The organism is Aquamicrobium sp. NLF2-7, assembly GCF_022359935.1.
GTDB lineage: Bacteria > Pseudomonadota > Alphaproteobacteria > Rhizobiales > Rhizobiaceae > Mesorhizobium > Mesorhizobium lusatiense.
In genome coordinates this window covers 229,569-391,483 of sequence record NZ_JAKSED010000002.1, presented here as the reverse complement: position 1 = coordinate 391,483, position 161,915 = coordinate 229,569, and the positions used below count along the sequence as shown (strand labels likewise).

Annotated in this window: 131 protein-coding genes, 3 pseudogenes and 1 riboswitch (1 of these 135 only partly in view); of the genes and pseudogenes, 73 read left to right on the top strand and 61 right to left on the bottom strand. The window is 63.1% G+C overall.

Translation table 11 applies throughout. From position 1 onward, the window contains the following. Positions 1-707: 707 nt before the first annotated feature. Positions 708-1,526 (top strand): response regulator transcription factor, encoded by an 819-nt coding sequence (locus MIC97_RS18605; protein WP_239801194.1) that lies wholly within the window; start codon positions 708-710, stop codon positions 1,524-1,526. A 341-nt stretch (positions 1,527-1,867) separates the two neighbouring features. Here MIC97_RS18605 and MIC97_RS18600 read toward each other — a convergent pair whose 3' ends face one another. The 6 genes and pseudogenes from MIC97_RS18600 to MIC97_RS18575 form a co-directional block, all read right to left on the bottom strand. Continuing rightward, on the bottom strand, positions 1,868-2,362 hold the full coding sequence (locus MIC97_RS18600; protein ID WP_239801193.1) for a hypothetical protein: 495 nt from the start codon (positions 2,360-2,362) through the stop codon (positions 1,868-1,870). A 70-nt stretch (positions 2,363-2,432) separates the two neighbouring features. Next, a pseudogene (locus MIC97_RS18595) lies at positions 2,433-3,772 on the bottom strand (HlyD family type I secretion periplasmic adaptor subunit). Further along, positions 3,769-5,706, bottom strand: a complete 1,938-nt coding sequence (locus MIC97_RS18590) for a type I secretion system permease/ATPase (RefSeq protein ID WP_345773564.1) — start codon at positions 5,704-5,706, stop codon at positions 3,769-3,771. Before MIC97_RS18590 ends, MIC97_RS18595 begins: the two are co-directional and overlap by 4 nt. A 323-nt stretch (positions 5,707-6,029) precedes the next feature. Beyond that, on the bottom strand, positions 6,030-8,021 hold the full coding sequence (locus tag MIC97_RS18585; protein WP_239801462.1) for a type I secretion protein: 1,992 nt from the start codon (positions 8,019-8,021) through the stop codon (positions 6,030-6,032). A 244-nt stretch (positions 8,022-8,265) separates the two neighbouring features. After that, positions 8,266-10,023 carry a hypothetical protein gene (locus MIC97_RS18580; RefSeq protein WP_239801487.1) on the bottom strand — a complete coding sequence of 586 codons (1,758 nt, stop codon included), beginning with the start codon at positions 10,021-10,023 and terminating at the stop codon, positions 8,266-8,268. 489 nt (positions 10,024-10,512) lie between these two features. Next, positions 10,513-10,650, bottom strand: a complete 138-nt coding sequence (locus MIC97_RS18575; protein ID WP_239801461.1) for a hypothetical protein — start codon at positions 10,648-10,650, stop codon at positions 10,513-10,515. Positions 10,651-11,002: 352 nt separating this feature from the next. Here MIC97_RS18575 and MIC97_RS18570 point away from each other — a divergent pair, with 352 nt between their 5' ends. The 5 genes from MIC97_RS18570 to recQ all read left to right on the top strand — a co-directional run bounded on the left by MIC97_RS18570 (position 11,003) and on the right by recQ (position 16,509). Further along, positions 11,003-11,230, top strand: coding sequence for a hypothetical protein (locus tag MIC97_RS18570; protein WP_239801187.1), 228 nt, complete (start codon positions 11,003-11,005; stop codon positions 11,228-11,230). Positions 11,231-11,297: 67 nt separating this feature from the next. Beyond that, the gene (locus MIC97_RS18565; RefSeq protein WP_239801460.1) at positions 11,298-12,374 is read left to right on the top strand and encodes an iron ABC transporter permease; all 1,077 of its coding nucleotides are present in this window, start codon (positions 11,298-11,300) and stop codon (positions 12,372-12,374) included. After that, entirely contained in the window at positions 12,371-13,189 is an 819-nt protein-coding gene (locus tag MIC97_RS18560) for an ABC transporter ATP-binding protein (RefSeq protein ID WP_239801459.1), read from the top strand. The genes MIC97_RS18565 and MIC97_RS18560 overlap by 4 nt, the downstream gene beginning before the upstream one ends. After that, on the top strand, positions 13,186-14,337 hold the full coding sequence (locus tag MIC97_RS18555; protein ID WP_239801458.1) for a siderophore-interacting protein: 1,152 nt from the start codon (positions 13,186-13,188) through the stop codon (positions 14,335-14,337). Before MIC97_RS18560 ends, MIC97_RS18555 begins: the two co-directional genes overlap by 4 nt. Before the next feature lie 372 nt (positions 14,338-14,709). Beyond that, positions 14,710-16,509 carry a DNA helicase RecQ gene (recQ, locus tag MIC97_RS18550; RefSeq protein ID WP_239801457.1) on the top strand — a complete coding sequence of 600 codons (1,800 nt, stop codon included), beginning with the start codon at positions 14,710-14,712 and terminating at the stop codon, positions 16,507-16,509. A 41-nt stretch (positions 16,510-16,550) separates the two neighbouring features. Here the strand turns inward: recQ and ftsZ are convergent, their stop codons facing one another. Further along, on the bottom strand, positions 16,551-17,540 hold the full coding sequence (gene ftsZ, locus MIC97_RS18545; RefSeq protein WP_239801456.1) for a cell division protein FtsZ: 990 nt from the start codon (positions 17,538-17,540) through the stop codon (positions 16,551-16,553). A gap of 119 nt (positions 17,541-17,659) precedes the next feature. On the opposite strand from ftsZ, the gene MIC97_RS18540 reads away from it, so the two are divergent. The 3 genes from MIC97_RS18540 (at position 17,660) to MIC97_RS18530 (ending at position 21,384) form a co-directional block, all read left to right on the top strand. Further along, entirely contained in the window at positions 17,660-18,106 is a 447-nt protein-coding gene (locus MIC97_RS18540) for a hypothetical protein (RefSeq protein ID WP_239801455.1), read from the top strand. 261 nt (positions 18,107-18,367) lie between these two features. Then, positions 18,368-19,939, top strand: coding sequence for a Re/Si-specific NAD(P)(+) transhydrogenase subunit alpha (locus MIC97_RS18535; RefSeq protein WP_239801454.1), 1,572 nt, complete (start codon positions 18,368-18,370; stop codon positions 19,937-19,939). 11 nt (positions 19,940-19,950) lie between these two features. Beyond that, on the top strand, positions 19,951-21,384 hold the full coding sequence (locus MIC97_RS18530) for an NAD(P)(+) transhydrogenase (Re/Si-specific) subunit beta (RefSeq protein ID WP_239801453.1): 1,434 nt from the start codon (positions 19,951-19,953) through the stop codon (positions 21,382-21,384). A gap of 365 nt (positions 21,385-21,749) precedes the next feature. On the opposite strand, the gene MIC97_RS18525 is transcribed toward MIC97_RS18530, so the two are convergent. Genes MIC97_RS18525 through MIC97_RS18515 form a run of 3 tightly spaced genes read right to left on the bottom strand, consistent with a single transcriptional unit; the run spans position 21,750 to position 25,399 of the window. Further along, positions 21,750-22,532, bottom strand: coding sequence for a gamma-glutamyl-gamma-aminobutyrate hydrolase family protein (locus tag MIC97_RS18525; RefSeq protein ID WP_239801452.1), 783 nt, complete (start codon positions 22,530-22,532; stop codon positions 21,750-21,752). Then, positions 22,532-23,893 carry a glutamine synthetase family protein gene (locus MIC97_RS18520; protein WP_239801451.1) on the bottom strand — a complete coding sequence of 454 codons (1,362 nt, stop codon included), beginning with the start codon at positions 23,891-23,893 and terminating at the stop codon, positions 22,532-22,534. Before MIC97_RS18520 ends, MIC97_RS18525 begins: the two co-directional genes overlap by 1 nt. 15 nt (positions 23,894-23,908) lie before the next feature. Continuing rightward, entirely contained in the window at positions 23,909-25,399 is a 1,491-nt protein-coding gene (locus MIC97_RS18515; RefSeq protein WP_239801450.1) for an aldehyde dehydrogenase, read from the bottom strand. A 291-nt stretch (positions 25,400-25,690) separates the two neighbouring features. Here MIC97_RS18515 and MIC97_RS18510 point away from each other — a divergent pair, with 291 nt between their 5' ends. The 12 genes from MIC97_RS18510 to ade all read left to right on the top strand — a co-directional run bounded on the left by MIC97_RS18510 (position 25,691) and on the right by ade (position 41,779). Continuing rightward, positions 25,691-27,625 (top strand): MOSC N-terminal beta barrel domain-containing protein, encoded by a 1,935-nt coding sequence (locus MIC97_RS18510; protein WP_239801449.1) that lies wholly within the window; start codon positions 25,691-25,693, stop codon positions 27,623-27,625. A 317-nt stretch (positions 27,626-27,942) separates the two neighbouring features. Then, a complete protein-coding gene (locus MIC97_RS18505) occupies positions 27,943-28,932 on the top strand; it encodes a 3-hydroxyacyl-CoA dehydrogenase NAD-binding domain-containing protein (protein WP_239801448.1) in 990 nt (329 codons plus the stop codon). Next, positions 28,929-29,711, top strand: a complete 783-nt coding sequence (locus tag MIC97_RS18500) for a 3-keto-5-aminohexanoate cleavage protein (protein WP_239801447.1) — start codon at positions 28,929-28,931, stop codon at positions 29,709-29,711. The genes MIC97_RS18505 and MIC97_RS18500 overlap by 4 nt, the downstream gene beginning before the upstream one ends. A 6-nt stretch (positions 29,712-29,717) precedes the next feature. Next, entirely contained in the window at positions 29,718-30,617 is a 900-nt protein-coding gene (locus tag MIC97_RS18495) for a siderophore-interacting protein (protein ID WP_239801446.1), read from the top strand. A gap of 154 nt (positions 30,618-30,771) precedes the next feature. Beyond that, positions 30,772-32,172, top strand: coding sequence for an aspartate aminotransferase family protein (locus MIC97_RS18490; RefSeq protein WP_239801445.1), 1,401 nt, complete (start codon positions 30,772-30,774; stop codon positions 32,170-32,172). Positions 32,173-32,348: 176 nt separating this feature from the next. Beyond that, positions 32,349-33,497: a serine hydrolase gene (locus MIC97_RS18485; RefSeq protein WP_239801444.1), complete on the top strand. Its 1,149-nt coding sequence runs from the start codon at positions 32,349-32,351 to the stop codon at positions 33,495-33,497. Between the two features lie 60 nt (positions 33,498-33,557). Beyond that, entirely contained in the window at positions 33,558-35,186 is a 1,629-nt protein-coding gene (locus tag MIC97_RS18480; protein WP_239801443.1) for an ABC transporter ATP-binding protein, read from the top strand. A 158-nt stretch (positions 35,187-35,344) separates the two neighbouring features. Then, on the top strand, positions 35,345-36,079 hold the full coding sequence (locus tag MIC97_RS18475) for a metallophosphoesterase (protein WP_239801442.1): 735 nt from the start codon (positions 35,345-35,347) through the stop codon (positions 36,077-36,079). Positions 36,080-36,159: 80 nt separating this feature from the next. Continuing rightward, positions 36,160-37,278 (top strand): ABC transporter ATP-binding protein, encoded by a 1,119-nt coding sequence (locus MIC97_RS18470; RefSeq protein WP_239801441.1) that lies wholly within the window; start codon positions 36,160-36,162, stop codon positions 37,276-37,278. Further along, complete coding sequence (locus MIC97_RS18465; protein WP_239801440.1) at positions 37,272-38,231, top strand: ABC transporter substrate-binding protein; 960 nt, start codon at positions 37,272-37,274, stop codon at positions 38,229-38,231. Before MIC97_RS18470 ends, MIC97_RS18465 begins: the two co-directional genes overlap by 7 nt. Positions 38,232-38,241: 10 nt before the next feature. Next, positions 38,242-39,921, top strand: coding sequence for an iron ABC transporter permease (locus MIC97_RS18460; protein WP_239801439.1), 1,680 nt, complete (start codon positions 38,242-38,244; stop codon positions 39,919-39,921). A gap of 148 nt (positions 39,922-40,069) precedes the next feature. Continuing rightward, positions 40,070-41,779 carry an adenine deaminase gene (gene ade, locus MIC97_RS18455; RefSeq protein WP_239801438.1) on the top strand — a complete coding sequence of 570 codons (1,710 nt, stop codon included), beginning with the start codon at positions 40,070-40,072 and terminating at the stop codon, positions 41,777-41,779. Between the two features lie 78 nt (positions 41,780-41,857). Here ade and MIC97_RS18450 read toward each other — a convergent pair whose 3' ends face one another. From MIC97_RS18450 to MIC97_RS18425, 6 genes are all read right to left on the bottom strand, one after another. Continuing rightward, the gene (locus MIC97_RS18450; protein WP_239801437.1) at positions 41,858-42,634 is read right to left on the bottom strand and encodes an amino acid ABC transporter ATP-binding protein; all 777 of its coding nucleotides are present in this window, start codon (positions 42,632-42,634) and stop codon (positions 41,858-41,860) included. A gap of 1 nt (position 42,635) precedes the next feature. Next, positions 42,636-43,298 carry an amino acid ABC transporter permease gene (locus MIC97_RS18445; protein ID WP_239801436.1) on the bottom strand — a complete coding sequence of 221 codons (663 nt, stop codon included), beginning with the start codon at positions 43,296-43,298 and terminating at the stop codon, positions 42,636-42,638. Next, entirely contained in the window at positions 43,298-43,945 is a 648-nt protein-coding gene (locus tag MIC97_RS18440; RefSeq protein WP_183832396.1) for an amino acid ABC transporter permease, read from the bottom strand. The genes MIC97_RS18445 and MIC97_RS18440 overlap by 1 nt, the downstream gene beginning before the upstream one ends. A 159-nt stretch (positions 43,946-44,104) precedes the next feature. Beyond that, positions 44,105-44,923, bottom strand: a complete 819-nt coding sequence (locus tag MIC97_RS18435; protein WP_239801435.1) for a transporter substrate-binding domain-containing protein — start codon at positions 44,921-44,923, stop codon at positions 44,105-44,107. 216 nt (positions 44,924-45,139) lie between these two features. Then, complete coding sequence (locus MIC97_RS18430) at positions 45,140-46,303, bottom strand: acyl-CoA dehydrogenase family protein (protein WP_239801434.1); 1,164 nt, start codon at positions 46,301-46,303, stop codon at positions 45,140-45,142. Continuing rightward, positions 46,290-47,489, bottom strand: coding sequence for a CoA transferase (locus MIC97_RS18425; protein WP_239801433.1), 1,200 nt, complete (start codon positions 47,487-47,489; stop codon positions 46,290-46,292). Before MIC97_RS18425 ends, MIC97_RS18430 begins: the two co-directional genes overlap by 14 nt. A 400-nt stretch (positions 47,490-47,889) precedes the next feature. On the opposite strand from MIC97_RS18425, the gene MIC97_RS18420 reads away from it, so the two are divergent. Then, complete coding sequence (locus MIC97_RS18420; protein WP_239801432.1) at positions 47,890-48,654, top strand: UTRA domain-containing protein; 765 nt, start codon at positions 47,890-47,892, stop codon at positions 48,652-48,654. 32 nt (positions 48,655-48,686) lie between these two features. Here the strand turns inward: MIC97_RS18420 and MIC97_RS18415 are convergent, their stop codons facing one another. From MIC97_RS18415 to MIC97_RS18400, 4 genes are all read right to left on the bottom strand, one after another. After that, positions 48,687-49,523 (bottom strand): universal stress protein, encoded by an 837-nt coding sequence (locus MIC97_RS18415; protein ID WP_239801431.1) that lies wholly within the window; start codon positions 49,521-49,523, stop codon positions 48,687-48,689. A gap of 136 nt (positions 49,524-49,659) precedes the next feature. Then, positions 49,660-50,268 (bottom strand): PAS and helix-turn-helix domain-containing protein, encoded by a 609-nt coding sequence (locus MIC97_RS18410; protein WP_239801430.1) that lies wholly within the window; start codon positions 50,266-50,268, stop codon positions 49,660-49,662. Positions 50,269-50,412: 144 nt separating this feature from the next. Further along, positions 50,413-51,045, bottom strand: coding sequence for a 3-oxoacid CoA-transferase subunit B (locus tag MIC97_RS18405; protein WP_183832402.1), 633 nt, complete (start codon positions 51,043-51,045; stop codon positions 50,413-50,415). Then, entirely contained in the window at positions 51,045-51,755 is a 711-nt protein-coding gene (locus MIC97_RS18400) for a CoA transferase subunit A (RefSeq protein ID WP_183832403.1), read from the bottom strand. Before MIC97_RS18400 ends, MIC97_RS18405 begins: the two co-directional genes overlap by 1 nt. A 289-nt stretch (positions 51,756-52,044) precedes the next feature. Here MIC97_RS18400 and MIC97_RS18395 point away from each other — a divergent pair, with 289 nt between their 5' ends. From MIC97_RS18395 to MIC97_RS18320, 16 genes and pseudogenes are all read left to right on the top strand, one after another. Then, positions 52,045-52,623 (top strand): winged helix DNA-binding protein, encoded by a 579-nt coding sequence (locus MIC97_RS18395; RefSeq protein ID WP_239801429.1) that lies wholly within the window; start codon positions 52,045-52,047, stop codon positions 52,621-52,623. A gap of 8 nt (positions 52,624-52,631) precedes the next feature. Continuing rightward, positions 52,632-54,056, top strand: a pseudogene (locus MIC97_RS18390) (ABC transporter ATP-binding protein); the annotation flags it as partial. Continuing rightward, positions 54,055-54,693, top strand: a pseudogene (locus MIC97_RS18385) (ABC transporter permease); the annotation flags it as partial. The pseudogenes MIC97_RS18390 and MIC97_RS18385, both read left to right, overlap by 2 nt. Continuing rightward, positions 54,690-56,417 (top strand): M14 family zinc carboxypeptidase, encoded by a 1,728-nt coding sequence (locus MIC97_RS18380; RefSeq protein ID WP_239801428.1) that lies wholly within the window; start codon positions 54,690-54,692, stop codon positions 56,415-56,417. The pseudogene MIC97_RS18385 and the gene MIC97_RS18380, both read left to right, overlap by 4 nt. Positions 56,418-56,445: 28 nt before the next feature. Continuing rightward, the gene (locus tag MIC97_RS18375; protein ID WP_239801427.1) at positions 56,446-57,207 is read left to right on the top strand and encodes a 5-oxoprolinase subunit PxpA; all 762 of its coding nucleotides are present in this window, start codon (positions 56,446-56,448) and stop codon (positions 57,205-57,207) included. A gap of 14 nt (positions 57,208-57,221) precedes the next feature. Beyond that, positions 57,222-58,784 carry an urea amidolyase family protein gene (locus MIC97_RS18370; RefSeq protein ID WP_239801426.1) on the top strand — a complete coding sequence of 521 codons (1,563 nt, stop codon included), beginning with the start codon at positions 57,222-57,224 and terminating at the stop codon, positions 58,782-58,784. Positions 58,785-58,787: 3 nt separating this feature from the next. After that, positions 58,788-60,524, top strand: coding sequence for a biotin carboxylase N-terminal domain-containing protein (locus tag MIC97_RS18365; RefSeq protein ID WP_239801425.1), 1,737 nt, complete (start codon positions 58,788-58,790; stop codon positions 60,522-60,524). Between the two features lie 320 nt (positions 60,525-60,844). After that, complete coding sequence (locus MIC97_RS18360; protein WP_239801424.1) at positions 60,845-61,483, top strand: TetR/AcrR family transcriptional regulator; 639 nt, start codon at positions 60,845-60,847, stop codon at positions 61,481-61,483. Between the two features lie 129 nt (positions 61,484-61,612). Next, positions 61,613-62,488: a sugar phosphate isomerase/epimerase family protein gene (locus MIC97_RS18355; protein WP_239801423.1), complete on the top strand. Its 876-nt coding sequence runs from the start codon at positions 61,613-61,615 to the stop codon at positions 62,486-62,488. Positions 62,489-62,593: 105 nt separating this feature from the next. Further along, on the top strand, positions 62,594-63,658 hold the full coding sequence (locus MIC97_RS18350) for an NAD(P)-dependent oxidoreductase (RefSeq protein WP_239801422.1): 1,065 nt from the start codon (positions 62,594-62,596) through the stop codon (positions 63,656-63,658). Positions 63,659-63,660: 2 nt separating this feature from the next. After that, positions 63,661-64,725, top strand: coding sequence for a dihydrodipicolinate synthase family protein (locus MIC97_RS18345; RefSeq protein ID WP_239801421.1), 1,065 nt, complete (start codon positions 63,661-63,663; stop codon positions 64,723-64,725). A 4-nt stretch (positions 64,726-64,729) separates the two neighbouring features. Next, positions 64,730-65,500, top strand: coding sequence for an ABC transporter permease (locus MIC97_RS18340; RefSeq protein WP_183832415.1), 771 nt, complete (start codon positions 64,730-64,732; stop codon positions 65,498-65,500). A 50-nt stretch (positions 65,501-65,550) separates the two neighbouring features. Continuing rightward, positions 65,551-66,549, top strand: a complete 999-nt coding sequence (locus MIC97_RS18335) for an ABC transporter substrate-binding protein (protein ID WP_239801420.1) — start codon at positions 65,551-65,553, stop codon at positions 66,547-66,549. A 23-nt stretch (positions 66,550-66,572) separates the two neighbouring features. After that, on the top strand, positions 66,573-67,376 hold the full coding sequence (locus tag MIC97_RS18330) for an ABC transporter ATP-binding protein (RefSeq protein ID WP_239801419.1): 804 nt from the start codon (positions 66,573-66,575) through the stop codon (positions 67,374-67,376). Continuing rightward, positions 67,373-68,794 carry an enolase C-terminal domain-like protein gene (locus MIC97_RS18325; protein ID WP_239801418.1) on the top strand — a complete coding sequence of 474 codons (1,422 nt, stop codon included), beginning with the start codon at positions 67,373-67,375 and terminating at the stop codon, positions 68,792-68,794. The genes MIC97_RS18330 and MIC97_RS18325 overlap by 4 nt, the downstream gene beginning before the upstream one ends. Before the next feature lie 285 nt (positions 68,795-69,079). Beyond that, positions 69,080-70,630 (top strand): acetolactate synthase large subunit, encoded by a 1,551-nt coding sequence (locus tag MIC97_RS18320; RefSeq protein ID WP_239801417.1) that lies wholly within the window; start codon positions 69,080-69,082, stop codon positions 70,628-70,630. 55 nt (positions 70,631-70,685) lie between these two features. On the opposite strand, the gene MIC97_RS18315 is transcribed toward MIC97_RS18320, so the two are convergent. From MIC97_RS18315 to MIC97_RS18295, 5 genes are all read right to left on the bottom strand, one after another. Next, a complete protein-coding gene (locus MIC97_RS18315; RefSeq protein ID WP_239801416.1) occupies positions 70,686-72,335 on the bottom strand; it encodes an FGGY-family carbohydrate kinase in 1,650 nt (549 codons plus the stop codon). A gap of 49 nt (positions 72,336-72,384) precedes the next feature. Continuing rightward, entirely contained in the window at positions 72,385-73,113 is a 729-nt protein-coding gene (locus tag MIC97_RS18310; protein ID WP_239801415.1) for an SDR family oxidoreductase, read from the bottom strand. A 19-nt stretch (positions 73,114-73,132) separates the two neighbouring features. Then, a complete protein-coding gene (locus tag MIC97_RS18305; protein ID WP_239801414.1) occupies positions 73,133-74,410 on the bottom strand; it encodes a sugar ABC transporter permease in 1,278 nt (425 codons plus the stop codon). Then, positions 74,407-75,234, bottom strand: a complete 828-nt coding sequence (locus tag MIC97_RS18300) for an ATP-binding cassette domain-containing protein (protein ID WP_239801413.1) — start codon at positions 75,232-75,234, stop codon at positions 74,407-74,409. Before MIC97_RS18300 ends, MIC97_RS18305 begins: the two co-directional genes overlap by 4 nt. Before the next feature lie 64 nt (positions 75,235-75,298). Beyond that, entirely contained in the window at positions 75,299-76,324 is a 1,026-nt protein-coding gene (locus MIC97_RS18295) for a sugar ABC transporter substrate-binding protein (RefSeq protein ID WP_239801486.1), read from the bottom strand. Positions 76,325-76,737: 413 nt separating this feature from the next. Between MIC97_RS18295 and MIC97_RS18290 the strand changes: the two genes are divergently transcribed. Then, positions 76,738-77,757, top strand: coding sequence for a LacI family DNA-binding transcriptional regulator (locus MIC97_RS18290; RefSeq protein WP_239801412.1), 1,020 nt, complete (start codon positions 76,738-76,740; stop codon positions 77,755-77,757). 110 nt (positions 77,758-77,867) lie between these two features. Here the strand turns inward: MIC97_RS18290 and MIC97_RS18285 are convergent, their stop codons facing one another. The 6 genes from MIC97_RS18285 to MIC97_RS18260 all read right to left on the bottom strand — a co-directional run bounded on the left by MIC97_RS18285 (position 77,868) and on the right by MIC97_RS18260 (position 86,149). After that, entirely contained in the window at positions 77,868-78,734 is an 867-nt protein-coding gene (locus MIC97_RS18285) for a glycine betaine ABC transporter substrate-binding protein (protein WP_183832424.1), read from the bottom strand. A 25-nt stretch (positions 78,735-78,759) separates the two neighbouring features. Further along, positions 78,760-79,692 carry a proline/glycine betaine ABC transporter permease gene (locus MIC97_RS18280; protein WP_239801411.1) on the bottom strand — a complete coding sequence of 311 codons (933 nt, stop codon included), beginning with the start codon at positions 79,690-79,692 and terminating at the stop codon, positions 78,760-78,762. Between the two features lie 21 nt (positions 79,693-79,713). After that, positions 79,714-80,946: a glycine betaine/L-proline ABC transporter ATP-binding protein ProV gene (proV, locus tag MIC97_RS18275; protein ID WP_239801410.1), complete on the bottom strand. Its 1,233-nt coding sequence runs from the start codon at positions 80,944-80,946 to the stop codon at positions 79,714-79,716. Positions 80,947-81,624: 678 nt separating this feature from the next. Next, positions 81,625-83,079 (bottom strand): GGDEF domain-containing protein, encoded by a 1,455-nt coding sequence (locus MIC97_RS18270; RefSeq protein ID WP_239801409.1) that lies wholly within the window; start codon positions 83,077-83,079, stop codon positions 81,625-81,627. 422 nt (positions 83,080-83,501) lie between these two features. Then, positions 83,502-84,470, bottom strand: coding sequence for a methionyl-tRNA formyltransferase (locus tag MIC97_RS18265; protein WP_239801408.1), 969 nt, complete (start codon positions 84,468-84,470; stop codon positions 83,502-83,504). Positions 84,471-84,679: 209 nt separating this feature from the next. Next, entirely contained in the window at positions 84,680-86,149 is a 1,470-nt protein-coding gene (locus tag MIC97_RS18260) for an aldehyde dehydrogenase family protein (RefSeq protein WP_239801407.1), read from the bottom strand. 176 nt (positions 86,150-86,325) lie between these two features. Between MIC97_RS18260 and MIC97_RS18255 the strand changes: the two genes are divergently transcribed. Continuing rightward, a complete protein-coding gene (locus MIC97_RS18255; RefSeq protein ID WP_239801406.1) occupies positions 86,326-87,402 on the top strand; it encodes a substrate-binding domain-containing protein in 1,077 nt (358 codons plus the stop codon). 48 nt (positions 87,403-87,450) lie between these two features. Here the strand turns inward: MIC97_RS18255 and MIC97_RS18250 are convergent, their stop codons facing one another. From MIC97_RS18250 to MIC97_RS18210, 9 genes are all read right to left on the bottom strand, one after another. Then, positions 87,451-87,987: a hypothetical protein gene (locus MIC97_RS18250; protein ID WP_239801405.1), complete on the bottom strand. Its 537-nt coding sequence runs from the start codon at positions 87,985-87,987 to the stop codon at positions 87,451-87,453. Between the two features lie 49 nt (positions 87,988-88,036). Next, the gene (gene glyA, locus MIC97_RS18245; RefSeq protein ID WP_275592503.1) at positions 88,037-89,347 is read right to left on the bottom strand and encodes a serine hydroxymethyltransferase; all 1,311 of its coding nucleotides are present in this window, start codon (positions 89,345-89,347) and stop codon (positions 88,037-88,039) included. 40 nt (positions 89,348-89,387) lie between these two features. After that, positions 89,388-92,069: a phosphoenolpyruvate carboxylase gene (locus MIC97_RS18240; RefSeq protein ID WP_239801404.1), complete on the bottom strand. Its 2,682-nt coding sequence runs from the start codon at positions 92,067-92,069 to the stop codon at positions 89,388-89,390. Between the two features lie 357 nt (positions 92,070-92,426). Continuing rightward, on the bottom strand, positions 92,427-93,722 hold the full coding sequence (locus MIC97_RS18235) for a DUF4147 domain-containing protein (RefSeq protein ID WP_239801403.1): 1,296 nt from the start codon (positions 93,720-93,722) through the stop codon (positions 92,427-92,429). Next, on the bottom strand, positions 93,722-94,690 hold the full coding sequence (locus tag MIC97_RS18230) for a D-glycerate dehydrogenase (protein ID WP_239801402.1): 969 nt from the start codon (positions 94,688-94,690) through the stop codon (positions 93,722-93,724). The genes MIC97_RS18235 and MIC97_RS18230 overlap by 1 nt, the downstream gene beginning before the upstream one ends. A gap of 38 nt (positions 94,691-94,728) precedes the next feature. Then, positions 94,729-95,628, bottom strand: coding sequence for a succinate--CoA ligase subunit alpha (gene sucD, locus MIC97_RS18225; protein WP_239801401.1), 900 nt, complete (start codon positions 95,626-95,628; stop codon positions 94,729-94,731). Positions 95,629-95,639: 11 nt separating this feature from the next. Beyond that, positions 95,640-96,830 carry a malate--CoA ligase subunit beta gene (locus MIC97_RS18220; protein ID WP_239801400.1) on the bottom strand — a complete coding sequence of 397 codons (1,191 nt, stop codon included), beginning with the start codon at positions 96,828-96,830 and terminating at the stop codon, positions 95,640-95,642. Between the two features lie 12 nt (positions 96,831-96,842). Continuing rightward, positions 96,843-97,793, bottom strand: a complete 951-nt coding sequence (locus tag MIC97_RS18215; protein WP_239801399.1) for a CoA ester lyase — start codon at positions 97,791-97,793, stop codon at positions 96,843-96,845. A gap of 14 nt (positions 97,794-97,807) precedes the next feature. Beyond that, positions 97,808-98,998 (bottom strand): aminotransferase class V-fold PLP-dependent enzyme, encoded by a 1,191-nt coding sequence (locus MIC97_RS18210; protein WP_239801398.1) that lies wholly within the window; start codon positions 98,996-98,998, stop codon positions 97,808-97,810. Between the two features lie 323 nt (positions 98,999-99,321). Here MIC97_RS18210 and MIC97_RS18205 point away from each other — a divergent pair, with 323 nt between their 5' ends. The 9 genes from MIC97_RS18205 to MIC97_RS18165 all read left to right on the top strand — a co-directional run bounded on the left by MIC97_RS18205 (position 99,322) and on the right by MIC97_RS18165 (position 110,125). Continuing rightward, positions 99,322-100,047 (top strand): XRE family transcriptional regulator, encoded by a 726-nt coding sequence (locus tag MIC97_RS18205; RefSeq protein WP_239801397.1) that lies wholly within the window; start codon positions 99,322-99,324, stop codon positions 100,045-100,047. 445 nt (positions 100,048-100,492) lie between these two features. Continuing rightward, on the top strand, positions 100,493-101,389 hold the full coding sequence (locus MIC97_RS18200) for a glutamine amidotransferase family protein (protein WP_239801396.1): 897 nt from the start codon (positions 100,493-100,495) through the stop codon (positions 101,387-101,389). Positions 101,390-101,393: 4 nt separating this feature from the next. Beyond that, a complete protein-coding gene (locus MIC97_RS18195) occupies positions 101,394-102,131 on the top strand; it encodes a GXGXG domain-containing protein (RefSeq protein WP_239801395.1) in 738 nt (245 codons plus the stop codon). Between the two features lie 10 nt (positions 102,132-102,141). Beyond that, a complete protein-coding gene (locus MIC97_RS18190) occupies positions 102,142-103,470 on the top strand; it encodes an FMN-binding glutamate synthase family protein (protein ID WP_183832442.1) in 1,329 nt (442 codons plus the stop codon). A gap of 31 nt (positions 103,471-103,501) precedes the next feature. After that, positions 103,502-104,845, top strand: coding sequence for a type III glutamate--ammonia ligase (gene glnT / locus MIC97_RS18185; protein WP_183832443.1), 1,344 nt, complete (start codon positions 103,502-103,504; stop codon positions 104,843-104,845). Positions 104,846-104,887: 42 nt separating this feature from the next. Then, positions 104,888-106,138, top strand: coding sequence for a sarcosine oxidase subunit beta family protein (locus tag MIC97_RS18180; protein WP_239801394.1), 1,251 nt, complete (start codon positions 104,888-104,890; stop codon positions 106,136-106,138). Positions 106,139-106,153: 15 nt separating this feature from the next. Then, positions 106,154-106,462: a sarcosine oxidase subunit delta gene (locus tag MIC97_RS18175; RefSeq protein ID WP_239801393.1), complete on the top strand. Its 309-nt coding sequence runs from the start codon at positions 106,154-106,156 to the stop codon at positions 106,460-106,462. Next, the gene (locus tag MIC97_RS18170; protein WP_239801392.1) at positions 106,459-109,521 is read left to right on the top strand and encodes a sarcosine oxidase subunit alpha family protein; all 3,063 of its coding nucleotides are present in this window, start codon (positions 106,459-106,461) and stop codon (positions 109,519-109,521) included. Before MIC97_RS18175 ends, MIC97_RS18170 begins: the two co-directional genes overlap by 4 nt. Continuing rightward, positions 109,514-110,125, top strand: a complete 612-nt coding sequence (locus MIC97_RS18165) for a sarcosine oxidase subunit gamma family protein (RefSeq protein ID WP_239801391.1) — start codon at positions 109,514-109,516, stop codon at positions 110,123-110,125. The genes MIC97_RS18170 and MIC97_RS18165 overlap by 8 nt, the downstream gene beginning before the upstream one ends. Before the next feature lie 91 nt (positions 110,126-110,216). On the opposite strand, the gene MIC97_RS18160 is transcribed toward MIC97_RS18165, so the two are convergent. After that, on the bottom strand, positions 110,217-110,903 hold the full coding sequence (locus tag MIC97_RS18160) for a response regulator transcription factor (protein WP_239801390.1): 687 nt from the start codon (positions 110,901-110,903) through the stop codon (positions 110,217-110,219). A 319-nt stretch (positions 110,904-111,222) separates the two neighbouring features. Here MIC97_RS18160 and MIC97_RS18155 point away from each other — a divergent pair, with 319 nt between their 5' ends. The 8 genes from MIC97_RS18155 (at position 111,223) to MIC97_RS18120 (ending at position 120,336) form a co-directional block, all read left to right on the top strand. Next, a complete protein-coding gene (locus tag MIC97_RS18155) occupies positions 111,223-112,935 on the top strand; it encodes an APC family permease (protein WP_239801389.1) in 1,713 nt (570 codons plus the stop codon). 299 nt (positions 112,936-113,234) lie between these two features. Next, on the top strand, positions 113,235-114,134 hold the full coding sequence (gene folD / locus MIC97_RS18150) for a bifunctional methylenetetrahydrofolate dehydrogenase/methenyltetrahydrofolate cyclohydrolase FolD (RefSeq protein ID WP_183832450.1): 900 nt from the start codon (positions 113,235-113,237) through the stop codon (positions 114,132-114,134). A 56-nt stretch (positions 114,135-114,190) separates the two neighbouring features. Then, a complete protein-coding gene (locus tag MIC97_RS18145; protein ID WP_239799323.1) occupies positions 114,191-115,870 on the top strand; it encodes a formate--tetrahydrofolate ligase in 1,680 nt (559 codons plus the stop codon). A gap of 176 nt (positions 115,871-116,046) precedes the next feature. After that, on the top strand, positions 116,047-117,180 hold the full coding sequence (locus tag MIC97_RS18140) for an aminomethyltransferase family protein (RefSeq protein ID WP_239801388.1): 1,134 nt from the start codon (positions 116,047-116,049) through the stop codon (positions 117,178-117,180). Between the two features lie 22 nt (positions 117,181-117,202). Beyond that, complete coding sequence (locus MIC97_RS18135; protein WP_239801387.1) at positions 117,203-117,793, top strand: dimethylamine monooxygenase subunit DmmA family protein; 591 nt, start codon at positions 117,203-117,205, stop codon at positions 117,791-117,793. Further along, positions 117,790-118,755, top strand: coding sequence for a PDR/VanB family oxidoreductase (locus MIC97_RS18130; protein WP_239801386.1), 966 nt, complete (start codon positions 117,790-117,792; stop codon positions 118,753-118,755). Before MIC97_RS18135 ends, MIC97_RS18130 begins: the two co-directional genes overlap by 4 nt. A gap of 24 nt (positions 118,756-118,779) precedes the next feature. Then, the gene (locus MIC97_RS18125; protein ID WP_239801385.1) at positions 118,780-119,820 is read left to right on the top strand and encodes a DUF3445 domain-containing protein; all 1,041 of its coding nucleotides are present in this window, start codon (positions 118,780-118,782) and stop codon (positions 119,818-119,820) included. 111 nt (positions 119,821-119,931) lie between these two features. Next, positions 119,932-120,336: a group II truncated hemoglobin gene (locus tag MIC97_RS18120; RefSeq protein WP_239801384.1), complete on the top strand. Its 405-nt coding sequence runs from the start codon at positions 119,932-119,934 to the stop codon at positions 120,334-120,336. 64 nt (positions 120,337-120,400) lie between these two features. On the opposite strand, the gene MIC97_RS18115 is transcribed toward MIC97_RS18120, so the two are convergent. Then, positions 120,401-121,315, bottom strand: coding sequence for a LysR family transcriptional regulator (locus tag MIC97_RS18115; RefSeq protein ID WP_239801383.1), 915 nt, complete (start codon positions 121,313-121,315; stop codon positions 120,401-120,403). Positions 121,316-121,430: 115 nt separating this feature from the next. Here MIC97_RS18115 and MIC97_RS18110 point away from each other — a divergent pair, with 115 nt between their 5' ends. Genes MIC97_RS18110 through MIC97_RS18095 form a run of 4 tightly spaced genes read left to right on the top strand, consistent with a single transcriptional unit; the run spans position 121,431 to position 125,271 of the window. Beyond that, complete coding sequence (locus tag MIC97_RS18110; RefSeq protein WP_239801484.1) at positions 121,431-122,669, top strand: acyl-CoA dehydrogenase family protein; 1,239 nt, start codon at positions 121,431-121,433, stop codon at positions 122,667-122,669. Positions 122,670-122,671: 2 nt separating this feature from the next. Further along, positions 122,672-123,778 (top strand): phosphotransferase family protein, encoded by a 1,107-nt coding sequence (locus MIC97_RS18105; RefSeq protein ID WP_239801382.1) that lies wholly within the window; start codon positions 122,672-122,674, stop codon positions 123,776-123,778. Then, a complete protein-coding gene (locus tag MIC97_RS18100) occupies positions 123,775-124,479 on the top strand; it encodes a histidine phosphatase family protein (RefSeq protein ID WP_239801381.1) in 705 nt (234 codons plus the stop codon). Before MIC97_RS18105 ends, MIC97_RS18100 begins: the two co-directional genes overlap by 4 nt. A 21-nt stretch (positions 124,480-124,500) precedes the next feature. Continuing rightward, on the top strand, positions 124,501-125,271 hold the full coding sequence (locus tag MIC97_RS18095) for an SDR family oxidoreductase (protein WP_239801380.1): 771 nt from the start codon (positions 124,501-124,503) through the stop codon (positions 125,269-125,271). Positions 125,272-125,410: 139 nt separating this feature from the next. Here MIC97_RS18095 and MIC97_RS18090 read toward each other — a convergent pair whose 3' ends face one another. Further along, a complete protein-coding gene (locus MIC97_RS18090) occupies positions 125,411-126,601 on the bottom strand; it encodes an acyl-CoA dehydrogenase (RefSeq protein ID WP_239801379.1) in 1,191 nt (396 codons plus the stop codon). A gap of 110 nt (positions 126,602-126,711) precedes the next feature. Between MIC97_RS18090 and MIC97_RS18085 the strand changes: the two genes are divergently transcribed. The 6 genes from MIC97_RS18085 to MIC97_RS18060 all read left to right on the top strand — a co-directional run bounded on the left by MIC97_RS18085 (position 126,712) and on the right by MIC97_RS18060 (position 133,079). Continuing rightward, complete coding sequence (locus MIC97_RS18085) at positions 126,712-127,623, top strand: LysR family transcriptional regulator (protein ID WP_239801378.1); 912 nt, start codon at positions 126,712-126,714, stop codon at positions 127,621-127,623. A gap of 221 nt (positions 127,624-127,844) precedes the next feature. Beyond that, complete coding sequence (locus MIC97_RS18080; protein ID WP_239801377.1) at positions 127,845-129,494, top strand: ABC transporter substrate-binding protein; 1,650 nt, start codon at positions 127,845-127,847, stop codon at positions 129,492-129,494. Between the two features lie 39 nt (positions 129,495-129,533). Next, positions 129,534-130,577: an ABC transporter permease gene (locus tag MIC97_RS18075; protein WP_239801483.1), complete on the top strand. Its 1,044-nt coding sequence runs from the start codon at positions 129,534-129,536 to the stop codon at positions 130,575-130,577. Beyond that, entirely contained in the window at positions 130,574-131,500 is a 927-nt protein-coding gene (gene nikC / locus MIC97_RS18070; RefSeq protein WP_239801482.1) for a nickel transporter permease, read from the top strand. The genes MIC97_RS18075 and nikC overlap by 4 nt, the downstream gene beginning before the upstream one ends. Next, the gene (locus MIC97_RS18065) at positions 131,497-132,330 is read left to right on the top strand and encodes an ABC transporter ATP-binding protein (RefSeq protein ID WP_239801376.1); all 834 of its coding nucleotides are present in this window, start codon (positions 131,497-131,499) and stop codon (positions 132,328-132,330) included. Before nikC ends, MIC97_RS18065 begins: the two co-directional genes overlap by 4 nt. Next, positions 132,327-133,079, top strand: a complete 753-nt coding sequence (locus tag MIC97_RS18060; RefSeq protein WP_239801375.1) for an ABC transporter ATP-binding protein — start codon at positions 132,327-132,329, stop codon at positions 133,077-133,079. Before MIC97_RS18065 ends, MIC97_RS18060 begins: the two co-directional genes overlap by 4 nt. Positions 133,080-133,184: 105 nt before the next feature. Here the strand turns inward: MIC97_RS18060 and MIC97_RS18055 are convergent, their stop codons facing one another. Further along, positions 133,185-135,587: a membrane-bound PQQ-dependent dehydrogenase, glucose/quinate/shikimate family gene (locus MIC97_RS18055; protein WP_239801374.1), complete on the bottom strand. Its 2,403-nt coding sequence runs from the start codon at positions 135,585-135,587 to the stop codon at positions 133,185-133,187. Positions 135,588-135,934: 347 nt separating this feature from the next. On the opposite strand from MIC97_RS18055, the gene MIC97_RS18050 reads away from it, so the two are divergent. Beyond that, positions 135,935-136,765, top strand: coding sequence for an ABC transporter permease subunit (locus MIC97_RS18050; protein WP_239801481.1), 831 nt, complete (start codon positions 135,935-135,937; stop codon positions 136,763-136,765). Position 136,766: 1 nt separating this feature from the next. Further along, the gene (locus tag MIC97_RS18045; protein ID WP_239801373.1) at positions 136,767-137,771 is read left to right on the top strand and encodes an ABC transporter substrate-binding protein; all 1,005 of its coding nucleotides are present in this window, start codon (positions 136,767-136,769) and stop codon (positions 137,769-137,771) included. A gap of 210 nt (positions 137,772-137,981) precedes the next feature. Here MIC97_RS18045 and tdh read toward each other — a convergent pair whose 3' ends face one another. Both tdh and MIC97_RS18035 read right to left on the bottom strand, forming a co-directional pair. After that, positions 137,982-139,004: an L-threonine 3-dehydrogenase gene (gene tdh, locus MIC97_RS18040; protein WP_239801372.1), complete on the bottom strand. Its 1,023-nt coding sequence runs from the start codon at positions 139,002-139,004 to the stop codon at positions 137,982-137,984. 16 nt (positions 139,005-139,020) lie between these two features. After that, the gene (locus MIC97_RS18035) at positions 139,021-140,223 is read right to left on the bottom strand and encodes a glycine C-acetyltransferase (protein ID WP_239801371.1); all 1,203 of its coding nucleotides are present in this window, start codon (positions 140,221-140,223) and stop codon (positions 139,021-139,023) included. Positions 140,224-140,485: 262 nt separating this feature from the next. Between MIC97_RS18035 and MIC97_RS18030 the strand changes: the two genes are divergently transcribed. Continuing rightward, entirely contained in the window at positions 140,486-141,070 is a 585-nt protein-coding gene (locus MIC97_RS18030) for an XRE family transcriptional regulator (RefSeq protein WP_239801370.1), read from the top strand. A gap of 120 nt (positions 141,071-141,190) precedes the next feature. Here MIC97_RS18030 and MIC97_RS18025 read toward each other — a convergent pair whose 3' ends face one another. The 9 genes from MIC97_RS18025 to cyoA form a co-directional block, all read right to left on the bottom strand. Next, positions 141,191-142,381: a YeeE/YedE family protein gene (locus MIC97_RS18025; protein ID WP_239801369.1), complete on the bottom strand. Its 1,191-nt coding sequence runs from the start codon at positions 142,379-142,381 to the stop codon at positions 141,191-141,193. A 100-nt stretch (positions 142,382-142,481) separates the two neighbouring features. Next, positions 142,482-143,348, bottom strand: a complete 867-nt coding sequence (locus MIC97_RS18020) for a sulfurtransferase (RefSeq protein ID WP_239801480.1) — start codon at positions 143,346-143,348, stop codon at positions 142,482-142,484. Between the two features lie 284 nt (positions 143,349-143,632). Beyond that, entirely contained in the window at positions 143,633-144,166 is a 534-nt protein-coding gene (locus MIC97_RS18015; protein ID WP_239801368.1) for a response regulator transcription factor, read from the bottom strand. After that, positions 144,159-145,427, bottom strand: coding sequence for an ATP-binding protein (locus MIC97_RS18010; protein WP_239801367.1), 1,269 nt, complete (start codon positions 145,425-145,427; stop codon positions 144,159-144,161). The genes MIC97_RS18015 and MIC97_RS18010 overlap by 8 nt, the downstream gene beginning before the upstream one ends. Positions 145,428-145,483: 56 nt before the next feature. Further along, on the bottom strand, positions 145,484-146,218 hold the full coding sequence (locus MIC97_RS18005; RefSeq protein WP_239801479.1) for an SURF1 family protein: 735 nt from the start codon (positions 146,216-146,218) through the stop codon (positions 145,484-145,486). 41 nt (positions 146,219-146,259) lie between these two features. Next, the gene (cyoD, locus tag MIC97_RS18000) at positions 146,260-146,655 is read right to left on the bottom strand and encodes a cytochrome o ubiquinol oxidase subunit IV (protein ID WP_239801366.1); all 396 of its coding nucleotides are present in this window, start codon (positions 146,653-146,655) and stop codon (positions 146,260-146,262) included. Beyond that, positions 146,652-147,284 carry a cytochrome o ubiquinol oxidase subunit III gene (cyoC, locus tag MIC97_RS17995; RefSeq protein ID WP_239801365.1) on the bottom strand — a complete coding sequence of 211 codons (633 nt, stop codon included), beginning with the start codon at positions 147,282-147,284 and terminating at the stop codon, positions 146,652-146,654. Before cyoC ends, cyoD begins: the two co-directional genes overlap by 4 nt. 4 nt (positions 147,285-147,288) lie before the next feature. Next, on the bottom strand, positions 147,289-149,292 hold the full coding sequence (cyoB, locus tag MIC97_RS17990; RefSeq protein ID WP_239801364.1) for a cytochrome o ubiquinol oxidase subunit I: 2,004 nt from the start codon (positions 149,290-149,292) through the stop codon (positions 147,289-147,291). A 14-nt stretch (positions 149,293-149,306) separates the two neighbouring features. Further along, the gene (gene cyoA / locus MIC97_RS17985; protein WP_239801478.1) at positions 149,307-150,467 is read right to left on the bottom strand and encodes a ubiquinol oxidase subunit II; all 1,161 of its coding nucleotides are present in this window, start codon (positions 150,465-150,467) and stop codon (positions 149,307-149,309) included. Positions 150,468-150,680: 213 nt separating this feature from the next. On the opposite strand from cyoA, the gene MIC97_RS17980 reads away from it, so the two are divergent. The 3 genes from MIC97_RS17980 to MIC97_RS17970 all read left to right on the top strand — a co-directional run bounded on the left by MIC97_RS17980 (position 150,681) and on the right by MIC97_RS17970 (position 154,362). Next, positions 150,681-151,979 carry an MFS transporter gene (locus tag MIC97_RS17980; protein ID WP_239801477.1) on the top strand — a complete coding sequence of 433 codons (1,299 nt, stop codon included), beginning with the start codon at positions 150,681-150,683 and terminating at the stop codon, positions 151,977-151,979. Positions 151,980-152,117: 138 nt separating this feature from the next. Further along, positions 152,118-153,356 (top strand): FAD-dependent oxidoreductase, encoded by a 1,239-nt coding sequence (locus MIC97_RS17975; protein ID WP_239801476.1) that lies wholly within the window; start codon positions 152,118-152,120, stop codon positions 153,354-153,356. A gap of 4 nt (positions 153,357-153,360) precedes the next feature. Further along, positions 153,361-154,362: a 4-hydroxyproline epimerase gene (locus tag MIC97_RS17970; protein ID WP_239801363.1), complete on the top strand. Its 1,002-nt coding sequence runs from the start codon at positions 153,361-153,363 to the stop codon at positions 154,360-154,362. 9 nt (positions 154,363-154,371) lie between these two features. Here MIC97_RS17970 and MIC97_RS17965 read toward each other — a convergent pair whose 3' ends face one another. From MIC97_RS17965 to MIC97_RS17940, 6 genes are all read right to left on the bottom strand, one after another. Then, on the bottom strand, positions 154,372-155,163 hold the full coding sequence (locus tag MIC97_RS17965) for a methyltransferase domain-containing protein (protein ID WP_239801362.1): 792 nt from the start codon (positions 155,161-155,163) through the stop codon (positions 154,372-154,374). Further along, complete coding sequence (locus MIC97_RS17960; protein ID WP_239801361.1) at positions 155,160-155,597, bottom strand: pseudoazurin; 438 nt, start codon at positions 155,595-155,597, stop codon at positions 155,160-155,162. The genes MIC97_RS17965 and MIC97_RS17960 overlap by 4 nt, the downstream gene beginning before the upstream one ends. Before the next feature lie 12 nt (positions 155,598-155,609). Beyond that, positions 155,610-156,374 (bottom strand): ABC transporter ATP-binding protein, encoded by a 765-nt coding sequence (locus tag MIC97_RS17955; RefSeq protein ID WP_239801360.1) that lies wholly within the window; start codon positions 156,372-156,374, stop codon positions 155,610-155,612. Then, positions 156,371-157,354 carry an iron ABC transporter permease gene (locus MIC97_RS17950; protein WP_239801475.1) on the bottom strand — a complete coding sequence of 328 codons (984 nt, stop codon included), beginning with the start codon at positions 157,352-157,354 and terminating at the stop codon, positions 156,371-156,373. Before MIC97_RS17950 ends, MIC97_RS17955 begins: the two co-directional genes overlap by 4 nt. Before the next feature lie 68 nt (positions 157,355-157,422). Next, the gene (locus MIC97_RS17945) at positions 157,423-158,439 is read right to left on the bottom strand and encodes an ABC transporter substrate-binding protein (RefSeq protein WP_239801359.1); all 1,017 of its coding nucleotides are present in this window, start codon (positions 158,437-158,439) and stop codon (positions 157,423-157,425) included. Between the two features lie 152 nt (positions 158,440-158,591). After that, positions 158,592-158,796: riboswitch (cobalamin riboswitch) on the bottom strand. Positions 158,797-159,083: 287 nt separating this feature from the next. Next, positions 159,084-161,915, bottom strand: partial view of a TonB-dependent receptor gene (locus MIC97_RS17940; protein ID WP_239801358.1) — the 3' portion only. 843 nt of this gene lie beyond the right edge of the window; 2,832 of the gene's 3,675 nt are visible here — the last part of the coding sequence; its start codon lies beyond the right edge, outside the window; its stop codon occupies positions 159,084-159,086.

Here is a 161,915-nt window from a genome sequence, read left to right as displayed (position 1 = left end):
CCTGCCAGCCTCTATCAGCGAGCGCTGCCTCTGCAAACTCCCGCAGCATGATCAGGTCGCTTCGGGCCCCAGCCCTTTTGAATGCTGCAATTTTCGGGTAAGAGCATCGCGCGTTTCATCCATCCGATCCCCTTCTTTTGTCTTTCCTCCTAAATTTCGAACTGCAAGAGGTTGCTTCTGAAACGGCGGTTTTCATCCCGATGGTACTCTGAAAGGCTACCAAAGGTTGTCTCAGGTTAACTTAAATCAATAAATAAAAAAGTCCCTCGTTTGTGGGAGCTGCGTCCTACTTCTTTATCGGAGCAGTTTTGTTCGATCCAATGCCGTAAAACTGGCCAGTAGTACTGCAGCGCAACATACATGTTCCGCAGGAGGAAACCTCTTCGTGCCAGGGGAACGCCATTGGAGTGGGAAATGGCGTGCATGCAGATCGTGCAGGAATTTCATATCCCGGCGCCCGGTTGGTTCGGCTGCTCCTTCTGTTCCTGAGACGGATAATCTCGCTCCCCCATAAGATGTACTCCCGGATTTAGCTTGATTAACGTTCAGTTAATCTGGTTAATTTTATGGTCCCAAGAAAAACGCTAAGGTTGCATTCGGCTTCGGGGGGGATTGCCCGGCCATGATGTCACCACGGCTGGGTTTCAACGTCGCGACTACCACTCAGAGCCGATGTCAGAACCTAAAGTTCAAAGGGGATTAAACCTATGAGTACGGGTATCGCTTTCAATTTCACAAAAGCATCGATCTCTGAAACGCCAGTCAATTCTCCCATTTCTCTCTATCGCATACATGACCCCGGCACCGAGCCCCCCGGAGGAGTAGAGGACACGGGCCAGCCTGATCGAACGCTCGTCATCATCGACAATCGTGCCCTTGAGCGGGAATGCTTTGCCCAGAGCCTCATTGCGCGGGGCGTGGGACTGGAGGTGCTGGCTGTCGGCAGGATCGAGGAGTACACGGCCCGGCGCGACGAGGTTCCCCCTGTTTGCGCAATTCTGCTCAATCTTGGGGGAAGACGTGTCGGCGATGCGCAGGTGGAGGATGAAATCCGGCGCCTTTCTGCCGAATTTGGAAAGATTCCTCTGATTGTTCTGGCCGATACGGATGAGTTGCCGCAAATTCTGCAGGCTCTCGAATATGGCGTCAGGGGCTTTATTCCAACCTCGGTTGGCATAGGTGTCTGCATAGAGGCAATCGGGCTGGCCATGGCAGGCGGCGTCTTCGTTCCCGCCAGCAGTGTGATTGCCATGCGGCGGCTGGTGGAATCCCGGCCGGAAACGCAGCCGCTGTCGGGTATGTTCACGCTGCGCCAGGCCGAGGTGGTGGAGGCGCTGCGCCGGGGCAAGGCCAACAAGATCATTGCCTACGAACTCAACCTGCGGGAAAGCACCGTCAAGGTCCACATCCGCAACATCATGCGCAAGCTCAAGGCGACCAATCGCACCGAAGTTGCCTTCAAGATCAATCACATGTTTCCCGGTTATGCGCAGGCAGGCGGATCGCACGCGACGCATCCGCGCTAGAAACCGCATCAGTCGCCTCCGGGTAATTCCACGACAGGCGATTTTGAGTGGCTGTGCGGGCGGTTGAAAAAGCAGCCTGCTCGCAATTGAGGCAGCGACCAGATTTTGGGGTATATGATAGTGCCCCTGAGCTGTTTCGCCGGACGTTTCAGCAGCGGATTGCGACGCGCAGTCGCGAATGCAGTCAGGAACTGCCCATCCGCTTTGTCCGTGGCGCCTCCGCCCGGAACATCACCAATGCCGGGATGGCTTTGCCGTTGGAAGTGAACATTCCAACGGCATCCGCAGCAGCCGGGACGGCGTTCCCGACCGGAACGTTCCGGCCGGCTCCGTCAGCCTTTTCAGAGCGGAAAACGGTGGCGGCGGGCCAGGGCCCAGATGTCGCGGTTGGTTTGCGCAAGCCTGCCGATCGAGCGGGTGATGTTGGCGATCTCGTCGGCGTCGATGGCGTCCATCTTGCCGTATCTGAGCTGGTCTGCGGTTTCGGAAACCCGCATCAGCAGGGTGGAGACGTTGTCGCCCGTGTCGTCGAACGAATAGATGCAGTGATTGTATTTGTTGCGCAGCTTGGCTTCGGCCATCATCTTGCGGGTGACGTCGAGCACGTCCTTGCGAACGGGCGGCGGCGTGCGCGCCATCTTGGCCAGCCGCTCGACCAGATCGACGCGCGCGCGCGTGGTGTTGAGCGTCAGGAAGATGATGGTGGCCGTTTCCTTATCCACTCCGGCGAGCCCGGCGATCAGGTGGATGAGAAGGCTTTCGGTGTTGGTCCAGGTGTAGTTGAGCTGACCCAGAAGGGTCAGCACATCCCTGAAAGGCGGCGCCGGTCGGTTCATCGCGAGGCTGCCTGCTTGCCCAAGACCGCAGCGATCCTATCATCCGGACCGCCCGGCGTCTATTTATCGTCTAATCTTCCCGGAAGGCACGGTTCATGCTGTCGCGGATCGGTTTCGACAGATAGTCGAAGAAGGTGCGTTCCGCCGTCTGGATCAGCACTTCGGCCGGCATTCCGGCGTCGGCAGGAAGCCATGCACCCGCGCCAGCTCGCTGGACGACAGGCGCACGCGGGCCAGATAGATCTCGCGCACTTCCTGCACCGATTGCTCGCGCAGCGCATCGGCCGAGACGTAATAGACCGTTCCGGTCAGCACCGGCGTCGTGCGCTGGTTCAGCGCCGTCAGCCGCACCGTCGCCTCCTGTCCGGTGCGGATGGCATCGATCTTGGTGCGCGGTATCTGCGCCTCGATGATCAGCGGAACATCGGACGGCAGGATTTCCGCAATGCTCTTGCCGCTTTCGATGACGCCGCCCGCCGTATGGTAGTAGAGCCGGACCACGGTTCCGCTGACCGGCGCGTTGATGGTCGCCCGTCGCAGCACGTTCGTGGCCGCGCGTGACTGCTCGCGCACCGAGTCGAGCTCGGCCTCGACGCTCTGCATTTCGTCGAGCGCCGCCTGCCGGTATGCGGCGAGCGTCTGGTTCTTCTGCTGGCGGTAGCGCGCCATCTGGGATCGCGTCTCGTCGATTTCCGCCGCCAGCCGTCCGCTCTGGCCGTCCGCTTCGGCCATGACGCGCTGGATCGCCGAAATCTCGGGCTTGCGCAGCAGTCCCTGCTCATAGAGCTTGCGCTTGCCGGCATATTCCTCCCTGAGGAAGCCGATCTGCTGCGACAGCGCCGCATGTTGCGCCTCATAGCCGCCGACACGGAATTCGAGGGCGGCGATGTTGTTGTTCAGAAGCTCGATCTCGCCGGTGAACTTGCGCTGCGAGGCCTCGAAATTGAGCCGCTGGCTGGCCAGGATTTCCGCAATCTCGGGATCGATGGCGTTGCTGGTCAGCTCAGCCGGAAAGGCGATGCTTTTCTGCCCCTCGGATTGCGCGGTAAGCCGCGCGACGATGGCATCGAGCCGCGCACGGCGCAGGAAAAGCTGGCGCTCGTTGGCCAGCGCCGAGGTCTCGTCCAGTTGCACCAGCGGTTGCCCCTCCTTCACATGGTCGCCCTCGGAAACGAGGATTTCCCTGATAACGCCCCCTTCCAGATGCTGCACGATCTTGTTCTGGCCGGTGGCCACGAAGCTGCCCTGCGCGATGACGGCAGCGGCAAGCGGCGCGAAGGTGGCCCACAGGCCGAAGCCGCCAAAGCACGCCACGAGCAGCACGACGCCGGCGATGCTTTGCTTCCTGATGGAACGGGGAACCCCGGCATACCAGGTGAGATCCTGGAGTTTGGCGATATCCGTACTCATGCTGCACCTGCTCTGGTCATATTGGCCGGCGCTGCATTGGGCTGCATCGCGCCCGGCCGGGGAAGATGCTCGCCGAACGGACTGTCGGGCAAATGGCCGGCGGTATGGGCCGCAAGCGCGCGCAACACCTCGTCGCGCCGGCCGAACATGGAGATGGTGCCGTTGGTCATCAGCAGGATCTTGTCGACATGGCGCAGCAGCGCCGGTCGCTGGGTGATGACGATCACCGTGATGCGGTTTTCCTTGGCGTGGCGCAGCGCGCGTGCAAGTGCGGCATCGCCGGCCGCATCGAGATTGGAATTCGGCTCGTCGAGCACGATCATGCGCGGATCGCCGAAGAAGGCACGGGCAAGGGCAATGCGCTGCTTCTGCCCGCCCGACAGGGGCGAGCCGTCGGCCGCCACCTGCGTTTCATAACCCTGCGGGAAGGTGGCGATCATCTCGTGCACGTCGGCAAGCACGGCGGCCCGGTAGATTTCGGCGTCGTCCACATCGTCGCGCATGCGCGCTATGTTGGCCTTGATCGAGCCTGGGAAGAGCTGCACGTCCTGCGGCAGATAGCCGATATTGTCGCCGAACTGGCGCTGGTCCCAGTTGCGCAGATCCATGAGGTCGAGGCGAACGGCGCCCGATGTCGGCAGGATGGAGCCGACCAGCATCTTGCCGAGCGTTGTCTTGCCCGCGCCCGAATTGCCGATCACGGCAAGCGAGTCGCCCGGCTGAAGCGAAAAATTGATGCCGTTCAGCACCACGCGCTTGGTGCCCATCGGCACATAGAGCACGCGCTCCACGTCGAGCCGGCCTTCCGGATTGGGCAGCACCAGCCGTTCGAGGTTGAGCGGCGAGGAACGCAGCAGCGCGCTGATGCGGCTGTAGGCGCCGCGCGACAGGATGAACTGGTTCCAGCCTTCGATCGAGCCTTCGATCGGAGCGAGAGCGCGGCCGGCGATGATGGAGGCGGCAATCACCATGCCGCCGGTGATCTCGCCCTCGATGGCCAGGAATGCGCCCCAGCCCAGCAGCGCCACCTGCGTCAGCAGGCGGATGGCGCGCGAGGTGGCGGCCGAGACGATGTTGCGGTCCTGCGCCTTCACCTGCGCCTTCAGCGATCCGGCCGTATCCTGCCCCCAGATCTTCACCGCCTCGGGGATCATCGCCAGCGCGTTGATGATCTGCGAATTGCGGGCCATGGAATCGAGATGCAGGTTGGCGCGGCTCTGGTAGACATTGGCCTCGCCGAACGGAGCGGCGGTCATGCGCTGGTTGACGAAGGCGACGATCAGCAAAAGCACGCCGGACAGGATGATGATGCTGCCCAGATGCGGATGCACCAGATAGACGGCCAGTATGAACAGCGGTGCGAAAGGAATGTCGAGGAAGGACAGCAAGGTTCCGGATACGAGGAAGGAGCGCAATTGCTGGAGATCGCCAAGCGTCTGGTATTCGCGCCCCGACCCATGCAGCGAGGCGCGGGCGGCAGCGCTCAGGATCGGCGCGCCGAGCTGTGCGGCAACCTCGACGGCGGTGCGCATGAGGATGAAGCGGCGGATGGCGTCGAAGGTGGCCTGCAACAGCACGGCCCCGACGATGACGATGGTGAGCATGACCAGCGTGTCGGTCGAGCGGCTGGTCAGCACCCGGTCCGAGATCTGGAAGAGATAGACGGGAATGGCCAGCACCAGAATGTTGCTGACATTGGTGAACAGGAACACCATCAGGAGGTTCCTGCGCACCGCGCCCAACCCGGCGCTGAGGCTTTTCGACAGGTCCACTGGCCCGAGGCGGCGGTGGAAGGTTCCGCTTTTGCTCTCCCTGCCACCTGTGCCCCGGTCATCGGCAACGGCATAGCGACCGGGTGCGGGCGGCGGCTGTCCGGCGCTCTGAACCTTCGGCTGCGGCCGCGCCTCTATCGGGCCGCTGGCGCCTTCCAGCATGACCGTGGCGCCCGGTCTGGCCGGTTCGGGTCCGCAATCCTGCGATTGTCGCATCGTGGTCTCCGGGGCGGGATCGTCGCGCATCCTTTCGGACGCGGCCTCACGATCCGCCTGCTCGTTCGTGCGCCGGTGCTCTGACACGGCATCCTCGAGGGAGAGTTCGATCTCCCTTTCGAGCGCCGCCAGCACCCGTATCAGCGACTCGGGGTCGGGCTCGCGAAATGTCGTGTTGCCTGGTGCGGCCACAGGTGCCGCATTTGCCTGAAACCTCTCCATGAAGACGCTCCCGCCCCCTCCCGTCCGCACTGGTCGTATGGCTCGTATCAACTCAGCATGGTCTGCATCAGATCGGCGGACCCGATGTCCGGTACCCCGCCGTCATGGGCCGTTGCGCCATCACCGGTGTCGGGCGCCAGCAGGTCGTCGCTCAGGAACACCACGGCCTCGCTGACCAGCGCATTGGTGTCCTGCGTGTAAAGTCCGCTGTCGTGCGAGATCAGCTCGGCCTGGATGAGCAATTCGTCCGAATACACACTGCCGCCGGCATAGACCGTGGAATCGACGCCGCCGTCGACGATGTGGGCATGGTTGACGAGTGCGTTGGTGCCGGTCGAGATGGTCCAGTCGGCATCGGCATATGCGCCTGCCTGATCCATGGCCAGCGCCACCTGATCGGCATCGCCGAGGATGTTGGTCTGGCTGATGTAGTTAAGGTCGACCACATTGCCGGAAACATAGAGCACCTTCAGCCCGCCCACGCCGCTGAAGGCTTCGTGCCGGAGCAGATCGGCCGGCGCGTCGGCGGGGCCGGAGGCGAGCTTGTCCGCGGCCTCCCGGAAGGACGGCGGAAGCCCCCCGAAGCTCATCGTCCCGAACTGGGTGATCGACGCCTGGTTCCACAACAGATTGCCGCCCGTCGACAGCGACGCTTCACCCGCAGTCTGGAAGTCGCCGACCGTGCCGACGAGATCGTCGTCGAGCAGGATGTTTGTCTGGCTGATGATGTTGCCGTGATAGACGCTGCCGCCGACGATGATGAAATCATAATAATTGCCGAGCTCAGCCACGGACGCGATGTTGACGGCCGTGTTGTCGCCGAGCGTGATGGTGGTGCCGCCGCCGCAGGCCGCCATGACCGTGACGTCGTTGTCCTGCACGAAGCTGATCTGCCTGATCCAGTTGGCGATCACCAGATCGCCGTCGATCCGCGCAACCTGCCAGTAGGCGGGAAAGCCGGACCCTTCGTCGGCCTGCCCGCCATAGGCCGGGTTGGCGATGGTCTCGATCGTCGCGACATTGAAGGCCTGCGTCGGCGTATCCGTCAGCCGCTGCCAGCCACCCAGCGCATCTGAAACCGCATCGCAATCGCTCCAGACATTCGTCTGGCTGATGGCGTTGACATGCATATAGTCGCCGACCGCGGCAACCACCGGGGCGCCATGCCAGTTGTTGACCAGCACCGCCTCGTTCACCAGAAGATTGCCTCCCGCCTCCAGCCCGATCATCGGAGTGAGCGAATGGTCGACGCCGGTGGGCACCGGCGCATCGTCCTGCGTCTGCGCGGATGGGTCTTCTGCGGGGGGCCGGAATTTCACCGGCAGAAAATCTTCCAGAACCGGTGCTTCGTTGAGGCTTTCTCCGTTGACATGGATGCCGGCGGTGGCCGCACCCTGCGCCACGAACAGGCTGCCGCCTTCAGGCGCGGCGTCGGGCAATGCATCGGCGGCAGCCGCCACATGCTGGATGAAGTCGCCAGCACCAGCTTGCGAGTGCAGGCCGTCCATGTCGGCGACTGGCTGGAGCTGCGCAGCGTCTTCCATCAGCTTCGCCAATGCTGCGACGGGGTCGCCTGCCGATTGCATCGCAAGCCCGTGATTGCCGATCGACAGATAGTCGTTGTCGACAAGCTGTGCTTCCTGCCGCAGATAGACCGCCAGAGAGCCGATCGGCTCATATTCGGGGATCACCCTCTCACCCGCTGCTGGCACGTCATGCTGGCGGGCGGGACCGGCCACGCCGGCCATGTTGCCCGGCGGGATATGCACGGGGATTTGATGGGTGGGCACCGAAGTGGTCACGCTCGCCGGCACGATGTCGAAGGACGGCGGCGAATAGGTCACCTTCGGCGCGAACTGCCCCAGCGTGTAGGGACTGGTCATGGCGAGCTTTATGTCGGGCAGTTCCCCCGCTTCAGGCGGCGCTTCGCGCTGGGCGGTGAACTTCGCATAGTCCAGCCGCAGCCGCACGTCCTCGACTGTCTGGGAAAACACTCCGATGAAATGGGCGATGATCTCGGTGGTCGAGTCCATATGCATGGTGCACTACCTCGCTGGCTTGCCAGCAGAACCGTTCGTCAGGGCCGCCCGCCCCTTGCAATGCCCCGGCCTGCCGCTCTGGCGAGCGGCGCAGGGCTTCATTCCAGATCTGCTTCCCCCGTCTCCCGTAATTGCCCGCTGCGAGCATGAAGGGAAAAGTGCGGAGCTGTGCACGGGGACCATGCACAGCTCCAGAACCCGGCGCTCTTGGGGGGCGAGAGCGCCGGACCCGTGGACGGCATTTTTATCCGTCATCTTCCCCGACCAGCGTGCTGATCAGGTCGCCGCCGACCACAGTCATGTCAACCGTATTGCCAAGGACGTTGGCGCCCATGACGATCTGCTGGTTGAAGGCACTCGTATCGACGAGCGCGCTGGCAGAGGCCTGCGAGGAGCCGGTGACGTAGCCGTCATCGCCGTTGTTGGAGCCCCACACGCCGCCTGCGCCGCCTGCACCGCCGGCACCCGTGGTGGCTATGCCACCCATGCCGCCGAAGCCGCCGTTGCCGCCGGATACTTCTCCTGCCCAGGCCGCGCCACCGTCACCGCCGGCTGCCAGAGCCCATCCGCCGAGGCCCGCACCGCCGTCGCCGCCTGCGCCGCCGAGACCACCGCCAAGGCCGAGGCCGATGCCCTGACCCGCGCCGAAGCCGAGGCCGCCGCCGCCATCGGCGTCGCCGCCGGTGCCGCCTGCGCCACCCATGCCGCCCATGCCGCCGGTGCCGGAGCCGCCGAAGCCGCCGAAGCCGTCACCGCCGAGGCCGCCATTGCCGACGCCGCCAGCGCCGCCGGTGCCACCGGTGCCGCCAGTGCCACCCGCTGCTGCCGCCGCTGCCGCATCAGCCGCCGCCGCACCCATCAATCCGGGCGCCGCCGCCGCTGCTGCATCGGCTGCCGCCGCACCCGCGCCGCCATCGCCGGCCATGCCGCCGCTGCCGCCAGTCCCGCCGGCACCCGATCCGCCGGGGCCGCCGCTGCCCGATCCTCCGGCACCGCCATAGGCAGAACCTCCGGCGCCGCCGCCACCACCTGCGCCGCCGTCACCGCCAGTACCGCCGCTGCCACCGGCACCAATGCCGGCGCCAAGGCCGCCGAGGCCGAGCCCGAGGCCGGTGCCTGCCGCACCGTCGCCTCCGGCCGCGCCATTGCCGTCGCCGGCGCTGGCGCTGGTGTGGCCGCCGAAGCCGCCGAAGGCGTCGGAACCATATGCCGAGCCGCGTCCGCCGGAGCCGCCATCGGCATTGGCATCGCCTCCACCGGTGCCGCCGCCACCACCGGCATCAATGCCGTCACCGGTCTTGGCGAAGCCGCCCGTGGCGCTGCCCTGCTGCTGGAAGTTGCTATTGTTGTGAACCTGCGGGTCGCTCAGCGTGTCGTTGTCGACCAGATCGTTGACCTGATTGAAGACGAAGGCATTGTTGCCGGACCCGTTCAGCGAGCCGTTGAGGATGTCCTCGAAGGACACGTCGTCGCCGGGATCATAGGAGATCACGCCGTCGCGATTGATGAAGAGCTGATCCACACTGGCGCCGCCATAGAGATCGACGTCGGCGAAATCGTTGTCGCTGGGAATGATGCCGTCAAGGCCGACATTCACGGATGTCGACACCGAGGTCGCAACGTTCGTGGCGACATTGGTGGCGTTGGTGGCGACATTCTCCGCCACATTGCTGGCCGCATTCTCGGCCGCATTGGCCGCTGCATTGCTGGCTGCGTTGTTGGCCGCATTGCCGGCCTGGTTCGATGCGCCGTTTTGAGCGGCGTTCCCGGCAGCATTGGCGGCGTTGTTGGCCGCATTGTTACCGGCATTGTTGCTGGCCTCGTTGTTGGCCGTATTCTGCGCGGACTGTTCCTGGTCCTGGTTCTGCCAGGATTCCTGGTCCTGATGCTGGTCCTGCCCCTGATCCTGATGCTGGTCCTGATCCTGGCTCTGGTCCTGATTGCCGAGCGGCCAGCCAGGAAGATAAAGGCCAAACCCGCCAAGCCCGTTATTGTTACCCATGATCGTGTCCTCGATTAAAGAACCGTGCGACACGATCACCCGTCATCTGTCAGGCGATATGGTGCCGGCACGGTTCCACTGGTTCGACGACCGAAACGGCCGTCGTCTGCTGTGTGCATCCCCCCACGAAGATGGACAATGCACTGCTGTTTTGGGCACTGCTTGTTGGCCGGGAGCTTTCTTTCCGGAGACGCGGGACCCCCCCTTGATCAAGAACCCTCGTTCCCATTCCGGAAATTCTGGCTTGTCCGGCGTCTGGACTGTCGCGCCGGGAACTTCCATTGAACAGTTGCACCTGCGTCGTAATCCCATGCGCAATAAGGCAATGGGCGCGCATTCCCTCATCCGGGAGGATGGGATTAGAGACGGGGGCTACGTCCCTTTGGCTACGCGTATCGGATAGTATCCGGGCTGTTTCAGCTCTGGTTGTATGGGTGGCCATGACTCTGCCGAACAAACTGAAAACAGTTTTTTCGATGCATTCCGAGCCTAAACGAGATTCTCCGCCGTGGCCGCGGAGAGCACGCGGGCGAGCGCCGCCGCTTCGAGGCACGGCCGCATCTTCACGAAGGCGGCCATCAATCGCTTGAGGTCGAGCTTTTCCACGCCAGCCTTGCCGGAAAACACACAATGATCCGGCAGACCTAACGGAGCCGGCAAACTGGCGCAACGGCGAGTGACCGCGTGGTTTCAGGGCCTTGCATAAATCCTGTTCCTGAAACTCAGGTTTAATGCTTGATTTGTTGGGTTCATGGCACACACCGCTGCCCTTCAGTGTTTTTGCGTGCCGCGCGCAGTCTGTTCCATTTTTCACCCCCAGTTGCCGAACAGCAACAAAATGACGGTTCAAAGTGCTGAAAGTCGACATCACGCTGTCCGCCGGAGAACGCCCGAATGAGCGATGGCCATGGCACATGACCTTGCGGGAAACAGGATGTGATGTTGCTGAAGCTGGAGCATAGATCGCGGGATGGGCTTCATGATTCATTCAAGACGTCAAATCCGCCACGAAGCCATTTTCGCCGGTTTCAGCAGGCGGGCCGCAAACGAAACGAGCGCTGCCCGGGCAAAATTGGCCATTGCAGAAGGCGATGGCTCTATGGTTAGGGTTGCAGCCGTCCACATCCGGGTTGCGTCCGAAGGTTCGCTCATGTTCCTGCCCGGAGTAAAACAGGCAGCAGGCAGCGCCCGGAAGGTTGTTCCATGATCCGCATTCCCGTGTCTCTTTCCTGCGTGCCGGCCACATCCTGCGCGCCGGTGGCCGGGGGTATCCGATGACCGCATCAGGCGCGCTGGACCCCGTCAGCACCGACGGCGGCAGGCAGGTGCTGGAAGTTCATGCCCGCCTCATGCGGCGACGCGGGTTTCTGGTGGCACTCATGGCGGTCATGACCCTTCTGGCGATCATGCTCGACATGACCACCGGCCCTTCGGGCATGGGACTGAGCGAGCTCTGGAAAGTCGTCACCGGGCATCCCGACACCACCCGTGCCATGGAGGTGATCTTCTGGAACGTGCGGCTGCCCATCGCCATGATGGCGGTGCTGGTGGGGGCGGCGTTGTCTCTGGCCGGCGCTGAGATGCAGACTGTTCTCGACAATCCGCTGGCCAGTCCTTTCACATTGGGTGTTTCCTCCGCCGCATCGCTGGGCGCGTCGCTTGCCATCATTCTCGGCCTCGGGCTTCCCTTCGTTCCGCCGCACATGATCATCGCCGGCAATGCCTTCGTCTTCGCGCTCGGCTCGGTGTTGCTGCTCCAGTATCTGGCGCGCGGTGGCGGGGGCATCGAGACGCTCGTGCTGTTCGGCATCGCGCTGGTCTTCACCTTCAATGCGCTGGTGGCACTGGTGCAGTTCATGGCTTCGGCCGACGCACTCCAGCAGCTTGTGTTCTGGAGCATGGGCAATCTCGGCGCGGCCAGCTGGGAAACGGTGGCGGTGCTGGGCATCGTCACGGTGCTGCTGTTCCCGTTTTCGCTCGCATCGTCGTGGAAAATGACGGCGCTTCGGCTTGGCGAAGAGCGCGCGGCAAGCTTCGGAATCGACGTTGGCCGCCTGCGGTTCTTCTCTCTGCTGCGCGTCAGCCTGCTTGCCGCCACCGCTGTCGCCTTTGTCGGAACCGTCGGTTTCATCGGCCTTGTCGGTCCCCATATCGCCCGCCTGATGGTGGGCGAGGACCACCGCTTCCTTTTGCCGGCAAGCCTGTGCAGCGGGGCGCTGGTGATGTCGCTCGCCTCCGTCGCATCAAAGACGCTGGTGCCGGGCATGCTGCTGCCGGTCGGCATCGTCACATCGCTGGTCGGTCTGCCGATCTTCTTCGTCCTGATCCATCGGAGGCGCAGGCGCCCATGAGCGATAAGTCCCTGCACATCAGCGGGCTGACGGTGAGCTACGGCCGCCGAGCGATCATCCGCGACCTGCACGTCTCGCCCATACAGGCAGGCGGGATCACCGCGCTGGTCGGACCCAACGGCGCCGGCAAGTCAACGCTGCTGCGAGCTATCGCCGGCCTTTTGCCGGCCTCCGGCAAGGTGTGGCTGAACGGGCATAACCTGCTTGCCATGTCGCGCCAGCAGCGTGCCGCTTATGTCGGCTTCATGCCGCAGTCGCTGCCGGCCGGAGTGGGGCTGAGTGTTCTGGAAACCATCGTCACGGCCCTCAAGGTGGCCTCGCCGACGGGAAATGAAAAGCTGCTGCGTCGCAGGGCGGTTGCGGTTCTGGAACGGCTGAACGCTGTTCATCTCGCGCTTGAGCCGCTTGATCGCCTTTCCGGCGGACAAAGACAGATGGCGGGGCTCGCACAGGCGCTGGCACCTGATCCTGAACTGCTGCTGCTCGACGAACCGACCAGTGCGCTGGATTTGCGGCACCAGTTCCACATCATGCGCACGGTGCGGGAACTGACCCGCTCGGGGCGCTCCGCCGTCATCGTGCTGCACGATCTGGCGCTGGCGGCCGAGTGGGCCGATACGGTGGTGGTGATGAGCGGCGGCGGCCTTTACGTGGAGGGCAGACCCACGGATGCCGTTACACCCGTTATGCTGCGGGATGTCTATGGGGTTGTCGCCGATGTCGTGGCGCTTCCCAGCGGCTCGCTGCGCATCGACATCAGGGATCTGACGGATAATGGCGCTGCGGCGCGACAGGCAGCCGGAGACGCAGCATGAACAGGCATTTTCCACTGGTGGCCGAGGCAACGGTCGCGATCGCCGATGCCGCCCGCCACATTCCCGACATCGCCGGGCATCTGGAAAGCCATGGTGCGCGCGCATCATCGCAGGGAGAAGCGACGGTTCTGGATTTCGATTTCTGCCGTGGCGTGCTGTCGCCGCAGGAAGGATCGCTGCATCTGCGCGCCGAAGCGGCAGACAGAAGCCTGCTTCAGGAAATCAAGATGGAACTGGCCGAGCATGTCGTGGAATTCACCGGCGTTTCGGCGAGCGACATCGTCTGGACCGGGGACGAAAGCGAAAGCGGTGCGCCACCCAATTTCCGGCTGATGCGGGTGGTCAGCACCAGGCGCATCACGCCGCACATGCAGCGCATTCGCCTGGCAGGTGAAAATCTGCTCCGGTTTTCGGGGCTCGGCAACATCCACTGCAAGCTGCTGGTGCCTCCGGCAGGTGTGGAGCCTGAGTGGCCGGCTCTCGATGCGCAGGGCAGCTTCCGCTGGCCCGGTGGCCCGGGCAAGCCGTCGGTGCGAAAATACACGATCCGTTCCGTGGATGCGCAAGCGGGAACGCTGGACATAGATCTGGTCGTGCACGGCGACGAAGGGCCGGGCTCGGCGTGGGCGATCGCCGCCAAGCCGGGCGATCTGATCGGAATGGTCGGTCCGGGTGGCCGGGGAATCCGGCAGGCCGACTGGCATTTGCTGGCAGGCGATGAAACCGCATTGCCTGCCATCGCGCGTGCCCTTGAAAACCTGTCGCCCGACAGCCGCGGCGTGGCCCTGATCGAAGTGGCGGACCGCGCCGAGGAACAGGATATCGTTCTGCCGCAACGCTTCGAACTGAAATGGCTGCACCGGAACGGCGCGGCCGCGGGAACGACCACGCTGCTTGCGGATGCGGTGCGGTCAGTCGAAGTGCCTGCTGGTGAAGAGCGGGTGTTCGTCTGGGCCGGTTGCGAATTTTCCGCCTTCAGGGACATACGCTCCCATGTGCGCAATGTGCTCAAGCTTGGAAAGGAACAGCACCTCGTCACCTCCTATTGGCGGCGCGGTATCAGCGAGGATGGTGCCAGCCGTCTGGACGCCGTCTCGACTGTGGTCACGAAGATCGGAAAACGTCTCGGCCTGGCGGTGGGAGACTGAGGTTCCTGCCTGAAAGTCTGCATCGATTGCACAGGCTCTCCTACATGCCGTAGCGGGCATGGCTTCCAGAACATCATGCGGGAGCATATGGCAGCCATGGTCGGTCGTTGGAAACAGCGTTTTGATTTCCCCGGTTGTTCCGGCAGCATGGTTATCCATGCTGCCACCCAGCCACGCGGCTGAACACATGATTGCCGGACGGCTGCCTTTCCCGAGTTCCACAGCCATAGGCTCCCCCTGTCCCGACCACGGGGCGGGGCAGGGTGCCGCACCTGTGCCTGGCAGACGTCCGTCCGGCCACGCATTGTGCTACTGCAGGCTGAACCGATATGCATGAACGATCCCATCCGTTAATTTCCGGCACAGAAGAACATGGCTGCCTCCTCCCTCGAAATTCTCAAATCCGTCTACGGCTATGACGCGTTCCGGGGTCCGCAAGCACGGATCGTGGAGCATGTTATTGCGGGCAACAACGCCTTCGTGCTGATGCCGACAGGCGGCGGCAAGTCGCTGTGCTATCAGATTCCGGCGATCGCCCGTCCGGGTCTGGGGCTTGTCGTTTCGCCGCTGCTGGCGCTGATGGCCGATCAGGTGGCCGCACTCCGACAGGCCGGTGTCCGGGCAGCCGCGCTCAATTCCGATCTCGGACCGGATGAGAGGCGCGAGCTGTGGCAGTCCGTCAGCACCGGCGGGCTCGACCTTCTGTATGTCGCGCCCGAAACGCTGCTGCGGCCGGACGTTCTTGACCGGCTCGACGGGGTGAAGCTGTCGCTGATTGCCATTGATGAGGCCCATTGCCTCTCGCAATGGGGGCATGATTTCCGCCCCTCCTATCGCCAGCTCGATGCGGTCGTGCAGCGCTTTGCCGACACGCCGCGCATGGCGCTGACAGCGACGGCCGATGAGCCGACGCGTGCCGAAATCCTGACGCACCTGAACATTGCCGGGACAGACGCCTTCATTGCCGGTTTCGACCGGCCCAACATCCGCTACGCCATCGAGGAAAAGGACAATCCGCGCGCCCAGCTTAAGGATTTTCTTCGTCGCCACGAGGGCGAGAGCGGCATCGTCTACTGTCTGTCGAAGCGCAGGACCGAGGAAACCGCCGCATGGCTGCGGGACCAGGGCTATGATGCGCTGGCCTATCATGCCGGCATGGACAAGGCCGCGCGCGAGGCCAACCAGACGCGTTTCCAGCATGGCGAAGCGGTGGTTATGGTGGCCACCATCGCCTTCGGCATGGGCATCGACAAGCCGGACGTGCGCTTCGTGGCCCATATCGATCTGCCATCCAGCATAGAAGCCTATTATCAGGAAACCGGTCGCGCCGGGCGCGACGGTCTGCCGTCGGACACGCTCATGCTCTACGGCCATGACGATATCGCCCTGCGCAGCCGTTTCATCGAGGAATCCGATGCGCCCGAGCAGCGCAAGCGCATGGAACGCCAGAAGCTCGATGCGCTGCTGGGCCTGGCCGAAACGGCAGGCTGCCGGCGGCAGGTGCTGCTATCCTATTTCGGCGATGAGTGCGAGCCTTGCGGAAATTGCGACACCTGCGCGGAGCCGCCAGTCCTTTTCGACGGCACGATAGCCGCGCAGAAGGCGCTTTCCTGCATCTATCGCACTGGCGAGCGCTTCGGGCAGGCTTACATCGCCGATGTTCTGCTCGGCGTGGAAAATGAGCGCATCGCCGGGTTCGGGCATGATCGCATATCGACATTCGGCATCGGCACCGAGCACGACAACCGCACATGGCGGGCAATCCTGCGCAAGCTGATCGCGCTGCGCTTCATCAATGTCGATCTCGCCGGTCATGGCGGCCTGTCGATCGCATCCGCGGGCCGCGAATTTCTGCGCGACAAGCCCGCACTGATGCTGCGCGCGCCACGGCCGCCACGCGCGCGTCGTGGCAGGGTAGCCCGCGGCGGCGCCGAGTCTGCCATAGCCGAGGCGGATCGTGCCCTGTTCGCGGCATTGCGGCAAAAAAGGCTGGAGATCGCGCGCGCGCAGAACGTGCCGCCCTATGTCATTTTCCACGACAAGACGCTGATCGAGCTTGCGGCGGCAAGGCCGGCCTCCCGCCGCGAAATGGCGGAAGTGCCGGGTGTCGGCGAGGCCAAGCTCGATCGCTACGGCCCGGCTTTCCTGTCGGTCATCGCGGAGCACGCCTGAGGATTTTCGGGGTGCCGCTTGCCGCTGGCAGGCGGACGCGATTATCCGGCAATTTCGATGGCCGGTGACTGCTGTCGCAACCCCGTGGCAACCACCGAAACCCTGAACCTGCCCTGCAGGGCCTGGTCGAAGATGGCGCCAACGATAATGTCGGCATCGGCATCGACTTCCTCGCGGATACGGGTTGCTGCCTCATCCACCTCGAACAGCGTCATGTCCTGGCCGCCGGAGATCGAGACCAGCACACCCTTCGCGCCGCCCATCGACGCTTCGTCGAGAAGCGGATTGGCGATTGCCGCCTCTGCCGCCTTCTTTGCCCGGCCTTCGCCTGTCGCCTCGCCGGTGCCCATCATCGCGCGTCCCATGTCGCGCATCACCGATCGCACATCGGCGAAGTCGAGATTGATGAGCCCCTCCTTCACGATCAGGTCGGTGATGCAGCTGACGCCCGAATAGAGCACGCGATCCGCCATGATGAAGGCATCGCCGAAGGTCGTTTTCGCATCGGCGATGCGAAACAGGTTCTGGTTTGGAATGACGATGACCGTGTCGGCGCATTCGCGCAGGCGTTCGATGCCGCGCTCCGCAGCCTGCATCCGGCGCGTACCTTCGAAGACAAAGGGCTTGGTGACAACGGCAACGGTGAGAATGCCTGCCTTGCGGGCGGCATCGGCGATGAGGGGAGCCGCCCCGGTGCCGGTGCCGCCGCCCATTCCGGCAGTGACGAAGCACATATGCGTGCCGGCAAGAAGCTCCATGACTTCGCCCAGCGTTTCCTCGGCGGCTGCGTAGCCGATTTCAGGCAGGGAGCCGGCGCCAAGGCCTTCGGTGGTCATGGCTCCAAGCTGGATGCGCTGCGATGCCTTCGACATGGCGAGGGCCTGCGCATCTGTGTTGGCGGCGATGAAGTTTACGCCTTCCAGCTGTTCGGTGATCATGTTGTTGACGGCGTTACCGCCGCCGCCGCCGACCCCGATCACAGCGATTTTGGGCTTGAGTTCAACGATGTTCGGTCTGGTACTCATGTCCATACTCCAGAATACGGAAGGTCAGGTCGTCCGGCGACGCGGCGACATGTGAATCACGACTCTATCCGTATCGTTCCCAATAAGGGACTTATTTAAGTCATTGGCGGGAAAGGGCAGAGAGAATGGCGTGGCGGCATGGCGACGACAGCGCGCCGGACCGGTCGTTTTCCTTCCTGAATTCAGCAGGGCTGCCCGTTGTTTTCCACCTCCTGCTGCGAAAATCCGGCTTCGCTGCCGAAATGCACATGAGGCGTGAAGGCCGTATTCCTGCCGGCCCGGCGTTCACCGTTCCAAAGAAAAACTCAAAGCGATCTGGTGCAGAACTCAGTTTGAAGCTGGCACAGGGATTGGCGCTGAAAATAAATGGACTGATGAGCTTGCGGCAACATCTCAGATGGCCGGAAAAAGATCCTGCCCGGTTGTCCTGCAAGCGGCGTTCTTTCGGCGTCCGTAATCTGAAAATTCGGAAATCATCCGATATCTACATGAAATCACTATGGAAATCAGATGGCTGTGGCGTGCATGAGTGCGGCCTTGGCTTTGCCGGAATGACGAAACCGGAACGCTGACCTGTCTCGCATCCCGTTGGCCGTGATGGCACAAATTCCATCAGACTCGATATGCGTATTGCACTGCACGCCGTTGAGAAATTCGGTTCCGGCAATGATTCATTGTCAGGATGATGTTGTCATTGTCAGAAAAATCGCGCAACTGAGTGGCCGCCTGGTAGCTGGCATGGTTCAGAAACTGCCCGATCAGTTTCTCGGAACCTTGCAGTACGGCTCCAGACGAGCGCCAATGGGATAAAGCGTGTTGCAGGGGAGATAAACTTGAAGATCGGAGCATTAAGGGAAACTGCTGACGGTGAAAGCCGGGTGGCGTTGACGCCGGACTCGGCGCGGCATCTGCAGAAACTCGGTCATGAGTGTCTGGTTGAAGCCGGAGCCGGCGAGAAAGCCGGCATTACCGATGAAGCCTACGCCGAAGCGGGCGTCACGGTACTTGCCGATGCCAAAGCCGTAACCAAAGCGTCCGATCTGCTTGTCAAGGTCCGGGGTCCGGAAGCTGACGAGCTTGAGCGGATGCGTGAAGGGCAGACGCTCATCTCGTTCTTCTGGCCCGGCCAGAATCCCGAGCTTCTGGAACAGGCGAAGCGCAAGGGCGTCACGGTCGTCGCCATGGATATGGTGCCGCGCATCAGCCGTGCCCAGAAGATGGATGCCCTGTCTTCCATGGCCAATCTGGCCGGCTACCGTGCCGTCATCGAAGCCGCCAACAATTTCGGCCGCTTCTTCACCGGACAGGTGACGGCGGCTGGCAAGATTCCCCCCGCCCGGGTTCTGGTGGTAGGTGCCGGCGTGGCCGGTCTGGCCGCCATCGGCGCCAGCATCAGCCTTGGCGCCATCACCTATGCCTTCGACGTTCGTCCCGAAGTGGCCGAGCAGATCGAAAGCATGGGCGCGGAATTCGTGTTCCTCGATTTCGAGCCGGCGCAGGATGGCTCGGCCACCGGCGGTTACGCCGCCCCGTCTTCTCCCGAGTTCCACGCCAAGCAGCTTGCCAAGTTCCGTGAACTGGCGCCTCAGGTCGACATCGTCATCACCACGGCCCTCATTCCCGGGCGCCCGGCACCCAAGCTGTGGACCGAGGACATGGTCAGGGCGATGAAGCGCGGCTCGGTGGTCGTGGATCTGGCGGCCGAGCGTGGCGGCAATTGCGATCTGACGGTGCCGGATGAGCGCATCGTGACCGACAATGGCGTGACCATCATCGGCTACACCGATTTTCCGAGCCGCATGGCCGCACAGGCGTCCAGCCTCTACTCCAACAACATTCGCCACATGCTGAGCGATCTGACGCCCCAGAAAGATGGCGTCATCGTTCACGACATGGAAGACGATGTGATCCGCGGCTCGACGGTTGCGCATAAGGGCGAGATCACCTGGCCGCCCCCGCCGCCCAAGGTCAGGGCCATCGCGGCCGCCAAACCAAGGGAGAAGCCGAAAGAGCTGACCGCCGAGGAGAGGCGGGCTCAGGAAGCGGCTGCCTTCAAGGCCCAGACCCGCAATCAGGTGGCCTTGCTCACCACAGGCGGCGTTCTTTTGCTGCTGGCCGGCTATTTCGCCCCCGCCAGCTTCATGTCGCACTTCATCGTCTTCGTGCTGGCCTGTTTCGTCGGCTTCCAGGTCATCTGGAATGTCAGCCACAGCCTGCACACGCCCCTGATGGCGATCACCAACGCCATTTCCTCAATCATCATTCTGGGCGCGCTGCTTCAGATTGGTTCCGGCAGCTGGCTGGTGATCGTGCTGGCCGCACTCTCCGTGCTGATGGCAGGCGTGAATATTTTCGGCGGCTTCCTCGTCACCCGGCGCATGCTCGCCATGTTCCAGAAGTCGTAAGGGAGAGGGTTATGGAAATCGGTTTCACAACCGCCGCCTATATCGTCGCGGCAGTCCTGTTCATCCTCTCTCTCGGTGGCCTGTCGGGTCAGGAAAGCGCCAAACGCGCCGTCTGGTACGGCATCGTCGGCATGGCGCTGGCGGTCATAGCCACGCTCGTGGGTGCCGGTTCGGGCCTCTGGCAGCTTTCGCTGGCTGTGCTCATCGTCGGGGGCGCCGCCGGCTGGATCGTCGCCCAGCGGGTGCAGATGACCGAAATGCCGCAGCTTGTGGCCGCCATGCATTCGCTGGTGGGTCTGGCTGCCGTGTTCATCGGCTTCAACACCCATATCGAGATGACGGGCGTGGCAGCGATGGCGGCGGACGCACGCCTTGCCCTGACCGGCTTCGCCGCCGGCATCGCGCATAAAACCCCCGCCGAAATCTCCATCCTGCGGGTGGAAACCTTCCTCGGCGTATTCATCGGCGCGGTGACCTTCACCGGGTCGGTGATCGCCTTCGGCAAGCTGGCGGGCAAGGTGGACGGCAAGGCAAAGAAGCTGCCCGGCGGTCACATCCTCAATGCGAGCGCCGCGCTCATCTCGCTGGTGCTGCTCGTCGTCTACCTGAACACAGCCAGCACCGCTGCGCTGGCTGTGATGACGGTGGCGGCGCTGTTCATCGGCTATCACCTGATCATGGGCATCGGCGGCGCCGATATGCCGGTCGTCGTGTCGATGCTGAACAGCTATTCGGGCTGGGCAGCGGCAGCGATCGGTTTCTCGCTGTCGAACGATCTGCTGATCGTGACCGGTGCGCTGGTCGGCTCGTCTGGCGCGATCCTGTCCTACATCATGTGCAAGGCGATGAACCGTTCCTTCGTTTCCGTCATCCTTGGCGGGTTCGGCACGACGACAGGCCCTGCCATGGAAATCGAAGGCGAGCAGATCGCCATCGACGTCGATGGTGTGGCGGCGACGCTGAACGAGGCCGACAGTGTCATCATCGTGCCCGGCTATGGCATGGCGGTGGCGCAGGCCCAGCAGTCCGTCTCCGAGCTGACCCGCAAGCTGCGGGCTGCCGGCAAGAATGTGCGCTTCGCCATTCATCCGGTCGCCGGGCGGTTGCCGGGCCACATGAACGTGCTGCTGGCCGAGGCGAAGGTGCCTTATGACATCGTTCTGGAAATGGACGAGATCAACGAGGACTTCCCGGAAACGGACGTTGCGATCGTCATCGGCTCCAACGACATCGTCAATCCGGCCGCGCAGGAAGACCCCAACAGTCCGATTGCCGGAATGCCGGTGCTTGAAGTGTGGAAGGCCAAGCAGGTTTTCGTGTCGAAGCGCGGTCAGGGAACCGGCTATTCCGGCATCGAAAATCCGCTCTTCTACAAAGAGAACACCCGCATGTTCTATGGCGACGCCAAGAAGAGCCTCGACCAGCTCCTGCCGCTGATCGGCTGAGAACCGGCTCCGTAAGATTGCTCCCGGCAAGGATATGCTTGCCGGGAGCATGAAGTTCAAAGCCTGACCGGGCAGGTGGGGCTTTTGCAAGCCTTCGGAAATATCCCGTCCACTTCTTCTGACGCGAGCCGGCAACGCATTTGCGTGTGATCCTGACGATGGGATGCTGTGACCGCGCGAAATCATGACCGGCTTACTGGTCGTGAATGACGAGTTCCCGAACACCAGTCTCTAAGACCACCAGTTCATCAGGGCCAATCGACAAAGACGCTGTCAATGTCGATGGAGGAACGGCGCGATCGCCCGGCGCCGATCATGAAGCAGCTACGAAAAACGACCTCGCTCACGGATGCCGTGATTTCAGATCACGCCTTTGCCTGAATGGCTTCCTGTTCCGGGAAGCGTCGCGCGGCATGGGCGCGCACGTCGTCGCCGAACGCGCGAAACAGCTTTTGCGACACCGGGTCGTTTTCGGCTGCGAATTCGGGATGCCATTGCACGCCCATGGCGAAGCTGCGTGCATCCTGTACCGATACGGCCTCGGCAATGCCGTCCCCGGCGGCCGCTTCCACAACGATGCCGCTGCCGGGCCGCGCGATCGCCTGCCGGTGAAGCGAGTTGACCATCACGGGCTCATCGCCGATCAGCCCCGCCAGATGCGAGCCGGGGGCTGCCCGGATGCTGTGTTTCACCGCAAAGCGCTCCGCGCGATCCGGCGACTGCGGCGCGCGGTGGTCGAGATTGCCGTCGATGGACTGGATTTCCGTCTGCAGCGTGCCACCGCGCGCGACGTTCAGCTCCTGCAGGCCGCGGCAGATCGCCAGCAGCGGCAAGCCGCGCTTCAGGGCAAGCTCCAGCAAGGCGAAGCTGGTGGCGTCGCGGGCCGGATCGTAGGGCTCGTTGGCGGGGCTGACCTCGCCTCCGTAGAGCGTGGGATAGACATTGGAAACCGAGCCGGTGAGAAGCAGTCCGTCCACCGCGTCGACCACGGCCTCGCAGTCCAGGTCTTTTCCGAGGTTCGGCACCAGAAGCGGCGTGACGCCGGCCGCGCGCGCGGCGGCCATGACATACTGGCGCTGCGTGGCGAACCATTCGGTGCCCGCGAACTCGATGGTGTCGGTGGCGACGGCGACGCAGGGCCTTGCCATCACACCATCTCCATATAGGTTTCGAGCTCGAAGCTGCCGACCTTGCGGGCAAAGGTATCGGCTTCCTGCTGCTTGCAGGCGACGAAGGCATCGCGCAGTTCCGGAGCGAAAAGCGCCTGCATCAGTTTGCCCTGCTCGAATGCGGCGATCGCCGCCAGCCAGTCTGACGGCAGGCGCGGCAGATCGTGGGAATCGACATCCATGGCGATGGGCTGGCCGGGATCGCAGGCCTCTTCCATGCCGATCAGGGCCGAACCCAGCACGCTGGCCAGAACCAGATAGGGATTGGCATCGGCCCCGGCGACGCGGTGCTCGATGCGGCGCGCCTTGTGCGATCCGCCGGGAATGCGGATCGCCACCATCCGGTTCTCATAGCCCCATGCCACGGCGGTGGGCGCATAGGATTTGGGCCGCAGCCGGCGGTAGGAGTTGAAGTGCGGCGCGAAGATGAGCGTGCTCTGCGCCATGCCGCGCAGCAGACCGCCGACGGCGTGGCGCATGATGTCCGTTCCCTTTTCGGTGCCGTCGTCGAAGACATTGTTGCCGTCGCCGTCGAGCAGGCTGAAATGCACATGCAGGCCGCTGCCCGCCCGGTCGCCATAGGGCTTGGCCATGAAGCTGGCGATGAAGCCGTGCTTGCGGGCGATGCCGCGCACCACCCGCTTGAACAGGATGGCGTCGTCCGCCGCCTTCAGCGCGTTGGCGACGTGGTTGAGGTTGATCTCGAACTGGCCGACCCCGTTCTCGGCAATGGTGGTGTCGACGGGAATGTTCTGCGCACGGCAGGCGGCATAGACTTCCGAGATGAAGGTCTCGAACGCGTCCAGTTCGTCGATGGACAGGGCTCCATCCGCATTGAGCCTCCTGCCGTTGACCGGCGAGACCGGCCCGACGGGTTCATTGGAGGCGGCATCGAACAGATAGAATTCAAGCTCGGTGGCGACAACCGGCGTGAGGCCGCGCGCTGCATACCGCCTCTGGATTTCCGCCAGCGCCTGTCTGGGGTCTCCCGGAAAGGGCCGCCCGTCATCATAGGCGAGCGTGAGCGGGATGAGGGCCGTCGGCAGCGGTGTCCAGTCCACCGGAACGATCGGCCGGCCGGTCCAGTGGCACACCGCATCGGAATCACCGGTGCTGTAGACCAGCGGATTGCCTTCGATGTCCTCTCCCCAGATGTCCATGCCGATCAGCGAATAGGCCATCCGCATGCCGCCATCGAGCGCCTTGCGCGCCTGATCGGCGGCGATGCGCTTGCCGCGCATCACCCCGTTGAGGTCGCATATGGCGACGCGCACGCTTTCCACCTGCGGATTGTTTTCAAGCCACGCGAGCGCGGCATTCCGGCTTTCCTCAGACTGCAATCATTTCTCCCGTTGTCAGTGACGATGGCGAATCCAGGTGGTCCGCAGTGCAGTGTATTTGTCGACGGCGTGGCGCGAGAGGTCGCGCCCGTTGCCGGATTGGCGAAAGCCGCCGAAAGGGACGGCGGGATTGACGGGGTCAACGACGTTCACCGCCACCACGCCGGCCACGATGCGTTCCGAAACCCGGTGGGCGCGCGACAGGTCGTCGGTGAAGATCGAGGCGGCGAGCCCGTAGATGCTGGCATTGGCGAGGCGGACGGCCTCGTCCTCATGCTCGAACGTCGAGACAGAGAGCACTGGCCCGAAAATCTCCTCCCGCATGATCGACGCTTCCTGCCGCACGCCGGTGAAGATGGTCGGCTCTATGAAGCTGCCCGCTCCGTTCACCGTGGCCGCGCAGCCTCCGGTGGCGAGGTCGGCCTCCCGCTTTCCAGCCTCCACATAGCGCATGACGGTGGCGGCGTGCCTGGCATCGACCATGGCGCCGAGGCCGGAAGCCGGATCGAGCGGATCGCCGGGGCGGTAACGCCCGGCGCGCTGCACCAGAAGATCGGTGAGCTGGCGGGCAATCGGGGCATGAACATAGAGGCGGGAAGAGGCCGAGCACACCTGCCCCTGATTGTAGAAGATGCCGGCGGCGATCTGGTCTGCGGCATGATCGAGATCGGCGCAGTCGGAAAAGACGATTGCGGGAGATTTTCCGCCGCACTCGAGCCAGACCTGCTTCATGTTGGATTCGCCTGCATAGCGCAGGAACAGCTTGCCGACGGCGGTAGAGCCGGTGAAGGCCAGGCAATCGACATCCATGTGGCGGCCAAGCGCCTGCCCGGCGGTTTCGCCAAGCCCCGGCACAACATTGAACACGCCTGCCGGAATGCCGGCCTCAAGTGCCAGCTCGCCAAGGCGCAGGGCTGTGAAGGGGGACTGCTCGGCCGGCTTCAGCACAACGCTGTTGCCGGCAACCAGTGCAGGAATGCATTTCCACACCGCCATGTTGAAGGGGAAGTTCCATGGCACCACCGCGCCGATGACCCCCAGCGGCACACGCCGCACGATGCCGAGATTGCCGGGTGGCAGCGGCGCCACCTCGTCATAGATCTTGTCGGCTTCCTCGGCATGCCACTGAAGGATGCTGATGGCGTTGGCGATGTCGTTGTCGTGGGCATCGCGCACCAGCTTGCCCATGTCGAGCGATTCCAGAACCGCCAGCCGGGGCAGTTCCGCCCGCAGCAGTTCCGCCAGTTTCAGAAGCACGGCCTTGCGCTCGGCCGGCGCGCGGTCGCGCCATATGCCCTGCTCGAAGCTGCGGCGCGCGGCGGCGACGGCAAGATCGATGTCGCGGCCGTCGCAGGCGGCCACCTCGGCCAGCACCTTGCCGGTGGCGGGGTTCACCGATGAGAAGGTTTCGCCCGACACTGCCGGCACCTTGCGGCCATCGATGATGGCGAGCGTGGGAAGGCTCACGGTCTCTGCCAACTGGTGCCAGTCGGTGCGATCGGCCATGTGAACTCCTCTCAGGCGGCAGGGATGAAACTGGATTTCAGGATATTGCGGGAAGGGCTCGTCGTTGAAAAAGCGAATTTCTTCGACCCGTCATTCCATTTTCATCCTGATACATTGTGCGATCTGCGATCGCAATATATATGTGCAGAAATTCTTGAATGACGGCGCAGGAACGGCGTGCGCGAAGCCATGGCTTCCGAAGCGGGCCGACCCCGGAGGCGGGTGCCGGACCATGCCTGAGCCGCGCAAGAGTTCTGTACGACGGCGAAATCCGCCTATACTGGATGACGAATGACAATTGCGCCCATGACCATCGCCGGCCTGACAATCTTCCCGCTGAAGTCGGCGCGGGGGATGCCGGTGCTGTCGGCGCGTGTCGGCTCCAAGGGGCTTCTCGATGACCGCTCGATGATGGTCGTCGACGAGACGGGCTGCGCCATCACTGCGCGCGCTGCTCCGCTGCTGATGCAGATCAGGGTGGTGCTGGATGGCGACGAGGTGATCCTGTTCGCGACGGGCAGGCCGCCGATCGGATTTCGCCGGGAAGAGCTGAAGCCTGCCTGCGGGCCGGTTTCCGTCTGGGGCAGCGAGGTTTCAGCCCGCGATGCCGGCGATGCGGTGGCGGACTGGCTTTGCGGGCATCTGGAGCGGCCATGCCGGCTGGTCTTGCAGGATGACCGTCATCCCCGCGCACTCGACATCGGCAGCGGCGGGGTCGTCAGCCTTGCCGATACCGCGCCGCTTCTGCTGGCCAGCACCGCGTCGCTGGAAGAGCTGAACCTCTATCTTGAGCAGCCGGTGGAAATGGACAGGTTCCGGCCGAATGTCGTGGTGGCGGGCGAGCTTCCCTTTGACGAGGACGCATGGGCCGAAATTCGCATCGGCGACATGCGCTTCGAGGTCGCCGGGGCCTGCGACCGGTGCATGATGACCACGCTCGACCCCGCCAGCGGCCAGGCGCGTAGGGATCACGAGCCGCTGAGCATGCTGGGAAAGCAGAGGCGGGGTGAAGACGGCAAGGTCTATTTCGGCCAGTTCCTGATTCCGCATTCGGCCGGCCGTATCCATCTCGGCGATGCGGTCGAGGTCCTGTCGCGCAGGAAGCCGGTAGCGCTGCTGCCGGGTTCGGCGCGGAAGGTCACGCGCCTGCCCACGGCGGCCGCGCAGGGGCTTCAGTCCGGCAGCCGGCAGGTGGAGCTTACATGCGTGGCGGTGATTGACGAGACGAACGACATGAAGACCTTCCGCTTCGTGGCGGAGCCGTCCTTCACCTATTCGCCCGGCCAGTTCATAACGCTGATGCCCGTCATCGGCGGTGAGATTGTGCGCCGCAACTATACGATCTCGTCCTCTCCCTCGCGGCCCCTGCACATGTCGGTGACCGTCAAGCGGGCGCAGGACGGTTTCGTGTCGTGCTGGCTGCATGAGAGCCTGCATGTCGGCGACCGGCTTCAGGCCTCCGGTCCGAATGGAAAATTTCATCTGGGCGCGGCCGGGGACACGAAGAAGCTGTTTCTGGTCTCGGCGGGAAGCGGCGTGACGCCGATGATCTCGATCCTGCGCACCATTGCCGATGCCAATCTCGATCGGGATGTCGTCTACCACCACAGTGCCCGAACCGCGGCCGACATGCCGTTCCGCGACGAACTGAAACTGCTCCAGCATCAGCTTGGCGAGCGGCTGCGCATTTCCTGGAATCTTTCCGCGAAAGGCGCGGACGATGCCGTTGATGCGCCGGGCATTGTGCATGCCGGCAGGTTCGACGAGACCATGGCGCAGATCGTCTGCCCTGACCTGTCCGAACGCATCGCCTTTTGCTGCGGCCCCACGGGCTTCCGCAACAAGGTGCGCGATGTGTGCACCAGCTTGCTGCCGCAACCGGCGCTGGCCTATCTGGAAGAGAGTTTCGGGGCGGACGAAAGCGCTGTCGATCTTCCCCCGATCGGGCGCTTCAGCGTTTCCTTCCAGCGGTCTGGCAAGACCGTGGAGGGCGAAGGCACCACCACGCTTCTCGCGCTGGCGCGCGGTGCCGGCGTCAAAATCCAGTCCGACTGCGAGGCCGGTATATGCGGCTCATGCCGTTGCACCGTGGTAACGGGAGACTGGCGCATCGCGGCCAATGCTGCCGACCGCGACCGGTCCGTGCTTTCGGATGAGGAAAAAGCGGCGAATGTGGTTCTTGCCTGCTCGACCTCCCCCATAGGCGATGTCGTCATTGAGCTCTGAAGACGTTGGTTCTCTGTCTGCGCAGATGTTCTGAATCAGGTGCTGTTTTGGCGAGTTCGCAAAAGAAGAGTCGTTTTGTCAGCGTTCCTATAATTCCATGATAAAAAGGTTTATTGCCGCTTTGTGTGGGCAGAATAAAAATTCATGCCTCACGCAATTGCGCGATCTGCGATCGCAATATATAGAGATATAGACGGCTTGCGGATCATGATCCGGTCATGACATTCTGCGCAGGCTGGCCAGCAGCTTCAGGGCGAGCTTCGGCCGGCGCCTTGACAGGCCGAAATGATCCGGGAGCGGGGAGGCGATCCAGACGAATGGCGAGTGTGAGTGCATATCGGGCAGGGCATGAAGTTCGCACCGTCGCGGTGGTCGGCTGCGGCCTCATTGGCGGCATGTGGGCGGCTTGCTTCCTGCATCGCGGGCTGGATGTGCGTGCATGGGACCCTGCGCCGGATGGAGAAGAGCGACTGGCGGCTTTCGTCGAAGCGGGGCTGGGTGATCTTGATGCGGTCGGCCCGTCTGGCCGTGAGCGCGGCCGGCTGATCTGGTGTGCCACGATCGCGGAGGCGGTCGAGGGCGCGGATTACGTTCAGGAAAACGCGCCGGAAAAACTGCCGCTCAAGCAGTCGCTGCTGGCCGAAATCGATGCCGCAGTTCCCGCCGATGTCGTCATCGGATCGAGCACTTCTTCTTTTCCCGCAAGCCAGTTGCAGGCCGAATGCGCCAATCCGGAGCGCGTCATCGTCGCTCATCCCTTCAATCCACCGCATCTGGTGCCGCTGGTGGAGCTGGTGGCGGGCGAGAAAGGGTCGCCGGCTGCGGTCGATGCCGCCTATGCCTTCTTCGAGGCGATCGGCAAGGTTCCGGTGCGCGTGGCGCGCGAGGCCGTCGGCCATCTCGCCAACCGCATGAGCTCGGCGCTGTGGCGCGAGGCCGTCAACATCGTGGCCGAGGGCATCGCCTCGGTTGAGGATGTGGACCGGGCGATCCGCTTCGGGCCGGGGTTGCGCTGGGCGGTCGAAGGCCCGCACATGCTCTATCATCTGGGCGGCGGCGAGGGCGGGCTTGAGGCCTATCTCGACCATCTCGGCCCTGCGCAGGAGGCAAGATGGGCGACGCTCGGCACGCCGCGCCTCGATGCGGAGACCAGGCGCAAGCTGGTCGAAGGCATGCAGGCCGAGGTTGCCGGGCGCGCAATGGGCGAGCTTACCCAGCGCCGCGACCGGCTTTTGATCGCTCTTTTGCGCCTCATGGCTGAGGACGAAGCCGGGGCCGATAAGAAAGCAGGGAAGGGCGCGCAATGACCGGCCTTCCGCTCATCATGGTGGCGCCGAACGGCGCGCGCCGCACCAAAGCCGATCATCCGGCGCTGCCGATGACTGTTTCCGAGATCGTCGAGACGGCTGAAGCCTGCTGGAAGGCGGGGGCTGACGCCATCCACGCCCATGTGCGCGACGAGACCGGCCGGCATGCGCTCGATGCTGATCTCTATCGCCAGCTCATCGGGGCGCTGGCGCAGCGCGTTCCGCAGATGGTCGTGCAGGTCTCCACCGAGGCGGTTGGCATCTATAGCGCGCCCGAGCAGATGCAGCTTGTGCGCACCTTGCAGCCGCGCGCCATTTCCGCGGCCATTCGTGAACTGGTTCCCGATGCCGCGAGCGAGGCGGAAGCCGCGCGCTTCTATGGCTGGTGCCGGCAGCAGCAGATCCACGTTCAGCACATTCTCTATGACGATGCCGATGTGGCGCGGCTGGGCGACCTGATGGCCCGGCAGGTAATCCCGGCCGGTCAGCCTTCGGTCATCTATGTGCTGGGCCGCTATTCGGCGAACCAGCAGAGCGAGCCCGGCGATCTCGATGCGTTCCTGCGCGCGGCCACGGACCTGCCGCAATCGCCCGACTGGATGGTGTGTGCCTTCGGCCGCAGCGAGACGGATTGCCTTGAGGCTGCGATGCGAGCCGGCGGCAAGGTGCGCGTGGGCTTTGAGAACAGCCTGTGGAATGCGGACGGCAACCTCGCCGCCTCCAATGAGGAGCGCGTCGCCGAAATCGCCGCCCGCGCCCATCTCCTTGGCCTTGGGTGACGGACAATGTCGGAAACGCCCTACCGCATCTTCAATGTCCGGCTGGCCGAGCGCCGGCTGCTGACGCCGAACATGGCGCGGCTGGTGTTTGCGGGTGCCGATCTGGTCGCCATGACGACGCTTGCGCCGGACCAGCGCATCAAGCTGTTCTTTCCGCGCGAGGATGGAACGCCGTCAGCCCTTCCCGTCAGCCCCGACTACCTGAAGATCTACAAGGCGCTGCCGCCGCACCAGCGCGCGCCGATGCGCACCTACACCATCCGCGCCATCGACCCGGCCCGGCAGCTTCTCACCGTCGATTTCGTCGTCCACGGCGACAACGGACCGGCCTCGTGCTGGGCGATGAGCGCAGAGCCGGGCGACCCGATCCAGACTACAGGCCCCAACAGTGCGTATGTCGGCGAGATCGGCGGTTTCGACTGGGAGCCGCCACCGGGGCTGACCGATCTGCTCATCATCGGCGACGAGACGGCGCTGCCGGCCATTGCCGGCATTCTGGAACAGATCGCCTTGTGGGAGGTCAGGCCGCGGGCGACGGTATGTGTCGAACTGCCCTGCATGGAGGATGCGCAGAAGGTGCCGTCATGGGATGGCCTCGACCTGCGCTGGCTGCCGCGCGACGCAGGCAACCACGGCTATGGCGAGCTGATGGTCGGCGCAGCACTTGCCGCGGACATTCCCGGCAGCGCCATGCGCACGGCTCCGGCGCAGCCGGAAGCGGTCGATGTCGACAAAGACACATTATGGGACCGTGCGGCGCCTGCCGCCAACAGCTTTTACGGCTGGATCGCCGGTGAAACGGCGGCCGTCAGCCGCATTCGCACGCATTTTCTGGGTGAGCTTGGCATAGACCGCAATCAGCTCACCATGATGGGCTACTGGCGTTATGGCAAAGCCCATGCATAGCCATCGCCGCTGTCCCCTCCTGTCCGGCTGTACGCTCACCCAGTCGCCCCGCACGCGGAGGGCCGAGCTTTTGCTGCTGTGCGCCCGCATCGGCTATTCGCCGCCGTCTTCCTTCGCCTCCGCATAACTGAAAACCGAGGAAGGAAGACATTACATGACTGACCAGACCATTTCGCGCGCCAATCTGCAGGCCATCGATTCCGCGCATCATCTCCACCCCTTCACCGACCACAAGGAACTGCGTGGCGCCGGCGCCCGCATGATCGTGCGTTCTGAAGGACCCTATATCTATGACAGCGAAGGCGCCGAGATCCTGGACGGCATGGCCGGCCTGTGGTGCATCAATGTCGGCTATGGCCGCGAGGAACTGGCCCGCGTCGCCTATGACCAGATGAAGGAACTGCCGTTCTACAACTCCTTCTTCCGCTGCACGACGCCGACACCGGTGCTGCTGGCGGGCAAGCTGGCGGAACTGGCGCCCGACAACGTCAATCAGGTGTTCTATGGCTCGTCCGGTTCGGAAGCCAACGACACGGCTCTCAAGCTGGTGCGCCATTACTGGGCGCTGGAAGGCAAGCCCTCGAAGCGCATCGTGATTTCGCGCAAGACCGGCTATCACGGCTCCTCCATCGCCGGCGCTTCGCTGTCCGGCATGGACGGCATGCACAGCCAGCTTTACGGCGCGGTGCCGGGCATCGTCCATGTCATGCCGCCCTATTCGTTCGAGCTTGCCTTGCCGGGCGAGAGCGAGCACGATTTCGGCCTGCGGGCGGCACGTGCCGTCGAAGACGCGATCCTTGAGGCGGGCGCTGAAAACGTCGCCGCTTTCATTGGCGAGCCGGTGCTGGGCGCCGGCGGCGTGAAGATCCCGCCGGCCAGCTACTGGCCGGAAATCCAGCGCATCTGCGACAAGTACGACGTGCTTTTGATGATCGACGAGGTCATCACCGGCTATGGCCGCACCGGTGAATGGTTTGCCTGCAAGACCTTCAACATCAAGCCCGACACCATCACCACGGCCAAGGCGCTGACCTCCGGTTACCAGCCGCTGTCGGCGCTGCTGGTCGGCGACCGGATCGCGTCCACCCTGATCGAGAAGGGCGGCGAGTTCTATCACGGCTATACCTATTCGGGGCATCCGGTGGCCTGCGCCGTGGCGCTGAAGAATCTGGAGATCATCGAGAAGGAAGGCCTGATCGAGCGCGTGCGCGAGGACACCGGGCCATACCTCGCCAGGGCGCTGGCCGAGCGCATCGGCACCCATCCGATCGTCGGCGAAACTCGTGCCATCGGCCTGATGGCGGCCATCGAGATCGTCAAGGACAAGGGCGACCGCAGCCGCTTCAAGGGCAAGCATGCGGGCGACAAGGTGCGTGACCTGTCCATCGACAACGGCTTCATGGTGCGCGCGGTCGGCGATACGATCATCATGTCGCCGCCGCTGATCTGGACCCGCGAGAACATCGACGTGGCCTGCGACAGGCTGCTGAAAGCGCTCGATGCGGCGGAAATCGAACTGCGCCGTCTCGAAGCGGAAAGCCCGGCCAGCGAATGATGGGAAGACGGGCCGCAGCCAAGCCGCGGCCCCGCATGCCCGGCCGCACCATGCTTGGCATCGTACAGCCGCCGGCAGACATGGTGCGGCTGCTTCCGCACAGCTTATTATCTGCTTGATACGCGATCGCAGATCGCACACACTCATTGCCATATCCTCGAAACCAGAGGCTTTATATGACTGCCGAACTCCCCTTCACCCGTGCCGACATCAATCTCGGCAACTGGCGCGAGCGTCCCTATTCCATGTCGACGTTCCAGAACGTCGCGGAATATGTTCCCTCCGCCCAGATCATCAGCGCCCGCATTGCCGAGACGCCGGTCCGGCCATTCGGTCATTTCGCGGACATTCCCGTTTCCAACGTGGCGGGAAATACGCTGCGGCTGGAGGATTTTCTGGAGGAAAGCCACAGCGATGCGCTGGTGGTGATGCGCAGGGGCGAGGTCATCGCGGAATGGTACGCGCCTTATGTCGACCCGGCGCGCGCCCATATCGTGTTCTCGATCTCCAAATCGTTCACGGGCATGCTTGCCGGCGTTCTGGAAGCAGAGGGCAAACTCTCCTTCGACCAGATGGTGACGGACTTCATCCCCGATGCCGTCGGTTCAGCCTACGAGGGGCTGACGGTTCGTGACCTCTTCAACATGACGGTGGCGCTCGATTTCGACGAGCTTTATCTGGACGAGGACGGCAGTTTCGACCGCTATCGCCGGGCCATGCTGTGGAAGCCGCAGCGCGCCGGTGATCCGACCACGAATTTGCGTGATTTCCTGTGCTCGCTGCCGCGTGCCACTCACCCACACGGCACCCTTCATCGCTATCGCTCGCCGAATTCCGACATGGCCGGTCTGGTGGTCGAGGCTGCCTCCGGCATGCGCTTCGCGGACCTTCTGAGCACGCGCGTATGGCAGCCGATGGGTGCGCATACGGATGGCTTCATTACCGTCGACAGCGCCGGCAATCCGCGCACTTCGGGCGGCATTTCCGTTACCGCGCGCGATCTTGCCCGTCTTGGCGAGTTGCTGCGCGTCGGCGGGCGCGGCGTGCTGCCTGCGGAGTTCGTGGAACGGCTGTGGACCGGCGGCGACCGCGCCATCTGGGCGGCAGGCGACCAGTGCTTCCTCTATCCGGGCGGCAGCTATCTGGCCTACTGGTACGAGACGGGCACCGGCGCGCTGGCCGCCATGGGCATTTTCGGCCAGTTCCTGTGGATCGACCGCGCCTCGGAAACCGTCGTCGTGCGCCAGGCTTCGGAGCCGCTGCCGATCAGCGACGATCTCGACCAGAAAACCATTGCCGCGCTGAAGGCAATCTGCGCAGCCTGAGAACGCGCACCAGCCAGAAAGGGAGGCCGGAAAATTCGCACGCAAACGGGAGTGGAAGCGGTGACAGCGGGGACGGTGCCGGCCATTGCGGCCAGCAAACTTTCAATCAGCGTCGGAACAGAGGGCGCGCTGGTGGTCGATGATGTCGACTTTTCCATCGAGCCCGGCGGCATGCTGGCGCTGGTGGGCGAGTCCGGATCGGGCAAGACCATGGCCGCGCGCGCCATACTGGGGCTTCTGCCCCATCCGCTCACCGTGGTGCCGGGCAGCAGCATCCGCTTTCAGGGAACCGAACTGATCGGCCTTGGCGCGCGGGAACTGCGGGCCGTGCGCGGCGCGCAGATCGGCATGGTCTTTCAGGAGCCGATGGTCTCGCTGAATCCCTCCATGACCATCGGCGAGCAGATGGCCGAGGGTCTGCGGCTGCATCGCAATCTCGGCAAGGCCGAGATCCGGGACATGTCGCTGGCCATGCTGGAACGTATCCGCATCCAGAACCCCGATCGCTGCCTGAACGCCTATCCGAACGAGTTTTCCGGCGGCATGCGCCAGCGCATCATGCTGGCTTCGGTCATGCTTCTGAAGCCGAAGCTGCTGATCGCCGACGAGCCCACCACGGCGCTCGACACGCTGGTGCAGCGCGACGTGCTCGACCTGATGGTGGAGCTCACGCAGGAGAACGGCACCGCCGTCCTGCTCATCAGCCATGACCTTGGCATGGTGTCGCATTATGTGCGTGATGTCGTGGTGATGCATCGCGGCAGGATGGTCGAGGTGGGGCGCAGCGCCGATGTTCTGAAGGCGCCCGCGCATGATTATACGCGCCGTCTCGTCGATGCCCTGCCGCGCCGGCCGGCCATTGCCAGACCCGCCGTGGACAAGCCCGAGACCATCCTTGAGGTGGACAACATCGTCGTCGAGTATCCCGGCCGCCAGACGCTGCTTCAGAAACGCGAGGCCAAGCGCGCCGTGGACGGCATCACGCTGACCGTGGCGCGGGGCGAGACGCTGGCGCTGGTCGGCGCTTCGGGGTCGGGCAAGACCACGCTCGGCCGCACCATCGTCGGCCTGCAGGCCCCGACCGACGGTCGGATGCGCTTTCGCGGCGTGGAGATCGACTATGCCCGCAGCGACAAGGCAAAAGCCCAGCGCAGGGACATCCAGATCATCTTCCAGGATCCCTATTCGTCGCTCGATCCGCGCCAGACGATCGCCGGGATCATCGGCGAGCCGCTGCTGCTCGAACCGGGCATGACCAAAGCGAAGATCGAGGAACGGGTGCGCGAGGTGATGACGGAGGTTGGCCTTCCGCACGAGTTCACGACGCGGCTGCCGCATCAGCTGTCGGGCGGGCAGCGCCAGCGCGTGGCGATTGCCCGCGCCATCGTGCGCGATCCTGCCTTCGTGGTGGCTGACGAGCCGGTGTCGGCGCTGGATATGACGGTGCAGAAGCAGATACTGGAGCTGATCCGCAAGCTCCAGGAAAAGCGCGGTTTCGCCTGCCTGTTCGTGTCCCATGATCTCGGTGCCGTCGAGCAAGTGGCCGATCGCGTGGCGGTGATGGAAAATGGCCGCATTGTCGAGATCGGCGACCGCGACGAGGTGTTCGACCGTCCGAAGCACCCCTACACGAAGCGGCTTCTGGAGGCAGCCATGCTGCTTGACCGCAAATTCGAGGGCGCCGCATAAGGCTTTTTCTCCGGAGCCGGCACGCCACAGATCACCGTGCGCTTCTTCGCATGCACAAAGGAATCTAATTGTTGAGAATGCATCGGACCGAAAACCGGATTTCCCTTTTCGGCCCGATGCTCTAACAGCCATTCCGTCTGGCAGGCGGAGTGGTGCTTATGGTTGCGGAACGCATCTACGCGATTGGCGATGTGCATGGTCGCGCAGACCTTTTGCGCGCGCTGCTCGCCCATATCGGCGGGGAAGCTCCCGACGGGACGGTGATATTCCTTGGCGATCTGATCGACCGGGGGCCGGACAGCTGCGACGTCCTTGATCTTGTCGCGTCGCATTTGCGTGGGAACCCGGCCTCGCGCCTGCTGCTTGGCAATCATGACTGGTTCCTGAGGGAATTCCTGCAAGGGTCGCTCGATGCATCGGGCCTTGAATTGTGGGCGGATCGCTATGGTGCGGCGGGTGCCCTGCGTTCCTATGGCATTGCCGATCCGGTGAGCGACTGGCAGGCGGCGCGCCGGGCTGTTCTGGAAAGGCATCCCGGCCATCTGCAACTTCTGGCGGGCGCGGAATATTGCGTCGTCAAAGGCGATCTGTGTTTCGTGCATGCCGGTCTTCGCCCCGGCGTGCCGCTGTCACAGCAGTCGCCAGCCGACATGATGTGGATCAAGGATGCCTTCCTCGACCATCGCGAACCGTTCCGGCATCTGGTCGTGCATGGTCATTCGCCGACGCCGTCGGGCCTGCCGGAAGTCCATTCCAATCGCATCGCGCTCGACACGCATGCCTTCAGATCCGGGCATCTGAGCGCGGCTGCCTTCGATGATGGGGCGCTGTCGCATTTCCTGCGCACGACCGTTACCCCCGATGGCGCTGTCGGCATCGAGCGCCTTGGCTGAAACCGGCCTCCGGCGCTGTCATCGAACTGTTATGAAGGCGGCATATTGCACGCGCAGTTCCTGCAGCGAAGCCTTTGCGTATGACAAACCCAATCGATCTGCCCGTAAGCGCCGTTTCCGCGCGTGGCCTTGCGCTGCACTACGGGGAGAGCATCATCCTCAGGAGCATCGATCTTTCGCTGGCCAGGGGCCGCACGCTGGCGCTGCTCGGGCCTTCGGGTTGCGGCAAGACCACGCTTCTGCGGCTCGTCGCCGGGCTTTTGCAGCCGACGAAAGGCGCGGTCAGCATAGCGGGGCAGGTTGTGGCGGATGCCGGCACCGGGGTCTTCGCACCGCCCGAACGGCGCAATCTCGGCATGGTGTTTCAGGACTATGCGCTGTGGCCGCATCTGACGGTGGGCGGCAATGTTTCCTTTCCGCTGGAAATGCGCGGCATCGGCAGGGCCGAGCGCAATGAGCGGACCCTGCGCGCTTTGCGCCGCGTCGGGCTGGAAGCCTATGCGGACCGCCGGCCGAGCGACCTTTCCGGCGGCCAGCAGCAGCGTGTCGCCATCGCGCGCGCGATCGTCGCCGAGCCGCAGCTCATCCTCTTCGACGAGCCGCTCTCCAATCTTGATCGGGAGTTGCGCGAGAACATGGTCGGCGAACTGGCCGGCCTGATCGCCGAGCTTGATCTGACGGCGATCTATGTCACCCACGACCATGCCGAAGCGCTGACGCTGGCCGACGAGGTTGCGGTCATGCGCGCCGGCGAGATTGCCCAGCTCGCGTCGCCCGACGACCTGATTGCCCGCCCAGCGACCCCCGAAGTGGCCGATTTCCTGCGCCTTGGCGGAACGGTGAATGTCGTGTGGCGTGACGGACATTGGTTCGTTGGTGACAGCGGCCATGCGCTGGTCAGCGATGCCACGCAGCCGCTGCAAGGTGAAGCGCAGGTGCTGGTGCCTCTCGACGCCGTATCGGTATGCGGTACTTCGGCGGACGCCTTGCCGGCAAAGGTGCTGCGTTCGCAATTCCGCGGTGACGGCCATCTGGCCACGGTCATGCTGGCCTGCGCGCCGGGCGTGGAACTGCAGCTTCCCAGCGCCGCGCGGTTGCGGCCGGGCGAACAGATTGGACTGTCCATCGATCCCGACCGGATTCGCTGGTTCGGGCAGGGCAGCCATGGAACTCCAGAAAAGAAGGTTGCGACATGTTGAAATCGATCAAGGGGCTTGTCTTCGGCGCTGCATCGACCCTGCTTCTGGCAGGCGTCGCCCATGCCGACATCACCGTTTACACCGCCGGCCCGCAGAGCCTCATCGACAAGCTGGCCGAAGGCTTCACCGCGCAGAGCGGCATCAAGGTCAATGTCTTCCAGGCCACCACCGGCAAGATCATGGCCCGCATCGAGGCCGAGGCCGCCAATCCGGCGGTCGACGTGCTGGTCTCCGCGTCGTGGGAAACGGCCACCGACTTCGCCAAGCGCGGCTGGCTCGTTTCCTACACCAGCCCCAACGCCGAAAAGGTTCCTGATTTCCTGAAGAACGAGACCGCCGTGGCGCAGGGCGTTTCCGCGCTCGGCATCGCCTGGAACACCAAGAGCGGCACGCCGAAGCCGGCCGAGTGGAGCGATCTGGCAAAGCCCGAGTTCAGGGATCTGGTGAACATTCCCGATCCCGCGCAGTCCGGCTCATCCTTCGAGCTCACAGCGGCGCTGGCCGGACAGGATGATTTCGCGTTGTTCAAAAGCCTGAAGGACAATGGCGCCATCATCGCCGGCGCCAATGCCGAAGCGCTGAACCCGGTGCTGCAGGGCGCCAAGGCCGCCGTCTTCGGCGCGGTCGACTACATCACCTTCGGCAACAAGGCCAAAGGCGAAAGCATCGACGTGATCTTCCCCGAAACCGGCACGGTCATCGCGCCGCGCCCGGTCATGATCCTGAACTGGTCGAAGAACCAGGACGAGGCGAAGAAGTTCGTGGACTACATGCTCTCCGACGAAGGCCAGAAGCTGGTCGCCGGCACCTATCTGATGCCTGCCCGCAGCGATATCCCGGCCGACCGCCCGCTGATCTCCGACCTCAAGCTGATCGACTATGACGCGGCGGCGATACAGGGCAAGCGCAAGGAAATCCTTCAGCAGATTTCCGATATTTTCGGCGCCAACTGAGCCTGATCGAATGAGTGCGAAGGATATCGGCGGCGTCGCGCCTGCCGCGTGGCTTGCCCTGAGCGGTCTGGTCGTCGTCGTTGCCGTACCCTTCGCCGCAATCGTCCTGCAGGCGATCTTTCCGGAACTGGGGGCGGGCTCCTTCGCCCGGCCCTTCTCCCTGCTTTCGCAGACGCTGGGCGACGTGCGCCTGCTGAGGATGACCGGCAACACGGTTCTTCTCGGTCTGTGCGTCGTCATGGCCTCCGCATTGCTGGCCATTCCGCTGGGAGTGGCACGCGCGCTCTACCGTATCCCCCTCGCTCCGGTGTGGGACGTGCTGCTGCTCGTTCCCTTCATGATCCCGCCTTACATCGCGACGCTCGGCTGGATCATGACGCTGCAACCGCGCGGTTATATGGAGCAGCTTTTCGGCTTCAACCTGACGCCGGTTCTGTTCTCACTTTTCGGCATGACGCTGGTCATGACCTTCAACACCTTTCCGGTCGTCTATTTCGCGGTGTCGCGCACCGTCGAGGCCATCGGCCTGCGCTATTCCGATGTCGGACGGGTGTTTGGCGCCACGCCGGCACGCGCCTTCTGGCGCATCACGCTGCCGCTTTCCGCTCCCGGTCTGGCCGCCAGCCTGCTGCTCGTTTTCGCCGCGGCAATCGAGGAATACGGCACGCCCGCAGCGCTTGGCCGCCGCGCCGGATTCGAGGTGCTCGTCACCGGCATCGACACGCGCGTCGGCGATTGGCCGATCGACCTGCCGGGGGCTGCCACGCTGTCGCTGGTGCTCGTCATTATGTCTCTCGCCGCCTTCCTGCTGCAACGCTGGATCCTGACGCGGCGCTCGTACCAGACAGTTGGCGGCAAGCCGCAGAATGCGGAAAAGCGCGAGCTTGGCCGTCTCACTGGTCCGGTGATGCTGATGTTCGGCATCGTCGCTTTCCTGTCCACCGGCGTGCCCATGCTGGCCATTCTGGGCACGGCGCTTTCGGGCACGATCTCCGGTGGGCTTGCTCTCGACAACCTGACGCTGCGCCACTTCGCCGATGTGTTCGGCAATTCGGCCGGAGCGCTCGGCGCCTTGACCAACAGCTTCACGCTCGGGCTGGCGACGGCGGTGCTGACCGGCCTGATTGGGGTGGTCGCCGCCTATGTCGTGGTCAAGACTCGCATCCGGGGCCGCGCCCTCATCGACATCATGACCGTCCTGCCCAATGCCTTGCCGGGCATCGTGGTGGCGGTCGGTCTCATTCTGGCGTGGAACATGCCGGGGCTGCCGTTCACGCCCTACAATACCGGCTTCATCCTGCTGCTGGCCTATTGCTGCATCCTGCTGCCGCAGACGGCGCGCTATGCGACGGCCGCCTTCCTCCAGATCGGCGACAATCTGGAAGCGGCGGCGCGCGTTGCGGGTGCCTCCGGCGCGGTCGCTTTCCGGCGCATCCTGCTGCCGCTCGTGTTTCCCAGCCTCGCTTCGGCCATGCTGCTTGTCTTCGCGCTCGCCTCGCGCGAACTGGTGGCTTCGATTGTCGTGGCGCCTGTCGGCATGCAGACCATCTCAACCTTCATCTGGCGTCAGTTCGAGCAGGGGTCGGTTGGGCTTGGCATGGCGATGGCCTTTGTCACCATCATCCTGACGACCCTGCTGCCGCTCCTGTTTCTCATGCTGCTGCGGCGCGGCGGGCTGGTGCGGGAATAACCGCGCCGCGCAACTCCGTAAGGGCTGCTCCTTCTGCCCACAGCACGATCCATCGCCTGCATGTCCTTGTATCACGGGGTCGATACGGGATAGGTGTCATGAAGCGCCCGCAAGGCGCTTGATGATGCACAAGCGGACGGAAACGGGCATGGCTGACAAGAGCTTTTCAATCGAGCGCGCGATCGATCAGGGCATCGGCCGCGAGCCGGCCGATCTGGTGCTGAAGGGAGGCCGTTTCTTCGATCTCGTCACCGGCGAGCTGGTGGAAGGCGACATCGCCATCTGCGGCGACCGTATCGTGGGCACCTGCGCCGAATACAGGGGTGCGCATGAGATCGATATTTCCGGCCGCATCGTCGTGCCCGGCTTCATCGACACCCATCTGCACATCGAATCCTCGCTGGTGACGCCGCATGAATTCGACCGCTGCGTGCTGCCCTGCGGCGTAACGACAGCGATCTGCGATCCGCACGAGATCGCCAATGTGCTGGGGCTGGAGGGCATCACCTATTTTCTCGACAGCGTCGCCGAAACGGTCATGGACATCCGCGTGCAGCTGTCGAGCTGCGTGCCGGCAACGCATCTGGAAACCTCCGGCGCGGAGCTGACTGTCGACGACCTTCTCCCCTTCGCCGACCATCCAAGCGTGATCGGTCTTGCCGAGTTCATGAATTTTCCGGGCGTTCTGGCCAAGGACCCCGGCTGCATGGCCAAGCTGGAGGCATTTCAGGGCCGCCACATCGATGGCCATGCGCCGCTGGTGCGCGGCTACGACCTCAATGGTTATCTGGCCGCCGAAATCCGCACCGACCACGAGACGACCTCGGCTGAAGAGGCGCTGGAAAAGCTGCGCAAGGGCATGCATGTGCTGGTGCGCGAGGGCTCTGTGTCGAAGGACCTTGCCGCGCTGATGCCGATCATCACCGAGCGCAATTCGCCTTTCATCGCTTTGTGCACCGATGACCGCAATCCGCTCGACATCGCCGATCAGGGTCACCTCGACTACATGATCCGCACCGCGATCGCGGCCGGCGTCGAGCCGCTGGCCATCTACCGCGCCGCCTCGATCTCGGCTGCCCGTGCCTTCGGGCTGAAGGATCGCGGGCTGGTGGCGCCCGGCTGGCGTGCCGATCTCGTGGTGGTCGATTCACTGGAAAGCTGCCGCGCCGAAATCGTGCTGTCGGCGGGGCGTGTCGTGAGCGACGATCTCTTCGCCGCGCGCAATCCGGTCGCCCCCGTCGGCCGTAACAGCGTCAGGGCCCGGCGTGTGGCAGCCGCGGATTTCCGCGCCCGCTCCAACAGCGGCCGCACCCGCACCATCGGCATCGTTCCGGGCCAGATCATCACCCGTGACCTCGAATTCGATCTTCCGGTCGGTGAAAACGGGGTTGGCATCGATCTCGCCAATGACGTGGTCAAGGTCGCGGTGGTCGAACGCCATGGCCGCAGCGGCAACATCGCCACCGGCTTCGTCAACGGCTTTGGGCTGAAGTCAGGCGCGATTGCGTCGACCGTCAGCCATGACAGCCACAATATCTGCATCGTCGGCTGCTCGGACGAGGACATGGCGCTGGCCGCCAACCGGCTTGGCGAAATCGAAGGCGGCTTCGTGGTGGTGCAGGATGGGAATGTTCTGGCGGAGCTTGCCCTGCCGGTTGCCGGGCTGATGAGCACAGCCAGCTATGAAACGGTGCGCGATGAGCTGAAGACGCTGCGCGCCGCTGCATTCGCGCTCGGCTCGACGCTGGAGGAGCCGTTCCTCCAGCTCGCCTTCATCGCCCTGCCGGTGATCCCGCATCTGAAGATCACCGACATGGGGCTTGTCGATGTGAACCGTTTCGAGCTGATCGGCACCTGAGCGGTCGCCTCACGCCTGCGCAATTCGCAGCGATTTTGGAGAGGCAAACCGGAATCGTCGTGTCCCGGTCTTGTTGGGTCAGAAGCTGTTTCGCTCGTGATATGTCCTGAGGAACGCCTGAATGCGGGGATCTTCAGGGTGATGGAGGATTTGTGCAGGGGCATCGACGCCCACGAGCTCGCCCTTCTCCATGAAGGCCACCTGATCGGCGACATGGGCGGCAAAGCCCATCTCGTGGGTGACGACAACCATGGTGATGCCTTCCGAGGCCAGCGCCTTCATGACGTTGAGCACTTCGCCCACCAGTTCGGGGTCGAGCGCCGAGGTCGGCTCGTCGAACAGCATCAGGCGCGGCTCCATGGCGATGGCGCGGGCGATGGCCACGCGCTGCTGCTGGCCGCCCGACAGGCGCGAGGGATGGTTGGCCATCCGGTCGGCCAGCCCCACCTTGGTCAGCGCCTCGGCGGCGCGCGCCTCGGCCTCGGCCTTTTTCATGCCGCGCACGCGGATCAGGCCCTCGGCCACGTTCTGCAGGGCCGTCATGTGCGGCCACAGGTTGAACTGCTGGAACACCATGCCGATGGAGCGGCGCATGTCGCGCAGCTTGCGCCCGCTCATCTTCGCGCCGCCGGCAGTCTCGTAGCCGATCAGCTTGCCGTCGATGAGAACCTCGCCGGAATCATATTCTTCCAGAAAGTTGATGCAGCGCAGCAGGGTGGACTTGCCCGAGCCGGAGGGGCCGATCAGGCAGGTCACCTTGCCGGGCGGGATCGACAGGTCGATGTCCTTCAGCGCCTGGAATTTGGAGTAGTATTTGTTGACCTTGCGGATCTCGACGGATGATGCGGCAATCATCTTACGTCCTTTCGATGAGGTAACCGGTGATGCGCTTCTCCAGCCGGCGGCCAAAGCGCGAGATGGTTTCGACCAGCGCCCAGAAGAACAGCGCCAGCGCGAGATTGGCTTCCAGATAGCGGAAGGTCTCGGTGGACATGCGCTGTGCCTGGTACATCAGCTCGGGAACCGTGATGATCGACAGGATCACCGTTTCCTTGGTCAGGATGATGGAGAAGTTGACGAGGGCCGGCAGCGCCGAGACCAGGCCGATAGGCAGCAGAATGCGGCGCACGATGGTGGCCTCCGCCATCCCGATGGCGCGCGCCGCCTCGATCTGGCCATGGGGGACGGCCTGAAAGGCGGAGCGGAAGATCTCCGCGAAATAGGGGCTGCCGTAGATGGTAAGGCCAAGAATGCCGGCGGGCAGCGCATCGAGGCGCAGGCCGACCAGCGGGCCGCCATAATAGAGCACGAACAGCTGCACCAGAAAGGGCGTGCCGCGTATGACCTCGATATAGGCCTGCATGATCCAGCCGACGGGACGCGGCGCATAGCGCTGGATCAGAGCAATGACGAGGCCCAGCGCCATGCCGAAAAACGTGCCCAGAAGCCAGCAGAGGATGGTGAGGCCAAAGCCGCGCAGCAGCATTGGCCCATATTGCTGAAAGATGCTCCAGTCCATCAGACGGCCATCCTGTGTTCGAGATAGCGGCCGAGCGCGGCCAGGAACAGGTTGATGAGAAGGTAGATGCAGGCTGCGGCCAGATACACCTCCAGCGGCCTGAAGGTGGTAGCGGCCTGCGCCTGGCTCGCGCGGGTCAGCTCCAGAATGCCGACGACGGAGACCAGCGACGACACCTTGACCAGCAGGATCAGCTCATTGATGAGGGCCGGCAGCGACAGTCTCACGGCTTGCGGAAGAATGATGCGGGTCCAGATGTCGCGCGGTCCCATGCCGATGGCAGTGGCGGCTTCGGTCTGACCCTTCGGCAGCGCGTTGATGGCGCCCCGCCAGATCTCGGAAATATAGGCGCTGGCGCAGACGCCGATCGTGACCACGGCGGCGACCATTGCCGGCACGTCGATGCCTATGACGGGCAGCAGGTAGTAGAACAGAAGCAGCTGGACAAGCAGCGGCACGCCCCGCAGGAAGCTGACCCACAGACCGGCAAAGCGGCGCAGCCATATCTGCTTTGAGAGGGCAGCGGCGCAGATCAGGGTTCCAATGACGAGCCCGAGGGCGATGCCGAGCACGGAGATCAGCAACGTGTAGCGGGCTGCCCAGAAGAGGGGCCCGAAACTGTCGAGGAAAGTCTGGAAGGAGAACATCGCGGCTCGCCAGTGGTGAGGGCAGACAAGATCATTTCATCAATTCACAGAAACGATCTGTTTGTTGGTTATCGCATTTTTCGGCGCCTGAGTTTTCGTTCGGCGCGCAAAATGCGCAAGGCAATGCGGGCGAGGCAAGCCCCGCCCGCATGTCAGAACTTACTTGGTGGGGACTTCGAGCGGCAGCTCGGTATAGGTACCCAGCCACTTCTCCTGAATGGCCTTCACGCGGCCGTCCTTGGTCATCTTGATGACGGCGTCGGCAATGGCCTTGGAGAAGCTTTCGCTGTCATCGCCCTTGCGCAGCACCCAGGCGAAATAGGTCGGCTCGCCGAAGGAGGCCGGCTCGAACAGGGCGAAGGTCTCGCCGCGATTCTTGACCAGATAGGTGAGGTTCGGCAGCGAGCCGGCGACGGCGTCGAGGCGGCCGGCCGCGAGATCCGCATAGGCTTCGTCGGTGGTGCCATATTCCTTGACGGTCACGCCGCCGAGCTTCTCACCGAAGGCCTGCAGCTGGCGGAACTGAGCCGTGCCCTGCTGGACGCCAACGGTCTTGCCCTTGATGTCTTCGGGTTTCTTCAGCTCGGTGTTGTTTGCGGCGCGCACCAGCGAGACGGTAGCGTCGGCGATCGGCAGGGTGAAGGTGTAGCGCTCGATACGCTCAGGCGTGATGGTCACGGGAGCGATCACGATGTCGAACTTCTTGACCTCGAGGCCCGGCAGTTCGGCGGTCCACGGAATGTCCTGATAGACCGGCTCGACGCCGAGTTCCTTGGACACTTCGTCGAACAGGTCCTTGGTCATGCCCTGATAGACGCCGTCGATCAGCATGTCGAAGGGGGCGTAGTGCATGTCGGTCGCGGTGACGATCTTGCCGGCGGCCTTGATGTCGGCGAGCTGGTCAGCGCTGGCGGGAGCCGCCAGAGCCATCAGCGCGATGCCGGCGAGCGCCGACTTCAGAATTCTGGAAAGTGTCATTTCGTTCTCCTTGCTGGACGGTTATGTCGGGAGTTCATGAGAATGAGCGCAGCGGCTGCTTCCGGTGGATGCAGTGTCCGGTGTCTGCATTTTCATGCGGGTGCCGGGCATTTGCCTCTGCTCTCATGCGCGTGAGTCCGTGACCTCGTTATTGTTCATTTTTCAACGTGTTACCAGTCACCCGGACACGAAGCCTGCCAAAGTCTAACTGGCCTGTCAGGCCAGCATATTGCCCGAGATGATGATACGCTGAATCTCGCTCGATCCCTCGTAAATTCGCATGATGCGAAGATCCCGGTTGATACGCTCGACGGGGAAGTCGCGCGTATAGCCGTAGCCGCCATGCAGTTGCAGTGCGATGTCGGCAATTTTTCCCGCCGCTTCCGATGCGCCGAGCTTGGCCATCGAGGAGGCGAGCGAAAAACGTCCGCCATGCTCGTGGGCCAGACCGCGCTGGCGTGCGGCCTCCTGCGACAGAAGCAGGGCCGAGGAGTAGGCGAGGCCCATGTCGGCGATCATCCAGCGTATGCCCTGGCGATCGGACAACGCCATGCCGCCGATGACGCGGTCCTTCGCGTAGACGATGGCGGCGTCCATGGCTGCCTTTGCCATGCCGAGGCACTGGGCGGCGACTTCGATGCGGCCATTGTCCAGCACCTGCATGGCGGTGCGGAAGCCCTTGCCCTCTTCGCCGAGCAGGGCATCGTGCGGGAGCTGGCAATCGAGATTGAGGGTGAAGACATGGCCACCCCTGAGGCCCATGGTCTTTTCGGGCAGGCCGGCTTCCAGCCCCGGCGTGCCCTTCGGCACGATGAATGCCGAAATGCCGCGATGCGCCTTCTCCGGATCGGTCACGGCGTAGACGATGATGAAATCCGCCACGCCGCCATTGGAGATGAAGCACTTGGTGCCCTTGAGGTGCCAGCCGCTTTCGGTGCGCCGCGCCCGCGTCTTCATGTCGGCGGGATCGGAACCGGCGGTCGGCTCGGTCAGCGCGAAGGCGGCCAGCGCCTCGCCCGTGGCGGCCTTGGGCAGCCATTCCTGCTTCTGCTCCTCGGTGCCGCCGATGAGCACGGAATCGGTCGCCAGATAGTGCGCCGTCAGGGCCGAGGCGGTCGAGCCGCAGGCGCCGGCCACGATCGATACGGCCCGCAGCAGGGCAGGAGCGGAAATTCCGCCGCCGCCATAGGCTTCCGGCAGATTGGCGCCCATCATGCCCGCTTCGCCGAGCGTGGCGAGCTGCTCATGCACGAAGCGCGACATCTCGTCGGTCTCGGCCGCAAGCGGCGCGATCTTGTCGGCGCACATCCGTTCCAGAACCTCGCAGAACATGCGCTCCTCTTCGGACAGCATGTACCAGGGGTCGTCAATCTGCGTCATGCGCGTACTCCAGTCCAAATTCCTTGAGAACCGCCTCGATATCGCCGCCGAGACGCGGCGCGGAGGTCGGGCTGACGGGTTTGTCGCCGTCGAAACGTACGGGCTGGCCGACAACCGGCGCGCGCCCGAGAACAGGATGCGGCAGCTCGCTGACCAGACCGCGCGTCGCGGCATGCTCGTTGTTCGCGGCCTGCGCGATGTCCCAGATCGGCGCGGTGGGCAGGCCATGTGCGGAGAGCGCGGCGACGGCTTCCTCCGTCGTCAGCGCGCCGGACCATTCCTCGATCAGCGCGCGCAGGGCGGGCTCGTTTTCCGTGCGGCTGCTGTCGCTGGCAAAGCGGGGATCGGCTGCGATTTCCGGCTTGCCGATCAGCGCCGCCAGACGCTGGAACTGGCCGCCATTGAGCACGGCGATGACGACCTGCCCGTCGCTGGTGCGGAAGCAGCCGAACGGCGTGGAAAGCGGATGGCGGTTGCCGACCCGGCCGGGCATGACGCCATCGTAGAGATACTGGGCGTGGCTGGTCGTCAGCATGGAGAACAGGGCGTCATACATGGCGACGTCGAGCGTGGCGCCCTGTCCGGTCGCATTGCGCTGCACCAGGGCCGCCATGATCGACCAGCTAGCGAACAGGCCGGCGATGAGGTCGGCCACGCTTTCGCCGGTTTTGAGCGGCGCGCCGCCTTCCTCGCCGGTCGAGGCCATCAGGCCGGACATGGCCTGCACAACCAGATCGTAGGCGGGCAGGTCGGTGAACGGCCCCTGCTGGCCGAAACCGGAAATCGAGCAGTAGATGATGCGCGGATTGGCGACGCGCAGCGCTTCTGCGCCAAGACCCAGCCGCGCGGCGACGCCAGGGCGGAAGTTTTCCACAACAACGTCGACGCGGGCGGCCAGCTCCTGCGCGAGCTTCAGATCGGCCGGCTTCTTCAGGTCGAGCGCAAGGCTCTGCTTGCCGCGATTGTTGAGGGTGAAGAGTGCGCTTTCTCCGTCCCTGAAGGGGCCGATGTGACGATAGTCGTCGCCGGCCGGCGGTTCGAGCTTGATGATCTGCGCACCGAGATCGGCCATCAGCGCAGTGCAGTAGGGGCCTGCCAGAACGCGCGAAAGGTCAAGGACCCTGATCCCGGAAAGCGGCCCGCTCACAGACAGGAGCCCGGCATGAAGGCAGCGCTTTGCGCCCATACGGCCATGGCAGTCCGGCTTGTCGCCAAAACGAATTCGGGCATGTCAGCCTCCAGGTACGGGCTGCGCATAGGATGGCCGATGCGGCAGCGAAACTCTGTCGGGTCTGGATAGCCGGGACGCCTCGCGGGCGTCCTCACCATTCTCCTCACCCTGACCGACCCTAACAACAACTCCGCCTCTATGTCTATACTTATATTCGGTCTATGTATAAACTTATTTCGGGGGAAGGCTTCACACCCAGTGGCGCTGAACAGGCCGCCGGGCGTGTGGGACAAAGTGTTGCGCGTAAAGACATGTGGAGGAAGCGCGCCACATCGGGCATGAGATCGAGCCGCAACCGATTCCGGTTTCCGGACCTGTAAAGAAGGCAGCAAGGTGACAGGAGCATAAGGCTGGAATGATCGACAAGCCGCTGGGACCGACGTCGCCAAAAGCGCAGAATATTGCCAACGAGGTGCGCCGTCGTATCGTCGAGCGCGAGTGGAAGCAGGGAGAGCGCATTCCCGATGAGGCTGACCTGGCCATCGAATTCGATGCAGCGCGTGCAACCGTCAACAAGGCATTGCAACTTCTGGCCGACGAGGGGCTGCTTGAGCGCCGCCGCAGAGCGGGCACGCGGGTCACCATAAATCCCGTCCGCAAAGCGACAGTGACGATTCCCATCGTGCGCGAGCAGGTTGAGCAGGCAGGCAAGACGTATGGCCACAGAGTGGTGGCCCTGCGTCACAGCCCGGCGCCCCCTGCGATCGCGGCAAGGCTGGGACTTTCCGCAGGCAAGGTTCTGGCGCATATGCGCGCCGTGCATTACGGCGACGGACAGCCGTTTCAGCTTGAGGACCGCTGGATCAATACGGATTCTGTTCCCGAACTTAGGGCCTTCGATTTCTGGCAGCTCAATGCGAATGAATGGCTGGTGCAGAACGCGCCCTATCTGGGCGCCGAACTGACCTTCAGCGCCGCCAATGCGGATGCGCGCGAGGCAAGGCTGCTGCAAACGCAGCCGGGACAGGCGTTGCTGATCATGCACCGTACGACATGGAACGATCTCGGGCCGATCACCACTGTTCGGGTGGCGTGCCAGCCGGGACATCTCATCAGCACCGAAGGAATTTACCATCGCGGCAGCTGGACGCCGGAGGAAGGCAGCGCGCCGGCCGTCTGAATTCCGGCGCGGCTGCTCTTTTCCGTTTCAGTTCAGTGTGACAGGAGGACGGGCATCAGGAGGTTGTTGAGGACGCCTTCCGTTGCGCCGCCAAGCACGAAGTCGCGCAGACGCGAATGTCCGTAGCCACCCATGACAAGCAGTTGGCATCCGCGCTGAAGGGCTTCCTGCTGAAGCGCCTCCGCGATGGGACGGCCCTGGGCTTTCACGGTGGAGGCCGTGGCATTCACGCCTCGCTGGCGCAAAGCCGCCGCAAGGCGCTCTTCATCGCCTGCGTTTTTCAGCGGCTTTTCGTCCACCACGGTGATGACGGAGACGGCGGAAGCCCGCTCCAGGAATGGCCGCGCATCTGCCAGAGCCCGCGCGGCGACACGGCTGCCATCCCAGGCTATGGCGATGTTGTCGAAAGCGGAGGGCTCCGTCGTTTCCGGCACAAGTAGGGCGGGTCTTCCCGAGCCGAAAACCACCGCTTCGGCGGTGGCGCGCGCGGTCTGGTTTCCTGCATCCAGCCCGACGAGGCTGAAATCATAATAACGAGCCTGCTGGGCGGCGGTTTCCGTCAGCAAAGGAAGGGCCACGGCAATCGTCTGAGCGTCGAATTCAGCCGCCGCTCTATGAGCGTTTTCCCGAAGCAGGTCGAGCAGATGCTCTCCCCGCCGCCGGCTTTCCGCTTCGGCCTGCCTGATCAGGTCCGGCGTGTTCAGCAACAGCTTCGACAGCGCCGTCGAGACGTTGGGAATGCTGACATTGATGGCGAGCGCATGGATGCCTGCGTCCATGCCTGCCGCGATCGCGGCAACCTGTCCGGCCAGCCTGTCTGCATTGGCATCGGGATGCGTGACGAGAGGAACGAAGAGCTGCGTTTTCAAGCTGGTTCTCCTTTGTCGTCGCGCCGTTTTTCCCGAACGGAAAATGGCATTATTCCGCTTTTTACGCTGCAATGGCAAAAGCCGGGTTGATCCAGCGCAAACGTAGCCGCTTGTGCCTCTCCGGTGCAGCAGAATTTCAGGTTTCCCGCGGCCCTTCCTGCGAGAGGAACCAGGCAACGAGTTCAAAGGAGTTGCGCACTGCCGCTATCCTGCAGAGCCGCAACCTGTGCGTTTCTATGGTGCGGCGGGAAAGGCCAAGCTCCCGTGCAATTTCCTCGCTCGTCTTGCCCTGCGCGATCAGTGTGAGGATCTGGCGCTGGCGATCGGTAATGGCGGCCATGGTCTGCGACACCGGCCGGTTCATCGGCTCGAAGCAATAAAGCGCGTCGGCGAAAGGATCACTGGCATGGCGGGATTTCCCGTTGACGCTGCACCAGAAGGTGCGGCCGTCCCGGCTCATCATGATGCGCTCGTCGTAATAGGTCTTGCCGCCGGAAAGATGGGTGCCCCACATATAGCCGGTACGGATGAAGTCCGCGATCTTCGGGTAGAGGCGCGAGAAACTCTGGTCCACCAGTTCGGCGCGCTCATAGCCGAAAAGGGACGAAAACTCGCTGTTGCAGTCGCGGATGATGCGATGCGTGGCATGAACCATCGGCAGCGGAATGTCATCCAGCCTGAAGGTGGTGGTGCCGGGAACCAGCTTGGGCGGCGGTCTGGGGCTCATTGCGTATAAATACGACATGGTACGGGTCCCGCAAGATGGTGCGGGCAGCAGGCACACATCGCGATGCACCGGCGGCTTAAGGCGTATCGCGATACGCCTTAAGGTTTTGCCCCGCGCATGGCCTCCGAAAACGTTTTTCGCCTTCGGACGGATCAGGCGGGTCTAGCCGACGATGGTGGCTTCCGTCGCGGCGCGCAGTTCCGCTTCGCTGACACCGGCTGCGCATTCAACGATCTTCAGGCCGCCGGGCACGACATCGAGAACGCCCAGATTAGTGATGATGCGGTCGACGACGCCCTTGCCGGTCAGCGGCAGGGTGCAGGCTTTCAGAACCTTGGTTTCGCCGGCCTTGTTGGTGTGGTCCATGACGACGACGACGCGGCCGACACCGGCCACCAGATCCATGGCGCCACCCATGCCCTTGACGAGCTTGCCGGGGATCATCCAGTTGGCGAGGTCACCGTTCTCGGCCACTTCCATGGCGCCGAGGATGGCCATGTTGATCTTGCCGCCGCGGATCATAGCGAAGGAGGTGGCGCTGTCGAAGAAGGCGGTCTGCGGCAGTTCGGTGATCGTCTGCTTGCCGGCATTGATCAGGTCGGGATCTTCCTCGCCCTCATAGGGGAAGGGACCCATGCCCAGCATGCCGTTCTCCGATTGCAGCGTGACCTCGACGCCTTCGGGGATGTAGTTGGCCACCAGAGTCGGAATGCCGATGCCGAGGTTCACATACCAGCCGTCCTGAAGCTCACGGGCGGCGCGTGCCGCCATCTCGTTGCGATCCCAGCCAGCCATCAGACCGTCTCCCTCTTGCGGGTGGTGCGCTGTTCGATGCGCTTCTCATGCGGGCCCTGCACGATGCGGTGCACATAGATGCCGGGCAGGTGGATGTGGTCGGGCTCGAGCGAACCGAGCGGCACGATCTCCTCAACTTCCGCCACGCAGACCTTGCCGCAGGTGGCGGCGGGCAGGTTGAAGTTGCGGGCGGTCTTGCGGAAGATGACGTTGCCGGAGGGGTCGGCCTTCCATGCCTTCACGATCGCCAGATCGGCAACCAGTCCGCGCTCCAGAATGTAGGTTTCACCATCGAAGTCGTGGTGTTCCTTGCCTTCGGCGATCACGGTTCCCACGCCAGTCTTCGTGTAGAAGCCGGGAATTCCGGCGCCGCCGGCGCGCATGCGTTCAGCCAGCGTGCCCTGCGGGTTGAATTCGAGTTCAAGCTCTCCCGCCAGATATTGCCGCATGAATTCGGCATTCTCGCCGACATAGGACGAGATCATCTTTTTGACCTGCCGGGTTTCCAGCAGAACGCCGAGGCCAAAGCCATCGACGCCGGCATTGTTGGACGCGACGGTGAGCCCCGTGACGCCGCTGTCCCGGATCGCCGCGATCAGCAATTCGGGAATGCCGCAGAGGCCAAAGCCACCCGCCGCAATCAGCATGTCGTTTCGCAAAAGCCCGTCGAGCGCCGCACGGGCATCGGGATAGATCTTTGTGTGTTTCATGAAACCTCCCAGTCCTTCAGGCCAGTCTTCCGAGCATAGCGGAGCCTCACCTGCATTCCAGGCTCACAATCCTTTATCAGGCCGCTCTCGGGAATACGTAAAAATACGTCAGAGCGCTTTGGTCCGGCGCCTGTTTGCCCAGGCAAAACTGAAGCGTCCGGCCCGGCCATGCAATCATATATTCATGCTGTCCCGAGCAGGCCTCGGGGCAGGCGATTCCTTTGGTTCAGGAATTTCAATTGACTAGATATCTATAAATTATCGATGATATGCAAAAGAAAGGGCGAGAATGGGTCGGGTAAAAAGCAGAGCATTACCTATTGCGGTCATCGACACGCAGGCGAACGAAGAGGCCGGGAACATCGGAATCGGGCCGGTCGTTTCGTCGGCGCATCTGGCGGCCGGACGCTCCCCCGCCCTGTCTGAAGTCGAATATGGGCTGATGATTGCAACCAGCGCCTTCAACCGCTGGATGGTGCGCTGCATGGCGGCCTCCGGCCAGCCGGGCCTTTCCTCCACGGAAGTGGCCATTCTCCATTCGGTTGCCCATCGCGGCCGGGAAAAGCGGATGGCCGACATCGCCCTGGTGCTTGATATCGAAGATATTCATGTCGTCTCCTATGCCGTGAAGAAGCTTGAGGCGGCCGGGCTCATCAAGACACGCCGTGCCGGCAAGGAAAAGATGGTGGAGATCAGCGACGCCGGCTTCGAGGTCTGCCGGCGCTACGGACAGCTGCGTGAAAAGCTGCTGCTGGACATCGCCAGCCAGGCACGCATTCCCGAATCCGAGCTGTCCCATCTCGGCTCACTTCTGCGGATGCTTTCGGGAACGTACAATCAGGCTGCGCGGGCCGCCGCCACCTTCTGAGGATTTTGATGTCGCTCCCTGCGGTCAATGATCTGCTTCGGGTCGAGGGTCTTCCGGTGAATTTCGCGGAAACCCGCGTTATCGATGATCTCAGCTTTTCCGTCCGCGCAGGCCGCACCACCGCTATCGTCGGAGAGAGCGGTTCCGGCAAATCGGTCACGTCGATGTCGATCATGCGTCTGGCTGACATGGCCGGGGCCAGCTACCCGCAGGGCAGAATTCTCTTTTGCCGCGAACAGTCGCAGGTCGACTTGCTCGCCGCCGATCAGAAGGCGATGCGCCGCATCAGGGGCAATGAGATCGCAATGATCTTTCAGGAGCCCATGACCTCGCTCAATCCGGTTTTCACCATCGGTGACCAGCTGGCGGAAGTCCTGATGCTGCATGAGGGAATGACCAAGGCGGCTGCGATGACCGAGGCGGAGCGGCGGCTGACGCTTGTGCGTCTTCCCGATGCCGGCAATCTGCTGACCCGTCATCCGCATCAGCTCTCAGGCGGCATGCGCCAGCGCGTGATGATCGCCATGGCGCTCGCCTGCCGCCCCAGGTTCCTGATCGCGGACGAGCCGACGACCGCTCTGGACGTTACCGTTCAGGCCCAGATCCTCACCATAATCCGGGAATTGCAGGCCGAACTCGGCATGGCGGTGATCTTCATCACGCACGACATGGGCGTGGTGGCTGAGATGGCCGATGATGTCGTCGTGATGTGGAAGGGAAAGAAGGTCGAGGAAGGGGCGGTCGGGAAAATCTTCGCCGCGCCACAACATCCCTATACAAAGGTGCTGCTTTCAGCTGTGCCGCGCCTCGGTTCGATGGCTGGCCGGCCGTTGCCGTTGCGCGAAGCCCTCACGGTCCTGGATAGCGACAAGCCAAGGCTTGTCGGCGAAACACGTGATCAGGATACGGCGGGTTATTCCGGCGTGCCATTGCTTCAGGTGCGCGATCTGCGGGTACGTTTCGACATCAGGAAAAACTTCTTTGGCCGGGCGACGCACAGATGCAGTGCGGTCAACCATGTCAGCTTTGACATATACCCCGGGGAAACACTGGCGCTTGTCGGTGAATCGGGCTCGGGAAAATCCACCATCGGCCGGACTATCCGGCAGCTTCAGAACCCTGTTTCGGGTGAGGTGAGGTTCAGCGGAAAGCTGATGTCGGCAATGAGCCGCGGCGAGCGGCAGCGCCTGCGCCGCGATGTGCAGTACATCTTTCAGGATCCCTTTGCGTCGCTGGATCCGCGCAAGACCGTTGGTTATTCTATAGCCGAGCCGATTCGCACCCATGGCATTCTGGACAACAATCGCGACATCACGCTGCGGTTCGGCGAACTGCTTGAGCGTGTTGGCCTCCAGCCTTCGATGGCGTCGCGCTATCCGCACGAATTCTCAGGCGGCCAGCGTCAGCGCATCTGCATAGCCCGCGCGCTTTCTCGCACGCGTTGCCAGCGGCGGCTGGATTTCGCTGCAGGTGGGGTTCATTTCGGTTGCCGGCTCTGTGGTGCCGGGCGTCGCCATGGGGCTGGTGGCGGGCTACTATCGCGGCATCTGGGATATGATCCTGATGCGCTTTGCCGATGTGCAGCTGGCGCTGCCCTTCATCCTGCTTGCCATCACCTTCGTCGCGATCGTCGGCGGCTCGATCACCAACACCATCATCCTGCTGATTGTCAGCCAGTGGGTGCAATATGCGCGTCTGGTGCGCGCTTCTGTCATGTCGCTGCGTGAGCGTGAGTTCGTGCTGTCGGCCCGCGCCATCGGAGTGGCGGACCGTAACATCATCATGCGCCATCTGCTGCCCAATCTGCTTGGCCCCGTCGTGGTGCTGATGACGCTCAATGTCGCCAACAGCATCCTGCTCGAAAGCTCGCTGACGTTCCTTGGAATTGGGGTCGGTCCCTCGATTCCCTCATGGGGAGGGATGCTGGCGGAAGGTCGCACCTATCTGCAGACCGCATGGTGGATTTCCGTGGTGCCGGGGCTCGCTATTCTGCTGACCGTGCTCGGCCTCAACCTGCTTGGCGACTGGCTGCGCGACCTGCTGGACCCCACCGGGAGAACGAGCCGTTGATCCTCTTCGAGAAGACCTTTTCCTCCACGCTTCGCGAGCTTGCCGAAACGCTTTCTGCCGCAACGGTGGAAACGTGGACCTTCGACGATCTGCCAACCCGTCGCGCCGCCGAAGCCGCTTTTTCAGCGCGCGGCATCAGCGCGAAATGCCGGTCCGCCTACAAGCCTCTGGTGGTCGCCTTTCGCGACGAAATCGACACAGAAGCGCTCGTGCGGGCCGACATCGTGTTTCCCCGGCATCCTCAGGCCGGTCCCCGCCGGTTTCTTCTCGAAACCTATCCGCTCGTCGCCATGTTCCCCGAAGTCCTTTTCTCCTTCATGGAAGGGCCGGAAAGCGATGCCTTGCCGGTATACGGCGTCAGGCTGACCTACGCCGACGGCCGCGTGGAAGATCTGTCAGTCACCGCTCCCAATCGCTTGCATGAGGATTATGCGGGCAACGCGGCGCTGTCGCCCTGCGGCTGGCTGCGCATCGATGGAAGAAAGCAATCGCTCGACACGGACTATGAGCAGATTTTCCATCAGACGATGGAGGCACTTGCCGGGGGCCACTGGAAGAAAGAGCCGTTCTTTCAGGAACTGTTCATCGGCGTTTCCCTGCCGGCCAGCGACGAGGACCTCGGGGTTGGCGGTGAGGTTCTGTCGTTGCGTGAAGCACTGCATGAGGACTTCTGTTTCTCGGCTCTCGAACTGCTCGCGAAATTTTCCGGCCGTCCTGCCGGATACCGAGATTTTCAGCCGGGCCAGATCATGCCGGATATTCGTCAGGGCGAGAAATTATCCGTCACCGTGGAACTGCGCCCTTATGATGCGGCTTCCCGCTCCGATCACATGCAGGATCTGGAAAGTGCAGGATGCGCGCTGTCGCAGGTGCAGATCGCGGCGCAACTGGAGAAAATACCGGGCCGGCGGTATTTCGCACGCTCGGTAGCCGGACGTGAAATCGCGGCGGTATATCATCCCGGCACGGATCGCGGCGTGATCATTTCCGCGGGCCAGCACGCCAACGAGACCTCGTCGCCGGTGGGTACGCTGCGCGCGGCTCACCGTCTCATGGGGCGTTCCGGCGCGCATTTCGCGTTCTGTCCTCTGGAAAATCCCGATGGCTATACGCTTCACCAGCGCCTGATCAGAAACAATCCCCGACATATGCACCATGCCGCCCGCTACACCGCGATGGGCGACGATCTTGAATACCGCACAGGCGAGGTGCTGTTCGAGAAAGCGATCCGTCTCGAAGCGGAGAAGCTGCTGCCGGCTCTCCTCCATCTCAATTTTCATGGATATCCCGCGCATGAATGGACGCGTCCTCTGTCGGGCTATGTGCCGCGCGGGTTCGAAGTCTGGACCATTCCGAAAGGCTTCTTCCTCATCATGCGCCATGGCGAAGGCTGGGAGAAGGCGGCGCGCAAACTGATGACGGATGTCACGGCGCGCCTCAATGACGTGACGGGCCTGCGGGCTTTCAATGCGGCCCAGATCGCCTTGTTCGAGCGACATGCCGGGGAAACCGGCTTTGAGGTCCTCAATGGTTTTCCCGTAATGATCTCGCAGGACGACCGCCACCGGCTTCCCATGACCCTCATCACCGAATATCCGGACGAAACCGTCGAGGGCGATGCGTTCCGGGCAGGGCATGAGGCACAGATGGCGACGGCGCTGGCCGCCTATGACGCCCGGCAGGATCTTTCCCTGGACCTGCTTCCCTCGCCACTGGTGGCCTGAGCGGAAGCGACAACGGAGTGCCTTTGCGATGACGATGATCGATCTCAACAGCGATCTGGGTGAAAGCTTCGGCCTCTGGCCGATGGGCGACGATGATGCAATGCTCGGTCTTGTGACCAGCGCCAACATTGCCTGTGGTTTCCATGCAGGCGATCCCGCCGGCATTCTGCGCAGCCTCCGCTCCGCGGCGGAACGGGGCGTTATCGTCGGCGCCCATATCGGCTATCGCGATCTCGTCGGCTTCGGGCGCCGCAACATGGAACCTTCCGATGCCGAGCTGTTTGCCGACAGCATCTATCAGATCGGCGCTTTGCAGGGCCTTGCCAAAGCTGCGGGAACTCGCGTTGCCTATGTGAAGCCGCATGGGGCTCTCTACAATACGATGGCGCATGATGCCCGGCAGGCCGACGCCGTCATCGCCGCCATCAAGGCCCTGGACCCAACCCTGCCGCTGATGGCGCTTTCCAATGCGCCGGTGGTTGCGCAGGCGCGGGCGCAAGGCCTCACTGTGATCTGCGAGACATTCGCCGACCGTGCCTACATGCCGGACGGCTCGCTGGTTTCGCGTTCGCGTGCAGATGCTGTGATCCACGAACCGAAGGAGATTGCGGGTCGTATGTTGCGCCTCTTGACGGAGGGGCTCATCACGGCAGTCGATGGCACAGATATCCGGCTGGAGGCGCAGTCCATCTGCGTCCACGGGGACACGCCCGCGGCTGTGGCGATCGCCCGCAGATTGCGGGCCGACCTCACGGAGGCGGGCATCAGGCTCGCCTCGTTCACACGCTGAGGCCGGAGTGGCAAATGCGCTTTCTTGCTGCCGGGCTGGACGGTATTCTTGTCGAAACCGAAGACCTTGAACAGGCGCTTGCCCTGTTCGACAGCTTGCGCGTTGCAAAGCTCAAAGGCGTGACAGAACTGGTGCCGGCGGCGCGTGCGGTTCTGGTACGGTTCAATCCCTTGTTCGCAAGCAGAGAGGGATTGCGTGAAGCCATCGCCGCGATGGAACTGACGCGAACGGAAACCTCGCCCGGCCAGATGGTCGAGATACCTGTCGTCTATGATGGCGAGGATATGGCGGAGGTGGCCGCGATCCTCGGCTGTTCCGAGGCGGAAGTGATCCGGCGTCATACCGGGGCGGTGCACACGGTGTCATTCACGGGTTTCGCGCCCGGTTTCGCCTATATGAGCAGCGACGATCCGGGGTTGGATGTACCGCGCCGCAAATCACCACGCGTGCGTATTCCGCGTGGCTCTGTCGCGCTCGCCGGCAGGTTCAGCGGCGTCTATCCCACAGAAAGCCCCGGCGGATGGCAACTGATCGGACGCACCAACACCCGCATGTGGGACCTCGCGCGGGCACGTCCTGCCCTGCTGGTGCCCGGAGACCGGGTGCGCTTCCGTCAGGTTGAGGCTAGCGATGCAATCATTGTCCCTGCCTTGTCCCGGGCCGCGCCGACAACGGTGAAGACGGACGCCTGTGTGACGATCCTGCGCACGGAACGCCCTTTGATGCTGGAGGACGAAGGCCGGCCCGGACAAGCGTCGCAGGGCGTGTCCGGCTCGGGCGCGCTGGATCGGGCCAGCTTTCGCGCGGTGAACGAAGTTCTTGGCAATGCGGCCAATACACCGGCGCTTGAGATTGTCTTCGGAGGCGTTGAACTTCGCGCCGAAAAGCCTGTCACGCTGGCCATGACCGGCGCGCCCTGCAAGCTCGTGCTGACCGGCAATGACGGGCGCAGGACTGCTCTGCCGACAGGCCGGGCTTTTGCCCTCGATGCGGGGAATATTCTCGATATCGGGGGTGCCGGTCAGGGCATGGTCAGCTATCTCGGTATCCGTGGGGGCTTTGCCTGCGATCTGGTGATGGGATCGGCTTCCCGCGATGTGCTGGCCGGCATTGGCCCCGAACCCGTTGTGGCAGGTGCAACGCTTTGCGCAGCGCCCGGACCGGCCCGCGCCGTCAGTGCATATACGGTTCCGGCCGCAGCGCTGCCGAAGAAAGACGAGGCAACCACCGTGGATATCGTCATGGGGCCACGCGATGACTGGTTCACCGAAGCGGCATTGCAAACCCTGATAACGCAGGAATGGCGCGTAACGCCTGAGGCAAGCCGGGTCGGCAAACGGCTTTCCGGTCCGTCGCCTCTGGAGCGTATCGATGCGGCAGAATTGCCGTCCGAGCCGACCGTGCCCGGTGCGATACAGGTGCCGCATAGCGGCCAGCCTGTGGTGTTTCTTGCCGATCATCCGGTGACAGGAGGCTATCCTGTGATTGCTGTGGTCGCGCGCTACCATCTCGACCTTGTGGCGCAAATCCCGCCCGGCGCGTCGATCCGTTTTCATCCCGTCAGCGAGGATCATTGAGCAATGAAGAAGCTGCTCGTCGCCAATCGAGGCGAAATCGCCCTGCGCATCATTCGTGCAGCGCGCGACTACGGGATTGAATCGGTTGCCGTTTATGCGGACGCGGACTCCGCATCGCTTCATGTCGAATATGCGGATGAAGCGTGGTCGCTCGGTGCGGGGCGCGCTTCGGATACCTATCTTGCCATCGATAAGATCATCGACGTTGCGGCGCGCTCGGGAGCGGATGCCGTCCATCCGGGTTACGGTTTTCTCTCCGAACGGCCGGAGTTCGCGCAGGCGGTGCTCGACGCCGGACTGGTCTGGGTGGGGCCGTCACCGGATGTGATCCGCATGCTGGGTGACAAGATCGAGGCGCGCCGCATTGCAGCCGGTGTCGGCGCTCCGCTGGTCAGCGGCTCCGATGGCCCCCTCTCTTCGGCAAAGGAAGCTGTCGCTTTCGCCGAACGTGCCGGGCTGCCGATTGCGATCAAGGCTGCGTTCGGCGGCGGTGGGCGGGGCATGAAGGTTGCCCGCTCGCTTGAAGACGTCGGTGACATGTTTGAGTCCGCAGTTCGCGAGGCAACCGAGGCCTTTGGGCGCGGTGACTGCTACGCCGAACAATTTCTCGACAAGCCCCGCCATGTCGAGGCGCAAATTCTGACAGACAGCCATGGCAATATTCTGGTTCTTGGAACGCGTGACTGTTCCCTGCAGCGCCGCAATCAGAAACTGGTCGAGGAAGCGCCGGCCCCGTTCCTGAGCGCAGAACAGAGGCAGCGGATCCACGACGCTGCCCGAAAAATCTGTTCCGCTGCCGGATATGTGGGAGCTGGCACGGTGGAATTTCTGCTGTCGCGCGACGGACTGATTTCCTTTCTGGAAGTGAACACGCGCCTTCAGGTCGAGCACCCTGTCACGGAAGTGACGACCGGCATTGACATCGTCGTTGAACAGTTGCGTATCGCCGACGGGCTGCCGCTGCGTGTGAAAGAAACGCCGGAGCCTCTGGGGCATGCCTTTGAATTCCGCATCAATGCGGAAGATCCGGGTCGGGGCTTCCTGCCGACGCCCGGACGCATCACCCGCTTTCGCGCGCCCTCCGGACCCGGCGTGCGGCTCGACAGCGGCGTCGAAGCCGGATCCATTGTCCCGCCGCTCTATGATTCACTGTTTGCAAAACTGATCGTTTTCGCTTCCACCCGTGAGGAAGCGATTCATCGGGCCAGACGCGCCCTGCGGGAATTTCAGGTCGAAGGAATAGCAACCGTTCTGCCGTTCCATCGCGCAGTGCTTGAGGAAGAGGCTTTTACGTCGGCCGAACATTTTGGCGTCCACACCAACTGGATCGAAACCGAACTCGACCTGCCGCCTCCCGCCCCCCGGGTCGAGGCGCAGGAAGACGATCTGGTGCGCACCTACATTGAAATTGATGGCAAGCGCCATCAGCTTGCTCTGCCGGCTGCGTTCTGGGGGAAGTTTGCTGCTGCGCCGGCTTCACCGGATGTTGTACGCGAGGCTCCTTCCTCACAGGAAGCCGGGGGTGAAATAGTCGCCGTACCGATGCCGTCCATTCTGCAGGGGTGGCTCGTTGACGACGGAGCCCGCGTTCGCAGGGGTGATGCGATTGCCATCATAGAAGCGATGAAAGCGGAAATGCGGATTACCGCGCCTGCAGATGGTATCCTGCAACACAAAGCAAAACCCGGTTCTGAGCTCATGGCAGGCGATACGCTCGCCACCATCCTGCCCGGGGGATGATTTCCTCTGAAGGGTTCTATTCCCTTAAGATGTCATTTCGATCGTGCAAAAGAGCACACCAAGCAACTCCCTGCTGGCCGGAAGATTGGCAGCTGACGCGGCTTGCGAGATCTTCCGGAACCATCCTGCGCTCTGTCGGAATGATTTCGGCCCCAGCGTGGAATTATATCCGGCCTGTCTTTAAACAGGCGCGGCGCTCTTACGAAATGCTGAAAGAATGGCTATCATGAGGTCCAGCTTGCCCGACGGCTTCATTGACTGGAGGCGGGAGGGCTGCAGGAAATCCGGTACTTCAACAGAATTTGCAATGCGGACTGTGAATGGCGAAATCTCAAACCCGCGCCGCTCATAAGACGGGTAAAAATGCGCGCGAGATAATTCTGAACGCAGCGCGAGCGGAATTCGCCGAGAAAGGTTTCAACGGAGCGCGTGTCGACAGCATCGCCTCCCGCTCCGGCCTGAACAAGCAGCTCGTCTATTATTATTTCGGCAGCAAGGACGACCTTTACCGCGTCACGCTCGAGGAAGCCTATACCGAGATACGCCTGCGCGAAAAAGACCTCGACCTGCGATCGCTGCCCCCGCAGGACGCCATCGTGCGCCTCATCGATTTCTCGCTCAGCTATCTGGCGCGGCATCGGGAATTCATTCGCATGCTGGCCGACGAGAATGCGCTGGGTGGCCCCCACGTCAAGGACTCCGATGCTTTTCAGCGCACGAACTCGCCATTGATCGAGATGATCGGGATGACCCTGCGCGAAGGAGAGGCGCAAGGCGTGTTTCGCAAGGGCATCGACCCGCTGGACCTCTATATCTCGATCGCGGGCATGACGTTTTTCTACTTCGCCAACGGCGTCACCATGTCGGCGATTTTCGGGCGGGATCTTTCCACGCCGGAAGCTCTTTCCGTTTACCGGGACCATATCGTTGCGCTGACGCTGGCGGGTCTGCGGCCCTGATGCCGTCGTGCGTGCACCCCGGCGCGGGCCGACCAGCGGCGTTGCAGAGCGCGGGCTGGCCGTTGCCGATTCTCGATTCAACCAAATAGTTGAAAATGCCCCCGGTGACGGTCTACCCTCTGGATGCAAATGCCGGAGGACGCCCTGATCATGATTCCCGCCATCGTTACCGACGAGTTGTCGGATTCGCCTGAAACCGCCTTCGAGCTCGGTCTGGAATGGGGCGTGCGGCATTTCGAGCTGCGCGGCATGCACGATGCCCGCGTGCCGCGCCTGAGCCCGACGCAACGGCGGCGGCTGTTGCGGGCGATCCGCGACTTCGATGTGCGTATCAGCGCTATCTCTCCGGGCCTCTTCAAGATTCCCCTGCCGCCGGACTCTGCGCAAAGCTCCAATCTGGCGTGGATGGACCGCGAGTTCCACGATGCATGGGCGGACGCAGAGACGCTGCTGCGCGATCATGTCGAACGGCTTCTGCCGGAATCGCTGGAATTCGCCGTGGCCAGCGGCGCGCAGTACCTGATCGCCTTCAGTTTTCACCGCGGCGGCCGGCCTTCGGGACGCGCGCCGGGGCGGGTCGCGGATGTGCTCGCCCATGCCGCCGAACTGGCGCGGAGTGCGAATGTATCCCTGATCATCGAGAACGAGGAAAGCCACTGGGCCAATACGGGCGCGCTTTCGGCGGCCCTGATCGCGGCCACCGGCGCACCGATCGGGATCAACTGGGATCCCGCCAACGCGCTGATCGACGGCGACACGCCCTGGCCGGACGGCTATGCCGCCTGCCGTCATCTGGTCCGCAACGTTCACTTCAAGGATGCCCGCGTTCACGCCGACAATTCATGGGAGCTGCTGGCCGACGGGGATGTCGACTGGGCCGGTCAGGTGAGGGCGCTGGAGGAGGATGGCTATGCAGGCTGTGTCGCCATGGAACCGCATCTGTGGCCATCCGTGGCGTCGGTGAGGAATGCTCTCTCGAGATTTAACTCATTGAAAAATAATTGAAATATTGCGGTGTAAAATTTCCGGCAAAAATTCAACCAAATAGTTGAAATCTTCTTTCTCTGCGGGTAGTGTCATCGGCAAGAAAAGAACATGAGGGAGCCGATCTTGCATCAGACAGTCGCCAATGATTCCGGTCTGGCCGCCACCGCGCTGCCCGAAAGCTTCGGTTCCGTTGAGGAACTCGAAGAATACATGACCCGGCCAACGCCCGCTCTGGTGCGCGATCTGGCCTCGGTCGACGGTGACATCATCATCCTCGGTGTTGCCGGCAAGATGGGCCCGACGCTGGCGCGCATGGCCAAGCGTGCGGCACCCGAAAAGCGGGTGATCGGCGTTGCCCGCTTCAGCGAGCCCGAGTTGCAGGCGCAGCTTGAATCCTGGGGCGTCGAGACCATCAGGGCCGATCTGCTGGACGAGGCGCAGGTGAACGCGCTTCCCAAGGCCCGCAACGTGATCTTCATGGCCGGCATGAAGTTCGGTGCTTCAGGCAATCAGGCGCTGACCTGGGCGATGAACACCCATTCGCCGGCGCTGGTCGCCAATGCCTATCGAGACTCGCGCATCGTCGCCTTCTCAACCGGCAACATCTATCCGCTGATGGATGTACTCCAGCAGGGCGCGCTGGAAACGACGCCGCCGGAGCCGCGCGGCGAATATGCCATGTCCTGCCTTGGCCGCGAGCGCATGTTCGAGCATTTCTCGCGCGTTTACGGCACGCCCGGCCGGCTGTTCCGCCTGAACTACGCCATCGATCTGCGCTATGGCGTGCTTTACGATCTCGCCAGCCGCATCAAGGCCGGGACCCAGATCGATCTGTCGCTGATGGGGCACGTCAACGTGATCTGGCAGGGCGACGCCAATGCGCAGGCGCTGCGCTGTCTGGCTCATTCCACCGAAATCACCAGCCCGATCAATGTGTCGGGTCCGGAAACCCTTTCGGTGCGCTGGCTGGTCCATGAGCTGGCGAAGCGCCTTGACGTCGAGCCGCGCCTGTTCGGTTCCGAGGCGACCACCGCCTGGCTCACCAACACCGCGCAGGCCAACCGGCTGTTCGGCTATCCGTCGGTTCCGCTGACGGCGATGCTCGACTGGACCGCCGACTGGGTTGCGCGCGGCGAAGTTGCCTATAACAAGCCCACCAAGTTCGAAGCCCGGAGCGGAGCGTTCTGAACATGACCGGACAAGCCACTCCTCAGGCCCAGCAGGCTGCGATGGACCTTCTGCGCGAAGGGACTGTCATTCCTGCCCACCCTCTGGCGCTGAATGCCGATCGCCAGCTCGATGAGCGCCGGCAGCGGGCGCTGACGCGCTACTATCTCGATGCGGGCTCCGGCGGTCTGGCGGTGGGTGTGCACACCACCCAGTTCGCCATTCGCGAAGTCGGGCTCTATGAGCGTGTGCTGTCGCTTGCCGCAGATGAGGCTGCAAGCTGGACCGACCGCACGCTGGTCATGGTTGCCGGACTTGCCGGTCCGACCGCGCAGGCGGTCAATGAGGCCAAGACGGCCGTATCGCTTGGCTACCATGCCGGCCTGCTCAGCCTCGCCGCCCTCAAGGGCCAGAGCGAGGATGCGCTGATTGCGCATTGCGAGCAGGTTGCCGCCGAAATTCCACTGATCGGCTTCTATCTGCAGCCGGCGGTCGGCGGGCTGCATCTGTCGGCGCATTTCTGGGCGCGCTTTGCCGCCATCCCCAATGTGGTGGCGATCAAGGTTGCTCCCTTCAACCGCTATCGCACCGTCGATGTGGTGCGCGGCATCGTCGATGCCGGGGCCGAGGACAAGGTCACGCTCTACACCGGCAATGACGATCACATCGTGCTCGATCTGGTGACGCCGTTCACCGTGATGCGCGACGGCAAGCCCGTCACGCTGCGTTTCAAAGGCGGCTTGCTCGGCCACTGGTCGGTATGGACGAAAGGCGCGGTCGACATCTTCAAACGTTGCCGCGCGGAAGCGGCGAAGGATGCGGTTTCGGCCGACATGCTCGCGCTCGATTCCCGCGTGACCGACTGCAACAGCGCCTTCTTCGATGTCGTCAACGACTTCCACGGCTGCATTGCCGGCTGTCACGAGATCCTGCGCCGGCAGGGCCTGCTGGAGGGCATCTGGTGCCTTGATCCGGAAGAGGGGCTTTCGCCGGGACAGGCGGAAGAGCTGACCCGCGTCAGCCGCCTGCATGCCGACCTTGCGGATGACGACTTCGTCCGCGCCAATCTCTCGCGCTGGCTGGACTGATCCGATGGCGAAGCTGCGCGAGAAACTTCTCGAACTGGTGCCCGCCATCGTTCTCTTTCTGGCGATCATGGCCATCTGGCAGGCGGCCGTGAGCTGGGGCGAGATCAAGCCCTATCTGCTTCCAAGCCCGCGCTCGGTGCTGGATGCCATGCTCGACACCTCGATCGACTGGTGGGGGCACATCTGGGCCACCGGCCTTGCCATCGTGGGCGCGTTCCTGCTGGCGGCGGCCAGCGGCGTTCTGCTGGGCACGATGATTGCCTGGTCGCCGGTGCTTTCGCGGGCGCTGATGCCGTTTCTGGTGTTTCTCAACACGCTTCCCAAGGTGGCTATCGCGCCGCTGTTCCTGATCTGGGTCGGCTACGGCATCCTTCCCAACATATTGATGGGCGCGCTCATCGGCTTCTTCCCCGTCGTCATCAACACGGCGGTGGGCCTCTCGCAGATCGATCATGACATGATCGATCTCGGCCGCGTCTTCAGTGCGCCGAAATGGAAGGTGTTCGCCAAGATTCGCATTCCGAACGCCTATCCATACATCCTGTCGGCGCTGAAGGTCACGGCGACCTCCGCCGTCGTCGGCGCGATCGTCGGCGAATTCGTCGCCTCGCAGACCGGGCTCGGCTATGTCATCGTGACCAGCCAGAGCAGCATGAACACCGCGCTGGCTTTCGCCGCGCTCATCTATATCTCGATCATCGGTCTGCTGCTGTTCGCGGCTGTCGGGCTGATGTCGCGCTATCTGGCGCCATGGGCCGAGGGGACCGACGCCTGAGCCGGAATTATTGTCACCATCCGATAACCGCAAAAATGGGAGCGAACGGGATGAAGACTGCACTGATGATCACAACGGCCATGGTTGCAGCACTTGCTGCGGCACCGGCCATGGCCAACGAGAAATTCACCTTCGCGCTGAACTGGTTCCCGGTTGGCGACCATGCCGCCTACTGGGTGGCCAAGGAGAAGGGCTACTTCGCCGAGAAGGGCCTCGACGTGGTGATCGAGAACTCCAAGGGTTCCGGCGATTCCATCGCCAAGGTCGACACAGGTCGCGCTGATGCCGGTCTTGCCGATGCCGCAGTCGTCATCGGCTCGCGGGCGAGGGGAACCACGGTGAAGGTTGTCGGCATCATATTCGACCGCACGCCGATGAACTTCTTCTCCAAGGCCTCCGCTCCCATCACCAAGCCCTCCGACCTGCCCGGCAAGACCGTGGGCGCACCTCCCGGCGACAGCCAGCGTCTGGTGTGGCCGGCTTTCGCCAATGCCAACGGCATCGATCCCAACTCCATCAAATGGGTGAACATCGAACCTTCGGCCAAATATGTGGCGCTTGCGGAAGGGCGCGCCGATGCGGTGTCGGACTACACGACCGGCCTGCCGCTGGCGGAAAAGGCGGTCGGCAAGGGCAAGGCCGTGACGCTGAACTGGGCCGACTACAATTTCCAGCTCTACGCCATGTCGATCATGACCAGCGAGGCCACCATCAAGGATCGGCCCGAAGCGCTTCGCGGTTTCCTGGAAGCGTCCTACAAGGGCTGGCAGGATGTCATGAACGATCCTGAAGGCGCGATGGAGATCTATAAGAAGGCCGTGCCTGAGATCGATGTGGTGGCGCTGCGCGAAAACATGGATCTCGGCTTCGAACTGATGAAGACGCAGACCTTCAAGGAAAACGGCATCGGCGCCATCGACAAGGACAAGATGTGCGGATCGGTCGACCTTGTGAACACCTATATGGGCCTGCCCACCAAGGTGGATTGCGCGGACGCCTATGACGACACGTTCCTGACCAAGATTGAGCTTCCGTTCGACGTTCAATAACCTTTGAAGACAGGCTAGACAGAGTGGACACTATTTCCATCCAGCTCGACGGGGTCTCGATGACCTACGGCACCGCATCGGGGCCGGTCGAGGCGTTGCGTGACATCAATCTGGCGGTTCGGCAGGGCGAGTTCATCTCGCTCGTCGGCCCGTCCGGTTGCGGAAAATCCACCCTGCTGCGCGTGGTGGCCGGACTGCGAGAGCGCAGCGCCGGCACCATCATGGTGGATGGCCAGAAGGTGACGAAGCCGATCCCCAATGTGGGGATGGTGTTTCAGGCCGCCGTGCTGCTGAAATGGCGCACCATCCTCGACAACGTTCTGTTGCCGGCGGAACTGGCAGGCCTCAACCCGCGCAACTACCGCGAGCGGGCCATGCAGCTTCTCGAACTCACCGGGCTGAAGGAATTCGCCAACAAGCTGCCGCGCGAGCTTTCCGGCGGCATGCAGCAGCGCGCCGCGATCTGCCGCGGGCTGCTTCTGGACCCTCAGCTCCTGCTCATGGATGAGCCCTTCGGCGCTCTCGACGCGATGACGCGTGACGAGATGAATCTGGAACTGCTGCGCATCTGGGGCGAGGCTTCCGATACCCGCAAGACCGTTCTGTTCGTCACCCACTCCATTCCCGAGGCCGTGTTCCTTTCGGATCGGGTGGTGATCATGTCGCCGCGTCCGGGACGCATCGACACCGTGCTCGATATCGATCTGCCGCGACCGCGCACCGTCGAAAGCCGCATCACGCCGGAATTCGGCGCGCTGTCGCTGAAGATCTACGACATGCTCACCGGCCGTCAGAGCGGCGACGACCCGCGCTTCGTGCCGGCATGACGGTACGGCTCCGGGTCGTCGACGTCTGCTGCTACGAGCGGCCTTACCGGCTGCGCATTCCATTTCGCTTCGGCATAAAGACCGCAACGGGCGGACGGCAGGCGGTTGTCTCGGTCCGCATCCGTCTGGAGAACGGGCAGGAAGCCACCGGCTGGGCAGCAGAGGCGCTGAGCGCTAAATGGTTCGACAAGAACCCCTCGCTCACCGATGACCAGAACCATCACCAACTGCGCCGCTCCATCGAGCTGGCCGCCGAGGCCCGCCTCGGCTCCGGCCTGCAAACGGCGTACGGGCTTTTCGAGACCAGCTATTTCGACCTGAATGACGCATGTGCCGCGCAGGCGCTCAATCCGCTGATCGCGAGCTTCGGCATGGCGATGCTCGACCGCGCCATTCTCGATGCCGTGTGCCGGGCGAAGGGCGTGAGTTTTGCGCAGGCCATGTCTGCCAATCTGGTGGGCATGCATACGGGGCCGCTGGTGCCGGAGCTGGATGGCTTCGATCTCGATGCTTTCCTTGGCTCGCATCATCCCGCATCCGGCATCGACATCCGCCACACCGTGGGGCTGGTCGATCCGCTGGTGCCAGGCGATCAGGAAAGCCGCGTCAATGACGGTTTGCCGGAGACGCTGTCGGAAGTGATCGCGACCTATGGCTGCCGTTATTACAAGATCAAGATCGGCGGTGATGCGGAAGCGGATCTGGACCGGCTCGGCCGGATCGCCGCGCTGCTGGACCAAAGCGGCATCGATTACCGCGTAACCCTCGACGGCAACGAACAGTTCGCTGATGGCGAGGCCATTGCCGCATTCTTTGCGCGGGTGGAAGCCGATCCGGCGCTGCGCCGGTTCAGCAAGGCTCTCCTGTGCCTCGAACAGCCGGTGCGGCGTGACCGCGCGCTGGCAGAGCCGGTGGACCGTCTTGCCGACCGCATTCCGGTGATCATCGATGAATCGGACGGCGGGCTGGATGCGTTCCCGACAGCCCGCGCGCTCGGCTATACGGGCGTGTCGTCGAAGACCTGCAAGGGCTTCTACAAGTCGATACTGAACGCCGCCCGGGCGCAGGCCTGGAACGGCGACGGCGCGTCGCGCTATTTACTCTCCGCTGAAGACCTGACCTGCGAGCCCGGCATTTCCCTGCAGCAGGATCTCGCGCTCGTCAGCTGGCTGGGGCTCACCCATGTCGAGAAGAATGCCCATCACTTCATAGATGGCTTCGGCAATCGTCCTCACGGTGAAGCGCAGGCCTTTCTGGCCGCGCATGGCGATCTTTATCATCTCCAGAACGGTGTTGTCCGGCTGAAGCTCGAAGGTGGCAGGGTCGGGATCGGCTCGCTCGCAGCTTCCGGATTCGGAACAGCATTATTGCCCGATATCGCCGGTCTGGAGCCCATGCCTCCCGCCGACTGGAATTAGCCCGCTCCCCGCGCAGAAGCGTCCTGATGCTGTCGGGGCCTGATGTCCTGCCGGATGTGGGCATGAACGTCGGGGCTGCAAGCTGGCCGTGCCTTTGCGGCTACGATCGGGGCGACCGCTGCACCAAGAAGGGCTGGTACATCTGCCTCAGAGGCAGTGATCCTTGCCAACATCAGACTATTTCTGAACAACGGCACCTGTCGGGGCCGTCAGCCACGGCTGAGAGGCGGTAGGGGCCAGCCCGGCCGGATCCCGCCTGATGAAATGAATGATGAAAGGGAAGATATGAACGGCGCCGACATGCTTTGCGATGTGCTTCTGGTGAACGACATTGACGTTTGCTTCGCCAATCCGGGAACCTCCGAAATGCATTTCGTTGCCGCGCTTGATCGCAAGCCGCAGATGCGCTGCGTGCTGGGTCTGGCCGAGGGCGTTGTGACAGGCGCCGCCGACGGTTACGCGCGCATGGCCGACAAGCCTGCCGCCACCCTTCTGCATACGGGGCCGGGGCTCGCCAACGGTCTTGCCAATCTGCACAATGCCCGCCGCGCCCGCACGCCCATGGTCAATGTGGTGGGCGACCATGCCACCTATCATCTGAAGCACGATGCGCCGCTGACAAGTGATATCGAAGGCCTTGCCCGGCCCATGTCGCACTGGGTTGGCCGTATCGAAAGCGCCGCCGGAGTGCGCACGCGCACGGAAGAGGCTTATCGCGAGGCGCAGATGCGCCGCGGTGTCTCGACGCTCATCCTGCCGGCGGATGCGGCATGGGGCGAAGTGCAGCCCGAAACGCTCGTTCCCGTAAGCCTGCCGCAACCGCCCGCCGTTTCGGCTGACGTGCTTTCCGCTGCCGGCGCGGCGCTGCGCAGCGGCAGGCGTGCGGTCATCATTCTGGCCGGCCGGGCGCTGCGTGCCGGTGCCCTCGAAACCGCGGGCCGCATCGCGGCTGCCACCGGTGCGGCGCTGTTTTCGCAGACCTCCGACCGCACCGCGCGGGGTGCCGGCAGGGTTGCGGCCCGTCCCGTGCCTTACAACGTGGATCAGGCGGTGCAGGCACTGCGCGAGTTCGAAGTGGCGATCTGTCTCGGCGGGCATGCGCCTGTCGGGTTCTTCGCCTATCCCGGCAAGCCTGGCGCGATGCTGCCCCCCGACTGCGAGGTCATTCAGCTTGCAGAGCATGAGCACGATCTGGCTGGCGCGCTTGAGGCGCTTGCCGCCGAAATCGGCGTGCGTGGCGATGCTCCGTTCGTGGCCGGTCGTTTCAACCAGCCCGAGATCGCTGCTCCGAATGGCGTGCTCGATGCGGACAGCATTTCGGTGGCGGTGGCGCGCGCTCTGCCTGAAGACGCAATCCTGATCGATGAGGCGATCACCTCGGGCGGGCGTCTGACGGCGTTGTCGCCGGGGCTCGTTCCGCATGACCATGTGCCGCTGACCGGCGGCGCGATCGGCGAAGGCATTCCGCTGGCGGTTGGTGCCGCCATTGCCTGTCCGCAGCGCAAGGTGGTCGCCATGCAGGCAGACGGCAGCGGCATGTACACCGTGCAGGGCCTGTGGACGCAGGCGCGCGAAAATCTCGACGTGGTGACCGTTATCCTGTCAAACCGTGCCTATGCCATTTTGCAGGGCGAAATGCGCAATGTCGGCGTCAACAATTTTGGGCGCAACGCACGGCGCATGCTCGATCTGGATTCGCCCGACCTCGACTGGTGCCTGATCGCGCGCGGCATGGGTGTGGAAGCTGCCCGTGCAGATACGATCGAACAGTTCATCGATCTGTTCGGGACGGCGCTGACGAGAAAAGGGCCGTTCCTGATCGAGGCGCGGTTCTGAAGCCTTGCCTGAAGGCTGATCGTAAACCGCAAAGGGGATGCCGAGGCATCCCCTTTCAGCAGGTGCGCATGTCCCGGTAGACCAGCTGCAAGGCCTTGAAGGCAGCGTAGCGCTCGTCGTGCAGATCGGCGAGGGTGCCTGTCGCGGGCTGATGGACGCTGCCGGCAGCCGAAAGCTGCGCCATCGCTTCGTCCATTGTGGCGAAGGCGCCGCCGGCGACTGCACCCAGAATGGCGGAGCCCAGCAATACCGGCTCTTCGGTGCGCGGCGCCACCACCGGCTTGCCGCCGGCTGCCGCCAGCAGGGTGCGCACGAAATCGCTCTGCCCGGCGCCGCCGCTGATCACCACCTGTTCGACATGGGCTCCAGCTTCGGCCTGAACCTCGATGATCTGGCGCAGCCCGTAACCGATGCTGCAGATGCCGGCGACATAGAGCGCGACGAGACTGTCGAGATCGTCTTCCATGCCAAGACCGGCGATCACGGCCCGCGCGTCGGGATCGGCAAAGGGGGCGCGGTTGCCGAGGAATTCGGGCACGACATGCAGCCCCTTCACCAGCCGCGCGGCCTCCGTGGCGGTGCCGGCACACTCAAGGGCGAGGTCGGCGAGCAGCACGGGAAGGGCGACACCTTTCGCATCGGCGCGGGCTTTCGCTGCGCCGTGGGCGGGATGCATGGCGATGAGCCGGTCGATGGCCGCGCCGGCCGCGCTCTGGCCGCCTTCGTTCAGCCACATGCCCGGCACCATGGCGGAATAATAGGGGCCCCAGACACCGGGAACGAACACCGGCTCGCTGGTCGAGGTCATGGTGCAGGAGGAGGTGCCGAAGACATAGGCGAGGTTGCGCTGCGGCTCGCCGCCGATGCCGACCGTGCCGATGCCTCCCGCATGGGCGTCGATCATCCCGGCGGCCACGGCCGTGCCTGCGACCAGACCCATGGCCGCGGCAGCCTCTTCAGTCAGGCCGCTGCCGAGCGCGGTGCCCGGCTCGACGATGCGCGTGCCGATGCGCGAAAAACCTTCATCGGCAAGCGCATCGAGACCGATCTTGCGGAAGTAGCTTTCATCCCAGCGCTGTTCATGGGCGAGATAGGTCCATTTGCAGGTGACGGTGCAGATGGAACGGGCGAGATCGCCGCTGGCGCGCCATGTCAGATAGTCGGCAAGGTCGAAGAATTGCCACGCGGCGTCGAAGATCTGCGGCCGGTTTTCCTTCAGCCACAAGAGCTTGGGTGTTTCCATTTCCGGCGAAATGCGCTCACCGACATAGCGCAGCACCGGATGTCCGAGCCTGTTGATGCGTTCTGCCTGTTCCGTGGCGCGGTGGTCCATCCACACGATGATGTCGCGGCTGGCATCTTCGGAGGGGCCAACCGCAAGCGGTGTTCCGCCTTCGCCCAGCACCACCAGCGAGCAGGTGGCGTCGAAGCCGATGCCGGCCACGGCGGCCGGAACGATACGGGCTTCTGTGACAGCCTCCTTCACGCTGGCGCAGACGGCATCCCAGATTTCAGCGCTCGACTGCTCGACCATCGATCCCGCTTCGCGATAAAGGGTGATGTCGCGTTTTGCAGTGGCCAGCATCCGGCCTTCGAGGTTGAACAGGCCGGCGCGGGCACTGCCTGTGCCGACATCGACACCGATCACATAGCGGTTGGCTCGGGCCGTATCGCGCGGCGCGGAGGCGCCGGTCGTCGTGCTCATGGGGACACTCTCAATACGCAAAAGAGGACGAAGGGGCGGGGTTCCCTTCCTACAGATCGACGCTGTTTGGCAGGATGACCAGATCGCGAATGGTGACGTTGCGCGGGCGAGACAGCATGAACAGCACGGCTTCGGCCACTTCCTTCGGCTGCATCAAACTGCCATTGGCAAGCGCCTCCTCCATCTTGGCTTTCGGCCAGTCGTCGAGCAGGGCCGTCACCACCGGGCCGGGCAGAACCGCGCCGACGCGCACGCCATGCTGCGCCACCTGACGGCGGGTGGAGTGAACGAAAGCCTGCACGGCGAATTTCGAGGCAGTGTAGATCGGCTCCCACACCACCGGCACCACGCCGGCGATGGAGCTGGTGAACAGGATGTCGCCGCTCTTCTGCGCAATCATGTGTGGCAGCACCGCATGGACCGAGCGGAACGCGGCGTTGATGTTGAGGTTGAGCATCCGGTCCCAGGCATCGGGATCGCCTTCGGCCACCGGCCCGCCGATATAGGCGCCGGCATTGGCATGGAAAATGTCGAGACGCCCGGCAGCGTCGAGAATGCGCGGCAGCATGCCCGACACGTCTGATGGCGAAAGCAGGTCGACCACCAGCGGTCTGGCGCGTTCGCCAAGCTCGGCGCACAGGGTTTCGAGACGGTCCGCGGCCCGGTCGATCAGCACCACCGTGGCTCCTTCGGCCAGCAGCGTCCGCGCGCACTCAAGGCCGATGCCCGATGCGGCGCCGGTGATGGCCGCGACCTTACCCTTCATGATTTCCGCCATGATGTTTCCTTCCTGTGGATCAGGCTCTGCCGTGGCTGACGCGGGAGCGGCGGGCGAGCGAATCGACGATGACGGCGATGGCCAGAACCGCGCCGGTGATCATGTAGCGCAGCGAGGAGCTGAGATTGAGCAGTGTCAGACCGTTCGAAATGGCCTGAATGACGATGATGCCGAGCAGGGCGGAATAGGCGCTGCCGCGTCCGCCGAACAGGCTGGTTCCGCCGATGACGGCAGCCGCGATGGCATTGAGATTGACGTCGCCGGTGCCGGCCTGCTGGCTGGAGGAGGCAAGGCGGGAGGCGGCCAGAATGCCGCCAAGCGCTGCCAGCGTCGAGCACAGCATGAAGGCCGACATATAGATGCGGCGCACATTGATGCCGGAGCGGCGTGCGGCTTCGCGATTGCCGCCGACGGCGAACATGGAGCGGCCCCAGCGGGTGCGGGTCAGCGCATAGTCCAGCACCACCACCAGCGCCACGAACAGGCCGAACATCCACGGCACGCCGCGCCCCAGATTGAGATAGTAGACGGCGAACTGGATCACCACGGTGAACAGACCGGCCTTGAAGGCAAGCGCGCCGAGCGGCTGCGAGGAAAGGCCGACGGCATGGCGGCGGGCGCGGTTGCGCAGGCCCAGCACCACCATCACCACACCGGGAAGCAGCGCCAGCAGATGAGAGGTCCAGGCCGGCATCACCATGACCTGCCCGAAACGCACCAGCGGCGAGGCATAGGGCAGGTTGATGGAGCCGGTCGGACCCAGAATGTAAAGCTGCAGGCCAAGCAGGGCCAGAAGTCCGGCCAGCGTGGCGACGAAGCTAGGCATGCCAAGCCTGTTGTAGAGCATGGCGTAGAGCGCGCCCATCGCGGCTCCGGCAGCGAGTGCGACGGCAATCCCGCCGGCAATCGGCCAGCCGGCATTGACCCACAGGACGCCGATGATGGCCGAGGCCAGTCCGCTCATCGAGCCGACCGACAGGTCGATCTCGCCCAGCAGCAGTACGCACACGATGCCAAGCGAAATGACGCCGATGGTGGCGCTGTCGAACAGCAGGTTCACCAGATTGTTGGGCGCCAGGAAAACCGGATTGAGGATGCTGAACACGGTGGAGATGACGATCAGCCCAACGGCAACCGGCAGCATGCCGAGATCGCCGGTGCGGACGCGCGCGAAGAAGCTGCGCACCATGCCGCCGATGCTCTCGTCGTGGCGCACACGCTCGTCGGAACGGTCGAGCGCCGCTTCTGCGGTGGCGTTCTCATCGGATGAGGGTTTGGTGGAAACTGGCGTGGTCATGCGCTTGCCCCGCTGATGCCGTCGGTTTTATTGCCGGCGTCCAGACGGGCGCGGCGGCGCGACACTGCGTTTTCGGTGGCGCCGGTAATGGCGGTGACGAGTTCGTTGTTGGTGGCGTCCGGGCTGAAAACGCCATTGTTGCGCCCAAGACGCAGCACCACGACGCGGTCAGCCACGGCACGGACGTCTTCCATGTTGTGGCTGATGATGATGACGCCGAGGCCGCGATCGCGCACCCGCTCGATGAGGTTCAGCACTTCCGCCGTCTGGGCAACGCCAAGGGCTGCGGTGGGCTCGTCCAGCATGATGATCTTGGGGTCGAGCAGCAGCGAGCGGGCGATGGCGACCGTCTGGCGCTGACCGCCCGACAGGGACGCGACCGGCTCGCGAACGGAGGGGATGCGCGCGGCAAGCTCGCGCAGCAGCGTCCATGCCTTCACCTCCATGGCCACCTCGTCGAGATTCCATGGCGACAGTTCATGGCCGAGAAACAGATTGGCGACGACGTCGAGGTTCTCGCACAGCGCCAGATCCTGAAACACCGTGGCGATGCCCAGTTCCAGCGCCCGGCCGGGGCTGTCGAGCGATACGGTTTCGCCGCAGAATTCGATGGTGCCTGAGGACGGCTGATGCACGCCGGCCAGAATCTTGATGAGCGTCGATTTGCCAGCACCATTGTCGCCGACCAGCGCCACCACCTCGCCGGCATGAACATCGAGATCGATGTCGGTCAGCGCCGAAACGGCCCCGAAGTTCTTGGAGATCTGGCGAAGTTTAAGGATGGGGCTGCCCGGTTGCGGGCCTGCGCCGGCTTGCTGGTTCATCTTTGAATGGCCTCTGCTTGGCAAGACAAGCCCGGCCGGCTGGAGCCGGCCGGGCACAGGCATATTACTCGGTAATGCCGAGCTTCTTGCACGCCTCGGCATATTCGCCGGTGCAGACCTGCTCAGCGGTCTGGATGCCCTTGTCGAAGATTTCAGCCTTGATGTTCTCAGACGTCACCACTGCCGGAACGAACAGTTCCGAAGGCGTGTCGTAGAGCGTGGTCTTTGCCTCGGGCGTTTCGCCCTTCACGAACTGAACGGCGACCTTTGCAGCGGCAGCGGCAACGATCTCCGAAGGCTTGGAGATGGTGTTGTACTGGTCGCCGGCGATGATCAGCTGCAGGGCGGCGATGGTGGCATCATTGCCGGTCACCGGAGGAACGGGCTGCACGCCGGCGGCTTTGAAGGCTGCAATGACGCCACCGCCGGTTCCGTCATTGGCGGCCACCACGCCCCTGATCTTGTCGCCGAAGCGGGTGATCTGGCCGGCTGCCCACTCCTGCGCCTTCGGCGGCGCCCATTCCGGCGTGTCGAACTCGGCCAGCGTCTCGAAGCCGGATTCCTTCAGGCCGCGATGGATGCCGTCGCGGATCAGGCCGGCGGCAGCGTCGGTCGGCGAGCCGTTGACCTGCAGCACGCCCGCGCCATCCTCGGCGCCATTCGCCTTCATGTGGTCGACCAGCGATTTGGAGATGGCATAGCCGATGCCTTCATTGTCGAAGGAGACATAGTAGTCGGCCGGCTTGTCCGGGATCGGTCGGTCATAGGCGACGACCTTGACGCCCTGCGAATGGGCGATCTCGACGAGACCGGCAGCGGCAGCGGAGTCGACCGGATCGAGCACGATGACCTTGGCGCCCTGCGCGATCACCGAGTTGAACTGCTGCTGCTGGAGCGAGGCGTCGGCATTGGCGTTCTGGTAAATGACGGTGCAGCTGGCGCACAGCTTTTCCATCTCTGCCTTGAAGCCCGGATAGTCATGCTCCTCGTAACGCGTCGATGCCTGATCCGGCATCAGGAACGCGACGGTGGCGGCTTCATCTGCCTGCGCCTGCGCCATGCACAGAACGCCGGCGGCAGCCGTCGCCATCAGGAAAGTGCGGAAATTCATGGTGTCCTCCTTGTAAACGACAAACCCGTGCCGGGAAGTTGATGCCCTGAAACCGGCACGGACCGGGTCAAAGGCCGGGAGCCTCATGCGCGACGTGTCGGGACTGCTCCACGACGTGGCACATGCACCGGTTCAAGCTTCAGAATACTCCCGAACGCCTCCCGATCGGTCTTCGATATGCAACCGCCTTCATCGATTGTGCATGATAGCTCAATCGATGAAGCAAAAATTGCCACCTTCAGATATTGATGTCAAGCTGGCGCAAATCAGACGGGGTGGATAAGAGCGATACGCTGCGTCTTGTGCAGGACGGGCACAGCCTCGCAGGTGAAAAGCGCGGGAGATGGCGGCAGCGCGGGGGAAGCGGAGCGGCCTCAGAGGAGAGAATTCTGATGGATGGCGGCAAGCCGACCAGAAAGACGACAATCTACGATCTGGCGACACTGGCCGGCACCTCGGCCAGTGCTGTAAGTGCGGTGCTCAACGGCACATGGAAGAAGCGCCGGATCAGCAGCCAGCTGGCCGAGAAGATTACTCGGCTGGCGCAGGAGCAGGGCTATGCGGTCAACATGCAGGCAAGCCTGCTGCGCCGGGAGAAATCCCGGATCATCGGCATGATCGTGCCGAAATACGACAACCGCTATTTCGGCTCCATCGTCGAAACCTTCGAGGCGATGGCCCGCCAGCGCGATCTGTTTCCGATCATCACCTGCACGCGCCGCGATCCCGAGCTGGAGATGGAGGCCGCGCGCACCATGCTCTCCTATCAGGTCGAGTGGCTGATCTCGACCGGCGCCACCAATCCCGACCGCATCACCGATCTGTGTGGGCCGGCCGGCGTGCGCAGTCTCAATCTCGACCTTCCTGGCTCACATGCCCCGTCGGTTATCTCCGACAATTTCGCAGGCGCGCGGGAACTGACACGCCGTGTTCTCGTCAATTGCCGTCAAAGGCTTGGACAGGCACTGCCGCTGCTGTTCATTGGCGGGCGCGGGAACGACCACAACACCAGCGAGCGCATCCGCGGCTTTCGCGCCGCGCATGAGGAGGTTGGGATCGAGGTGGACGAAAACCACATTCTGGCCTGCGGCTATGCGCCGGAAAAGGCCGAAGGCGCGCTCGGCGCGCTGGCGCAGCGGGAAGGGGTTCTGCCACAGGGCATGTTCGTCAATTCCACGATTTCCCTTGAGGGGGTGATGCGCTGGATCCGCCGTTCAGGCCATTACGAGGGCCGTGCGCCGGTGATGGGCTGCTTCGACTGGGATCCCTTCGCGGCTCTGCTTGCCGACGATATCGAGATGGTGCGTCAGGATGTGCCGCAGATGCTGGCGGCCGTGTTCGACATCATAGAAAACGGCGCGCCGCGGGATACCCGTATCGAGATACCCCCGGTCTTCGTCACGCACGGCTGACAAACCGAGCCTCGACCGCAACTCAATGAAAAGGCCGCCGCGATAAAATCGCGGCGGCCTTTTTCCGGGGCTGGCAGCACAGCAAACTGCTGCCGTTTGCGTGGCCAGGCTTACTTGGCGCCGACCCACTCCTTCACCTTGTCCGGGTTCTCGGAGATGTATTTCTCGACCGCCTTTTCATAGGAGGTTTCCTGCGCGTCGAACATGGCGGCTTCCAGTTCCGGAATCTCCACCTTCATGCGCGACAGCAGTTCGGCCACCTTCGGGTTGTCATCCTTGAAACCCTTGCGGGCGAGGATGTCGATGTGCTCCGCCTTGCCAAGCGACTCCTTGGGGTCGTCGATGTAGCGCAGCTTGTACTTGCCGAACATCCAGTGCGGGCTCCAGGCTGTGGCCACGAACCATTTCTCTGTGCGCATGGAGCGGTCGACCGTGGTGAGCATGCCCGCTTCACTGGAAATCTGAAGCTTGTAGTCGAGCCCGTAATCGGTGATCGCCTTTTCGGAAAGACGGGTCAGGCCGGCGCCCGGATCGATGCCCTGCACCTCGCCGCCGAGCTTTTCCTTCACCTCGGCCTTGCCCAGATCCTCGATCGAGGAAATCTCGCTTTCGGGGATGTAGTCGGGAACCACCCAGCCAAGCTTGGCGCCGTCATAGATGGTGCCGAGCGTATCGACCTTGTCTTCGATCCGCTTGAAGTAGTCGGCATGGGTTTCCGGCAGCCACGCCATCATCATGGCGTCGATGTCGCCGCGGCTCACGCCCTGATAAAGCGGCGCCACGTCGGTCTGAACCAGCTCGACCTTCTGGCCGAGTTCGTCTTCGATGAGCTTCGCGGCAAGCTTGGTCACGAATTCCGCGTCGGACCATGCGGCCCAGCCGATTTTCACCGGCTTGCCGTCCTGCGCCAGGGCGGCCGTTGCCATGCTGCCCGCCATCAGGGCAGCAAGGCCGATGCGCGTAAGTTTCCTGATCATATCTTCTCCTTCTTGTTTTCGGAGCTCAAGCGGCGGCTGACCGCTGCTTGTCATCGGCAGCCGGAACCTTGGCCGGCGCTGACGCCTGCAAACGGTCCCCCGCCTTTCGGAAGGCAAGGAGGCTCAGGAAGCCCGAACCGCCCTTGCCGAAGCTCTGGGTGATCCTGTCGAGGACCACGGCCAGAATGACGACGGCCAGGCCGCCCTCGAAACCGGCGCCCACGTCAAGGCGCTGGATGCCGGTCAAAACATGATTGCCGAGCCCGCCGGCGCCGATCATCGAGGCGATGACCACCATCGACAGCGACAGCATGATCGTCTGGTTGATGCCGGCCATGATGGAGGGCAGGGCATTGGGCAGTTGCACCTTGAACAGAAGCTGAGAGGGGGTGCAGCCGAAAGCCTGCCCGGCCTCGACCAGCTCTTCCTGAACCTGCCGGATGCCCAGATTGGTCAGGCGCACCACCGGCGGCATGGCGAAGATCACCGTGGCAATGGTGCCTGGCACGGCGCCGAGGCCGAAGAACATGGCGGCCGGGATCAGATAGACGAAGGCCGGCATGGTCTGCATAAGGTCGAGCACGGGCCTGAACAGGCCGGCCACCCGGTCCGAGCGGGCCATGGCGATGCCGGCGGGAATGCCGACGACGACCGCGATCACGGTTGCGGAAAGCACGAGCGACAGCGTCTGCATGGTGCTGTGCCACAGGCCCATATGATTGACCAGCGCCAGCGACACTATCGTAAAGAGCGCGAACTTCCAGCTCACCCGCCACAGCGAAAGCAGGGTCAGGATGGCGATGCCGACCAGCGGCGAGGTGCCGGTGAGCAGCGATTGCAGGCCGCCGGTGACGAAGCCGATCGCCGCCGCGATGCCGTCGAGCGCCGGGGTGAAGTTGTCGAGTATGTAGTTGACGGTGACGTCGGCACCGTGGCCGACGTTGAAATCGAAGTCCATGTAGTTTCCCTTCGGTTCGGCTCAGCCAGCGCGGTCGAGCGTTTCCAGAAGCGACGACTTGCTGAGGGAGCCGACATAGCGCCCCCGCTCATCGACCACGGGTACCGGCCAGCGGCTCGCCGCAACGAGCCCCAGCACATTCGAAAGAGGCTCGCCCGCGGGAATGGGCGTCACATCCTGAAGAAAGGCGTTGCGATACGGATCCGCATCCTTCGCCCTGATCTTCTGGACCAGCACGTCCTGACTGATCATGCCGTGATATTTCTTGTCGCGGCCGACGACGATGGCGACGTCACGGTCGCTTTGCGACATCTGCTCAAGTGCCGCCGCAGCGGTGGCCCCGCGCCGGTCCACCAGCGTCAACTGGGTGCGGCGCGCCACGTCTCCGGCCTTGAACACCTGCGAGACGTCCACATTGCGGAAGAAGGAGCGCACATAGTCGTTGGCCGGTTGCGAAACGATCTCGTCCGGCGTTCCCACCTGAACCACCTTGCCGTGCTGCATGATGCAGATGCGGTCGCCGATGCGCATGGCCTCGTCGAGGTCGTGGCTGACGAAGATGACGGTGCGGCTGTGCTCGGCCTGCAGGCGCATCAGCTCATCCTGCATTTCGGTGCGGATCAGCGGGTCAAGTGCCGAAAAGGCTTCGTCCATCAGAAGGATGGTCGGCTCGCTGGCGAGCGCCCGGGCAAGCCCCACGCGCTGCTTCATGCCGCCGGAAAGCTGGTCCGGCCGGCTCGTGGCGTAATCCCTGAGGCCGACGGCCTCAAGTGCTGCCATCGCCTTTTGCGTGCGCTCAGCTTCGCCCACGCCGGACACTTCGAGCCCGAACGCGGCGTTGTTCAGCACATTGCGGTTTGGCAGCAGGGCGAAGGACTGGAACACCATGCTCATGTCGCGGCGGCGAAGCTCGATGAGGTCGCGTGTCGACAGCCGGGTTATGTCTTCGCCATTGACCTCGATGACGCCCGAGGTGGGCTCGATGAGGCGGTTGAGAAGGCGAAGCAGCGTCGACTTGCCGGAACCTGAAAGGCCCATGATGACGAAGATCTCGCCATCCATGATGTCGAAGCTGACATCGTCGACACCGATCGTACAGCCGGTGGTTGCGTGGATTTCGGCTTTGCTTTTGCCAGCCCTCGTCATATCGAGAGCGTTTTTGATGTTGCTTCCGAAGATTTTATAAACATTCTTCAGTCGAAGTTTTACTTCGGAATGTCCATTCGATCCGTTTTTTTCGGTCGTTGAAGTCATAATCAATAGAGCACCCGCTTGGCTTGGCGAGTAAAATCTCCTCTGTTATAAGAAAAGCCAAGAATAATATCCGGCCGCGAAAAAATAAGCGATTGCGCTCGGGCAATGCTTTCCCGGCGCGATCGCTTGTTGCAAATTTTATATCGTACTGAAAAACCGATGTCCACCCGCAAAGGCACAAACGCGGGCGACCGTCTTTTCCGGCAGGTTGCGCCGGGCGCTTTCCGAGAGCCTTGCCACAGGGGCCATCGCCAGCGTTCGCCTGCCTTTGCGAGGTCTGCGGCGTGCGTTATGCCGGCATGTGGAAAAGAAACCGCAGCGCGGCTGTTCGCTGTAAATCCCGGACGAGATTCCGGCTCCTCCCGATCACGGAAAACCGTTCCGGCCGAAGCAGGCGCTCCCCTGCATGGCATCGTGTCCATCCGCGTCCTCCCCGCAGATCATCACCATCCGGCAACTGCCAGCGACTTGCGCGCCGTACAGGAAACCGGTGCGCCTCAGGGCGCCAACAGGCAGGATCATGCGCCGGGGTCGGGGCGTTCGCCGGTGCAACCGCGACAACGGCGTGTCGAAGACCGACATCGAACCGGCGCGGACATGGTTCCGCGATGATTGGCAGGCCGTGGAGCAGGTCTCCTGTCAGGCCCCGCGTGCCGAAGCCGGCGCGCGGGGCAAAACTCAGATGTGGTCGGGGCTGACGGCCGAGTAATGGGCGCGCTTGTCTTCGTACATGAGAAGATCCGCCCGTCTGGCGACAGCTTCCAGCTTCTCGCCCGGCAGGCTCGTGGCTGCTCCGAGGGAAAGCTTCAGTTCCATCTGCGAATAATACTGGTTGTTGATGCCGATAAGCCGCCTGATGTTATCGACCACGGCCTCGGCGCCGCGTTCGTCCATGTAGGGCAGAACGACAGCGAATTCGTCGCCGCCGATCCGGGCGGCGTGGCCGGGCTGTGTCACCGCTTCGTTGAGCACTTCGCCAACGCGGCGCAGCAATCCGTCGCCTGCGGCATGGCCCCATTGATCGTTTGCGGTCTTGAGGCCGTTGAGATCGAGAATGATGATCGAAACCGGCGCCTCGCCCTTGCGCTCCAGCCGGTTGAGCTCATCGACGTAATAGGCGCGATTGTGCAACTTGGTGAGCACGTCGTGCTTGCCGAGATATTCCAGATAGGCTTCGGCCTTCTTGCGGGCGGTGATGTCGGTCAGCGCCACCTGCACAAGCGACCAGTCGTCTTCGCGTCCCGGCAGAACCGAGAATTGCATGAGAACATGGCGCTCGGACCCGTCGAGCGCATAGTTCACCACTTCGCGCCTCTGGAAGAGGATGCCGTTCCACAGGTCGATAAGCTGCTCGCGGAAGTGCGATGCCATTTCATATCGGAAGATTTGCGGCAGGCTCTGCAACAGGGTCTTCTTGTCGTCTGCGAGAAAAAGGGTGAGCGTATCGTTGTTGATGTCCAAAACCCGGATCTCGCTGAGGCACTGGTGCACGAATTCGGGGTGCACGTCGGTGAACACGCGAAAATCGACGATGCCGCGCTGGCGCACATCATCCATCAACTGCTTGATGCGGCTGAAATCCTCGACCCACAGAGAAATGGGTGAGTGCTCGAAAAGCCCCTGTGCGTATTGCTTGTGGCGATCCTGTTCGCGCAGCGCATCCTCGCGTGCGGTGACATCCTCGATGGCCAGCAGAACCCGGTCCCAGCTTTCCTCGTGGCCGGGAAGTATGCGGCCCTTGAGCTGGATATCGATGCGCCGGCCGCCCAGCGAATAGTTCACCGTGTTGCTGCTGAAATGGTCCGACCCGTTCCAGAGCTGGACCATTTCCCCGATATGCGGCTCCAGCATGTCGGCATTGAAAATGCGATGCAGGTTCGTCACCAGATGATCGACGTCATCGGCCTCGAACAGCGAGAGCGTCTTGCGATTGACTTTGAGCACGCGGATCTGGCTGGTGCACAGATCGAGGCGGCTGGTGTCTTCCCTCAGAAAGGCGCCCAGATCCGAAATACCCTCGGCGCGCCACATGTCGAACTGCCTGCGCAGACCGCTGTAGTCTTCCAGCCACAGGGAGATTGGCGCCAGCTCGAATATGTTGGCGCTGTCGATCAGTGCGGCGTCGATGCTCATTGTCTTCCCGTTCTCTTCCGCTGCGCGGGCCACGCATGCCACTGCGTATCCGTACAGCCTGTGACCTGTACGACATTTTTCTAAACATTGGTTATCGTATGAAGCCTTTTGTTGCGTCCGACAGGTCAGAAGTGGACGCGGGGGACAAGGCAACCAGACGACGAAATGGCATGTATCGCAAGCAGAATAAAGGGCAAGGGCCGGATCGCCAGCTTTGCCCGCCCGGAAACCGGAATGCCCCACCGGGGAAGAAGGGGAGGGCAGCCGATTGCAATATTCGGGCCGATGCCCGCAGCACAGGTCAGGGCCTGTTCAGGCAAGGCAAAATGAAAAGTGGGCAGGGACCCGGAATTCCGCGTCCCTGCCGCCTGCAAAGTCATGACACCCCGGAATATGCGGGCGCCGGCAGAAAATCCCTGCGGCTACTGGCCTGACGCCGCCGCGAGATCGGGAGCTGCATGCGACTCCAGCTTGTCGCCGGTCGAAAGACCCAGCGATTTCGCGAATGCCGCTGCCGACATCTTTTTTCCCGCTTCCGTGCGCACCTTGGCGATCTCCACCGTGCCGCCTTGCACGGATATGGTGATCGTCTCTTCCGCAATGCCCACGATCTCGCCCGGCTTGCCCCGAACGTCGCCGAAGCGGCGCACCGAATGCTTTCTGGCCTCGAACAGCCGCACCTTCTCACCAAGCACGGTCGTCCATGCGCCGGGTGCCGGGTCACAACCACGGATTAGGTTGTGAATCATGTCGATATGCGCGCTCCAGTTGATCCTGGCCTCGGCATCGCGGCACCAGCCTTCATAGGAAGCCGCGTCCTCGTCCTGCACGGTTTCGGTGTGACGTCCTTCGACCACGAGGTCGGCGGCCTCCAGCATCGCTTCGACGCCGAGCGGAAACAGGCCGTCGAAATAGACGGTGCCGAGCGTGTCTTCCGGTCCGATGGCAACGCGCTTCTGGAGGATCACCGGGCCTTCATCCAGCCCATCAGTCGGACGGAAGATGGTCAGGCCGGTTTCTGTGTCACCCTTGATGATGGGCCAGTTGATGGAGCTTGGGCCTCGATATTTCGGTAGCAGCGAGGGATGGTACTGGATGGTGCCATGCCTTGGAATGTTGACGAAAGATTGCGGTGCGAACTGCAGCACATAGGCCATGACGGCAAGGTCGACATCGAGCGCGCGCAACGCGCCTTCGGCCGTCGGGCTTTTCAGGTTGGGAAGCTGGAATACGCGCAGCCCCAGTTCCTCGGCGGCCAGCCGCAACGGGTCGGGACGCGCGCCCGGCTTTTCGGGGGCACAGAAAACGCCGGCGACTTCGTCGCCCCGGGCGAGAAAGGCTTCCAGTACACTCTTACCGAAGGCCTGCTGGCCAATAATTGCAATGCGCATGCTTTTTCCTCCTCGGTTCTCAGGCAAAGACCGGCCGTGCTTCGCCGAAGGCTGCGCGCAGGCGGCGGCAGACCCGGCCGGCAATGACGGCGGATGGATCGGTTAAGGTCAGAGCATTTCCGCTGTTCCCGAAGCGCGGGAATGCTCTGACCGTCTGGTTTCATGCGGCTCCGAATGCAAAGCCGCATGGAGTGCTTGCGGCGACTTCTTCAGCGGCCCGTGTTGATCCAGACGACTTTGGGTTCGGTGAAGTTGTCGATCGCTGCCTCGCCATGCTCGCGGCCGAAGCCGGAGTCACGCGCGCCGCCCCATGGCAGACGAATATCGGTGGGGCCGTAGGTGTTGACCCAGACCGTGCCTGCTTTCAGGCGGCGGGTGAAACGATGTGCCCGGCCGATATCCCCGGTCCACACGCCGGCGGCGAGGCTGTAGACCGTGCCGTTGGCGATGCGCAGCGCATCCTCTTCATCCTGGAAGGGAATGACAGCCGCCACGGGACCGAAGATCTCTTCCTGCGAGATGCGCATTTCGTGGCGCACGCCGGCGAAAACCGTCGGCTCCACGAAATAGCCGGCATCGCCGTGGCGCGAACCGCCGGTGACCAGCGCGGCGCCTTCGTTGCGGCCGATCTCGATATAGTCGAGCACGCGCTTCATCTGCACTTCAGACACCAGCGGGCCCATGCCCGTCGACGTGTCCTGCGGATTGCCGATACGGGTGGTCTGCGCCCGCGCGGCCAGCCGTTCCACGACCTCGTCATGGATGCTGTGGTGCACGAGGATGCGCGAGCCGGCCGAGCAGACCTGGCCCGTGTTGAAGAAGATGCCGGCGCTGGCGGCCTTCACCGCTGCGTCGATATCGGCATCCGGGAAGATGATGTTGGCCGACTTGCCGCCAAGCTCCAGCGTCACGCGCTTGAGGTTGCCGGCCGAGCTTTGCAGAATCTGGCGTCCGACCACCGGCGAGCCTGTGAAGGTCACCTTGTCCACATCCGGATGATCGACAAGCGCCTGCCCGGCCACTTTGCCGAAGCCCGGAACGACGTTGAGCACACCGGCCGGGAAACCGGCCTCGAAAGCCAGTTCGCCGATGCGCAGCGCGGTCAGCGGCGTGATTTCCGCCGGCTTCAGCACCACCGTGCAGCCGCAGGCCAGCGCCGGCGCGATCTTCCACATGCCGATCATCAGCGGGAAGTTCCACGGGATGATGGCGCCGACCACCCCCAGCGGTTCGCGCACGGTGTAGGTGAGCGCATCGGGACGGGCGGGGATGACCTGTCCGTTGATCTTGTCGGCCATGCCGGCATAGTAGGTGAGGGTGTCGATGACCGCCGGCAGATCCTGGCGGCGGATGGCCGAAACGGGCTTGCCCGAATCCAGGCTTTCGAGCTGCACCAACTCGTCCTCGTTGCGGCGGATCAGGTCCGCCAGCTTCAGCAGCAGGGCGCCGCGCTCGCTGGCCTTCATGTGGCCCCATGAGCCTTCGAAGGCGGCGCGCGCCGAACGCACGGCGGCGTCGACATCGGCCGCGTCAGCCTCGGCCACCCTGGCCAGAACCTCGCCGGTGGCGGGGTTCAGCGTCTCGAAGCTGCGTCCGGAAGATGCAGGAACGCGGACCCCGTCTATCAGCAGCTTTTGTACGTCGTCGGAAACTCGGTTCAGCAAGATCGGACCTCCCATAATATGTACTTTGATTCATATTCTGAATCTTGTCGTGGCCCATGGAGTGCATGGGAATTCAACAGTAACTGCTGCAATGAATTTCGTGAATATGAAATTTATTGCCTAATAGGAAAGCACAAGATATGATCTGAATTGCCAATATGAGTTTCGTCACGGAATGCTTGGGAGGAAGCATGATCGAGATTGAAATCGAACCTGTCTGGCGATTCCGCCGCCGCAAGGATGCGCAATCCCTTCAGATCATGCTGGATTTTCTGGCCGAGATCCGTGCGTCGGGAAAGATCGCCGCCGCTGCCGGCCGGGCCGGCGTTTCCTATCGCCATGCCTGGAACCTGATCGAGAAATGGTCGGAGTTCTTCAACACGCCGCTGGTCGTACGCCGGCAGGGCAGCGGCACAAGACTGACGCCGTTCGGCGAGAAGCTGGTGTGGGCCGGGCAGAGGCTTGAAGCGCGGCTGCGGCCTTTGTTGCAGAACCTGTCGCAGGAGCTGGAAACAGAGGTCAACCAGATGCTCACGCAGGGACCGCTGGTGCTGCGTGTTCACGCCAGCCACGGCTTTGCCGTGCCGAAGCTGCGGGAACTGCTGAGCCTCGAAGCCGATATCGACGTCGATTTCCGCTATGTCAGCAACCAGAGTTCGCTGGTCTCTCTGGTGCATGACGGTTGCGATCTGGCCGGCATGCACCTGCCGCAGGGCGAGTTGCGAAAGCAGGCGATCGTTGCGGCAAAGGGCTTGCTCGACACCAGGACGCACCGGGTCATATCGTTCGTCACGCGCGAAATGGGGTTGATGGTGCGCCCCGGCAATCCGCTTGGCATCTCGGAGCTGAGGCAGCTCGTTGATCCGCAGATCCGCTTCGTCAACCGCGACCCCGATTCCGGCACGAGGCTTCTGTTCGACCAGCTTCTTGCCCGCCATCGCATCGACGGCAGCCGCATCAATGGTTACGAGCACTCCGAGTTCACGCATGCGGCGGTCGCCGCCTATGTCGCCAGCGGCTACGCGGACGTCGCCTTCGGCGTCGAAGCGGCCGCCCGCCAGTTCGATCTCGATTTCGTGCGGCTGCTGACCGAGGATTATGTATTCGTCTGCCACAAACAGATTCTCGATCTGGAGGCCGTTCAGTGCGTGCTTTCGGTCATGCGCGGGCCGGAGTTTCACGCTGCCATCACCACGCTGCCCGGCTACCGGGTGAAGGAAGCCGGGGAGATCAAGACCATCAGCGAGGTGTTCCGGGAAACGCAGTAGCGTTTCAGGGGGCAGCGGCATGGTGCGATGCCCCCCTTTTGCACAGGATCAGCCGCTCACCCTGAGCCGGTCAGGCCGGGTCGTTGGGCGAGGAATGGCCACCCGCACCGACGCCGAGCGGCCTTCGACCGCATCCGCGGCATGATTGTCGGCGGTCTCCTCTTCGATCCGAAATCCGGCACCGGCCGGACAGCCACGCAGATAGTGTTGCGCTTCGGCGCGATCGCCGGCGATGCCCAGCAGTTCGACGGCGCTGCCGCTGCCGCGCAGGACGCGAAACGTGCCGGCCGACGGCCTTGCCAGAATTTCGAAGCGAAGATTGCTGTCCACTGAAAACGTCAGCGAGAGATCGCCGTTGTCAGCCGCGTTGCCGTCCACGACGGACAGGCGCAGCGTGATCGAGGTCGGTGGCACCCAGCTGCGCAGCTCCGGCGCCGGATCCTTCATCGCCAGCAGGCCGGTGCCGTTGCGCTTTTCCCACGCCTCGACTTCGGCGACCTGTTCCTCGGCCGGCCTTGGCGTTCCGTCGCAAAAGCGGATCAGGCTGCCAAGCGGTGCATTTTCGTAGACATGATATGCGCACATACAGACCTCCTTCATTGAAGAGCCGTTGCCCGGCCAGAACGGTGTTGCCTCACTCATAGATCGGGAATCTGCGGACCAGCGCCTGCGCCTGCTCGCGCACTTCGGCTTCGACTGCCGCATTGCCCTGCTCGCCATTGGCTGCCAGCCCGTCGATGACGCGCATGGTCATGGCGCCGACCTCGCGGAATTCCGCCACGCCGAAGCCGCGTGTGGTGCAGGCGGGCGTGCCGAGCCGGACGCCCGAGGTAACAGTCGGCCCCTGCGGATCGAAGGGAATGCCGTTCTTGTTGCAGGTGATGTGGGCGCGTCCAAGCGCAGCCTCCACATCCTTGCCCGTCAGGTTCTTGCGGCGCAGATCGACCAGCATGAGATGGGTGTCGGTGCCGCCGGAGACGATGTCGACGCCGCCATCCGCCAGCGTCTCGGAGAGCGCCTTCGCATTGGCTACCACCGTTGCCGCGTACCCCTTGAACGCCGGTGTCAGCGCTTCGCCGAAGGCCACTGCCTTGGCAGCGATGACATGCATCAGCGGCCCGCCCTGCAGGCCGGGGAAGACGGCGGAATCGATCTTGCGGCCGATTTCCTCGTCGTTCGACAGCACCATGCCGCCGCGCGGCCCGCGCAGCGTCTTGTGGGTGGTGGTGGTGACGACGTGGGCGTGCGCCAGCGGATTGGGGTGAACGCCGCCCGCCACCAGTCCCGCGAAATGCGCCATGTCGACGAACAGCTTCGCACCGATCTCGTCGCTGATCTCACGAAACGCCTTTAAGTCGATGACACGGGGATAGGCCGAACCGCCCGCCAGAATGACTTTGGGCCGATGCTTGAGGGCAAGATCGCGCACCTCGTCGAGGTCGATGCGATGATCGTCTTCCCGCACGCTGTAGGAAACGGCGTTGAACCATTTGCCGGACACATTTGCCTTCGCGCCATGGGTAAGATGGCCGCCGGCGGCAAGGTTGAGGCCGAGGAAGGTGTCGCCGGGACGCATCAGGGCCAGAAACACCGACTGGTTGGCCTGACTGCCGGAATTGGGCTGCACGTTCACATAGCTGCAATCGAACAGGGCGCGGGCGCGCTCCCGGGCGAGTTCCTCCACCTCGTCCACATAGGCGCAGCCGCCATAGTAGCGCCGGCCCGGATAGCCTTCGGCATATTTGTTGGTGAGCACCGAGCCCTGCGCATCCAGCACCGCCTGAGAGACGATGTTCTCGGATGCGATCAGCTCGATCTCGTCGCGCTGACGGCCAAGCTCGCGCATGATCGCGCCGTTCACGGCCGGATCGGTATCGGCAATGCCGCTGCGGAAGAAGCGGCTGGGGCTGCCGGTGCCCGGCCTGTTGGGAATATTGACGTCCATGATAACCCTCCCTTGCATCACCTGTCGGTGGGCGAAATCGTCAGCCGGTCCACCCCAGACCGGCCGATATGCAGTTGATCGACAAAAGCAGCGAATTGACCGCCCGTTTCGGCGCGTTGCCCGCGCGCACTTCGCGCAGGAGCTGCACCTGAAGGCGGTGAATGCTGTCCATCTGCGGCCGGACGCGGTCGAAATCCCGCTTGAAGGCGGGGAAGCGCTCCGGCAGCGCCCTGCCGCCATTGACCCGGGCGATCATCTGGCAGGTCAGCGCGAATTCGGTGGCGATCTTGGCATGAATGCGGTCCGCGACCTCGCGGTCCTGCACCAGCTCGGCATAGAGCCGGGCGATCTCCATGTCGGTCTGGTAGAGCACCTTGTCGACCTCATCGACGACCAGCCGGAAGAACCGGAACCGCTCGAACATGGTTTGCAGGAGTTCCAGCCCGGCATCGCCGCGCACCGACACGAAGGAATTGAGGGCGCTGCCTATCCCGTACCAGCCGGTAAGCAGATGGCGGTTCTGGCTCCAGGCGAACACCCATGGAATGGCACGCAGATCGGACAGGCCGCGTGCGCCGAAGCGCCGGGCGGGCCGCGAGCCGATCTTCAGGAGCGCCAGTTCCTCCACCGGGCTTGCCTGATTGAAATAGTCGATGAAGCCGGGCTCCCCGACGAGGCCGACATAGGAGGCCTGCGACATGCCGGTCAGCGCTTCCAGCGCTTCGGTGTATTCGGGGACGGCCTTCAGCTCGTCCTCGTCGCGGGATTTCACGCTGTGGGCGAAGACGCTGGCGGCAAGGATTTCGAGCTGATACAGGCCAGTGCCTCTATTGGCGAATTTGGAGGAGACAACCTCTCCCTGTTCGGTGACGCGCATGATGCCGCCCACCGTGCCGGCCGGCTGCGCGGCGATGGCGCGTCCTGTCGGAGCGCCGCCCCGGCTGACCGATCCGCCCCGGCCATGAAAGAAGCCGATCCTGATCTTGCGCTTGGTGGCGAGGTCCGCGATCTGCCTCTGCGCCTTGCTGAGTTCCCAGTTGGATGCCAGAAAACCGCCATCCTTGTTGGAATCCGAATAGCCGAGCATCACCTCCTGGCAATTGCCGTGATCGCGCACCGAACGGCTGACGATCGAGACATTCAGGAGCTGGTCGAGAATTTCCGGGGCCGCCCGCAAATCCGCGATGGTCTCGAACAGCGGCACGACCTTGAGCGCGATGGTGCCGCTGCCGTCCGGTGCGGTCGCCAGCCCGCAATATTGCGCCAGCAGGTAAATGGCCAGCAGGTCGTCGCGCGATTGCGTCATGCTGAGGATGAAGGCGCCGACCGCACCGTCATTGTAGCCGGCACGGGCCTCGCGGATGACGTCGAGCAGGTCCAGCATCTCGGCTGCTTCCGGCGACACGGCGGCGCGGTCGATCTCCGGACGCTCGCCGCTGTTAAGTGCTGCGCGGATGCGTTCGCTCCACTGCGCGCTGCCGGGTTGCGGCGCGCCGGCCGGATCGATCAGGCCGAACAGCTCGGCCAGAACCCGATTGGCGACCGTCGAATTCTGCCGGATGTCGAGCGAAACGGTGCGGAAACCGAAGGTCTCGACCTGCCGTATCAGGGGGCGCACGAAACGACGCGCCGCCTGTCTGCCGCCCACTTTGGCGAGCGCGCTTTCCAGCACCCGGAGATCGCAGGCGAAGAATTCCGCGCGCGGGTAGGGCGTGCCGGCACCCTCGCCACGGGTGGCCAGAAGCCGTTCCAGCATGGCTGCGCAGAACTGGCGGAAAGGCTCGTCGGAGTTTCGCGCCGCGATAGCTGCGGCGTCGCCGCTGCGCTCCAGAGCCTCATCGAGGCTGGCGCGAAAATCATCGGGAATGTCAACCACTCTGGCGCTGACGCTCAGCATCGCCACCAGACGGCCGAGCCGCGAAATGTACCAGTCGAGGGCGGCGCGGCGACATTCGCCGAGTGCATAAGCCGTGACCTCTGCCGTTACATCTGGATGCCCGTCACGATCGCCGCCGATCCATGATGCGTAACGCATGAAGGAGGGTACGGGCAGGGCATGCCCCGGATAATGGGTCGCCAGCGCTTCCTCGACCGTTTCATAGAGCTTGTGGGTAGCCTCGAAGATCACTTCCCGGAAGAAATGCAGGCCCCAAGCGATCTCATGCGCCACCGAAGGCCGCTCAAGGCGCAGCTCGCCAGACATCCACAGAAGTTCGATCTCGCCCCGCAGATCATCGATATACTGGGCGCGCTCGCGCGGCGCCCATCTTTGCTGTTCCAGTTCGGTGAGCTTGCGATAGATGCGCCGGTGGATCTCCAGAATGGTGACGCGCTTGGCCTCGGTAGGATGGGCGGTCATCGTCGGGCCGACGAGCAGGCCATCGAGCGCGGCCTGCACCTTTTCCGCAGGATAGCCGGCAGCGGCGATCTCGCCGATCACATTGGCGAAGGACCCCACCACTTCATCAGCACCGCCCTGCTTTTCCGCTTCCCGGCGCGCGCGCATGGCCAGAAGCTCGTTGGCGATTGCGGTGAGCTGGAACCAGATCCCGGTTGCCTGAAGCGCGGGGATGCGTTCATGGGGCTGCAACTCGTCGATGGCGGTGCGTCCGACGAGCACCTGAGCCACCGCGGGCTCGCGCTCGCGGACCACCGACACGAGCAACCTGAACAGCAGGCTCCTGGCATCTTCAGACTGGTTTAGGCTGTTGATCTGGTCCAAGCGGCACCATTCCTCCCACCGCGGCCCCTGCTTCATTGCCCCGTTTCGGGGTCTGCTGATGAAGGGGGCCTGATGCGGCACTTTCGTTCCTCAAGCATCGAGGAAAGCGCTTTTTCTCCCGATCCGAAACGCCCGGACGGGTAAGAATCCCGATCCTTCGGGTGGCAATCCGGGTAGCTGGCGGGTAGGCGAAATTACGCGTTCGCGCCTGCATGCGGCTTTGCCCTCTGCGCGAACATGCGGGAAAAGAAAAAGCCTCCGGCCGGGGCCGGAGGCAAGTATCGGAACCTGCCCGATAAGGGGAGGCAGGCTGCCGAAGCGGGCAGTGAGCGGCCCGAACCGGTATGCGGCAGATGTCTACCGCATGAGCAGGATCTGCAGGTCGGCGACATTGGTGCCGGTGCCGCCTGTCAGCAGAAGATCGCCAGACGCTGCGAGCGCCGGATAGGAATCATTGTTGGCCAGATGCGCGTCCGGGTCGCAGCCGAACTGCCGCATCCATTCCGTGGATCCGGCATCGACAATGCCGCCCGCCGCATCGGTGGGACCGTCGCGCCCGTCCGTGGCGCCGGACAGGAACACCCAGGGGCGCCCAATGCGCGCACCTTCCTCCAGCACGGCGAACCGCAGTGCCAGCTCCTGATTGCGGCCACCCGAACCATTGCCGTTCACCCGCACGGTGGGCTCGCCACCGGCAATGATGGCGATGGGACCGCTTTCGCGGGCTGCATAAAGCGCCATCCTGTGCAGTACGGAAGCGGCATCGGCTACGTCGCCGCATAGCCAGTCGTTGGCCTTGACCACGGCCGGGAACAGCGAACCGGCACATTCCATCACCTTCTTCAGGCTGATGCCGTTGCCGCCGATCACGACATTCTCGACGTGATTGAAATGCGCTGCTTTCGCTGTCGTCCGGCGGGCCGTGCTCTGAAGATGCTTTCGCATCGTTGCCGACAGCGCGTCGGTCAGTCCGTGTTTTTCGAGGACAGCGCGGGCGTCCCCCGCACGCGGTCTCGCTGTCGGGCCGCTGGCGATGGTGGAAACGTCATCGCCCGGCACGTCGGACAGGATCAGGGAAAGCACCTTCGCCTGACGCGCCAGTCCGGCGAGGCGACCGCCCTTGAGGCGGGAAAAGGCCTGCCGCACCGTGTTGATCTCGCAGATGCCAGCTCCCGAGCGGATCAGCGCGTCGTTGAGGGCGATCTTGTCGGCTAGTGCTATTCCCGGCGCTGGTGCGCACACAAGCGCGGAGCCGCCGCCGCTGACGAGCACCAGCAGCAGATCGCCCGGGTGGACCGATTGTGCAAGCTGCTCGATCACATGCGCTGCCTGAAGGCTGTTTTCGTCCGGCAGCGGGTGGCCGCCGGCCATCACCATCACGCGGTCGTCGAGCGGCACCATGTTTTCCGGATTGGTCACGGCGCAGGCTGCGTGCAGTTTGCCGGCGAGAAAGGGCAGGGCGCCCTGCACCATCGGGCAGGCCGCCTTGCCAAAGGCGATCAGGACGACGCGGCGAGCCGCGTCGATCATGTACCTGCGTTGTTCAAGCGCTTCAGACACGGCCTTTTCGGGGTCAGAGGCGCTGACGCCGCCGCGAAACAGGTCCAGCGCCTGCCTGCGCAGCGCGATCAGGTCGGATGCGGTGGCTTTCATCACGCCACCCGGTCCGGTATGTCGTGACCTTCGAAGAAGGCGATGGTATTTTCCACCACCTTCATGCCCATTGCCACGCGCGTTTCCTCTGTCGCGCTGCCCAGATGCGGCAACAGCATCACGTTTTCCATGCGCCTCAGGGCTTCCGGAACAGCCGGCTCGCCATCGAACACATCGAGACCCGCACCGGCGATGGTGCCTGACTGAAGCGCAGCGATCAGCGCCTGCTGATCGACGACATCGCCGCGAGCGGTGTTGATGAGGAAGGCACCGCGTTTCATGGCAGCAAGGCGGCGGCCGTCCATGAGATGCCTGTTTTCCGCGCCGCCCGGACAATGCAGCGAGACGAAATCGGCTTCGGCCAGAACGTCCTCAATTGTTGGCAATTGCCGCGCGGCCATGATGCGGGTTTCGTCGTCATCGACCTTCGAGCGGTTGTAGAACACCACATCCATGCCGAAGCCGAAATGGGCGCGCCGTGCGGTCGCTTTGCCGATCCGCCCCATGCCGATGATGCCGATGGTCTTGCCAGACACCCGGCTGCCGATCATGTGGGTCGGCCGCCAGCCGGTCCAGTTGCCGGAACGCAATTCGCGCTCGCCCTCGCCTGCCCGGCGGGCCACGCCGAGCAGCAGCGTCATGGCGATGTCGGCGGTGCAGTCGGTCAGCACGCCCGGTGTGTTGGTGACGGTGATGCCCAGCCGGCGGGCCGCCTCGGTGTCGATGTGGCTGAAGCCGACACCGAAATTGCCGAGAAGGCGCGTGCGGGCCGTTCCCTCCGGGAAAGCGGCAGCCGGCAGGCTGTCGCTCACTGTGGGCAGGATGGCGTCATATTCGGCGAAGGCGCTGCGCAGTTGGTCCTGCGTCAGCGGCACGTCGGAGCTGTTGAAGGTGGTCTCGAATCGCTCCGAAAGCACCTTCTCGACAGCCGCCGGCCAGCGTCTGGTGACGATAATGCGTGGTTTCATCGTAATGTCTGCCTCGATCGGAAAGGAAGAACCCGGACTCAGGCGGCTTTCTGCTGGGCCTGAAGCACTTCCGAGACGACCGGGCCGAACGCTGCTGGCGTCGGCACGATGGTGACGCCTGCCTCGCGCAGGATCTCCACCTTTTCCTGCGCGGACTCGCCGAATGCGGAAATGATGGCGCCTGCATGGCCCATGCGCTTGCCCTTCGGGGCGGACAGGCCGGCAATGTAGGCGATCAGGGGCTTGCGCATATTGTGCTTGGCCCATTCCGCCGCTTCCGCCTCCTGCGGTCCGCCGATCTCGCCGATCATCACCACCGCGTCGGTGTCCGGGTCCTCCTCGAACAGCTTGAGAATATCGCGGAAGGACGAGCCATTGATCGGGTCGCCGCCGATGCCGACGCTGGTGGAGACGCCGATGCCGAGCGCCTTCATCTGCGACGCCGCCTCATAGCCCAGCGTTCCCGAGCGGCCGACGATGCCGACCCGGCCGGGAAGGTAGATGTTGCCGGGCATGATGCCCATCATCGCCTGTCCGGGCGTGATCATGCCGGCGCAATTGGGGCCGACGAGGCGCATGCGGTCCTCGAAGCGGAAGCGCAGCATGAAGCGCTTCACCCGCATCATGTCCTGCGAGGGAATGCCGTCGGTGATGCATACGCACAGCCTGATGCCGGCTTCCGCGGCCTCCATGATGGAGTCGGCGGCGAAGGGCGGCGGCACGAACACGATGCTCGCATCGGCGCCCGTTTCGCGCACCGCGCCCCGCACGGTGTTGAAAACCGGCATGCCCTGATGGACCTGTCCACCCTTGCCGGGCGTGACGCCACCCACGACATTGGTGCCGTAGCGCCTCATTTCGTCGGCGTGGAAGCTGCCGATCTTGCCGGTCAGGCCCTGCACGATCACCCGCGACCTGCGGTTCAACAGAATTGCCATCTCGTCCTCCCTCAGTTCGCTTTCTTGTTCTTCTTTGAAAAGGCGCGCATGGCCTCGACCGATCTTTCAGCGGCCTCGGCCAGCGTATCGGCGACGATCACGTCCTCGCCGGATTCCGCCAGTATCCTGCGGCCTTCCTCCACATTGGTTCCCGCCAGCCGCACCACCAGCGGCACCCCGACGCCGACTTCGCGGATGGCCTTGATGACGCCTTCGGCGACCCAGTCGCAGCGGTTGATGCCGGCAAAGATGTTGACGAGGATGGTCTCGACATTGTTGTCGGCAAGCACTGCGCGGAACGCCTTGGCGACCCGCTCCGGCGAAGCGCCGCCGCCGATGTCGAGGAAGTTCGCCGGTTCCCCGCCGGCGATCTTGATCATGTCCATGGTGGCCATGGCCAGACCCGCACCGTTGATGATGCAGCCGATATTGCCGTCGAGCCCGACATAGGAAAGGCCACGATCGCCGGCGAAGGTTTCGCGCGGATCCTCCTGCGACTTGTCGCGCAGCTCCGATATTTCAGGCCGGCGGAACAGGGCGTTCTCGTCGAAGGACATCTTGGCGTCGAGGGCGATCAGGTTGCCGTCGCCGGTCACCACCAGCGGATTGATCTCCAGCATGGAGGCATCGAAGTCGCGGAACACGCGGTAGCAGCCCATCAGCGTATCCACCGCCTTGCCGATCAGCCGGTTGTCGAGCCCGAGCCCGAAGGCGATCTCGCGCGCCTGAAACTGCTGCATGCCGACGCCGGGATCGACGATGGCGCGAATGATGGAATCCGGCTCCTTCTCGGCTATCTCCTCGATCTCCATGCCGCCCGAGGCGGAGCCCACGATCATGACGCGCTCGGATTTGCGGTCAAGAACGATGCCGAGATAAAGCTCTTGGCGGATATCGACCGTTTCCTCGATGTAGAGGCGGGAGACGAGCTTGCCTTTCGGACCGGTCTGGGTGGTGGCGAGCTTGCGCCCCAGCAGCGATTCAGCGGCTTTCGCCACTTCGCCATCGGAGCTACAGATCTGTATGCCGCCTGCCTTGCCGCGTGCGCCGGAATGGATCTGCGCCTTGACCACCCATTTGCCGCCACCGATCTCGCTGGCGCGATAGGCGGCCTGCTCGGGGCTGTAGGCAAGGCCCCCGCGCGGGATCTGCACCGAATAGCGCGACAGCAATTCCTTGGCCTGGTATTCGTGGATATCCATCTTGAACCTCCCTCAGGCTGCCTGCGCAGCACGCTCTATGGCTTCGTGGACGACGAGCACGTTGCGGGCCATGCGCTCAGACGCGGCGTCGATCATCTTGCCGTCCAGCGCTGCCGCACCCTTGCCCTGTTCCTCCGCCTCCTTCAGCGCCTCGATGATGCGGCGCGCGCGGGCCACCTCCTTGGCCGGTGGCGAGAACACCTCGTTGGCAAGCTCGATCTGAGAGGGATGGATGGCCCACTTGCCCTCGATGCCAAGGGCCGCGGCGCGCCTGGCGGCGTCCAGATAGGCTTCCGGATCGGAGAAATCGCCGAACGGCCCGTCGACAGCCCGCAGCCCGTAGGCCCGGCAGGCCACAGTCATGCGCGACAGCGCGAAATGCCACTGGTCGCCCGGATAGTCGGGATTGAGACCGCCGATGCTGACCGTGCGGGCCTTGCAGCTTGCCGCATAGTCGGCGACGCCGAAATGCATCGCCTCAAGCCGTCCGCCATAGGCGGCGATCGCCTCGACATTGGCCATGCCGAGTGCCGTCTCGATCAGCGCTTCCAGACCGACGCGGGTTTCAAAACCCTTTGCCATCTCGATCTGGTTGACCATCGCCTCGACCATGTAGAGGTCGGCCGGCACGCCGACCTTGGGCACCAGAATGGTGTCCAGCCGGTCACCCGCCTGTTCCATCACATCGACGACGTCGCGATACATGTAGTGGGTATCGAGGCCGTTGATGCGGATCGAGATGGTCTTGCCGCGGGCGCGCCAGTCGATTTCGTTCAGCGCCCGGATGATGTTCTCGCGGGCCTTTTCCTTGTCCGGCGGGGCCACCGCGTCTTCCATGTCGAGGAAGACGTAGTCGGCGGCGCCCTCGGCGGCCTTGCGGATCATTTCCATGTTGGAACCCGGCACCGCAAGCTCGCTGCGCTGGAGGCGGGGTTTGCGAAGATGATGGAGGGTATGGCTCATGGCTGCTGCCTCCCTCAGGCTGCTTTGGCGACGGCGGGTTTGGCCGCCTGGCTGTAATATTCCACCGCAGCTCCAACGCCCGAGCCGGCTTTGATCTTCACGCCGCAGTCGAGCAGCGACATTTCCGTGGCCGCCAGCGCCGAGCACATCATCACCTCGTTGATCCAGCCGATATGGCCGATGCGGAACACCTTGCCGGCAACCTTGTTGAGGCCGACGCCCAGCGACGTCTGATAGCCCTGATAGGCCCGGCGCACGATGTCGGCGCTGTCGATGCCTTCCGGCACGTAGATCGCGCTCACCGTATCGGAGTTCCATTTTTCTTCCTTGGCGCAGATCTGCAGGCCCCATGCGCTGACTGCCGCGCGCACGCCTTCGGCCAGCCGGTGGTGGCGCGCATAGACGTTGTCGAGGCCTTCATCGAGCAGCAGGTCGAGGGCGGCGCGCATGCCGCGCAGGAGCTGAACCGCAGGCGTATAGGGGAAATAGCCGGTGTCGTTGGCCCGGATCATGTCTTCGAAGGAGAAATAGGTGCGGGGTTGCTTCGCCTGCTTGTTGGCGGCCAGCGCCTTCTGGCTGACGGACAGGAACGCGAGGCCCGGCGGCAGCATGAAGCCCTTCTGCGAGCCGCTCACCGCGCAGTCGACGCCCCATTCCTCCTGCCGGAAATCGATCGAGGCGATCGACGACACGCCGTCGACGAAGAGCAGGGCAGGGTGCTTTGCCGCATCGAGCGCAGTGCGCACGGCCGCCACGTCGCTGGTGACGCCGGTCGTGGTTTCGTTGTGGGTGACGAACACCGCCTTGATGCGGTGTTCCTTGTCGGCTGCCAGCCGTTCCGCGTAAATCTCGACGGGAACGCCGGTGCCCCATTCGGCATCGACGACATCGACATCGAGACCGAAGCGCTGGGCCATGTCGACCCACAGCAGCGAGAACTGGCCGAAACGCGACATCAGCACCCGGTCGCCGGGATTGAGCGTGTTGGCGATGGCCGCTTCCCATGCGCCGGTGCCGGAGGATGGGAAGATGAAGGCGCGGCCCGTTTCATTGCGGTAGACCTTCATCAGGTCTGTGAAAAGGCCGTTGACGAGCAGTGGATAATCCAGCGCGCGCATGTCTTCCATCGGCATGTTCATCGCCTGACGGACGGTTTCCGGCACGTTTGTCGGACCCGGAACAAAGAGATGAGTATAGCCAGCCATCAGAATTCCTCCCAGAAAATGCGGCGCAAGCGCCTGTTCGGCTTTCTGGAAGGATCAGGCGGGTGACGGAAGGTAACAACACCTGTCCAGATAGATTTGAGGGCCTTGAGGCGTTGGTAAGAACCTACTCCTTCAGATGCTGAGATCGCCGATAGTATAGGCTGGACCTACCCGTTCATTATGCTTCGCGGCGGGCAGGGCGATTGCGGAAACAAAGACGAATGCGGGGCTGCGGCAAGCGCTGCACTAGGAATTATCGGCGTTTGCATGGTACTGGGATTAAACGTGACAGCATGATCGATGGCAACGGAGCATCCCACACGATGGCGGAGACAATGAAGCCGGCAAGGAAGACCCGGGCCAGCAAGGCTGCAAGCAAGGCCGAGCCAGCGAAAACTGTTCCCGAACTGCACCGGGTGGTGCCCCTGTCGCAGGACCCCCATTCCGTGCGCGATACGCGCGAAAATGTCCTTGAAGTCGCAATCGGGCATGAAGTGCGCACATTCCGCAAACAGCTCGGCATCACCGTGGCCGATCTCGCGGCTGCGACCAACATTTCGCTGGGCATGCTCTCCAAGATCGAAAATGGCATTACCTCGCCGTCGCTCACCACGCTGCAGGCGCTGTCGCGGGCGCTGGGTGTGCCGCTGACGGCATTGTTCCGCCGTTTCGAGGAAGAGCGCAGCGCCGTCTTCATCAAGGCAGGCGAGGGCGTCGACGTCGAGCGTCGCGGCACGCGCGCCGGCCACCAGTACACGCTGCTCGGCCATATCGGCGCCAATACCAGTGGCGTTGTCGTCGAGCCCTATCTCATCACGCTTGCGGAAGATTCCGACGTGTTCCCGACCTTCCAGCATGAGGGCATGGAGTTCCTCTATATGCTGGAGGGCGAGGTCGTTTACCGGCATGGCAGCAAGCTGTTCCGCATGCTGCCCGGTGACAGCCTGTTCTTCGACGCCGATGCGCCGCATGGACCGGAAGAGCTGACAGAGCGTCCCATCCGCTATCTGTCGATCATCTCCTATCCGCAGGGCAGCCGTCGCAACTGACGCCTCTGTCCGGCACCGTCTGAAGATATAGCGGAAATTTCCAGCCTTTGGTGATCCCGCTGATTGTCGGAGGCAATGCCATCTGCCGTGGGTGAAACCGCACGGCGGGCAACCTTTTCGTGTCGGTCACGCTACGGCGTCCTGCTATCGCACCGTTTTGCGCTCGTTCGAGATGCCGCAAGGTCTCCGCCGAACGACAGCCGGACGCACCCGCTACGGCGACCCCTTCCGGCCTCGCTATCCTCTTCCCGCGCAACGAAATACCCGAAAGCTCTCTGTTGGAAACGCACCATGCGTTTGCCCGTCCCCGAAATTGAGGGATCTGAAGGAGTGCTTTGCGGCGCCACTTTTCTTATATGAAAAAAACATTCATCCCAGTTGAATTGCAGAAAATTGACTGCTATCGTCCTTCATCAGGAAAAGAACTTGCAAGAGGTGAACATCAATGTGTGGCATCGTGGGGCTGTTTCTGAAGGACAAGTCATTGGAGCCGCAACTCGGCGCCATGCTGTCGGAAATGCTGGTTCTGCTGACCGATCGCGGTCCGGACAGCGCCGGCATAGCAATCTACGGATCGTCGGCTGCTGGGCATGGCAAGATCACCGTGCAGTCGCCTTCTCCGGAAGCTGATTTCGCCGGGCTCGACTCGGAAGTCGCCAAAGAAATCGGCGCTCCGGTGGCCATGACCGTGAAGTCCACCCACGCGGTTCTGGAGCTTCCGGCCGACAAGCTTGAAGCTGCCCGTGAAGCCATCACCACGCTTCGCCCGGACGCCCGCGTCATGGGTGTCGGCGAGTCCATCGAAATCTACAAGGAAGTCGGCCTTCCCGAGGAAGTCGCCAGGCGCTTCGACGTGTCGGGCATGTCGGGATCGCATGGCATCGGGCACACGCGCATGGCTACTGAATCGGCGGTGACCACGATGGGCGCGCACCCGTTCTCGACGGGTCCCGACCAGTGCCTGGTTCATAACGGTTCACTGTCCAACCACAACAACATGCGCCGCAAGCTTCGCCGCGAAGGCATGAAGTTCGAGACCGAGAACGACACCGAGGTTGCGGCCGCCTACCTGTCGCACCAGATCGCGACCGGCAAGGGTCTTGGCGAGGCGCTGGAATCGAGCCTGAACGATCTCGATGGGTTCTTCACCTTCGTGGTTGGAACAAAGAACGGCTTTGGCGTCGTGCGCGACCCGATCGCCTGCAAGCCGGCCGTCATGGCGGAAACTGATCAGTATGTCGCGTTCGGAAGCGAATACCGGGCCCTGGCGAACCTGCCGGGGGTTGAGCAGGCGAGGGTCTGGGAGCCTGAGCCATCCACCGTTTATTTCTGGGAGCATTGAGGCGATGGCTACATCCAACCTTGCCAAGGCGGTTACGCACGAAGACCAGCATGCGGCGAAAGTCTTTGATCTGTCCAAGACGACGCTGCGGGAGCTGAATCAGGCCCTTCACGACGCCGCCGAAGGTTCCAACCACACAAACTGGGAGATCATCAATCCCAAGGGCAGTCATGCCGTTGCGGTGGGTGTGGAATTGCCGCTCCAGATCGATGTGCGCGGCAGCGTCGGCTATTATTGCGCCGGCATGAACCAGAACAGCACGATCACCGTGCATGGCTCCGCCGGTCCTGGCGTCGCCGAAAACATGATGTCCGGCACCGTCGTGGTGAAGGGCGATGCCTCGCAATATGCCGGTGCCACCGGCCGGGGCGGACTGCTGGTGATCGAGGGGAATGCCTCGTCGCGCTGCGGTATTTCGATGAAGGGCATCGACATCGTCGTACGCGGCAATGTCGGCCACATGTCGGCCTTCATGGCGCAGTCCGGTAACCTCGTCATCATGGGCGATGCCGGCGATGCGCTCGGCGACTCCATCTATGAGGCCCGCCTGTTCGTGCGCGGCAGCGTGAAGAGCCTCGGTGCCGACTGCATCGAGAAGGAGATGCGCCCCGAGCACATCGAAATTCTGCAGGGGTTGCTCGATCGTGCCGGTGTCACCGACGCGAAGCCGCAGGACTTCAAGCGCTACGGTTCGGCCCGCACCCTGTACAACTTCAACATCGACAACGCCGACGCGTATTGAGAGGCCGGAAATGACCTATCACAATCCACCGACCACGCCACGCAAATCGGCGACGTTCGACGACTACGCCATGTCGGAAATCCGGCGCGCAGCCGCGACCGGTATCTACGATATCCGCGGCTCCGGCGCCAAGCGCAGGGTTCCCCATTTCGACGATCTGCTGTTTCTGGGCGCTTCGATCTCGCGTTATGCGCTGGAAGGCTATCGCGAGCGCTGCGACACCACGGTTGTGCTCGGCACCCGTTTCGCCAAGAAGCCGATCGAACTGAAAATTCCGATCACGGTTGCCGGCATGAGCTTCGGCTCCCTCTCGGGCCCGGCCAAGGAAGCGCTCGGCCGCGGGGCCACGCTTTCGGGAACCTCGACGACGACCGGCGATGGCGGCATGACCGAGGAAGAGCGCGGCCATTCCGAGAAGCTGGTCTATCAGGTCCTGCCGTCGCGTTACGGCATGAACCCGCGCGATCTTCGCCGCGCCGATGCCATCGAGGTGGTTGTCGGCCAGGGCGCCAAGCCCGGTGGCGGCGGCATGCTGCTCGGGCAGAAGATTTCCGACCGAGTCGCCGAAATGCGCACCCTGCCCAAGGGCATCGACCAGCGCTCGGCCTGCCGCCATCCGGACTGGACCGGCCCGGACGATCTGGAGATCAAGATCCTTGAAATCCGCGAAATCACCGACTGGGAAAAGCCGATTTATGTGAAGGTTGGTGGAGCAAGGCCCTATTACGACACCGCTCTCGCGGTGAAGGCGGGTGCTGACGTCGTCGTTCTCGACGGCATGCAGGGTGGTACTGCCGCCACACAGGAAGTGTTCATCGAACATGTCGGCCAGCCTACCCTTGCCTGTATTCGTCCGGCAGTGCAGGCTCTGCAGGATCTTGGCATGCATCGCAAGGTGCAGCTGATCGTCTCCGGCGGCATCCGCAACGGTGCGGATGTGGCGAAGGCACTGGCGCTCGGCGCCGATGCCGTCTCGGTCGGTACGGCGGCGCTCATTGCTCTTGGTGACAATGATCCAAGATGGGAGGAGGAGTACCAGAAGCTTGGCTCGACCGCCGGAGCGTATGACGACTGGCATGAAGGCAAGGATCCGGCAGGCATCACAACACAAGACTCCGAGCTTATGAAGAGAGTCGATCCGGTTGCTGCAGGTCGCCGCCTGGCCAATTACCTGAAGGTCATGACGCTTGAGGCGCAGACCATCGCCCGCGCCTGTGGCAAGAACCATGTCCACAACCTTGAACCTGAAGATCTGTGCGCCTTGACCATTGAGGCAGCAGCAATGTCGGGAGTGCCGCTGGCCGGAACGAACTGGGTGCCCGGGAAGAGCGCCTTTTAAAAAATAACCTGAATTGGGGAGGAGCAATTCAATGGGTACAATTTTTACAGCAAGGCAAGACGCATCGACACAAACCAACCTTGAAGCATACGCCAAAGCGAAGAACATCAAGTACTTCATGGTGACCTATACGGATGTGATCGGCTACCAGCGGGCCAAGCTGGTGCCAACCCGCGCCATCGCGGACGTCCAGAAAGGAGGAGCCGGCTTTGCCGGCTTCGCCGGCGGCATGGACATGACGCCGGCGAACTCCGACATGCTGGCGATCCCGGATCCGGATTCGGTCACGCCGCTCAGCTGGAAACCGGAGGTGGCATGGCTTGCTTCCGATTGCGTGATGGATGGAAAGAGTGTCGAGCAGGCACCGCGAAACACGCTCAAGCGTCTGGTCGAAGAGGCTGCGTCTCTGGGAATACGCGTCAAGACCGGCGTCGAGCCTGAATTCTTCCTGACCACCGCCGACGGCAAAATGGTCGCCGACGAGCATGACCGTCTCGCCAAGCCCTGCTACGACCAGCAGGCGCTTATGCGCCGCTTCGACATCATCGCCGAAGCCAGCGAGGCGATGATCGATCTGGGCTGGGAGCCCTATCAGAACGATCATGAGGATGCGAACGGCCAGTTCGAGATGAACTGGATCTACGATGACGTGCTGGTGACCGCCGACCGTTATTCGTTCTTCAAGTTCATGATCAAGACCATTGCGGAACGGCATGGGCTGCGCGCCACCTTCATGCCGAAGCCGTTCCCCGGCCTGACCGGAAATGGTTGCCACGCTCACATTTCGGCGTGGGACCTGACCGGCACGAAGAACGTGTTCGCTGATGACAATTCGTCGAACGGGCTGTCCGAACAGGGCATGCACTTCCTTGGCGGCATCATGAAATATGCGCCGGCGATGACGGCGATCATCTGCCCCACCGTCAACTCCTACAAGCGCATCAATGCGCCGCGTACCTCGTCGGGGGCCACATGGGCACCGAACGCGGTGACATGGACCGGCAACAACCGCAGCCACATGGTGCGTGTGCCGGGTCCGGGCCGCTTTGAACTGCGCCTGCCCGATGGTGCTGCCAACCCGTATCTGATGCAGGCGGTCATCCTCGCAGCGGGTCTTGCCGGTCTTCGCGACAAGCTCGATCCTGGCCCGCGCAGCGACATCAACATGTATGAGGACGGCCACACCATCAAGGACGCGCCGCGGCTGCCGCTCAATCTGCTGGATGCGCTGCGCCTGCTCGATGGCAGCGAGGAGTTCAAGCAGATGCTCGGGCCGGAGCTCGTCGATGCCTTCGTCAAGATGAAGATGAAGGAGTGGAATTCCTACGTTTCCCATTTCACCGAATGGGAACGCGAAAACGCTCTCGACATCTGAAACGCCTCTGCCGGATCGCCCTCAATTCCCGGAATACATGCGATGAAATATTCGATCTTCTCCCTCGCCCGGGCGGCTCTGACCGGCCACAGGGGCTGGACACGAGCCTGGCGCGATCCGGCGCCCAAAAGCCGCTATGATGTGATCATCATCGGCGGTGGCGGCCATGGCCTCGCCACCGCTTACTTCCTTGCCAAGGAGTACGGTATCCGCAATGTCGCGGTGCTGGAGAAAGGCTGGATCGGCTCCGGCAATGCCGGCCGCAACACCACCATCATCCGCTCCAACTACATGCTTCCGGGCAATGTCGGCTTCTACGAGCTGTCCATGAAGCTGTGGGAGCGCATGGAGCAGGACCTCAACTACAACACCATGGTGAGCCAGCGCGGCATCATCAATCTTTACCATTCGGATGCGCAGCGCGATGCCTTCGCCCGGCGCGGCAACTCCATGCGCATCAACGGCATCGATGCCGAACTGCTCGACGCCGAGCAGATCCGCAAGGAACTGCCGTTCCTCAATTACGCCAATCCGCGCTTTCCCATCATGGGTGGCCTGGCGCAGCGGCGCGGCGGTACGGCGCGCCATGATGCCGTGGTGTGGGGCTATGCGCGCGCCGCCAATGATCTGGGCGTCGACATCATCCAGAATTGCGAGGTGACCGGCTTCCAGCGCACGGATGGTCGCATCACCGGCGTGGAAACGACGCGTGGTTCGATCGGTGCCGGCAAGGTCGGCATGGCCGTCGCCGGAAACACCTCGCGTGTTGCCTCCATGGCAGGACTGAGGCTCCCCATCGAGAGCCATGTGCTTCAGGCCTTCGTCACCGAAGCGATCAAGCCGCTCATCCCCGGCGTGGTCACCTTTGGCGCAGGCCATTTTTACATCAGCCAGTCGGACAAGGGAGGCCTTGTCTTCGGCGGCGATCTCGACGGCTACAATTCCTACGCCCAGCGCGGCAACATGCCGACCATGGAGGACGTCTGCGAGGGCGGCATGGCGGTGATGCCGATGATCGGCCGCGTGCGCCTGCTGCGCCAGTGGGGCGGCATCATGGACATGTCGATGGACGGCACGCCGATCATCGACAGGACACCCGTGGACGGGCTCTATCTGAATGCCGGCTGGTGCTATGGCGGTTTCAAGGCAACGCCGGCCTCGGGCCTGACCTTCGCTCATCTGATCGCGCGCGACGAGCCGCACAAGGAGGCCAGCCGTTTCCGGCTGGATCGCTTCCGGCGTGGCGCGACGATCGACGAAAAGGGCCAGGGCGCCCAACCGAACCTTCATTGAAAGTGGTGTCGTCCGATGCGAATTGCATGTCCCTTCTGCGGCGAACGAGAAGTCGGCGAGTTCAGCTATCTCGGTGATGCCAGCCCCCGGCGCCCGCACTACACGATCGATGACGGAAGCGATCCGGTGAAACTTCGGGAGGCTTTCTACGACTACGTCTATCTGCGGGACAACGTGGCCGGAACGATGCGGGAATACTGGTATCACGGTGGCGGTTGCCGCTCCTGGCTGATTGCCGAGCGTGACACGCGAACCCACGAATTCAGGTCGGTGCAGGCGGCTGCGGGTGCCGGCGCCTCCGTCACGTCACCGGCGGGAGAATGAACATGTCGGGCTATATCGAATCCCAGCCTCTGGGCAGGACCGCAGCCACGCAAGACGCAGGTGCGAACACGCATGCTGCCGATGGCACGCAATCGCATCGTCTGCGCGCAGGCGGTCTGATCGACCGCCAGAAGCCGCTCAGCTTCACTTTCGACGGCAAGGCGATGACCGGCTATGCCGGCGACACGCTGGCCTCGGCCCTCGTGGCCAACGGCGTCAAGCTGGTTGCCCGCTCGTTCAAGTACCACCGCCCGCGCGGCATCATGACGGCTGGCTCGGAGGAGCCGAGCGCGCTGGTGGAAATGCGCAGCGGCGCTCGGCGCGAGCCCAATACGCGCGCCACGACGCAGGAACTCTATGACGGCCTTTCCGCCCATAGCCAGAACCGCTGGCCCTCGCTGCGGCGCGATTTCATGGCGGTCAACTCGCTGCTGTCGCCGATCTTCGTGGCCGGCTTCTACTACAAGACCTTCATGTGGCCGGCGAAGTTCTGGGAGAAGATCTACGAGCCGATGATCCGGCGTGCCGCCGGTCTCGGCAGGAGCGCCGGCGAAGCCGATCCCGATCACTACGACAAGGTGTGGGCGCATTGTGATGTGCTCGTCGTCGGTGCAGGCCCCGCAGGTCTTTCCGCCGCGCTCGCTGCCGGCCGGGCCGGCGCGCGGGTCATTCTGGTGGAGGAGGATACGCAACTCGGCGGCCGCCTGCTCAGCGACGGCGGCGAGATCGACGGCATGCAGGCCGGCGAATGGGTTCAGCGGGCCGAAACCGAACTCGATGCGCTGCCCAATGTCCGCATCATGAAGCGCACCGCGCTGTTCGGCGTCTATGATGGCGGCGTCTATGGCGCGCTGGAGCGCGTTGCCGACCATGTTCCGGTGCCCGGACCGCATCAGGTGCGCCAGCGTCTGTGGCGTATCGTTGCCCGCCGCAGCGTGGTGGGAGCCGGCTCGATCGAACGCCCGATCGTCTTCCCCGGCAACGACCGGCCGGGGGTGATGATGGCTTCGGCCGTGCGCACCTATGTAAACCGCTTTGCGGCGCTGCCGGGCCGCAATGTTACGCTGTTCACCAACAATGACGATGGCTGGCGTACCGTCGAGGCGATCCATCGTGCCGGCGGGCAGCTGGCGGCGGTGGTTGATCCGCGCGGGCAGGCTCCGGTGGAATACCAGTCTCTCGTCAAGGCATCCGGACTGCGGGTGCTGTCCGGCTTCGTGTCGGACGTGAAAGGCGGTGTCGATGGCGTCAGCAGCGTCACGGTAACCGGCAAGGACGGTCGCCGGCAGGATGTCGCGGCAGATTGCCTAGCCGTTTCCGGCGGCTGGAATCCCAATGTCGGCCTGTCCTGCTTCCATCGCGGCCGGCCCACATGGCGCGAGGACATTGCCGCCTTCGTGCCGGGTGACTGTCCGCCCGGAATGCGGATGGTGGGCGCGGCGGAAGGAGATTTTTCGCTGGGCGAGTGCTTGCGCGCAGGTCATGCCGCAGGTCTGGCGGCTGCTTCGAATTGTGGCTTCACGGAAGATGGCGGAAGTGCTGCCGAGGCCGGCGACGAAACCTATGCAATCTCCCCGCTGTGGCAGGTTCCGGCGAAGGGCAAGGCCTTCGTGGACTTCCAGCATGACGTGACCGCGTCCGACGTGACGCTGGCGCAGCGCGAAGGCTATGAGAGCGTCGAGCATCTGAAGCGCTATACCACGCTTGGCATGGCCACCGATCAGGGTAAGACCTCCAACATCAACGGCCTCGCCATCATGGCGGCTGTCACCGGCCGTTCGATCGGGCAGACCGGCACCACCATCTACCGCTCGCCCTATTCGCCGGTCGCCATCGGGGCCTTCGCCGGTCACAATCGCGACGAAACGTTTCATGCATGGCGGCTGGCTCCATCGCACCACTGGGCCGCGGCGCGGGGTGCGGTGTTCGTCGATGTCGGCCTGTGGAAGCGTGCGCAGTGGTTCCCGCAGCCGGGCGAGACCGACTGGCTCCAGTCGGTCAACCGGGAGGTCAACGCCGTACGCAACGGTGTCGGCTTCTGCGACGTCTCCACGCTCGGCAAGGTCGATGTGCGCGGCGCGGATGCCGGTACCTTCCTCGACCGCGTCTACATCAACGCCTTCTCCTCGCTGGCCGTGGGCCGGGCGCGCTACGGCCTGATGTTGCGCGAGGACGGGATCGTCATGGACGACGGCACCACCTCACGGCTGGCCGAAGACCACTATTTCATGACCACGACCACCGCCAAGGCGGGGCCGGTCATGCAGCATCTGGAATTCTGCCGGCAGGTGCTGTGGCCCGAACTCGACGTGCAGCTTTCCTCGGCAACCGATCAGTGGGCCCAGTTCTCCATCGCCGGTCCGAACACGCGCGCACTGTTGCAGGCGCTGTGCGACCCGGATGAAGACCTCAGCAATGAGGGCTTCCCCTTCATGGGCGTGCGCGAGGTGAAGCTGCGCGGCGGCATGAAGGCGCGCCTGTTCCGCATCTCCTTCTCAGGCGAGATGGCGTTCGAGATTTCCGTGCCGGCGCGCTTCGGCAACGCCATGGCGGAAAATCTGATGATCGCCGGCAAGCCGTTTGGCGTGACGCCCTACGGCACTGAAGCGCTCGGCGTCATGCGTATCGAAAAAGGCCATGTCGCGGGTCCGGAGCTCAATGGCATCAGCACGGCCGATGATCTCGGGCTCGGCAAGATGATGTCGAAGAAGAAGGACTTCATCGGTCGCATCATGGCGGGGCGCGAGGCACTGACCGCCCCTGACCGGCAGGTCGTCGTCGGCATCAGGCCCGTGGATCAGGGCCGGCGGCTCCGTTCCGGCGCCCGCATCGTGCCGAAAGGCGAGCGCCCGGGGCCGGAAACCGATCACGGCTATACGGCTTCGGTGTGTTTTTCGCCGACCCTGAACCACTGGCTCGGTCTTGCTTTCGTGCAGCGCGGTCGTGAGCGTTTCGGCGAAATCGTCCGTATCCATGACCCCCTGCGGGGCGAGGATTATGACGCGGAGATCTGCAATCCCGTCTTCTACGATCCGGAAGGAGTGCGCCAGCGTGGCTGATTTTTCCTGGAATACGCAATCGCCGCTGCAAAAGGCGCTCGTCATCGGCACGCATGGGGTGGGCGGCACGCCCGGTGTCGAACTGTCCGAAATTCGCAACATCGTTCTCGTGCAGGTGATGGCGCGGCGTGGCAAGGTGGCCGAGACGGCCAAGATCGCCAAAAAGCTGTTTGGGGTTGAGCCGCCTTCGGCTCCCGGTGCGGTTTTCGGCAAGGAGGTGACGCTCATCTGGTCCGGTCCGGACCAGTTTCTGGCTTTCGCGCCGCTGGGCGACGAGAAGCTGATGAAACGGATTGCCGATGGCTTTGCCGGCATTGCCTCGCTGTCCGATCAGTCCGACGGGCGCTGTGTGCTTCGTATTTCCGGTGCCCGCGCCGCGCAGGCGATGGCCAAGTTCCTGTCGATCGATTTTCACGACAGGGCTTTTCCGGTGGGGGCTGCGGCCACCACGTCGCTCGATCATACGGCGGCCAATATCTGGCGCACGGCCGACGGGCCGGATGGGGCGCCGGTCTATCACATCGCGATCTTCACCAGCTTTGCGGACAGCCTCTATGGCGTGATCGCGGATTCCTCGCTGGAATACGGTCTGCGGGTCGCCTGAAGCGCCTGCCGCAAGCTGTCCGGATAAAAAAGCCCGCTTCGGTTTGGAGCGGGCTTTTTTTAGGGGCTACCTTAGAGTGAATCTGCACGGCTCAGGCTGAGGGGCCGTTGCTCCTCTCGCTTGCGTAAAGCGCGACAGCCATGGCCCGATTGCGCACCTCCAGCTTGCTGTAGAGATTCTTGAGGTGGTATTTGACCGTGTTCTCCGAAATACCTGTCCGCGCGGCGATCTGGATGTTGCTCCATCCATCCGCCAGCACGGACAGAAGCTCATGCTCGCGTGTCGTCAGGCGTGACAGCGGCGTGTCGTTGATCCTGGTGACATCGATATAGGGGATGCAGATCCGGCCATGCGCTACGGCAATCAGCGTGTCGAACAGGATTGCGGGATCGTCGAACTGATAGCAGAAACCCTGAGCGCCCAGCCTTACGCATTTCTTGAGAATGGACAGGTCATGGTCGTTTGAAAAGATGACCACGCGGGCATCGATGCCACGCTGGCGGATCTGGGTGAGCAGCGTTCCGCCATCCATATCCGCCAGCTTCCAGCCGAGCACTGCCAGATCGAAACCGGGGCCGGGCTGCGCGCAGGCTTCGAGAAAGGCCTTGCCGGTGGTGACGTTCTCGCCCAGATCGAAACGCCCGTCCCGCGCGATCATGTCGGCCAGCGCCGATACGACTAGAGGGTTGCGTTCGGCAACCAGAACCCGGAATTTGCGTGGTGCGGTTGCACTGGCCCCGGTGTCGCCGGGCTCACGACTTATGATGTCGAGGCTCATATGCGCTTCCTCCCCAGGCTTCGCGATATGCCTTGGCGGGGTCGCTCCGAAAATTGCGCGACCTCGCATTCGTAATTCATAACATGAATTCTTTTTTCATTTTAGTACATTTTCAAATGTTGGCCGGGCTTGTCAATTCCACAAAATCACCCATGACCTGCCCCTGCGTCATAAAGTCCTTGACGACGGCGGGATTCCCGGCAATCTTTCACTACAAAGAAAATAATAAAACTGAGCGGAAACTCGACCTGCCGTTTTTCACGATGGCGGAAATGCCGCCGGCTGTGTCGCCCGTTCAATAACGAAGGGGATCTTCTCAATGACAGTATTAGCTCAATCCGGGCCCGTGGAGGCGGGTCAGCTTCACCGGACAATCGACTGGCGCGGAGCGTTCTGGGTCGCCAGCGGCGTGCCTGCCCTCGTGCTTTTCTCCATCGGTGGCATTTCCGGCACGGTCGGCACGCCGGCCTTCGTCATCTGGATGGTGTCGGTGTCCTTTGGTCTCATTCAGGCCTGCACCTATGCCGAGATCGCGGGTCTTTTCCCCAGCAAGTCGGGCGGCGCTTCGGTCTATGGCGCGACGGCATGGCTGCGCTACTCCAAATTCATCGCGCCTCTGTCGGTGTGGTGCAACTGGCTGGCGTGGACGCCGGTGCTGTCACTGGGCTGCTCGATCGCGGCTGCCTACATCCTCAACGTTCTGGCACCGATCCCATCTTTCACGGAAACCTCGCCACAGGTTCTGGCATGGCTTGCAGAGCCGGCCAATGCGGGCGCGACGGCCGCCGAGGCCATTGCGGCGCTGACGTCTGCAGCCACGCCGGCAATCCGCGACTGGACGATCTACAGCGGCTCTCTGGGGCCGGTGCAGTTTTCCATGAATGCCGTGTTCGTCATCGGCGTCATCCTCATGCTGGTGACTTTCGCGATCCAGCATCGCGGCATTCTCAGCACGGCCAATGTCCAGAAGTTCATCGGCCTCGCCGTCATCGTTCCCATGCTGATCGTCGGCATCGTGCCGATCCTCACCGGGCAGATCAACTGGGACAACTACACGCCCTTCGTGCCGCTGGCCGAGGCCTATTCGCCTGAACCCGGCGCGTGGAACATCGCCGGCTGGACGCTTGTGTTCGGCGGCATGTTCATTGCTGCCTGGTCGGCCTATGCGTTCGAAACATCGATCTGCTTCACCAGCGAGTTCAAGAACCCCGGCCGGGACACGGTGCGGGCCATCCTCTATTCGGGCCTGCTGTGCCTGCTGCTCTACACGCTGGTGCCCTTTACCTTTCAGGGCGTGCTCGGGCTGGAGGGTATGCTGTCGCCGTCGATAGCTGATGGTTCGGGCGTCGGGCAGGCGATGGCGCAGATGGTGGGCGGTTCAGGCTTCGTCACCACGATCATGATCATGCTGATGATCCTGGCGCTGATGCTGGCCATCAACACGGCGATGGCCGGTTCTTCGCGCACCCTCTATCAGGGGGCGGTGGATGGCTGGCTGCCGCGCTACCTCTCCCACGTCAACGAGCATGGCGCGCCGACGCGGGCGATGTGGACAGACCTGATCTTCAATCTCGGCATTCTGGCCATCGCCTGCGCGGATGCCGAAAGCTTCTTCTTCATCCTCGCCGTGTCGAACTGCGGCTACATCATCTTCAACTTCCTCAACCTGAATGCCGGCTGGATTCACCGCATCGACAATGGCCATATCAGGCGCCCATGGCGCGCGCCGACCATCCTCATCGCCGTCGGGTGCCTGCTTTCCTACGTCAACGCCATGTTCATGGGCGCGGGCGCGAAAGTCTGGAATCCGTGGGCGCTATGGGCAGGGCTGATCGCCGCGGCGCTCATCATCCCTGTGTTCTGCTACCGGCACTACATTCAGGACGGCGGGCGATTCCCGACCCATATGCTGGATGATCTCGGTATCACCCAGGAAGACCTGAAGGTGCGCAAGGCGGGCATTCTTCCCTATCTCACGCTCGCTGCCGGCCTCGCCGTGGTTCTCGTCGCCAACTGGATCTTCGTCATCTGATCCGATGCTTCCGCATGCGCACAGAAGCCGGCCTCGTGCCGGCTTCTTCTTGTGCTGAAGGGGTTGGGCGGCTTGTCTGTCCTCGCCTTCCCGTCCGCGATGGCTTGTGGGGATGCGAAAAAGACATCAGGGCTTAATATTCTTTATATGAAATTTTCTTGCTTTGTAGTTGACGGCCGCTTGAAGCCGCTGTTATGGTTCCGGAACATAATCAATTAGTTCCGGAGCCGACAAGGGCGCTGCCCCATGTCGGTAAACAGGACAAGAGCCAACAGAGCTCAAAGGGGAAAGTGCAGAATATGACCACCGTCATAGATGGTAAGCTTGTGGCCGAAGACGTTGTCGCGACGGTCCAGAAAGCGGCGGAACTTCTCAGGGCTGAAGCGGGCGTGACACCGGGGCTGGCGGTGGTGATTGTCGGCGAGGACCCCGCCAGTCAGGTCTATGTCGCCTCCAAATCCCGCAAGGCGAAGGATTGCGGATTTCACTCCGTGCAGCACACGCTGCCTGCCGAAACCTCGCAGGCCGATCTTCTGGCGCTGATCGCCGGCCTGAATGCGGATCCGGAGATTCACGGCATTCTGGTTCAGCTTCCCCTGCCCGAACAGATCGATTCCGGCGCCGTCATTCAGGCGATCGCGCCGGAAAAGGACGTTGACGGCTTTACCTATGTGAATGTCGGCAAGCTGGGCGCCGGTGCTGCGGAAACCGCTTTCGTGCCCTGTACGCCGGCCGGTTCCATGGTGCTTATCGAGCGGGTTCGCGGCCGGGATCTTTCCGGTCTGAATGCCGTGGTCGTCGGCCGCTCCAACATTGTCGGCAAGCCGATGGCAAACCTTTTGCTTGCCGCGAACTGCACCGTCACGGTCGCCCATTCCCGCACCCATGATCTTCCGGCCCTGTGCCGCACTGCCGACATTCTCGTCGCCGCCGTCGGCCGGCCCGAGATGATCAGGGGCGACTGGGTCAAGGAAGGCGCCACTGTGATCGATGTCGGCATCAACCGCATTCCTGCACCTGAAAAAGGCGAAGGTAAGCAGCGGCTTGTGGGCGATGTTGCCTACGCGGAAGCGGAACGCCGTGCCGGGGCGATCACGCCTGTGCCCGGCGGCGTCGGTCCGATGACGATCGCCATGCTCATGGCCAACACGCTGGTTTCCGCCTGCCGCGCGGCCGGGCGCACGCCGCCCCGTTTCTAGACTTTCTGTTACCTGCATCGACCTGCTCAGACCCAGATATGACAATCGAGGAAAAAATGGCCGAAGTTAAAAGCGACATTGAGATTGCGCGTGGAGCGTCGAAGAAGCCGATCCAGGAGGTTGGTGCGAAGATCGGGATACCGTCTGACGATCTTCTTCCCTATGGGCACGACAAGGCGAAGGTCTCGGCTTCGTTCATCAAGTCGGTGCAGGATAAGGAGAACGGCAGGCTGATCCTGGTGACGGCGATCAACCCGACGCCGGCCGGCGAAGGCAAGACCACGACCACGGTGGGTCTGGGCGACGGGCTCAATCGCATCGGCAAGAAGGCGGTGGTGTGCATCCGCGAGGCATCGCTGGGTCCGAACTTCGGCATGAAGGGCGGGGCCGCCGGCGGCGGCTATGCGCAGGTCGTGCCGATGGACGACATGAACCTGCACTTCACCGGCGACTTCCACGCCATCACCTCGGCCCACAACCTTCTGTCGGCGCTGATCGACAACCACATCTACTGGGGCAACGAGCTTGCCATCGACACCCGCCGCGTCGCCTGGCGGCGCGTCATGGACATGAACGACCGGGCGCTGCGCCAGATCGTGGTGTCGCTGGGGGGCGTGGCCAACGGCTATCCGCGCGAGGCCGGCTTCGACATCACCGTGGCCTCGGAAGTCATGGCCATCCTGTGCCTGGCGCGCGACCTGAAGGATCTGGAACAGCGGCTGGGCGACATCATCATCGCCTACCGCCGCGACAAGACCCCGGTCTTCGCCCGTGACCTCAAGGCGCACCGGCCGATGGCGGTGCTGCTCAAGGATGCCATCCAGCCCAATCTGGTGCAGACGCTGGAGAACAACCCCGCCTTCGTGCATGGCGGCCCCTTCGCCAACATCGCCCATGGCTGCAACTCGGTGATGGCGACCTCCACCGCACTGAAGCTCGCCGACTATGTGGTGACGGAAGCCGGCTTCGGCGCCGATCTCGGCGCAGAGAAGTTCTTCGACATCAAGTGCCGCAAGGCCGGCCTGAAGCCGGCGGCCGCCGTGATCGTGGCCACGGTGCGGGCGCTGAAGATGAATGGCGGGGTGAAGAAGGAAGACCTCGGCGCGGAGAATGTCGAGGCGGTAAAGAAGGGCTGCGCCAATCTCGGCCGCCACATCGAGAACGTGAAGCAGTTCGGGGTGCCGGCGGTGGTGGGCATCAACCATTTCCATTCCGACACCGAGGCCGAGATCCAGGCAGTGAAGGATTATGTCGCCTCGATGGGCGAGGAGGCGATCCTGTGCCGGCACTGGGCACAGGGCTCGGCCGGCATCGAGGAGCTGGCGCACAAGGTGGTTCAGCTTGCTGAATCGGGCGCGGCGCAGTTCGCGCCGCTCTATCCCGACGAGCTTGGGCTGTTCGACAAGATCGACACCATCGTCAAGCGCATCTATCGCGGCTCGGAGGCGACCGCCGACAAGAGCGTGCGCGACCAGCTGAAGCAGTGGGAGGCGCAGGGCTACGGCCATCTGCCGGTGTGCATGGCCAAGACGCAGTATTCGTTCTCGACCGATCCGAACCTGCGCGGGGCGCCGACGGGCCACAGCGTTCCGGTGCGCGAGGTTCGCCTCTCGGCCGGCGCCGGCTTCGTCGTGGCCATCTGCGGCGAGATCATGACCATGCCCGGCCTCCCCTCAAAGCCATCATCCGAAAACATCTATCTCAACGATAATGGCGATATCGAAGGGCTCAGCTGAGAGCAGGCAAGCAGGAAGTGGCACGGAGGATTCGCCTGCCAGTAAAATAAATTGAATAAGAGTATTGCATCGTCAGAGCAATGTGGTTCAATGCTCGGAAGCGGCGGAGACCGCTGCCGAGGGACTGCCGGACAGTCGGGAAAACCCGCAACGGCATCAGAATGTGGAGGAATCGAATGACGGCATCTTGGCGCTTTTCTACTGTGGCCGACCGGCACCGGGCTCTCGGCTCGCAGCTTGAGGACTGGAGCGGCATGGGCACCGCCTGGAGCTATGACGGCGACCCTGATGCGGAATATACGGCAATCCGCACCAGGGCCGGCATCATGGACGTATCCGGCCTCAAGAAGGTGCATATCACCGGTGCCCACGCTGCTCATGTGATTGACCTCGCCACCACGAGAAACGTCGAGAAGATCCAGCCGGGCCGGTCCGTCTATGCCTGTATGCTCAACGATGCCGGCAAGTTCACCGACGACTGCGTGATCTACCGTCTGGCGCCGAATTCCTGGATGGTGGTGCATGGCGCGGGAACGGGCCATGAGGAGCTGACGCGCGCCTCCATCGGTCGTGACGTGTCCGTGCGCTTCGACGACAATCTCCACAATCTTTCATTGCAGGGGCCCATCGCGGTCGACTATCTGGCCAAGCACGTTCCGGGCATCCGCGACCTCAATTACTTCCATCATACGCAGACGCAGCTGTTCGGTTTCCCGGTCATGATCTCGCGTACCGGCTATACCGGCGAACGCGGTTATGAAATCTTCTGCCGCGGGCAGGATGCACCCGCGATCTGGGATCGCATCGTGGAGGAAGGCAAGGAAATGGGGATCATCCCCTGTCGCTTCACCACGCTCGACATGCTGCGCGTGGAAAGCTACCTGCTCTTCTATCCCTACGACAATTCGCAGAAATATCCTTTCGAGAACGAAGGCCCCGGCGATACGCTGTGGGAACTGGGCCTCGACTTCACCGTCAGCCCCGGCAAGACCGGCTTCCGCGGTGCGGAGGAGCATTATCGGCTGAAGGGCAAGGAGCGCTTCAAGATCTTCGGGCTTGAGGTCGCCAGCGACAAGGCGGCGGACGAAGGGGCGGAAATCTACCGCAACGGCAAGAAGGTCGGTGTCGTCACCTGCGCCATGTATTCGCCGCTGGTGAAGAAATCCATGGCGATCGCGCGCCTCGATGTGGACTGCGCCGTTGCCGGGACCGATCTTGAGGTTCACAATGCTTCCGGCACAGTGAAGGCGCAGGCTCAGCCCCTGCCGTTCGATGATCCGAAGAAGCTGAAGCGGACCGCGAAGGGATAGGACGTTGGACAGCGTACCGGTCATGACTCTTCTCAGTCGCCCGGTCTACGGAAAACTTTCAGCGCAGGCCGGAACACATCATCTCTTCATTGCGGACGCCGAAGGTGCGTCCGCGATCCTCGACATGGCGAAGCAGGCGAGCCCGGATTTTTTCGCCTCCGCCGAAATCATGTACATACCCGGCGCCGCCGGAGACAAATATGTGGCCGGCCTGGAGGTACTGGTTCCGGGCCGTCTCTATCGCGGGCCGTCTGTCGCGGCGGCCACGCAGCGCCTTCGGCACATCTTAGAAAATGCCCATATGGGCCTGCGGCTCTACCTGACTGGGACTGAAAGCCTGATCGGGCAGGTCAGCCGGATTGCAGCCGAGGCCGGGATCGAGCACAGCTCGATCCAGACGGAGTTGCGCGGCTCCATGGCGCGCCGCGTGCAATGCGTTCATTGCAAGGGCATCACCGAGAACGTGACCACCCAGCCGGTCAGATGCTCTCACTGTGACCTGCTCCTGCTCGTGCGCGATCACTATTCACGACGCCTCGCCGCCTTTCAGGGCGTGTGCATCAATGCGGAGGACCCGAGCGAGATCCCACCGGCAGAGGAGGTGTTCCGTTGAAAGCAGGTGCCAACAGAATAGAAGCCGTGGTGACGGATATCGTCACCGTCAACGAACTGGTGAAGCGCTTCCATTTCCGGCGGACCGATGGCGGCCTTCTGCCGACATTTTCCGGCGGAGCCCATATCGTCGTCGAAATGCGGGACGAGGAGCGTACCCGGCTGAACCCCTACTCGCTGATGAGTTCGCCGCTCGACACACGCGACTACACGATCAGCGTGCGGCGTGATGATGCCGGGCGCGGAGGTTCGCTGTTCATGCACAGCCGGGTCGAACCCGGCCAGCGCATGGTCATCAGCAGTCCTGTTAACCTGTTCTCGCTTGATCTGCGGGCGCGCAAGCATCTCATGATCGCCGGCGGCATCGGCATCACGCCGTTTCTGGCCCAGACGGCGCAGCTTGCGGCCGAAGGCGGGAATTTCGAGCTGCACTATTGTTTCCGCAACGACGGGGTCGGCAGCTATGCCGATTTCCTGCGCCAACGCTATGACCGGAAGGTGAACCTCTACCGCAGCGATCTGCAGGAAACCTTCGAGCTGGAGCGGGTTCTGGCCACCCAGCCGCTGGGCACGCATCTTTATGTGTGCGGACCGGAAGGGATGATCGACTGGGTGCGAGCCACGGCAGCGGGGCTGGGATGGCCCGGGGAGACGGTGCATTACGAGCATTTCGCTGCACCCCAGCCCGGCAAGCCGTTCGATGTCACGCTGGCGCTCAGCGGCATCGACATTCGCGTCGGTGAGCACGAAAGCCTGCTGGAAGCGATCGAGGCTGCCGGCATCGATCCACCTTATCTGTGCCGGGGCGGTGTCTGCGGCCAGTGCGAGACCAATGTGATTTCGCATGACGGCAAGTTCCTGCACAACGATCACTGGCTGAGCGAGGAAGACCGCCGCTCGGGCTGCAAGATCATGCCGTGCGTGTCACGTTTCGAAGGCAGGTCGCTCGTTCTCGAACGGTAGGCGACATACCCGCAGGAGGAGACCATGGGTATTAACTTCAGACAGGAAACCTTTCGCAACGATTTTTCTTTCAAGAACAGCCCTGAACAAATCAGGCGTTTTCCGTTCCCCTTCCACGAGGACGGTTACATGTATTCGGTCAATATCGAGCCACATGTGCCGGGCCCGAAAAACACGGTGTTCGAGCATCTCTTCGATGTCGACGAACACTACATTTCCGAGATGCGGGACCGTGCCATGGTGCTGGCGGAAGATCCGCTGCGCTGTCAGTCCCTGCCCCACATGACCCTCGCCGGATGGGACACGCTCGAACTACTCATGACCGAGAAGGCAAAGAGCTATCCCGATCTCTTCTCGCTGACCCGGGATGGCGACAAGTGGCACTGGATCAACCGGCCCCTCGGCATCGATGACCGCTTTACCTTCGGCGATACCTCCACCCTGCCCTACGGTCCGCTGGAATACATAACGCGGCAGAGCCAGGGTGACTTTGCCGTGCTCGACCAGCGTGACGGCAATCTGTGGATGGATGCCGGCATGGTGACGACGCAGGCCGACTGGTCGCTCGATTTCGACATTGGCATGAATTTCTTCGAATGGCATGCGCCGGTTCCGCTTGCGCATGAAATGGGCGTCTTCAACCGGGCGCTGAAATTCCTGATGGCCATCCAGCAGGGCCAGCCCGCGCGCCGCTTCAACTGGACGATGACCATCAATCCGCGGCTCGATACCAGCCCGGAGAACTATCACAAATGGGGCACCGACCGCACCACCGTCACGCCGGAGAATGTCGGGCACAAGGTCCATCTGCGCGTCGAGGTGCAGATGTTCTTCCGCCTGCCGCGCTCCAATGCGCTCCTGTTCCCGATCCGCTGCTATCTCATTAAGATGGAGGAGCTGGTCAGCTCGCCAAAATGGGCGCGCCGTTTCCACCGCGTGCTGCGCGACCTGCCGGACGAGCTGGCTGAATACAAGGGCCTCGTGCGCTATCGCCCGACGACCGTGGAATGGCTGTCGAAATATGACGACGGGCAGCCGACCTCTCCGGGTTTCGGTCCCGACTGACAGCTACGGCGAGCGGAACACCGCTGGCGGGATCGCAACGCATCCCGGCACATGATCTGTGCCGGGATGATGCCTGATGTCCCGCCTGCAGCGCCGAAAGGAGTTGCATCGATGCACGACGCGACAGCGAAACTGCACACGCTCTACAGGGAGCTTGGCGAGGAAGAGGGTGTGCGGGCCCTCGTGGAAACCTTCTACGACATCATCGAGCAGGACGAGGACGCCCGGGAACTGCACCTTCTGCATCTGAGGGGACACGGGGTGTCCCACTCCCGCGAAGAGCAGTTCAACTATCTTTCCGGTTTCTTCGGCGGGCCGAGCCGCTATGTGCAGAAGCACGGTCATTCGCGCCTGAAGGAAATTCACGAGCATGTGCCGATCGACCCTGACATGCGCGACCTGTGGCTGCGCTGCATGGAGCGGGCAATCGACAAGGTGGGGATCGGCAGCGCGCTGAAAGCCCGGCTCATGATCCATTTCGAACGCGCCGCAGAGACGTCGCGAAACATGGACTGATTGTTTTGCAGGCAGGCAGGCGGTTCGGGGCTCACATAGCCGAACGATGCTTGTCGGCGCGGTTTCAGTCGAAGCCCGCTTCAGGGCCCGCTGCGATTTCGGAAATCAGGTTTCGCAGCCAGCGGTTCGCGGGGTCGGGATCGGCATTTTCATGCCAGTACAGATAGACCGCGACCGGCGGCACCGCGACCGGAAACGGCACGATGCGGGTTGGCAGGCCGCGATTGACGATCCGCGCATAGCGCTCTGGCATGGTCAGCAACAGGTCCGTTTCGGCGACCAGCATCGAAGCCGCGAAATATTGCTGGCAGCGCAGGGCTATCCGGCGCTGGTGACCGATGCGGGCGAGCTCGACATCCTCAAGGCTCATGCCCCGCCGCCGTGACGACACCACGATGTGCTCCTGCCCGAGATAGGCGCGCAGATCGGGTTCCGCCGCCAGAACGGGATGATCCCTGCGGCCCACCACGACCAGACTGTCATGGATGATGGCGGTGCGATGGACCCTGTCGGAAACGCGCGCCAGCATCTCGACCGCCAGATCCAGCTCGCCCTTGGCAAGGCTCGTCTCCAGATCGCTGCGATCCACCCGCACCGAGGAAATGCTGACACCCGGCGCTTCGCTGGCGATCCTGCGCATCAGCGGTTGCAACAGGTGCGCCTCCAGAACGTCGCGGCAGCCGATGGTGAAGGTGCGCTGCGTTGCAGCCGGATCGAAGGACCGAGCCGCCTGCACGCTTCCGCTCAGTGTCCGTACGGACTGGCGGATGGGCGCGATGACGGATTGGGTCAGCGCCGTCGGCACCATTGTGTTGCCCTGCCTGATGAAAAGCGGGTCATCGAAGGTCAGCCGGAGCCGGCGCAGGGCATGGCTGATCGCCGGCTGGGTGAGGTTCAGACGCGCGGCGGCCCTGGTGATGCTGCCCTCCGAATAGATGGCTTCGAGGATGACGAACAGGTTGAGATCGAGGCGATTCATATGCACCAAATTCATGAAAGCGGATGAAGAACTATCATTTGATTTATTGACTCACGTTGACGCACAGTTTGCAAGGCTGGTTCTGGCCCAGCGTATCGTGGAGGGTGAGCGCGTCATGGATTTTGGTTTTTCCGACAAGGCGAAAGGCTATATCGAGCGCCTGACAGCGTTCATGGACAGGCATGTGCTGCCTTCCGAGGGCGAATATTATCGCACTCTCACGACCGGCGCGCAGCCATGGAATGTTCCGCCGGTCATGCAGGATCTGAAGGATCGGGCGAAGGCGGAGGGTCTGTGGAACCTGTTCATGCCGGAACCCGAATATGGGCCGGGTCTTTCCAATGCCGAATATGCGCCGCTGGCTGAAATCACCGGCCGTGTCCCGTTCGCGCCGGAGATTTTCAACTGCAATGCGCCCGACACCGGCAATATGGAGGTGCTGGCCAAATACGGGTCGCCGATGCAGAAGGAGCGCTGGCTGAAGCCGCTTCTCGACGGTTCGATCCGTTCCGCCTTCTGCATGACGGAGCCGGATGTCGCCTCTTCCGACGCCACCAACATGGAGGCGACGGCGATCGTGAAGGGCGACCGCATCGTGCTCAACGGCCGCAAATGGTGGAGCACCGGCATTGGCCATCCGGACTGCCGCATTCTGATCTTCATGGGCCTGACCGATCCGGAAGCGCCGCGCCATGCGCGGCACTCGATGGTTCTGGTGCCGGTTGACACGCAAGGCGTCGAGATTGGCCGCATGCTGCCGGTTTTCGGTACGCTCGACGAGCCATATGGCCACGGCGAAGTCAGCTTCACCGATGTCGAGGTGCCGCTGGAAAACGTCATCGCCGGCCCCGGCAAGGGGTTCGAGATCGCGCAGGGCCGGCTTGGGCCGGGGCGCATCCACCATTGCATGCGCGCCATCGGGGCTGCCGAACATGCGCTTGAGCTGCTGTGCAGGCGGGCGCTGACACGCACCGCCTTCGGCAAGCCATTGTCGTCTCTGGGCGGCAATGTCGATGTCATCGCCAACGCCCGCATCGCCATCGAGCAGGCGCGCCTGCTTACCCTCAAGGCCGCCTGGCTCATGGATACAGTCGGCGTAAAAGGCGCGATGAGCGAGATCTCGCAGATCAAGGTCGTGGCCCCTGCCGTGGCGCAATCCGTGGTCGATGCCGCGATCCAGATCCATGGCGCGGCCGGCGTGTGCGACGACTACGGCCTGACCGGCCTGTTCGCCTATGCCCGTGCGCTGCGCATTGCCGACGGACCCGACGAGGTGCACCGCGCGTTGATCGCCAGGCTCGAACTCAGGGCGCAGGCTGCTGCCGCCGGCATCGAAATCGGCAAAGGGCGCTAACGATGAGCGATGCTTCACAAAAAGCCAGCGATGCGCTGCTCGACAAGGCGGGGCGCGTGCGTGAAGGCGAGGAACTGGACGTCGCCCGCATCGACGCCTTTCTCAAAGGCACTGCGGCTGGTGCAGCGCTGAGTGGCGAACCGCTGGTCAAACAGTTTGCCGGTGGTGCGTCCAACCTGACCTATCTGCTGAGCTATCCGGAGCGCGACCTGATCCTGCGCCGCCCCCCTTTCGGGCACAAGGCCAAGAGCGCGCATGACATGATGCGCGAGGCGCGCGTCATGCAGGCGCTGCGTCCGGTCTACCCTTATGTGCCGGAAGTGCTGGCGATCTGTGACGATCATGATGTGATGGGCTGCGATTTCTTCGTGATGGAGCGCATCCGCGGCATCATTCCCCGGCAGGACCTGCCGGCCGGCCTGTCGCTTTCCCCGGATGAGACGCGCCGCCTTTGCCTTTCGGTGGTGGATCGCCTGATCGAGTTGCACAGCATCGATCCGTCAGCTTCCGGGCTGGAAAGCCTCGGACGCGGCGAAGGTTATGTCCGGCGCCAGATCGAGGGCTGGAGCGATCGCTATCGCAAGGTGCGCACGCCGGATTCTGCGGATTTTGAAACGGTGATGCAATGGCTGGCCGCCAATATGCCGGCGGGCGAGACGGCTATCCGTGTCGTGCACAATGATTTCCGTTTCGACAATGTCGTGCTCGATCAGAAAGAACCCTCGAAAGTCATCGGCGTGCTGGACTGGGAGATGGCGACGCTCGGTGATCCGCTGATGGACCTCGGCAACAGCCTTGCCTACTGGGTGCAGGCGGATGACGATCCCACCTTTCTGGCGCTGCGCCGCCAGCCAACGCATCTGCCGGGCATGCTGACGCGCGCCGAGGTGATCGTTTATTATAGCGAGCGCACGGGACTTCGTGCGCAGGACATGCGTTTCTACCTCGTCTATGGCCTGTTCCGGCTCGCCGTGATCGTCCAGCAGATCTATTATCGCTATGCGCAGGGACAGACGAAGAACGAGCAGTTCGCCGGATTCGGCAAGGTTGCCCGCTATCTGGAAAAGCGCTGTCTCGCCGCTTTGGCGGCTGACGGGCATGCCGGATGAACGCTGGCCGCGTCATTCTCGTGCGGCACGGACAGGCGAGCTTCGGGTCGAAGAATTACGACCGGCTCTCCCCGGTCGGGGTTCGCCAGTCGCAGCTTCTGGGCCAATGGTGGGCACGGTATGGGCAGCCACCGGGCACGGTGGTCTGCGGTACCCTCGAGCGTCACCGTGAAACGGCGCGTGCCTGTCTGGAGGCATGGGGGCTCGCCAGCCTGCCGTTGCAGGAGGATGCGGCGCTCAATGAGTTCGATCATCATGACGTGCTCACCCGTTATGCGCCCAATCTCGCAGATCCGGAGGAACTGGCAAATCTGCTGGCCGGCAGGGTGGACGCGCACAGGGTTTTCCAGAGACTGTTCGCGGATGCCGTAACGGCATGGATCAATGACGAACAGGCAGGCCTCTACAAGGAAAGCTGGCAGGCTTTCAATGCGCGGTGCGCCGATGTTCTGACCCGGATCGCAAACCGTTGCGATGCGGATGGTTCGGTGATCGTGTTCACCTCCGGCGGGCCGATCGGTTCGGCCCTCCAGTCTGCGCTCTCCATACCAGACAGCAAGGTTCTCGATGTCTACTGGGCCATTCGCAATGCGAGCATTACCACACTGGAGAGCCGCCGCGGGCGTCTGACGGCGTCCGCCTTCAATGTCGTTTCACATCTGGAAGCGGTCAACGACGCTTCCCTCATCACCTATCGCTGAGCGCAAGCAGGGAGGACTGGCATGGCACAGAACAACACATTCGATCTCGACGGAAAAATTGCGCTGGTAACGGGCGCCAGCCGCGGCATCGGTGCTGCCGCTGCCGGCATCCTTGCGGCGCATGGCGCGCATGTCATCCTTTCAAGCCGCAAGGAAGGGGCCTGCGAGGAAGTGGCCGAAGCGATCCGGGCCAAGGGTGGCAAGGCAAGCGCCCTCGCCTGCCACATCGGCGAGATGGACGACATCACGGCAGCCTTCGAGGCGATCGAAAAAGCGCATGGCCGCCTCGACATCCTCATCAACAACGCCGCGACCAATCCCTATTTCGGGCCGATCGTCGACACCGATTTGCGGGCCTTCCAGAAGACGGTGGACGTCAATATTCGCGGCTATTTCTTCATGTGTGCGCTGGGCGCAAAGCTGATGGCGAAGAATGGCGGCGGCTCCATCATCAACGTCGCCTCGGTCAACGGGGCGATTCCGGCCGCCATGCAGGGGATCTACTCAATCACCAAGGCCGCGGTTTTGTCGATGACCAGGGCTTTCGCCAAGGAGTGCGCGCCGCAGGGCGTGCGCGTCAACGCCATATTGCCGGGAGCGACCGATACGAAGTTCGCCGCCGCTCTCGTCCAGAACCCGGCCATACTCAAGATGGCCCTTCAGCATATTCCGATGAACCGGGTTGCCCAGCCGGAAGAGATCGTCGGCGCGATCCTCTATCTGGCCTCTCCCGCTGCCAGCTACACCACTGGCGCGGAAATCAATGTCGACGGAGGCTATCTGACGGTTTGACGGCACTTTGGAATATAGCGGGTGACGGCCGGGGAGTTTGCGTCCGTCGTCACCTGCACAGCATGAGCTGATCTAAAAAACACCGGCGGCGGATTCGGGAGTGAAACTCCGAATGCGCCGCCGGTTTTTGCTGTTCGGCTCAGAAGAAAGCCTGAAGGCCGGTCTGCGCGCGCCCGAGGATGAGCGCGTGAACGTCATGCGCGCCCTCATAGGTGTTGACCGTCTCAAGGTTCTGCGCGTGGCGCATCACGTGGTAGCCGATCTGGATGCCGTTGCCGCCATGCATGTCGCGTGCGAGACGGGCGATGTCGAGCGCCTTGCCGCAGTTGTTGCGTTTGACGATGGAGATCATCTCCGGCGCGAAGCGGTGCTCGTCCATCAGCCTGCCCACCCGCAGCGAAGCCTGAAGGCCGAGCGCGATCTCGGTCTGCATGTCGGCGAGCTTCTTCTGATAGAGCTGCATGCCGGCCAGCGGCTTGCCGAACTGCTTGCGGTCGAGCCCGTACTGGCGCGCCCGGTGCCAGCAATCTTCCGCCGCACCCATCGCGCCCCAGGAGATGCCGTAACGCGCCCGGTTGAGGCAGCCGAACGGACCCTTCAGGCCGGACACATTGGGCAGCAATGCGTCGTCGCCGACTTCCACGCCTTCCATGACGATCTCGCCGGTGATCGAGGCGCGCAGCGAAAGCTTGCCGCCGATCTTCGGTGCTGAAAGGCCCTTCAGCCCCTTGTCCAGAACGAAGCCGCGGATGACGTCCTTGCCGTCGTCGCCCTTCACCTTGGCCCACACCACGAACACATCGGCGATCGGCGCGTTCGAGATCCACATCTTGGAACCGGAAATGCGCCAGCCGCCGTCGATCTTCTCGGCGCGTGTCTTCATGCCGCCGGGATCGGAACCGGCATCCGGCTCAGTCAGGCCGAAGCAGCCGATCCATTCGCCCGAAGCCAGCTTCGGCAGGTATTTTTTGCGCTGCTCTTCGGAGCCATAGGCGTCGATCGGGAACATGACCAGCGATGACTGCACGCTCATCATCGAGCGGTAGCCGGAATCGATACGCTCGACCTCGCGTGCGATCAGGCCGTAGGTGACGTAGTTGGCGCCGAGCCCGCCATATTCCTCCGGCACGGTGACGCCGAGCAGGCCCGCCTCGCCCATCTCGCGGAAGATCGCGGGATCGGTGGTTTCGTCCATATAGGCTGCCTCGATGCGCGGGGCGAGCTTGTCGGCGGCGAAGGCCGCCGCCCCGTCGCGCACCAGACGCTCCTCTTCCGTCAGCTGATCTTCAAGAAGAAACGGATCGTCCCAGACGAAGGCCGACTTGCTCATATGCACTCCCGATTTTTGCATGGATTCGATTGTGCCGGAGACATTCGCTTTGGGGGCGCAAGGATGCAAGCCATATTTACTCAAGCTCCTTTGAGTTCTATGCAAAGCAGATGAGCAATCTGCAGCGCCGCCTCATCCCCTCGACCGCTTCGCTGACAGCGTTCGATGCGGTGGCGCGGCTGGGCAGTTTTTCGGCCGCCGCCGAGGCGCTGAACCTGACGCCCGGCGCCATCAGCCGCCAGATCAGTGCGCTGGAAAGCCAGCTTGGCGCGGTGCTTTTCGTCCGCAACAACAAGGGCGTGTCGCTGACCTCTGGTGGTGAGCGCTACGCAAAGGGCGTTGCCGAAATCATCGAGCGCCTGCGTGTGCTCTCGCTGGAGGTGATGGCACACACGCCGTCCAGCGCGCTCAGGCTGGCGATCCCGCCTACATTCGGCACAAGGTGGCTGCTGCCGCGGATTCCGGACTACGTGAAAAGCCATCCGGAAATGACGCTCAGCTTCTCCACCCGCATCGGCCGCTTCGATTTCGACAAGGAACAACTCGACGCCGCCATTCATGTGGGCACGGGCGACTGGCCGGGATGCGATTGCCAGCTTCTGCTGAAGGAAGAAGTCGTTCCGGTCTGCAGTCCCGACTTCCTGAAGCGCAACCAGATCAGGGATCCGGCCAGCCTGTTGCAGGTGCCGCTTCTGGAAATGGCGTCGCGGCCGCATGCGTGGAAATTGTGGTTTTTACATTTTGGCATAGCCGACGATTACCGCGAAGGCATGCGGTTCGAGCAGTTCATGAATGTCTCGCAGGCTTGCCGGGCGGGGCTCGGCGTGGCGCTGATGCCGGCCTTTCTCATCGCCAGCGAGCTTTCGGGCGGTCAGCTCGTCAAGGCGCTGGATCTTCCGGTGGAAAGCGCCAGCGCCTATTACTTCGTCTCGCCTTACGATAAGGCTGCTGAGCCCGGTGTGCAGGCGTTTCGTGCATGGCTTACAGGGCAGATTTCCCTCTTTCTGAAACAGGCAAGATAGACCTTCGTCGAAGTTCAGCGCTCGTCCTGATGCTGGAAGAACAGATATTGGCTGCCTGTTTTGTTCTTCTCCCCCTTGGTCAACAGAAACGGCTGTCATGGGGTATTGTCTTTGCCAGTGATTACATGATTGAATTTGGAAAATCGCGTCCGATACATTCTGGCTGATGTCATTCTGTAGCGGCTTTCGAAGCAAAAGCGTGTCATGAAGGGGAAAATCATATGGCCATGGCAAGATTGAATATGCGCTTCCGCCCGCTGCTTGCAGGCGCGGCTCTCTCGCTGCTGCTCGTTTCCGGCGGTGCCGCTCCTGCGTTCGCGGCTACACCTGCCGACACGCTGGTCCAGGCATGGGCGTTCGATGACACCATCACGCTCGATCCGGCCGAATCTTTCGAGCTGAGCCCGGCCGAATTCATCGGCAACACCTATGACATGCTGGTGCGTCTCGATATCGACGACACCACCAAGGTGAAGCCCGGCATCGCCGAGAGCTGGGAAATTTCCGATGACGGCCTCACCTACACCTTCAAGCTGAAGCCGGGCATCAAGTTTGCCTCCGGCAATCCGATCACCGCCGAGGATGTGGCATGGTCATTCGAGCGTGTGGTGAAGCTCGACAAGAGCCCGGCCTTCATCTTGACCCAGTTCGGTCTGACGGCTGACAATGTCGGTGAAACGGCCAAGGCCGTCGACGACACCACGTTCGTCTTCACCGTCGACAAGCCCTACGCACCGAGCTTCGTGCTCAACTGCCTGACCGCGACGGTGGGTGCAGTGCTCGACAAGAAGCTGGTGATGGAGCACGCCGAGGCAAAGACGCCGAGCGACGATTACAAATACGACACCGATTTCGGCTATGGCTGGCTGAAGACCAATTATGCCGGCTCCGGTCCCTTCAAGATCCGCGACTGGCGCGCCAACGAGATCGTCGTTCTGGAGCGCAATGACAATTACTATGGCGAGAAGCCGGCGCTGAACCGCGTCATCTACCGCCATGTCAAGGAAAGCGCCACGCAGCGGCTCATGCTTGAAGCCGGCGACGTGGATGTCGCCCGCAACCTTGAGCCCGGCGATTACGATGCCGTTCAGAAAAACGCCGACCTGACCACGACGGACGCGCCGAAGGGCACGGTCTACTACATCAGCCTCAATCAGAAGAACGAGGCGCTGGCCAAGCCGGAAGTGCGCGAGGCGTTCAAGTACCTCGTCGATTACGACGCCATCGGCGCCACGCTGATCAAGGGCATCGGCGAGATCCACCAGACCTATCAGGTCAAGGGCGTGCTCGGCGCACTCGATTCCAACCCCTACAAGCTCGACGTCGCCAAGGCGAAGGAGCTGCTGGAGAAAGCGGGTCTGAAGGACGGGCTCTCCGTCACCTTCGACGTGCGCAACACCCAGCCGGTGACGGGTATCGCCGAATCCTTCCAGCAGACGGCAGCGCAGGCGGGCGTGAAGATCGAGATCATTCCCGGCGACGGCAAGCAGACGCTGACCAAGTACCGTGCCCGCAACCATGATCTCTATATCGGTCAGTGGGGCATGGATTACTGGGATCCGAACACCAATGCCGATGCCTTCACCTCGAACCCCGACAACAGCGACGATGCAGCGGTGAAGTCGCTTGCGTGGCGCAATGCGTGGGACATTCCGGAACTGACCGAACAGGTCAAGGCGGCCCTTCTGGAGCGCGACAACGACAAGCGTGCCGAACTCTATCAAAAGCTGCAGCAGGAGGCGCTGGATTCGAGCCCGTTCGTCATGATCTACCAGCAGATCGAGGTCGCGGGCGTGCGCGGCAACGTGAAGGGCTACAGGCTCGGGCCGAGCTTCGATTCCAATCCGCTCGCCCCGGTCAGCAAGGACTGATCCGGCAGGACCGATCGGGTGAGCACAGCTGACGCACCAGTGCGGGCAAGGCGCGCCAACCGGCGCGCCTGGGCCATATTCAGGGCGGTTTCCAGTTTTCTGGTGATCGTTCTGACCACCTATCTCGGCCTGCTGGCGGTGACCTTCTTCATCGGCCGCGTGGTGCCGATCGATCCGGTTCTGGCCATCGTGGGCGACCGCGCGCCGGCGCATGTGATCGAGCGCGTGCGGCAGGAAATGGGCCTCAACCTGCCCTATTATCAGCAGTTCATCCTCTACGTGAAAGGCGTGCTGCATGGCGATTTCGGCACCTCGGTGCTGACCACCAATCCGGTGATGACCGACATACGCCGCGTCTTTCCGGCAACGATGGAGCTGGCCACGGTCGGCACCATCATCGGGGCCGCCTTCGGCATTCCGCTGGGCGTGCTGGCGGCCGTCAGGCGCGGCAGCCTTGCCGACCAGCTCGTGCGCATCGTCGGCCTGATCGGCTATTCCGTGCCGATCTTCTGGCTCGGGCTGCTGGCATTGCTGGTGTTCTATGCAAAGCTCGGCTGGACGTCCGGCCCCGGCCGCATGGACGTGGTGTTTGAATATACGTTCACGCCGATCACAGGCTTCTTCCTGATTGACGCAATCATCAATCGCGACTGGGCCGCTTTCCGCGACATCGTTTCCCACCTGATCCTGCCGGCTTCGCTGCTCGGCTATTTCTCCATGGCCTATATCAGCCGCATGACGCGCTCCTTCATGCTGAACGAGCTGCAACAGGAATATATCGTCGCCGCGCGCGCCAAGGGCCTGTCGGAAACGCGCATCATCTGGGGTCATGCGCTGCGCAATGCGGCGGTGCCGCTGGTGACGGTGATCGCGCTTTCCTATGCCGGCCTGCTTGAGGGATCGGTGCTGACCGAGACGGTCTTTGCGTGGCCGGGACTTGGCCTCTACATCACCAATTCGCTTCAGAACGCCGACATGAACGCCGTGCTTGGCGGCACCATCGTCATCGGCTCGGTGTTCATCGCCATCAACCTTCTGTCCGACGTGCTCTACCGCATGCTCGATCCCCGCACGAGGAGCTGACGAGGATGAGCGAAACGACGATGACCCGCCGCCAGTGGCTGCTCACCGACAGGCCGCAGTCACGCCTGCAGGCAAGGCTCGGCCGCGCCTATGTGACATGGCGGCGTTTTACGGCCAACAAGCTTGCCGTGCTTGGCATGCTGATCATTCTGGCGCTGATTCTGGTGGCGATCTTTGCCCCCGCACTGGCACCCCATTCGCCCTATGTCGGCGATCTTGCCGGCAAGCGCCTGTTGCCGCCGGGGCCGGAACACTGGCTCGGAACCGACGATCAGGGGCGCGACATCCTTTCTCGGCTGATCTACGGTTCGCGCCTGACGCTGCAGGTCGTGCTGCTGGTGGCGATCATCGCCGCCCCCATCGGCCTTTTGGTCGGCACGGTCGCCGGCTATGCCGGCGGCTGGGTGGATGCGGTTCTGATGCGCATCACCGACATCTTCCTCGCCTTCCCGAAGCTGGTTCTGGCGCTGGCCTTCGTCGCCGCGCTCGGCCCCGGCATCGGCAATGCCATCATAGCCATCGCCATCACCTCATGGCCTCCCTATGCACGCATCGCACGGGCGGAAACGCTGACGGTGCGCAATTCGGACTACATCTCGGCGGTGCGGCTGATGGGCGCCTCGCCATGGCGAATCGTGCTGCGCCACATCATGCCGCTTTGCATCTCCTCGCTGATCGTGCGGGTGACGCTCGACATGGCGGGCATCATCCTGACCGCCGCCGGGCTCGGTTTCCTCGGCCTCGGCGCGCAGCCGCCGCTGCCCGAATGGGGCGCGATGATTGCGTCCGGCCGCCGTTTCATCCTCGATCAGTGGTGGGTGGCCGCCATGCCGGGCTTCGCCATCCTGATCGTCAGCCTCGGCTTCAACCTGCTGGGCGACGGATTGCGCGATGCGCTCGATCCGAAAGGAAGCGGCCAATGAGCGCGCTTCTTGAAGTCGAGGATCTGCGCGTTTCCTTCCCCACCCGCACGGGGGTGATCGAGGCGGTGCGAGGGGTATCGTTTACGCTAGGACGTGAGCGGCTGGGCATCGTGGGCGAATCCGGTTCCGGCAAATCGCAGACCGGACGCGCCATCATGGGCCTGACAGCCGAACACGGTCAGATCAATGCGAAGAAGCTGCAATTCAGCGGCATCGATCTCATCAATATCCCGAAAGCTGAACGGCGGGCGCTGCGCGGCAACCGCATCGCCATGATCCTGCAAGACCCGAAATATTCGCTGAACCCGGTGATGACCATCGGCCGCCAGATCGTCGAGACGCTCAAGACGCATGAACGGATCGGCAGGAGCGAAGCGCGCAAGCGGGCGCTCGACATGCTGGCCGCCGTGCAGATCCGCGATCCTGAACGCGTCTTCGATCTCTATCCGCATGAAGTGTCGGGCGGCATGGGCCAGCGCGCCATGATCGCCATGATGCTGGTGGCCGGCCCCGAACTGCTGATCGCCGACGAGCCGACCTCGGCGCTCGATGTCACGGTGCAGCTCGAAGTGCTGGGCATTCTCAACCGGCTGGTGGCCGATCGCGGCATGGGGCTGATCTTCATCTCGCACGATCTGAGGCTGGTGTCCTCCTTCTGCGACCGCGTGCTCGTCATGTATGCGGGGCGCATCGTGGAAGAGCTTGCCGCCGGCCAACTGGCGCAGGCGAAGCATCCTTACACGCAGGGCCTTCTGAACTGCATGCCGCGCATCGACAATGACCGCCATCCCCTGCCCGTTCTCGACCGCAGGCCGGAGTGGGCGCTATGACGGTACCGGCTCTCGAAATCGAACGACTGAGCGTCACCTTCGAGGATTTCGTGGCGCTGAAGGAGGTGAGCCTGACGGTGGCGCCCGGCGAATCCTTTGGACTGGTCGGGGAATCCGGCTCCGGCAAGTCGACGCTGTTGCGGGCTGTGGCGGGCCTTTCTCCCATCAGCGGCGGCACTATTCAGGTCAACGGCAAGACGCTCGACGGCAGGCGTAGCAAGGAATTCTACCGTCAGGTGCAGATGGTGTTTCAGGACCCTTACGGTTCCCTGCATCCGCGCCAGACGGTGGACCGGCTGTTGCTGGAGCCGCTGGCGATCCATGGCTTCGCCGACACCGAACGCCGCATCGTGCGGGCGCTGGAAGAGGTGGGGCTGGGCTCCGGCTTCCGCTTCCGCTATTCGCACCAGCTTTCGGGCGGCCAGCGCCAGCGCGTGGCGATCGCGCGCGCCCTGATCCTCGAACCGTCGATCCTGCTGCTCGATGAGCCGACCTCGGCGCTCGATGCCTCGGTGCAGGCCGAGGTGCTGAACCTTCTGGAAGAGGTGCGCGCGGCGCGCAACCTCACCTTTATCATGGTCAGCCATGATCTCGCCGTCGTCACCCATATGTGCGACCGGCTGATGGTGATGCAGCATGGACGCGAGGTGGAGCTTCTGGCCTCCGCCGATCTCGTCAGCCGCAATGTGAGCCAGGACTATACCCGCAACCTGCTTGTCGCCAGCGAGGGCTTCCAGCGCAGCGCCTGAGTGCCTGTTGGCGAGGATTGCCCTGTGCATGAAGCCGATGCCGGACAATAAAAAAACCCGCCGGATTGCCGGCGGGTTTTCTGTTTGGACGAGGGTCTTGCAGCCTTACTTCCTGAGCTTGTAGGCGATGACGTAGTCGCCGCGGTCGTCGGAGTTGCGGGCTCCGCCGGCGCTGATCAGGACAAACTGCTCACCGGTCGTCGGTGACTTGTAGCTGATCGGGGTTGCCTGCGAGCCGACCGGAAGCCGGCCTTTCCACAGTTCCTTGCCGGTCGAGCTGTCATAGGCGCGAAGATAGTAATCGAGCGTCGAGGCAAAGAACAGAACGCCGCCCTGCGTGACCATCGAACCGCCAATGGTGGGAAGCCCGACGGGAATGCCCAGGCCCAGCTTGAAGCCGAGAACCGAGGCATCCTTCACCGTGCCTGCGGGTACGCTCCAGGCGATCTTCTGTGTCTTGAGATCGATTGCCGTCATCGTGCCGAAGGGCGGTTTCTGGCAGGGAATGCCGAGCGGTGAATAGAAACGGGTCTTTTCTTTCACATAGTAAGGTGTTCCCGCCATTGGCAGGCTGGTGCCGGCCGGCAGCACCTCGTCCTCCGATGTGCGCTCCCCGAGCTGGAGGCGCAGGCCCAGACGCAGGTCGTTGACGAAGATGGTGTGACCCGTCGGATCGACCGAGATACCGCCCCAGTTGAACCCGCCCAGCGAGCCGGGAAGCAACAGCTGCTTTTCAAGCCCGGGCGGAACGAACAGGCCGTAATTGGTCATGCCCTTGAAGTCGATCCGGCACAGAAGCTGATCGAAGGGTGTAGCGCCCCACATATCCGCTTCAGTGAACAGTTCATTGCCGATTTGTGGCATGCCGACCGAGAAGGGCTGGGTGGGAGAATACTTCTCACCCTTGAGGTTGCCTGCGGGAACAGGGCGTTCCTCCACCTCGGTCAGTGGCTGGCCTGTCTTGCGGTCAAGGACAAAGAACATGCCCTGCTTGGTGCCGAAGATGACGGCAGGCACGTCCTGACCGTCCTTGGGGAAGGTGGTCAGGGTGGGCTGCATGGGGATGTCGAAATCCCACAGGTCGTTATGCACGGTCTGGTAGTGCCAGACAGGGCGGCCGTTGGAAGCATTGAGCGCCACGATCGATGCGGAATAGCGCTCGCGGTTCTCGTCGCGATTGCCGCCCCACAGGTCAGGCGAATTGTTGCCCATCGGCAGGAAGACGGTGTCCGTCTGCGGGTCGTAGGACATTGGCGCCCACACATTGGGAGAACCGCGTGTGTAGGGCATGTCGGGTGTTGGCGCGCCGGTAATTGCCGGGTTGCCGGAATCCCATGCCCAGCGCAGTTCACCCGTTTTGACATCGAAGGCGCGGATGACGCCCGAGGGCACTTCCGTTGAAACGTTGTCGGAGACGAAGCCGCCGACGACAATGACATCACCGGCGAGTGTAGGCGCCGATGTCTGTTTGTAGTCGCCGGGACCCTCGCCCATGCCGTCATACAGGTTGACGCGACCGTTGGTGCCGAAGTCGGAGCAGAACTCGCCCGTGTCAGCATTGATGGCGATCAGTTCCGTGTCGACCGTGTTGGTGAGGATGCGACGCGGGCAGACACCCGGATCGGTGTTTGCGACATAGCCGAAACGCTTCTCCACACCCGCCTGCGCCCGGTTTGGCTCGGCGCCGGTGCCGTCATAATAGGCAATGCCACGGCAGCGCGCCCAGTTGGCAAGCTTGGAATCGATGATGGTCTTCCACTTTTCCTCGCCCGTGGTCGCATCCAGCGCGACGACGTTGTTCTTGGGCGTGCAGAAGAAAACGGTATTGCCGATCTGAAGCGGTGTGTTGAGATCTTCGCGGCCAAGACCGTTGGGGCTCTCGGGAATGTCGCCATGGCGATACGTCCAGGCCACTTCGAGATTGTGCACATTGTCACGGTTGATCTGGTCGAGCGCGACGAAACGCTCGCCTTCGGCATTGCCGCCGTAGTTATCCCAGTTCCTGTGCTCGGTTTCAGGCGTTACAGCAGCAGCTGCGGTAGGGGCGGGCGCGTTGTAGATTCCGCGATCCTTGTAAGTGCCGGCGAACATGACAATGGCAGCTGCCGCAAGCACGCCGCCAATCGCTGCGTGGAGCCCGGTTTTCCCTTCGGCACCTGCATTGCGGCGCAGCGAAGGGATTGCGAAGGCCAGAAGTGCACCAGCCACGAGGAAGATGAAAAGGCGGGTAAAGAGCGGCCAGAAATCGAGCCCCGCTTCCCAGAAGGACCATGCGAGCGTCGCCACGAAAATAATGGCGTAGAGCGGTCCGACATAGAGCTTGTTACGGAACAGGCCCCAGGCCAGCGCGAGAATCGCAAGCCCGCAGATCAGATAGTACCAGCTACCGCCGCGCGCGATGAGAATGCCTCCGCCAACAGCGAAGTAGAGGCCGGAAAGGGCAAACAGCACCCCCAGTATGATATGGGCCCATCGGCCCGTCGTCTCAGGTTTAGCATCGGAAGCCACGGTGTAGTCTCCTTGATCGCACGTGGAAGCGAGGTTGGCATTTGTCCACACGACCCCGGCGTGGGGCCGTCTACACAGAACTGGAGAGGGCTGATGCGCTTTAAGGCAAGCGGTCGTCCAGTCAGTTTCGTCCTTACATGGGAACTGCTGGGTGTCTGATAAGCGCCAGGTCCACGACTGGCGCAGGCACAGAACCTTGCGCAAATGCGAAACTTGCATTGGGCTATATTCCGACTTAGAGCACCGTTCAAGCCAACGCGTCATCGGAAACCGACGCAGGCCGATGCGCATGACGCAAATCGGCAAAGCCACATGGTCCGGGCATCCGGGAAAGGCTGGTGTTTATCATGATGGCGCGTTTTACTGCCGTTCTTTCTGAAGAACTGGGTGCCGCGAAAGATTTTCTGACCAGCATCGACAAAGCAAAAGTTCTTCTTATTTTGCTTTTTTCTCTTGCGTGCATTGCATGGTTCCTGCTGGGGAAAAAATATCCTGCAGCAACATTTGCATCTCCCTATGAGACCTTCGAAGCTCTTTACTGGATGCTGGCAGACAGACATAACGAATATATTGTGGGGATAGGCGAAACGCTCTCGGTTTTTTTTCGCGGCTTTCTTGGTGCCGTAGCGGCAGGGCTTTCGCTGACGCTGGTAATGGGCCTATCCCCTCTTCTCGGGCGCGCGCTGAATCCCCTGCTCGATCTGCTCGGTTCGGTGCCCAACATCGCGTTCATGCCAATGGTCGTGGCGCTCATGGGGCTGGACCAGCCAGCCAAGGTGACGATCGTGTTTCTGGGCGCCGTTCTGCCCGTGGCAATCAATGGCCACGCCGCGCTGAGGCAGATCGATGGCGATTACGAAGAGGCCGCGCTTGATCTTGGCGCCACGCGGCTGCGTGCACTGCTCGCCGTGGTGTGGCCTCTTGCCCTTCCACAGATGGTTGCGGGCATGCGCGTCGGTGCAGGCTACGCGCTGGCGGCCTGCGTGGTGGCTGAAATCTACACTGCAATGACCGGGCTTGGCGGGTTGCTGGTCGGTTATGGAAACTCCTTCAACATGCCGCGCTATTTCGTGATCGTCATCACGCTTGCCCTGATCGGCATCTTTACCACGGCTCTCCTGCGGTACGTCGAAACCTTTTTCGCGCGCCGGGCAGGCCTCATCAGTGAAAGAGAGTGAAATGAAGACTGTGATTGCCTGCGCGCTGGCATGCGTGCTCATGACCGGTGTGGCAATGGCGGACCCGTTTCGCATCATCGTCACAAGCAAGGAGGCCCCGCTGGTTCCGAACTCGGTGCTGCATCTGGCACAAAGCGAGGGCTATTTCGAACGTGCAGGCGTAGATGTCGAACTGATCCCGGTTGAACAGACGCCGATGGCGGTAACTGCGTTGCGCACTGGTGGCGGAGAGATGGCCAACATCTCGGTGGACAGCCTGCTGGGGCTCTACACCGGTGGCGTCACGGATCTGAAAGCGGTTGGTTCGACCGACAAGGCCATTCCTTACATCATTGCCGGTCGGGCGGATTTGACCCTTGAAACCATGGCAGGCCGGAAATTCGGTGTCGGCCGTCCCAACAGCCTGGATCATACGTTGTCATGGACGGTTCTGCAGTATCTCGGCGCCAAACCGGACAAGATCGAGTTCGTGCCGCTGGGCCAGCCAAATGTGCGCGGTCAGGCACTGGCGCAGGGCCGGATCGATGCCACGACCATGTCGATCGGCGTGTTCACTGCGATGCCTGATCGTGCGGACCTGAAGATACTGGTCGATGTTGATACATATTTCAGTGCGGCGCCTATCGTTTCCAAGGTGAATGTGGTGCCGCGGAGTGTCATCGCCGAACGCGCCAATGAGCTTGATGCTGTGCTTGAGGCGCTGACGATGGCTGCCCGTGACTACGCGGCGGATCCCGGCAAGTGGGTCGATGCCATGACGCGCGCCCGTCCGGATACAGGCCGCGATACGCTGGAGGAACTGGCGAAAATCTATGCCGGAAGCTGGACGGTGAATGGCGGGCTTCAGCGCAAGGAGATGGATTTCACGCAGGTCTGGCTCTACCGCACGGAAAAATACGACAACAAGGACCTTGTCCTGCCGGGAGCATGGGGCGATTTTGCGCCTGTCGACAGGGTGTTGAAGAAGATCGGCATTTCTGACAAAGGCGATCCCGTCAGCCGTTAGAGCATCTTGCAGCCGGATGGAAACATCTGGCGTCGCATAAATGCGGCCAAAACAAAGAGACAGGGCATTTTTGCGATTCAGAGAAAAGCAGAAATGCTCCAACGTGCAGGCAGCACTTTCACGCCATTGAACTGCAGCCTTTGATCGTCATGCGCCAAAGGGGAGCCGGGCATGAGTCACGCGGCGTCCTTTTGATGTGCCGATCTCCTGTCACCACTCCAGAACGATCTTGCCGGCCTCTCCGGCGGCGGCATTGGCGAAGGCCCGTTCATAGTCTTCGGCCTTCATGCGGCTGGTGATCACCTTGCGCACGTCGAGGCCGCTTTCCAGCATGGCGAGCATCTTGTGCCATGTCTCGAACATTTCACGCCCATAGATGCCCTTCAGCGTGATCATCTTGAACACGACCTTGCCGAGATCGAACGAAAACGGTCTGGCCGGCACGCCCAGCAGTGCGATACGCCCGCCCATCAGCGTGTGGTCGATCAGTTGCTCGAAGGCGGCCGGCGCGCCGCTCATCTCGAAGCCGATGTCAAAGCCCTCGCGCATGCCAAGCCTTGCCATGGCGTCGCGCAGTTCTTCCTTCGCGACATTGACGGGTGTGACATCGGCGACCTTGCTGGCGAGGTCCAGCCGCGCCGGATTGACGTCGGTAATGACGACATGGCGCGCGCCGCAGTGACGCGCGACGGCGGCACCCATGATGCCGATCGGTCCTGCACCCGTGATCAGCACGTCCTCGCCGGCGACGTCGAAGGAGAGTGCCGTATGCACCGCGTTGCCGAGTGGATCGAGGATGGCGCCGAGCTCGTCGTCTATCGTGTCGGGCAGCGGCACGACATTGAAGGCCGGTACGCGCACATAATCGGCGAACGCGCCGGGCAGGTTGACGCCGATGCCGCGCGTTTCGGGATCGAGGTGATAGCGGCCGGCCCGGCTGGCGCGGCTGCGCATGCCGATGACATGGCCCTCGCCGGACACCCGCTGGCCGACCCTGAAGTCGCGGACGTGGGAACCGACCTCGACGATCTCGCCGGCATATTCATGGCCGGTCACCATGGGCACGGGCACGGTTCTGGAAGCCCATTCGTCCCAGTTGTAGATGTGGATGTCGGTGCCGCAGATGCCGGTTTTCTTCACCTTGATGAGAACGTCGTCGGGGCCGATTTCCGGTATCGGGCGCTCTTCCATCCAGATGCCGGGTTCCGCGTTGGCTTTGACCAGTGCGCGCATGGGGTGCTCCTGCGGGTCAGATGATGCCGAGCGTGCGCCCGGCATCCTTGAAAGCGTCGATGGCGAAGGTGACGTCATCATCCGTCAGCGCGGCCGACATCTGGGTGCGGATGCGCGCTTTGCCCTGCGGCACGACGGGATAGAAGAAGCCGGCGACGTAGACGCCGCGTTCGTCAAGGGCTCCGGCCATGCGCTGCGCCAGCACGGCATCCCCGAGCATGACGGGAATGATCGGCGTTTCGCCGGGAAGAAGCGTGAAGCCGGCTTCGGTGAGGCCTTGGCGGAAGCGCGCGGTGTGAGCCGCGAGGCGGGCGCGAAGGTCGTCGGCTTCGCGGGCGATTTCTATCGCCTTCAGCGATCCTGCGGCGACGGCCGGTGCAAGGCTGTTGGAAAACAGGTAGGGCCGCGCCCGCTGGCGCAGAAGATCGATGATGGGTTGCGAAGCGGCGATGAAGCCGCCCATGGCGCCGCCCAGCGTCTTGCCGAAGGTGCCGGTGACGATGTCGACGCGGTCGCCGGCGCCCGTCAGGGCGGGCGTGCCGCGCCCCTGATCGCCCAGATGGCCGGTGGCATGGCAATCGTCCACGGCCACGATCGCGCCGAAGCGCTGGGCCAGATCGCAGATTTCCGGCAAGCGGGCGATGTGGCCGTCCATCGAGAACACGCCGTCGGTGACGATGAGCCTGAAGCGGGCGCCCTCCGCATCGGCCTGCCTGAGCTGCGCCTCCAGATCGTTCATGTCGCCCGGCGCATAGCGGAAGCGCTTCGCCTTGCTCAGGCGCACCCCGTCGATGATGGAGGCATGGTTCAGGCTGTCGGAAATGATGGCGTCCTCGGGACCGAGCAGCGGCTCGAACAGGGCGCCGTTGGCATCGAAGCAGGCGGCGAACAGAATGGCGTCGTCCTTGCCGAGATAGGCGGCGACGGCATGTTCGAGCTCGCGGTGCAGCGTCTGCGTTCCGCAGATGAAGCGCACGGAGGCCATGCCGAACCCGTAGTCATCGAGCGCCTGCCGGACGGCCACCTTTATCTCGGCATTGTCGGCGAGGCCGAGATAGTTGTTGGCGCACAGATTGACCATCTGCCGTTCGCCCTCAAGGCCCCTGACGCGGATGCGGCCGGATTGCGGGCCTGCGATCAGACGCTCGCGCTTGTAGAGCCCGTCCGCCTCAATGCCGGCAAGCACGCCTTCGATATGGGAAAGGAAATCCGGTGTCATGGGCTTTTCATCCGTTAAATTGGAATTTCCAATATAGTGGATTTGATGCTAAATCCAGAGGAATGTTTATGCGAACCTGGCGGGTAAGCTGCCATGCGGTCGCCAGCCGGTGTGATGAATGAGGCCTTCCGGTGCTGCAGATGCACAAAAGCGGCCCCTTGCATCTTGATCAGGCAACGGATTGAGCGGAAGAACGGTTCCGATTTTGCAGTCCGGCGGCCGACCGCTCTCTCTTCTGGCCTGCTGCTTTGGAAAAGATGAAATGGACAGTGTGAACGAAGCGCCGAAGATCGGGCCCGTCATTCAGGCGGAGCGCAAGAAGCGGCATCTGACGCTCGACCGTCTGGCCGCGCTTTCGGGCGTGTCGCGCTCGATGCTGTCGCAGATCGAGCGCAGCGAAGCCAATCCCACTTTTGCGGTCCTGTGGTCGCTGACCCAGGCTCTCGGCATCGATTTCTCGCAGTTGCTGGCCGGCGGCACTTCGCAGCAGCGCAAGCCTGACGGCATCGATCTGGTGACACTGGCGCTGACGCCGGAGATCAAGAGCCCCGAAGGCGCGTGGCGGCTGCGGATTCTCAGCCCGCCCATGCTGGCCGGTCAGGTCGAATGGTATGAGGTGGAGATTGCGCCCGGCTGCATGCTGCAGAGCGCGCCCCATGCTCCGGGCACGTTCGAGCATCTCACGGCTTACAGCGAGGGCCTGCTGGTCGAAACGGAGCATGGGTCGCAGAAGCTGGCGACGGGCGAAACCGCGCGCTACCGTGCCGATGTCGCCCATGAGATCAGGAACACCGGCAGGCAGACCGCCCGCGCGCTGATGGTGGTGCTGCACGAACTCAAGGCCTGAACCGCGTTCGCTAAAGCATGTCGCCCGAAAGTGGGAACCGGTCTCGGGATAACGACATGCGTAAAAAATCAACTTAAAGCGTAAGGAGCGATCTGAAAGATCGCGACACGCTTTAAGCGGTCAGGCTGCCGGGGCGGCTTTGCCCAGCCGGCGCGAGACGGTCATGCCGATCCATGCGCCCAGTGCGCAGAAGATCAGGAACACCCAGCCCGAAACGGCGCCGGCATGGATGCCGGAGAGAAGTACGCCGACCGTGCAGCCAAGGCCGGTCATGGCACCCCAGCCCATCAGGATGCCGCCGGCCAGCCCCTTGCCGACGTCGCGGTTCGTCGGGCGGCGTGGCTGGAACTGTCCGCCCGCCAGTGCCGCGGCGAAGCTGGCGATGACCAGACCCAGAACGAAAACGCCGTTCGCGGACAGCAATGTCTGCTTGACCACGGTGGCGCAGCCGCGCAGCAGGTCGAGACCGTGCAGCGTGTCGGGCAGCAGGCCGGATGCCGAACCGGCGGTGCGCACGATGCTGCCGAGTTCCGCCGTCACGCCGAGCGGCGCCACCCGCAGATAGGCGATGGCCGAAATGATGGCGACCAGAAGCCCGGTGGTGACGGGCGGCCAGCGGTCCACGAACAGTTTTCCGGCCGTGCCGCGCAAATCGTAACGGCTCGGGGCAGCCGCTTCGGGATTGCCGGAGAAGCGCAGCAGCAACAGGCCGATGACAGCGATAAGCGCAAGGCTGACGAGCAGGGTGCCGATGTAGCCCAGCCGCTGCGGCAGCCAGATGGCCGGACTTGCATAGATTGCGAGCGTGAACAGCGGGTTCCATGTGAGAAAGCCGACGAAGAACCCGATGCCGGCGCCGATGAGCGCGAAGGGCGAGCTTGGCGAGCCTTCTCCCAGCCGGTAGAGATGCGCCGACAGGCAGGAGCCCGATATGGCCATGCCGATGCCGAAGGCGAGCGCTGCGAAAGCCAGCACCGGCCCGACCGGTCCGATATGCGCGTTGGGCGGCAGGCGTCCGGGCTGCGGCACCGGCACCCACGCCATCATCACCGCGTGATAGAAGGCGACGCCGGCCGCCAGCGCCACGACGATGGCAAGCAGTCCGCGCGGGTCGCGCTTTTCCACGAAATCGCGAAAATTGCACAGAAAGCAGAAGCGTCCGCGCTGAAGCACGATGCCGAAGGCAGCACCGGCAAGCAGGGAAAAGGAGAGATCGCGCCCGCCGGGCTGGCCGTGAAGAAACCATGCCAGAACGGCTATGCCAGACAGCAGCACGACCGGCGCCAGCGTTCTTGTTGCCCCGGATTTCATTGCATCCTCCCCCGCAGGTATGAAACGGACAAGGAGGCGGGCACTCGAACGCCCGCCTCCGGTCTTCATGGGTATGTTGCGACGCTTTACGCCGGAACGGTCATTTTCCGGTCCAGACGGTGCCGGCCACGTTGACGACCGGCACGCCGACGGCGTTGCCATATTCGGTCCACGAGCCGTCATAGTTCTTCACGTCGTAGCCGAGGATGCGCTTGAGGGCGAACCAGGTGTGCGAGGAACGCTCGCCGATGCGGCAATAGGTGACGATGGGCTTCGAGCCGTCGATGCCCTTGGCCGCATAGATGGCCTTGATTTCCTCGGCCGGCTTGAAGGTGCCGTCTTCCTGCACGATGGAGCCCCACGGCACGTTTTCCGCGCCGGGAATGTGCCCGGCCCGCACGGCCAGTTCCTTCACGCCTTCAGGCGCGAAAACCTTGCCGGTATATTCGTCGTTGGAGCGGATATCGACGAGGCTCGCCTGCTTGCGGCCCTCGGCGATGTCGAGCACTTCAGTGAAGCGCGCGCGCAGATCGCCGTTGCGCTCGGGAAGCACGATTTCGGAGGCCGCATATTGGGGTGCTGCGGTGTCGAGCGGCAATCCCTTCGCCTCCCACAGCTTGCGGCCGCCGTCGAGCAAGCTGGCCTCGATGCCGTAGACGTTGAATACCCATGCGCCCCATGCGGCGAACCAGTTGTTGTTGTCGCCATAGAGCACGACATGCGTATCGGCGGTCACGCCCGCTTCACGCAGTTTCTTCTCGAAATCCTCCCGGGAGGCAATGTCGCGCCGGGTCGGATCGACCAGTTCGGTGTGCCAGTCGAGGTGAACGGCGCCAGGAATATGGCCGCGTTCGTAAACGCCGGTATCGACGCTGACCTCGAAGACGCGAACGTCCTTATTTTCCAGATTATCCTGCAGCCAGTCTGCTGTTACCAGAGGTTCGGCCGCATGTGCTGCGCCAACCATGAAGAAGGCGCCCACCAACACCCCCGCTCTTCTCAGGAAGTTCATAACGTTGCACTCCTTATAGTGTCATTACGAAGTGCGCAGTTTCGCCCGCTATGGGCGCGCAGGAAAGAAAACCGATCCCAATAATCGGAAGGGAGACAGGTCAGATTGCGCGCATTTACGGGTTTTGAACAAATTCAATCCGTATCCGCTGTTTCCGGGAAAGAAACGCCTATGGCCGGGAAGCGGCGATGGACTTCCCGGTCAGGTTTATCGGCAATATTCCCGCAAGTAATCGGAGGTCAGGAAACCCGGCGTTTCTCAAGTTTTCTGGCAAGCGTGCGGCGATGCATGCCGAGACGCCGCGCGGCTTCCGAAATATTGAACTCGGCTTCCACCAGCGTCTCGTGGATCCGTTCCCATTCCAGCGTCTTGAGCGAGGTCTTGCGGCGGGTCAGGGCCACGTCAGCATCGCCTTCCATCTTGCCGAATGCGGCTTCGATCTCGTCGGTGTTGGCGGGCTTGGCGAGATAGTGACAGGCGCCGAGCTTGATCGCCTCTACCGCCGTGGCAAGGCTCGCATAGCCGGTCAGCACCACGATGCGCATTTCCGGGGCGCGGTCATGCAGCATCTTGACGGCCTTCAGGCCCGAGCCGACGCTGAGCTTGAGGTCGACCACCGCGTAATCGGGCAGCGCGCTCTCCAGCGCATCGGGCAGGGCTTCCAGCCCTTCGCAGACTTCCACCTCGTAGCCGCGCCGCTGGAAGGAGCGCCGCAGGGCGCGCGCGAAAGCCGCATCGTCCTCCACGATCAGCAGGGATCTGGCACTATCCATGGCGATCCGTTCCGGAAAGAGCTGCCAGAGGCAGGGTTACGGTCACAAACGCGCCCCTGCGTGAATTGTTGCATGCCGAGACCATGCCGCCGAGCTTGCGCACGGCGTTGACGACGAGAAACAACCCCAGCCCACTGCCCGGCCGGTTCTTGCTCGACTGATAGGGCTTGCCGAATGATTCGAGCATTTCCGGCCTGAAGCCGGGTCCTGCGTCCCTGACGACGACTACCAGTTTGTCCTCCTGTCGGCTGACGGAAAAGCCCACCCATGCGGGCGAGGCTTCCAGAGCGTTATCGAACAGATTGAACAACACCTGCCTGAGAGCCGCATCGGAAACGATGGCGGCGTCCGGTTCGAAGGCGTTGTCATAATCCAACTTCGCTGGCGACCGGCTGGCGCGCCATTGTAGCACGGCGTCGTCGAAGAAGTCACGCACGGTGGTGCGGATCGTGCCCTCGCCCCTCGCCTCACCGGACGAGACGAGAATGCCGGAGACGATCTGCTTGCAGCGATCGAGCTGCGCCTGCATTTCGGCCATTTCTTCGGCCAGTTCCTCATTCTTGCGGAAAACAGGCATGCGTCGCCAGTCGCCGAGAATGACCGACAGGGTGGCAAGCGGCGTGCCCAGCTCATGCGCGGCGCCGGAAGCGAGCAGGCCGATTCGCACGATATGGTCCTCCTCGGCCGCCTGCCGGCGCAGGTCGGCCAGATGGGCATCGCGCTCCTGCAGGTTGCGGGTGATGCGCGTGATGTAGAGCACTAGCAGGCAGGCGGTCAGGGCGAAGCTGATGAAGCTGCCCTGCACATGCAGGTTGAAGAACTCGTCGGCATCGCCGCCGGGCAGCAGCAGCGGCCTGTTGAACACCATCAGCAGCAGGAAGGCGATGCTGGCAAGCACCACCAGCGCCCATGTCGAGCGCGTATCGAGCAGCGTGGCGCCGAGCGATATTTGCAGCACATAGAGCAGCACGAACGGATTGGCCGCGCCACCACTGAGATAAAGCTGGGCGGTGAGCGCGGCGACGTCGAGCAGCAGTTCCATGAACAGCCCGACATTGGAAATCGGCTTCTCGTTGCGCAGCCGGGCCAGCGTTGCACCATTGAGAAGGATCAGCAGCAGAACGATGGCGGCCATCGGCTCCAGCGGCAGGGTGATGCCGATGCCGTAATGCACGATGAGGATGGTCGCCACCTGGCCGATCACCGCCAGCCAGCGAAGCTGCACCAGCAGCATGAGATTCTTGCGATTGGTCATTTCCATGGCCGGCATCCGTCAGGTTCCTCCTCCCCAAGATCCGCATTCGGCTGAGTGTCCTCTCACTCGTCGCCTTGTGTTCCGCCATCGGGCGGGCGGGGCGCCTTAAGCTCCCTGCGCCGCCATTCATGCAGCACATACCAGGCCGCCGCCAGCGCCATTCCCATCAGAGCGAACCATGTCAGCGCATAGACCAGATGGCTGTTGGAGAAGGTGATGCGGGTGAGGCCGCCCCGCGGCCAGCCGCCTGCGTTGGGTGTCGCATCCGCGTCGACGAAATAGGGAGCGGTGTCCTGCAATCCGCGCGCGGCGGCAATCGCGGCAACATCGCGGGAAAACCAGCGGTCGTTCTGCGGATCGTTGTGGCGCAGGAACCCGCCGCCCGGCTCGCTCATGCGCAACAGGCCGGTTACGGTGGCTTCCCCTTCCGGCGCGCCCTCAGCGCGTGTTGCGGGATCGCGGAACTGCGGCGTGACGAAGCCGCGATTGACCAGAATGGTGAAGCCGTCATCGCTCACGAGCGGAGTGATCACCCAATATCCGCCATCCAGATCGGTCACGGCCTGAACGAGCGCTTCCTTGTCGTGCAGGAAGCGGCCATGCAGGCGCACCCGCAGATATTCGTGGGAGGCCGGGGAGATCGCGTTCCAGCCGGAGGGGCCGGGTGCTGCGACCGGCTCGGCATTCACGCGCGCCTCGACACGGGCGATGAGGTCGAGCTTCCATTGCAGGCGCTGCACCTGCCAGATGCCGAGCGCGGCAAGAAGGGCCGCGCAGACAAGCGCGGCGCCGGCCAGAAATACAACTCTGGCCGGAGGACGGTTCCCGGACCGCCCGTTCACCGCATCTGCTGCATGTCGTGGAACGGCATGGTGTTGGCGTTGAGGTGGTACATGACCCATAGCGAACCGGACAACGCGATGACGACGACGATGATGGTGAAGATCAGCGCCATCATGGTCCAGCCCTGCTCCGAACGCGTGTCCATGTGCAGGAAGAAGATCATGTGCACGACGATCTGCACCGCCGCGAAGCCGACGATGATGAAACCGGTCAGCTGCCTGCTGTCCAGAACGCCGCCCATGACCAGCCAGAACGGAATGGCGGTCAGGACCACGGAGAGCAGGAAGCCGATCAGATAGCTTTTCAGCGAACCGTGGGAATGCCCTCCTCCCGCATGGTGGTGGGCATCCTCATGATGGGCACCCTCGTGATGGGTAATGGGCGCGCTCATCGCAGAACTCCCAGCAGGTAGACGAAGGTGAAGACGCCGATCCAGATGACGTCGAGGAAATGCCAGAACATCGACAGGCACATGAGCCTGCGCTTGTTGGCCTCGATCAGCCCGAACCTGCCGACCTGCACCATCAGCGTGACCAGCCAGATGATGCCGAAGGTCACGTGCAGGCCGTGCGTGCCGACCAGCGTGAAGAAGGAGGACAGGAACGCGCTGCGCTGCGGCGTCGCCCCGATATGGATCAGGTGATGGAACTCGTAGAGCTCGATGCCGAGGAAGGCGAGGCCGAACAGGCCGGTGATGCCGAGCCAGACGAGCGTGGTGCGCACATTGCCCTTCACCATCTCCAGCATGGCAAAGCCGTAGGTAATGGAGGAGAACAGCAGCATCGCTGTGTTGACGGCGACCAGCGGCAGGTCGAACAGGTCCTTCGGCGCGGGGCCGGCGGCATAGCTGGTGCCAAGCACGCCATAGATCGCGAACAGGCAGGCGAAGATGAGGCAGTCGCTCATCAGGTAGAGCCAGAAGCCGAGCAGCGTGCCGCTGCCCTCTTCGTGGTGATGGTCTTCCGTCAGGTAGAAGACGGGCGCTTCGGCGCCGTCCATAGTCCGGGTCGTGGCGCTCATCGGATCAGGCCTCCCCTGCCATCAGCTTCGTGCGCGCATCTTCGATGCGCGTCACGTCCTCGACGGGAATGGTGAAGCCATTGTCGTAGTTGAACGTGTGATAGATCGACACCGCGATGATGGCGATGAAACCGAGTGCCGCCAGCCACCACATGTACCAGATGAGACCGAACGACATGACGATGCTCAGGGCGGCAAGAATGATGCCCGTGCCCGTGTTGTTCGGCATATGGATGGGCTTGAAGCCTTCCAGTGGACGGACATAGCCGCGCCTCTTCATGTCCCACCATGCGTCGTTGTCGTAGACGACCGGCGTGAAGGGGAAATTGTAGTCCGGCGGCGGCGAGGAGGTCGCCCACTCCAGCGTGCGTCCGTCCCACGGGTCGCCGGTGGTGTCGCGCAGTTCCTCACGCTTCCAGATGCTGACGGCGATCTGGATGATGAAGGCGACGATGCCGACCAGCACGAGGAAGGCGCCGAAGGCCGCGATCTGGAACCAGATCTGGATCGAGGCATCGTCGAACACGCGCAGGCGCCGCGTCACGCCCATCAGGCCGAGCACATAGAGCGGCATGAAGGCGAAGAAGAAGCCCAGCACCCAGCCCCAGAACGAAATCTTGCCCCAGAACGGATCGAGCTTGAATCCGAACGCCTTCGGGAACCAGAACACCATGCCGGCGAACAGGCCGTAGACCACGCCGCCGATGATGGTGTTGTGGAAATGCGCGACCAGGAACAGCGAGTTGTGCAGCACGAAGTCGGCCGGCGGCACGGCCAGCAGCACGCCCGTCATGCCGCCGATGACGAAGACGAACATGAAGGCGAGCGTCCACATCATCGGCAGTTCGAAGCGGATGCGCCCGCGATACATCGTGAACAGCCAGTTGAAGAGCTTGGCGCCGGTCGGGATCGAGATGATCATCGTGGTGATGCCGAAGAACGAGTTGACGCTCGCGCCCGACCCCATGGTGAAGAAGTGATGCAGCCACACCAGATAGGACAGGATGGTGATGCACACCGTGGCGTAGACCATCGAGGTATAGCCGAACAGGCGCTTGCCCGAGAAGGTCGAGACGATCTCGGAGAAGATGCCGAAGGCGGGCAGCACGAGGATGTAGACCTCGGGGTGGCCCCAGATCCAGATGAGGTTGACGTACATCATCGGATTGCCACCGAGATCGCTGGTGAAGAAGTTCGTTCCCACATAGCGGTCGAGGGTCAGCAGCGTCAGCGTCGCGGTCAGGATCGGGAAGGTGGCGACGATCAGCACGTTGGTGCACAGCGACGTCCAGGTGAAGACCGGCATCTTCATCATCGTCATGCCGGGGCAGCGCATCTTGACGATGGTGACGATGAGATTGATGCCGGACAGCGTCGTGCCGACGCCCGCCACCTGCAAAGACCACAGGTAATAATCCATGCCGACGCCGGGGCTGTGCTCGGCCCCCGACAGCGGCGGATAGGCCAGCCAGCCGGTGCGCGCGAACTCGCCGACGAACAGCGACATCATCAGCAGGATCGCGCCGGCCGTGGTCATCCAGAAGCTGAAATTGTTGAGGAACGGGAACGAAACGTCGCGCGCGCCGATCTGCAGCGGCACGAGATAGTTCATCAGGCCCGTCACCAGCGGCATGGCCACGAAGAAGATCATGATCACGCCGTGGGCGGTGAAGATCTGATCGTAGTGGTGGGCGTTGAGATAGCCTTCCGAGCCGTTGAAGGCCATCGCCTGCTGAAGGCGCATCATCACCGCGTCGGCGAAGCCGCGCAGCAGCATGATGATGCCGAGGATCATGTACATGATGCCGATGCGCTTGTGGTCGACGGTGGTGAACCATTCGCGCCACAGATAGCCCCAGAGGCGGAAATATGTGATGGCGCCCAGCAGCGCTATGCCGCCCAGCGCTACCACCGCGAAGGTGGCGACGAGGATCGGCTCATGCAGGGGCAGCGATTCCCATGTGAGCCTGCCGAAGATCAGCTTGGTAAGGTCGGTACTGTTGAACATGTGCTCTGTAACGCTCAGATGCCGAAGGGCTGGCGCACGGACATGGCCGGCGCGGCGGAAGATATGGGAGCAGGACGCGGCAGCCCGGCACCAACGAGCGGTGCGGGATCAACCTGAGGAACAAGCGATGCCGACCACGACACGGCTTCCGAAGCGGCCGCTTCCTCAGGCGTGCAGATGCTCGCCACATCGACGGAACGGCGTCCGAACAGCGCAGTGAGCGCCGACGGGCGACCCTCTTCAAGCGGTTGCAGCAGGCGCAGGCCCGCCAGACCGAGGCCGCCTTCGGCGTCGATCGCCATCATCTCGTCCATGCACATGCGGCCGGGCTCTGCGCAGCGGTCGCGGATCAGCCGGAAAAGCTGCTCGTCGACGGAGGCGTAGTGGCGGGGCTTCTCGTTCTCGCTGGGCTTGGCGAGCTCCAGATAGGCGAAGCGGTCGAGGCTGCCGCCTGCCTCTTTTACCCTGGCGACCCACTGGTCGAAGCCGTCATGGTCGACACCGTGGAAGGTAAAGCGCATGCCGGAGAAGCCGTCGCCGCTGTAGTTGGCAGAGAAGCCGTCATATTCGCCCGGACGGTTGATGACGCCGTGCAATGTCGTTTCCATGCCGGGCATGGCATAGATCTGGCCCGCCAGCGCCGGCACGTAGAAGGAATTCATCACCGAGGTCGACGTCAGGCGGAAGCGGATCGGGCGATCGACGGGGGCTGCCATCTCGTTGACGGTGGCGATGCCGTATTCCGGATAGATGAACAGCCACTTCCAGTCGAGCGCGGCGACCTGCACCTCCAGCGGTTCGACCTCCGCCGCGACCGGCTGGCCGCGCGCGATGCGGTCGAGCGGCCGGTAGGGATCTAGCAGATGGGTGTACATCCACGTCACCGCACCGAGGCAGATGATGATGAGCAGCGGAGCCGCCCAGATCACCAGTTCCAGATGGGTGGAGTGATCCCAGTCGGGCGTGTAGGTCGCTTTCGTGTTGCCGGCCCGGTAGCGCCAGGCAAACAGGGCAATCAGCACCATCACCGGAATGATGATGAGCAGCATCAGCACTGTTGCGATGATGACGAGGTCGCGCTGCTGCCAGGCCACGTCTCCGGCGGGACTGAGCACCACGAGATCGCAGGCGCTCAGCAGGAACGGCAACAGGGTCAAAGCCAGAAGTCTTGTCAGTTTCAAGGCGAAGATCCGATCAATGGGCCCGATCGATGGGCGGTTCGGGGGCACGGCTAACCCCTTGAGCTGGAGCGGCACATTGGACAATTTGCCCAATGCCGCAATGCAGCATGAAGAGGCTAAGCACCGTGCGAAGGCCCGGCAGGCCGTTGCCGGCCATTATTCCAGAGACAGAAATTCCGTGTGATCATGGCGCATTCTCAGGCAGCAATGACAGGAGACGGGTCGCTCGGCCCGGAAGCGAGGCATGGGCATGTCGCGCCCGGCGAGATCGCCGTCGGCGTGTTCATCGGCCGCACGTCCGAGTTTTTCGACTTCTTCGTCTATGCCATCGCTTCGGTGATCGTCTTCCCGAAGCTTCTGTTCCCGCATCTCGATGCGTTGACGGCGACGCTCTGGTCCTTCGCCATCTTCCCGCTGGCCTTTGTCGCGCGCCCGGTTGGCACCGCGATCTTCATGGCAGTGGACCGTGGCTGGGGCAAGGGCGTGAAGATGACGATCGCGCTGTTCATGCTTGGCACGGCGACCGTCGCCATCGCCTTCCTGCCCGGCTATGAGAGCATCGGCGTCGCCGCGATCTGGCTGCTGGCGCTCGCCCGCATCTGTCAGGGCATTGCGCTTGGCGGCACGTGGGACGGCCTGTCCTCGCTGCTCGCCATGAATGCGCCTGAAGGCCGCCGCGGCTGGTATGCGATGATCCCGCAGCTGGGCGCGCCTGCCGGGCTGATCGTGGCCAGCCTGCTGTTCGCCTTCTTCGTCGGCAATCTTTCCGCGCAGGACTTCTTCGCCTGGGGCTGGCGCTATCCGTTCTTCGTCGCCTTCGCGCTCAACGTGGTGGCCCTGTTCGCGCGCCTGCGCATCGTCTCGACGCCCGAATATCGCGAGCTGTTCCACAACCGCGAGCTTCAGCCGGCGCGCATCTTCGAGACGATTCGCGCCGAAGGCCGCAATGTCGTGGTCGGCGCCTTCGCGCCGCTGGCAAGCTTCGCGCTGTTCCACATGGTCACGGTGTTCCCGCTGTCGTGGGTGTTCCTGTTCACCGCCGAGGGCATCGCCCGCTTCCTCATCATCGAGGCCGTTGCCGCCGTCTTCGGTCTTGTCGCCATCATGGTCTCCGGCATCGTGGCCGACCGTGTCGGCCGCCGCTCGCTGCTGCTTGGTTCGGCCATCGCCATCGCCGCCTTCTCGGGCTTTGCGCCGCAGTTGCTCGATGCCGGTCCGGTTGGCGAAGCGATCTTCATGATCCTCGGCTTCATCCTGCTCGGACTGTCCTTCGGCCAGTCTTCCGGCGCGGTGGCATCCTCCTTCGCCAAGGCTTACCGCTATACGGGATCGGCCATCACCAACGACTTCGCCTGGCTGTTCGGTGCGGGTTTCGCGCCGCTGGCGGCACTGCTGCTGTCGACGCATTTCGGGCTGATCTCGGCCGGCGCCTACCTGCTTTCCGGCGCGATCTGCACCATTCTGGCGCTCTGGCTGAACAGCCGCTTCGCTGCGAAAAAAGAGTAGCTGGCACAGGCAAAGCCGCTTTACATCGTCGGGCAGACATCTGATCGTGAATGAGCGCGTCTCCATACAGGAGATGCGCTCGTTTCGGATCAGAGCGTTCCCGATGAGAGAAGAATGTCCGACACACTCCGGCCAGATTTGATCGTCCCGGATGTGATTGTCATCGGGGCGGGCGTGGTCGGCTTGTCAGCCGCGCTTGTCCTGCAGCAACGCGGCAAACGCGTGATGGTCGTCGATCGTGAGGGACCTGCGGCGGGTGCGTCCGCCGGCAATGCGGGGGCGTTCGCCTTCACCGACATATTGCCGCTGGCTTCGCCCGGCATCTTGCGCAAGGCGCCGAAATGGCTGCTCGATCCGCTGGGGCCGCTGTCGGTGCCGCCTGCCTATGCGCTGCGGATCGCGCCATGGATGTTCCGCTTCTGGCGGGCCTGCGCGCCGCGCCGGGTGGCGCAATCGACGGCGGCGCAGACCGCGCTCATGGACCTGTCAAAGGCGGAACTGGAACCCTTCCTGCATCGTGCCGGCGTATCTTCCATGCTGCGCAATGACGGCAATCTTCAGGTCTATGAGGGTGAGGCCGAATTTCGCGCCTCGCTGCCGGGCTGGCAGGCGCGCGCCGACCACGGCATTGCCTTCCGCCACATGGACGCGGAGGAGATGGCGCAGATCCAGCCGGGTCTCGCGCCGCGCTTCACGCATGGCACTTTCACCCCCGGCTGGTATTCGATCGCCGATCCCAAGGTCTATACCCTGGAACTGGCCAGACGTTTTGCAGCCGATGGTGGGGTGATCGAGCGTGCCGGGGTAACGGCCCTGCGTCCTGCCGAAAACAGTGTCGAGGTGGTTTGTGCCGGCACATCATTCCGTGCCGCCCATGTGGTGGTTGCCGCCGGCGCCTTCTCGCACCGCATCGCCCGCACGGCCAGCGAGCGCATTCCGCTTGAAACCGAGCGCGGCTACAACACCACGCTTCCGTCCGGCGCCTTCGACCTGCGCACGCAGATCACCTTCGGCGGCCACGGCTTTGTCGTGACGCGCCTTTCGAGCGGGATTCGCGTCGGCGGCGCGGTCGAACTGGGCGGGCTCGACCTGCCGCCGAATTTCGGCCGTTCCCGCGCCATGCTGAAGAAGGCGGTTTCGTTCCTGCCGGGGCTCGATCCGCAAGGCGGCAGCGAATGGATGGGCTTCCGCCCCTCCCTGCCCGACAGCCTGCCGGTCATCGACACTGCGCGCGCCACGCAGCGCATCGTCTATGCTTTCGGCCACGGCCATCTCGGCCTGACCCAGTCGGCCGGCACGGCGCGTCTTGTTGCCGATCTCGTCGAGGGCCGCATCCCCGCCATCGACCTTTCCCCCTTCTCCGCGCAGAGGTTCTGAAGCCATGGCCACGCACACCTTTTCCTGCATCGACGGACATACATGCGGCAATCCCGTGCGGCTGGTCGCCGGTGGTGGTCCACGTCTGGAAGGTGCCAACATGCTGGAGAAACGCGCCCACTTCCTGCGCGAATTCGACTGGATCCGCACCGGCCTGATGTTCGAGCCGCGCGGCCACGACATGATGTCGGGTTCCATCCTCTATCCGCCGACGCGTCCCGATTGCGACGTCGCGGTGCTGTTCATCGAAACCTCCGGCTGCCTGCCCATGTGCGGGCATGGCACCATCGGCACCATCACCATGGGCATCGAGAACGGGCTGATCACGCCGCGCGCGCCGGGAAGCCTTTCGATCGACGCGCCCGCCGGCAAGGTCGACATCACCTATCGGCAGGAAGGCCGCTTCGTGGAAGAAGTGCGGCTGACCAACGTGCCGGGTTTCCTCCATGCCGAAGGGCTGACCGCCGAAGTGGAGGGCCTTGGCGAGATCGTCGTCGATGTCGCCTATGGCGGCAATTTCTACGCCATCGTCGAGCCGCAGAAGAATTTCGGCGACATGGCCGATCACTCAGCCGGTGAACTGGTGGGCTGGTCGCCCAAGCTGCGCGCGGCACTGAATGCGAAATACGAGTTCGTGCATCCCGAGCATCCGGAAATTCGCGGCCTATCCCATATCCAGTGGACGGGAAAGCCGACGGTGGCGGGCGCGCATGCCCGCAATGCCGTTTTCTACGGGGAGAAGGCCATCGACCGTTCCCCTTGCGGCACCGGCACCTCGGCGCGCATGGCGCAGCTTGCCGCAAAGGGGCAACTGAAGGCTGGCGACGAGTTCGTGCATGAATCGATCATCGGATCGCTGTTCAAAGGCCGGGTCGAGGCGGTGACGAGCGTGGCGGACCGCTCCGCCATCATCCCCTCCATCGCCGGCTGGGCGCGCATGACCGGCTACAACACCATCTTCATCGATGACCGCGACCCCTTCGCCCACGGTTTCGTGGTGAAATGACTCGGTTCGTCAGGCCGGGCGGATGGCGGTGAGGATGAAGCGCCGGTAGACGCGGGTGCGCAGCCGGTTGCGCAACGTGGCGGTTTCGCGCTGGGCTTTGGCGATGCTGTCGTGCGAAATGTAACGGATCTCTGCGAACCCTGCGTCTCCGATCATTGGGGCCAGTCGCTCATAGGTGAGGCCCTCGCGGAAGGGGATCGCGCGCATGATCTTCTCATGCTTGTCGCTCATCGCCCCGTCGTAATAGGGATCGGCTCCCTGCATGCGGTCGATCAGGGAAACCAGCCATGCGAACAGGCGCCCGGTCGGGCTCGGCGCTGTCCAGTCGCCATCATAGACGAGCAGCCTGCCTCCGGGCTTCAGCAGCCGCAGCCATTCGCGGAAGGTTTCCTGCGGAGCGGTCAGCGTCCACACCAGATGGCGGCAGACGATGGCGTCATAGGCGGCATCGGGCTCCATGGTGTTTTCGGCGTCGGCAAGGATGAAGCGCAGGCGTTCCCTGCCCTTGTGCTTGGCGCGCGCCACTTCCAGCATCGCCTCCGAGAAGTCGAGCGCGGTGACGTCGTGGCCGAGATCGTGGATGAGCCGCGTCACCTCGCCCGTGCCGCAGGCAAGCTCCAGCACGCGCAGCGGCTTCGTGCCCAGCGTATCGCGTATCGGCTTTTGCCATGCCCGCGCCTCCGGTCCCGGCGCGATGAAATGGCCGAAGGCGAGATCGAAGGTCTGCGCGCGCTTCGACCAGTAGGAGCGGATATCTTCCTTCAGGTCGAAATTGTCGCCGTGGGGCGACGGCGCGGTCATTTTCCGTATCCGTTGCGTTCCAGGATTTCGACAAAGCGCTTCTTCGCGCGCTCAGGCACGTCGGCGGCCGGGAACGAGGCCGGCAGATCGGAATCGCCGACGCGGATGACCATCACCATGCCCATGCCGTAATGCGGCGAGCATTTGATGCCGTAGAAGCCCTGTTCGTCCAGCGTGACCTCGATCTCCTCGTTGATCTTGCCGAGAAAGCCCTCATGGCCTTCCGGCACCATGCCCTCGACCGTCGCGGCATTGTGGCCGCTGGTGGTCTTTATGAATTTCACCGTGTCGCCGGGTGCAATCCGGAGAAAATCCGGCTCATAGACCATCGGGCCGGATGCGTTGCGGTTGAGCATCTTCACCTCGTGCATTTCGGCGAAGGCGGGTGCGGAGATGACGAGCGAAGCCAGCATCAGGGCGGAAGCGATGCGCATATGGAATACCTTTCAGCGGAGGTGATCGAGGCGGAAAATGCGGGCGCCGTCGGCGGGATCGACGACGATGCTGGCGCGTACGCCGAATACCTCGGCGATGCGGTTGACGCTCAAAACCTCCTGTGGTGATCCCACCGCCACCAGCCGGCCGCCGGCCATGACGCCGACGCGGTCGCAGGCAAGCGCCTGATTGAGATCGTGCAGCGCGATGATCGATGTCACCGGCAGGGCGGCCACAAGGTCCAGCATGGAAAGCTGGTGGCGCACGTCGAGATGATTGGTGGGCTCGTCGAGCAGCAGGATGCGCGGGCGCTGGGCAAGGGCGCGCGCCAGATGCACGCGCTGCTTCTCGCCGCCGGAAAGCGTGGCCCAGAAGCGGCTTTCAAATCCGTGCAGATCTGCATCGGCCAGCGCCCCGGCCACGATGCTGTCGTCCTCGTCCGACCAGGGTTGCAGGGGCGTCAGCCAGGGGGTGCGGCCAAGCTCCACCGCATCGCGCACGGTGATCGCCTCGCCGGTGTCTGCCTGCTGTTCGAGATAGGCGATCTTTTGCGCCGCCAGCCGGCGCGGCAGACCGGAAAGCGGCTGCCCTTCCACGGCGACTTTGCCCGTTGTCGGCTTCAGAATTCCGGCAAGCAGGCGCAGCAGGGTCGATTTGCCCGAACCGTTGGGGCCGACCAGTCCAAACGTCTCGCCCTCGCGCACGGCGAGGTCCACGCCCTGCACGATCCGGAGACGGCGTATGCTCCAGCCGAGATTGCTTGCTTCAAGGATCATGGCCGGCGGCGTCCCCTGAGCAGGATCAGGGCGAAGGCCGGCGCGCCGACCAAAGCCGTGATGACGCCGATCGGCAGCACCTGACCGGGGATCATGGTGCGCGACAGCACGTCTGCCGCGATGAGGAAGGCAGCGCCCGTCAGCGCCGTCGCCGGCACCAGGCGCCCATGGCGTACGCCGACCACGAAACGCGCCGCATGCGGGATGACCAGCCCGACGAAGCCGATGGAGCCGACGATGGAAACCATGACGGCGGTGACCAGCGCAGTCAACCCGATCAGCACGACCTGCACCCTGCGCACGGCAATACCCAGCGAGGCTGCGGAGTCGGCGCCGAAGGCGAAGGCATCGAGCGCGCGCGCATGCCAGACGCAGGCAATCAGCCCGGTCAGGGCGATGGGTACGGCCAGCGTCACATCCGGCCAGCGCACGCCGCTCAGATTGCCGAGCAGCCAGAACATGATGCCGCGCGCCTGTTCGGCATTGGCCGATTTGGTGATGATGAAGGAGGTAAGCGCGTTGAAGAGTTGCGAGCCGGCGATGCCCGCCAGAATGATCTGTCCTGTGCCGCGCGTGGAAACGCCGCCGCCCGCCGCCCGTGCCAGAAGGGCGACCAGCAGGAAGGCGGTGACCGCGCCGGCGAGGGCGCCGAGCGACATGGAGACCGCTCCGCCGCCGATACCGGCAATCGTCACCGTCACCGCACCCGTCGAGGCGCCGGCCGAGATGCCGAGCAGATAGGGGTCGGCCAGCGCATTGCGCAGCAGCGATTGCAGCACGAGGCCGGACAGCGCCAGCCCCGCGCCGCAGGATGCGGCCACCAGCGCGCGCGGCAGGCGATAGTTCCAGATGATGCCCATGTCGATCGGGTCGAGCGGATAGGCAGCACCCAGAACCTTGTTAGCCAGCGTCTGCACCACGATGGAGAGCGGAATGGGCGTCTCACCGATGCAGGTGCCGGCAAAGACCGTCGCCGCCATGGCGACGAGCCCCGCAGGCCAGCGCCACCACAGGCGCGCTGCGAAAGGCCGGCCTGCGGTGGCAATGGTCACCGGGCGATGCCCTGATCGACCAGCGCGTCTGCCAGCACCTCGATGCCGGAGACCGTGCGCATGGTGGCGTCCATGGCATGGGCATCCATCACCACGATGCGGTTGTTCTTCACCGCGTCCATCTGGCTGGCGACCGGATCGCTCTTCAGAAATTCGAGCTTCTTCTCGAAGTCGTCGGCAGGGAAGCGGCGGCGATCCATTTTGGCGATCACGATCAGCGTCGGGTTGGCCTTGGCAATGGTTTCCCAGCCCACGACCGGCCATTCCTCATCCGATTCCACGATGTTGCGGATGCCGAGCTTGTCGAGCATGTAGGCGGGCCCGCCCTTGCGACCGGCGACATAGGGATCGATGTTCATGTCGGCGCTGGAGAACCAGAACACGGCCGACACGTCCTTGAGATCGAGTGCTTTTGCGCGCTCGACCGCATCCGCTTCTCGTTTCGCCAGATCGGCGACGACCTCCTCGCCCTTGTCCTGCACGTCGAAAATCTCGGCAAGCTCGCGCACGCCCTGATGGATGGTTTCGGTCGAGAAGGCGGCGGTGCGGGTGCCGTCGACGCCGACCGAGTTGTCCTTGGCCACGCAATCGGCTGGCATCACATAGGTCGGGATGCCGACCTCGTGAAACTGCTCGCGGGTGGCGACGATGCCTTCCGGCCCGACATGCCAGATGAACTGGACGGCAACGAGGCCGGGCTTCTTCGCCACGACGCTTTCGAAGCTCGGATCATTGTCGGCGAGGCGCTCCACCTTGTCGTTGATCGCCTTGTGCTCGGGCAACACGTCGGTGAACCAGACGGAGGTGCCGGTGACCTTGTCGCCAAGGCCAAGCGCATAGAGCGCCTCGGTGGCGGCCTGTCCGACGGTTACGCTCGTGGCTGGGGCCTTGTCGAAGGTGATCGTCTCACCGCAGTTTTCCAGCGTAAGCGGGTATCTGGTGGGTTCAGCGGACGCATGGGCCGTGAGCAGCGCAAGGCTGGCGGCGGCAAGTGCCAGACGCGGGAATGTCATGACGCGAAGTTCTCCGATCGGTTTGCGGCAGGGACCGAAGGCTTCGGGTCGGGACGGCAATGGAAAGCCGCGCACCCCGAAGGATACGCAATAGAGCCCGTACAGGCAGGGACGGCTTCATCGACAACCTCTCCCGGGCACCCCGCCCGGCACATTCAGTTCCAGTTGTCGGCAGGTCTCCTGACTGACGGGTCACCATCCTTTCCCCACCTTCCCGGGCCCGGGGCCCAGTGGCATTTCGGGGAGAGGACTCTACCGCCTACAGTTGCGGGGGCAGTTTCGTTTCACAGGCCTTTTTGAAGCCTGCGGCGAATTCCCTCTTCGTTCCTTTCGGAAACCGACACCTGCTCGTATCGCATGTACGTCAGGCTTTTCAAGCTATTCGTCGCGCCTTCCCCAGAGCCTTTCACGGCCCCTCTCGGGGTAAAATCACAGCTTGCAAGCCCGATCCTGCCTTGACCGATGATGGTGCTGAAAGAGCTGCCGGATGCAGTTGTGGCAGGGAACGAGGCTCTGATGCTCGCCGGCCTGTGCGAGCGCCCTGCCCATCTTGCCGTGGGTGGCACGTCCGGCACGGAGACGCCCGATCTGGGCGCCTCCCGCTGCGGTGAAGCCTTCAGGTGTTGTCTCGTGATCTGCTGGTCTCAGAACCGGTAGTTCAGACCGACCTTGATCATGTGGAAATCGAGAGCGTTCGAGGCATTGCGGCCGTTCACGGTGCTCGAACTGCCCGGATGGTTGGTCGTCGTCGTCTCATAGATGGGCTTTTCATAGGGTGTGCAGAAGCTCGGATCCATGTCGCACAACCACGCCATGCTGGGGTCCTGCGAAGGGTCGACCGTTTCATAGCCGACGACGGTGGTCGTCGAGGTCGTATAATCCTTGCCTGTGCCCGCGCGGGCATTTCTGAACCTGAAATCCTTCTTGCCGAAGCGGCTGTAGGTATAGTCGGCCTTGATCGACCAGTTGTCGTTCAGCGCATATTCGAGGCCGCCACCAATGGTGAAGCCGGCGCGGGTGGCAGCGGCCTTCTCGACGGAGAAAACGGCCGTTTGCGTACCGTTGGGGAGGGTTTCATCGGCCTGGTCGGAAATGTACTGGTCGCGCCATTGTGTTTCGCGCGCGAGCGCCAGTCCACCCGTGGCATAGGCCATGAAGCGATTGCTGAAAGCGTAGCCGATCTTCGGGCGCAGGCTGGCCATCCAGTCGACGTCGTAGCTCGTATAAGCATCGGCATGGCCCTTGGCCGCCAGCACGGGATCGGTGGACAGAACCTTCTTCGATCCGGTGATGTTGTATGTCTTGCTCCAGTCTCCCTCAAGACCGAGCACCACGCCATTGTCGAGCTGCCAGTTGTAGCCGGCCTGTACGCCGAACATGGCGCCGTTGAGCTTGAGATCCGCCGATTCCCGGGCAGAGATGGTGCTGTCGGAACCGTCGAGCGTCGTCGTGGAGCCCCATGTGCGGCCGAAGGCGCCGCCGGCATGCATGCCGGCATAGAGCCCGCTCCAGTCGATGGCCGCAGCTTCGCCACCGCGCGCCGCGCCGTGGCCGCCCGCCAACCCGGCGAGCGGATTGCTGAACGGCTGGAAACTCTGCTCGCCACCGAAGGATCCCGTCAGGCTCGCATAGAAAGTCCGACCCGGTCCCGGCTGCGTGACAAGACCGAGCGGATCGACATAGAAGCGGTCGAACAGGTTCTCCACGCGTACCGCAGCGGTCAGGTCCTCGGTGATCTTGTATTCGGCGAAGACATCGACAAGCGTATAAGGCTTCCAGTCGACAAGGGAGATGAACTCGCTGGCGCCCTGCGCGGTCACGTCGCCATGGCCGATGGCGCGGGGGCCGACATGGGAAATGCGCCCGCCAACCGTAAGCTGATCTTCGAGCAGCTTCTGCGACAGCGTCAGGTCGACGGTGTATTCGGGCTGCACATGGTTGGTGGCATAGTCGCCGTAGAGCGACTTGTTCTCGCAGGTGTCGGCCGTGCGGCAATATTCGACGTTGAGAAAATAGTTGGCCGAGAGGTCGGCGGTGAAGCCGCCGATCTCGTAGCGGCCGGAAAGCTCGATGCCGGAGAACTTCGCCCGGTCGATGTTCTCGATGTTCAGGGTCAGCGGCCCCGAGCCGTTGCGGACCGACCGTGCGATATAGTCCTTCACATCCCAGTTGAAGTAACCGAGCTTGAGCATGCCGCGGTCTTCGCTGGTCAGCAGACCGTCACGGGTCAGGTTGGTGCCGACTTCCCAGTTGCTGGAACGCTCCGGCTTCACATTGGCGTTGGCGACCACGCTGTTGAAGGCCGAGACGGATTCGATGACGCTGGGTGCGCGCATGGTGTTGGAATAGTTCACGTAGAACTGCGAACCGTCGAAGGGCTCCAGCGTGACGCCGACCGACGGGCTGAACCCGCCATCATTGGTGCGGAAGCCCAGAACCCTGCTCTCGATGTCCTCGCGCTCATAGGGATCGTAACGATCCTTCGACCAGAAATGCGAATAGCGAAGCCCGGCGTTCAGCGTTGCCCAGTCGACCGGCTTCCATGCCGCCTTCGCATAGATCGCGGCTTCATGGCGAATGGCGTCACGCGCGGTGTTCCACGCTTCCAGCGCCGCCGTGTGGCGGCTGCCGCGCGTATCCTCGCCGCGATAGGACAGGCCGTAGCTGAGATCGACATCGCCATAGCCGGTCGAGAATTTCGACAGGTTGGAGAGGTCGGCACCCCACATGTCGGAATCGGAGCCGACCCGGAACCCGGCAGGCAAGCCGATCTGTTCAGGCGTTACGCCGCGACCGCCGCGGATCGGATTGCGCAGTTCCAGATGCGTCCAGTAGAGATTGCCCTTCAGGTCGAAAAGCTCGTTATCTTCCGGGTTCCAGCGATAGCGCGCGGTTACGGTGTCGAGGCTGGTGCCCGACGTCTGCGCCTGCTGCTCGGACTGTCCGTGCTTGCCGATCAGCCGCGAGGCGAGCCGGTCGCCGGCTTCGCTGCGATAGCCGGTATAGCCGAGCTGGAGGGTGTGATCCTCGGCGAAGCGCGCAGTCAGCTTGGCCAGCCAGGATTCCGTCTCAAGCTGGGTGTTCAGCACCTCCTCGCCGGCGCGATAGTTCACGACCCCGTCGTTTTCATAGTAATTTTCCCAGTAGGTCGTGCCGTTGGGATTGCAGACGCCGTTGGGACACCATTGCTGCCGGCCCTTGTTGACCGGATTGGCGGAAGGCCCGTGCTTGCCTGCGTGATAGTTGCCCTGCTTGCGGCGCGCATAGCCGGCAAGGAAATCGAAATCCTCGCCCTTGTAGGCGCCGATAACGCTGCCGGCGCCGCGTGTCGGCGAAAGCAGGGAAGGCTTGTCCATCCCGGTTTCCGAGGCTTTCGGAACTTCGCCGGCAGGGTCCCACGGTGCAAAGGGCCACTGATAGCCTGCCTTGTCACCGGCATGGGGCCTCGACGTGTTGGTGCCGATCTCGCCCTTGAC

Bases quoted from the DNA above. Each gene is read 5' to 3' on its own strand.
- MIC97_RS18440 (WP_183832396.1), bottom strand. From the start codon at position 43,945: ATGTTCTCCTTCCAGACTTTCCTCGACAGTTTCGGGCCCCTCTTCTGG.
- MIC97_RS18190 (WP_183832442.1), top strand. From the start codon at position 102,142: ATGACCTATCACAATCCACCGACCACGCCACGCAAATCGGCGACGTTC.
- MIC97_RS18325 (WP_239801418.1), top strand. From the start codon at position 67,373: ATGACGGTACGGCTCCGGGTCGTCGACGTCTGCTGCTACGAGCGGCCT.
- MIC97_RS18050 (WP_239801481.1), top strand. From the start codon at position 135,935: ATGATGGCGCGTTTTACTGCCGTTCTTTCTGAAGAACTGGGTGCCGCG.
- MIC97_RS18155 (WP_239801389.1), top strand. From the start codon at position 111,223: ATGACAGTATTAGCTCAATCCGGGCCCGTGGAGGCGGGTCAGCTTCAC.
- MIC97_RS18340 (WP_183832415.1), top strand. From the start codon at position 64,730: ATGGCGAAGCTGCGCGAGAAACTTCTCGAACTGGTGCCCGCCATCGTT.
- MIC97_RS18170 (WP_239801392.1), top strand. From the start codon at position 106,459: ATGAACATGTCGGGCTATATCGAATCCCAGCCTCTGGGCAGGACCGCA.
- MIC97_RS18435 (WP_239801435.1), bottom strand. From the start codon at position 44,923: ATGACACTTTCCAGAATTCTGAAGTCGGCGCTCGCCGGCATCGCGCTG.
- MIC97_RS18180 (WP_239801394.1), top strand. From the start codon at position 104,888: ATGAAATATTCGATCTTCTCCCTCGCCCGGGCGGCTCTGACCGGCCAC.
- MIC97_RS18335 (WP_239801420.1), top strand. From the start codon at position 65,551: ATGAAGACTGCACTGATGATCACAACGGCCATGGTTGCAGCACTTGCT.
- MIC97_RS18375 (WP_239801427.1), top strand. From the start codon at position 56,446: ATGACGATGATCGATCTCAACAGCGATCTGGGTGAAAGCTTCGGCCTC.
- MIC97_RS18085 (WP_239801378.1), top strand. From the start codon at position 126,712: ATGAGCAATCTGCAGCGCCGCCTCATCCCCTCGACCGCTTCGCTGACA.
- MIC97_RS18235 (WP_239801403.1), bottom strand. From the start codon at position 93,722: ATGAAAGCCACCGCATCCGACCTGATCGCGCTGCGCAGGCAGGCGCTG.
- MIC97_RS18500 (WP_239801447.1), top strand. From the start codon at position 28,929: ATGACCGGCCTTCCGCTCATCATGGTGGCGCCGAACGGCGCGCGCCGC.
- cyoD (WP_239801366.1), bottom strand. From the start codon at position 146,655: ATGAGCGCGCCCATTACCCATCACGAGGGTGCCCATCATGAGGATGCC.
- MIC97_RS18035 (WP_239801371.1), bottom strand. From the start codon at position 140,223: ATGACACCGGATTTCCTTTCCCATATCGAAGGCGTGCTTGCCGGCATT.
- MIC97_RS18600 (WP_239801193.1), bottom strand. From the start codon at position 2,362: ATGAACCGACCGGCGCCGCCTTTCAGGGATGTGCTGACCCTTCTGGGT.
- MIC97_RS18265 (WP_239801408.1), bottom strand. From the start codon at position 84,470: ATGCGCATTGCAATTATTGGCCAGCAGGCCTTCGGTAAGAGTGTACTG.
- MIC97_RS18370 (WP_239801426.1), top strand. From the start codon at position 57,222: ATGCGCTTTCTTGCTGCCGGGCTGGACGGTATTCTTGTCGAAACCGAA.
- glyA (WP_275592503.1), bottom strand. From the start codon at position 89,347: ATGGACGTCAATATTCCCAACAGGCCGGGCACCGGCAGCCCCAGCCGC.
- MIC97_RS18100 (WP_239801381.1), top strand. From the start codon at position 123,775: ATGAACGCTGGCCGCGTCATTCTCGTGCGGCACGGACAGGCGAGCTTC.
- MIC97_RS18475 (WP_239801442.1), top strand. From the start codon at position 35,345: ATGGTTGCGGAACGCATCTACGCGATTGGCGATGTGCATGGTCGCGCA.
- MIC97_RS18485 (WP_239801444.1), top strand. From the start codon at position 32,349: ATGACTGCCGAACTCCCCTTCACCCGTGCCGACATCAATCTCGGCAAC.
- MIC97_RS18220 (WP_239801400.1), bottom strand. From the start codon at position 96,830: ATGGATATCCACGAATACCAGGCCAAGGAATTGCTGTCGCGCTATTCG.
- MIC97_RS18295 (WP_239801486.1), bottom strand. From the start codon at position 76,324: ATGGCGACGGCTGCCGCCGGCGTTCTGTGCATGGCGCAGGCGCAGGCA.
- MIC97_RS18450 (WP_239801437.1), bottom strand. From the start codon at position 42,634: ATGATTGCCGCATCATCCGTCGAGATCCGCAAGGTCAACAAATACTAC.
- MIC97_RS18200 (WP_239801396.1), top strand. From the start codon at position 100,493: ATGTGTGGCATCGTGGGGCTGTTTCTGAAGGACAAGTCATTGGAGCCG.
- MIC97_RS18030 (WP_239801370.1), top strand. From the start codon at position 140,486: ATGGACAGTGTGAACGAAGCGCCGAAGATCGGGCCCGTCATTCAGGCG.
- MIC97_RS18310 (WP_239801415.1), bottom strand. From the start codon at position 73,113: ATGGCGGAAATCATGAAGGGTAAGGTCGCGGCCATCACCGGCGCCGCA.
- MIC97_RS18105 (WP_239801382.1), top strand. From the start codon at position 122,672: ATGAGCGATGCTTCACAAAAAGCCAGCGATGCGCTGCTCGACAAGGCG.
- MIC97_RS18425 (WP_239801433.1), bottom strand. From the start codon at position 47,489: ATGGGCGCAAAGCGCTGCCTTCATGCCGGGCTCCTGTCTGTGAGCGGG.
- MIC97_RS18300 (WP_239801413.1), bottom strand. From the start codon at position 75,234: ATGAACCAGCAAGCCGGCGCAGGCCCGCAACCGGGCAGCCCCATCCTT.
- MIC97_RS18585 (WP_239801462.1), bottom strand. From the start codon at position 8,021: ATGCATATGGACTCGACCACCGAGATCATCGCCCATTTCATCGGAGTG.
- MIC97_RS17965 (WP_239801362.1), bottom strand. From the start codon at position 155,163: ATGACCGCGCCGTCGCCCCACGGCGACAATTTCGACCTGAAGGAAGAT.
- ftsZ (WP_239801456.1), bottom strand. From the start codon at position 17,540: ATGGACATGAGTACCAGACCGAACATCGTTGAACTCAAGCCCAAAATC.
- MIC97_RS18025 (WP_239801369.1), bottom strand. From the start codon at position 142,381: ATGAAATCCGGGGCAACAAGAACGCTGGCGCCGGTCGTGCTGCTGTCT.
- MIC97_RS18145 (WP_239799323.1), top strand. From the start codon at position 114,191: ATGGCCGAAGTTAAAAGCGACATTGAGATTGCGCGTGGAGCGTCGAAG.
- MIC97_RS18430 (WP_239801434.1), bottom strand. From the start codon at position 46,303: ATGACGCAGATTGACGACCCCTGGTACATGCTGTCCGAAGAGGAGCGC.
- MIC97_RS18015 (WP_239801368.1), bottom strand. From the start codon at position 144,166: ATGGATAGTGCCAGATCCCTGCTGATCGTGGAGGACGATGCGGCTTTC.
- ade (WP_239801438.1), top strand. From the start codon at position 40,070: ATGGCTGACAAGAGCTTTTCAATCGAGCGCGCGATCGATCAGGGCATC.
- MIC97_RS18465 (WP_239801440.1), top strand. From the start codon at position 37,272: ATGTTGAAATCGATCAAGGGGCTTGTCTTCGGCGCTGCATCGACCCTG.
- MIC97_RS18125 (WP_239801385.1), top strand. From the start codon at position 118,780: ATGGGTATTAACTTCAGACAGGAAACCTTTCGCAACGATTTTTCTTTC.
- MIC97_RS18410 (WP_239801430.1), bottom strand. From the start codon at position 50,268: ATGTCGTATTTATACGCAATGAGCCCCAGACCGCCGCCCAAGCTGGTT.
- MIC97_RS17955 (WP_239801360.1), bottom strand. From the start codon at position 156,374: ATGATCCTTGAAGCAAGCAATCTCGGCTGGAGCATACGCCGTCTCCGG.
- MIC97_RS17980 (WP_239801477.1), top strand. From the start codon at position 150,681: ATGACAGGAGACGGGTCGCTCGGCCCGGAAGCGAGGCATGGGCATGTC.
- MIC97_RS18115 (WP_239801383.1), bottom strand. From the start codon at position 121,315: ATGAATCGCCTCGATCTCAACCTGTTCGTCATCCTCGAAGCCATCTAT.
- MIC97_RS18065 (WP_239801376.1), top strand. From the start codon at position 131,497: ATGAGCGCGCTTCTTGAAGTCGAGGATCTGCGCGTTTCCTTCCCCACC.
- MIC97_RS18140 (WP_239801388.1), top strand. From the start codon at position 116,047: ATGACGGCATCTTGGCGCTTTTCTACTGTGGCCGACCGGCACCGGGCT.
- MIC97_RS18365 (WP_239801425.1), top strand. From the start codon at position 58,788: ATGAAGAAGCTGCTCGTCGCCAATCGAGGCGAAATCGCCCTGCGCATC.
- MIC97_RS18250 (WP_239801405.1), bottom strand. From the start codon at position 87,987: ATGTGCGCATATCATGTCTACGAAAATGCACCGCTTGGCAGCCTGATC.
- MIC97_RS18590 (WP_345773564.1), bottom strand. From the start codon at position 5,706: ATGCTGGAAGGCGCCAGCGGCCCGATAGAGGCGCGGCCGCAGCCGAAG.
- MIC97_RS18110 (WP_239801484.1), top strand. From the start codon at position 121,431: ATGGATTTTGGTTTTTCCGACAAGGCGAAAGGCTATATCGAGCGCCTG.
- MIC97_RS18090 (WP_239801379.1), bottom strand. From the start codon at position 126,601: ATGAGCAAGTCGGCCTTCGTCTGGGACGATCCGTTTCTTCTTGAAGAT.
- MIC97_RS18565 (WP_239801460.1), top strand. From the start codon at position 11,298: ATGACCGCATCAGGCGCGCTGGACCCCGTCAGCACCGACGGCGGCAGG.
- MIC97_RS17945 (WP_239801359.1), bottom strand. From the start codon at position 158,439: ATGACATTCCCGCGTCTGGCACTTGCCGCCGCCAGCCTTGCGCTGCTC.
- MIC97_RS18010 (WP_239801367.1), bottom strand. From the start codon at position 145,427: ATGGAAATGACCAATCGCAAGAATCTCATGCTGCTGGTGCAGCTTCGC.
- MIC97_RS18120 (WP_239801384.1), top strand. From the start codon at position 119,932: ATGCACGACGCGACAGCGAAACTGCACACGCTCTACAGGGAGCTTGGC.
- MIC97_RS18570 (WP_239801187.1), top strand. From the start codon at position 11,003: ATGATTCATTCAAGACGTCAAATCCGCCACGAAGCCATTTTCGCCGGT.
- MIC97_RS18285 (WP_183832424.1), bottom strand. From the start codon at position 78,734: ATGATCAGGAAACTTACGCGCATCGGCCTTGCTGCCCTGATGGCGGGC.
- MIC97_RS18470 (WP_239801441.1), top strand. From the start codon at position 36,160: ATGACAAACCCAATCGATCTGCCCGTAAGCGCCGTTTCCGCGCGTGGC.
- MIC97_RS18315 (WP_239801416.1), bottom strand. From the start codon at position 72,335: ATGAGCACGACGACCGGCGCCTCCGCGCCGCGCGATACGGCCCGAGCC.
- MIC97_RS18445 (WP_239801436.1), bottom strand. From the start codon at position 43,298: ATGGACTGGAGCATCTTTCAGCAATATGGGCCAATGCTGCTGCGCGGC.
- MIC97_RS18160 (WP_239801390.1), bottom strand. From the start codon at position 110,903: ATGAGCCTCGACATCATAAGTCGTGAGCCCGGCGACACCGGGGCCAGT.
- MIC97_RS18530 (WP_239801453.1), top strand. From the start codon at position 19,951: ATGGAAATCGGTTTCACAACCGCCGCCTATATCGTCGCGGCAGTCCTG.
- MIC97_RS18255 (WP_239801406.1), top strand. From the start codon at position 86,326: ATGATCGAGATTGAAATCGAACCTGTCTGGCGATTCCGCCGCCGCAAG.
- MIC97_RS17970 (WP_239801363.1), top strand. From the start codon at position 153,361: ATGGCCACGCACACCTTTTCCTGCATCGACGGACATACATGCGGCAAT.
- MIC97_RS18290 (WP_239801412.1), top strand. From the start codon at position 76,738: ATGGATGGCGGCAAGCCGACCAGAAAGACGACAATCTACGATCTGGCG.
- MIC97_RS18195 (WP_239801395.1), top strand. From the start codon at position 101,394: ATGGCTACATCCAACCTTGCCAAGGCGGTTACGCACGAAGACCAGCAT.
- MIC97_RS18305 (WP_239801414.1), bottom strand. From the start codon at position 74,410: ATGACCACGCCAGTTTCCACCAAACCCTCATCCGATGAGAACGCCACC.
- MIC97_RS18395 (WP_239801429.1), top strand. From the start codon at position 52,045: ATGGGTCGGGTAAAAAGCAGAGCATTACCTATTGCGGTCATCGACACG.
- MIC97_RS18270 (WP_239801409.1), bottom strand. From the start codon at position 83,079: ATGAGCATCGACGCCGCACTGATCGACAGCGCCAACATATTCGAGCTG.
- MIC97_RS18460 (WP_239801439.1), top strand. From the start codon at position 38,242: ATGAGTGCGAAGGATATCGGCGGCGTCGCGCCTGCCGCGTGGCTTGCC.
- MIC97_RS18230 (WP_239801402.1), bottom strand. From the start codon at position 94,690: ATGAAACCACGCATTATCGTCACCAGACGCTGGCCGGCGGCTGTCGAG.
- MIC97_RS18400 (WP_183832403.1), bottom strand. From the start codon at position 51,755: ATGAAACACACAAAGATCTATCCCGATGCCCGTGCGGCGCTCGACGGG.
- MIC97_RS18605 (WP_239801194.1), top strand. From the start codon at position 708: ATGAGTACGGGTATCGCTTTCAATTTCACAAAAGCATCGATCTCTGAA.
- MIC97_RS18060 (WP_239801375.1), top strand. From the start codon at position 132,327: ATGACGGTACCGGCTCTCGAAATCGAACGACTGAGCGTCACCTTCGAG.
- MIC97_RS18215 (WP_239801399.1), bottom strand. From the start codon at position 97,793: ATGAGCCATACCCTCCATCATCTTCGCAAACCCCGCCTCCAGCGCAGC.
- folD (WP_183832450.1), top strand. From the start codon at position 113,235: ATGACCACCGTCATAGATGGTAAGCTTGTGGCCGAAGACGTTGTCGCG.
- MIC97_RS18210 (WP_239801398.1), bottom strand. From the start codon at position 98,998: ATGGCTGGCTATACTCATCTCTTTGTTCCGGGTCCGACAAACGTGCCG.
- MIC97_RS18280 (WP_239801411.1), bottom strand. From the start codon at position 79,692: ATGGACTTCGATTTCAACGTCGGCCACGGTGCCGACGTCACCGTCAAC.
- MIC97_RS17960 (WP_239801361.1), bottom strand. From the start codon at position 155,597: ATGCGCATCGCTTCCGCCCTGATGCTGGCTTCGCTCGTCATCTCCGCA.
- glnT (WP_183832443.1), top strand. From the start codon at position 103,502: ATGGGTACAATTTTTACAGCAAGGCAAGACGCATCGACACAAACCAAC.
- MIC97_RS18205 (WP_239801397.1), top strand. From the start codon at position 99,322: ATGGCGGAGACAATGAAGCCGGCAAGGAAGACCCGGGCCAGCAAGGCT.
- MIC97_RS18020 (WP_239801480.1), bottom strand. From the start codon at position 143,348: ATGGTTGGCGCAGCACATGCGGCCGAACCTCTGGTAACAGCAGACTGG.
- proV (WP_239801410.1), bottom strand. From the start codon at position 80,946: ATGACTTCAACGACCGAAAAAAACGGATCGAATGGACATTCCGAAGTA.
- sucD (WP_239801401.1), bottom strand. From the start codon at position 95,628: ATGGCAATTCTGTTGAACCGCAGGTCGCGGGTGATCGTGCAGGGCCTG.
- MIC97_RS18515 (WP_239801450.1), bottom strand. From the start codon at position 25,399: ATGGCCGATCGCACCGACTGGCACCAGTTGGCAGAGACCGTGAGCCTT.
- MIC97_RS18405 (WP_183832402.1), bottom strand. From the start codon at position 51,045: ATGGCTGGCTGGGATCGCAACGAGATGGCGGCACGCGCCGCCCGTGAG.
- MIC97_RS18355 (WP_239801423.1), top strand. From the start codon at position 61,613: ATGCCGGAGGACGCCCTGATCATGATTCCCGCCATCGTTACCGACGAG.
- MIC97_RS18360 (WP_239801424.1), top strand. From the start codon at position 60,845: ATGGCGAAATCTCAAACCCGCGCCGCTCATAAGACGGGTAAAAATGCG.
- MIC97_RS18560 (WP_239801459.1), top strand. From the start codon at position 12,371: ATGAGCGATAAGTCCCTGCACATCAGCGGGCTGACGGTGAGCTACGGC.
- MIC97_RS18510 (WP_239801449.1), top strand. From the start codon at position 25,691: ATGACAATTGCGCCCATGACCATCGCCGGCCTGACAATCTTCCCGCTG.
- cyoB (WP_239801364.1), bottom strand. From the start codon at position 149,292: ATGTTCAACAGTACCGACCTTACCAAGCTGATCTTCGGCAGGCTCACA.
- MIC97_RS18080 (WP_239801377.1), top strand. From the start codon at position 127,845: ATGGCCATGGCAAGATTGAATATGCGCTTCCGCCCGCTGCTTGCAGGC.
- MIC97_RS18540 (WP_239801455.1), top strand. From the start codon at position 17,660: ATGGCGTGGCGGCATGGCGACGACAGCGCGCCGGACCGGTCGTTTTCC.
- tdh (WP_239801372.1), bottom strand. From the start codon at position 139,004: ATGCGCGCACTGGTCAAAGCCAACGCGGAACCCGGCATCTGGATGGAA.
- MIC97_RS18095 (WP_239801380.1), top strand. From the start codon at position 124,501: ATGGCACAGAACAACACATTCGATCTCGACGGAAAAATTGCGCTGGTA.
- cyoC (WP_239801365.1), bottom strand. From the start codon at position 147,284: ATGAGCGCCACGACCCGGACTATGGACGGCGCCGAAGCGCCCGTCTTC.
- MIC97_RS17950 (WP_239801475.1), bottom strand. From the start codon at position 157,354: ATGGCGGCGACGGTCTTTGCCGGCACCTGCATCGGTGAGACGCCCATT.
- MIC97_RS18580 (WP_239801487.1), bottom strand. From the start codon at position 10,023: ATGGGTAACAATAACGGGCTTGGCGGGTTTGGCCTTTATCTTCCTGGC.
- MIC97_RS18420 (WP_239801432.1), top strand. From the start codon at position 47,890: ATGATCGACAAGCCGCTGGGACCGACGTCGCCAAAAGCGCAGAATATT.
- MIC97_RS18135 (WP_239801387.1), top strand. From the start codon at position 117,203: ATGACTCTTCTCAGTCGCCCGGTCTACGGAAAACTTTCAGCGCAGGCC.
- MIC97_RS18320 (WP_239801417.1), top strand. From the start codon at position 69,080: ATGAACGGCGCCGACATGCTTTGCGATGTGCTTCTGGTGAACGACATT.
- MIC97_RS18260 (WP_239801407.1), bottom strand. From the start codon at position 86,149: ATGGGAGGTCCGATCTTGCTGAACCGAGTTTCCGACGACGTACAAAAG.
- MIC97_RS18505 (WP_239801448.1), top strand. From the start codon at position 27,943: ATGGCGAGTGTGAGTGCATATCGGGCAGGGCATGAAGTTCGCACCGTC.
- MIC97_RS18495 (WP_239801446.1), top strand. From the start codon at position 29,718: ATGTCGGAAACGCCCTACCGCATCTTCAATGTCCGGCTGGCCGAGCGC.
- MIC97_RS18555 (WP_239801458.1), top strand. From the start codon at position 13,186: ATGAACAGGCATTTTCCACTGGTGGCCGAGGCAACGGTCGCGATCGCC.
- recQ (WP_239801457.1), top strand. From the start codon at position 14,710: ATGGCTGCCTCCTCCCTCGAAATTCTCAAATCCGTCTACGGCTATGAC.
- MIC97_RS18490 (WP_239801445.1), top strand. From the start codon at position 30,772: ATGACTGACCAGACCATTTCGCGCGCCAATCTGCAGGCCATCGATTCC.
- MIC97_RS18045 (WP_239801373.1), top strand. From the start codon at position 136,767: ATGAAGACTGTGATTGCCTGCGCGCTGGCATGCGTGCTCATGACCGGT.
- MIC97_RS18525 (WP_239801452.1), bottom strand. From the start codon at position 22,532: ATGGCAAGGCCCTGCGTCGCCGTCGCCACCGACACCATCGAGTTCGCG.
- MIC97_RS18345 (WP_239801421.1), top strand. From the start codon at position 63,661: ATGACCGGACAAGCCACTCCTCAGGCCCAGCAGGCTGCGATGGACCTT.
- MIC97_RS18175 (WP_239801393.1), top strand. From the start codon at position 106,154: ATGCGAATTGCATGTCCCTTCTGCGGCGAACGAGAAGTCGGCGAGTTC.